This is a genomic window from Lactiplantibacillus sp. DA1, assembly GCF_032681335.1.
Taxonomy (GTDB): domain Bacteria; phylum Bacillota; class Bacilli; order Lactobacillales; family Lactobacillaceae; genus Lactiplantibacillus.
In genome coordinates this window covers 1-230,686 of the sequence record NZ_JAWHTQ010000002.1, presented here as the reverse complement: position 1 = coordinate 230,686, position 230,686 = coordinate 1, and the positions used below count along the sequence as shown (strand labels likewise).

Annotated in this window: 215 protein-coding genes, 1 tRNA gene, 1 other RNA gene, 3 pseudogenes and 3 riboswitches (1 of these 223 cut by a window edge); of the genes and pseudogenes, 104 read left to right on the top strand and 116 right to left on the bottom strand. The window is 44.4% G+C overall.

Features of this window, described 5'->3' with window-relative positions; genetic code table 11:
- Both RXV91_RS03675 and RXV91_RS03670 read left to right on the top strand, forming a co-directional pair.
- On the top strand, positions 1 to 1,133 hold the 3' portion of the coding sequence (locus tag RXV91_RS03675; protein ID WP_316438710.1) for an HAD-IC family P-type ATPase. 1,141 nt of this gene lie to the left of the window's left edge; the window shows 1,133 of its 2,274 coding nt (coding positions 1,142-2,274); the start codon falls outside the window, past its left edge; its stop codon occupies positions 1,131 to 1,133.
- Between the two features lie 114 nt (positions 1,134 to 1,247).
- Positions 1,248 to 2,210 carry a zinc-binding alcohol dehydrogenase family protein gene (locus RXV91_RS03670; RefSeq protein ID WP_316438709.1) on the top strand — a complete coding sequence of 321 codons (963 nt, stop codon included), beginning with the start codon at positions 1,248 to 1,250 and terminating at the stop codon, positions 2,208 to 2,210.
- Between the two features lie 118 nt (positions 2,211 to 2,328).
- Here RXV91_RS03670 and RXV91_RS03665 read toward each other — a convergent pair.
- The 4 genes and pseudogenes from RXV91_RS03665 to RXV91_RS03650 form a co-directional block, all read right to left on the bottom strand.
- A pseudogene (locus RXV91_RS03665) lies at positions 2,329 to 3,275 on the bottom strand (alpha/beta hydrolase).
- Positions 3,276 to 3,348: 73 nt separating this feature from the next.
- Complete coding sequence (locus RXV91_RS03660) at positions 3,349 to 4,809, bottom strand: catalase (RefSeq protein WP_316438957.1); 1,461 nt, start codon at positions 4,807 to 4,809, stop codon at positions 3,349 to 3,351.
- Positions 4,810 to 5,219: 410 nt separating this feature from the next.
- A complete protein-coding gene (locus RXV91_RS03655; RefSeq protein WP_316438708.1) occupies positions 5,220 to 5,603 on the bottom strand; it encodes a carboxymuconolactone decarboxylase family protein in 384 nt (127 codons plus the stop codon).
- A gap of 304 nt (positions 5,604 to 5,907) precedes the next feature.
- Complete coding sequence (locus RXV91_RS03650) at positions 5,908 to 7,050, bottom strand: hypothetical protein (protein WP_316438707.1); 1,143 nt, start codon at positions 7,048 to 7,050, stop codon at positions 5,908 to 5,910.
- 521 nt (positions 7,051 to 7,571) lie between these two features.
- Between RXV91_RS03650 and ppsA the strand changes: the two genes are divergently transcribed.
- Positions 7,572 to 9,968, top strand: a complete 2,397-nt coding sequence (gene ppsA, locus RXV91_RS03645; protein ID WP_316438706.1) for a phosphoenolpyruvate synthase — start codon at positions 7,572 to 7,574, stop codon at positions 9,966 to 9,968.
- Positions 9,969 to 10,122: 154 nt separating this feature from the next.
- On the opposite strand, the gene RXV91_RS03640 is transcribed toward ppsA, so the two are convergent.
- The gene (locus tag RXV91_RS03640) at positions 10,123 to 10,629 is read right to left on the bottom strand and encodes a MarR family winged helix-turn-helix transcriptional regulator (protein ID WP_316438705.1); all 507 of its coding nucleotides are present in this window, start codon (positions 10,627 to 10,629) and stop codon (positions 10,123 to 10,125) included.
- A gap of 176 nt (positions 10,630 to 10,805) precedes the next feature.
- Here RXV91_RS03640 and RXV91_RS03635 point away from each other — a divergent pair, with 176 nt between their 5' ends.
- Together RXV91_RS03635 and RXV91_RS03630 are read left to right on the top strand one after the other, a co-directional pair.
- A complete protein-coding gene (locus RXV91_RS03635; RefSeq protein ID WP_316438704.1) occupies positions 10,806 to 11,747 on the top strand; it encodes an ATP-binding cassette domain-containing protein in 942 nt (313 codons plus the stop codon).
- A gap of 14 nt (positions 11,748 to 11,761) precedes the next feature.
- Positions 11,762 to 12,532: an ABC transporter permease gene (locus RXV91_RS03630; protein ID WP_316438703.1), complete on the top strand. Its 771-nt coding sequence runs from the start codon at positions 11,762 to 11,764 to the stop codon at positions 12,530 to 12,532.
- A 105-nt stretch (positions 12,533 to 12,637) separates the two neighbouring features.
- Here the strand turns inward: RXV91_RS03630 and RXV91_RS03625 are convergent, their stop codons facing one another.
- Entirely contained in the window at positions 12,638 to 13,843 is a 1,206-nt protein-coding gene (locus RXV91_RS03625) for an O-antigen ligase family protein (RefSeq protein WP_316438702.1), read from the bottom strand.
- Between the two features lie 364 nt (positions 13,844 to 14,207).
- Here RXV91_RS03625 and RXV91_RS03620 point away from each other — a divergent pair, with 364 nt between their 5' ends.
- The 4 genes from RXV91_RS03620 (at position 14,208) to clpB (ending at position 19,922) form a co-directional block, all read left to right on the top strand.
- Positions 14,208 to 14,915: a tRNA (adenine(22)-N(1))-methyltransferase TrmK gene (locus RXV91_RS03620; protein WP_316438701.1), complete on the top strand. Its 708-nt coding sequence runs from the start codon at positions 14,208 to 14,210 to the stop codon at positions 14,913 to 14,915.
- Entirely contained in the window at positions 14,902 to 15,924 is a 1,023-nt protein-coding gene (locus RXV91_RS03615; protein ID WP_316438700.1) for a Nif3-like dinuclear metal center hexameric protein, read from the top strand. The genes RXV91_RS03620 and RXV91_RS03615 overlap by 14 nt, the downstream gene beginning before the upstream one ends.
- A gap of 39 nt (positions 15,925 to 15,963) precedes the next feature.
- On the top strand, positions 15,964 to 17,202 hold the full coding sequence (gene pepT / locus RXV91_RS03610) for a peptidase T (RefSeq protein WP_316438699.1): 1,239 nt from the start codon (positions 15,964 to 15,966) through the stop codon (positions 17,200 to 17,202).
- A gap of 116 nt (positions 17,203 to 17,318) precedes the next feature.
- Positions 17,319 to 19,922: an ATP-dependent chaperone ClpB gene (gene clpB / locus RXV91_RS03605; RefSeq protein ID WP_316438698.1), complete on the top strand. Its 2,604-nt coding sequence runs from the start codon at positions 17,319 to 17,321 to the stop codon at positions 19,920 to 19,922.
- Positions 19,923 to 20,306: 384 nt separating this feature from the next.
- Here the strand turns inward: clpB and RXV91_RS03600 are convergent, their stop codons facing one another.
- Positions 20,307 to 20,507, bottom strand: a complete 201-nt coding sequence (locus RXV91_RS03600) for a YjzD family protein (protein ID WP_021731614.1) — start codon at positions 20,505 to 20,507, stop codon at positions 20,307 to 20,309.
- Between the two features lie 406 nt (positions 20,508 to 20,913).
- On the opposite strand from RXV91_RS03600, the gene dnaE reads away from it, so the two are divergent.
- The 35 genes from dnaE (at position 20,914) to RXV91_RS03425 (ending at position 59,129) form a co-directional block, all read left to right on the top strand.
- On the top strand, positions 20,914 to 24,264 hold the full coding sequence (gene dnaE, locus RXV91_RS03595) for a DNA polymerase III subunit alpha (protein WP_316438697.1): 3,351 nt from the start codon (positions 20,914 to 20,916) through the stop codon (positions 24,262 to 24,264).
- A gap of 113 nt (positions 24,265 to 24,377) precedes the next feature.
- Positions 24,378 to 25,340, top strand: a complete 963-nt coding sequence (pfkA, locus tag RXV91_RS03590) for a 6-phosphofructokinase (protein ID WP_003640604.1) — start codon at positions 24,378 to 24,380, stop codon at positions 25,338 to 25,340.
- 85 nt (positions 25,341 to 25,425) lie between these two features.
- Positions 25,426 to 27,186 (top strand): pyruvate kinase, encoded by a 1,761-nt coding sequence (pyk, locus tag RXV91_RS03585; protein WP_316438696.1) that lies wholly within the window; start codon positions 25,426 to 25,428, stop codon positions 27,184 to 27,186.
- A gap of 1,100 nt (positions 27,187 to 28,286) precedes the next feature.
- Positions 28,287 to 28,745, top strand: a complete 459-nt coding sequence (locus RXV91_RS03580) for a DUF441 domain-containing protein (RefSeq protein WP_003640601.1) — start codon at positions 28,287 to 28,289, stop codon at positions 28,743 to 28,745.
- 51 nt (positions 28,746 to 28,796) lie between these two features.
- Complete coding sequence (locus RXV91_RS03575; RefSeq protein ID WP_316438695.1) at positions 28,797 to 29,684, top strand: S1-like domain-containing RNA-binding protein; 888 nt, start codon at positions 28,797 to 28,799, stop codon at positions 29,682 to 29,684.
- Between the two features lie 7 nt (positions 29,685 to 29,691).
- Positions 29,692 to 30,582, top strand: coding sequence for a site-specific tyrosine recombinase XerD (gene xerD, locus RXV91_RS03570; RefSeq protein ID WP_033609468.1), 891 nt, complete (start codon positions 29,692 to 29,694; stop codon positions 30,580 to 30,582).
- 36 nt (positions 30,583 to 30,618) lie between these two features.
- Entirely contained in the window at positions 30,619 to 30,978 is a 360-nt protein-coding gene (locus tag RXV91_RS03565; protein WP_316438694.1) for an N-acetyltransferase, read from the top strand.
- Positions 30,965 to 31,732, top strand: coding sequence for a segregation/condensation protein A (locus tag RXV91_RS03560; protein ID WP_316438956.1), 768 nt, complete (start codon positions 30,965 to 30,967; stop codon positions 31,730 to 31,732). Before RXV91_RS03565 ends, RXV91_RS03560 begins: the two co-directional genes overlap by 14 nt.
- A complete protein-coding gene (scpB, locus tag RXV91_RS03555; protein ID WP_316438693.1) occupies positions 31,719 to 32,318 on the top strand; it encodes an SMC-Scp complex subunit ScpB in 600 nt (199 codons plus the stop codon). The genes RXV91_RS03560 and scpB overlap by 14 nt, the downstream gene beginning before the upstream one ends.
- The gene (locus RXV91_RS03550) at positions 32,318 to 33,034 is read left to right on the top strand and encodes a pseudouridine synthase (protein WP_021731604.1); all 717 of its coding nucleotides are present in this window, start codon (positions 32,318 to 32,320) and stop codon (positions 33,032 to 33,034) included. The genes scpB and RXV91_RS03550 overlap by 1 nt, the downstream gene beginning before the upstream one ends.
- Positions 33,035 to 33,088: 54 nt before the next feature.
- A riboswitch (FMN riboswitch) is annotated at positions 33,089 to 33,210 on the top strand.
- Positions 33,211 to 33,331: 121 nt separating this feature from the next.
- Complete coding sequence (locus RXV91_RS03545) at positions 33,332 to 33,916, top strand: Gx transporter family protein (RefSeq protein WP_021731602.1); 585 nt, start codon at positions 33,332 to 33,334, stop codon at positions 33,914 to 33,916.
- Between the two features lie 343 nt (positions 33,917 to 34,259).
- Positions 34,260 to 35,306, top strand: a complete 1,047-nt coding sequence (locus RXV91_RS03540) for a helix-turn-helix domain-containing protein (RefSeq protein ID WP_316438692.1) — start codon at positions 34,260 to 34,262, stop codon at positions 35,304 to 35,306.
- Entirely contained in the window at positions 35,293 to 36,732 is a 1,440-nt protein-coding gene (locus tag RXV91_RS03535) for an ATP-dependent DNA helicase RecQ (protein ID WP_316438691.1), read from the top strand. The genes RXV91_RS03540 and RXV91_RS03535 overlap by 14 nt, the downstream gene beginning before the upstream one ends.
- Positions 36,733 to 36,793: 61 nt before the next feature.
- Entirely contained in the window at positions 36,794 to 37,426 is a 633-nt protein-coding gene (locus tag RXV91_RS03530) for a LysM domain-containing protein (protein ID WP_021731599.1), read from the top strand.
- A gap of 34 nt (positions 37,427 to 37,460) precedes the next feature.
- Positions 37,461 to 38,147: a (d)CMP kinase gene (gene cmk, locus RXV91_RS03525; protein WP_316438690.1), complete on the top strand. Its 687-nt coding sequence runs from the start codon at positions 37,461 to 37,463 to the stop codon at positions 38,145 to 38,147.
- Between the two features lie 89 nt (positions 38,148 to 38,236).
- On the top strand, positions 38,237 to 39,526 hold the full coding sequence (gene rpsA / locus RXV91_RS03520; RefSeq protein ID WP_021731597.1) for a 30S ribosomal protein S1: 1,290 nt from the start codon (positions 38,237 to 38,239) through the stop codon (positions 39,524 to 39,526).
- Between the two features lie 138 nt (positions 39,527 to 39,664).
- Entirely contained in the window at positions 39,665 to 40,975 is a 1,311-nt protein-coding gene (gene der / locus RXV91_RS03515) for a ribosome biogenesis GTPase Der (RefSeq protein WP_021731596.1), read from the top strand.
- A gap of 250 nt (positions 40,976 to 41,225) precedes the next feature.
- Positions 41,226 to 41,501 carry an HU family DNA-binding protein gene (locus RXV91_RS03510; protein ID WP_003640587.1) on the top strand — a complete coding sequence of 92 codons (276 nt, stop codon included), beginning with the start codon at positions 41,226 to 41,228 and terminating at the stop codon, positions 41,499 to 41,501.
- Between the two features lie 214 nt (positions 41,502 to 41,715).
- Entirely contained in the window at positions 41,716 to 42,984 is a 1,269-nt protein-coding gene (locus RXV91_RS03505; protein WP_316438689.1) for a tetratricopeptide repeat protein, read from the top strand.
- 64 nt (positions 42,985 to 43,048) lie between these two features.
- Positions 43,049 to 43,846 (top strand): Cof-type HAD-IIB family hydrolase, encoded by a 798-nt coding sequence (locus RXV91_RS03500; protein ID WP_316438688.1) that lies wholly within the window; start codon positions 43,049 to 43,051, stop codon positions 43,844 to 43,846.
- Between the two features lie 308 nt (positions 43,847 to 44,154).
- A complete protein-coding gene (gene dapB, locus RXV91_RS03495; RefSeq protein ID WP_021731592.1) occupies positions 44,155 to 44,940 on the top strand; it encodes a 4-hydroxy-tetrahydrodipicolinate reductase in 786 nt (261 codons plus the stop codon).
- Complete coding sequence (locus RXV91_RS03490; RefSeq protein WP_316438687.1) at positions 44,937 to 46,160, top strand: CCA tRNA nucleotidyltransferase; 1,224 nt, start codon at positions 44,937 to 44,939, stop codon at positions 46,158 to 46,160. Before dapB ends, RXV91_RS03490 begins: the two co-directional genes overlap by 4 nt.
- A 56-nt stretch (positions 46,161 to 46,216) precedes the next feature.
- Positions 46,217 to 46,672 (top strand): hypothetical protein, encoded by a 456-nt coding sequence (locus RXV91_RS03485; protein WP_021731590.1) that lies wholly within the window; start codon positions 46,217 to 46,219, stop codon positions 46,670 to 46,672.
- A gap of 180 nt (positions 46,673 to 46,852) precedes the next feature.
- Positions 46,853 to 48,760 (top strand): ABC-F family ATP-binding cassette domain-containing protein, encoded by a 1,908-nt coding sequence (locus tag RXV91_RS03480; protein ID WP_316438686.1) that lies wholly within the window; start codon positions 46,853 to 46,855, stop codon positions 48,758 to 48,760.
- Between the two features lie 12 nt (positions 48,761 to 48,772).
- Positions 48,773 to 49,723, top strand: coding sequence for a thymidylate synthase (locus tag RXV91_RS03475; protein ID WP_316438685.1), 951 nt, complete (start codon positions 48,773 to 48,775; stop codon positions 49,721 to 49,723).
- 10 nt (positions 49,724 to 49,733) lie between these two features.
- The gene (locus RXV91_RS03470; RefSeq protein ID WP_316438684.1) at positions 49,734 to 50,225 is read left to right on the top strand and encodes a dihydrofolate reductase; all 492 of its coding nucleotides are present in this window, start codon (positions 49,734 to 49,736) and stop codon (positions 50,223 to 50,225) included.
- 105 nt (positions 50,226 to 50,330) lie between these two features.
- Positions 50,331 to 51,182 (top strand): DegV family protein, encoded by an 852-nt coding sequence (locus RXV91_RS03465; protein ID WP_021731586.1) that lies wholly within the window; start codon positions 50,331 to 50,333, stop codon positions 51,180 to 51,182.
- A 150-nt stretch (positions 51,183 to 51,332) separates the two neighbouring features.
- Entirely contained in the window at positions 51,333 to 52,277 is a 945-nt protein-coding gene (locus RXV91_RS03460; RefSeq protein WP_316438683.1) for an SGNH/GDSL hydrolase family protein, read from the top strand.
- Positions 52,278 to 52,289: 12 nt separating this feature from the next.
- Entirely contained in the window at positions 52,290 to 52,934 is a 645-nt protein-coding gene (locus RXV91_RS03455) for a YpmS family protein (RefSeq protein ID WP_316438682.1), read from the top strand.
- A gap of 12 nt (positions 52,935 to 52,946) precedes the next feature.
- Positions 52,947 to 53,168 carry a YozE family protein gene (locus RXV91_RS03450; protein WP_021731583.1) on the top strand — a complete coding sequence of 74 codons (222 nt, stop codon included), beginning with the start codon at positions 52,947 to 52,949 and terminating at the stop codon, positions 53,166 to 53,168.
- Between the two features lie 29 nt (positions 53,169 to 53,197).
- Positions 53,198 to 54,676 carry a S41 family peptidase gene (locus tag RXV91_RS03445; protein ID WP_316438681.1) on the top strand — a complete coding sequence of 493 codons (1,479 nt, stop codon included), beginning with the start codon at positions 53,198 to 53,200 and terminating at the stop codon, positions 54,674 to 54,676.
- 366 nt (positions 54,677 to 55,042) lie between these two features.
- Complete coding sequence (locus RXV91_RS03440) at positions 55,043 to 56,518, top strand: MFS transporter (RefSeq protein WP_316438680.1); 1,476 nt, start codon at positions 55,043 to 55,045, stop codon at positions 56,516 to 56,518.
- A 225-nt stretch (positions 56,519 to 56,743) separates the two neighbouring features.
- Complete coding sequence (locus RXV91_RS03435) at positions 56,744 to 57,238, top strand: GNAT family N-acetyltransferase (RefSeq protein WP_316438679.1); 495 nt, start codon at positions 56,744 to 56,746, stop codon at positions 57,236 to 57,238.
- Between the two features lie 137 nt (positions 57,239 to 57,375).
- On the top strand, positions 57,376 to 58,434 hold the full coding sequence (locus RXV91_RS03430) for an LLM class flavin-dependent oxidoreductase (protein ID WP_316438678.1): 1,059 nt from the start codon (positions 57,376 to 57,378) through the stop codon (positions 58,432 to 58,434).
- Complete coding sequence (locus RXV91_RS03425; RefSeq protein WP_316438677.1) at positions 58,431 to 59,129, top strand: NAD(P)-binding domain-containing protein; 699 nt, start codon at positions 58,431 to 58,433, stop codon at positions 59,127 to 59,129. Before RXV91_RS03430 ends, RXV91_RS03425 begins: the two co-directional genes overlap by 4 nt.
- A gap of 104 nt (positions 59,130 to 59,233) precedes the next feature.
- Here RXV91_RS03425 and RXV91_RS03420 read toward each other — a convergent pair whose 3' ends face one another.
- Positions 59,234 to 60,163, bottom strand: a complete 930-nt coding sequence (locus RXV91_RS03420) for a LysR family transcriptional regulator (protein ID WP_057717166.1) — start codon at positions 60,161 to 60,163, stop codon at positions 59,234 to 59,236.
- Between the two features lie 189 nt (positions 60,164 to 60,352).
- On the opposite strand from RXV91_RS03420, the gene RXV91_RS03415 reads away from it, so the two are divergent.
- The 10 genes from RXV91_RS03415 to RXV91_RS03370 all read left to right on the top strand — a co-directional run bounded on the left by RXV91_RS03415 (position 60,353) and on the right by RXV91_RS03370 (position 72,347).
- Complete coding sequence (locus RXV91_RS03415; RefSeq protein WP_316438676.1) at positions 60,353 to 61,501, top strand: cobalamin-independent methionine synthase II family protein; 1,149 nt, start codon at positions 60,353 to 60,355, stop codon at positions 61,499 to 61,501.
- 564 nt (positions 61,502 to 62,065) lie between these two features.
- On the top strand, positions 62,066 to 62,920 hold the full coding sequence (gene ylqF / locus RXV91_RS03410) for a ribosome biogenesis GTPase YlqF (RefSeq protein WP_316438675.1): 855 nt from the start codon (positions 62,066 to 62,068) through the stop codon (positions 62,918 to 62,920).
- Positions 62,913 to 63,680 (top strand): ribonuclease HII, encoded by a 768-nt coding sequence (locus RXV91_RS03405; protein ID WP_316438674.1) that lies wholly within the window; start codon positions 62,913 to 62,915, stop codon positions 63,678 to 63,680. The genes ylqF and RXV91_RS03405 overlap by 8 nt, the downstream gene beginning before the upstream one ends.
- Before the next feature lie 56 nt (positions 63,681 to 63,736).
- Positions 63,737 to 64,627, top strand: a complete 891-nt coding sequence (gene dprA, locus RXV91_RS03400; protein WP_396426718.1) for a DNA-processing protein DprA — start codon at positions 63,737 to 63,739, stop codon at positions 64,625 to 64,627.
- Positions 64,628 to 64,715: 88 nt separating this feature from the next.
- A complete protein-coding gene (gene topA, locus RXV91_RS03395) occupies positions 64,716 to 66,863 on the top strand; it encodes a type I DNA topoisomerase (RefSeq protein ID WP_056988289.1) in 2,148 nt (715 codons plus the stop codon).
- A 278-nt stretch (positions 66,864 to 67,141) separates the two neighbouring features.
- On the top strand, positions 67,142 to 68,467 hold the full coding sequence (trmFO, locus tag RXV91_RS03390; RefSeq protein WP_316438954.1) for an FADH(2)-oxidizing methylenetetrahydrofolate--tRNA-(uracil(54)-C(5))-methyltransferase TrmFO: 1,326 nt from the start codon (positions 67,142 to 67,144) through the stop codon (positions 68,465 to 68,467).
- Positions 68,468 to 68,544: 77 nt separating this feature from the next.
- The gene (gene xerC, locus RXV91_RS03385; RefSeq protein ID WP_316438673.1) at positions 68,545 to 69,489 is read left to right on the top strand and encodes a tyrosine recombinase XerC; all 945 of its coding nucleotides are present in this window, start codon (positions 68,545 to 68,547) and stop codon (positions 69,487 to 69,489) included.
- Positions 69,473 to 70,015 carry an HslVU peptidase proteolytic subunit gene (gene hslV / locus RXV91_RS03380; protein ID WP_021731559.1) on the top strand — a complete coding sequence of 181 codons (543 nt, stop codon included), beginning with the start codon at positions 69,473 to 69,475 and terminating at the stop codon, positions 70,013 to 70,015. The genes xerC and hslV overlap by 17 nt, the downstream gene beginning before the upstream one ends.
- 17 nt (positions 70,016 to 70,032) lie before the next feature.
- Positions 70,033 to 71,451, top strand: a complete 1,419-nt coding sequence (hslU, locus tag RXV91_RS03375; RefSeq protein WP_316438672.1) for an ATP-dependent protease ATPase subunit HslU — start codon at positions 70,033 to 70,035, stop codon at positions 71,449 to 71,451.
- Between the two features lie 17 nt (positions 71,452 to 71,468).
- Complete coding sequence (locus tag RXV91_RS03370) at positions 71,469 to 72,347, top strand: aldose 1-epimerase family protein (protein WP_316438671.1); 879 nt, start codon at positions 71,469 to 71,471, stop codon at positions 72,345 to 72,347.
- A gap of 190 nt (positions 72,348 to 72,537) precedes the next feature.
- On the opposite strand, the gene plsY is transcribed toward RXV91_RS03370, so the two are convergent.
- On the bottom strand, positions 72,538 to 73,164 hold the full coding sequence (plsY, locus tag RXV91_RS03365; RefSeq protein WP_316438670.1) for a glycerol-3-phosphate 1-O-acyltransferase PlsY: 627 nt from the start codon (positions 73,162 to 73,164) through the stop codon (positions 72,538 to 72,540).
- Between the two features lie 484 nt (positions 73,165 to 73,648).
- On the opposite strand from plsY, the gene parE reads away from it, so the two are divergent.
- The 6 genes from parE to msrA all read left to right on the top strand — a co-directional run bounded on the left by parE (position 73,649) and on the right by msrA (position 81,320).
- On the top strand, positions 73,649 to 75,655 hold the full coding sequence (gene parE / locus RXV91_RS03360; RefSeq protein WP_316438669.1) for a DNA topoisomerase IV subunit B: 2,007 nt from the start codon (positions 73,649 to 73,651) through the stop codon (positions 75,653 to 75,655).
- A 13-nt stretch (positions 75,656 to 75,668) separates the two neighbouring features.
- Positions 75,669 to 78,119, top strand: a complete 2,451-nt coding sequence (gene parC, locus RXV91_RS03355; protein WP_316438668.1) for a DNA topoisomerase IV subunit A — start codon at positions 75,669 to 75,671, stop codon at positions 78,117 to 78,119.
- Between the two features lie 183 nt (positions 78,120 to 78,302).
- Positions 78,303 to 79,262: a LysR family transcriptional regulator gene (locus RXV91_RS03350; protein ID WP_316438667.1), complete on the top strand. Its 960-nt coding sequence runs from the start codon at positions 78,303 to 78,305 to the stop codon at positions 79,260 to 79,262.
- Positions 79,263 to 79,284: 22 nt separating this feature from the next.
- On the top strand, positions 79,285 to 80,214 hold the full coding sequence (locus RXV91_RS03345) for a manganese-dependent inorganic pyrophosphatase (protein ID WP_316438666.1): 930 nt from the start codon (positions 79,285 to 79,287) through the stop codon (positions 80,212 to 80,214).
- 128 nt (positions 80,215 to 80,342) lie between these two features.
- The gene (msrB, locus tag RXV91_RS03340; RefSeq protein ID WP_316438665.1) at positions 80,343 to 80,777 is read left to right on the top strand and encodes a peptide-methionine (R)-S-oxide reductase MsrB; all 435 of its coding nucleotides are present in this window, start codon (positions 80,343 to 80,345) and stop codon (positions 80,775 to 80,777) included.
- A 27-nt stretch (positions 80,778 to 80,804) separates the two neighbouring features.
- Positions 80,805 to 81,320: a peptide-methionine (S)-S-oxide reductase MsrA gene (gene msrA, locus RXV91_RS03335; protein ID WP_316438664.1), complete on the top strand. Its 516-nt coding sequence runs from the start codon at positions 80,805 to 80,807 to the stop codon at positions 81,318 to 81,320.
- Positions 81,321 to 81,478: 158 nt separating this feature from the next.
- Here msrA and RXV91_RS03330 read toward each other — a convergent pair whose 3' ends face one another.
- From RXV91_RS03330 to RXV91_RS03315, 4 genes are all read right to left on the bottom strand, one after another.
- Positions 81,479 to 81,679, bottom strand: a complete 201-nt coding sequence (locus tag RXV91_RS03330; RefSeq protein ID WP_003640551.1) for a sterile alpha motif-like domain-containing protein — start codon at positions 81,677 to 81,679, stop codon at positions 81,479 to 81,481.
- A 213-nt stretch (positions 81,680 to 81,892) separates the two neighbouring features.
- A complete protein-coding gene (locus tag RXV91_RS03325) occupies positions 81,893 to 82,747 on the bottom strand; it encodes a phage integrase N-terminal SAM-like domain-containing protein (protein WP_033610381.1) in 855 nt (284 codons plus the stop codon).
- 1,763 nt (positions 82,748 to 84,510) lie between these two features.
- The gene (locus tag RXV91_RS03320; protein WP_396426734.1) at positions 84,511 to 86,043 is read right to left on the bottom strand and encodes a hypothetical protein; all 1,533 of its coding nucleotides are present in this window, start codon (positions 86,041 to 86,043) and stop codon (positions 84,511 to 84,513) included.
- A gap of 11 nt (positions 86,044 to 86,054) precedes the next feature.
- Positions 86,055 to 87,362, bottom strand: coding sequence for a glycosyltransferase family 2 protein (locus RXV91_RS03315; protein WP_316438662.1), 1,308 nt, complete (start codon positions 87,360 to 87,362; stop codon positions 86,055 to 86,057).
- Between the two features lie 202 nt (positions 87,363 to 87,564).
- Here RXV91_RS03315 and RXV91_RS03310 point away from each other — a divergent pair, with 202 nt between their 5' ends.
- Complete coding sequence (locus tag RXV91_RS03310; RefSeq protein ID WP_316438661.1) at positions 87,565 to 87,972, top strand: hypothetical protein; 408 nt, start codon at positions 87,565 to 87,567, stop codon at positions 87,970 to 87,972.
- A gap of 122 nt (positions 87,973 to 88,094) precedes the next feature.
- On the opposite strand, the gene RXV91_RS03305 is transcribed toward RXV91_RS03310, so the two are convergent.
- The 5 genes from RXV91_RS03305 to RXV91_RS03285 form a co-directional block, all read right to left on the bottom strand.
- A complete protein-coding gene (locus tag RXV91_RS03305) occupies positions 88,095 to 88,622 on the bottom strand; it encodes a GNAT family N-acetyltransferase (protein ID WP_316438660.1) in 528 nt (175 codons plus the stop codon).
- Between the two features lie 95 nt (positions 88,623 to 88,717).
- Positions 88,718 to 90,604 (bottom strand): CDP-glycerol glycerophosphotransferase family protein, encoded by a 1,887-nt coding sequence (locus RXV91_RS03300; protein WP_316438659.1) that lies wholly within the window; start codon positions 90,602 to 90,604, stop codon positions 88,718 to 88,720.
- A gap of 3 nt (positions 90,605 to 90,607) precedes the next feature.
- Positions 90,608 to 91,720, bottom strand: a complete 1,113-nt coding sequence (locus RXV91_RS03295) for a CDP-glycerol glycerophosphotransferase family protein (RefSeq protein ID WP_316438658.1) — start codon at positions 91,718 to 91,720, stop codon at positions 90,608 to 90,610.
- Positions 91,708 to 92,733: a ribitol-5-phosphate dehydrogenase gene (locus RXV91_RS03290; protein ID WP_316438657.1), complete on the bottom strand. Its 1,026-nt coding sequence runs from the start codon at positions 92,731 to 92,733 to the stop codon at positions 91,708 to 91,710. The genes RXV91_RS03295 and RXV91_RS03290 overlap by 13 nt, the downstream gene beginning before the upstream one ends.
- A 1-nt stretch (position 92,734) precedes the next feature.
- Positions 92,735 to 93,436: a 2-C-methyl-D-erythritol 4-phosphate cytidylyltransferase gene (locus RXV91_RS03285; protein WP_316438656.1), complete on the bottom strand. Its 702-nt coding sequence runs from the start codon at positions 93,434 to 93,436 to the stop codon at positions 92,735 to 92,737.
- Positions 93,437 to 93,716: 280 nt separating this feature from the next.
- Here RXV91_RS03285 and RXV91_RS03280 point away from each other — a divergent pair, with 280 nt between their 5' ends.
- From RXV91_RS03280 to RXV91_RS03270, 3 genes are all read left to right on the top strand, one after another.
- Complete coding sequence (locus tag RXV91_RS03280; RefSeq protein ID WP_316438655.1) at positions 93,717 to 95,066, top strand: hypothetical protein; 1,350 nt, start codon at positions 93,717 to 93,719, stop codon at positions 95,064 to 95,066.
- A 27-nt stretch (positions 95,067 to 95,093) separates the two neighbouring features.
- On the top strand, positions 95,094 to 96,686 hold the full coding sequence (locus tag RXV91_RS03275) for an L-lactate permease (RefSeq protein WP_316438654.1): 1,593 nt from the start codon (positions 95,094 to 95,096) through the stop codon (positions 96,684 to 96,686).
- A gap of 120 nt (positions 96,687 to 96,806) precedes the next feature.
- Positions 96,807 to 97,151 carry a hypothetical protein gene (locus RXV91_RS03270; RefSeq protein WP_316438953.1) on the top strand — a complete coding sequence of 115 codons (345 nt, stop codon included), beginning with the start codon at positions 96,807 to 96,809 and terminating at the stop codon, positions 97,149 to 97,151.
- A gap of 191 nt (positions 97,152 to 97,342) precedes the next feature.
- On the opposite strand, the gene RXV91_RS03265 is transcribed toward RXV91_RS03270, so the two are convergent.
- Positions 97,343 to 98,236 carry a hypothetical protein gene (locus tag RXV91_RS03265; RefSeq protein ID WP_316438653.1) on the bottom strand — a complete coding sequence of 298 codons (894 nt, stop codon included), beginning with the start codon at positions 98,234 to 98,236 and terminating at the stop codon, positions 97,343 to 97,345.
- Between the two features lie 178 nt (positions 98,237 to 98,414).
- Positions 98,415 to 99,755 carry an amino acid permease gene (locus RXV91_RS03260; RefSeq protein ID WP_316438652.1) on the bottom strand — a complete coding sequence of 447 codons (1,341 nt, stop codon included), beginning with the start codon at positions 99,753 to 99,755 and terminating at the stop codon, positions 98,415 to 98,417.
- A 223-nt stretch (positions 99,756 to 99,978) separates the two neighbouring features.
- Between RXV91_RS03260 and RXV91_RS03255 the strand changes: the two genes are divergently transcribed.
- Positions 99,979 to 100,836 carry a DUF368 domain-containing protein gene (locus RXV91_RS03255; RefSeq protein ID WP_316438651.1) on the top strand — a complete coding sequence of 286 codons (858 nt, stop codon included), beginning with the start codon at positions 99,979 to 99,981 and terminating at the stop codon, positions 100,834 to 100,836.
- A gap of 104 nt (positions 100,837 to 100,940) precedes the next feature.
- On the opposite strand, the gene RXV91_RS03250 is transcribed toward RXV91_RS03255, so the two are convergent.
- The 3 genes from RXV91_RS03250 to RXV91_RS03240 all read right to left on the bottom strand — a co-directional run bounded on the left by RXV91_RS03250 (position 100,941) and on the right by RXV91_RS03240 (position 102,565).
- Positions 100,941 to 101,678, bottom strand: coding sequence for a DUF1003 domain-containing protein (locus RXV91_RS03250; RefSeq protein ID WP_021731533.1), 738 nt, complete (start codon positions 101,676 to 101,678; stop codon positions 100,941 to 100,943).
- 218 nt (positions 101,679 to 101,896) lie between these two features.
- Positions 101,897 to 102,205 (bottom strand): DUF960 domain-containing protein, encoded by a 309-nt coding sequence (locus RXV91_RS03245; RefSeq protein WP_316438650.1) that lies wholly within the window; start codon positions 102,203 to 102,205, stop codon positions 101,897 to 101,899.
- A 27-nt stretch (positions 102,206 to 102,232) separates the two neighbouring features.
- On the bottom strand, positions 102,233 to 102,565 hold the full coding sequence (locus tag RXV91_RS03240) for a hypothetical protein (protein ID WP_316438649.1): 333 nt from the start codon (positions 102,563 to 102,565) through the stop codon (positions 102,233 to 102,235).
- A 341-nt stretch (positions 102,566 to 102,906) separates the two neighbouring features.
- Between RXV91_RS03240 and RXV91_RS03235 the strand changes: the two genes are divergently transcribed.
- Positions 102,907 to 103,818 (top strand): MFS transporter, encoded by a 912-nt coding sequence (locus RXV91_RS03235; RefSeq protein ID WP_316438648.1) that lies wholly within the window; start codon positions 102,907 to 102,909, stop codon positions 103,816 to 103,818.
- Between the two features lie 227 nt (positions 103,819 to 104,045).
- Here RXV91_RS03235 and RXV91_RS03230 read toward each other — a convergent pair whose 3' ends face one another.
- From RXV91_RS03230 to RXV91_RS03200, 7 genes are all read right to left on the bottom strand, one after another.
- On the bottom strand, positions 104,046 to 104,822 hold the full coding sequence (locus RXV91_RS03230) for a DUF4931 domain-containing protein (protein WP_316438647.1): 777 nt from the start codon (positions 104,820 to 104,822) through the stop codon (positions 104,046 to 104,048).
- A 71-nt stretch (positions 104,823 to 104,893) separates the two neighbouring features.
- Positions 104,894 to 105,181: an RNA-binding protein gene (locus tag RXV91_RS03225; RefSeq protein WP_316438952.1), complete on the bottom strand. Its 288-nt coding sequence runs from the start codon at positions 105,179 to 105,181 to the stop codon at positions 104,894 to 104,896.
- 91 nt (positions 105,182 to 105,272) lie between these two features.
- Positions 105,273 to 106,004 carry a hypothetical protein gene (locus tag RXV91_RS03220; protein ID WP_316438646.1) on the bottom strand — a complete coding sequence of 244 codons (732 nt, stop codon included), beginning with the start codon at positions 106,002 to 106,004 and terminating at the stop codon, positions 105,273 to 105,275.
- Between the two features lie 184 nt (positions 106,005 to 106,188).
- Positions 106,189 to 106,926 carry a DUF975 family protein gene (locus RXV91_RS03215; RefSeq protein WP_316438645.1) on the bottom strand — a complete coding sequence of 246 codons (738 nt, stop codon included), beginning with the start codon at positions 106,924 to 106,926 and terminating at the stop codon, positions 106,189 to 106,191.
- A 117-nt stretch (positions 106,927 to 107,043) separates the two neighbouring features.
- Positions 107,044 to 107,475, bottom strand: coding sequence for a GNAT family N-acetyltransferase (locus RXV91_RS03210; RefSeq protein WP_316438951.1), 432 nt, complete (start codon positions 107,473 to 107,475; stop codon positions 107,044 to 107,046).
- A 3-nt stretch (positions 107,476 to 107,478) separates the two neighbouring features.
- The gene (locus RXV91_RS03205) at positions 107,479 to 108,348 is read right to left on the bottom strand and encodes a DegV family protein (protein ID WP_316438644.1); all 870 of its coding nucleotides are present in this window, start codon (positions 108,346 to 108,348) and stop codon (positions 107,479 to 107,481) included.
- 85 nt (positions 108,349 to 108,433) lie between these two features.
- Complete coding sequence (locus RXV91_RS03200) at positions 108,434 to 108,856, bottom strand: MarR family transcriptional regulator (protein ID WP_316438643.1); 423 nt, start codon at positions 108,854 to 108,856, stop codon at positions 108,434 to 108,436.
- 292 nt (positions 108,857 to 109,148) lie between these two features.
- On the opposite strand from RXV91_RS03200, the gene RXV91_RS03195 reads away from it, so the two are divergent.
- The gene (locus RXV91_RS03195; protein ID WP_316438642.1) at positions 109,149 to 110,855 is read left to right on the top strand and encodes an NFACT RNA binding domain-containing protein; all 1,707 of its coding nucleotides are present in this window, start codon (positions 109,149 to 109,151) and stop codon (positions 110,853 to 110,855) included.
- A 411-nt stretch (positions 110,856 to 111,266) separates the two neighbouring features.
- Here RXV91_RS03195 and RXV91_RS03190 read toward each other — a convergent pair whose 3' ends face one another.
- Positions 111,267 to 111,761 (bottom strand): NUDIX hydrolase, encoded by a 495-nt coding sequence (locus RXV91_RS03190; protein WP_316438641.1) that lies wholly within the window; start codon positions 111,759 to 111,761, stop codon positions 111,267 to 111,269.
- Positions 111,762 to 111,965: 204 nt separating this feature from the next.
- Between RXV91_RS03190 and RXV91_RS03185 the strand changes: the two genes are divergently transcribed.
- From RXV91_RS03185 to RXV91_RS03170, 4 genes are all read left to right on the top strand, one after another.
- Complete coding sequence (locus RXV91_RS03185) at positions 111,966 to 112,691, top strand: DUF2087 domain-containing protein (protein ID WP_316438640.1); 726 nt, start codon at positions 111,966 to 111,968, stop codon at positions 112,689 to 112,691.
- A 4-nt stretch (positions 112,692 to 112,695) separates the two neighbouring features.
- Entirely contained in the window at positions 112,696 to 113,067 is a 372-nt protein-coding gene (locus tag RXV91_RS03180; protein ID WP_316438639.1) for a GIY-YIG nuclease family protein, read from the top strand.
- 1 nt (position 113,068) lies between these two features.
- Positions 113,069 to 113,737 (top strand): chloramphenicol acetyltransferase, encoded by a 669-nt coding sequence (locus tag RXV91_RS03175; RefSeq protein WP_316438638.1) that lies wholly within the window; start codon positions 113,069 to 113,071, stop codon positions 113,735 to 113,737.
- Between the two features lie 552 nt (positions 113,738 to 114,289).
- Positions 114,290 to 114,685, top strand: a complete 396-nt coding sequence (locus RXV91_RS03170) for a DUF1801 domain-containing protein (protein ID WP_316438637.1) — start codon at positions 114,290 to 114,292, stop codon at positions 114,683 to 114,685.
- A gap of 347 nt (positions 114,686 to 115,032) precedes the next feature.
- Here RXV91_RS03170 and RXV91_RS03165 read toward each other — a convergent pair whose 3' ends face one another.
- The 8 genes from RXV91_RS03165 to RXV91_RS03130 form a co-directional block, all read right to left on the bottom strand.
- Entirely contained in the window at positions 115,033 to 115,626 is a 594-nt protein-coding gene (locus RXV91_RS03165; protein ID WP_316438636.1) for a histidine phosphatase family protein, read from the bottom strand.
- Between the two features lie 202 nt (positions 115,627 to 115,828).
- Positions 115,829 to 118,390 (bottom strand): carbamoyl-phosphate-synthetase, encoded by a 2,562-nt coding sequence (locus RXV91_RS03160; protein WP_316438635.1) that lies wholly within the window; start codon positions 118,388 to 118,390, stop codon positions 115,829 to 115,831.
- Positions 118,387 to 119,469, bottom strand: a complete 1,083-nt coding sequence (locus RXV91_RS03155) for a carbamoyl phosphate synthase small subunit (protein WP_021731511.1) — start codon at positions 119,467 to 119,469, stop codon at positions 118,387 to 118,389. Before RXV91_RS03155 ends, RXV91_RS03160 begins: the two co-directional genes overlap by 4 nt.
- 34 nt (positions 119,470 to 119,503) lie before the next feature.
- Complete coding sequence (gene pyrR / locus RXV91_RS03150; protein ID WP_316438634.1) at positions 119,504 to 120,028, bottom strand: bifunctional pyr operon transcriptional regulator/uracil phosphoribosyltransferase PyrR; 525 nt, start codon at positions 120,026 to 120,028, stop codon at positions 119,504 to 119,506.
- 159 nt (positions 120,029 to 120,187) lie between these two features.
- A complete protein-coding gene (locus tag RXV91_RS03145) occupies positions 120,188 to 121,111 on the bottom strand; it encodes an RluA family pseudouridine synthase (protein ID WP_316438633.1) in 924 nt (307 codons plus the stop codon).
- Positions 121,112 to 121,130: 19 nt separating this feature from the next.
- Positions 121,131 to 121,580, bottom strand: a complete 450-nt coding sequence (lspA, locus tag RXV91_RS03140; RefSeq protein ID WP_316438632.1) for a signal peptidase II — start codon at positions 121,578 to 121,580, stop codon at positions 121,131 to 121,133.
- Between the two features lie 317 nt (positions 121,581 to 121,897).
- The gene (locus RXV91_RS03135; RefSeq protein WP_316438631.1) at positions 121,898 to 123,553 is read right to left on the bottom strand and encodes a formate--tetrahydrofolate ligase; all 1,656 of its coding nucleotides are present in this window, start codon (positions 123,551 to 123,553) and stop codon (positions 121,898 to 121,900) included.
- Between the two features lie 98 nt (positions 123,554 to 123,651).
- Complete coding sequence (locus RXV91_RS03130; protein ID WP_316438630.1) at positions 123,652 to 124,038, bottom strand: EbsA family protein; 387 nt, start codon at positions 124,036 to 124,038, stop codon at positions 123,652 to 123,654.
- A gap of 34 nt (positions 124,039 to 124,072) precedes the next feature.
- On the opposite strand from RXV91_RS03130, the gene RXV91_RS03125 reads away from it, so the two are divergent.
- Complete coding sequence (locus RXV91_RS03125) at positions 124,073 to 124,459, top strand: ribonuclease HI family protein (protein WP_316438629.1); 387 nt, start codon at positions 124,073 to 124,075, stop codon at positions 124,457 to 124,459.
- Here the strand turns inward: RXV91_RS03125 and RXV91_RS03120 are convergent.
- Entirely contained in the window at positions 124,456 to 125,562 is a 1,107-nt protein-coding gene (locus RXV91_RS03120; protein WP_316438628.1) for an FAD-dependent oxidoreductase, read from the bottom strand. The genes RXV91_RS03125 and RXV91_RS03120 overlap by 4 nt on opposite strands.
- 412 nt (positions 125,563 to 125,974) lie before the next feature.
- Positions 125,975 to 126,511 carry an alpha/beta hydrolase gene (locus RXV91_RS03115; protein WP_316438627.1) on the bottom strand — a complete coding sequence of 179 codons (537 nt, stop codon included), beginning with the start codon at positions 126,509 to 126,511 and terminating at the stop codon, positions 125,975 to 125,977.
- 255 nt (positions 126,512 to 126,766) lie between these two features.
- Here RXV91_RS03115 and RXV91_RS03110 point away from each other — a divergent pair, with 255 nt between their 5' ends.
- Complete coding sequence (locus RXV91_RS03110) at positions 126,767 to 127,846, top strand: hypothetical protein (RefSeq protein WP_316438626.1); 1,080 nt, start codon at positions 126,767 to 126,769, stop codon at positions 127,844 to 127,846.
- 156 nt (positions 127,847 to 128,002) lie between these two features.
- On the opposite strand, the gene RXV91_RS03105 is transcribed toward RXV91_RS03110, so the two are convergent.
- The 9 genes from RXV91_RS03105 to RXV91_RS03065 all read right to left on the bottom strand — a co-directional run bounded on the left by RXV91_RS03105 (position 128,003) and on the right by RXV91_RS03065 (position 135,753).
- Entirely contained in the window at positions 128,003 to 128,680 is a 678-nt protein-coding gene (locus RXV91_RS03105) for an ATP-binding cassette domain-containing protein (RefSeq protein WP_316438625.1), read from the bottom strand.
- Positions 128,680 to 129,438: a hypothetical protein gene (locus RXV91_RS03100; RefSeq protein ID WP_316438624.1), complete on the bottom strand. Its 759-nt coding sequence runs from the start codon at positions 129,436 to 129,438 to the stop codon at positions 128,680 to 128,682. The genes RXV91_RS03105 and RXV91_RS03100 overlap by 1 nt, the downstream gene beginning before the upstream one ends.
- Before the next feature lie 141 nt (positions 129,439 to 129,579).
- Positions 129,580 to 130,638 carry an LD-carboxypeptidase gene (locus tag RXV91_RS03095; protein ID WP_316438623.1) on the bottom strand — a complete coding sequence of 353 codons (1,059 nt, stop codon included), beginning with the start codon at positions 130,636 to 130,638 and terminating at the stop codon, positions 129,580 to 129,582.
- A gap of 81 nt (positions 130,639 to 130,719) precedes the next feature.
- Positions 130,720 to 132,063, bottom strand: a complete 1,344-nt coding sequence (locus RXV91_RS03090; RefSeq protein ID WP_316438622.1) for a GH25 family lysozyme — start codon at positions 132,061 to 132,063, stop codon at positions 130,720 to 130,722.
- Between the two features lie 147 nt (positions 132,064 to 132,210).
- The gene (locus RXV91_RS03085; protein ID WP_316438621.1) at positions 132,211 to 132,699 is read right to left on the bottom strand and encodes a GNAT family N-acetyltransferase; all 489 of its coding nucleotides are present in this window, start codon (positions 132,697 to 132,699) and stop codon (positions 132,211 to 132,213) included.
- Positions 132,700 to 132,753: 54 nt separating this feature from the next.
- Positions 132,754 to 133,833, bottom strand: a complete 1,080-nt coding sequence (locus RXV91_RS03080) for an LD-carboxypeptidase (RefSeq protein WP_316438620.1) — start codon at positions 133,831 to 133,833, stop codon at positions 132,754 to 132,756.
- A 155-nt stretch (positions 133,834 to 133,988) separates the two neighbouring features.
- A complete protein-coding gene (locus RXV91_RS03075) occupies positions 133,989 to 134,804 on the bottom strand; it encodes a glycosyl transferase (RefSeq protein ID WP_316438619.1) in 816 nt (271 codons plus the stop codon).
- On the bottom strand, positions 134,755 to 135,285 hold the full coding sequence (locus RXV91_RS03070; RefSeq protein ID WP_316438618.1) for a glycosyltransferase: 531 nt from the start codon (positions 135,283 to 135,285) through the stop codon (positions 134,755 to 134,757). The genes RXV91_RS03075 and RXV91_RS03070 overlap by 50 nt, the downstream gene beginning before the upstream one ends.
- Before the next feature lie 60 nt (positions 135,286 to 135,345).
- On the bottom strand, positions 135,346 to 135,753 hold the full coding sequence (locus tag RXV91_RS03065; RefSeq protein WP_316438617.1) for a nuclear transport factor 2 family protein: 408 nt from the start codon (positions 135,751 to 135,753) through the stop codon (positions 135,346 to 135,348).
- 194 nt (positions 135,754 to 135,947) lie between these two features.
- Between RXV91_RS03065 and RXV91_RS03060 the strand changes: the two genes are divergently transcribed.
- Positions 135,948 to 136,700 carry an alpha/beta fold hydrolase gene (locus tag RXV91_RS03060; protein WP_316438616.1) on the top strand — a complete coding sequence of 251 codons (753 nt, stop codon included), beginning with the start codon at positions 135,948 to 135,950 and terminating at the stop codon, positions 136,698 to 136,700.
- A gap of 198 nt (positions 136,701 to 136,898) precedes the next feature.
- Here RXV91_RS03060 and RXV91_RS03055 read toward each other — a convergent pair whose 3' ends face one another.
- From RXV91_RS03055 to RXV91_RS03040, 4 genes are all read right to left on the bottom strand, one after another.
- Positions 136,899 to 138,044: a class I SAM-dependent RNA methyltransferase gene (locus tag RXV91_RS03055; RefSeq protein WP_316438615.1), complete on the bottom strand. Its 1,146-nt coding sequence runs from the start codon at positions 138,042 to 138,044 to the stop codon at positions 136,899 to 136,901.
- A gap of 171 nt (positions 138,045 to 138,215) precedes the next feature.
- Positions 138,216 to 138,590, bottom strand: an RNA gene (gene rnpB, locus RXV91_RS03050) — RNase P RNA component class B.
- Between the two features lie 15 nt (positions 138,591 to 138,605).
- A complete protein-coding gene (gene gpsB, locus RXV91_RS03045) occupies positions 138,606 to 138,947 on the bottom strand; it encodes a cell division regulator GpsB (RefSeq protein ID WP_003638751.1) in 342 nt (113 codons plus the stop codon).
- A gap of 74 nt (positions 138,948 to 139,021) precedes the next feature.
- Positions 139,022 to 139,591, bottom strand: coding sequence for a DUF1273 domain-containing protein (locus tag RXV91_RS03040; RefSeq protein WP_316438614.1), 570 nt, complete (start codon positions 139,589 to 139,591; stop codon positions 139,022 to 139,024).
- Positions 139,592 to 139,705: 114 nt separating this feature from the next.
- On the opposite strand from RXV91_RS03040, the gene recU reads away from it, so the two are divergent.
- The 3 genes from recU (at position 139,706) to RXV91_RS03020 (ending at position 143,573) form a co-directional block, all read left to right on the top strand.
- Positions 139,706 to 140,329 carry a Holliday junction resolvase RecU gene (gene recU, locus RXV91_RS03035; protein WP_316438613.1) on the top strand — a complete coding sequence of 208 codons (624 nt, stop codon included), beginning with the start codon at positions 139,706 to 139,708 and terminating at the stop codon, positions 140,327 to 140,329.
- Between the two features lie 11 nt (positions 140,330 to 140,340).
- Complete coding sequence (locus tag RXV91_RS03030; RefSeq protein WP_316438612.1) at positions 140,341 to 142,647, top strand: transglycosylase domain-containing protein; 2,307 nt, start codon at positions 140,341 to 140,343, stop codon at positions 142,645 to 142,647.
- Positions 142,648 to 143,339: 692 nt separating this feature from the next.
- A complete protein-coding gene (locus RXV91_RS03020; protein WP_316438610.1) occupies positions 143,340 to 143,573 on the top strand; it encodes a hypothetical protein in 234 nt (77 codons plus the stop codon).
- A 14-nt stretch (positions 143,574 to 143,587) separates the two neighbouring features.
- On the opposite strand, the gene RXV91_RS03015 is transcribed toward RXV91_RS03020, so the two are convergent.
- The 9 genes from RXV91_RS03015 to RXV91_RS02975 form a co-directional block, all read right to left on the bottom strand.
- Positions 143,588 to 144,088, bottom strand: a complete 501-nt coding sequence (locus tag RXV91_RS03015) for a universal stress protein (RefSeq protein WP_003645081.1) — start codon at positions 144,086 to 144,088, stop codon at positions 143,588 to 143,590.
- A 90-nt stretch (positions 144,089 to 144,178) separates the two neighbouring features.
- Positions 144,179 to 145,036, bottom strand: coding sequence for a MetQ/NlpA family ABC transporter substrate-binding protein (locus RXV91_RS03010; protein WP_316438609.1), 858 nt, complete (start codon positions 145,034 to 145,036; stop codon positions 144,179 to 144,181).
- 19 nt (positions 145,037 to 145,055) lie between these two features.
- Positions 145,056 to 145,727 carry a methionine ABC transporter permease gene (locus RXV91_RS03005; RefSeq protein ID WP_316438608.1) on the bottom strand — a complete coding sequence of 224 codons (672 nt, stop codon included), beginning with the start codon at positions 145,725 to 145,727 and terminating at the stop codon, positions 145,056 to 145,058.
- Complete coding sequence (locus RXV91_RS03000) at positions 145,727 to 146,794, bottom strand: ATP-binding cassette domain-containing protein (protein WP_316438607.1); 1,068 nt, start codon at positions 146,792 to 146,794, stop codon at positions 145,727 to 145,729. Before RXV91_RS03000 ends, RXV91_RS03005 begins: the two co-directional genes overlap by 1 nt.
- Positions 146,795 to 147,430: 636 nt before the next feature.
- Positions 147,431 to 148,156 carry a DnaD domain-containing protein gene (locus tag RXV91_RS02995; protein ID WP_063852810.1) on the bottom strand — a complete coding sequence of 242 codons (726 nt, stop codon included), beginning with the start codon at positions 148,154 to 148,156 and terminating at the stop codon, positions 147,431 to 147,433.
- A 77-nt stretch (positions 148,157 to 148,233) separates the two neighbouring features.
- Positions 148,234 to 149,529: an asparagine--tRNA ligase gene (gene asnS, locus RXV91_RS02990; RefSeq protein ID WP_316438950.1), complete on the bottom strand. Its 1,296-nt coding sequence runs from the start codon at positions 149,527 to 149,529 to the stop codon at positions 148,234 to 148,236.
- A gap of 20 nt (positions 149,530 to 149,549) precedes the next feature.
- Positions 149,550 to 150,749 (bottom strand): pyridoxal phosphate-dependent aminotransferase, encoded by a 1,200-nt coding sequence (locus RXV91_RS02985; RefSeq protein WP_316438606.1) that lies wholly within the window; start codon positions 150,747 to 150,749, stop codon positions 149,550 to 149,552.
- Between the two features lie 22 nt (positions 150,750 to 150,771).
- On the bottom strand, positions 150,772 to 151,272 hold the full coding sequence (locus tag RXV91_RS02980) for a DUF5590 domain-containing protein (RefSeq protein WP_316438605.1): 501 nt from the start codon (positions 151,270 to 151,272) through the stop codon (positions 150,772 to 150,774).
- A 65-nt stretch (positions 151,273 to 151,337) separates the two neighbouring features.
- On the bottom strand, positions 151,338 to 154,142 hold the full coding sequence (locus RXV91_RS02975) for a helicase C-terminal domain-containing protein (protein ID WP_316438604.1): 2,805 nt from the start codon (positions 154,140 to 154,142) through the stop codon (positions 151,338 to 151,340).
- Positions 154,143 to 155,021: 879 nt separating this feature from the next.
- Here RXV91_RS02975 and mvk point away from each other — a divergent pair.
- The 4 genes from mvk to fni all read left to right on the top strand — a co-directional run bounded on the left by mvk (position 155,022) and on the right by fni (position 159,222).
- Positions 155,022 to 155,960 carry a mevalonate kinase gene (gene mvk, locus RXV91_RS02970; protein WP_316438603.1) on the top strand — a complete coding sequence of 313 codons (939 nt, stop codon included), beginning with the start codon at positions 155,022 to 155,024 and terminating at the stop codon, positions 155,958 to 155,960.
- Between the two features lie 22 nt (positions 155,961 to 155,982).
- A complete protein-coding gene (gene mvaD / locus RXV91_RS02965) occupies positions 155,983 to 156,963 on the top strand; it encodes a diphosphomevalonate decarboxylase (protein WP_316438602.1) in 981 nt (326 codons plus the stop codon).
- A gap of 50 nt (positions 156,964 to 157,013) precedes the next feature.
- Positions 157,014 to 158,105, top strand: coding sequence for a phosphomevalonate kinase (locus RXV91_RS02960; RefSeq protein WP_316438949.1), 1,092 nt, complete (start codon positions 157,014 to 157,016; stop codon positions 158,103 to 158,105).
- A gap of 70 nt (positions 158,106 to 158,175) precedes the next feature.
- Positions 158,176 to 159,222, top strand: a complete 1,047-nt coding sequence (fni, locus tag RXV91_RS02955) for a type 2 isopentenyl-diphosphate Delta-isomerase (protein ID WP_316438601.1) — start codon at positions 158,176 to 158,178, stop codon at positions 159,220 to 159,222.
- A gap of 155 nt (positions 159,223 to 159,377) precedes the next feature.
- On the opposite strand, the pseudogene RXV91_RS02950 reads toward fni, so the two are convergent.
- The 5 genes and pseudogenes from RXV91_RS02950 to RXV91_RS02930 form a co-directional block, all read right to left on the bottom strand.
- Positions 159,378 to 160,368 (bottom strand): annotated as a pseudogene (locus RXV91_RS02950) (aldose epimerase family protein).
- 24 nt (positions 160,369 to 160,392) lie between these two features.
- Positions 160,393 to 162,639 carry a glycoside hydrolase family 65 protein gene (locus RXV91_RS02945; RefSeq protein WP_316438600.1) on the bottom strand — a complete coding sequence of 749 codons (2,247 nt, stop codon included), beginning with the start codon at positions 162,637 to 162,639 and terminating at the stop codon, positions 160,393 to 160,395.
- Between the two features lie 13 nt (positions 162,640 to 162,652).
- The gene (locus RXV91_RS02940) at positions 162,653 to 163,999 is read right to left on the bottom strand and encodes an SLC45 family MFS transporter (protein WP_316438599.1); all 1,347 of its coding nucleotides are present in this window, start codon (positions 163,997 to 163,999) and stop codon (positions 162,653 to 162,655) included.
- A 494-nt stretch (positions 164,000 to 164,493) separates the two neighbouring features.
- Positions 164,494 to 165,354: a DUF4767 domain-containing protein gene (locus RXV91_RS02935; RefSeq protein WP_316438598.1), complete on the bottom strand. Its 861-nt coding sequence runs from the start codon at positions 165,352 to 165,354 to the stop codon at positions 164,494 to 164,496.
- A gap of 168 nt (positions 165,355 to 165,522) precedes the next feature.
- Positions 165,523 to 166,890, bottom strand: a complete 1,368-nt coding sequence (locus RXV91_RS02930) for an RsmF rRNA methyltransferase first C-terminal domain-containing protein (RefSeq protein WP_316438597.1) — start codon at positions 166,888 to 166,890, stop codon at positions 165,523 to 165,525.
- Between the two features lie 147 nt (positions 166,891 to 167,037).
- On the opposite strand from RXV91_RS02930, the gene RXV91_RS02925 reads away from it, so the two are divergent.
- Positions 167,038 to 167,847, top strand: coding sequence for a Cof-type HAD-IIB family hydrolase (locus tag RXV91_RS02925; RefSeq protein WP_316438596.1), 810 nt, complete (start codon positions 167,038 to 167,040; stop codon positions 167,845 to 167,847).
- Positions 167,848 to 168,096: 249 nt separating this feature from the next.
- On the opposite strand, the gene RXV91_RS02920 is transcribed toward RXV91_RS02925, so the two are convergent.
- Both RXV91_RS02920 and RXV91_RS02915 read right to left on the bottom strand, forming a co-directional pair.
- Positions 168,097 to 169,596 carry an amino acid permease gene (locus RXV91_RS02920; protein WP_316438595.1) on the bottom strand — a complete coding sequence of 500 codons (1,500 nt, stop codon included), beginning with the start codon at positions 169,594 to 169,596 and terminating at the stop codon, positions 168,097 to 168,099.
- A 16-nt stretch (positions 169,597 to 169,612) separates the two neighbouring features.
- Positions 169,613 to 170,962 (bottom strand): aspartate aminotransferase family protein, encoded by a 1,350-nt coding sequence (locus RXV91_RS02915; protein WP_316438594.1) that lies wholly within the window; start codon positions 170,960 to 170,962, stop codon positions 169,613 to 169,615.
- A 446-nt stretch (positions 170,963 to 171,408) separates the two neighbouring features.
- On the opposite strand from RXV91_RS02915, the gene RXV91_RS02910 reads away from it, so the two are divergent.
- Positions 171,409 to 171,537 carry a hypothetical protein gene (locus RXV91_RS02910; RefSeq protein ID WP_316438593.1) on the top strand — a complete coding sequence of 43 codons (129 nt, stop codon included), beginning with the start codon at positions 171,409 to 171,411 and terminating at the stop codon, positions 171,535 to 171,537.
- A 264-nt stretch (positions 171,538 to 171,801) separates the two neighbouring features.
- On the opposite strand, the gene RXV91_RS02905 is transcribed toward RXV91_RS02910, so the two are convergent.
- The 6 genes from RXV91_RS02905 to RXV91_RS02880 form a co-directional block, all read right to left on the bottom strand.
- Positions 171,802 to 172,074, bottom strand: coding sequence for a hypothetical protein (locus RXV91_RS02905; RefSeq protein WP_316438592.1), 273 nt, complete (start codon positions 172,072 to 172,074; stop codon positions 171,802 to 171,804).
- Positions 172,075 to 172,180: 106 nt separating this feature from the next.
- Positions 172,181 to 172,480 (bottom strand): hypothetical protein, encoded by a 300-nt coding sequence (locus RXV91_RS02900; RefSeq protein ID WP_316438591.1) that lies wholly within the window; start codon positions 172,478 to 172,480, stop codon positions 172,181 to 172,183.
- Between the two features lie 96 nt (positions 172,481 to 172,576).
- Complete coding sequence (locus RXV91_RS02895) at positions 172,577 to 173,353, bottom strand: ion channel (RefSeq protein ID WP_316438590.1); 777 nt, start codon at positions 173,351 to 173,353, stop codon at positions 172,577 to 172,579.
- A gap of 98 nt (positions 173,354 to 173,451) precedes the next feature.
- Complete coding sequence (locus tag RXV91_RS02890) at positions 173,452 to 174,369, bottom strand: prenyltransferase (RefSeq protein WP_316438589.1); 918 nt, start codon at positions 174,367 to 174,369, stop codon at positions 173,452 to 173,454.
- Between the two features lie 480 nt (positions 174,370 to 174,849).
- On the bottom strand, positions 174,850 to 176,175 hold the full coding sequence (lysA, locus tag RXV91_RS02885; protein WP_316438588.1) for a diaminopimelate decarboxylase: 1,326 nt from the start codon (positions 176,173 to 176,175) through the stop codon (positions 174,850 to 174,852).
- A gap of 73 nt (positions 176,176 to 176,248) precedes the next feature.
- The gene (locus tag RXV91_RS02880) at positions 176,249 to 176,443 is read right to left on the bottom strand and encodes a 2-hydroxymuconate tautomerase (RefSeq protein ID WP_021731455.1); all 195 of its coding nucleotides are present in this window, start codon (positions 176,441 to 176,443) and stop codon (positions 176,249 to 176,251) included.
- Positions 176,444 to 176,714: 271 nt separating this feature from the next.
- Between RXV91_RS02880 and RXV91_RS02875 the strand changes: the two genes are divergently transcribed.
- The 3 genes from RXV91_RS02875 (at position 176,715) to RXV91_RS02865 (ending at position 178,992) form a co-directional block, all read left to right on the top strand.
- Entirely contained in the window at positions 176,715 to 178,154 is a 1,440-nt protein-coding gene (locus RXV91_RS02875; protein WP_316438587.1) for a C69 family dipeptidase, read from the top strand.
- Between the two features lie 272 nt (positions 178,155 to 178,426).
- Positions 178,427 to 178,693 carry a hypothetical protein gene (locus RXV91_RS02870; RefSeq protein WP_316438586.1) on the top strand — a complete coding sequence of 89 codons (267 nt, stop codon included), beginning with the start codon at positions 178,427 to 178,429 and terminating at the stop codon, positions 178,691 to 178,693.
- 77 nt (positions 178,694 to 178,770) lie between these two features.
- Positions 178,771 to 178,992 (top strand): CsbD family protein, encoded by a 222-nt coding sequence (locus tag RXV91_RS02865; protein ID WP_021731451.1) that lies wholly within the window; start codon positions 178,771 to 178,773, stop codon positions 178,990 to 178,992.
- A gap of 161 nt (positions 178,993 to 179,153) precedes the next feature.
- Here RXV91_RS02865 and RXV91_RS02860 read toward each other — a convergent pair whose 3' ends face one another.
- Together RXV91_RS02860 and RXV91_RS02855 are read right to left on the bottom strand one after the other, a co-directional pair.
- The gene (locus tag RXV91_RS02860; RefSeq protein ID WP_316438585.1) at positions 179,154 to 179,405 is read right to left on the bottom strand and encodes a GlsB/YeaQ/YmgE family stress response membrane protein; all 252 of its coding nucleotides are present in this window, start codon (positions 179,403 to 179,405) and stop codon (positions 179,154 to 179,156) included.
- Between the two features lie 173 nt (positions 179,406 to 179,578).
- The gene (locus RXV91_RS02855) at positions 179,579 to 179,827 is read right to left on the bottom strand and encodes a hypothetical protein (protein ID WP_316438584.1); all 249 of its coding nucleotides are present in this window, start codon (positions 179,825 to 179,827) and stop codon (positions 179,579 to 179,581) included.
- Between the two features lie 214 nt (positions 179,828 to 180,041).
- On the opposite strand from RXV91_RS02855, the gene RXV91_RS02850 reads away from it, so the two are divergent.
- The 4 genes from RXV91_RS02850 (at position 180,042) to RXV91_RS02835 (ending at position 182,564) form a co-directional block, all read left to right on the top strand.
- A complete protein-coding gene (locus RXV91_RS02850) occupies positions 180,042 to 180,935 on the top strand; it encodes a diacylglycerol kinase family protein (RefSeq protein WP_316438583.1) in 894 nt (297 codons plus the stop codon).
- A 145-nt stretch (positions 180,936 to 181,080) separates the two neighbouring features.
- Positions 181,081 to 181,446, top strand: a complete 366-nt coding sequence (locus tag RXV91_RS02845; protein ID WP_316438582.1) for a DUF805 domain-containing protein — start codon at positions 181,081 to 181,083, stop codon at positions 181,444 to 181,446.
- A gap of 147 nt (positions 181,447 to 181,593) precedes the next feature.
- Complete coding sequence (locus RXV91_RS02840) at positions 181,594 to 182,052, top strand: universal stress protein (protein WP_021731444.1); 459 nt, start codon at positions 181,594 to 181,596, stop codon at positions 182,050 to 182,052.
- A 26-nt stretch (positions 182,053 to 182,078) separates the two neighbouring features.
- The gene (locus tag RXV91_RS02835) at positions 182,079 to 182,564 is read left to right on the top strand and encodes a TspO/MBR family protein (RefSeq protein ID WP_316438581.1); all 486 of its coding nucleotides are present in this window, start codon (positions 182,079 to 182,081) and stop codon (positions 182,562 to 182,564) included.
- Between the two features lie 153 nt (positions 182,565 to 182,717).
- Here the strand turns inward: RXV91_RS02835 and RXV91_RS02830 are convergent, their stop codons facing one another.
- The gene (locus RXV91_RS02830) at positions 182,718 to 182,966 is read right to left on the bottom strand and encodes a hypothetical protein (protein ID WP_316438580.1); all 249 of its coding nucleotides are present in this window, start codon (positions 182,964 to 182,966) and stop codon (positions 182,718 to 182,720) included.
- Positions 182,967 to 183,333: 367 nt separating this feature from the next.
- On the opposite strand from RXV91_RS02830, the gene RXV91_RS02825 reads away from it, so the two are divergent.
- Positions 183,334 to 183,404 (top strand) — tRNA-Gly (locus RXV91_RS02825).
- A gap of 304 nt (positions 183,405 to 183,708) precedes the next feature.
- On the opposite strand, the gene RXV91_RS02820 is transcribed toward RXV91_RS02825, so the two are convergent.
- Complete coding sequence (locus tag RXV91_RS02820) at positions 183,709 to 183,870, bottom strand: lytic polysaccharide monooxygenase (RefSeq protein WP_316438948.1); 162 nt, start codon at positions 183,868 to 183,870, stop codon at positions 183,709 to 183,711.
- A 10-nt stretch (positions 183,871 to 183,880) separates the two neighbouring features.
- A complete protein-coding gene (locus RXV91_RS15300; RefSeq protein ID WP_396426714.1) occupies positions 183,881 to 183,979 on the bottom strand; it encodes a hypothetical protein in 99 nt (32 codons plus the stop codon).
- A 470-nt stretch (positions 183,980 to 184,449) separates the two neighbouring features.
- Here RXV91_RS15300 and RXV91_RS02815 point away from each other — a divergent pair, with 470 nt between their 5' ends.
- Positions 184,450 to 184,650, top strand: a complete 201-nt coding sequence (locus tag RXV91_RS02815; protein ID WP_316438579.1) for a hypothetical protein — start codon at positions 184,450 to 184,452, stop codon at positions 184,648 to 184,650.
- Between the two features lie 489 nt (positions 184,651 to 185,139).
- Entirely contained in the window at positions 185,140 to 185,478 is a 339-nt protein-coding gene (locus RXV91_RS02810; RefSeq protein WP_396426733.1) for a hypothetical protein, read from the top strand.
- A gap of 681 nt (positions 185,479 to 186,159) precedes the next feature.
- Here the strand turns inward: RXV91_RS02810 and RXV91_RS02805 are convergent.
- Positions 186,160 to 186,765: a lytic polysaccharide monooxygenase gene (locus RXV91_RS02805; protein WP_316438577.1), complete on the bottom strand. Its 606-nt coding sequence runs from the start codon at positions 186,763 to 186,765 to the stop codon at positions 186,160 to 186,162.
- A gap of 562 nt (positions 186,766 to 187,327) precedes the next feature.
- Here RXV91_RS02805 and RXV91_RS02800 point away from each other — a divergent pair.
- The gene (locus RXV91_RS02800; RefSeq protein WP_316438576.1) at positions 187,328 to 187,507 is read left to right on the top strand and encodes a hypothetical protein; all 180 of its coding nucleotides are present in this window, start codon (positions 187,328 to 187,330) and stop codon (positions 187,505 to 187,507) included.
- 322 nt (positions 187,508 to 187,829) lie between these two features.
- Positions 187,830 to 188,330 (top strand): N-acetyltransferase, encoded by a 501-nt coding sequence (locus tag RXV91_RS02795; RefSeq protein ID WP_316438575.1) that lies wholly within the window; start codon positions 187,830 to 187,832, stop codon positions 188,328 to 188,330.
- 594 nt (positions 188,331 to 188,924) lie between these two features.
- On the opposite strand, the gene RXV91_RS02790 is transcribed toward RXV91_RS02795, so the two are convergent.
- Together RXV91_RS02790 and RXV91_RS02785 are read right to left on the bottom strand one after the other, a co-directional pair.
- Entirely contained in the window at positions 188,925 to 189,791 is an 867-nt protein-coding gene (locus tag RXV91_RS02790; RefSeq protein ID WP_316438574.1) for an SPFH domain-containing protein, read from the bottom strand.
- Between the two features lie 161 nt (positions 189,792 to 189,952).
- The gene (locus tag RXV91_RS02785; protein ID WP_316438947.1) at positions 189,953 to 191,656 is read right to left on the bottom strand and encodes an MFS transporter; all 1,704 of its coding nucleotides are present in this window, start codon (positions 191,654 to 191,656) and stop codon (positions 189,953 to 189,955) included.
- An 89-nt stretch (positions 191,657 to 191,745) separates the two neighbouring features.
- On the opposite strand from RXV91_RS02785, the gene RXV91_RS02780 reads away from it, so the two are divergent.
- Positions 191,746 to 192,297, top strand: a complete 552-nt coding sequence (locus RXV91_RS02780; protein WP_131509901.1) for a TetR/AcrR family transcriptional regulator — start codon at positions 191,746 to 191,748, stop codon at positions 192,295 to 192,297.
- 185 nt (positions 192,298 to 192,482) lie between these two features.
- Here the strand turns inward: RXV91_RS02780 and rsgA are convergent, their stop codons facing one another.
- From rsgA to RXV91_RS02680, 20 genes are all read right to left on the bottom strand, one after another.
- Positions 192,483 to 193,541: a ribosome small subunit-dependent GTPase A gene (gene rsgA, locus RXV91_RS02775; protein ID WP_316438573.1), complete on the bottom strand. Its 1,059-nt coding sequence runs from the start codon at positions 193,539 to 193,541 to the stop codon at positions 192,483 to 192,485.
- 262 nt (positions 193,542 to 193,803) lie between these two features.
- A complete protein-coding gene (locus RXV91_RS02770) occupies positions 193,804 to 194,304 on the bottom strand; it encodes an acyl-CoA thioesterase (RefSeq protein WP_316438572.1) in 501 nt (166 codons plus the stop codon).
- Between the two features lie 489 nt (positions 194,305 to 194,793).
- A complete protein-coding gene (locus RXV91_RS02765) occupies positions 194,794 to 195,258 on the bottom strand; it encodes a GNAT family N-acetyltransferase (RefSeq protein WP_316438571.1) in 465 nt (154 codons plus the stop codon).
- Positions 195,259 to 195,433: 175 nt separating this feature from the next.
- Positions 195,434 to 195,976 (bottom strand): 4'-phosphopantetheinyl transferase superfamily protein, encoded by a 543-nt coding sequence (locus RXV91_RS02760; RefSeq protein WP_316438570.1) that lies wholly within the window; start codon positions 195,974 to 195,976, stop codon positions 195,434 to 195,436.
- Positions 195,976 to 196,734, bottom strand: a complete 759-nt coding sequence (fabI, locus tag RXV91_RS02755; RefSeq protein ID WP_316438569.1) for an enoyl-ACP reductase FabI — start codon at positions 196,732 to 196,734, stop codon at positions 195,976 to 195,978. Before fabI ends, RXV91_RS02760 begins: the two co-directional genes overlap by 1 nt.
- Positions 196,735 to 196,754: 20 nt before the next feature.
- Positions 196,755 to 197,525: a carboxyltransferase subunit alpha gene (gene accA, locus RXV91_RS02750; protein WP_316438568.1), complete on the bottom strand. Its 771-nt coding sequence runs from the start codon at positions 197,523 to 197,525 to the stop codon at positions 196,755 to 196,757.
- The gene (locus RXV91_RS02745) at positions 197,518 to 198,360 is read right to left on the bottom strand and encodes an acetyl-CoA carboxylase carboxyltransferase subunit beta (RefSeq protein ID WP_316438567.1); all 843 of its coding nucleotides are present in this window, start codon (positions 198,358 to 198,360) and stop codon (positions 197,518 to 197,520) included. Before RXV91_RS02745 ends, accA begins: the two co-directional genes overlap by 8 nt.
- A complete protein-coding gene (locus RXV91_RS02740) occupies positions 198,329 to 199,717 on the bottom strand; it encodes an acetyl-CoA carboxylase biotin carboxylase subunit (protein ID WP_316438566.1) in 1,389 nt (462 codons plus the stop codon). Before RXV91_RS02740 ends, RXV91_RS02745 begins: the two co-directional genes overlap by 32 nt.
- A 14-nt stretch (positions 199,718 to 199,731) precedes the next feature.
- Positions 199,732 to 200,145: a 3-hydroxyacyl-ACP dehydratase FabZ family protein gene (locus RXV91_RS02735; protein WP_316438565.1), complete on the bottom strand. Its 414-nt coding sequence runs from the start codon at positions 200,143 to 200,145 to the stop codon at positions 199,732 to 199,734.
- Positions 200,145 to 200,606, bottom strand: coding sequence for an acetyl-CoA carboxylase biotin carboxyl carrier protein subunit (locus tag RXV91_RS02730; RefSeq protein WP_316438564.1), 462 nt, complete (start codon positions 200,604 to 200,606; stop codon positions 200,145 to 200,147). The genes RXV91_RS02735 and RXV91_RS02730 overlap by 1 nt, the downstream gene beginning before the upstream one ends.
- Entirely contained in the window at positions 200,603 to 201,835 is a 1,233-nt protein-coding gene (gene fabF / locus RXV91_RS02725; protein ID WP_316438563.1) for a beta-ketoacyl-ACP synthase II, read from the bottom strand. Before fabF ends, RXV91_RS02730 begins: the two co-directional genes overlap by 4 nt.
- A gap of 18 nt (positions 201,836 to 201,853) precedes the next feature.
- Positions 201,854 to 202,582, bottom strand: coding sequence for a 3-oxoacyl-ACP reductase FabG (fabG, locus tag RXV91_RS02720; RefSeq protein WP_003644334.1), 729 nt, complete (start codon positions 202,580 to 202,582; stop codon positions 201,854 to 201,856).
- Positions 202,569 to 203,501, bottom strand: a complete 933-nt coding sequence (locus tag RXV91_RS02715; protein ID WP_316438562.1) for an ACP S-malonyltransferase — start codon at positions 203,499 to 203,501, stop codon at positions 202,569 to 202,571. Before RXV91_RS02715 ends, fabG begins: the two co-directional genes overlap by 14 nt.
- A gap of 3 nt (positions 203,502 to 203,504) precedes the next feature.
- Positions 203,505 to 203,753, bottom strand: coding sequence for an acyl carrier protein (gene acpP / locus RXV91_RS02710; protein ID WP_011101500.1), 249 nt, complete (start codon positions 203,751 to 203,753; stop codon positions 203,505 to 203,507).
- A gap of 56 nt (positions 203,754 to 203,809) precedes the next feature.
- On the bottom strand, positions 203,810 to 204,796 hold the full coding sequence (locus RXV91_RS02705; RefSeq protein WP_316438561.1) for a beta-ketoacyl-ACP synthase III: 987 nt from the start codon (positions 204,794 to 204,796) through the stop codon (positions 203,810 to 203,812).
- Between the two features lie 72 nt (positions 204,797 to 204,868).
- A complete protein-coding gene (fabZ, locus tag RXV91_RS02700; RefSeq protein ID WP_003640408.1) occupies positions 204,869 to 205,312 on the bottom strand; it encodes a 3-hydroxyacyl-ACP dehydratase FabZ in 444 nt (147 codons plus the stop codon).
- 464 nt (positions 205,313 to 205,776) lie between these two features.
- Positions 205,777 to 206,754 carry an AraC family transcriptional regulator gene (locus RXV91_RS02695; RefSeq protein ID WP_316438946.1) on the bottom strand — a complete coding sequence of 326 codons (978 nt, stop codon included), beginning with the start codon at positions 206,752 to 206,754 and terminating at the stop codon, positions 205,777 to 205,779.
- 23 nt (positions 206,755 to 206,777) lie between these two features.
- Entirely contained in the window at positions 206,778 to 207,590 is an 813-nt protein-coding gene (locus RXV91_RS02690) for an oxidoreductase (RefSeq protein ID WP_316438560.1), read from the bottom strand.
- 290 nt (positions 207,591 to 207,880) lie between these two features.
- Positions 207,881 to 208,237, bottom strand: coding sequence for a DUF1648 domain-containing protein (locus tag RXV91_RS02685; protein WP_316438559.1), 357 nt, complete (start codon positions 208,235 to 208,237; stop codon positions 207,881 to 207,883).
- A 309-nt stretch (positions 208,238 to 208,546) separates the two neighbouring features.
- Positions 208,547 to 209,590 (bottom strand): zinc-binding dehydrogenase, encoded by a 1,044-nt coding sequence (locus RXV91_RS02680; protein WP_131509813.1) that lies wholly within the window; start codon positions 209,588 to 209,590, stop codon positions 208,547 to 208,549.
- 235 nt (positions 209,591 to 209,825) lie between these two features.
- Here RXV91_RS02680 and RXV91_RS02675 point away from each other — a divergent pair, with 235 nt between their 5' ends.
- Positions 209,826 to 210,296, top strand: a complete 471-nt coding sequence (locus RXV91_RS02675; RefSeq protein WP_316438558.1) for a MerR family transcriptional regulator — start codon at positions 209,826 to 209,828, stop codon at positions 210,294 to 210,296.
- Positions 210,297 to 210,509: 213 nt separating this feature from the next.
- Here the strand turns inward: RXV91_RS02675 and RXV91_RS02670 are convergent, their stop codons facing one another.
- The 10 genes from RXV91_RS02670 to RXV91_RS02625 form a co-directional block, all read right to left on the bottom strand.
- Positions 210,510 to 211,010 carry a cysteine hydrolase family protein gene (locus RXV91_RS02670; RefSeq protein WP_316438557.1) on the bottom strand — a complete coding sequence of 167 codons (501 nt, stop codon included), beginning with the start codon at positions 211,008 to 211,010 and terminating at the stop codon, positions 210,510 to 210,512.
- A 163-nt stretch (positions 211,011 to 211,173) separates the two neighbouring features.
- Positions 211,174 to 211,968, bottom strand: a complete 795-nt coding sequence (trpA, locus tag RXV91_RS02665; protein WP_316438556.1) for a tryptophan synthase subunit alpha — start codon at positions 211,966 to 211,968, stop codon at positions 211,174 to 211,176.
- Positions 211,961 to 213,160 (bottom strand): tryptophan synthase subunit beta, encoded by a 1,200-nt coding sequence (gene trpB, locus RXV91_RS02660; protein ID WP_316438555.1) that lies wholly within the window; start codon positions 213,158 to 213,160, stop codon positions 211,961 to 211,963. The genes trpA and trpB overlap by 8 nt, the downstream gene beginning before the upstream one ends.
- The gene (locus RXV91_RS02655) at positions 213,157 to 213,789 is read right to left on the bottom strand and encodes a phosphoribosylanthranilate isomerase (protein WP_316438554.1); all 633 of its coding nucleotides are present in this window, start codon (positions 213,787 to 213,789) and stop codon (positions 213,157 to 213,159) included. The genes trpB and RXV91_RS02655 overlap by 4 nt, the downstream gene beginning before the upstream one ends.
- The gene (gene trpC / locus RXV91_RS02650) at positions 213,786 to 214,568 is read right to left on the bottom strand and encodes an indole-3-glycerol phosphate synthase TrpC (RefSeq protein WP_316438553.1); all 783 of its coding nucleotides are present in this window, start codon (positions 214,566 to 214,568) and stop codon (positions 213,786 to 213,788) included. Before trpC ends, RXV91_RS02655 begins: the two co-directional genes overlap by 4 nt.
- A complete protein-coding gene (gene trpD, locus RXV91_RS02645; protein ID WP_316438552.1) occupies positions 214,565 to 215,584 on the bottom strand; it encodes an anthranilate phosphoribosyltransferase in 1,020 nt (339 codons plus the stop codon). The genes trpC and trpD overlap by 4 nt, the downstream gene beginning before the upstream one ends.
- Positions 215,585 to 215,608: 24 nt before the next feature.
- The gene (locus tag RXV91_RS02640) at positions 215,609 to 216,184 is read right to left on the bottom strand and encodes an aminodeoxychorismate/anthranilate synthase component II (RefSeq protein ID WP_316438945.1); all 576 of its coding nucleotides are present in this window, start codon (positions 216,182 to 216,184) and stop codon (positions 215,609 to 215,611) included.
- Positions 216,168 to 217,604 carry an anthranilate synthase component I family protein gene (locus tag RXV91_RS02635; RefSeq protein WP_316438551.1) on the bottom strand — a complete coding sequence of 479 codons (1,437 nt, stop codon included), beginning with the start codon at positions 217,602 to 217,604 and terminating at the stop codon, positions 216,168 to 216,170. Before RXV91_RS02635 ends, RXV91_RS02640 begins: the two co-directional genes overlap by 17 nt.
- 471 nt (positions 217,605 to 218,075) lie before the next feature.
- Complete coding sequence (locus RXV91_RS02630; RefSeq protein WP_316438550.1) at positions 218,076 to 219,671, bottom strand: ABC transporter permease; 1,596 nt, start codon at positions 219,669 to 219,671, stop codon at positions 218,076 to 218,078.
- Positions 219,664 to 220,428 carry an ABC transporter ATP-binding protein gene (locus RXV91_RS02625; RefSeq protein ID WP_316438549.1) on the bottom strand — a complete coding sequence of 255 codons (765 nt, stop codon included), beginning with the start codon at positions 220,426 to 220,428 and terminating at the stop codon, positions 219,664 to 219,666. Before RXV91_RS02625 ends, RXV91_RS02630 begins: the two co-directional genes overlap by 8 nt.
- 515 nt (positions 220,429 to 220,943) lie before the next feature.
- Positions 220,944 to 221,033, top strand: a riboswitch (TPP riboswitch).
- Between the two features lie 75 nt (positions 221,034 to 221,108).
- Here RXV91_RS02625 and thiE point away from each other — a divergent pair.
- From thiE to tenA, 7 genes are all read left to right on the top strand, one after another.
- On the top strand, positions 221,109 to 221,732 hold the full coding sequence (thiE, locus tag RXV91_RS02620; protein WP_316438548.1) for a thiamine phosphate synthase: 624 nt from the start codon (positions 221,109 to 221,111) through the stop codon (positions 221,730 to 221,732).
- Between the two features lie 14 nt (positions 221,733 to 221,746).
- Positions 221,747 to 221,838: riboswitch (TPP riboswitch) on the top strand.
- A 43-nt stretch (positions 221,839 to 221,881) separates the two neighbouring features.
- Positions 221,882 to 222,094 carry a sulfur carrier protein ThiS gene (thiS, locus tag RXV91_RS02615; protein WP_316438547.1) on the top strand — a complete coding sequence of 71 codons (213 nt, stop codon included), beginning with the start codon at positions 221,882 to 221,884 and terminating at the stop codon, positions 222,092 to 222,094.
- Positions 222,095 to 222,112: 18 nt separating this feature from the next.
- On the top strand, positions 222,113 to 222,751 hold the full coding sequence (gene thiF, locus RXV91_RS02610) for a sulfur carrier protein ThiS adenylyltransferase ThiF (RefSeq protein ID WP_316438546.1): 639 nt from the start codon (positions 222,113 to 222,115) through the stop codon (positions 222,749 to 222,751).
- Between the two features lie 30 nt (positions 222,752 to 222,781).
- Entirely contained in the window at positions 222,782 to 223,558 is a 777-nt protein-coding gene (locus tag RXV91_RS02605) for a thiazole synthase (protein WP_316438545.1), read from the top strand.
- A gap of 2 nt (positions 223,559 to 223,560) precedes the next feature.
- Positions 223,561 to 224,757, top strand: coding sequence for a Zn-dependent hydrolase (locus tag RXV91_RS02600; protein ID WP_316438544.1), 1,197 nt, complete (start codon positions 223,561 to 223,563; stop codon positions 224,755 to 224,757).
- A gap of 10 nt (positions 224,758 to 224,767) precedes the next feature.
- Positions 224,768 to 225,994 (top strand): dicarboxylate/amino acid:cation symporter, encoded by a 1,227-nt coding sequence (locus RXV91_RS02595; RefSeq protein WP_316438543.1) that lies wholly within the window; start codon positions 224,768 to 224,770, stop codon positions 225,992 to 225,994.
- A gap of 13 nt (positions 225,995 to 226,007) precedes the next feature.
- Entirely contained in the window at positions 226,008 to 226,700 is a 693-nt protein-coding gene (tenA, locus tag RXV91_RS02590) for a thiaminase II (RefSeq protein ID WP_316438542.1), read from the top strand.
- Between the two features lie 321 nt (positions 226,701 to 227,021).
- Here tenA and RXV91_RS02585 read toward each other — a convergent pair whose 3' ends face one another.
- Together RXV91_RS02585 and RXV91_RS02580 are read right to left on the bottom strand one after the other, a co-directional pair.
- The gene (locus RXV91_RS02585; protein WP_316438541.1) at positions 227,022 to 227,495 is read right to left on the bottom strand and encodes an alcohol dehydrogenase; all 474 of its coding nucleotides are present in this window, start codon (positions 227,493 to 227,495) and stop codon (positions 227,022 to 227,024) included.
- Positions 227,496 to 227,515: 20 nt separating this feature from the next.
- Positions 227,516 to 230,686: pseudogene (locus RXV91_RS02580) on the bottom strand (mucus-binding protein); the annotation flags it as partial.

Here is a 230,686-nt window from a genome sequence, read left to right as displayed (position 1 = left end):
GTGCGCTTAATCGTCTATGTGAGTTAACGAAGCAACAACCATCTTTGACAATCGATCAGCTGGATTTGGCTCAGGGACGCTCAGTGGCAGTGATGATTGATAATGTCTTACAAGCTGTATTGATTTTGCAAGATCAGCCGCGCCCAGATAGTGCGGCGGTTTTGAAAAGTATTCAACAACGTGGTGTTAAAACGGTTATGCTGACTGGCGATAATTTAAAAACAGCGCAGGCTGTGGCTGATGCGGTCGGATTAAAAGGTCAAGTGGTTTCCTACCAGACATTTAAAACGCACATGCGACCGTTAGCACAAGTTGCCGGGATTGCCGAAGTTGTTCCAGAGAATAAATTGGCGATTGTCAAAGCTATGCAGCACGCGGGTTACGTGGTGGGGATGACAGGCGACGGTGTTAATGATGCTCCCGCATTAAAGCAGTCGGAGGTTGGGATTGCCGTTGACAATGCCACCGATTTAGCCAAACGAAGTGCTAAGTTCGTCTTATTGACGGGCGGCTTAGCGAATATTCTGACGATTTTAGATAGCGGTCATCGCGTTTATCAGCGGATGTTAACCTGGACCATAACCAAACTTGCTCGAACGGTTGAATTGACGGTGCTCTTAACGATAGGATATTTATGGTTAGGGCGCGTCCCACTGTCGTTGAATGCGATGGTGTTAGTGGCTATTCTTAATGATTTAGTGACGTTGGTACTTGGCACTGATCGAACAACCATTCGTTATCGTCCTGAACAATGGGATATGCCTCGCTTAAGCAAAATTGCGGGGGTATTAGCAGCTGGGTGGACAACTGTAGGTGTTGGCTTGATGGCCTGGTTAAGTGGTCAAGGATTGGCTGCTGGCCAGTTGAGTACTAGTCTTTATGTCTACCTTATTTTTAGTGCCATGCTAACAATCTTGATGACTCGTACTAGCCGACCTTTTTGGTGGGGACGGCCCAGTCACGCAGTTGTGGTAACAATTGGTTTGAACTGCTTGTTGACTGTCGGATTAGCTAACCTTGGTTGGGGTGTGCTGGCCATTAATGGTTGGTTGACCTTGATAGTTATCATATTAGTTTTAATGACTGGTATTAGTTTGACGGCAGTCCAAAGACTTCTGGCAACTATCGATTAAATACTTGTCATGCTTATAACAACGGTGGTATTCAGTAGGAGATCAATTAATTGCGAAAATAGTGGGTCACGGTTATTGTTAAATTGGTATTGAAAAATGAATGGAGGTACCGATTTGCAAGCATATGTCGTGAACCAACCAGGTGGACCAGAAGTGTTACAATTAACGACACTTCCTAAACCAAGCGTCAAACCGGGGTGGACCCGGGTAAAAGTTTTAGGTTTTGGTATCAATCACTCAGAAATCTTTACACGGGAAGGCAAGTCACCGAGCGTGCAATTCCCACGAGTACTCGGAATCGAAGTAGTTGGTGTGGTCGATGCGACCAGTGCGCCAGCAACGTTCATGTCTGGGCAACGCGTGGTTTCAATTATGGGCGAGATGGGTCGAGCGTATGATGGTAGCTATGCCGAATACGTATTATTACCGAATGAGCAGGTTTATCCGATCAAAACGGATCTGCCGATCGCCTCATTGGTGGCAACGCCTGAGACCTATTACACGGCTTATGGCATTTTTAAGTCGTTACAGCTTAAAGCGACGGACCGGGTGTTGATTCGAGCGGCTACTAGTGGGGTTGGAATTGCCGATTTGAATCTGATCAAGGCCTATAATCCTAAAATCTATGTGGCGGGGACCACTCGGCGGGTAGCTAAACGGCAACAATTAATTGATACTGGTTTTGATGAGGTCATCGTCGCCCCGGATAGTGCCCATTTACCAACTGCGACGGCTCATTTTGATAAAATTATCGACTTGATTGGTCCGCTCAGTGTCAAAGATTCGTTGTCGCATCTCAACGAAGGCGGCATTGTAAATATGACGGGCGAATTAGGTGGACTGTGGACTGTTCCTGATTTTGACCCGATTAGTGATATTCCAAATGGGTGTTATTTAACAGGTTTTTCTTCTGGTGATGTCTCTCAGACGTTGTTGCAAGATTTATTTGATTTCATCACAACACATCACGTGTCGGTCGCACCGGCTCGGATTTTTAAGTTCGATCAGGTATCAGCTGCCCATGCTTATTTGCAAGCGGCGGACAGTTTTGGGAAGGCTATTGTGTTGATGGATTAAAATGGCAGTATTCAAAATAAAAATAGCGTTGAGTCCGCCAACATTAGTTGGTCGACTCAACGCTATTTTTGTTGGTAGTTGTCAATTAGATTCAATTGGTTTGCGCGCGGTACAGTTGCTAGTTATGACGTCGATTGATCCAAGTCGTTGATAAATCCATCGCAGCCTTAGTTGCGTTTGTCTGATCAAGTGAATTGAGCATTACAAAGTCGCGAACCATGTCTTGGAATCGAGTTTGCGTGACTGGTACGCCGGCAGCTCGCAATTTTGTTGTGTAGGCTTCGCCTTCATCACGCAGAAAATCAGCTTGGTCGGTCAGAATCATTGCAGCGAGCAAGTCGGTGAGTAGTTTTTGTGAAGCTTGGAGTGGCGTAGCTGTGATTTCTTTGCGAGCGTGGTAATTTAGTAAATATTGATTCAAAAGCCATTTCATACTAGTCTGAGTTAAATAGTAATGATCTGCAAATTCTTGATATGAAAGAGTATCAAAGTTAGCGTCTGTGACTGGATAATAGAGTAATTGTTGTTTGATGGGGATGACTAGATGCTGCTTAGTCATAATGGTCATAACTGTTGCCATGTTACCCCCAACGGAGTCACCAGCAACGCATAACCGGGTGACATCGAATTGTTTACTAATTGCAAGCGTTGGAAGCTGTTGTAAGATTGCGTAGTTCTGTTCAATAGCGAGCCTCTGGTGAACGTGTATATTCTGGGAAGATGACCAATGAGTTAGTCCGGACAGCTAATTCACGAATCAGTTTGTCATGAGTATGGGCATCTCCCAAAATCCGGCCGGCACCATGAATATAGAAAATAACTGGCAGTTGGATATAGTTACCGGCAGGACGCATGAAGTGCACGTTGATGGTGCCCCGCTGACCAGTATCCATTAGCTGATCGTCAATATCAACGCTGGCCTTTCGAAAGGAACTATCTTGGGTTGGTCGAGAATCGAACGGCCCTCGATGGTGACAGTTCATAGAGACGTGGGTGAGGATCAGTTGCCGTGGTTAGGCTGGTAGCAACAGGTTCTAGAGTAACACGCTCTAATTGGGACGACATCGTGCATTCCTCTTCGTGGTTGTATCGACGGTATCGTGATAGCTATGCTGGATGCTAAATCAGGATAGACGACTTATTCGCGATAGCCCAAAATAGTTGTGATATCTAAATTCAGTGCTTTAGCAACGCGGGTGCCGTAAGACTTATCGGCCGCGTAAAATTGTTGAATCTCAAGTTCTTTAACGCCGGGGAGGGTCACTTGTCCAAGCGTATTTTTGATGGTTTCAATCAGGCGGGCTTGCTCTGATGCACTCATTAGACGATATAGGTTACCAGCTTGAGTCGTATTATCAATATGATGGGTGTACGGTTGAGCTTGTGCATCGCCCGTAATCGGAGCTGCTTGTATGGCTGCGTCAGCGACTTCTTGGGGGCCATTCAGTGAATTTGGCTCATAATTGACGGCTGCCCCTTGATTATCAGCTTTCATGTAGCCATCGCGTTCGTAATTATGCACAGGAACGATGGGCTTGTTAACTGGTAAATCTTCAAAGTTAACGCCCAAACGGTAGCGTTGAGTATCTTTATAGGAAAATAGGCGGCCCTGTAACAATTTGTCTGGTGAAGGTTCTACGCCAGGAACAAAGTTAGCGGGCGACATAGCGGCCTCTTCGATATCCGTAAAATTATTAATTGGATTTTCGTTCAACGTAATGCGACCGACTTTGATGAGTGGGTAATCTTTATGGGACACAACTTTAGTTACATCGAAAATATCCCACTGGTAGTCTAAACCTGCTTGATATGGTATAAGTTGTACATAGAGTGTCCAAGACGGATAATTACCAGTTTCGATGGCGTCGTATAGGTCGTCTTGAAGATGGTCAAGATTTTTGAGTGTCATTTGGTCAGCCGCCGCTGCTGTCATATTCTTAACGCCTTGATCAGCAATAAAGTGATATTTGATCCAGAATGAGTTGCCCTGTTGACTGACCCACTTAAATGTGTGCGAGCCATAGCCATTCATTGTTCGGAATGAAGCGGGCAGCCCACGATCACCCATTAAATAGGTGACTTGATGCAGTGATTCCGGTGAGTGTGACCAGAAGTCCCATTGCATATTTTGTGTACGCCGGTTGGTTTTTGGATCACGCTTTTGCGAGTGAATAAAATCCGGAAATTTTAGAGGATCGTTGACGAAGAAAATTGGCGTGTTGTTACCGACGATGTCATAATTACCTTCTTGGGTGTAGAACTTCATCGAGAAGCCGCGAACATCGCGGACGGTGTCAGGGTACCCTTTTTCACCAGCGACCTGTGAGAACCGCATGATTAGGGGCGTTTTTTTACCAACACCGTTGAAGAGATCGGCTTTAGTATAAGCACTCATATCATTGAGAAGTTCAAAGTAACCCTTAGCACCGGCCCCCTTAGCATGAACAACTCGTTCGGGAATCCGTTCACGGTCAAAATGGGCTAACTTTTCTAATAAATCGTAGTCTTGCATCAGCACTGGTCCACGGGTCCCCGCTGTTTGTGAATGCTCGTTATTGGCCCATGGTTGACCTGCTTCAGTCGTCAATTTGTCTGCCATCATTCATCTTCCTTTCTGTAAGAACCGACAATAAAAATAATTAAATTTTGTACAATTAAAATGCTAACATGCAATCTTACTTTGACGCCAGTCGTTGATAATCTGATAACTAAGATTTTGCGAATTAAGTCAATTGGTTTGTTAGTTCGCTGTGTAAATCAATAATGACATTTGCAATCAACGTTGTTATACCAATGTTTGCCGTTGGTTGTGACAATGGTCAGTGACCTTTATTGACAGATTTTAAGGATGGTGGTCGTGCGTTAATATCGATAGACGGTCCGATCGTAAAGTGTCAATTAGCCTTAAAAATGCGGCCCGTGTGGGATCATAATTAAAGCGCCGGCATCCAGATCTTATTTAGATCTGAACACCGGCGCTGTTGAGTTGGCTTGTGAGAGGGCAAACGACTATTTGGCGCTAGAATGTGCAAAGACGTCGGTCGCGATTTGGACGGCCGTCAGTACACGTGGAAAACCAGCGTAGGGAAGGCATTGAACAAAAGTAGCCATGATCTCAGCTTTGGTAATGCCGATATTTAAGGCATTCTGAAGGTGAACGCGTAGCTGATAATTCGTATCACCGAGTGTCAATAGGACGGTCAGAGTGATGATTTCTTTTTGTTTTAGACTCATCCCAGGTTGACCAAAAATATCATTGAAGACGAATTCTGAAATATATTGGCTGAGTACTGGCGCAGTATTGGCTAAGGAGGCTTTCAATTGCGCTGCTGCTTCCGGGTTTAACGTTTTAAAGATTTTGTCACCGTTGCTAGCCCGTTTTGATTCTGTCATGAACAATCACTACTTTCTTAAATAGAATGACGCCCAGTGTACCCGAGGTCGATTAATTTTGACAATCAAAGCTGTATGTAAGGCTGATGACTTTACTAAATATTTGATGTGCTGGCGATAGTGGTTATAGTGCTTAGCTGATTTGACACTTGGGTTGCTATGGTTTTTTACTAAATAAATAAACGTCCTGCAATGAACACACTGGTTCATTACAGGACGCATGTCTTTAACCATAACGACTGTAAGCCATGAGATCAAAACAACGTTGCTGACCTTCTCTTTTAATAACGAGGGGATAACCAGCTTAGTTAACGGTCACCTCTTTAGTGATTTGCCCAGCATCTGGATCGGTCAGATAATTCAGGCTACTGGTGAGTGCCACTCGGGCTGGCCCAGCTTTGACCGTAATGGTCGCGGCCGATTCGCCAGGATGTTGTTGATCCATTTGGTTAAAAATATCGATGTCTGTTTGCGGCAAAGCGCTAGCTGCAACGATGGTACTGGTTTTGTTATATGTCGTGACAAGTTGCTGATTGATGCGAATGATTTTGTTGGCGTTAATAACGATGTACAACATACCAGTGCTGTCGCCACTAGCAACAGTATTATGCGCCAACTGGTAACCGGCGTGAGCGGCATCAGTTTTGAAGGCAGCGTAGGTTACATTTTGGTTTAATGAGCCTAATGAATAACGACTGAGGTCTTGGATCGCGGAGCGTTCATAACTATCATACCGATGCTGATACAGGTAACCATTTTTAATCATTAGCTTGCCGGTGTCGCTAGCACTTGTTGTTGTTTCGGCAGCAATCCAAGTGCCATTGAGTTGATTAACGCTAATGTGCCTAGGGGTCACTTTAGTACTCGTGTCGGTAAAAGAGCGACCGCGGTCAATGGTTGTAGGCTGATCAGTATCTGAGTATTGCATATTAATGGCGTAGAGATGATGGCCTTTAGCAACGAAGGCCGTGGCCACTGGTAAAGGGTCGGTGCTGCTACCAGTTTCTAAGTAGATCAAGTCGGTCAACTTACTGATTTTAATCGGTGCGCCAAGTTTTTTTAGAACCGCGTTGACTTGGCTGACTGACATGTAATGAAGTCGATGACGGTAACTTTTCATAATATGCCGTTGTTGAGCGCGCTGCCATTTAGAGAACGAGACTTGACGGTGTTTGATGCCTACTGATAAAAACTGGCCTTGGCTAGTTGTCCAACTTGATTGGGTGGTTGTCTTGTCGACAACTGAGGCTTCTAATTTGCTGGCAACACCGTGCTTCGTCTGTTTAGAACTAACCGCTTGATCAAAAGTCCACGTTTTGGTCTTTGCTTGGAGTACTTTTTGGGTCGTCGCTTTGACGGGGTGGTGATGGGCTGGGGCGAATGTTTGGGTTGTACAACCAGCGAGTGTGATGCCGATTGTAATAAGCAAAATAGCCAATTTGTGCATTTGGGGATTCCTCCGAATCAATGAAAAATATGTATAATAACCATCAGTATAGCATATGTGATTGTGCCGAGTGTCAATTGGATTGAACAGGTTAAGACGTCCTGCAGCGGTTTGTTATTGAGCTTACAATTCTTTGTTGGCGCTGTTTTAGAGATGATAACAATGTTAAGCATTAATGATGACGAAAAAACGTGTCCGGTGAAGTGACGATACGACACTCAACTAATAACATTGTGAAAAGTATTCGTTAATTAATTGGCCTTACCTGCCAATGATGAGCTACGAACCGTTTTGAGAATGAAGATCAATAGAATGCCAGCTATTTAAGGATAACGATGAACTTTCGTGGACGTGATTGATCAATACTAATAACCATATTCTATCGAAAAAATAATGAGAACAGGTTTTACTTTGTGTAAAAATGAACTACAATATAAATGGTTAATGTAAACGATTGCATGAATTTACTTTCAGTTTGATAATTGTGATAGTCAAGTTAAGAAATACAGGGAGGTAATCTTATGAGTAGTCGTGATACGGCAAACGTTTTATGGTTTGATGAATTACACCGTGAAGATGTGAACCTAGTGGGTGGTAAATCGTCTTCACTAGGTGAAATGACGTCATCGATGGATGTTCCAGTCCCGTATGGTTTTGCGACCACTGCCCGGGCGTATCAGTACTTCATGACCCAGACGGGATTGAATGATAAGGTCAATGATTTGTTAGCCAGCATTCAGGATTATGAAAATTCTGATGAATTGCATGCTGCGTGCGAACAAATTCGTAACTTGATCGTGAACGCGACAATGCCCGCAGATCTGGCGGCTGATATTGAACAAGCCTATGCGGATCTCGCTAAGAAAATGGGGCAAACTGATCCGTTCGTGGCGATTCGCTCTTCAGCGACTGCGGAAGACTTGCCAAACGCTTCATTTGCCGGCCAACAAGAATCTTACTTAAATATTAAGGGTGCTGCCGATGTCGTTAACCGGGTTCAACAATGTTACTCGTCACTGTTCACGGATCGCGCGACATATTATCGGCACAAACAGCATTTTCCACACGAAAAAGTGGCCCTCTCAGCGGCGATTCAAATGATGGTCTTTTCTAAGGCTTCTGGGATCATGTTCTCCGTCAATGTAGCGGATGGGGATGCTTCCAAAATCGTGATCGATGCCATTTATGGTTTGGGTGAATATATTGTCTTGGGCAAAGTTACCCCGGATCACTTTGTTATCGATAAACAATCAATGAAAATTGTTGAAAAGAATATTATCAAACAACCTGTCCAATTAATGCGGTTACCGGGTGGCGGAACCAAGGAAGAGTCCGTCCCCGATGAATTACAGGGTCAGCCAGTATTAACAGATGCGCAAGTCATTGAATTGGCGGGCTACGCTAAAGAAATCGAACGGCATTACGGTTGCTATATGGATATGGAATACGCCCTGGACACGAATACCAACCGGCTATGGATCGTTCAAGCGCGGCCAGAAACGGTTTGGTCACAGCGTAATAAGCACAGAGATGCAGCTGACGATGAAGACGTTGTGGATGAGGCGGATGCTAAAGTTGTCGTCCGGGGACTACCAGCTAGTCCTGGCTTAGCCAGTGGGGTCGTGCATGTCATTGATAATCCGAAAGACATTGATCAGTTCAAGCAAGGCGAAGTGTTAGTGACGTTAATGACATCACCAGATTGGGTACCGGCAATGAAGAAAGCCGCAGCTATCGTGACTAATAACGGCGGCATGACTTGTCACGCTGCGATCGTTTCTCGTGAGATGCAGATTCCATGTATTGTCGGCACTAAAAGTAAGGAAGTCGCGGCAACAGACGTCTTGAAGACCGGCGATGTCGTAACCGTCGATGCTAAGAACGGGGTTGTTTATCAAGGTAAAGTCGCCAGCATGTTGAAGCCTAAGAACGGTGCAACAGCAGCCATTGGTCAAGTGGTCGCCGCTGAGAATTTTGCCCCAACTGCAACGGGCGTCATGATGAACTTGGGTGATCCTGATCTGGCTGACAAATACTCAAGTTTACCAGCTGATGGCATCGGCCTAATGCGTGAAGAGTTCCTATGGACAACCTTTATTCATGAACATCCACTATACTTGATCGAGCAGGGTCACCCTGAAAAGGTGGTTAATATGTTGGCGGATGGGATTGCGAAGGTTGTTCGGGCAATGGCACCACGGCCAGTCGTCCTACGCTTCTCAGACTTTAAGTCGAGTGAGTATCGCAATCTAAAGGGCGGCGATAAGTACGAACCACATGAACCAGCTGACTTGCTTGGTTGGCGGGGCGCATCTCGGTATTACGATCCGAAATATATCGAGGCCTTCAAGTTGGAACTGGCTGCGGTCAAAAAGGTTCGCAATGAATTTGGTTTGAAGAACTTGAATGTCATGATTCCATTCGTACGAACCGTCGACGAAGCACAAAAAGTAACGACCATTATGCGCGATGAAGGCCTAGCTCGGAGTGCTGACTTCAAAGTCTATATGATGGCTGAAATCCCAACCAATATTATTTTGGCCGACCAATTCAACCAATTCGTTGATGGTTATTCAATCGGTTCGAATGACCTTGCAATGCTGATTCTAGGTTGTGACCGTAATAATGATACGGTGGCCCACCTCTTTGATGAGCGGAACTTGGCTGTTAAACGGGCGATTCGGCACCTGATTAAGACGGCTCATAAAGATGGCAAGACGGTTTCGATTTGTGGTCAAGCACCATCAGAGTACCCAGAGTTTACTAACTTCCTGATTCAAAGCGGCATCGACTATGTTTCAGTCAATCCGGATATGGTCAAGGAGACTAAACGAAACGTGGCGCACTTTGAACAACGCATTATGTTGGACAAAGCGACTGGCCGGGGCTTACAGGACCCAATTGATTATAAATGGTAAACTATGATTCCTGTTAAAAGTTAAATAATCACTAAAGGCGGACCAATTCGTAACTGAATTGGTCCGCCTTTAAATTTGTTTAGAGCAAAATACTGACTCATGGTTAATTCGGAGCAAGTGGTCATCTGAAAATGACGGTCAGGTGGTATATGACTTACTTTTTAAACTGCTTCAAGTACCGACTAGCAAATAATTTGTGAAACCTAACGCCCAAAGTTGGATTGGCAGCGTCAATATCCGCATACATTGCGGTGGTAATTTTGGTTAACAAGGGCGCCAGTTGATCGAGCTCGTCGTCAGAAAGCGTGTTGACAAATGGAGGGACCTCCTGGGCTGCGGATGCAATCTCTTTGCGACCAGCAGCCGTTAAGTTCACAAGGTTGACGCGGCGATCTTTGGTGGACTTGGATAAAGTGACCAACTGACGATTGACAAGTTTATAGACGAACTCGCTCGTTGATTGCGGCGACATACCAAGACGACTTGCTAACTGTTTTTGTGAGAGGTGGTCCTCATCGGCTAGTGCTAGTAGAATCTTGCCCTGACCTTCAACGGTTATTCTTGGACGGGCCTGCTTGACAATGTCATCATAGATTTTGCTTAGTTGTTCGTACTCGGCCAATTTTCCGGCGACTAGTTCTGCCTTAATATTCGTTGTCACGATTGATCATTCCATTCGTTCTTTTCTTAAGTATACAACATTCTCTGGTATGCGGTACGTTAAGGTTAGTTGATTTTTAGATTGATGGTCAATAATTAGTCGTTGACAATTTAGTCAGGGGACCTTAATATATATATTTCGTCAGGGGACCCGATTAATTTGTGGGAGGTTTTAACTTGGATGAAGAAATGATGATTCAAATGACCCATGTTCAGAAGCGATTTGGAACGAAAGTCGCCGTTCAAGACTTGTCACTGCAAGTCCAACGGGGTGAAATTTTTGGCTTGTTGGGTCCCAATGGTGCGGGTAAAACGACGGCCATCAGGATGATGACGACCCTATTACGACAAGATGCTGGGAAAATCTTAGTCAATGGGTTTGATTCGTTGTCACAAGCCCGACGTGTTCGCCAGCAGTTTGGTCTAACGGGGCAGACAGCCAGTATCGACCAGGACTTGAGTGCGCGGGAAAACTTGCAGATTTTTGGGCGCTTGAATGGTTTAAGTCGTGCGGCGGCGAAGCATCGAGCGATGGAATTACTGACGGATTTTGATTTGAAGCAGTCTGCGGATCACGTTTTGGCCACATTTTCTGGCGGGATACGGCGACGATTAGATTTGGCGGTTAGCTTGATTGGTAAACCGGCCATTCTTTTTCTCGATGAACCGACCACGGGCTTGGATCCGCGGACAAGAACGCAGATGTGGCAGGCAATTCGTCAACTAGTGGCCGATGGTTCGACTGTGGTGCTAACGACTCAGTACTTAGAAGAAGCCGACCAGTTAGCCGACCACATTGCGCTCATAGATCATGGCCAGTTAGTCGCCAGTGAGACGCCCACCGCTTTGAAACAAACAGTAGGGGGTCAAGAGCTTGAATTGGAAGTCAGTGCGACGACGGCCGTCACAACGGCTAAGGATATCTTACAAGCCATGCTCGGTCAAGATGTCCGTGTTGCGGAACGGACCCTAACAGTGCCGTTGGATACCGCTAGCTTGACGCCGGTCACTGAAATTCTGATGCAGTTACAAGCTGCTCAAATCACGGTCAGTAACTTTGCGATGCACGCGCCATCGCTCGATGATGTGTTTTTTAAACTGACCGTGGGCACAAATTAGAGGAGGTCAAAGAGATGGAAATCAAACAACCAGCAGAGTTAAGTCATGTTTTGACAATGACGCATCGGAACTTATTAAAAATGTGGCATAATCCAGATAATGTTAGTGACGTGGTGATACAACCAATTATTTTTACCCTATTATTCGGTTACTTGTTTGGTGGGGCGATTGCGGGCAGTGTCCAGGCCTATTTACCAATGCTAGTTACCGGTATTTTGATTCAAAGTATTTTGAATGCAGCATCGGGATCCGGCCAGCAATTACGTGAAGACATTAACGCGGGGGTGTTTGACCGCTTCAAGACGCTACCGATTTCACCGATCGTACCGTTAGCCGGTCAGTTAGTGGGAGATGTTTTCCGATTGCTTATTTCTGGCTTGATGGCACTGGTGACAGCTTTTATGATGGGCTGGCGACCCGTTGTTAGTCCGTTAGTATTGATCGGCGTTTTACTGCTGGCAGTATTTGTTGGATGGTCGCTTTCATGGGTCTTTGCTTTAGTTGGTTTAATGGTCAAAAATGCGGCCCTGATTGGCAGCCTGTCAATGATCATTATTTTAGTGCTGACTTTTTTATCTAACGCCTTTATTCCGACTAAGACGTTACCACATTTGTTGCAAACAATTGTCCGATTGAATTCGGTCAGTCTAACAATTACCGTGATGCGCACAATTTTGCGGACTGGCCATTGGGGGCCCGATGCATTTGGTGTACTGTTAAGTGGTTTCCTTATTATTGTGATTTTTATGCCGTTAACTGTTTTGGCATATCGCCGATTTAGTTAACGGCACGCTAAAAATAGTGTGTGTTGCGGCTTGATGACCGGCAGCGCACACTATTTTTGAAATGGGGCATTACTGCCCGTTCGAAATTGATGATGATGAAAAGTGTCAGATAAGTGGAGACTGATACTTGCGAGGGCCAATGGTTGGCCGCAATTGTTGTTCGTGGTGCCAACAAGCGATAATGAGCAAAATAATAATCAATACTTGCATAGAAGATAAAACGAAGTCCGTCAATCCATAGGCTAGAATGATGGGCAAAGTCATCATAAAGTAACGCAAATTTGGCGTACGATACTGGTGCCAATATTTGGTTAAGTGCCAGCCACTGCTGAGGACTAAGTAAATAAAGCCGGCACCGCCTAGGATACCAAAAGAAGCTAGTAGCATGAGCAAAATATCGTGGGCGTGTGGGACGTAGGTTCCCGTCAATTGCAAATAGTGCCGGGCAAAGCCAAAATACGTCACGCCGAGGTACGGGGCCTGTTTGAAAACGGTGAAGCTGTTGTGCCAAATCGTCAAGCGACTTTGAAGCGCGGTGATGGTCGAAGCACTTCTGGGGAAAACGTGCCAGACAATTAAACTGCCAGCAATCAAGATTGTTGTAACCAAAATGCGATGGTGACGGCAAAGCTGGTAAGTCGTCATGATCAGAATGGCTATCATGATCATGAGCCCTGTGCGCGATTTGGTTTGATAAATACCTACACACAGTAGGCCAACGAAGCACCAGTTCGCTAGTGGCCAGCGGGTGAAGGGGTGAACGCTTTCATGACTTAATTGCGTCAATAGTAAACCGAGGGCAATCAATAATAGACAGCAGGCATCGTTTGGATTGTAGGCGGAACCGAATAAACGATTTTGATTAGCGGCATAGCCCCACAATAAATCGCCCAACAGGAATTTTAACCAAGTCGGTAGTGTCAATACTTGGTTGAGCCAATGAAACGCAAAGCCGCTGATTGTAATATACAAGCCGAATTGGATGACGAATTTACGCAGTTCGTGCCACGCAATTGATTGGGTTGATTCACGGCATAGTAGCCATAAATTGCCCAATACAAAAAGCATTAAAACGGACAGTGCAACGCTGCGATAATCACGGTGATTGAGATTGAGCGTTGTGACACCCATTAGCAGGACAATAAATCCTAACAATGGGTCATGACGGCCGAATTGTCGCGGGTGTTTGAGTAGCGCCAGCCATTGCCAGCGGCTTAAATAAATGAGCCAACCGATTCCCACCGGTGGCAGAATGGCTAATAATTTTAGGCCAGTCAAAAATGGCGACGTCGTTACAAGACGTTTTCGCATGATTAATCAAACTTTCTCTCGTTAGAAGATAAAATACATGTCGCTTGTCAGTCGACATTACTATTATGGCACGCAAGCTTGCTAGCTGAACTTAGGTTTATGGAATTTTAGTTAGTTTGAACAAAGCTTAGGAATTTTCAGAAAAAATTAACCAGCTGAATGCGTATTCATGGTGAAGCATGGTAAAATATGATTAGTGGCGGATGGTACTAGTCAAGTTAATATAACGCGTACCATGCGTAGTTAGTTAAACGGTATAATTAAAACAATTAGACTGGGAAGACTTGCCAATAATTGCTGAAAGTCGTGTTGTTGATACTTTATTAGCGTGGGTAAGTCTGACCGAATTAAAGGGGAACTGTATGTGGATGCAAAACAATTATCACAACGATTAGCAACGGTTGGCGCTTTCGTCCAGCCGGGCGCTCGCGTGGCCGATATTGGGTCAGATCACGCTTATTTGCCAGCTAATCTCGCATTAAATCACCAAATTAGTTATGGTATCGCCGGTGAGGTCGTTCAAGGTCCCTTTGAGAACGCGCGCCATGAGATTCAAAAGCTAGGCTTAACTGATGTCTTGGTGGCCCGGTTGGCTGACGGATTGGCTGCGATTGAGCCGACTGATCGTATTGATACGGTGACGATTGCCGGAATGGGCGGTCCTTTGATTCGTCATATTCTCGAGCAAGGTGCGCCAAAACTTGTAGGTGTTCAACGGCTCATATTGGAGCCTAACGTTGGTGAAGCAACGGTACGTGAATGGCTAGCTGCTAATCAGTTTCAGATTGTGGCTGAGCGAATTCTGGCAGAAGATGGTCATACTTATGAGATTCTTTGTGCGGACCGCGTTGATCATGCAGTCACATATACAGCCGCTGAGCAGTTGTTTGGTCCGTTCCTGTTAACTGAGCAGTCGCCGGTATTTATTGCCAAGTGGCAGCGCGAACTACAGCGAGTGAACGCTGCGGTTGCGCAAATGCAGCGGGCTAAAGTGATTCCAGCGGAGCACTTGGCGCGCGCTAATGCCAAAATTAAATTGATTGAAGGAGTCTTGACGGATGCAAGCAAGTGAATTAATCGCGCGCTTTGAAAAATTTGCGCCACTCAAGTTGAAGTGGGAGCATGATCCCACCGGATTACAAATCGGCGATCCTCATCAGGACATCCACAAGGTGTTAGTTACCCTGGATGTGCGGCCGGAAGTTGTCCAAGAAGCCATCACGATCGGTGCTGACATGATTTTTGCTCATCATCCCGTCATGTTTCGACCGGCCAACAATCTTGATTATCAGGATCCTCAAAAAGCAATGTATGCAGAACTTGCAGCCCACCACATCTTGGTGTACGCGGCCCATACGAATCTGGACTGTGCTGAGGGCGGGATGAACGATTGGCTTGCGGCGGCCCTAGACTTGCAAAACGTCCAGGGGTTGGTTCCTGGGTACCATGCACAGGCTGTTAAGCTGACCCTAACGGTACCGACCGATCAAGTTGAAACGGTACAGGAATACTTAACGAATACCGTGGGTGCCACGCTAGATCGTTACGCTGTCAACTCGGGTGAACAGTTCAGCGTCGACTTACTAGCCGATCAGATTCCAACTGCGGTAGCGGGCATTAATGACTTAGCCGCTGACACGTGGGATTACCAGGTTGTGCCACTGTTGTCTGGCGGTCATCAGTATTATATGGGCCGAGTCGGTGATTTGCCGACACCGTTACCAGCGCAGGCATTTGCCGAACAGTGTAAGCAAGCATTTGGTGTCAGTGGGCTGCGACTAGTCAGCGCTGATTCTCAACAACGGATCAGCCGTGTCGCTGTCCTCGGCGGCGATGGTGGTAAGTTCTATCCCCAAGCGTTGCGAGCAGGTGCACAAGCTTACGTGACCGGGGATGTCTATTATCACACCGGTCACGATATGCTGGCAGCCGGGTTGACGGTCATTGATCCAGGCCACCATATCGAGAGTATTTGTAAGTCACAGCTCACTAAGCTGTTTGATCAATGGCGTGTACAAGCTGGCTGGCCAATCGAGATTGTGGCGTCTCAGCTGAATACTGATCCGTTTACCTTCATCTAAGTTAATCATGAACTTTAATAAGGAAAGGAAGTTATCATATTGTCAAAATATCCAAACTTAATTTCAGATTTTTTAACCTTTGTCAAAATTAATAGTCGTTCAGATGAGGAATCAACGACAATTCCTTCGTCACCACGTGAAACGGCCTTTTTAAAGCAATTAATGAGTAAGCTCACTGATTTAGGCTTGAGCGATGTTGAACAGGATGCGCAAAGTGCGTACGTTTTTGCGACGATTCCTGCGAATAGTGACAAAGCTGTTAAAACCCTTGGCTTCATTTCACATATTGATACGGCTGACTTTAACGCGGAAAATGTCAATCCACAAATTGTTGACAATTATGACGGTGAATCAGTTATTAAGCTCGGCAACGGGGACTATGTGTTGGATCCGGCGGTCTTCCCAAACTTAAAGAACTATGCTGGTCACACGCTGATCACAACTGATGGAACCACGCTGCTTGGAGCTGATGATAAGTCTGGTGTTGCTGAAATCATTAGTGCTGCGGAATATTTGTTGGCCCATCCTGAGATCAAACATGGCAAGATTCGCTTAGCTTTTGGTCCCGATGAAGAAATTGGGACTGGGGCTGATCACTTTAATGTGCCTGCCTTTGGCGCCGATTATGCCTACACCGTCGATGGTGGTCCGCTTGGTGAACTGGAGTATGAAACGTTCAACGCGGCCCAAGCGACGGTGACGATTACAGGCGTCAACGTTCATCCAGGGGAAGCTAAGGATAAGATGGTCAACGCCTTGCAGTTAGCCGTTGATTTTCAATCGGCGTTACCCGCACATGATGTCCCGGAACACACGGAAGACCGTGAAGGGTTCTTCTTCTTGCTTAGTTTAGACGGGACCGTTGACAGCGCTAAGATGACTTACATTATTCGTGATCATGACCGCGATAAGTTCGAAGCACGTAAACGGTTATTTATGGCGGTTGCGGATCGGCTGAATTTGGCTGACGGTGTGGCCCGGATCAAGGTCGACATGAAGGACCAGTATTACAATATGCGCGAAATCATTGAAAAAGATATGCGGGTCGTTGAATTGGCCAAACAAGCCATGCTCAAGCTCGGTATCACGCCAGCCATTTATCCAGTTCGTGGTGGGACGGATGGCTCCAAGATCTCATTTATGGGCTTGCCGACACCAAACTTGTTTGCTGGTGGTGAGAACATGCACGGTCGGTTTGAATACGTTTCAGAACAAGTGATGGCTCAAGCCGTGGACGTTGTCTTACAAATCGTTCAGGATAATTATGACCAAGACTAAATTCTTGACCTTGTTTGACCTTACGGGTTATACTCTAATAGTCAATAAAGGTCAAACGAAAATTGGCAGCTATGACGGCTGCCTTTTTGCTACCGTTTTTGAGGAGGTACGTAAATATGAATCCAGAACAATTTACAGAAAGTTTACAACAAGCCTTACAACAGGCACAACAAATCGCACAAACACGGCGCCATCAAGAAATTGGGGTGCCCCATCTATTTAAATTTTTAACGCAGCCGGGGGAACTGGTTCGGCAGATCTTTAGTGAGGCCGGCGCTGATTTAGACCAATTACAAACAGAACTCGACCGTGAGCTGGATGACATTGCCGTTGTTAGCGGTGGTAACGTTCAGTATGGTGGCAGTATGAGCAGTAGTCTAGCTACGCTGATGCAGGCTGCCGATGCTAAGCGTAAATCGTTAGGTGACGAGTATCTCGCAACGGATACCTTAGCCCTAGCGTTGATGGACCAGACCGGGGATCAGTTGACCAAATACTTGCAGCAGCAAGGGATTACAGCTGGACAAGTTAAGAATGCCGTTGATCGTATTCGGGGTGGTCAACGGGTAACCTCTCGCAACCAAGAAGATCAATATCAGGCCTTAGAAAAATACGGGGTCGATTTAGTTAAGCAGGCACGGCAAGGTAATCAGGACCCGGTCATTGGTCGGGATGAAGAAATTTTGGACGTGATTCGAATTTTGTCACGGAAAACCAAGAATAACCCTGTTCTAATTGGGGAACCGGGTGTTGGTAAGACGGCGATTGTTGAAGGCTTGGCCCAACGGATCGTTCGTGGCGATGTGCCGGAGAACTTGAAGGATAAGACGTTATTTTCGCTAGATATGGGATCCTTAATTGCCGGAGCAAAATATCGTGGTGAATTTGAAGAACGACTCAAAGCGGTATTGAAGGAAATCAAGAAGAGTGATGGGCAAATCATCATGTTCATTGATGAAATTCATAATATCGTTGGTGCCGGTAAGACGGAAGGTAGTATGGACGCCGGTAATTTATTAAAGCCAATGTTGGCACGTGGTGAACTTCATTTGATTGGGGCTACGACATTGGACGAATATCGCCAGTACATGGAAAAAGATAAGGCGTTAGAACGGCGTTTCCAAAAAGTGTTAGTTGCTGAACCCAGTGTTGAAGATACAATTAGTATTTTACGGGGCTTAAAAGAACGCTTTGAAATTCATCATGGCGTTCGGATTCACGACAATGCCTTAGTAGCCGCCGCGAAGTTGTCTGATCGTTACATTACGGATCGGTATTTACCTGATAAGGCGTTGGACTTAGTCGATGAAGCGTCTGCAGAAATCCGGGTCGAAATGAATTCTAATCCGACCGAACTAGATCAAGTTAATCGGCAATTAATGCGCTTAGAAGTCGAAGAAGCGGCACTCAAGAAAGAAACCGATGATGCTTCCGTTAAACGTTTGGCTGATGTGCAAAAAGAATTGGCCAGTGCGAAGGAAAAACAGCGGGCATTGGCCGAACGTTGGGATAGTGAAAAGAAGAGTCTGCAAGCATTGAGTGATAAAAAGTCTGCGTTAGATAAAGCTAAACATGACTTGGAAAATGCTGAAAATAATTATGATCTGGAACAAGCGGCTAAGTTGCAACACGGGACGATTCCTAAGTTGGAACAAGAACTAACCGCCATGGAAGCTAATGATCATCATGAAGACTGGCTCGTTGAAGAGTCGGTTACGCCAGATCAGATTGCCAATGTGGTTTCCCGGATGACGGGTATTCCAGTAGCCAAGCTGGTTGCCGGTGAACGAGAGAAATTATTACACTTGGCAGACCATTTACATGAACGGGTCGTTGGTCAGGACGCAGCGGTCAATGCGGTTTCAGATGCCGTATTACGTTCGCGGGCCGGCCTGCAAGATCCTAACCGTCCCTTAGGTTCCTTTATGTTTTTAGGGCCAACTGGGGTGGGCAAGACTGAGTTAGCGAAAGCACTAGCTGAAAATTTATTTGACGCCGATGATCACATGGTTCGTATCGACATGAGTGAGTACATGGAAAAGGAATCCGTCTCACGGCTAGTCGGGGCAGCACCTGGCTACGTTGGCTACGAAGAAGGCGGTCAGTTGACTGAAGCTGTTCGTCGTAATCCGTATTCAATCGTTTTATTTGATGAAATCGAAAAGGCCCATCCAGATGTCTTTAACATTTTGTTACAAGTGTTAGACGATGGGCGTTTAACGGATGGTCAGGGACGGACAGTTGACTTTAAGAATACTATCCTGATCATGACGTCGAATTTGGGCTCAGAGCTATTGCTGGCTGGTGTTGATGATCAGGGGCATTTGTCCGATGAGACGCATCAACAAGTCATGCAGCTGGTTCAAAGCCGGTTTAAACCAGAATTCTTAAACCGGATTGACGACATCATTATGTTTACGCCATTACAATTAGGTGCGATTGAAGCAATCGTGGTGAAATTGATTGCTCGGTTATCGGCACGGCTACAAGACCGTGAAATCACACTGAAAATTTCAGATGAAGCTAAGAAGTGGATTGCTAAGCAGGGGTATGAACCGGCGTATGGGGCGCGGCCACTGCGACGCTTTATTACTAATCATGTTGAAACGCCTCTCGCTAAAGAGATTATTGCGGGCCGCGTAGCTCCTAAATCGACGGTTGCTATTAACTTGATGGACGATCACTTAGTATTTGAAAATCAAACGACTCAACCCGCATAAGTGTTATTAATTGGATTAACAACTGATGATTACGAGTGCTGGTAATAAAAGTCGTATCAGCAAAAAACCTGGACTGTGAGCATCTTTAAATACTCACAGTCCAGGTTTTTGATTATGTGTAGATTGGAACCATATTGGTGATGGTCTAAGATATTATAAGAGAAAAGATGCAAATCGTTACCAAACGCTCAAGAAAGTGCTGACTAACTGTGGATGATTGAACGATTTATCAATTAATTGATTTGCACACATTTTGAGCGGCTGTGGATACCACGTGCCTCGGTCAAAGGGTTCAGCAAAAAGGACGAACAACCCGCATTCGGTTGCTCGTCCTTCTTGTTTGTGTAGCGGCTTAGCTGTGGCATAGCCCCTTCTCATTTTAAATTACTTATTATCTGAACCTTTAGCGGGTTGGGAATGATTAGTAATATAAGTGATGCTGTTGACAACGACTAGCGCAAAGACTGCGGCCACGATGCCAATTTCACCGAAATTATAGTCCAGTTGTTCGAGGGCGCCACCAATGTAGCCGATGACTTCACCGAAGAGGACACTCCAAAAAATAATCGTAAGTTGTCTCATCATTTTCCGACACCTCCCAATGAAAATTATTTTAACACACCGGTGGGAAAAAGCAATTGGATAATAACGGGATATTAAGGCTTTAATTAGAAAAATTAGTCCTAGTAGGTGGTCACCAGGTTGATCTTTGATACCGTAGTCGAGTTGAAGACCATCTTGTTAGTGAACATGGTGACTTATGACTGCCGCTTAGAACAACTGTTTGGTATAATGAATAGTAACTACTACGCGTCATTGGTCAATTGTTCATGAGGTATGCTTGAATGTTTCTCAAGTTGCTGATTGGGTTTGTTAGTAATGGCCTGGTTGACAGCTGATTTCTGCTAGCGGATCACTTCATTGACATCATTTTTCGGTTTGAAGCATAACCGATACATCGCATTTTAATTAATGAAAGGGGGCGGCGATATTGTCGCAGTATGTCCCATTACAGGTATTGAGTACGTTCAGTCTGTTACAAAGTACTAGCACCGTCAATGAGCTAGTCCAGACTGCTAAGCAACATGGTTATTCAGCACTGGCCTTAACGGACGTCGATGTCATGTACGGTATTGTTGATTTTTACAATGCTTGTTGCCAGGCAGAAATTACCCCGGTCTTAGGCATTACATTGAATTTGTTAGGGCGTGACTTAACGGATCAAACGTTCGGTTTAGTGGTCCTTGCTAAAGATCGAACGGGTTATCAAAATTTGATGCGGTTGTCGACGATGAAGCAAACGGCTGCGGCTGAGGGATTGCCGTTAACAGCGGTCTTACCCTATTTGGACCACTTGATGGTATTAACGCCAGCTAAAGACAGTGAATTGACCGCCTTACTGTTACAAGATGGCGCTGACCGGGCTGCTAATTGGGTCGCCACACTCGTACAAGCCGTCGATCCTGATAGCCTTTACTTGGGCGTTTCTTTGGACCAAGCACCCGCACTGCGAACGACGATGACTGACTTTGCCCACCAACAGCAATTGTCGGTAATTGCGTTAGATCCAGTCGACTATGTTCAAGCAAAGGATTATTTTGCCGTCTCAGTTTTACGGGCGATCGATCGGGGACAGCAGATCGAACAGCCTGAGACGTTACAAGGTATAGAAGGGAGTCATTACTTACGGCCGGCTAGTATGGTGGCCGCCGATTACGATCAACTCGGATTGAAAGGTGCGCTTGATGCTACGACCGAAGTTGCGGCGCAGTGTCGAGTGGAATTACAATTTCAGCCGCCGCAGTTACCGCAATTTCCAACGCCTGATGAACAGCCGGCCAATGTCTATTTACGGCAGTTATGTGCGGCTGGCTTAAAGCAGCGCTTAGCCGCCATGACGGGGCCCGTTGATCAACAGAGCTATCAAGATCGCTTGAATCGTGAACTAACCGTGATTGATCAGATGGGCTTTGATGATTACTTTCTGATTGTGTGGGATGTGATGAATTTTGCCCACGAGGCTAATATCACGACGGGCCCTGGACGGGGGTCGGCAGCAGGGTCATTAGTCGCTTATGTGCTTAATATTACGGATGTCGATCCGTTACAATATAACTTGTTATTTGAACGTTTTTTGAATGCTAAACGGGCTAATATGCCGGACATTGACTTAGACATTCCTGATAACCGTCGTGAGCAAGTCCTCAATTATGTTCATGATAAGTATGGCCATGACCGCGTCGCTCAAATCATCACGTTTGGGACTTTGGCCGCCAAGCAGGCTTTACGCGATGTTGGTCGGGTCTTTGGGTTATCAACTTATGAGATGAGTGATTGGAGTGCGGCGATTCCCAACCAGTTACACATCACGTTACAGCAGGCTTATCAAGGTTCACAACGTTTGCAAAATCTAGTTGCTGATTCGACTAAAAATAAATTGCTATTTGAAACCGCACAACGCCTGGAGGGCTTGCCGCGACATTACTCGACACATGCGGCGGGGGTCGTGTTAAGTCAAAAGCCGTTGATTCAAATTGTTCCATTACAAGCGGGTAGTGAAACCATGATGATGACCCAGTATACTAAGGACACCGTCGAAGCAGTTGGTTTATTAAAGATGGATTTCTTAGGATTACGGAATCTATCTTTAATGGCCAGTGCGCTACATTACGTTCAGCGCCAAACTGGCAAGCCCTTGGCCATTACTAAGATCAATTTGAATGACCCAGCGACCTTAAAATTATTTCAGGCCGGTGATACAACGGGGGTCTTCCAATTTGAATCGGCTGGTATTCGCAATGTTCTCCGACGACTACATCCGGATAATTTTGAGTTGGTCGCAGCGGTCAATGCACTATACCGGCCAGGACCAATGGAAAATATTGATCATTTTATTGCCCGGAAACAGGGCCAAGAACCCGTCAGCTATCCAGCGGAACAACTCGCGCCAATTTTAGGACCAACGTACGGTATTTTGGTCTATCAAGAACAAGTCATGCAAGTTGCGGCGGTCATGGGTGGTTTTACACTGGGTGAGGCCGACTTATTGCGGCGTGCTATGAGTAAAAAGAAGCATGCGGTGATTGATAAAATGCGGCAGCAATTTATCGCCGGTGCACAACAAAATGGTTATTCTGAAACTGTTGCGACCCAGGTCTATCAATATATTGAGCAATTTGCTAATTATGGTTTCAACCGTTCCCACGCGATTGCTTATAGTAAGATGGCCTTTGAATTGGCCTACTTGAAGGTCCATTATTCGGGAGCGTTCTTTACTTCGTTGATGAACTCGGTATTAGGCAACGGAACTAAGTTAAAGCAATATTTAGCGGAAGCTCGCCAGCATCAGGTAGCCATCATCCCACCAGATATTAATCGTAGTGGGCAATATTTTGATTGGAATGGTCAAGCCATCGTGTTCGGGTTAAGTTCAATCAAAGGCTTGCGACGTGATTTTATTGCTAGTGTGCTCGATGAACGCCAGGCCAACGGTTCGTTTAAAAATCTTCAGCAGTTTATGCAACGCATCGATGCCAAGTGGCTCAAAGTCGATTTAATGAACGCGCTGATTTATGCCGGCGCGTTCGATCACTTTGGCCTGAACCGCGCGGAGTTACTGACTAGCGTGCCAGAGCTGATGTCCAGTGCGGAGTTAGCCGGGGACAGTATGACGTTGTTCGAATCACTGGCACCTAAAATCAAAAAGCAACCTGAACTCCCGTTAAGTGAGCGATTAGCTAAAGAAGCGGAATATCTTGGTGTGTATGTCTCGGGGCACCCAGTAGAGGCGTATGATTGGCTGGCTCAACAACGACATACGCAATTAGTCAGCACGCTCACGAGTGAACAACCGGCCCAAATATTGGTCTATATTACAAAAGTCCGAACGATTCGGACTAAGCGTGGTCAACCGATGGCGTTTGCAACTGGAAGTGATTTGTCTGGTGAAATCGACTTAACGATTTTTCCCAACACTTACCAACGGATTCGGGCGGAATTGAAACCGGAAGCGATTGTGTTGATTAGTGGTAAGGTCGAGCAACAGCGGGATCTGCAAGTGATCGTAAACACTTGGCAGTTGGCAGAACAATTACCTAAACCAACCGGCCAACTCTTTTTGCGGTTGCAACCTGAGCAAGCAACGGCGACTGTGCAAAAGAAAATTTTAAAGATTTTAAGTCAATATCGGGGCCCTAATCCAGTTCTAATCTACTCGGCCGCGGCGCATCGAACAGTTGAACTAAATTCACAGTATTGGGTCGTAGAAAATCCTGATTTGGTTGGAGCGCTTACAACCTTATTAGGTCGCGATAATGTCGTGATGAAGAACGCTATCCCTTGATACGACGGCGTTTTTTACCGCATTTAATTTTAGAAAATAACAGACAATCTACGGGAAAAGTGTTAGAATCACTTATGGAGTTACGAACTCAATTTATTGCCTGAGGTGAAAAAATGAAACGCATTGGTATTTTAACCAGTGGCGGCGACGCTCCTGGTATGAATGCGGCCGTTCGTGCAGTTGCTGGTAAAGCAATGGCTGAAGGGTTGGAAGCATACGGCATCAATTACGGCTTTGCTGGATTAGTTGCCGGTGACATTCACAAAATAGAAGCAGCCGACTTAGATGGTGTGATTCAGCGTGGTGGAACTTTATTGTACTCCGCACGTTACCCAGAATTCGCGCATGAAGAAGGTCAATTAAAAGGGATCGAACAATTAAAGCGGTTCGGCATCGATGCTTTGGTTGTTATCGGTGGCGATGGTTCTTACCATGGCGCATTGCGCTTAACGGAACACGGCTACAACACGATTGGTCTTCCAGGAACGATCGATAATGATATTCCTTACACGGACTTCACAATTGGTTTTGACACTGCTGTCAACACCAACGTGCAAGCCCTTGACCGGATTTATGATACGGCTCATAGTCATGACCGGACTTTCGTTGTGGAAGTTATGGGTCGTGGCGCTGGTGACGTAGCCTTATGGTCCGGTGTTTCAATCGGCGCGACTGCTATCGTGGTCCCCGAAGTTGATTGGGACATGGAAGAAATCGCCAACAAGATTAAGCATAACCGGGCCAATGGTCATCGGAGCAACTTGATTGTGTTAGCCGAAGGTGTCATGGGTGCCCAGGAGTTTGTTGAGAAGTTATCCGAATATGGTGACTTTGATGCTCGTGGGAATACCATTGCTCATATGCAACGTGGTGGGAATCCAACTGCTAAAGACCGTGTCATGGCCAGCAAGATGGGTGCCTACGCTGTGGAACTCTTGCTTGCCGGCAAGGGTGGCTTAGCGGTTGGGATTCAAAACAACCAATTAGTCAACCACAACATCTTAGATTTATTTGAATCTAAGCATGACGTTGAAGTGTCATTAGATAAGTTGAATGAAGAAATTTCATTCAAGTAATCATGGCATGTTTGTTCTTATTTTAATCTGATAAAAATGACGTTAATGTCTTTTTATAAAAACTTTCAAGGGAGAGATTTTTCTTATGAAGAAAACCAAGATTGTTTCAACACTTGGTCCTGCCAGCACCGATACTGACACTATTGTTAAATTAATCGAAGCCGGCGCAAATATTTTCCGCTTTAACTTTTCACATGGTGATCATGAAGAACATTTAGATCGCTTAAACAAAGTTCATGAAGCAGAAAAGATTACGGGTAAGACCGTTGGTATCATGCTTGATACTAAGGGTGCTGAAATTCGGACGACCGTTCAAGCTAACGGGAAATCTGAATACAAGATCGGTGACAAGGTTCGTATTACCATGGACGAATCATTAGATACGACCCATGATAAGATTGCCGTTACTTACAAGAATCTCTTTGATGACGTTCATGTAGGTGGCCATGTCCTCTTTGATGATGGTTTATTAGACATGAAGATCGACGAAAAAGACGAAGCTAACCGCGAATTGGTTACGACTGTTCAAAACGCCGGTGTTTTAGGCTCACGTAAGGGTGTTAACGCTCCTGGCGTTTCAATCAACTTACCTGGGATCACTGAAAAAGACTCAAGCGATATTCGCTTTGGTTTGGATCATGAAATCAACTACATCGCTGCTTCATTCGTTCGTAAGCCACAAGATGTCTTAGACATCCGTGAATTACTTGAAGAAAAGCACATGGAACACGTTCAAATCTTCCCTAAAATCGAATCACAAGAAGGTATCGACAACGCCGATGAAATTCTTAAGGTTTGTGACGGGTTGATGGTTGCTCGTGGTGACATGGGTGTTGAAATTCCTGCTGAAAATGTGCCATTGGTACAAAAGAGTTTAATCAAGAAGTGTAATGCTTTAGGCATGCCTGTTATCACGGCTACCCAAATGTTAGACTCAATGCAAGAAAACCCACGTCCTACTCGTGCCGAAGCTTCTGACGTTGCCAACGCCGTCTTTGATGGTACTGATGCAACGATGCTTTCTGGTGAAAGTGCTAATGGTCTTTACCCTGTTGAATCAGTTGCCATGATGGCTAAGATCGACGAAAAGGCTGAAAACACTTTGGCTGAAAACGGAACGTTACAATTAAACCGTTTTGACAAGACAAGTGTTACTGAAACAATCGGGATTGCGATTGCTCGGGCTGCTAAGAACTTGAACATTAAGACGATCGTTGCTGCGACTGAATCTGGCTACACGGCTAAGATGATTTCGAAGTACCGTCCAAATGCTGATATCTTAGCAATCACTTTTGACGAACGGACTCAACGTGGCTTAATGGTTAACTGGGGTGTTCAACCAATCGTGGCTGAAAAACCAGAAACCACTGATGACATGTTTGATTTAGCTGCTTCTAAGGCGGTTGAACTTGGCTTTGCCAAGGAAGGCGACTTAATCTTGATCACTGCCGGTGTGCCAGTTGGTGAACGCGGTACGACTAACATCATGAAGATCCAATTAATTGGTTCTAAGTTAGCTGATGGTCAAGGTGTCGGTGATGAAACGGTTATCGGTAAAGCCGTAATCGCAACGTCTGCTCAAGAAGCTATCGACAAGGCCGTTGAAGGTGGCGTCTTAGTTACTAAGACGACTGACAAAGACTACTTACCAGCAATCGAAAAGTCAAGTGCTTTAGTTGTTGAAAACGGTGGTTTAACTTCACACGCTGCTGTTGTTGGTATCTCAATGGGAATTCCTGTTATCGTTGGTGTTAAGGATGCAACTAGTGTTATTGCTGATGGTCAATTGATCACAGTTGATTCACGTCGTGGCCTTGTATACCGCGGTGCTTCAAACGCCCTTTAAGATCAAATCTAATTTGATGTTAAAAAGTCGCCGCTTTGCGGCGGCTTTTTATATTACATAAATTGCCTTACTCCAGCTAAATTAGCATGAAACATGCTTGAAAAGTGCCAAATCGTCAACGGCAAATGTTGCCAGCTTAAGCCCGCTGGAACTAGGGACAAACTAGTGTAAATTTGCTTAAAAAGTACGTCCTACACTGACCTACAGGCATTTCTGACAATTGCCGGAACGTGGTGGGCACAGATTTGAGCCGGAAAACCGCGTCTCAAATACTGGCCTTTCACTAACCAAGCCCAAAACGCTTGCCAAGTGAAATTTCCCACTGGGCATTGTCAGAACCGCCTTCCGGTCAAGACGGTGTTCAAATGGCAGATATAGACGTACTCAACTTTTGATTGACTGATCATTGTTTGACCATATATAGTGATTTCGGCAGTCAACTATCGGATAAATTATAGCATTGGGATAACGCACTATTTTTAAATTTCGATATTGGTGAAGTAGTCTAAAGCGAGGCGCATTGGCAATTTAATCTTTTATATTTAAAGGTCTGGGACCAAAAATATGCGTGACCGATGGCAACAAGCTAAGTAGCCGTCCATCAGGCGTTCGAGCGGCTTACCGAAACGTGTTCAGGGCCGCTGAAGCCTGTGCTTGCTACGCCACCGAATCAATGTCCAGACCGCATTCATTCGGTGGCTAGGCAATGCTCGACTTCAACCCGCGGCCTTTCACACTCTTGAGACTGGAGGGGCTGGATGCCAATGCTCAGTAGCCAAATTATTCTTAGGCGGAAGTGCGTTGCTTCCGGCTTAGAATAAGACTCGTATTTGAGATGACGCGGGTTGGGCGTTAGCTCAAATCGACGTCGGCTGCGTTCCAGCAATTGGCACCCAGCCTCGGAAGGCGGATTAGGACGTCCTTCGCTGACGAACAGGCATTCAAACGATTTGGCACTTTTCAAGCATGGTTCCTTCCAAGATTAAAGAACAGGAATCGGTGATTAGTCAGGGGGGATTGTGAAATTGATGAGTAACGGGCTAACACCCCTCGTAATTCGGACCGTTTTCAGTTACAATTGATAACACGTGAGGTGTCGTATGGAAAGTTGGTTATTTTTATTAGCAATTTTAGTGGTGGCATGGTTGGGGAAAAATCAGTCCTTGCAAATTGCGACCGTTGTCGTGCTACTCATTAAGTTGATTCCTAATACAAGTAAATTATTGACGACGATTGGTCAAAAGGGAATTAATTGGGGTGTAACGGTAATCACCGTGGCGATTTTGATTCCGATTGCCACTGGTCAAATTGGGTTTCGCGACCTGTGGCATGCATTTAAATCGCCAGTTGGTTGGATTGCGGTCGCATGTGGAGTCCTTGTCTCAGTGCTCTCTTTTCATGGTGTCGGACTGTTGTCAGCGACACCGGAAATTACCGTAGCATTAGTATTTGGCACTATCATGGGTGTTGTTTTGCTCAAAGGGATTGCTGCGGGACCGATTATTGCGGCTGGTATCACTTATTGCATTATTCAAGTCTTACATTTAAGTTTACAGTAATTAAGAACACGTGCGTTGATTTTTTCGATGGACATTCAGAGGAGTTATCATATGGATAGTATTATTGGAACGGTGGTTACAGCGAAGGTAACCGACGAAAATGATGAAGCATACTTCGTACAAGTAAATGGTCAAACGTTATGGGTCGATAAAACGGAACCGGAGCAGCCATTACATATTGGTGGGCTATATGAAGGCTTTGTCTACGAGAATGAAGATCACCATTTACAAATGACACGCTTGGTGCCAGAAATTTCGTTCGATCACTTTGTGTGGGGCACAGTTGTCCGGACGCGTCATGATCTGGGTGTCTTTGTCGATGTTGGCTTGCCGAACAAGGACTTAGTTGTGTCATTAGACGAATTACCAACTATCAGCCGGTTATGGCCTAAAAAGGATGATCGCTTATACGTTAAGTTAGCCCGCGATAATAAGCAACGGTTATGGGCAACCTTAGCGGAATTGACAGATTTTGAGGCGATTGCCAAACCGTATGATCGGGAACAGGTCAAAAATACGGATACGATGGCGACTGTTTTTCGTTTGAAGATGGCGGGTACGTCGGTAATTACCGATGATAATCATTTGGGCTTCGTTCACCCGTCAGAACGTGAACAGGAACCACGCATGGGGCAACATGTCAAAGCGCGGGTGATTGGTCATTTGCGGGATGGCGAACTGAATTTATCGTTGAAACCGCGGGGCTATGAAGAAATTGGTGACGATGCGCAGATGTTGCTAGCGGCCTTGCAACACCAAGCCAACCACGCATTGCCATTCTGGGACAAGAGTGATCCTGATGATATTCGCAATTATTTCGGCATCAGCAAGTCACAATTCAAGCGTGCCGTGGGTAATTTATTGAAGCAACGCTTGATTAGCCAACAACCAGGTGAAATCAAGCTAGTCAAGATTGCCGATGAGCAAGCCGACGATTGATCAAAAAATGCAGGACCAGCTTGCTGATTACCTGCATTTTTTGCGTGTTGAACGGGGACTGGTCGAGAATACGATCAAGAGTTACGCTCAGGATCTCACCACGTTCAGCGAGTACTTAATGAGCCAGCAGATCACGGACTATCGTGTGGTTGATCGATACGTCCTCTTGAATTATTTGCAGTATTTAGATGAAGCGGGCAAGTCGCGCAACACGATTATTCACAGCGTTTCAAGCCTGCGCAAATTTTTTCAATATTTAGCACAGATGCACGCCATCGATACGGATCCAATGTTAAAAATCGATACGCCTAAGCGAGCCCAACATTTGCCGCAAGTACTATCACCACGGGAAGTCGAACGGTTACTGGCTGTTCCTAAACTAAATACACCATTGGGATTGCGTGACCGGACCTTACTGGAAGTCATGTATGCGACGGGGCTACGGGTCAGTGAAACAATCAATCTAACTATGGATGACCTGCACTTGGACTTGGGATTGATTCAAACGATTGGAAAGGGCGATAAGGAACGGATTATTCCCATTGGGGATGTGGCGATTGATTTTATTACCCGGTATTTGAAGACGGCGCGACCTAAGCTTGTGTCGGCTAAACGTCGCAATACGTACTTATTCATTAATAACCATGGTGGTAAGCTGAGTCGGCAGGGCGTGTGGAAAAATCTGAAGGCGGAAGTTAAAGCGGCCGGAATTGAAAAAAATGTTACGCCGCATACGTTACGACATTCATTTGCCACGCATATTTTGGAAAATGGTGCGGATTTGCGAGTTGTCCAAGAACTATTGGGACACGCTGATATTTCAACGACCCAAATTTATACGCATATTTCAAAAAAACGCTTAGCTGAGGTTTATAATAAGTACCATCCACGGGCCTAGTGACGTGTAAAACCAAGCAGGCAAGGAGGCGATACTGTGCTCGTTAAATATCGTAAGGATTATGAGAAGGTGGCGATGGGGCTACTATCATTTATCACTGATTTTAAAGATTTAGCGCATTTACAAACTGAGATGAAGTGGTACCAGTCAACTGATGACCATCAGTTATTGTTATGGCGTCAAGGTGACGGTGACTTTTGCGGTATTATTGGTATTGAAGTTGGCAGCGACTTTATCTTGCTACATCATGACTCATTATCACCTGAGGAACGAACGGCGGCCAATCAATATCAAATGTTAGATGAGCTCGCTGCGTTGTATCCGAACCAACGGGTCATGGGAACTTTAGAAATGGCGCCAATCATTGGTGCGTGGGAGCGTAATCGTGACAAATAATCAACAACCAATCACCATTAAAATTTCAGAGTTTGAGGGACCTTTGGATTTGTTACTACACCTTATTCGACAAAATAAGATGGATATTTATGATATTCCAATCGCGGCGATTACCCAACAGTATTTGGACTACTTGCATTCCATGCGAGCGTTGAAATTGGACATTGCTGGTGACTATTTGGTCATGGCGGCGACTTTGATGACGATCAAAAGTCGTTTCTTGCTACCACAGCCTGAGCTAGATGATGTTGATGACGGTAATGATGAAGAGGATCCTCGTGATTCACTAGTTGCTGAATTATTGGCCTATAAGGTTTATCAAGAAGCTGCTGGCGAATTACGGACTAAGGAACGGGCCCGGCACCAACATTTTACGCGCGAAGCGATGCTCGTGCCGTCCGATTTAAGTGCGCCCAAGCTGACCGCGGGAATCACGTTGGATGACTTGCAAGCGGCATTTCGACAACTGGTGGCTAAACGGCGGCGGGTACGGCCATTAACGAAAACGGTCGTAGCGGAAACGATTAATATTGATGAACGAATGATGCAAATTACCACACAGCTGCAGCAGCAACCACAGGGCTTAGACTTTGCTGAGCTGTTTACGGTCAGTGCTAGCGATGAAATGTTAGTGACAACCTTTATGGCTGTGTTAGAATTAACCAAGCAGGATCAGTTGGCCTTGCAACAAGCTGCGCCGCTGAGTCCGATTCATTTATATTTACGACAGGATGAACAGCATGACGAACATTGAACAAATTGAAGGATTATTATTTGTGGCGGGTGATGAAGGCATCACGGTTGCTGAGATTGAGCACGCCACAGGATTTGCCAAGCCGGCGATTACAACGATGTTGACACAATTAGCTATGAAGTATCAGCAAGACTCAGACAGTGCGTTAATGATCTTATCGACGGCGAATACTTACCGATTAGCGACCAAGGCTGAGGTAGCGTCAATATTAAAGCGTTACTTTGAGGCCCCATTGACGACTAGTCTGTCACAAGCTTCATTGGAAGTGTTAGCCATTATTGCGTATCGGCAACCATTAACACGAATTGAGATTGATGAGATTCGCGGTGTGCACAGCGGCTCGACGATTCAAAAACTTGTTTTGCGGCAGTTGGTGACCGAGACTGGGCGCTTGAATGAACCGGGACGACCAATCCTATATGGCACCACGGAGCTATTTTTGGATTACTTTGGTCTAAAATCTTTGGATGATTTACCAACGATTGATTTGGCTGCGTTAAGTGACGCTGAACATCCGGCGCCGGAGACGGACCTGTTTTTAAATGCATTTCAAGATAAACTACAAGCAGAACGTGAGGATAAATAATGGCAGAACGATTACAAAAAGTGATGGCGGAAGCAGGAATTGCTTCGCGGCGTAAGTCAGAAGTGTTGATTACGTCTGGCCATGTTAAGGTCAATGGGACGACGGTCACCACGCTTGGTGTCAAAGTTGAACCTAGTGACCGTGTCGAAGTAGATGGCGTGCCGTTGAATGCGGAAAAACTCGTGTATTATTTATTTTATAAGCCACGGGGGGTCGTAACGACGGTTCATGATGAAAAAGGCCGTAAGACGGTGCTGGACTTTTTTGAAGATGTTTCTGAACGAATTTACCCAGTGGGGCGGTTGGACTATGATACATCGGGGCTATTGATTATGACTAATGACGGCGCCTTAGCAAATCGGTTAACTCATCCAAAGTACGAAGTCAAGAAGACTTATTTGGCTAAAGTCGAAGGGGTGCCAACGAATGCCGATCTCAAGCAATTACGCTTAGGGGTTGAAATCGATGGCCGTAAAACGGCTCCCGCTAAGTCGAATCTGTTAGATAGTGATCACAAGAAGAATAATGCGCTAGTCCAATTAACGATTCACGAAGGCCATAACCACCAAGTTAAGAAAATGTTAGCAGCAGTTGGTCATCCAGTGACTAAGTTAAAGCGTGAACGCTATGGAGTTCTTGACTTGCAGAGCTTACAACCCGGGGAGTACCGGAAATTAAAGCCAATTGAAATTAGCAAGTTAAAAGGTGAACGATAGCGCTTGCATTTTTGGACGAAAGCCGTTAAAATGAATTTGTAAAAATAAATATTGGTTCATCTTCAGGGCAGGGTGTAATTCCCGACCGGCGGTAATAACCCGCGACCTATGCGTCTGCATAGTGATTTGGTGTAATTCCAAAGTCGACAGTAAAGTCTGGTATAAAGAAGATCGAGCTTATTTGCCAAGCGTTGCAAGTAAGTCCGCCCGGATGACAGTTAGTGTGATCGGGTGGACTTTTTTATTTGGACAACTGGTAATGCGGTTCATTGAAGATGACCCATAGGAGGGTGCGTTATGCAACATACAACGTTACACCGACTAGTGGGCATAGCCTTACTCGGTGCCATTGCGTATATTTTAATGTTAGTGGAGTTTCCGATTTTACCGATTGCGCCATGGATGAAGATTGATTTTTCGGATATTCCGATTCTAATTGGTCTATTTCTTTTTGGCGTGGGAGGGGCGTTCGTCATTACCATCATCAAATTGCTCCTTCATTCAGCGATGATGGGTTTTGCCATCTACGATTTAATCGGTTCCCTAGCTAGTTTTCTGGGAACGGCAGTGCTGATCTTAGCCTTTGCGCTAGTGCTGCGTTATTATCGTGGTAATCCTAAGTGGCGAATGCCCGTGGCCATTGCGGTGGCGACAATTGGTCTAGTGGTCATTGAATCGTTAGCCAACTTGACGTTCGTCTTGCCATTCTACTTGCAGGTGATGGGGATGAAGCTCAGCATGTCGTTGAATACGGTTGTGCTAGTGGCTGTGATTCCGTTCAATCTAATCAAGGGACTGTTAGTCGGCAACGTCTTCTGGCTGGTCTATCAACGGCTAGCTAAATGGTTAGGCAACCATAATCAGCTTATGAGCCGGATTTAATCTAAATAATTTGGGTGGTCACCAATTGCGTAACTGCAAGGTGACTGCCTTTTTTATTAGTCGTCATCGTGATATTCTTAAATACGCGTAGTGTTGATCAATTATGGTTTAAGTCTTTACCGCGACTAGCTTTCGAATCGTCAGAGGATGTGTATTTGGCAGTGGCTGAAATAAGGTGGCGTTGAAGTGCTTTACGACTAACTAGAAAGGTTCGGAAGTAGGGGCTGATATGGTGATTTATCCTTTGCTAGTGCTCTTAGCTGGTCATCTGTGAGTTTAAAAAGTGGCCGGTAATCGATTAAATAAAAGTAGCAACAAAAAACATTCGGAGGGAGGCCTTACCGTGTTTACAGACTACGTTCTATTGTTATTCGGCCCGACGCCGCGACGGGCAAAGGGCTTGTTCAATGTGTTGCGCGGTCGCCGCACGGTCTCAACACTTTTTGCCGGATTAACAGCGGGGTGTTTAGAACTGCTCGACAGCTGGCACGGTGTCCCCTTAGAAGACTTCATGGCAGCAACTGCTGTCCTAGAAGAAAACGGGCAATTAGTCAGTACGGCAACGGGATGTTGGCAATTAACGCCAGCTGGTGAACGGCGCCAAGCAGAATTGCGGCAAACATTATACTTACCTCAAGCTTTCCAGGCGTTTCAAACGACAGATGTTCGTCGTTTTATAATTGTTAGTCAGCTAGCGCTACAAGTGGTTTCTGAATTAGTTCATCACGATCGTCATTACTATCCGGTGACGACTGATCCGGGAATCCAAGCACAGGTCAAACACTGGTTACGACAGCAACCGAAGGCGGAACTTGGTAGCCGAGTTCATGCGGCATTGATAGCTTTCTTAACGAGCCTGTCGGTACCAGAGTTGCCGACAGTGTTTGTCCAAGGTTTGACGGGTTATCGGGAACCTGGACTTACTAATGAACAATTGGCTGAACAATTAGGTCGTCAGCCGCTCGAAACCGGCTTGATGCGAATGGATGTTTTTTGTCAATGGATCAATTGGCTGCAACACCATCAAACAACCGATCCATTGTGGAACCTATTAGCACCCTTAAAGCAATCTAGTGTGATCAGTAAAAGCGCCTGGCAGACGTATCAAACTTTTGTCAAGACCAATCAACTGGCGATGATTGCGCAGACGAGGCGTTTAAAATTAAGCACGGTTCGGGAGCACTTGTTAGAAGTCGCGATTTGGTTACCCCAGTTTCCGTTTGAGTCGGTGCTAAGTAGCACTTTGATGCAGCAGTTGACCACTATTTTTGTCAATCGCCCCGATATTGCGAACTGGTCGTTTCAAGATGCACAAGCTGCAGTGCCTACCTTAGATTTTTTTGAGTTCCGGCTATTTCAAATTATGAGGTGTCATCATGTCAGAGGATGAGTTATATCAGTTATTAAAAACAAAATATGGCTTTGACGAATTCCGGCCTGGTCAATTAACGGTTATCCAGAAATTATTAGCGGGCCAAGATGTTTTGGCGGTGTTACCAACGGGGACTGGCAAATCGCTGATTTATCAGCTAGTCGGTGCTGCGTTGCCGGGACTGGTTGTGGTGGTGTCACCGCTCATCTCGTTGATGCAAGATCAGGTGGCCCGTTTGAATTATCAGGGCGAAAAGCAAGTGGCGGCCCTAACATCACAGTTAGACTATGGTGCTCGTCAGCGGTTACTGAATCATTTGGCACAAATAAAATTTTTGTTTGTTTCACCGGAAATGTTGAGTCAAGATGTGATTCAAGCAGCGCTGATGCAAGTGCCGTTAGCGCTGCTGGTCATTGATGAGGCGCACTGTATTTCAACTTGGGGCCCCGATTTTCGCCCGGATTATCGACGCCTCGGCCACATTCACCAGCAATTAGGCTCACCGCGAACACTAATGTTAACAGCAACGGCAACACGGCAAGTCCGGCAAGATATTGTGACACAACTAGCTGTTCCTAGCGCGCAGCAAGTCTTATATTCGGTTAACCGTCCTAATATTTATTTGGCGGTTGAACAAGTTAACGATGAAGCTAGCAAACGGGCTACCTTACAACATTTAGTGACGAGCACTCGCGGGCCAGCAATCGTCTATTTTACCTCCAAACGGCAAACTGACTTAATTGCTGAATGGTTGCGGACAACGACAACATTACGAGTGGCTGCTTATCATGCGGGCTTAGCGGCTGATGACCGCTTTAAAATCCAACAGCAATTCATGGCGGGGCAATTGGATGTTATCTGTGCAACGTCGGCGTTTGGGATGGGAATTAATAAAGCGGATATTCGCTTAGTGATTCACTATCATTTGCCAACGACTTTAGCTGATTATGTCCAGGAGATTGGTCGCGCGGGCCGGGATGGTCACCAGGCGATGGCCATCATGCTCTATGCACCAGGGGATGAGAATCTTGTGCGTAATCTGAACGAATTGACGGCTGCCACGCCTAACGAGATCCAGCAAGATTATGCACGTTATCAAGCGAAACAACCCCCGGTCGATGACCGTAGCGTGGTCTTGCAATCGTACTGGCAGCAGGGAGCGACGCCAACGATGGTTGCAACGATTTTTGCTGATCGGCAAGTGGCGAAGGAACGTGAACTGCGGGCTTTGATGGTCTATGTGCAAACAACAACTTGTCATCGAGCTGTGATGTTAGCTTATTTTGATGAGTCCGCAGTCCCGCATACGGCACAATGTTGTCAACTTGCTGGTGAACCACTGCCACTGATCGCATTAGGGTTGACGGCGGTCAGAGCAGTTACGACGACACCAACAATATCGTGGGAGCAACGCTTAGCTCAATTGTTTTTACTAAATTCTTAAAGAAATCAATTCAGGGTTATGTTACAATATTGGTTGAAAGTTTTTTGAGGAGGAACACCCTATGAGTCAAAAAAATGAGAATGACAAATCCCAAGCGGATAAGCCGTGGGACAAAACTTTTGAAGACGATCGGGATGACTCGGGCAACTTATCGCGAACTCAAAAACGAAAACAAGACAGTAGCAACTCAACATTAACGACCGTTTTAGTGGTCTTGATTTTGTTGCTTGCTTTGGCGCCAATTGGATATTTTTTGGTGAAAAAGAATTCGCTTAATAATCCGCAACAGACCGAACAAGTTGCTAGTTCGAGCTCGAAAAAGTCATCGGCCAGTGTTGCTGACAGCAAGTCTTCGGTTGCTGCTAGCAAGAAAAAAGCGGCCGCATCGTCGAAAAAAGCTGCTGCCAAGAGCAGTAGCTTGGCATTGGCTAGCTCTAAAGCAGCCAGTTCCAAAGCGGCTAGTTCAGCCGCTGCTAGTTCAAAAGCAAGTGCGAGTACTGAAGACAGTAGCAGTACTAGCAGCAGTAGCTCCTCAGAATCATCTTCAAGTGCCAAGTACGTTACGGTAGAAGCCGGTCAAGGGGTCTATCGAGTCGCTACGAATGCTGGAATTTCAGTGGATAAATTGTTAGAGTTAAATGGTTTATCATCTGGAGCAACGATTTCAGCTGGTCAACGGTTACGTGTCCGTTAATACACGATTTTTGCAGATTGTGAGGGGTTAGTTAATGGCTAAGCAAGCACTACAGGTGGCCATCGATGGTCCGGCTTCAGCTGGCAAGAGTACCGTAGCCAAACTAGTTGCAAAACGGTTTGGCTATATTTATGTTGATACGGGTGCGATGTACCGAGCAGTTACGTATTGGGCGATGCAACAACACGTTGATCTGGCGGATGAAGCAGCCGTCGTTACAGCGATGCAAACGCTCAAGATTAGTTTCAAGCCTGGAGAACCAGATCAACTCGTTTTTGCTAACCAGGAAGACATCACGGCGGCGATTCGCCAACCAGACGTTACGAATAACGTCTCAACGATTGCAGCATTACCGCAAGTACGCACGATTTTAACGGATCAACAGCGTGAAATGGCAACTGCCGGTGGGATTGTGATGGACGGTCGTGATATTGGTACCACGGTGCTACCCAAGGCCGAAGTTAAGATCTTTTTAGTGGCTTCAGCGGCGGAACGTGCTAAGCGCCGGTACGCCGAAAATATCAAGAAGGGCATCGACACTCCCTTAGCTCAGTTACAAGCTGAGATTGAATTACGGGATCATAAAGATTCAACGCGTAAAGTGTCACCATTAACACAGGCAACAGACGCCACGCTTGTTGATACGACGCCAATGTCAATCGATGAAGTTGTGGCCGCCATTGCGGAAATTATTATAAAAAAACAAAGTTCAACAATCTAATTGTATTAACTTAATGCTTTTAGCTAGCTTTTCATTGCGTTTTCAGCTATGATATAGGTTAGAGTTATTGTTGACAGGAGGAAATTTGCATGAGTGAAAACGAAAACAGCCAAGAGAAGAATGAACTTTTAGACGCTTTAAACAGCGTTGAAGAAGTAAACGTCGGTGACGTTGTTAAGGGTGAAGTCTTAGCAATCGACGATGACAAACAAGTAATTGTTGGTATCCAAGGTACCGGTGTTGAAGGGGTCGTTCCTTTGAAGGAACTCTCAACACAACGGGTTGACGATGTCAACGAAGCCGCAAAAGTCGGTGATGTGTTAGACTTGGTTGTCATTTCTCGAATTGGCAGCGACAAGGAAAACGGCAGTTATTTACTGTCACATCGTCGGTTAGAAGCTCGCAAAGTTTGGGACGATGTTGAAAAAGAATACGAAGCAGGTCATACGATTAAAGCTCCGGTAACGCAAGTTGTTAAGGGCGGGTTAGTCGTTGACGCTGGTGTTCGTGGCTTCATCCCTGCCTCAATGATTGATGATCATTATGTTGAAGATTTAAATGCCTATAAAGGCCAAGAACTTGAACTTAAGATTATTGAAATTGAACCTAGCGAAAATCGCTTGATCTTATCACACCGTGCCGTTGTTGAAAAGCAACGCGAAGCACAACGTGAAGAAGCTTTGAAGACCTTACAAGCTGGTGATGTCGTTGAAGGTAAAGTTGCTCGTTTGACGAACTTCGGTGCCTTTGTTGACCTTGGTGGCATCGATGGTTTGGTTCACGTTTCGGAAATTTCATACGATCGGGTTGAAAAGCCTGCTGATGTATTGAAGGTCGGTCAAGAAGTTACGGTGAAGATTTTATCCGTTGATGCTGACCGCGAACGTGTTTCATTATCAATCAAAGCTACTTTACCAGAACCTTGGGATGGTATTGAAGAAAAAGCCCCACAAGGTGCCGTACTTGATGGTAAAGTTAAGCGTTTGACGAGCTTTGGTGCCTTTGTGGAAGTCTTCCCTGGTGTTGAAGGGTTAGTTCATATTTCACAAATCTCACACCAACACATTGCAACACCAAACGATGTCTTAAAAGTTGGTCAAGAAATCAAAGTCAAGGTTTTGGATGTTCGTCCAGACGAAAAACGGTTAGCTTTATCAATTAAAGCTTTGGAAGAAAAGCCACAAACTGCTGACGATGATAACGAAAGTCAACCAGAACGTCGGAGCAATAACAACCGTCGTCGTAACAACAACCGGGACAACCGGACTGCTAGCGAACGTTCAACGGCTAATGCTCCTGAAGAATCAACTGGTTTCACTTTAGGTGATTTGATCGGTGACGAATTGAAGAATGCTGAAAGCAACAATGATGAAAACTAATCATTGATTGATTAAAAATACCCTTCAAGCTTGCCTTGAAGGATATTTTTTTAGGAATAGATTAGTTGGTGTTACCAACTAATCTAAGACTCATAGCAGTCGCTTTAGACGTTATGAGGGCAAAGGAGGAATTAAAACATGGCAAAACCAGTTGTCGCCATTGTTGGGCGACCAAACGTTGGTAAATCTACAATTTTTAATCGAATCGCCGGAGATCGAATCTCGATCGTTGAAGATACACCGGGGGTGACACGTGACCGGATTTATGCCAATAGCGAGTGGTTAGGTCAGGAATTTAGTTTAATTGATACCGGGGGGATTGATATTGAAGACGCCCCGTTTATTAAGCAAATTACACAGCAAGCCGAAGTCGCTATTGATGAAGCCGACGTCATTATCTATTTAGTTAGTATTAAGGAAGGCGTTACTGACGCTGACGAACACGTTGCGCAAATCTTGTACCGGTCGAATAAGCCGGTCGTGTTAGCGGTCAATAAAGTTGATAATCCTGAATTACGCAGTGAGGTCTATGACTTTTACTCACTCGGCTTTGGCGATCCATATCCGCTTTCAGGGGCCCATGGACTGGGGCTCGGGGATTTGTTGGATGCGGTCATCAAAAACTTCCCTGAAAAAAGTGGTGACGAGGAACCTGGAACGATCCGCTTTAGTTTGATTGGCCGCCCGAACGTTGGTAAATCATCAATTGTGAATGCCTTACTAGGTGAAGACCGAGTGATCGTTTCTGACGTGGCTGGGACGACACGGGATGCGATTGACACCAAGTTTACGGATCAAGACGGTGATCGCTTTGTGATGGTCGATACGGCCGGAATTCGTAAAAAGGGAAAAGTCTACGAAAATACTGAACGTTATAGTGTGATGCGGGCCCTTAAAGCGATCGATAATAGTGACGTGGCGCTCTTTGTCATCAACGGTGAAGAAGGCATCCGCGAGCAGGACAAGCGGGTAGCTGGTTATGCTCACGAAGCCGGTAAGGGCATTATCATCGTGGTCAATAAGTGGGATCTTGTTAAGAAAGATAATCATACTATGCAAGAGTTCGAAGCTTATATTCGCGATCAGTTTGTTTACTTGAGTTATGCACCCATTATCTTTGTTTCAGCCAAAACGAACCAGCGATTGGAACAACTACCGGCGCTGATCAAGAAGGTCAATACGAACCATATGCGGCGCATCCAATCCTCAGTCTTGAATGATGTGATCATGGATGCCATCGCCATGAATCCAACACCTAGTGATAATGGTAAGCGGCTACGGGTCTATTATGCGACCCAAGTGGCCATTCAGCCGCCAACCTTCGTGGTCTTCGTTAATGATCCTGATATGATGCACTTTTCATACGAACGGTTCTTAGAGAACCAGATTCGGAACGCGTTTGATTTTACCGGAACGCCGATCCATATGATCGAACGCCGACGTAAGTAAGCAAAAGCGCGTAAAATCGGCATTTTAGCACAATTCCAGATTGATGTAAACGATTATCATCTTTTTGCGCATTTTTCGTCAAAAAGGCTAAAAAAGCTTGCTATTACGGCATTCCTATGCTATCTTTGATGAAGAAATGATGCTTGTTATCGTTTCTCTCATTTTTGGACCACTCAAAAATGATCATCTGGATCAACGATGTTAAAAAGCACGGCGATCCTTCACTCTGTAACGGGGAGGTGAATCAAACATGGCAAACAAAGCTGAATTAGTTAACAACGTTGCTGCGGCAACTAACTTAACGAAGAAAGACGCAACTGCTGCAGTTGACGCAGTCTTTGCATCAATCCAAGACACTCTTGCAAAGGGTGAAAAAGTTCAACTGATCGGATTTGGTAACTTTGAAGTACGTGAACGTGCTGCTCGTAAGGGCCGTAACCCACAAACTGGTGACGAAATCCAAATTCCTGCAAGCAAAGTACCTGCATTTAAGCCAGGGAAAGCTTTAAAGGACGCAGTTAAATAATGCATATCAGTTAATGAAATGCAAACATGAAAGTCAGTATAGCGACCGTTATACTGGCTTTTTTGCTGTCGTCTGCGGTATGATAGACTGTCAGGTCAAGACGGGACAGCCGATGCCGTGATTCGTAAAGAAAGCGGTAAGCGGTCCGTTAAATAAATAATGTAACCGCAAAGTCTGAATGAAGTGGTACTTGGTGGTTTAAAGGATGGGTGTAATGAGTTATTCAGAAAAAATGCTCGCGGCACTATCAAACGGGCAAATTGATACGGCCAAAAAACACTTTGCGTGGGCTTTACGTAAAGATGATGATGAGACACTGTATAGTTTGGCTGAGGAGTTATACGGCCTCGGTTTTTTGAAGCAGGCGGAGCGGGTCTATAAGAAGTTATTGGCAAAGTATCCGGATGAAGATGACTTGCGAACAAGCCTCGCGGATATTGCGATTGATGAAGATGATACGGATTTGGCGCTAGACTACTTACAACAAGTCCAGCCAGATTCACCGGCCTATATCCAGGCGTTACTTGTTGAAGCAGATTTATATCAGACCCAGGAGTTATTTGAAGTTAGTGAACAAAAACTGAAAGAAGCCTATCAATTGGCACCAGATGAACCCATTGTCGAGTTTGCGCTGGCTGAGTTTTATTTCCTGATTCGCAACTATGGTCAAGCGACGCGCTTTTACTTGGATTTGATCAAGCAAGGGCAAGTAGAGTTCTCTAAAGTTAATTTAGTTGAACGACTAGGTGTTGCTTATGCGGAGTCAGGTCGTTTCGAACAAGCAGTCGGTTATTTAGAACAAATCAAGCCAGCTAAATTAACGCCGGATAGTCAGTTTGAATTAGGGTTCACCTATTTGCAATTAAAGGAACCACAAAAAGCGGTGGATATTTTTAATAAGTTGCGGGAGCAAGATGACCAGTATGCTTCCTTGTATCCATACTTGGCTCAGGCACAAGAGCAATTGCACCAGCTAGATCAGGCGTTATTGACGCTTCAAGAAGGGTTAGCCGTTGATCAGTACAATGAACAATTGTACTTGCAAACGGCGCGCTTGGCCTTGAAATTAGACGATCAGGAGTTAGCTGAAAAATATTTGCGTGAAGGATTGAGTATCGATCCTGATAATCTAACCACTGTGCTGGAGCTTTCCAATTTATTAGTACAGCGGGAACGTTATCAAGATAATATTGAATTATTGGATCAATACCTACAGAGCGATGAGTTTGACCCGCAGTTTTATTGGAACTTAGCCATCTCTAACGATCGATTGGATCACTTCCAGGCCGCAAAAGATAATTATGAGGCGGCGTACCCGTTCTTTGAGCATAATAAGGATTTCCTTAAACCGGCGATTTACTTCTTCCGGGAAGCGGGTTTGACTGATGATACAGTTGCTGCGCTGCGCAATTACCTGATGATTGAACCCGATGATGGTGAGATGGTGGCAATGCTAGAAGATTACGAAGATCAGGGTTACTAGTTGAAAACACTTTCATCTCTGGTAGAATAAACTTAGCATCAATCTAAGTAAGGAGCCTATCATTGTGAAAGTAGCGATTATTGCCACCGATTTAGATGGCACTTTTTTAAGAGATGATCATCAGTTTGATCATGGCCGATTTCAGGTACAGTTAGACCAGATGAATGCACAAGGCCAGCACTTTGTTGTGGCTAGCGGCAATCAGTTACAACACTGTATTGACGTTTTTGAGGGCATCAGGGGCGAACTGACGTATGTCGCCGAGAATGGCGGTCTCGTCATTGATAATCATGGTAATGTCTTGGCTGAAAGCCTGATTGAACCGACGTTGTATCAGGAATTATTAACCTATGTGGCAAATGAACCCGCGTTAGCTGGTGCGGAAATCTCCATTTCAGGAAAACAGGCTGCTTACATTCGGCCACAGGATGATAGTCCGATTATGCGCTATTATTTGAGCCGGTTGCAGGTGGTCTCGTCATTGTCAACGATTGATGACCATATCTATAAGGCCACTTTTAGTTGGCAGGATACGGATGCCAATGCGCATGCGGATCTGATCAACCAGCAATTTGCCGGCCGCTTGCGAGCGACGGTCAGCGGGGGGAATGGTTTAGATGTCATTCCACCACACGTCAATAAGGCTTCTGGACTGGCTTACTTGCAGTCGCATTGGCAAGTGACCGCTAGCCAAACAGCGGCTTTTGGTGATAATGGCAACGATCTGGAAATGTTGCGTGAAGCTGATTATAGTTATGCGATGCAGAATGCGATTATGCCAGTCAAGCGGATGGCAACGTACCTCACACCTTATGATAATAATCATGATGGCGTGTTGGCTGCAATTGAAACGTTGATCTGATAGTGATAGCGGTCTGAGGCCTGCTTGATTGCCGGTTGCATCTTATTTAGAAAGTGTTGGACTTAGCGTTATTATCGCTTTGAGTCCAACACTTTTTGGCAATTTAACGACTAGTAATCACGGCTGTGGCGGTAGCATCGGTATTAGCCGCGACGCTTTTTAAGCGGATTGTGACCGAACTTATGACCGGAAGTCGAAGCTTGTCTGAAATCAGTGAGGATTCTCCTGCCTAATTTGGCAATTGTCTGCTAAAATGTAAGGTAACACGCATTGTGCTAATTAGCTTAAATCTTGAGGAGGAATTTATTGTGGTAAAAGTAATTGTTGCCGGCTACAAAGGTCGGATGGGCAGCACGGCTGCTCAAATGGTTATTGATAATCCTGATTTTGAATTGGTGGGGGTCTACGATGCTCGCAGTAGTGAACAGAATTTGAACGAGGATGATCGGTTCAAGGATCAAGACGTTCCAGCCTTTCATGATTTAGACCAAATTAAGACGGATGCTACGGTATGGATCGACTTTACCATTCCAACGGCTGTTTATGAAAATGCTAAGTTTGCACTTAACCATGGCATCTCACCCGTCATTGGGACAACCGGGATGACCGATGAACAAGTTGCTGATTTGCAAGCATTAGCTAAGGACAAGCAAGTTGGTGGGTTAATTGCGCCTAATTTCGGTATCAGTGCTGTGTTGCTCATGCAATTTGCGCAACAAGCAGCTAAGTACTTCCCTGACGTTGAAATTATCGAAATGCATCATGACGATAAAATCGATTCGCCAAGTGGGACCGCTATTAGTACGGCTAAGAAGATTGCTGAAGTGCGGCAGCCTAAACAACAAGGCAATCCTGACGCAACTGAAACCTTACCAGGGGCACGTGGTGCTGAATATGAAGGCATGCGGATTCACGCTGTGCGGTTACCTGGGTTAGTGGCGCACGAAGAAGTCATGTTTGGTGGCCCTGGTGAAGGCCTAACGATTCGCCAAGACTCATTTGACCGGATCTCATTTATGACTGGGGTAAAAGTGGCGGTTGAAAAAGTAAACCAGTATCATGAACTCTTCGTTGGTTTGGAGCATTTACTATGATCTTGACGCAGTTACCAGCTGAGTTTCAAGCAGCCAAGCCGATTCTTGAGACGATTGAGGCGGCGGGCTATGAAGCGTACTTTGTTGGTGGGTGTGTTCGCGATACAATCTTGGGTAAACCATTGCACGATGTGGATATTGCCACCAGTGCGTTTCCAGCTGAAGTCAAACAATTATTCAAACGAACGGTTGATACAGGTATCGAGCACGGTACGGTGATGATCTTAGACCACGGTAATGGCTATGAAACGACGACGTTTCGAACTGAGTCTGGCTACCAAGATTTTCGGCGGCCTGATCAGGTCACCTTCGTGCGGTCATTACAAGACGATCTTAAGCGTCGTGATTTTACGATCAACGCCTTAGCGATGACGGCTAATGGTGAAGTAATCGATCTATTCGATGGCTTAGCAGATCTAGAGCAAGGGGTCTTGCGTGCCGTCGGGATAGCCGAGGCGCGTTTCCATGAAGATGCGTTGCGAATGATGCGGGCGGTTCGGTTTGCGAGCCAGTTAGGCTTTACTATTGAACCACAGACTGAACAAGCGATTGCCGATAATGCGACTTTACTGACGAAGATTGCCGTAGAACGGACGCGAGTCGAGTGGGAAAAATTATTGATGGGACAACACCCAATCGCTGGCTTGACGGGCCTGTTGACCACTGGGTTATATCGCTATATGCCAGCAATGGCTGATCAAGAAGGACTGTTACGTCAATTAGTGGCCTTACCGACTTGGCATTTGACGAGTATTGAGAGTACTTGGACCTTACTTAGTTGGACGATGGAATTGACGGACGAAGCTGCAGTGCGGCAATTGTTAAAGATGTGGAAGACCAGTAATGAGTTGATTAGTCACGTTACGACAGCTGTTAAGGCCGTAGCCGCGTTAAAACGTGCTGGCCGGCTAACTGCTCAAGAGAACTTTTACACGGGCTTAGATGCGCTGACAACGGCTAATCAGGTGGCAACCATCTTGGGCTTTGGTCAGAATCAGACGGAATTGGCACAGGCTTACGCTGATTTGCCAATTCACGATAAACATGAATTGGCAATCAATGGCGGCGATCTAGTGAAGGCGAAGTTAGTGACGCCTGGTCCGATGATGGGACAAATCTTAACCGCTTGCCTGCGGGCGGTGATTACTAAAAAAGTTGCCAATCAACAAGACGATTTACTTGATTTTGCGGCGATGGTAGCGGATTCAAAAAATCATTGATATTTTCTATTAATCTGTTACGATTAAAGTGAAACTAATTCAATGAGGTGATTTAAATGGAACGAGCATTAGAAGCATTGAAATTTCATTTTCGGAATGGTGACACTTGGACAGTTCATCACCAAGATATCTCGGACCTATGGATTGGCCGGGTAACGACTAGTTATGGCCGGATTAAGGGTGGCCATATGACCATCATTCACCCTTGCAAGTCATTTAAAGCTGAATTTACACCAGATGCAGATGCTATTGATCCCGAAACGACACAGCTATCATCCGTAACCAGTGGGATGTTCGAACGGGTCACCCATTACCAAGATATTGAAAAAATTGATATTTTGTTTGGCGATGAGCGGGGCAGCGAGCAAATTTATTTGCCATTTAAGCCACGAGATGCTGATGGTATCGACAATATTTATCAGACTAGCTCATTAACCGCTGAAGGTAAGTTGCACTTAGTGGTTGATGACGAACGAACTGTTTTTGACGTTTATGGTGATCATAAAAATTAGTTCGTGACAAAACTCTTGGAGCCCAAATGGGTTGCAGGAGTTTTTTTATGAACGTACTTGGAAAGTAGACTGTGATCATTAAGAAATATTAACTTTGATTTGCGCGTTTGTCAGTTGTGTTTTAGGTCGATTCTAGCTAAGATAGAACTTAACGATGTAAAAAAAGGGTGGATCGCAAGAATGCAAACTTTAAGAGCAGAAAATCTGACCCGAACTTATGGTGAGAAGACGTTATTTCATGATATTTCGTTTATCGTGAATGAACATGACCGGATTGGTGTCATTGGCGTTAATGGGTCCGGAAAAACGAATTTATTAGACGTATTAGCTGGGATTACGGCACCTGAAGCCGGACAACTGGTGATGCCGAAAAACTATACGATTGGTTATTTAAAGCAAAAACCAGAACTTGATCAGAATCTGACGGTCATTGATGCCGTTCTAGCTGGTAGTCAGCAAGTCTTTCGGACAATTCGCCACTATGAGCAGACACTCGCAGCGTATGCTGATCGGCCAGAAGATCCGGTCACCCAAAAGGCTTACGTAGCAGCTGAAGACCAGATGAACCAGGAAGATGCGTGGACGGCGGAAAGTGACGTTAAAACAATTTTGACGCAACTACACATTACGGATCTGACACAAACGGTCAAGCAGATGTCCGGGGGTCAGCAAAAGCGGGTTGGTCTAGCTCAAGTTCTGATTCAGTCACCGGACTTATTATTATTAGATGAACCAACCAACCACCTTGATTTTGATTCGATTGAATGGTTGGAAAGCTATTTGGCCAGTTACAAAGGTGCGTTAATTGTGGTTACTCATGATCGGTACTTCTTAGACCAAGTCGCTAATCAGATGTTTGAATTGTCGTTTGGTGAGCTGCATAAGTATACTGGCAATTACCAAGACTTTGTTCAGGCTAAGGCAGAACGGGTCGCACGTGACGTTTTGGCTGAACATAAGCAACAGCAGCTGTATAAAAAGGAGCTGGCCTGGATGCGGGCGGGCGCGCCTGCGCGTAGTACGAAACAGCAGGGCCGGATTAATCGATTCAACGATTTAAAGGATAATTTAAATACGCTTCAAGTTGACGGTGACGTTGATATTTCGCTAGGACAACAACGCTTGGGCAAGAAGGTCATTGAGCTGAAGGACGCCAGCTTGCAGTTTGAACAGCAAACGATCCTCGATCATTTTTCAATGCTGATTCAGGCCAATGATCGTATTGGGATTACGGGAATTAATGGTGCCGGTAAATCTAGTTTATTAAACGTGATTGCGGGCCGGCTACCACTCGATAGCGGGACGGTAACGATTGGTGAAACCGTCAAGATGGCCTATTATACACAACAGACCGAGCCGATTCCGGGTGATAAGCGGATTATCAATTACTTACAAGAGGTTGGTGAAACGGTTCTCAACAAACAAGGTGAGCATGTTTCAGTGACTGAATTACTAGAAGAGTTTTTATTTCCGCGTTCGATGCATGGAACCTTGATTCGTAAGCTATCAGGAGGCGAGCAACGCCGCTTGTATTTATTGAAATTGTTAATGCAACAACCCAATGTACTATTGTTGGATGAACCAACCAATGATTTAGATATCGGAACGCTGACGGTGTTGGAAAATTATCTCGATAACTTTGTGGGGACCGTCATCACCGTTTCCCATGACCGCTATTTCTTGGACAAAGTGGGGACGAAACTCTTGATCTTTGATGGTCAGGGGCAGATCGAACGTTATTCTGGTCGCTTCTCCAGTTATTTAAAGGATCAAAAGGACGTCAATAAACCGATCAGTAAGTCTGCGACCAAGACTGTTGATCAATCGTCAGCAGATGAGGCCCCGACCCCAACAACTAAAAAAGTAAAGGTTAAGCTAACCTACGCAGAGCAACTGGAATATGACAAGATTGAAGGGATCATTGAGCAACTTGATACTCATAAAGGTGAAATTGAAGCTGCAATGGCTGAAAATGCTAGTGATTACGGCAAATTAGCTGATTTGCAAAAAGAATTGACTAAGACTGAGCAAGCAATTGATGAGAAGATGGATCGCTGGGATTACCTCAGCCAGTATGCAGAAGCCTGAAAGGATGATCGCATGTTAGAAGATAGTTATTTACAACTTGCCCGCACCATTTTGGAACACGGCACGTATAAGGATGACCGTACCGGCACGGGGACTTATAGTGTATTTGGTTATCAGATGCGCTTTGATCTCAGTCAGGGGTTCCCATTGCTGACTACTAAAAAAGTACCATTTGGCTTGATTAAGAGCGAATTACTGTGGTTTTTACACGGTGATACGAATATTCAGTATTTACTTCAACATCACAATCATATTTGGGATGAATGGGCGTTTAAAAACTGGGTAACGAGTCCCGATTATCAAGGTCCCGATATGACGAACTTTGAACATCGGCGGTTAGATGATCCAGATTTCGCACCAATTTATCAAGCTCAGCTGCAAGCTTTTGATGAGCAAATATTAGAAGACGACGCTTTTGCGGCCAAGTATGGTAATTTGGGCGATGTCTACGGTGCGCAGTGGCGACACTGGCAAACACGCCAAGGTGAGACGATCGATCAAATTGCCAATGTTATTGAGATGATCAAGACACATCCGGATTCTCGTCGCTTGATCGTTTCTGCTTGGAATCCGGAAGACGTGCCGAACATGGCGTTGCCGCCGTGTCACACCTTGTTTCAATTTTATGTGGCGAATGGTAAGCTGTCTTGCCAGCTCTATCAACGTTCGGGGGACGTCTTCTTAGGTGTGCCATTCAATATTGCGAGTTATGCGTTACTAACACATCTGATTGCTAAGGAAACCGGTTTAGAAGTCGGCGAATTCGTGCATACGCTGGGTGATGCGCATATTTATACGAACCATGTGGAACAGATCAAGACCCAGTTGGCACGTCAGCCGCGGCCGGCACCACAACTGACATTAAGTGGTGCGCATACGAGTATCTTTGATTATCAAATGAGTGACATTAAGCTCACAGGCTACGATCCCGCACCGGCAATCAAGGCGCCGGTTGCGATTTAGGAGGGCTGTGATGATAGCTTTGATATGGGCGGAAGATCAGAATGGCTTGATTGGCAAACAGGGACAGCTACCTTGGCACTTGCCAGCCGATATGCAGCGGTTTAAGACGTTAACGACTGGTCATCATGTCGTGATGGGCCGTAAGACTTTTATGGGTTTTAAGCGGCCGCTCCCACGGCGAACGAACTGGGTGCTTTCGCAGCAGTCGGACTTAGTGTTACCGTCAGATGTGTACCAGTTAAGCAATGTTGCTGAGATTCAAACACTAGCCGCAGCACATCCGAATGAACCAATTTTTGTCATTGGTGGGGCCGTGGTCTTTGAGGCTGTCTTACCGGTGGCCGATTATTTATATCGGACTCGCATCAACGCAAGCTTTGAAGGGGATACCTGGATGCCGGCCGTGGATTACACGCAGTGGCAACTCGTGCACCAACAAATCGGAACGGTTGATGAGAAAAATCAGTATCCGTACGAATTTGATGATTTCCGTCGCCGTTAATTCAGTGGCAACCGTGAAACTTAGGCAGATTTCTGCTATACTGAAAGCATTAATTTATTGTAACGATTGTTTAAACGTTACAAGCATAAGAAAGCGTGGCAAAGTATGACGAAAATCAAGATTGTGACCGATTCTTCGGCAAATTTGACGGATGCCGAGGTAAAAAAATACGATATTACCGTGATTCCGTTGACTGTCATGATCGATGGCACCATTTACGTGGAAGATGAGACGATTACGCGTGAAGAGTTTATTGACAAGATGGCAACGGCTAAATCTTTACCAAAGACGAGCCAACCAGCGCTAGGGACGTTCATTGAGACGTTTGATAAGTTAGGTGCGGATGGCGCGAGTGTGATTTGTATCAACATGCTCGAAGCGATTTCTGGGACGGTGCATACGGCGGAACAAGCGGCTTCGATTACGAAGACCGATGTTACCGTTATTGATGCGCGGACAACCGACCGGGCGATGGCTTTTCAGGTCTTGAACGCTGCTAAATTAGCCCAAAGTGGCGCTGATAAGCAAACTGTAATTGATCAGATCCATGCGACTCAGGCCCATACGAAGTTATTCATGGGCGTCATGACCTTGAATAACCTCGTTGCTGGTGGTCGTGTTAGTCGGTTAACCGGGGCTATCAGTACGTTATTAAACGTTAAGATTGCCTTGGAAGTTGACGATGGCGCTTTAGATGTGAAGATGAAGGGCCGTGGTGTTAAAGCCATCAATAAGTTCTTCGATAAGGTTCTTGAAGATATTATTGCCACGCCAAACGTGGCGGAAGTTGCAATCTCACACGTTGGTGCCACGGAGCGCGTGGAAGAATATCGGGCGCGTCTACAAGCGGCACTCCCAAGTTTGAAAGTTAGCGTTCAACCAACGGTGCCAATTATTGCAACGCATGGTGGCCCTGGGGCGTTTGCCGTGGAATACCATACGCAGGCGCTAGCGTAAAGTGAACGAAGGGCCCACAGACAACTTGTCTACGAGCACTAACGGCGAATGGTGATCGTCCCGGTTGGGGATGGTGACCATTTTATTGTTCAGCGACGAGTTGTTAGTGGTCGGGAATGGCAACTAAAGGGCTAGAAAGGTTGGAGGCCAATGTCCAAAGTTAAAGAAACAATCAAGGTCATTTTAGTGGTTGCGGTATTAGCGGCTGCGGTGTTTTTCGGGGTCAACTACTTGCTACATCCGCAAAATGAGTCGGCAACGACTAAACCAACCACGACTAAAAAGGCAAGTTCTAGCAAGACACAGCATAAAGCTAAAATTAATTTAGTAGCTGTGGGTGACTCCTTAACGGAAGGAGTCGGCGATGAGGCCGAGGGCGGCTATGTCGGTCAAATCAAAAAGACGTTGTCAACTAAGCAAAAGCTCAAGGTAACGACCACGAATGCCGGTAAGTCCGGTGATCGGAGTGACCAGATTTTAGCACGTATTAATAAGTCGACAGCGTTACAACAAAAAATTGCCAAGGCGGATGTGATTACCGTGACGGTGGGTGGTAATGATCTTCTACAAACGCTGGAAGGGTCACTAACTTCTAACAATACGGCGAAAAACAACGCCACGGTCGCCAAAGCACAGACGTTATATGCCAATAAATTGACTAAATTATTTAATAAATTACAAAGTTTGAACAGTTCCGCGTCAGTGTTTGTCTTTAGTATCTATAATCCAATTTATGTGAACTTTCCAAATGTGACGTCGATCACGCATTACATTAGCCAGTGGAATGATCAGACGCAGACGACGGTTAGTCAATATAAGCACACGTACTTTATGGATATCAATTGGACCATGTCACACGGCCAGTACCAGACGGCGGCGCAGATTCGCAAGTTGAAGCAAGCGGCTAGTGCAACGACTTTAACGAGTCTAACAAGTTCTAAGGCAATCACGGGGGCTTTGAAAACTGAAAATAAGACGAATGATTTAATCTCGACGGCCGATAATTTCCATCCCAATAAACGGGGTTACCGTGTGTTTACGACCAAGTTGTATCAGGGCATGATGGCTCATGATGCTTGGTTGATTAAGAAGTAAGGAGGAAATGAGATGCGGGAAGCACAACGAACTAAGCAAGCACCAACACCTAAACAGCCGAAGACGGGCGGACCAGTCAATATTTGGAAATGGGTCGCCGTGGCTTTAATTGCGTTGATCGTGGGAACGGGTGCCTATATGGGGACGCAGGTCTTACGCTCGCCAAGTGAAAGTACGAGTCTAACGGCTGCCAGTAATACGGATGCCGCTAGTGTTCCAATTACAATGAATCGGCAACAACTGAACGCGCTCGCTAGTTATTATTTGAATGACTTGCAAAAGGGTCAGGATATGAAGTACCGGTTCGTAGTGCGTTCGACTGGAGCCTATTTACTAGGAACGACGAAGGTGCTTGGTCAGGATGTGTCCTTTGTGATCACAATGCAGCCAAGTGTCATCGATAATGGTAATATTTCGCTCAAGGCGACTAATTTATCAGTGGGGACGATGTCCTTACCAATCAGTTTTGTAATTAATTATATTAATAATAATTATAAGACACCTAAGTGGGTCAAGCTAAACGCTAAGAAGAAGACAATCGACTTGTACTTGAATAAACTGGTCGGTAAACACGACGTTCGCTATAGTGTTGACAAGCTTGATTTGAAAAATGATCAATTTAAGTTTGAAATGCACATTCCAAAGACGAGTGAATAAAGGGGTGAATTCATGCACAAAACATTTTACACATTTTTGATGACGCAGCGGAATCCAGACAGTACCGATGCCATCGCCGAATTTGCGAATAACGCGTTTTTGGATCAATCATTTCCAAAACAAAGTAAGGATTTTCATGAGCTTTCACAATATTTAGAGCTGAATGCTAGCTATCTTCCAACGATGACGGTTTTTGATGACGCATGGCAGGCCTATTTGGCGAGTGAAGCTTAAATTAATTTGTAGGAAAGAGGACGTTCGGTATGTCAGAGGAACCCAAACAAACCAATTCACACTTGAAAAAGGAACAGCGGCCCAAGCGCCGGATTGGATTATGGACGTATATTATTTCAATCGTGGTGGCACTAGGCATTGGGGTTGGTGGGACGTACTGGCTGATTGGCCGGCAAGTGAACGCCCAACTCAGCAGTATGCAACAGACTAGTAAAGCGATGAAAAAGATCGAATCAGTTTATGAAACGATCAATGAGAATTACTACAAACCGGTCAATGCGAATAAGTTGGCCAACGGTGCCATTAACGGCATGGTCAACTCGTTAGGTGATAAGTTCTCCGAGTATATGGATAAGAGTGAGACGGAAAGTCTTAACGACACCATCGACAGCTCGTTTTCCGGGATTGGTGCCCAGGTTCAAAAGTCAGGCAACTATGTTCAAATTATTTCGCCAATCGCCGGGACACCGGCTAAGAAGGCTGGCTTGAAGCCGAAGGACATCATTAAGGCGGTCAATGGCAAGTCAGTGGCCGGTAAGACCTTGACACAGGCGGTTAACATGATGCGTGGTAAGGTCGGTACGACGGTCAAATTGACGATCGAACGCAGTGGTCAAACCTTTAGCGTTAGTTTGAAGCGCGCGAAGATTCCAGTGACGACCGTTGATTATAAATTGGTCGGTGGCGATAAGAAGATTGGTTACATTACGGTATCGACTTTTTCAACGAATACCGCTAAGGAATTTAAGACGGCGTTGAAGGCACTCGATAAGAAGGGCGCCAAGAAGTTAGTCATCGATATGCGTGGCAACCCTGGTGGCCTGATGACAGCTGCTTTAAAGATGGCCTCGATCTTCTTGAAGAACGGTAAAACGATCATGCAGGTCCAAGCACGCGATGGTTCGACCGAAAAATACACCGCATCCAAGAAGTATGATGGTGGCTTTAAAGAAACGAAGCCAACGACCGTCTTAATTGATGGTGGGAGTGCTTCGGCGGCTGAAATCTTCTCCGCTGCCTTGCATCAATCAGCAGGTGTTAAACTGGTCGGGTCACAGTCATATGGTAAAGGAACCGTTCAAACGGTGACGACTTTTAATGATAAGACTGAAATGAAGATTACGGTCGCGAAGTGGCTGACACCAAATGGTACTTGGATCAATAAGCAGGGCTTAACACCTGATGTTAAAGCTGATGAACCGAGTTATGCAAGCTTGACGGTTATTAGCAAGGTCAGTGACTTGCAAGCTGACAAGGTCAATCCCAATGTCAAGACGTTCCAGAAGTACTTGCAAGCCTTAGGTTACTTTAAAGGAACCGTTAATGGCTACTTTGGTGATTCAACCACCAGTGCGGTCAAGCAGTATCAAAAGCATGCCAAGTTAACGGTCAATGGCAAGGTCGATAAACAGACACTGACTAAGATCGAGACTGAATTAGCTAATAAGATCAGTGATAATGATCGGGCTTACGATGCGGCAATGAAATTGATTGAAAAGACGAATTAGTTCAAAGCTGATTCGTATATTTTAAAAGGCGTGACCGAAATCTGCATGGCTTTCGGTTACGCCTTTTTAGTTGCGGAATTTTAATGCAGCACCGTCAACGAAGCTTTGACAAGATGGAGGTGGATCTACGAATTAGACTCAAAAATGACTTGTCACGGGTGGTTCATGAATCGGCAGTGGAAAGTCTTGTTCATGATGAATTTAAATCAAGATTTAGACTTGCCTTGCGATGGGGGTAAAGCGGTATACTAGAAATTGTGCGTTAATTGATCAGTATGAAATAGTGAATTTCAACGGGTTGGATTGAGGTAACTTTTAGCTGAACGACTGACGAGATGTTTAGCAATTATAGAAAGAAGTTTTGTTGTGAATCGACGGGCCATTTATTTTGTTCAGGGCGCCCTGTTACTATCGAACGTTATGGCTGGTATCGATAGTACGAATGTGAATACGGCGCTACCAGCAATTATTGCGGATTTACACGGTCTACGGTTAATGGCGTGGATCGTCGCTGTTTTCTTACTAGGAACGGCAGTTTCGACCTTGATCTGGTCAAAAATGGGTGAGCGCTTTGGTAATAAGCGAGCTTATCAAATGACGACGGCACTCTTTATTGTCGGCTCCTTACTACAAGGATTAGCACCCAACATCTGGTTTTTGATTATTGCTCGGGGGATTGCGGGTCTCGGCAACGGGGGGATGATTTCCTTACCTTACATCATGTATGCGGATATTTTTAAGAATCCGCGTGATCGAATGCGGGCACTGGGACTAGTCTCGGCTTGCTTTAGTATGGCAACGATTATTGGCCCCATGGTCGGTGGTGTGATTGTCGATGTGTGGTCTTGGCACTGGATCTTTTACTTGAACGTGCCGATTGGAATTTTATCGGCCGTGTTGCTACAGATCTTTTATCAGGAACCGAAGCGGCCACATAATCTAAAACCAATGGACCGTGCCGGAGCAGCCTTGATGGCGATCGGCATCATCAGCTTACTTGGCGGGATCGAATTGATTGGCATGGTGTCGCTGTGGATCGTTGCGATTGTGATTATCGTCGCCTTGATCATGCTAGGAAGCTTGACCGTGGTTGAACGGCAGGCGGTGGACCCAGTTATTCCTGGCCGGTTGTTTAAGAATCCAGCGTTAGTTATTGATTTTGGACTATTCGTGCTCATTTGGGGCGCTTTTGTGGCCTTCTTGACTTATAGTCCAATGTGGGCGCAAGGCTTATTAGGGACGTCGGCACTAATTGGTGGTGCCACGCAGATTCCGAGTGCGTTCGCTAACTTTGGTGGTAGTGAATCAGTTCCTTGGTTACGTCGGCACTTAACACCGCACCGGGTCTTGACACTCAATATCATCATTTTGACCTTGACCTTTGTGCCATTAATGATTGGTGGCGTCAAACTCCCATACTGGGTCTTATTACTCGCAGGTTTCTTTGAGGGCTGGGGTAACGGGGCTTGTTTTAATGAATTACAAGTTAAAGTGCAAGTGGACGCTGATCAACGTGATATCCCGGTCGCAACCTCGTTTAGTTATTTGATTCGGATGCTCAGCCAGACGTTTACCACGGCTATCTTTGGGCTAATCATGAACCAAGCTTTGACTAGTGGGGTGGCACAATCGAATGGTAAAATCACCATGGCGATGATGAATCAGTTAAGTGATGCTAGTCGGGCGGGTCGGCTACCAGCGCACCTAGTGCCGATGATGCGTGGCATCTTACACACCGGACTACAAAATATCATGATTGTTGCGTTCGGATTAATGATTGTCGCTTTAGTGATTAACTTATGGGCGCAAAGTCATGAGACGCAACGGCAGGCCCAGAGCTAATATAAATTTGTTTCAAATTAAAACAGGATAAAACTTCGAAAGACATTCTAATTTGGAATGTCTTTTTTTGATGCCAATTTTGATAATGAATGCGGTTACTTTCGTTGATCGTTATTGGTATCTATAATAAGAATTGAGTCGTACCGGTAATAAGGATCCGACTTGGTTGTTAGTACGTTCTTTGTACAGTTTAAGTTGACATAATCATTGGAAGGAAGTTGACTCATGACGTTACCAATTAAATTACAGTTAGCAGACTTATCAGCAGAATCACAGTTACTAAGTATGATCCATGTAAGTTTTAAGCCTTTATATGACCGGTATCATGATGATGCGACTAGCCCGTATTTGGAAACGATTACCAGTTGGCGAACAAAGATGCGACGCCCTGGGAGCGCAACTTATTTTGTTAATCAGAACGCAGCAAATGTGGGGATGATTCGTATTATCACTAATTCCCGTGACCAAACTGCTCGAATTTCACCGTTATTGATCTTACCAGCATATCAGCGGCATGGTCTTGCTTTGGCAACACTAGTGCAACTACCCAAAATATTTCCTAACATTCAAGAGTGGTGTCTTGAAACAATTGAATCCGAAAGTGGATTAATTTCACTGTATCAGCGTGCTGGTTTCGAGCGAATTGCTGGTAAATGGATGATTATACAACCAGGTATGCGCTTGGTTTATTTGCATAAATATTCGGTATGCAAATTGTAATTGATGTTCAACAAATATTAAGATCATGACAGTAAGTCGCGTATGTGTCTATCAGTTGCATTTAAAGAGATAATACGATATATTAACATCAATCACTTACTAAAAGTAAGCAAAATAAAAGCAATGGGGGCATTAAGATGATTGATGTTAATCAACTAGAATTTGGGTTAGAAACTTTTGGGGATATTGTGGCGAACGCGGATGGTAGTTTACAGTCGGCGGGAGAGTCATTGCGCCAAATCGTGCGCGAAGGTCAGTTAGCGGATCAGTATGGGCTGGATGTTTTTGGCATTGGTGAACATCACCGACCAGACTACAGTGTCTCAAGTCCGGAAACGGTGTTAGCAGCCACCGCTGCCGTGACCCAGCACATCAAATTAGCGTCAGCAGTAACGGTGCTGAGTTCCGATGACCCGGTTCGGGTTTATGAACGGTTTGCAACGTTAGATGGTCTGTCTAATGGGCGCGCCCAAGTGATGTTAGGACGGGGGTCGTTTACCGAATCGTTCCCGTTATTTGGCTATGATCTGACGGATTATGATGACCTATTTAACGAAAAACTCGCACTATATGACCAACTGCGAACGGAAAAGCCAGTGACTTGGTCGGGTAAGTTTCGGGCCCCGTTAACGAATCAAGACGTGTATCCAAAGACGGCTACTGGTGAACTTGAGACTTACATTGGGATTGGTGGTTCACCAGAATCAATTATTCGCGCGGCTAAGATTGGCTATAAAGTCATCATTGCAATTATCGGTGGTCGGGCGGACCGATTTAAACCGTATATCAAGCTGTATCATGAAGCCGCTAAAAAGTTCAATCAGCCAGCTTATCCGATTGCGGTGCATTCACATGGATTCATTGCGGATGATCAGGATGAGGCCTTGACGGTGGCTTATCAAAATATCAAAGCTAATTTTGATCGCATTGGATTGACCCGGGGATGGGCGCCAATGAGTCACGAACAATTTGACCGTGAAACAAAGTACGGGTCGTTTTATGTTGGGACGCCGAGCGTGGTTGCCCAGCGGATCGCGACGACGATTGAAACACTGGGGCTGGGGCGCTTTGACTTGGTATACGGCGCCGGTAATCAAACGGCGGCTCAACGTGAACGAATGATTGAGTTGTATGCGACACAGGTGATTCCACAAGTTAAAACTATTTTACAAGCGAAGCAGGTGACGACTAAATGACAGTCAAAAACGTTGGCATCCTCGGCGCCGGTAAAGTTGGCATCGTCTTAGCAGAACTGGCATTGGCGGCCGGTTATAACGTTCGCATTTCAGGCTCTGGCAAAGTAAGCAAAATTGAACTGACGATTCAAACACTAGTTCCGGGTGCAATTGCGTCGGAAAATCAGGATGTCATCGCCAACAGTGAGTTAATTATTTTAGCATTACCGCTGAGTCGTTACCGGCAAATCCCGGCTACGGCGCTTGATGGTAAACTTGTAATTGACGCTATGAATTATTGGTGGGAAACGGATGGGGTACGGGAAGAAGTTCTGGATCCCCAGACGTCCTCCAGCGAACAAGTCCAGCAATACTTCAAAGGGAGCCATCTGGTTAAAACATTGAATCATATGGGTTATCACAATCTGCAAGAAGACGCCAGACCTAATGGTGATCCGGCGCGGAAGGCCCTATTGGTAGCTGGTGATGAGCCCCAAGCCGTAACAACTGTAGCTCACTTTGTGGAGACACTTGGGTTTGATCCCATTAGCTATCCCCGACTGGCGGATGGTATTATGACTGAGCCCGGTAGTCCGTTATTTGGGGCTAGTTTAAGTGCGACCGCGCTTCAGCAAATCATTGATCATTTTGATGAAACTGATTTTGGCCGTGCGCTTGCGGGTAAACATGCATTGGATGTTGAAACAAACGAGTAGCTAAACCAAACTAAAATGCGGCATTCAACCTGAATGTCGTATTTTTTCGTCTGTATGCTGTTGTTGACAAGAAAATGAATTCAGTCACGTCATGTGTCAAGCAGTCAATTATCATTAAAAACGTCAAAGCCATATCCTTGAATGTGCTGTTTCAACAGTGTCAAATAGCGCTGGGCCGTCGCGCTCAATTCGATTTTCTTATGGCGCAGGTACCCAAGGGTCATTGCATCGTCCACTTTTAATGGAATTGCCACAATTTTTTCGTCATTGAGTTCACTGCTGATGATGCCTGAACTGATCGTATAACCGTTTAAACCCACCATCAAGTTGAAGATCGTGGCCCGATCACTGATGCGAATATGCTTTTTATGAGGCAGCGTACTGAGGATTTCTTCTGCAAAATAAAAGGAACTCGTATCGCCCTGCTCATAAGAAAGGTAGGGATAGTCTCGTAGGTCATCCAAAGTCAGTTCTTGCTTGTGCGTTAATGGGTTATCACGACCGACGAAAACGTGCGGGCGAGCCTCGAATAGCGGTACGAAGCTTAAGTCTTTGTCAGCAATCAAACGGCTAAGCACGGTCTGATTGAACTTATTAAGATAAATGACGCCGAGCTCGCTTTTCAAAGTCTGAACGTCATTGAGCACGTTGGCCGTTTCAGTCTCGCGTAATGTGAACTGATAGGTATCGCCACCAATTTCCTTGACTAATTCGACAAAGGCGTTCACGACAAACGCATAGTGTTGCGCAGAGACACTAAAGATACGCTTGCGAACGGTTCCCTGACCAAAATGTTCGTTGAGTAAATTAACTTGGTCGAGGACACTGCGAGAATAGTTAATGAATTCACGGCCCGCATCTGTCAAAGTGATCCCCGTTTTATGACGATAAAACAGTTGTACTTGATATTCCTTTTCGAGTTCTTTCATTGCTTGGGATAGTGAGGGTTGGCTGATAAATAACTGTTTGGCTGCCTCGTTGATCGAGCCAGTCGTGGCAATTTTTTCTAAGTAGCGCAATTGTTGAATACGCATTAAGTGCACCTCCTGAGAAATGTCTGGTTTCAGTATCTAATTAACGCATGATTGTAGCTGGCGTGATTGAATAAATTATTTAGGTTATAGGTATTGCCTATTATATCATCAATGCAATCAGTCTTATCTATTTTCTAATCAGATTGTTATAATAAACTCATTAAGACAGACACGGAGGATGATTACATTATGACAAAAACACATTTCCAATTGGTCGGCTCACTTTTACGCCCGGCTAGTTTACTCACTTATAAGAATCAAATCGAACATCGTGACGATATTCAATATCCATTCTATGAGGCTTTGCCGGGTTACCAGGCTGCCGAAACAGCGGCAGTGAAGACGGTGATTGCCACCGAAAAGGCGCATGGGATTGATGTGCTAACGGATGGCGAATATACGAAATCAATGTGGCATTTGGATTTTATTTGGGGTTTTAGTGGTGTTCGGCGGTTTATTGCGGATGAAGGTTATAATTTTCGCGATCATGACGGCAGTGATTTTGAAACACGTAAAGATATTGGCATTGAAATCACGGCGCCACTTTCGGGTAAGCATCATCATTTTATTGATATTTATCAGCAACTTAAGGCACAAGCCGATGGTAATGACGTAAAACTAACGATCTGGAGCCCAGCGCACGCCTTTGTTGAGTTTGGATACATCGATAAGTTATATGGCCCGGACCAGGTTTACAAGACTGTTGATGACTTGCATACAGGCTTACTCGGGGCGTATAAAGAATTCTTAACGGATTATCAGGCTGCGGGTGGCAAAATCATTCAATTTGATGACTGCTTGTGGGAAGTGTTTGCCAGTGATAATCAGCAAAATCCCTTTGGTGCTGGAAATGGTAGTCTCCAAGAATTAGCTGATGTGGCCGTTAACACCAATAATGAGTTAGTTGATTTTGGCCATCAATTAGGGTTGAAAGTTTGGACGCATAATTGTCGTGGTAACTATGAAAGTCGGCACTTTGCAGAAGGCAGTTACAATACGATTGCTAAGAAATTCCTGCATGATCAACACTACGACCGTTTTTTCCTTGAATGGGACGATGACCGTGCCGGTGATCTTTCAGCGCTCAAGGTACTTGAGGACCGGCCGAATGTGGAAGTCGTCTTGGGCCTGTTATCCAGTAAGACCAATACCTTAGATGATGAAGATCGCGCGCTACGGTTACTGACGCAAGCTAGTCAAATCTTGAATAAGGACCAGTTATATTTGTCCCATCAATGCGGCTTCGCTTCGTGTGACTCAGGCAACGAGTTAACGGAGGCTCAGCAGTGGGCAAAGATTGATCAGGGACAAAAGATTGCAGCTAAATTCTGGGATTAAGTCACGTCAGTTAGCTGACGGCTATCAAACGACAATCAAACAAGCGCGATGTTGCGGCCATCTTGATGATGAAGGCTGTGGCGTCGCGCTTATTTGTATTTATAGTAGGTGAACTGTGTGTATGATCGTATCGGCGGACATTATTAATGAAATGTTAAGGGTGATATGCGATGTGCTTTGACTAACGAGCTAATTGACAGCTACCGCAAGCTTGCAGCCAATAAAATGGCGTCGATGTTCCGGTTACCTAAATTAACGTGAGGATGTATTTGGCAGCAGATCAATAGGCGGTTTCAAAGCATGGTCGGTGTAAACATGGTAAAATATAGATTGCTGCATCATGCCAGCGCCGGACTAGCAAAGTGTCCGGTGCTTTAGTTCATGGGAGGCATAGCGACTAACGATTTCGTTGAACGAGTGCATTAGTGGCGGTTGGTGCAAAGCATTTAAGCGCGTCTCCACTGGAGCTAGCAGCAGCGGCTTGACAGCCAGTGCCGTTAAAGAATTTTAACAATGATCAAAGTTTGAAGGCATTCACGCCACGAGAAAAAGGAGCACAACGTAATGGCAAATATTCAATGGTACCCAGGTCACATGGCCAAGGCGATTCATCAAATTCAGGACAATTTACATTTAGTTGATATTGTTTTTGAATTGGTCGACGCCCGGATCCCAGTGGCTTCCCGGAATCCAGAAATTGAAAAAACGGTTCAACAAAAACCACACCTCTTAATTATGACCAAGAAGGACTTGGCAGATCCCCAAGCGACAGCTGACTGGGTCAAGTATTACGAAGACCAGGGTCAAGTTGCGATCGCGGTCGATTCACGTAGCCGTACGATTGGTAAGCAAATGACGCAAGCGGCTAGTGACATGTTAGCTGACAAGTTAGCAAAAATTGCGGCCCGTGGCATTACTAATCGGCCAATCCGCGCAGTTTGTGTCGGGATCCCCAACGTTGGTAAATCGACCTTATTAAACCATATTGTCAATAAAAAAATTGCCAAAGTCGGTGATCGTCCGGGCGTTACCAAGGGCCAACAGTGGCTCAAAGCGTCCAATAAATTGGAATTACTCGACACCCCAGGGATTTTATGGCCGAAGTTTGAAGACCAAGTCGTTGGGACTAAGTTGGCCGTCACGGGTGCGATTAAGGAAAATATCTATCCTAACGATGACGTTGCTTTGTTTGCCTTGGACTTCTTCAAGCAGCACTACGCGGCACGCTTAGTCGATCGTTATCATTTGACGGCTGAGCAGTTGGCCTTACCAAATCCGGAATTACTGATTGCGATGACGAAAAATGCGGGGATGCGCGATGACTGGGAACGTTTCTGCGTGGCCTTCCTCTTAGATATTCGCAAGGGCCGGCTCGGTCGTTTTACGCTCGACTTAACGGGGGATCAATCCGATGCCTGAACGAACGATTGCGGATTTTAAACGGCTACTGGCTGACCAACCAACGGCAGCGCTTCTAGCCGCGGCTCAATCCGATCCTCGCAAGGGCGTGCAAAAGGCTTATCAACACTATTTGCGACAAGCTGAAAAACAGGCGGCGTTAGTGACACGTTTTAATCAACATATGCGTTTAGAACGGGATTTTTGGGCCCACGGCGGACAATACGTCGCTGGGATCGATGAAGTTGGTCGCGGCCCGTTAGCTGGGCCAGTCGTAACTGCCGCTGTAGTCTTGGACGATCATTTTGATTTGCTAGAAGTCAATGATTCAAAGCAATTAACCGCTAAGAAACGGGCGGCCCTGATGCCACGGATCCTAGAAGAAGCGGTCGCCGTGGGAATCGGCGTTGCGGATGCCCAACAAATTGATCAATTAAACATTTACGAGGCGACCCGAGTCGCAATGGCCCAAGCCGTTCATAACTTGCCGGTTCAACCAACGCGCCTACTAGTTGACGCGATGCAGGTGCCGGTGCCGATTGAACAGACCCGTCTAATCAAGGGCGATGCGAAGAGCGCGAGCATCTCGGCGGCTAGCATTGTCGCGAAAGTCGTCCGGGATCACTTGATGACAATGTACGATCAAGTATACCCCGGGTATGACTTTGCTGATAATATGGGCTACGGGACTGCTAAACATTTGGCCGGGTTGGCCAGTCTCGGTGCCACCCCGATTCATCGTCAATCTTTTTCACCGGTTCGAAACGCTAAGCGCGCGTAAATTCGTAACTACTTCTTAAAGCGAGTGCCTGTTCAACATCTTGATGGACAGGCCGGATGCGTAAAGAAAGTGGTGGGCACGTGCAATTACGAAGTTTATTAGTTCGGTTACAAGTCGTCCAGGGGATTGGTTATGCAGGGATGGTGCGAGTATTACAATATTGTCGCGCGTCACGCCGCGTCATCACTGAGCCTTCTAAGATTAGTCGGGTTGCTAAGCTAACACCAAGCCAAGTGGCACGCTTTACAGCTGATTGGCGGAGTTCGGCGTTTCAACGGCGTTTACAACGACACGCCCAAGTTGATATTTTGACGATTCTGGACGCTGATTATCCATTAGCGTTGCTAGAAGGCTATCAGCCACCGCTTGTCTTATTTTTGCGTGGACAACGGGAATTGTTAGCGACACGCCAATTTGCTGTCGTTGGTGCCCGGCAGGCAACGCCGTATGCAGAGCGGGCGGTAGCTCAGTTATTAGCACCGTTAGCAGCGGAAAAGGTAACGATTGTTAGTGGATTAGCGAAGGGCGCCGATGGTTTTGCCCACCGTGCTGCCCTTCGTTTTGGCTTGCCCACAATTGCAGTCATTGGAACTGGCCTAGATATTAGTTATCCCCGTCAACATCGCGAATTACAGCAGCAGATTAGTCAGGTCGGCTTATTAATTAGTGAGTATCCACTAGGTGTCGGTCCTGAACCATACCATTTTGTGGCTCGCAACCGGATTATTGCCGGACTATGCCAAACGGTCATGGTGGTTGAGGCACAGGCCCATTCGGGGAGTCTGATCACTGCTAATTTGGCCTTACAGAACAACCGCAATGTTCTAGCAGTGCCTGGACCAATCGATGCCCCATTCTCGGCTGGCTGCAATCAATTGATCGTGGCCGGAGCCAAACCAGTCCTAAATTCACGACATATAATAGAAGAGTTTTTACCAAAAATTTGACAACACGAAATTTTTGAAATATGATTACAGGGATTTCTTAAACTGATATTTATAATAATGATAATGAAACCTGTAAGGAGCTGATTGCGTGGCTGCAAGTACAACTAAAGCCAAACCAGCGGCAAAGCGGAAGACCGCAACTAAAACCGCGACTAAGCGGAAAAGTAAAGCACCCGCTAAAAAATTGGTGATTGTAGAATCACCATCTAAAGCAAAAACGATTGAAAAATATTTAGGTCGTTCTTATAAAGTCGTTGCTAGTCTGGGCCATATTCGGGATCTACCGAAGAGCAAGATGGGTGTCGATGTGGATAACGACTATCAACCGCACTATATCTCGATTCGTGGTAAGGGTGATGTGATCAAGGGATTGCGGAAAGAGGCTAAAAAGGCCAAAGCCGTGTACCTCGCATCTGACCCGGACCGTGAAGGGGAAGCCATTGCTTGGCACTTATCCTATTTATTAGGATTAGACCCTAAGGATAAAAACCGGGTCGTCTTCAATGAAATCACCAAGGATACGGTCAAAAACGCCTTTAAGGAACCACGTTCAATTGATATGGACCTAGTGGATGCCCAACAGGCCCGGCGAATTTTGGACCGATTAGTGGGTTATTCGATTAGTCCATTATTGTGGAAAAAGGTCAAAAAGGGATTATCGGCCGGTCGGGTGCAATCGATCGCGCTAGATTTGATTATTCAACGTGAAAATGAAATTAAAGCGTTCAAACCCCAAGAGTATTGGACGATCGATAGTGAATTTCAAAAGGGCCGTTCCAAATTCATGGCGAGTTTTTATGGCACCCATGGTAAGAAGCAACCTTTGGATGACAACGATGCGGTCCAAAAAATCTTGGGCCAATTAGATCGCAATGGCGATTTTAATGTCGTCAAAGTCGTCAAAAAGGAACGTAAACGGTTCCCGGCACCGCCATTTACGACTTCCACCATGCAACAGGATGCCAACCGGAAGTTGAATTTCCGGACGCGTAAGACGATGATGGCGGCACAACAATTGTATGAAGGTATCAACGTTGGTGGTAAGGAAGGTAGCGTCGGTTTAATCACTTATATGCGGACTGACTCGACTCGGATCTCGTCGATTGCCAAGCACGAAGCGTCACAATTCTTGCATAAAGAATATGGCGCAGAATATGCGGCCACCAAACCTGTCAAGGGCAAGTTACCAGAAGGCGCTCAGGATGCCCATGAAGCAATTCGGCCCTCATCCGTCTTCCGGACACCAGCTAGCATCAAAGACTACTTGACGAAGGATCAATTCCGATTATACCAGCTGATCTGGTCACGGTTTGTGGCTAGTCAGATGACGCCTGAAGTCCTCGATACGATGGCGGTCACGATTGACCAAAATGATGTCCAATTCCGGGCGAACGGGTCGAAGACGAAGTTTGCTGGTTTTACGAAGATCTACGATAAGACGGAAAAAAATAACGTCTTACCAGATTTGAGTGAGGGCGACGTGGTCAAGTTATCGAAGACTGATCCACAACAACACTTTACACAGCCACCCGCACGTTACTCTGAAGCCAACCTCATCAAAGCATTGGAAGAAAATGGTGTTGGGCGGCCGTCAACGTACGCACCAACCTTGGATACGATTCAGCGGCGCTACTACGTCAAATTAGAAGCGCGCCGGTTTGTGCCAACTGAACTCGGTGAGATCGTTAACGATATTATTCAGGAATACTTCCCGGATGTCGTTAATGTCGGTTTTACTGCCAGTTTAGAAGAACAGTTGGATGCGACTGAAGAAGGTAAGGAAAACTGGGTCGAAGTCGTCGATAGTTTCTACAAGCCGTTTTCTAAAGAAGTCGCAACGGCCGAGGAAAGTATGGAGAAAATCCAAATCAAAGACGAATTGGCGGGTTTCAATTGTGATATTTGTGGCGCCCCAATGGTTGTGAAGATGGGCCGTTACGGCAAATTCTTTGCCTGCTCCCGTTTCCCGGATTGCCGTAATACGAAGCCAATCGTTAAAGAAATTGGTGTCGTTTGTCCGCAATGCAAGCAGGGCCAGGTCATTGAACGGAAATCGAAGAAAAACCGGATCTTCTATGGTTGTTCCCGTTTCCCAGATTGTGACTTTGTCTCTTGGGATAAACCGGTTGGTCGTGATTGCCCAAAGGACGGCCATTACTTGGTCGAAAAGAAGGTCAAAGGCGGTAAACAAGTGCTTTGTCCGAATGGCGATTATACTGAAAATGTGCAAAAATAAACCAAAAAATGGTCATCTACGGATGATCTTTTTTTGTGCATTGTAAAATAATACGTACAATTCCCGAGAAACCATTGATAAAATTCGCCATCACGGCTGATTGGCAAGTGTTTTCTCGGAAAAATAAGCGCCCGTTTAAATTAATGTTCGCTTTAAACTTGACGATGGACATGTCACTGCAGGATTTGCTGATGCCATTAGTTGTCTTCTGCTAGTTTCTCAGGTATGATGACAACAATACTATCAATGGTATGACAACAAGAAAAGAGGAATTCTGGATGGCATCAATACCAACAGTAAACGTCATTGGCGCTGGCTTAGCCGGCTCGGAAGCAGCATGGCATATTGCCAACATGGGCGTCAATGTCCGCTTGTACGAAATGCGACCAAGTAAAATGACTCCCGCCCATCACACGGCGCAATTTGCAGAACTAGTGTGCACAAACTCACTGCGGGCGAACCAATTAGCCAACGCGGCGGGCCTACTAAAGGCCGAAATGCGGCAGATGGATTCGATCGTGATGCAAGCAGCTGAACACCACGCTGTCCCAGCTGGCGGTGCACTAGCCGTTGATCGCGACACTTTTTCTGCCGAAATTACGGCGGCCATCACTGATTTACCAAACGTGGAAGTCATTAACGAAGAAATCACGAGTCTTCCAGATGGCATTACAGTCGTGGCGACCGGCCCATTAACCGCGGCGTCCTTAGCAAAATCGATTCAAGCGTTCAACGATGAAGATGACTTACACTTTTTCGATGCGGCGGCACCGATTTTAACGAAGGATTCGATCGATATGGATAAGGTTTACCTCAAGTCACGTTATGACCGGGGGGAAGCGGCCTATCTCAATTGTCCGATGACGGAAGCGGAATTCGACGTTTTCTACGACGCGTTGATCCATGCCGAAATGGCCGAAGCCCATGATTTCGAAAATTCGGATGTCTTTGAAGGCTGTATGCCGATTGAAGTGATGGCCCAACGTGGGCGCCAAACGATGCTATTTGGCCCACTTAAACCAGTGGGCCTTGAAGATCCGAAGACGGGCAAGCAACCCTTTGCAGTCGTTCAGTTACGTCAAGATGATGCGGCCGGCGATCTATATAATATTGTGGGCTTCCAGACCCATCTTAAGTGGGGCGAACAGAAACGGGTCTTTTCACTGATTCCTGGCTTAGAGAACGTTGAATTTGTCCGTTATGGTGTCATGCATCGTAATACCTTTATGAAATCACCAAAAATATTAACGCCAACTTATCAGACGCAGCAACGGCCTGACCTATTTTTTGCGGGCCAAATGACGGGCGTCGAAGGCTATATCGAAAGTGCGGCGAGTGGGATCGTTGCGGGGACGAATGCGGCCCGGTTAGCGCTTGGTCTAGATCCGGTAATATTCCCAACGGACACGATGATGGGGGCAATGGCCCACTATATCACACACACGAGTGCTAGCAATTTCCAGCCAATGAATGCGAACTTCGGGATCATGCCGAAGCTGAAGCAACGCATTCGCGATAAGCGCGAACGGAATACGGCGATTTCTGAACGGGCCTTGGCCGACCTAGCAACCTTTAAAGATGAAACGTTGACTGTTAACAACTAAAATATCGCCTATAACAGGGTGCATAATTGTGTTTTCCTCCATACTTTGCTAAAGTAGCAACGTATGGAGGTTTTTGCATGGAAACGGATTATTTAACCCTCTTTTTAAAGTATATTCGGGTGGAACGTCAGTATTCGGAAGAGACGGCCGCGGCTTACCGTGAAGATATTCAGGCTTTTAATGATTTCTTAACGGCAAATGGCGGTGCGAAAGCGTATACTAAAGTTGACCGGTTAGATGTTAACGTCTATTTGAGTCATTTATATGACCGGCACTTGACTCGCAATTCAATTGCTCGGAAAGTTTCAAGCTTGCGGTCGTTCTATAACTTTTTAGTTAAGAATGATTTAGCAAAATTGAATCCGTTTGTGTACGTCCAACTCAAAAAACACGCGGCCCGCTTGCCCCGCTTTTTCTATCAAAAGGAGCTGGACGTATTATTTCAAACCGTCTATGCGGATGATAGTGTGATGGGGGCCCGAAACGCGGCGTTGTTAGAAGTTTTGTACGGCACTGGGATTCGGTTGAGTGAATGTGTCGATTTACAATTAGCCGACGTTGATTTCGATCTTAAGATGATGTTGATTCGTGGGAAGGGCGATAAGGAACGCTACGTGCCGTTTGGTCGGTACGCGGCCGCTGCCCTTCAACATTACGAAACCGTCTGCCGACAACCAGTGATGGCCAAATATGAGCAGACGCACCAAACCGTGTTTATTAACCGTCATGGCGGGCCGATTACTGGTGGCGGGATCGAATATGTCTTGAATCAAATCGTTAAAAAAAGTAGCTTGACGGCGGATATTCATCCCCATATGCTCCGGCACACGTTTGCGACGCAGATGCTGAATAATGGTGCTGACTTGCGGACCGTGCAGGAGCTGTTAGGTCATACGAGCTTGTCCACGACGCAGATCTATGCGCACGTGACCAAGGAACATTTACAACAAGATTATCGTCAATTTTTCCCACGGGCAACGCGGGAATCGACAAAGGAGACTGAACATGACAGTGAAATTTGAAGCAACTACTATTTGTGCCGTTCGTCAAAATGGTCATAACGCCATGGCTGGTGATGGCCAAGTCACGATGGGTGAAAAAGTCGTAATGAAGGGCACGGCCCATAAAGTTCGGCGCATTTATAATGATCAAGTCGTCGTGGGGTTTGCCGGGAGTGTCGCGGATGCGTTCAACCTTGAGGATCGTTTTGAAAAGAAACTCAACGAATTTTCTGGCAACTTACAGCGGGCGGCCGTTGAATTAGCCCAAGAATGGCGCAGTGACCAAGCGTTACAAAAACTAGAAGCATTGTTGATCGTGATGAACAAAGATGAGATGTTACTTGTTTCTGGGAGTGGTGAAGTAATTACCCCAGATAACGACGTCTTAGCTATTGGTTCTGGGGGTAACTTTGCTTTGGCTGCGGCGCGCGCAATGCAGTTACACGCTAAGGACATGAGTGCTAAGGAAGTCGCTGAAGCGGCCATTAATATCGCTGGCGACATTGATATTTTTACTAATCATAACGTCATTTCAGAAACTTTGTAATGTAGGAGGAAACTCGCATGGAAGAAATCAATAAGACACCGAAACAAATCGTGGCCGCACTTGATAATTATGTCATTGGCCAAAACCAGGCCAAAAAAGCGGTGGCCATCGCGCTACGGAATCGTTATCGACGGATGGAACTGTCTGCTGAAATGCAGGAAGAGATTACCCCGAAGAACATGCTGATGATTGGACCAACCGGGGTCGGGAAGACGGAAATTGCGCGGCGGTTAGCCAAGATCGTGCACGCCCCATTTGTGAAGGTTGAAGCTACTAAGTTTACGGAAGTTGGTTATGTTGGTCGTGACGTTGAATCAATGGTGCGGGACTTGGTGGACGTGGCCATCGAAATGGAAAAACAGCAGGCTTATTCCGGTGTGCGGGCTAAAGCGGTCCAAGCTGCTGACAAACGGTTGGTCAAGTTATTAGTGCCGGCCCAAAAGAAGCAAGCTAAAAGCAATGGCAATGAATTCCAAAATATGATGAACATGTTTAGCCAGATGCAAAATGGCCAGACTCCCAACGTTGACGATGCGAACAATGAAGAAGTGACTGATGAAGTCCGCAATCAACGGTTATCGGTTGCAGATCAGTTGAAAACCGGCCGCTTAGAAAATTCAGAGGTCACGATTGAAATGGATGATCCACAACAGGCAGCTGCGGGTAATAATAACATGCTCGGCCAAATGGGGATTGATCTTGGTGATAGCTTAGGGGCCTTAATGCCGAAGAAGCGGATCCAACGGACGATGCCAGTTGCGGAAGCACGGGAAATCTTAGTTCGCGAAGAATCCGAAAAATTAGTTAACAATGCTGATATTTATCACGATGCAATCGTACGTGCTGAAAATACTGGGATCATTTTTATTGATGAAATCGATAAGATTACTAAGGGTGGCCAACAAGGTTCGGGTGAAGTTTCACGTGAAGGGGTTCAACGTGATATTCTACCAATTGTTGAAGGATCGCAAATTTCAACAAAATACGGGCCCATCAATACGGATCATATTCTGTTTATTGCTTCAGGCGCCTTTGCAGAAAGCAAACCAAGTGATTTGATTGCTGAATTACAAGGCCGCTTCCCAATTCGCGTTGAATTAGATGATCTAAGTCAAGACGACTTTGTTAAAATTTTAACGGAACCAAAAAACGCCTTGATCAAGCAATACATTGCTTTGATTGGGACTGACAATATTAAAGTGACGTTTACGATCGAAGCCATCGAAGCGATTGCGACGATTGCTTATAAAGTTAACCATGAGACTCAAAATATTGGTGCGCGCCGGTTGCACACTATTTTGGAAAAGCTCCTAGAAGAATTGCTGTATGAAGGACCAGACATGGAAATGGGTGAAGTCACGATTACAGAAAGCTATGTTAATGACCGCATCGGAAACATCGCGCAGGATAAGGATCTTAGTCGCTATATTTTATAAGGGGGACGTTTACGCGGATGACAGTAGAATTAAAGAATGAGTACCTGACCGTTTTAATTAACGAGGCCGGGGCTGAGCTAAGTAGTGTCAAATCTAATGATGGTATCGAGTACATGTGGCAGGCCGACAAAACTTTTTGGGGTCGGCACGCACCCGTGTTATTTCCAATCGTTGGTCGATTGAAGAATGATCAATATACCGTTGCTGGTCAGGCTTATCATATGGGACAGCACGGTTTTGCCCGTGATAACGATTTTACGGTCGTGAAGCAAACGGCAACGCAAGCAACGCTTGAACTGACTGATAGTAGTGCAACGCGGGACATGTATCCGTATGCGTTTCGCTTACGCTTGATTTATACGTTGACGGATCATGAATTAACCGTTAACTACAATGTGCATAATCCAGCTAATCAAGAATTACTGTTTGCGGTTGGGGGGCACCCGGCCTTTAACGTGCCACTTGCTGATTCAACCGCAACTTTAGCTGATTATAAAATTACGGTGGCGCCACGGAAGGTTTATTCACATATTCCGTTACAAGCACCGTTAAATGATGCGGCTAATGCGGATGATTTTGACTTAACGAAACCGTTGGCGCTCAGTCGAGACTTGTTTAAAGATGATGCCTTGATTTTAGCGCTGGATCATCATGAAACGACATTGATGTTGGATACTGATCGGGATGATCATGGGGTGGTCATGACGATCGAAGACGCACCATATGTCGGCATGTGGTCTCCATACCCCGCAGAAGCGCCATTCGTGTGCTTAGAGCCATGGTGGGGCATTGCGGATAACGTTGATAGTGATGGCCAATTAAGTCATAAGATGGGCATTAATCGGCTTGCAGCGAACCAGACGTTTGATGCCAAATATGCGATTAGCTTTTTCTAACTAAAATTACGATGATTTAGCAAAACCGGTCGACAGGCTTGACCGGTTTTTTGGTGTGATCAGAAAGTTAAGCATAAGCATTTTGTATCATGTTACTTTAACTAAAACAACAACAAAGCCCAGCAACTAAGCTTACCGATTTCTAAATAAAAGACCACTCAATAATGAAGTGGTCTTGAAAGTCACGCGATTATTTGCGGTTGGCACGTTGCTGACGCCGCCAACCGAGTCCGAAGTGCACTAATGATTCGGTTCCGTTTTTGATACGTGCAATGTTACTGCGGTGCCGATAGAAGATGAAGAGGGTCAATACAAAGGCCACGAGTGATAGCAGCCAATCTTGATAGTAAAAAATCGCAATCAACGTGACGATTGGAAAGGCCGTCATACTAGCAACACTAACCATACTGGTCGTATAAACCAACAGTAGCATGATGGCACTAGCAATCAAGAAAAATTCCCAATTATAAGCCAGTAAAATTCCGGCACTGGTGGCAACGGCCTTGCCACCTTTAAAGCCGATGTAAATTGAGAAAGTATGTCCTAAAATAGCTGCTAGTCCAATCAATAAGGTATACCGGTTATTCATATGAAACAGCAAGGTCGGTTGCAGTGCTGCAATGGTGCCCTTTAGAATATCCATCACCATGACAATTGTTCCAGCGGTCGGACCCAGAACCCGATATGTGTTGGTGGTTCCGATGTTACCACTGCCTGCTTGACGAATATCAGTGTGAAAGAAAAACTTGCCAATAATGACACCCGAAGGAATCGCGCCAATTAAATAGGCGATGATCAGCATAATTATTATTTTCAAAGTTGGTTCCTCCTGCAATAGAATCAATCAATATTTTAGCATTCTTTTTAAGATTGTGGGAATTAATTGGTTTAAAAAATGATGTTTGCGTGTCAAATTATGAAATTAAAATGATTTTTTGATAATTTTTATATGGCTAAAAGCTGACGGTAAAGGCCTTTAAAGCGCTAACTAGCAAATTAACCACGCGTTTTAAGAACTAATCGCGACCACTAATAAGTTTATTCATTGAACTGGCGCTTAGAATCAACATGAGGTAAGCTAGTAGGTGGCTTTAATTTTTTAGTTGTATCGTTTATCACGAACGTATGTTTGCTTTTTGGATCAGTAACGTGTATGCTAACAGATAATGAGCATATGTGATAATGAAATTTTCAATACGATTACGTCTTGACAGGTCGAGGCTTTTAGGACTATTTTATTACGGTTACCTTAAAGTATTACTTGATGAGGCAGATTTATAAATATCAAAGGAGTTGTGAGAATGGCCAAGAAAAGCCCAAAATATGATGATTCTTCAATCCAAGTACTTGAAGGATTAGAAGCCGTTCGGAAACGTCCCGGAATGTATATCGGTTCTACGGACGGCCGCGGACTCCATCACTTAGTTTATGAAATTGTTGATAATGCGGTTGATGAAGCCTTAGCTGGCTATGGTAAAGAAATTAACGTGATTATTCACGCTGATAACAGTATCACCGTTGTCGATCATGGTCGTGGAATGCCGGTTGGAATGCATGCATCTGGCATTCCAACACCTGAAGTTATTCTAACAGTCTTACATGCTGGTGGTAAGTTCGGCCAGGGTGGTTATAAGACCTCTGGTGGGTTGCATGGGGTCGGGGCAAGCGTCGTTAATGCGTTGTCGTCCGAATTGACGGTAACGATCATCCGTGATGGTTACCGCTATGTTGAGCACTTCAAAGATGGCGGGCATCCCGTTGGTACCCTCGAGAAGAAGGGGAAGACTAATAAGCCAACTGGAACGACGATGACCTTTAAGCCGGACGCCAGTATTTTTACAACGACGGTTTATAATTTTCAAACGTTGGCTGAACGGTTGCGTGAATCCGCATTCTTACTTAAAGGTGTCAAAATTACGCTGACTGATGAACGGGAAAATCAGCAACAGGAATTAGTCTTCCATTACGAAGATGGTATCAAGGCGTTTGTCAGTTACCTCAATGAAGATAAGGACACCCTCGGGGATATCATGTTCTTTGATGGCACTAAGGAAGGCGTCGAAGTTGAAGTAGCTGCGCAGTACAACGATGGCTATTCGGAAAATTTGTTGTCATTCGTCAATAACGTGCGGACGCCCGATGGTGGGACACACGAGGTCGGGTTCCGCAGTGCCTGGACGAAGGCGTTCAATGAATATGCCCGCAAAGTCGGCCTATTGAAGGACAAGGATAAAAATTTGGAAGGCTCTGATGTTCGTGAAGGGCTATCCGCTGTTATTTCATTACGGGTACCGGAAAATCTCTTACAATTTGAAGGTCAAACTAAGGAAAAGCTTGGGACACCCGAAGCCCGGACGATTGTTGATAATATCGTGAGTGAACAACTCCAATTCTTCTTGATGGAAAATGGCGAATTTGCGCAAATGTTGATTCGCAAATCAACGAAAGCTCGTCAGGCCCGTGAAGCTGCTCGCAAAGCCCGTGATGAAAGTCGAAACGGTAAGCGGCGGCACAAGCAAGAACGGTTACTTTCTGGGAAATTAACGCCAGCGCAGTCTAAAAACGCTAAGAAGAATGAATTGTTCTTAGTCGAAGGGGATTCGGCCGGTGGTTCAGCTAAACAGGGGCGTGATCGAAAATTCCAAGCTATCTTGCCATTACGTGGTAAGGTATTGAATACTGAGAAAGCCAAATTAGCTGATATTGTCAAAAATGAAGAGATCAACACCATGATTTACACAATTGGTGCCGGCGTTGGCCCCGAATTTGACCTTAAAGCAAGTAATTACGATAAAGTCATTATTATGACCGATGCCGATACCGATGGTGCCCATATTCAGATTCTGTTACTCACGTTCTTCTACAAATATATGCGCCCAATGATTGATGCTGGCAAAATTTACATCGCTCTGCCACCGTTATATCGGTTGCAAAAGAAGCAGAACAAGCAGTTGCGGACGGAATATGCTTGGACCGATGAGGAATTAACGCTTAAGACGAAGTCATTTGGTAAAGGCTACGCATTGCAACGCTATAAAGGACTTGGCGAAATGAACGCTGAGCAATTATGGGAAACAACCATGGATCCTGAACAGCGGACACTAGTTCGAGTTCGCATCGATGACGCGGCGTTAGCGGAAAAACGAGTCACGACTTTAATGGGTGATAAGGTGGAACCTCGTCGGAAATGGATCGAAAGTAACGTTCACTTTAACTTAGACGAAGACGGATCATTACTAGATAACGAGGCCGTCTCATCCGCACATGAACAAGCCGACGAAGAATTGGCACAACAGCTAAAACAATAGAGGGGGTCGTAAAATGGCAACTGAACAACCAAAGATTCAAGAACTAACCCTTGAAGACGTCATGGGCGACCGCTTCGGCCGTTATTCTAAATATATTATTCAAGAACGGGCCTTGCCAGACATTCGTGATGGCTTGAAGCCAGTACAACGACGAATCCTATACGCGATGAATCAGGACGGGAATACCTTTGACAAGGCCTTTCGTAAGTCCGCTAAGTCAGTCGGAAACGTCATGGGTAATTTTCATCCCCATGGTGACTCTTCGATTTATGAAGCAATGGTGCGGCTTAGTCAGGACTGGAAGCTGCGAGAACCGTTAATTGAAATGCACGGGAACAATGGTTCCATGGATGGTGATCCGGCTGCCGCCATGCGGTATACCGAGGCGCGTTTGAGTAAAATCGCTGGTGAAATGCTTCAAGACATTGATAAAAAGACTGTTGATATGGTCCTAAATTTTGATGACACGGAGTATGAACCCACTGTTTTACCGGCCCGCTTCCCTAACTTATTAGTTAACGGGGCAACGGGGATTTCGGCCGGTTACGCAACGGAAATTCCGCCGCATAACTTGAGTGAAGTTATCAACGCGATTTTATTCCTGATGAATCATCCTAAGGCAACACTTGAAGACTTGATGGACTTTGTCAAGGGACCTGATTTCCCAACTGGGGGGATTATTCAAGGATTGGCAGGCATCAAGCAAGCCTATGAGACTGGTCGTGGGCGTATCGTGGTACGGTCACGAACCAAGATCGTGCCGCTTAAGGGGAATAAATCACAGATTGAAGTTTCAGAGATCCCTTATGAAGTTAACAAGGCGCAATTGGTGAAAAAGATTGATGAAATTCGCATTCTGAAGAAGATCGAAGGAATTGCCGAAGTTCGTGATGAAAGTGATCGCCAAGGATTATCGGTGGTGATTGAATTGAAGCGTGACGTCAATGCAGAAGGTATTCTGACATACTTACTCAAAAATACCGATCTACAGATCACTTATAACTTCAACATGGTCGCTATTTATCATCAGCGACCTGAACATGTTGGCCTCAAAACAATTCTAACGGCCTACTTGGAGCATCAACGGGACGTTGTAACCCGTCGAACTCAATTTAACTTACAAAAGGCTGCTGATCGCCAGCACATCGTTCAAGGCTTAATCAAGGCGATGTCTATCCTCGACCAAGTGATCAAGACGATCCGTGGTAGCAAGGATAAGAAAGATGCCAAGCAGAATTTAGTTAGTCAATTTGATTTTACTGAAATTCAAGCAGAAGCCATCGTGACAATGCAACTATACCGGTTGACGAACACCGATGTGACTCAGTTAGAGAAAGAAGCTGCTGAATTAGCTAAGGCCATTAAAGCCTATCAACTGATCTTGGCAGAACCTAAAGAACTCGATAAGGTCTTACGGCGGGAGTTGAAGGCTGTTCAAAAAGCCTATCCAACTAGTCGGTTGACTGAAATTCAAAATGAGATTCAAGAGTTGAAGATTAAGACAGAAGTTGTGATTCCACAAGAGGACGTGGTTGTCATGATTAGCCACGATGGTTATATCAAGCGGACTAGTTTGCGGTCGTATTCGGCCTCTGAGCCTGATGATAATGGACTTAAAGATGAAGATTATCCAATCTACTTAGCTAAGAATAGTACCTTGGATCATTTGATGATGTTCACCAACATGGGCCATCTGATTTACCGACCGGTTTATGAAATAACCGACGCCAAGTGGAAAGACACTGGTGAACACATTTCTCAGACGATTGGACTGGCCGACAATGAGCGCATCACGTGGGTCTATTCTTTTGAAAATCTTAAAGCTACTGGGAAATTCTTAGTGGCAACTAGTGACGGTTATATCAAACAAACCGCTTTTGCTGATTACACGCCGGGCCGAACTTATAAGACCCGGGCTAGCCAGTTTATAAAAATGAAGTCAGATGATGCAACCGTTGTGACGGTCAAATACTTACCAGCTGCGCCAACGGGAACTCTGATTCTGATTACGCAACATGGCTATGGCCTGCGCTATGATTTGAGCGAAGTCCCAACAATTGGTGCGAAGGCGGTCGGCGTCAAGTCCATGGATCTGCGCGATGATGCGATTGTGCGGGCTGCCATTGCGGCTGATGATGATGTGATTGCCATGATTACGCAGCGTGGTTCGTTTAAAAAAATGAAAGTGGCCGATCTCCCAGTGACGAGTCGGGCCCGTCGTGGGGTACAAGTTTTACGAGAACTGAAGAATAATCCACACCGGGTTGCTGACTACGTCTTAGTGGCTAATAATGCTAATGGGGTAGCACTTGATATTTTGACTGATCGTGGCAAGCACCATTCAATTTTAAATGACGATCACCCAGTCAGTGCGCGTTATTCTAATGGTTCCTTTGTGGTTGATACTGACACGGAAGGTAAACCTGTTGCCATGCAGATTCATCCCATTCCACTAACTGTATAGTTTTTAATGCGAATGCTTGCACGTTAACGGGCATTCGATTAAGATAATATTATGGCAGGGTAAAAGATTATGAATTAGTTAAGCTTTATTTACCGATAACAACCGCTTGCTTTCATCTTGAATCTTGTATAAAATTATAGATATTATAAGATGGCGATAAGAAGAAAGGATCAGGTAAAATTCATGAAAACAACTCAAGAAAGTATTTTCTCATCGAAAACGTTAACGTATTTCTTGCAACTAGCTGAAACGATGAATTACACGCAAGCAGCTCAAATTTTAGGAATTACGCAACCAGCATTGACTCAACAGATCAAGAAACTAGAACGTACGGTTGGTGCTCCTTTGTTCTATTCTGTTGGAAAAAAGTTACGTCTCTCCGATGCAGGTTACACAATGCTCAATGCGACACACAGCATTTATAACGTTCTCAACAAGGCGACTGATGAAATTCAACAAACCACGAGTGCAACTCAAGGGACGATTAATATTGGGGTTTTAGCCTCAATTGAGGATCACGTCTTTGAAGATTTTGCTATCAAGTATTATGAGGCCAATCCGAATGTGATTATTTCATTACACATGTTGACGCGTAAAGAGATCTGGGAACGGTTAGAAAATAACCGGATTGATTTGGCTGTCATGTACTTGCCTGATGAAAGTATTAAAAACTGGAAGCCATATCAATCCAAGAAGATTATTCAGGATGAATTACTATTTATTTCGGGTGATGAAAAGTTGGCTAAGAAGAAGCGGATTAAGTTTAAGGATACAACACTTAATCCATGGGTCACTTACCCTGAAAACTATTACTTGGATCAAGTGGTCAAAGAATCTTATAAGAACCAATTGGCGGATTTACCAACGGCCGTCGCTCGTTTTACGACCCCGCAACAAATTTATCGCTTCGTGGCAGCCACTGACACTAATACAGCTTTACCAAATTCATTTATGGTAGCTAATCCAGCAACTGATAAGCTGCATACATTATCATTTGAACCAGCCATCAAGTTCGATTTAAATTTTGTCTTCCGTAAAGATAAGGACCAAATTCCACGAATCAAGAATTTCCTTGATGAATTTGATACTTACCTACGTGCTGAAGATTATATTTCACGGCTACAAAAGATTAATCAAAAATAAGTTTTAAGGGAGTTTTGTGCTAATGAGTAAGGAATTAGTTTTTGGACATCAAAATCCTGATACCGACGCAATCGTGGCGGCCAAGGCGTTCTCATACTTTGAAAATAAAGTGGGGGCGAATACTGAAGCTGTTGCATTAGGCGAACCAAACGAAGAAACCCAATTTGTTTTGGATTACTTTGATGAACCAGCACTACGGGTGATTACTAAGGCCAGTGATGAAGTTGATAGTGTCATGCTTGTCGACCATAACGAACCACAACAAAGTGTCAGTGACATTGCTGACGTTACGGTTAGCCATGTAGTTGATCATCATCGGATTTCTGGTTTTGACACGGCACAACCATTATTTTACCGGGCCGAACCACTTGGTTGCTGCAGTACGGTCATTTACAAGTTATTCCAAGAAAATGACATTGAAATTCCTGCCAAGTTAGCTGGATTGATGTTATCTGCAATCATTTCAGATACGTTACTCTTAAAGTCACCAACTACAACGGAAACCGACGTTGCAGTTGTTAAAGACTTAGCTAAAATTGCTGATATTGATTATGAAACATATGGTTTAGCCATGCTTAAAGCGGGTACTAACCTTGACAGCAAGACTGAAAAGGAATTAATCGATGCCGATGCTAAATCATTTGAAATGGCTGGTAAAACAGTCCGGGTTGCGCAAATCAACACAGTTGACTTAGATGACGTTTTCAAGCGTCAAGCTGCGTTAGAAACAGCCGCTAAAGATGAAAACACTAGTGAAGGTTATGATTTGTTTTTAATCTTAGCTACGAACATCTTAGATAGCAATTCTGAGCTGTTAGTTGTTGGTAACCCGACGGAACCCGTTGAGAAGGCCTTTGGTAAGACGATTGCAAATAATCGGTTAAGCTTACCAGGCGTTGTTTCACGGAAAAAACAAGTGGTTCCTCAATTAACGGACGCCTTCAATGCTTAAGTTGCCAAATTAATTTAAAAGAAGCTGCCAATTATGGAAGCTTCTTTTTTGCATTTTAGAAAGATTGGGGTATGATAAACACTGTAATTAGATTGTGTACAACTTAATTACGGGAAGGACTGATAGTAATGGATAAACAACAAGATGAATTACGCCAGCGTCTGACACCTGAACAGTATGCCGTCACTCAAGAGGCCGCAACTGAACGACCATTTAGTGGTGAGTATGATAATTTTTATCAGGAAGGCATTTACGTGGATGTTGTTAGCGGGCAAGTGCTTTTTAGTTCACGTGATAAATATGATGCCGGCTGTGGTTGGCCATCTTTCACGAAACCAATCGATCAGACCAACCTCAATGAACATCGCGATGAATCGTTTGGTATGCACCGAACCGAAGTAACTAGTACACAAGCAAATTCACATTTAGGTCATGTTTTTCCAGATGGTCCGGCTGATCGAGGCGGGCTTCGATACTGCATTAATTCGGCAGCACTGAAGTTCATTCCAGTTGCCGACCTTGAAAAGGCTGGTTATGGCCAGTATCAGAGTTTATTTAAATAATTGAGTTAATAAATGGGAGGGATTTAGATGACAGAGACTGCAATATTTGCTGGCGGCTGTTTCTGGTGCATGGTCAAACCGTTTGACCAGCAGCCAGGGATTAAGTCCGTTATTTCGGGTTATACCGGTGGGACGATTGCTAATCCCACGTATGAACAAGTTGCTAGTCACACGACTGGGCACACTGAAGCGGTTGAAATCACTTTTGATCCAGAAGTAATCAGTTATGCCGACTTGGTTGAAATTTATTGGCGCCAGACCGATCCAACCGATGCTTCTGGTCAATTTCAGGATCGCGGCGACAGCTATCGACCAGTAATTTTTGTTAACAGTGAGGCGCAGCGTCGAGTGGCAACGGCTTCACGAGATGCCCTTGCTGTTAGTGGCAAGTTTGCTGAGCCGATTGTGACAACCATTGAAGATGCGAAGCCATTTTATCCCGCAGAAGCCGAGCACCAGGACTTTTATCGACGTAACCCATTCCGTTATCAGATTGAAGAGATGGGCGGACGTGAAGCCTTTATTAAACAGCATTGGCAGTAACCAGATGGTGTTTAAACGTTGAGAATAGGTAGATTTGAGACTTTCATAGCCGTTTGAACATCGTCTCGATAAATACTAGGAATACGAATAAACCAACCTGCAACCGCAGCAATCGTCGCTGGGGCTAGTAGGTTGGTTTTTAAGTTTAATTATGATTGTTAACTTGCTTGATATGCGTCTAATGCCGAATAAAACGATTTTTTGACCGAATCACGAATATTTAAATAAGTAATATAGTCAGACAATTCATGAACATTACTAGTCAAAGGAAAATCGAAATCTGAGTGCGCATAACATGCGGCTGGTGCAAACGGTCCGTTCTGTTCAATAAACGGTTCCAACCAACGATAGAATGTCATCAAATCATCCTTTCAATACTTTAGTTAAATCAATAAAACTAGTTTAACTGCAAAAAGGGCGCGTTGTATAGGCGTTTTAAGGCTTCTTAATTAACTAGCAAATTCCACGTAATGCTTGTGACGCGTTTGTAAAGTTATGTAAAGTAAACGCAATAACGTAAAGTTACTTTAACTAAAAAAGCTAGCTGTATTCAGTTAGCTCATCATGTTGCCTTAGTCTACTTTGGTAGCTTTTAAAATACGTAAATCACGTTGTCGTAGCAAGTTTTGGTAATATTCAAGGCTAGTTTCATCTAACCGTAGTTGTTGTATGATCTCAGTCGGTTCAGTCGTCCGATGCTGATTGAGAAACCAAAGTATGAAGTCCTGACGCAGTGCAACTGGCTTTAATGGCACGCCTAAACGTTGACTATCACCCGCTAAGTATTTGTGTAATGCTGCCAGGGTGATATGTGGATCGGTTCCACGTTGACGTTGCTTTAAAAAGAGATCCGAACTGCCACTTTGAGTCTGTAATGGCTGCAAATAGGCACGTAGTTTAACCAAAAAAGTCTGTTCTGCAGCAGTAAAGGTAATTGTGTTCAATTGCTGATAAAACCCCGGTGTTAGCATCTCTGTGGCGGTATAACCCTTGGTCGTTAGTAACAAGAATAAGCGGGTATATGGATGAAGATCATCAATTGTCAGCCAAGCAGCTAGTTGCTCTGGCCAAGACGTTGTTTGTTGCGTATTAGTCAGTGGCTGGCCCTTAATTGTAAAGGTCGGTAAAGTTGTAATGATTCGATGCGAAAATAGATAGCTAAAATAGCCATTTAAATTCGACAAACATTTGTTCAACGTCGATATTTTGAATTGGCGTTGTTCACGGAGCATATCTAAATAAGCTTGAATATCATTTTCAGTTAAATCTGCCAATAATTGATCCTTAGCAAAAGTCTCATTGAAATGTTGCTCATAGTTGAAAAAGTCAGCCAAGGTTAATTCGTACTGCTCAATAGTACTAGCTTGCTTGCCAGCAGTTTCTAATGATGCGAGGAAGCTTTTGGCATACGGGAATTTTGCGGCCATTGGTAGTCGGACATCCTTTCTGGGTTTGAATTCTTACTTTAACTAAAACATAAAATTGAAACAAAAACAAGCGATCTGACCGCTATTGAGAGGCGCATTCTAAGCACGTGTTCGTTTGTTAGTTGAACTAGTGGTCATCAAAAGAACCGTAGAATCGACATGGATATCAGCAAATTATGAAAACAGATGCAAATCTGTAATAACTAGATTTAGTAGTTTGAAAGCATTTGAACTTTTAGTGATTTGGATAAGCTAATTCAAATTGGTTAAAAAACTTTGTTGAAATTCAATCGATTAATTTCAGTGTTGATGTTTTAGTGAATCATAAAAAAACAATTTAAGTGAAGCGTGCACCTTGAAAATATGAACAGCAAAAATGTTCACGACGAAATAATGATTCACAAAAATATCGCAAAAAGTTGGCGTACAATAAAAAGACGCCACAGGGGACCAAATTAGGTCGTGGGGGAGCGATTTTTGTTTTGATTCTACTTCGTATAATATATATTATGTAAACTAGAAAAAGCAAAAAAAGCCCCCCTTGCCAAATATGCCAACTTTACTTCGAGTAATCCTAGTATTTAGGCATTGATGGTATTTAAGAACCATGTTTTGCCGTTTGGATTTATAATCAGCCAAGAGTAACTCAAATAATAGTTGCTGAACTTGTGATGACTAATTAATAATAACTTTTCAAGGACTTGATGTTGAGAAGTTGTTTAATTACTGAAATGCTATGATAACAGCTCGATAAACCAACCACACGATGCGTAATTTGATACTTTATTTCATCATTTTATTAATCCTGAAAGTCATCAAGTTGTGTCATCAAGATCAGATTGTGATAATAACTTATCGGCATAAATTGCAGTTTTTTGACTCCGCTGAGCCAGATAATTCCACTAAGCAATTCACCCGTACTTTATGAATAAGCCTGCTAAGTAATAATCGAGTATTGCGTTTAGCGTTTGCGCCGACCAGTCTTAATCACAATAGTTATTAGTCTGATGACATTAGCAAAAAAATGTGAGCAATCATGGTCATGTATAAACGAGATCTTAATCATTCATGCTACATAAATAATCATAATCAAATAATATGAGTATCGATCACATGGCTCGCTGGAGTGATTTTGCAACTGTTTTAATTGGTAAGCAGTTGTTGCAATCTATGCTACCAGAATTCGTTTTGCTACTCAGAGAGTAATTTTTTTCGTTAGCATCTATGATTAAATTGTTTTTCAAAATTTATTTTCTCATTATTAACATTGCCAAACTTGACCGTTACACTCACAATTAATTAATGTTTTAATACCCGCCGCGTTTAGCATAATCACACACTTCATTGAACAACATTTTTTAGATCAAAGCACTTGCTTGATGAAGAATTTTTCAAGAAGAATACCCCTTTTTTAATAAAATATTGCAATCGAATCACAAATTATAACGAACGCAATATTACGTCAAAATTGGTCGTTAGTAGTTTGTTGCAGCCCCTACCCTGTTAATAGTGCTAATGGGCTGGATCCTTTGATGGTTTTTCTTCTTAAGAATCTATTTGCTTTGACATACATGACTAACTATCAGTATCTGTGAACACAATTTTACTAGTCATATGTTGCCCTGCCACCTAGCATAATTAATAGACACACCCTATTTGGTTTCATAGTCTTGACCGGTCAAATCAATCTGCGAAATTTGCTACTTTGTGATGTGTGATCATCAACTGTACTAGAAATCCCCAATTATGAGCAATCCATTGAATCAGTTATGATTAATTTGATAGTTATGCCACCATAGTTTCACAGCGGCAATCCCACAAGTCATTAGCATGAGGACTGGTAAGTACAAAATAATATGATAGCGGCCCTGTACTTCTAATGGTAAGGCGCTTAAGGTAAAGCCGTCTAACAAAAGTGCGCCCATTAGTAAATAGCGATTGAGATAATGTTGGCGCCATTGAAGCCCTAATCCGATTAAGACGCTTAGCAATGCAATAATAAGCATAATCTGCCAATAAACTGTCGCACTGCTAATCAGTATTGGCGCCAAATGGAACCAATTATGGTTGAGTAGACCGGAATGATTACTTAAATTATACAAACTCCAGTCGTAACCATAATCTTCACGAATAAAGCCCTGCATTTTTTGATTGGCAAAGTTGCCCATTTGTGATTGGACTTGTTTGAGATTGGTTTGCAAGGCCGTTGTCATCGTTCGTGTGATACGCGGATAAGCTTGTGTTAACGTTGGTGCCGCCCGTAACTCATGGCTAACAGTTGTTTGTAAGGTTGGACTATAAGTTCCCCGGCTTTTTACATCAGTGCCAGTAGCCAAACTATAGAGCGTTTCAACCCGGCTTGGCGCTACTTTAAAGCCGTATAGCCAACTGTCAATATTCGTAGCCGTGAACAGTAATCCTAACACCACGCCGCCATAGATCATTAGCTGACGATATTGATAACGGTAGCGATGGCCCACTGCAAATAATAGAATAATTGCCATTAAACTGAGCGCGATCAACCAGACTGCCATGATTGGCCTTAACATGTTAGCTAAAATGGTTGCCACAATAGCTAACGCTAGGTACAGATGCCGGTCTGTAAGTGTGGTTGTTGGTAATGGGACTAATGCGCGTGTCAATGCATACATCATGAGTAGGACACTTGTTAGAAAGAACGGTTCACCACCATTTAGTAAAGTGCCATACAACCAATAAGCTGGGATCCAATAAAAAATAAGTGCCGTCATAATCCCCAGTTGGCGCGAAAGCCATCGGGCGACCAGCCAGTAGATTAGGACCATATCTACTAAGGTACACCCAATGTTGATCAATTGACTGATGAAAAAATTAGAACCGCCAAATGCTGCTGCCAAACTGTACCCATTCGCAATGTTTAGGGCGTGTGGGAAGACGACATAGTTGCCAATGATGCCCCGGTGTAAAAGCTGCGTCCAAGTGAGCCCCTGGGCGCTAAAGACAGCTAACGTGTGGTAATTCCAAAAGTCTGAGATGGGATTGATTTTTAACCCAATAACTAGTGGGAATTTTAGGAGTGTTAGTCCAAACAGTGTTGCGACTAGCCAACTTGTTTGGTGACGGCTTAACCACCAACTACCGAAACCAATCGTGATCCCGATGAACAATACGAATAGCATGGCACCCATCCAGGCATTGATTGAGAGATGAAGTTGTAAACTGATTTGCCAATTGGCCATAACCATCCACCCAAGTAGCCCCGCCGCAACCGTTAGAATAATGGTCTGAAATATCTTATAGTACCACTTCATAGGAATTCACCCTTATCTTAATATGAGCGTTTTAAATCAGAATCAGTGTATTGCGTTGCCCGGGTAGTACCATGACGGGTTTTAGCCCACGTTGTGTGTCCACGCAATTGTCGATAAATGGCAACGTATGGTGTCAAACTAATAATCAATAAAAATGCTTGAAAACTCAGACTTTGCTTGATAGCAGTCATGAATCGAACGGGTTGTTTAACAGTAGTACAGTTCCGTTGATATAGTGCCGCCAAAACAAGGCAAGCAATCAAAGCAATCGCTAACAGCGTCCCAATGACGAGATGATGCCACCCTGATTGCCAATGTTGCACGCTACGGCTTACAAGAACAATTAAGGTGGTGAGACTGGTGAGTGGGACAACACAGCCACTGATGGGCATCAGAATCCAAAAAGTCGTATCTAACTTTTGAAAGTGGTTTAATCGTCCTGAATGCCATAGTGCTGGTAAATAACGCATACACTGAACTGCCCCTTGACACCAGCGCACTCGCTGGCGAAAAAATGGTCGTAGTTGTTCGATAGCTTCTTGTTGTACAACTAATGTATGATCAAAGGTGGTTCGTGTCCCACCAAGCAACCAGGTGCGCAGGGTAAACTCAAGATCCTCTAGTAAGCTATTCCCCCATGGATTTTTCAAAGCTAAATCTAAGCGAACAAACTGACCATTTCCCGACGCGATCCCTTGACCGAGCCGATTACGCAGTTGCTGAGTAGCGTTATTAACCCCCATAAACTCAAAGTTTTGCATTTTAGTGAGCCAATTGGATTGATTATAAATACTGACACTAGTCTGAAGCATTGCTAACTGCGGTTCTTGTTCAAATCGTGCAAGTACGCGTGTCAAATCAGTGGCGGTCATAAAAGCATCTGCGTCCAGGACGCCAATGACTGCTTGATGCGTGTCAGTGGTTGTCGTCAGTGTCCTATGAATATACTGGACAGCAGTGTTTAAAACGGCCCCCTTACCGACGCGTTGATTACCAGCGCGATGTAGGATTTGTAAGTATGGTGAGGATGACTGGGTCAGCATTAACAGGCTATGGTCCGTGGAATCATCATCGACAGCAATGATTTGCGCTCGGATTGTCGATGGCAATTGTGCAAGAGATTTTGAAAGCCGTGCAATGGTTCTAGTAATCACTTGTTCTTCATTGAGAACTGGAACGACCAGAAATAATTCGTATGGTGGTGTTGGCCCCTTCTCGTACGTTTGAGTGGGTTCTCGGTAGTGATTAATTAACAATAGATTAATAATAAAATATACGTAAAAAACGACTGAAATCATAATTGAAACTCTAATTATTATCATCATAACTCCCCCAAATAAACTTATTAAGTGGTTATTATACGCATACTGTTTTAAAATGCCCATTACTTATATTTTGAAAGCATAGTGAACAAATCATGGCTTGCATTTACCCTTTCTTTATCAGAAGTTTACAATTATTCGATAGTTAGCATGCGATGTAGATTGTTAAAATAACATTATTCAATAATAAGGATGGCGTACATTCATGAAAAAATCGACCTGGGGATTATTGGGATTATTAATTGGTCAACCAGTGCTGGTCTACCTCGGGCAATCAGCGTTATTGCCGGTTATTCCAAGTCACTATGGCTGGTTGGGCGCCGTCGCCTATACTAGTGACCCCCACCATTACTTTGCTATGCTGGAGAGCGCGTTTATTCCGGCAGTATTGCTGGCAATCATGCCGCTAAATAAGCGTTTACCGCCGTTGTTATGGCTGACCATTTTCAGGACTAATTTTAGCTGGTGGCTATTCGGAATGAATTGGTTCATTCTGATTAATTTGTTTGTTCAGACTACTTGGTTAAGCTGGGGAATCATAATCTGGATATTCGTTGGCTTGATGGTATTCCTGTTCAAGTTATTAGGCCTGATTGCTGCGAATTATCGTTGAGTTCATTTTGATACCATACAAAAAGTACTGACAGGTAGTGGCCCTGTCAGTACTTTTTGTGTACAAACCATATTGATAATTTTATCTAACAATTACAACAACCACTGTCCTGAGTGGCGAACCTAGGAATTGGTTAACGATTTAATCATTAATAAATCGGTTTGCCGATCGTCTCCCATTACAAAATCATGAGCTCCAAATTGTTCAAAGCCCCATTTCGCATAAAAGGTCTTTGCCGGTTCATTATGTTCCCAAACGCCGAGCCAAATTTTTTGTTTATGGGCAGTTTGCGCAAGTTGAATCGCCCGTGCCATCAATCGGTTGCCGAGCCCTTGATGTTGAAAGGCTTGTCGGATATAAATACGTTCAACTTCTAAGGCATCTGGTCCCATTGCTTCTGATTGGGCTTGCCCAGTGTTTAATTTTAAGTATCCTAGTAACTCCCCTGCACGTTCAACAAAATAAAATTGGGATTCGGATTCCGCTAACTCTGCTGCTAATTTGGGTACGTTATAAGCGTCCTGTAAGTATGCCGCCATATTTTCGGCCGTGTTTTGCGCCCCAAATGTGTCCTTGAATGTTTCAATGCTAATCTGTTGTAATTGAGTGACGTCAGCAGTCGTTAACCGTCGAGTCATAATTTGTGCCATGATTAATTCCTCCTATCAGTAATCAAAAACAGCCAATCACATTATCAGCATCTTCAAAGCGCTGATAGTGCCACTGACTGTTCTAGTCTAGCATATTATTTAGCCTTTTTACCCCAGTCAGGAATAATCTTGCCATCTTCACTAATGGCTAAACCATCAGTATTTTCTAATTCAGCTGCATCTGGATCTACAAAATCATTTTCAAGCGCATCTACAAAACGAGCCGTAGACTTGCCATCTAAATCGTCAAAGAAGAAGTTTACGAAACCGTCTAATTTAGCTTGGTCGACCTGCGGATGCTGTAGCTGATCGATTAACTCACCCGTATTTTCAGCCAAACTACCTGGAATAAAATCAAAGTAGTTAAAGTAGAAGCTCCGGGATTGCATGTAATCAGCCAAATCAGGCGCAAAGAAAATCATTGGCCGATTCAGTAATGCATATTCGAAACATACTGACGAATAATCGGTAATTAATTGATCGGCAACGAGTAATAAATCGTTGATTTCCCGATAATCAGAAACATCGTAATAGAAGTTTGAATATTCATACGGCAAGGTCGGTTTATTCTGCACAAACGGATGAATCTTCAATAAAAAGACGTAATCTTCATGTAGCGCTTCGTAGATTTCCTTGAAATTTAACATTTCAAATGGGTAGTACGCCGACTGTTGTCCATTACCACGGAAGGTTGGTGCAAAGAGAATAACTTTTTTATTTTTAATAAACGGTAAATCATTCTCTAGTCGTTCCCGAATCGCCTGTTTTTTAGGTTCATCAAAGAAGATATCTGTCCGCGGGATCCCCAGCGGTTGAATTTTATCTGGAGCAATTCCAAATCCTTCTGCGTATTTATCTGCAATGTTGTGAGAGGAAACTAAGGCTTTGGTGTAGTTGCGATGGTTTAAAGATTGGATCTTGGGACCACCGGGCATCCCTAAGCGACTGTAGCCAAACGTTTTAAAGGCTCCCACAGCGTGCCATACTTGAATCAAGTCTGCATTTTCGCGAATATGCAATGGATAGACTAACGGATAAAAGTCATCTAGAATCACATAACGACTAGTTGCCAAAGCTTTGGCTAACGTTCGGACCTCTTTCCAAGACTTTTTAGTTTTAATACTTGGTTTCAAATAGAAGGAAATTTTAAAATCAGTGTTGCGGCGTTTAAGTTCCTGATAAATAAACTCGAAATTACCAGAAATAGTGACCCGGCTATCAGAAACAAATGAAATCTGTTTCTTATGAATCGGTTGAAGACAATACCACCGATACCACACTTTTAAGGCGCGGCGTTTAATAGCTCGCATGGTTGCACTGTCTAAACCAACATCTTCGGTGAATTCATTTTCGAGAGGGTTAACGTCGCTCAGCTTGTATGAGGTCACTTTTAATGCTTGAGCAGCCAAATTGTAGCGGAAAATTAAGCTGTATGATTTGTTACTCTTAGCTGAATAACTGGCCATTTTGGTTGTATAATTTAAATCCTGCTGAGTATCAATGACTTGACCGATGGTTGTCCGGCGAATTAGCCAACCGTTACCTAGATATTGTTTTAACTGTAGCTTGATCTCATAAGTGCCAGGTATTAGTGGTTTCCCATTGCTAAGTGTCGAGAAGTTAACATCACCATGATATCCTGCGTAAGGAAAATCTGTATTTTCACTGCGAGTATTAATTAACGGAATTTCAAGTTCTTCGTCCATCTTATTAGTTAATACAAGGCTTTTAATAATTCGCTCAGTATCTTGTTCTGGATAGTTTTCAAACCAAGCAGTTCCCTCAATGACTAAATAAGACCTATTGAATGCTAATTTAGTGACTTGGCGCTTGATTAATGATTCAGCGTCCTTTTCAATTCGTAATGTATTCAAGTTTTCGTTGGTAGTGAGTGTGCCTGATATAGTTTCGGTATCAGTGTATTGAGGTTGTTTGTGTCCATATACGATTCGGCGCGCAATTCGTTTTAAATGTTGTATCATTTATCATTCTCCCCTTGTTAATTTTTTAACAAATTGAACAACCCGTTCGGTGTTACGGCCATCTTGATGTGGAAATGTCTTTTGTTTTAAATTATGTACATAGGACAAATCCATGTAATCCAATTTATTATTAATATAATTTACAACCTGAGTAGCTTGACTAAAATAAGGCGCCTTTAAATATTGATAGTAATCGACGTAAAAACCAGAAGTTTGCATGTAAGTATCATAATCGGGCGTATACAGTAAAATAGGCCGTTCAAAGTAACTGAACGTCAACGATAATGATGAATAATCAGTGATAAATAAGTCAACAGTTGGCATTATTGTCTTAACTTTCTCCGCATCTTGAAAAATATGAACATTTTGTGGTAAGGCCATGGACGTAAGTTTTAGATATGGGTGTAGTGAAATATAAATCTCCCATTGGCCAGTTAACTGCTGACAAGCATCAATCATCTTCCTAATATAATTCATGACTTGTTTACCTTGGGTACCAGGCCGATAAGTCGGTGAATATAAAATACGGCGAACAACAGAATGGCACTGTGGCCGATGATTGAGCAAATCATCGACCATTGGGGAACCGATTGCCAAGACATGGGCTTCATCAATGGCCATGGCGTCCAAATATGCCCGCTGATCCGTTTTAGCATTAATCAAGACCCAATCATAGTTCGTGTGTGGCCGCATGACGCTTTGATCAGCATCCGGTAAACTTAATCCGAATTTTTTTAAAGAACCAATTGCATGCCATAATTGTACCACTTGATTGTCCTCGTGCTTGTGAATTGCATATAGTGGAAAAAAGTAATCGTCAATGACAAACACATCAGATCTCGCAATTAGGTACAGTGCTTTAATTGAGGCGAGTAAGAATCCTAATTTTCCGGAAAACGTACGATCATAGTGATAGCAAAATATCTTAATCTGTTTAATATCAGTCAGCAATAACCCCTGATGGAGTGCTTTTAAATTATCATTTAATTGGTCACTGCGCATTGTTGCTAACGTAATGCGCCCTTTTTTAGGCCCAAATATTTTATAAAAAAACTGATAGAGAAAATTAAAACTCGTGTGTAGTAACACGAGTTTTAAAGTCTTTAAACGTCCCATTCCATCACCTCCTTGCCCCAATAGTTAGTTACGGCGCCGTCAAAAAAGTTGGTGATATCTTGAATAGTGCTGACCTTTTTGACAACACCAACTAGATTCTGTAAGCGTTCACGAGTGACTGAACTAGAAGATAGAATCTCAATGGCTCGCTTGAAATCTTCTCGGCTACTACGACTAACCCCCCGCAATGTCAGCCCTTCTGCAAGAACTGAACGAGTATCAATACCAACAGGATTCTCGGAGACTCCCATAAGAATAACAGTTCCCATTGGCTGGATATGTTGGATAATTTGCTGAATGGCAGTTTCACTGCCTTGTCCGCCTGTGCATTCCAATGCCTGACTAACTTTGATATCGGGAGAAATATCATCAACCATATAAGTTTTATCAGCAAACGAAAAATAATCTAATTTAGCCTGATGCCGACCGAACACTAACAATTGACTGTTAGGAAAAATTTGTTTGACAAGTGTGGCTGTGATATAGCTAAGATTTCCGTCTCCCCAGATACCGATAATTCGTTTATCATCATCCATAGTGTTTTCCAGCTTTGTTAGTGCCTGAACGCCAACGGAAATCATTTCAATAAAGGCGGCCATATGCTGATCAAAATCGGTTGGAACAACTACTGCTCGATCCCGCCGTAGACAGACGTATTCTTGCATAAATCCGTCATAGCCACTTGAACGAAACTTGGATGAAGGTAGATAATTTTCTTGAATAATCGAATCTTTTGTAACTGGAGTGTTTGGTACCATTGCAACCAATGTTCCTGCTTTAAATACATTTTTTGGATCAAACACGACTTCGCCGGTAGCTTCATGGATCAGCGCCATTGGAAGTTTGGTACGTAATGCAGCTTGTGAACGTTGGCCAAAAAAGTAACGAGTATCAGCATGACAGATTGATAAGAATTTAGGACGCACAATAATGTCGTCAGCACCGATTTTTTCTGCAACTGTCTCAACTTCAAATTGGCGTGGCCGGATTAGGCGATAGACTTGATTTAACATCTTATGACCTCTTTTCTAATAAAGCTGATGCAACGCGTAAATCAAACGGTGTTGTAATCTTAAAATTGTAATTTTCACCAAGTACTAAACCAACTGATTGCCCAGCTAATGAGCAGATTTTGCAAGAGTCGGACAACGTTTCTTTTTGTATGGCACTAAGTGCTTGGTATGAATCAATTAATGTCTGAATATGGAAGCTTTGTGGTGTTTGGCCTTGATACATTTCTGAGCGCACGGGAATATCAATAACTTGCTTGTCAGCACCCCGGACAATTGTATCGATTGCCGGCACTACAGTGTCCACTGCTTTATGTGTTAAGACAGCTTCAATATTGTCATTGATTATCCTTTGTGTTATAAATGGCCGAACTGCATCATGTGTTACAACGACATCATCATCATGAATCCCGTATTGCTTCTGAATATATTCGACCCCACGCATCAAGGTCTCGTTTCGGTCGGATCCACCAGTAACAACCCGTACCCGGTCATCGGTAATGTACTTTTTGATTAAGTCTTCAGTATGACTAATCCAGTCAGCTGGACAGACAACTAAAATAGCATCGAAACGACTTTCTAGTGTAAACTTTTCAATGGTATGAATCAGTATTGGCTTATCTGCTAATAATAGGAATTGCTTAGGCATTGGGACATTCCCCATTCGGGTGCCCTTACCACCAGCTAAAATTTGAGCATAAATCATATTTGTATAACTCCATTCATTATTTAAATTATGAGGATAATGATAAATAAGAATTTTATGTTTTTTGTGAATAAATATGACAAAATTGTGATGATGTTGGTAAGAATTTTGTTTTTATTGTTTAAGTTAAAGTAACTAAATACCATTATTTTAATGAGCATACTTTATCATGTTTATAAATCCTCCCAGTTGATGTGATTAAACATACTTTTCCCCACCATTTGTATCCATTAATTGCTATACTAATCCTAGAAAACTAACGAAATGGTTGTGATTATTTTTGACTCGTTTACGGCACTCCGGATTAGACTTCTCCGTAGCTACGCTTAATTTTTTAGCTAACGTTGGAATCGTCTTGCCCTATGTTTTGATTCTCTTCAAATATCAACAGACACATAATATCAACTACTTAGCTGCAATTGTTGTCTTTTACGTTGCGCGTGCTGCTAGTGTCTTCGGCACCAAACACTTAAATCTCAAAGCTAGTAGCTACTTATTGATTTGCCTCTGGTTGGGTGTGATTGGTAGTTTACTGTTTAGTCTGACCACCAATCTAGTAGTTGTACTAATGGGTGCTTTATGTTTAGGCTACACATCCGCCAACATTTGGCCCTACTACCTTACCATCAAATTGCATTTATCAGCACAGACCGATTTCAAGTTAAAGAAGTTCTATTGGTTGATCTTTTTAGCACTTGGCATTTTGTTTGGCTTGGATTTTGTTTTAAATTGGGGTTATCGACTTGCCTTCGTTATATTGGCACTATTATTCGTTATTGCACTACCTGCTGGTCACTTGCTTAGACAATTCTCACTGGCATTTTATACTGACCACAACATCGCTCAAGTACGGCCAATCAAACCATGGCGTGTCATAGTATTCATTGTGTTTTTTGCAGCAATCGGCTTACTGACCCTCTTACGAAAGGCCACGTTGCAAATTGCATTACCAGCAGTACTGGGCATTATTGTTGTTGCCATTGTCTTACTGAACCTCGAGTTAGCCGCAGATTGGCAAGCAATGCCGGCTAATAAGTTACGCATCGTCAATCGCGGGTTTTTACTCAGTTTTGTTTTACTTTTTAATAGCTTCTTCGGCGTCTTTATCTTTGGTAAAATGGGCATGTACCTTGTCTTCGCCATTTACCTACTCGGTTTTGAAGCAGGCCGCCCGTTATATCAATTGCTAGGACAGCATGATTCACAGCGAGCAACAATTATGGCACGCGGCGGTTTGATCTTAGGACACCTCCTAGTCGTAACCGCTCAGCCAAGTCTTTACGTTATTGGTTTACTATTGATCTCGCTATACGTCGGCTTTGAAAATCCAGCCATCAATACTAGTGTCTATGCGACTGAAGTTGACGATCCGGATCTGGCTATCATCCATAAATACCGATTTTCAACGTATGGCGGCCTGCTTTGTCAGCTATGCTTCTTCGGGTTACTAGTTATCATTAGTCGCTTTAAACAACTAGCTTTATTGAACTTTTTTGCCCCGACTTCGGCCGCTTTGAAAACGACCTACCTAATGGGTATGGTATGGCCATTAACAGCCATTTCACTCATTATTTCATTAATCACACTCTACGGGCAGCGCTATTTTACTAAGGCGCATCCGCAATCTTGATCATCGCCAAAGGAGGCTTTCACGACCATGATATTTATTGCTAGCGCCGCTATCATCCTGCCCTTAATTCTATTGGGAGGACTGAATCTGTCAGCAACCCGCGGCATGGGTCTTAGTGCCCTTGTCGTTATCGTAACCGGTTATTTTTTCTGGCACCTCAGTCCATCCGTACTGACTGCTTCGATTCTACAAGCGCTTCACAAAGCGCTGCCAATTTTATGGATCTTATTTGGAGCACTCCTTATGTTGAACTGCTTACGAGCAACGGGAGCCATTGATCGTATCAATCAAGGCTTTCAAAGCTTATCTGCTGACATGCGATTGCAAACAGTTCTGGTAGCGTTCTTGTTCGGTGGCCTAATTGAAGGTGTTTCCGGCTTTGGCACCCCCGCCATGGTTACCGCACCGTTGTTAATCGCACTAGGCTTTTCGCCAATGGCTGCTGTTATCTTGGCCCTTGTAGCGGACTCAACCCCCGCCGCGTTTGGTGCGGTCGGCACACCGCTAACTGTCGGATTAAGCAACGTTACTGAAAAAACACATGTTTTGAACTTGATTGGCTTACGAATCACCCAACTCGATCTCTTTGTGGGGGCGTTAATGCCCGCTGTCCTGATTTTAATTCTCATTATGTGGTTTGGTCCTAAAAATAATCGACTAAAAAGTTGGCTAGCCCTTTTGCCATGGGCCTTACTGATAGGTTTTGTCTACAGCGGACTCGCATTATTAAGTGCGTTGCTCATTGGCTATGAATTTGTTTCAATCATTGCCCCGCTGGGCACGCTAATTGTTGCCATCATTACGATTCGCCTGCATTGGTTATTACCAAATCAGCTTAAAACCCACCCTTGGCGAACAACCGCTGTGGCGGCAAAGACACCAGCGCCCAGTCAGATGAGCTTAATCGCCGCTTGGTTTCCTTACTTACTAGTCGTCATCTTATTACTTGCTAGCCGGGTTGTTGCACCGTTGAAGCAATTATTGATCCACTATGCGAATCTATCTTGGACGAATATCTTGGGCTATAGTCAGATTAACTCCGACTGGGAGCTACTCTACTCGCCAGGGACGATTCTAGCAGTTGCGGCTATTATTGGTCTACTGGTCCAGGCTCGTTCATTAAAGCCTTTGCTCCCCACCGCAGGTTCAGTCATCCGTTCGATGGGAAACACTGCTATCGCACTGGGCGTAACCTTAATCATGGTTCAAGTCTTCACCAACTCTGGCTTGAACCAAGCTGAGCTACCAAGTATGCCGATGTACATCGCCAAGTTTATCGCTAAGTATCTGGCTGCTGTCTGGGTAATCATGGCACCGTTTCTTGGGCAATTAGGCGCCTTTGTAACTGGTAGTACGACGGTCTCGACCCTGACCTTTGCCCAGATTCAGGCTGACATTGCAGCCAATGCTAGTCTCAGCACAACGGTGATTCTTGCTGCTCAACTCGTTGGCGCTGCGGCTGGTAACATGGTATGTGTGCACAACATTGTTGCTGTCAGCTCGGTAGTTGGCCTGAGCGGACAAGAAGGTGCCATCTTGCGAAAAACCTTGTTACCTGGACTTGGCTATGCCTTGCTAATCGGATTTGCTGGCTGGGTGCTCCTTCACCTGCTCGCCTAAATCATCACGACCAAGGGACCAATCACCTAAACTTCAGTTGATTAGTCCCTTTATTTCGTCAAGTGATTAAGCTAAAATGAGATTATGATTTTCACCGCAAAGGAGGCGCTGACTTTGCAAGTGCGCTTAGTACCAAACTTACAACTCGGGAATCGGATTATTGGACCGACTCGGGACCCCAAGGCTAATTGGGCGCTTTATCAGCGTTACGCCAAACGACTACAAGCCCGACTAGGTATTGGCTTTCAAGTCTATTTAGACACAAGTGATGGCTATGACTTACTCCACGCCCACGATTACGATACTAATACCTGTTGGGTCGTTGCCGCCGAAGTTTATCAAGCGTTAACAGATTCAGCGGTACTTACTCACCATCGTATCATGCCATTAAGTAATCAAGCACTCATCTTAAAAGCGACCCAGTCAATTGAACAGCAATTACGGCAACCCCCGCTGACCCATTAATTGATGCCGGCTATTATTTATTTGATTGCGTACCGTCTTTCATCTCTCAAACCGCTATTGATAAAAAATTAAACAGCAGTGTAATTGCCCTTAGCGGCTAACTACACTGCTGTTTAATTTTTTGACACTTACCTTTTTTATTTCACTAAATCAACCTGATTAGGCCCAGAACTATTTTGACCTCGAGATAGCTATTGCTGCATACTTGCTGCCATCTTGATGGCCGTTGTCGTATCACGAGCACTGACTTTATAAACGACCTTGCCACTTTGCCACTGAATAAGCTGATCCAGGCCACCTGACGAAACAGCTTCAAAAGCAATGGCACCGACTGACTGTGGGGCCGGCAAGTAAACAGTCTCAAAAGTGGTAACGGCCTGCTTGGCTAACGCGATACCGGCGTCATTGTGCATCATATTCGTGTGCACGGTTAACGACCAGCGCCCCTCGTTCCAAATAATATATCGCTGACCAGCACCCGAATCAATGTGTGCCGTAATCTGGTGGCCTAAAGCCACGGTTGGCAGGCCCGCTACTGACTTGTTATCACGGTAGCCAACCTGTTTGGCCGCGGTGTTTGCTGATGAATAGGTCGTTTTAGTGACGGTTGCGTAAGCCGTTTCATCCGCCACTGCCGTATCATTAAATGGCTTGGTTTGTTGACCAACACTATATTTAACCGTGTAGTTCTGGCTATCACCTTGATAACGCATGTTTAACTTGGCACTCCCGCTGGCTAAGCCATCCTTTTGGGGAACTAATATCTGAGATCCCAATGCTTTGATTAATTGCTGATTAAGCGTCGTTAACCGCGAGACAGCGGTCGAATTTGATGCTGAGGTGCTACTACTAGAAGTACCGGCCGCCTTCGACTGTCCTGCTGTTGTCGAACGACTAGACTGGGCCTTAGTACTACTATCAGACTGATTAGCAGTCTTAGATTTTGACTGTTTCGAATTGTTGTCACTAGCCTTACTAGTAATCGTCGTACTCTGACTAGCAGCTGACTGACGATCTTGTGTTTGTGACGTGCAGCCAACTAATAATAACGCCAGTGGTAGCACGATTAATTTTCGATAATTCATACTGACTCCCTCCCCATTAGTTACGAACAGCTACCATCAGATTAACGATGGCAAGCTTTATTTAATTATAGAATAGAAATCATTATCACGGGTGATTATTGCATTTCACAAGAAAACCACCTATTAATTGGCAAACTTGGTTTACCAATTAATAGGTGGCGATAATAATTAAAGATTGCTACCTCGCACGATGCATGCCTCGCTCAATCACTAATAACATCACGAACCATACGACTGAACCAATAACGGCCCAGCGATTAACCTGGTCAAAACATAAGACGACCGTAACTGCGATAAAAAACACTAATGTCATAATATTAGAAATTGGAAATAATGGTAATTTAAATGGATTCTGCGTACTAGCTGCCGTCCGCTTATAGACGTAATGACAGACTAGTAATGCACACCAGACAATAATAAAATTAGTCGTGGCAACATTTGAAATCAGCGTAAAGACCGTGCTAGGAATGACATAATTTAATGCCACGATTACTAATAAAATTAATGACGAAAATAACAGTGACCGTGCCGGGACGTTATATCGATTAACTTTTCCCATCCATTTAGGGGCATTGTCGCCGTGTGCTAACGTAAATAATGTCCGACTCGTACTGAAGATCGCACTATTGCAAGCCGACAATGCCGCCGTCAGGACTACAAAGTTAATAATACTAGCAGCTGCCTTGATTCCAACATCGCTGAAAACTTGTACAAAGGGTGACTGACTCGTCGTAATCTGATTCCAAGGATAAATAGCCATAATCACAAATAGGGCCCCAACGTAGAAGAACGAAATTCGAATGGGCAAGCTGTTGATGGCTCGTGGTAATTCCGTCTCCGGGTTTTCGGCTTCACCAGCCGTGATACCGACCATTTCAATGCCCGTAAACGCAAAAATAACTAATGAAAACGACATCAGAAACCCATGGACACCTTTAGGGAAAAAGCCACCATGACTGACTAAATTAGTCACCGAAACGGTTTGACCCCCAACGTGTGCCGATGAGCCAATTAAAATCGCACCAGTCACAATCAGTGCGATAATCGCGACGACTTTGATCATTGAAAACCAGTATTCTAGCTCGCCAAACGCACTGACAGACAACATATTGAATATTAATAAAACCAAAATAATGATCAACGGTGTCACCCATTGTGGAATCCATGGGAACCAGTAACGAATATAAATCCCGCTCGCGGTCAAATCAGCCATCGCAAGACTGATCCAGCAGAGCCAATAAGTCCATCCAATGGCAAACTCAAAGCGTTTGCCCAGATAACGATTAATAAACTCCAAAAATGAGTGCAAGCGTGTATCTGATAACAATAGTTCACCAAGTGCCCGCATCATCAAGTAACAGAAGAAGCCACCAATGGCATAGGCTAACAAGATCGACGGTCCAGCCTGCTTAATAGCCGACCCTGAACCTAAAAACAGTCCCGTCCCAATGGCACCACCGAGCGCAATCATTTGGACGTGACGCCGTTTTAATTTGCGGGCAAGTTGTTGATTTTCCATACGACCTCAACTTTCCTTTAATCCAATTTAATAATAATTTTCATAAAATTACAGATTTTTCACGTTCATTCATTTTATGATAAAATAATCTACTTAGCAACTCTTGCTCCTAACAAGTACCACGTCAAACGGATTTTAATTGCCTTTCATAATAATATCTGGTATCTTTAATTACTTTGATTATTACTGGAATACCAGTCATTAGAGCTAAAGGAGTTTACTTATGCCAACTAAAACAACTGATACTTTCTGGAAACGATTCTTTAAAGGCGTCGTCATTGCCCTCGGTTTCATTTTGCCGGGCGTCTCTGGTGGGGTCCTGGCCGCTATTCTTGGAATTTACGAACGCTTACTGGGCTTCATGGCCCACTTCCGCCGTAACTTCAAGCGCGACTTCTGGTACTTTGTTCCGGTCGGATTAGGGGGAATCGTCGGAATTGCCCTCTTATCCGCCCCACTGGAATACTTATTGGCCCATGCTCAGGTTATTGTGCTCTGGGGATTTGCTGGCGCAATTATCGGGACCTTACCAGCACTGATGAAAACTGCCGCCAGCCAAACACCCCGTGACTGGCTCGATGGGGTCTGGTTCTTCGGAACTTTCATCATCAGTGCCGGGTTGCTCTATTTCATGAGTGAGCTATTTGGGACCTTGCCGGCCAACTTTGGTGGCTTCATCGTTGCCGGCGCCTTGATTGCTTTGGGCGTCCTAGTCCCCGGGCTAAGCCCTTCTAACTTACTGCTCATTCTGGGACTTTTTACACCTATGTTAACCGGTTTTAAAAAATTAGACATCATGGGCGTCTACTTACCGATTGCCATTGGTGGCGTCCTTGCAATGGCCTTATTCTCTAAATTAATGGACTACCTATTAGTGAAATTCCATTCACGGGTCTACCACTTCATCCTTGGCATCGTCCTTGCTAGCACCATGCTGATCCTGATTCCGAATCCGTATGCTGCTGAAAGCATCTCATATGCCAACGCCACACTCAGTACTTATCTACTAAGCGCACTGGCACTGGCAGTTGGGATTGCGCTTGGTTACTGGATGAGTGCCTTAGAAACTAAATATAAATAAACCGGCTGTCAACCGTTGCACCTTATCTGGTAGCCAATCAAAAAACTGAGTTTGAGAATAATAAAATTCTCAAACTCAGTTTTTTGTTACGAACAAGTTACTGTCTAAATCTGATTACGCCGGCGTTTAGGCTGTAACCGGCGCAGTTCATTGACCTGTGCCTGAATTTCACCTAGCATTTGTGTCTGCATCTTTTGAATTTCAAGCATATTAGGTTCATCTTGTTGAATCAAATGGTCGACCTTCGAATGCAGAACCCGAATTTCCTCCTCAGACATTGAGTTTACTTTGAAATCATTAGCCGCTTGTAACCGGTCGTATTCTGCTGCCCGGTTCTGACTCATCATGATCAATGGTGCTTGAATGGCCGCGACCATACTCAAAAATAAGTTTAATAGGATGAAAGGGTAAGGATCAAAATGGTGACTAAAAATTGGTAGCACGTTCAGCAACATCCATACTAGCATCACAACGACAAACGAGATGATAAACGCCCAACTCCCACCAAAACGTGCCACACCATCCGCAACCCGTTGACCAAACGTCAGTGAACTTTCCAGTTCATTATTGACATCAACGACCTGATAAGTATTATTGGCTAAAATCTTAGACAATTGTGCATTGACCTTATCATTTTGATGATAATCGTTTTCAATCATCGCATCCATTTTTGCTAAGCGATAATGGACAAGATGCTCACTACAAATGAAACTGCTATTATGAGCCTGCGGAAAGTCTTTCATAATCATTTGCCGCAAACTGGTTTCCAATTCTTCTAATCGCATGCCATCAACAACCTGGTAGCGTTGTTGATCGACAATGCACACTGCTGTTTTTGCCATCAAACATACACCTTTCTACACAAATAACGACGTGAGATATCGTTTACGCGATGCTACCGAGTACTTCGCAATAAATGACATCTATAATGTACCTAACGCCTGCTCTCTAATCAGACAAATTTGATTAAGCTTAGACTAGCCTTAATCAAAAAACGATTATCTAAATAAGCTGGATTCACGAGCACACTCGGATTTAGCTCTAGATAATCGCAACATTATTAAACGGATAACTCATCCAGCAACATCATTGTCTGATACTGACCATCATCTAGAACTGCCACTGTCTCTGGAAATTCTCGCTGATAACTGACTGGCAAATCAAATTCCATAATCGCGCCATGCTGAGCATCAAAAGCAACCGTAACTTGGTCATTACGGGCAATGAGCGCAAATTGAAGCACTCGTGGTAATCGGACGACCCCTTTTAAATTCTGATCAATAATCTCCCAAATACCATCAATAACCGCGCTTGGTAGTTTGGAAGCTAAGCCTAACGTTGCAAACCGTTCTTCATCTTGATCAAACATGTCCATCACCTCATTAATTAATTCAGCCTAATTATCACGTACAATCACTGCGACCTCTTTTTCAATACGAATAAATAAGCCTTGTGAATCCTGTCGAAAATCATTTTCCAACCGATCAGATAGTGGCTTGATCCGGCCGACAACCGTCCCCGTCGTTCCATAGAGCTCAATAGTTTGGCCATCAGTAGCCCACTTAACGGTCCAATAACTACCTTCTAAGGCTTCATCAACAAAATACTGGGTACCCGCTAAAATGGCCTCATTAATCACACTACTTTCATCCGCAGTCATTCCCGCATCTAATTCCCACTTAAGTTTTTGATTAACTTCCAACATATCTCCTGGAATTAAATTTTGCATGATTATTCCTCCATCTTGTTCATTTAACTAATATCATACCACACTCAGAATAAATATCAGTCAACCAAACTTGTCCCATTAAGTTGTCAGTTACGCCCCGCTTGTGTTAATATTCTAATAGATAAGTGAGAAAATTAGAAAGTGGTGAAAAACATGTTGGCTAAAAATTTGGCTTGGATCAACCTTAAACGCACGATTTTTGCAATTACGGTGCTACTAAGGGGGGCAGTCTACCCTTTTTTTCAAGTTAAATGTATCTCATTAGCCATCGCGATGTCACGAGTTCTGACGACGATGCGTCGTCTTTTTTTGTCCCCTCGTGGCCGCCAAAGGAGTTTAATATGTTATCACCAATTACCCGTCGTAACTTATGCCTCAGTTATGGTTACGCCGCCTGCGCCTTTTTTGGTATCACCACCCTATGGGTCATTTTTTTACAACAGCAAGGCTTATCACTAGTTGAGATTGGCCTATGTGAAAGCGTCTTTCATCTTACTAGTTTTCTCTCAGAAGTCCCATCTGGCATCCTAGCCGACCGTTTTGGCTATCGCAGCGTCCTCATTGGTAGCCGCTTAATGGCCATTGGTCACGCGATTATCATGTTAACAGCTCATAGTCTGACGTGGTTCATTGTAGCCTTTATTTTACAGGCCTGGGCGTATAATCTTCAATCTGGCACCATTGCCGCTGCCCAATATGACAGTTTAGTAACCGATCAGACAACTCAACATTATCCCCGAGTAACGACGACTCTGAACACTACGATCGAACTCGCTGATACGATTGGGGTCGTCCTAGCCGGTTGGTTCCTACCGAATCACTTGATCACGACATACTGGTTGTACTTAATCGTTGCCGTCATTGCCGTCGTCACAGCGAGTTGGTTACAGCGTCATCAAACCCAACGACAGTTATTAATAAAACTGTGTTTAGGACTGGTCATTGCGCTTCTCAGTACTTTTGGTCACGCGATTGGTTTGCTGGTCATCATTTATTTAATCATCAATAGTTTGATGGCAATGCTCGAACCGTTATTTTCTAATTACTATAATCAACTGATTCCCAACGGTCAGCGCGCAACCTTGTTGAGTGTCGCAAGTATGGCATTTAGTTTGGCCATGGTCGGCAGTTTCCCGCTTATCGGTTGGCTGATTCAAATCTTGGGCTTTACCGTTACTTTTGGCAGCTGCGGACTACTGACACTGATTGCACTACTGGGGATCTGCCGATATGAATTTCATACCGTAAATTAGGAATCACTTCTGTAAACTTTCAAACACGACCCCGATGACTGACACTTGGCATTCAGACAACGCTATTGGTTCCCCGACGACTAATTATCTAAGAACCCTCTTTTAGCGATAATTAGGTTCTAACCAGGCTAAGGCGTTCTACCCCACCACAAATACACCTCACGACAGCCATTTAGGCGCTCGTGGGGTGTATTTGTGCAACTTTTTTTCAGCACCGACTATACCGCCTAATCTCTGGTCGCTAAGAATTGTTGCCGAATTTCGCCCGCAATCGTCCGCATCCGTTCAGGGGTGTCAACTTGCGACAGACGATAACCGATATAATATGGTGAAACGTTAAACAGTGGAACCACCTTAGCAACGATTTGTGAACCCTGCGGATAGAAGAACAAGTTATAACTGTCACACCAACCATGAAAGTAAGTGTTCAATGTATATTGAACAACTTGTTGAACAGCATTGGCCAGCTGTGACACTGCCGTTAACGGTGCCGTCACGTTGATCTCAACAAATCCCATGATAGGCTGATCAGAAACGGTGATTTGAATCTGCCCATCTGTTATCACGGGATACCCAGTTAAGTTAGCAGGGCGTACGTTAATATAACCATCGATATCAGTTAAGCCAACAATCTGCATATGGGGATGGCGCAAACTACCACCTGAATGGGGACCAAAGTTTTTGTATAGCAACACGGATTTAAACCGGTCACTAGCCATCGTTGCTTGCCAATGCTTCAGCGCAAATTCAAAAATAGCCTGGTTTTGCGCAGGTGAATAAAGCGAAATATCGCCATCATGTGTAGCTGATTCAATAATGATCGTTTGCCACGTCGCCTGTAAGGTCGGAAACTTATTCATTAGCCAGATACGATCTGCATCTTGAACTAAAATGTCAGTCAATTGTTGTGGCTCACAAAACGGGCAGGCATTATGTGGGTGCCGAATATTTTCCGGTTTATCCTTAGCAATTGCCGTGTCAAAAATTAACGGGTGTGCTTGCATTGACCATCAACTTCTTTCATGCGATACGAAAAAGGGACCCCCTTGTGTTGGTCCCGTTCTCGTCGTTATAGTTAATTCATTGGTTCCGGCGTATCGGCGTTTGGTCCAAATTGAACGTCCGCCATCGTAATCCAAACAACAAACTCCGTTGACGCTAACCGCCAATATTGCGGATTCGATGCCGCCGGTAGTGATTGTTCAAAAAGCGCAATTGCCAACGCGTTAGCCGCATTGTCCGCAGCAACTTGGACACTCGCCCCAAAGGTTTGGGCAGCAGGAACGTCTGGAAACCGTACATCCCAATACGTGCCTTCATCACGAAAAATGGCTGGATATTTAACTTCCACATTGCGATTCAATTTCATCACTCAATTCTTACAATCAGTTTAAGGCTATTATACCGAAAACGGTCGCAAAAGCCTAGTTCAAACATCATGATTGCCATCAAAATTAATCAGCTTTTGAAACATGGTACGAGCCAGCACTATCCGTCGTAACCTTGTAGTTACCATTAATCGAATTTTCACCATGATCAGTAGCATCTTTTAGGTTACTGAAAGTCGTTCCTGAATTAGTTGAACTACTCTTTTCCGAACTACTTGACTGCGTGTCACTCTTGGATCCACTACTGCTAGATGTCGTCGTGCTACTCGACTTAGTAGTGCTACTAGTCGCCGCTTGGTGACTGGTCGTTGTACTATGCGAACTAGCTGTTGGATTGCCAGCCGTCGTATTAGTTGCGGTTGAACTACTATAATTATCTGTAGGTGTCGTACTACTGGTATCCGCATCCGTACTTTCAGCCGTCGTCTCACCAGTACTTTCACTACTTGAGCTTGAATGTTTCTTCTTTTTCTTCGAAGTGCTGGACGCCTTCTTCGAAGAAGATTTTTTCCGCGCTTTGCTGCTACTTGAAGAACTGGTTGTTTCAACTAAGTCTTGACTGCTGGCTGCTTTGACAAAGTACACGACCGTCCCACCGAGCGCAATCACGATTAAAGCCAATAGCCATAACGAAACGTGATGTTTTTTTTGCGGTGACTTAGGTGCTTGTGGTTTCTTAGGATCGTTCGGTTGTTTTGGTGCATGTGATCCTTGTGAACTCGCCTTACGTCCCCGTTTGCTCCCCGTAGCCTCGCGCGCTTTTAAGCGTGACATGCGCGTCTGTTTTTGTTCAGGCATTAACTATCGCACTTCCTTTCTTGCTTCCGCCAGTTTACCATATTTTGACGGACTTGTCTTAATGCTTTAATAAAAGAAATAATATTACTTAGGTTACCCATTATGCTAGTTGATCTGTCAAGAATCATGCTAAATAACAGCTAGCACAACGGGGCCCTTAAGACTGATTTCAGTAGCGCCATCATTAATTAATGGCTTGTAAATTATCATAATAATTAGCAAAGACACCGTAAGTGTATGGTGTTAGCCACAATTGACCAATTCCGGCCGTCAAAACACTGAGTAACGCCCAACCAAGAAAGCTTAATTGTAATACGAACAATTGCCACTTATGCCCCTTCATCAACTGACGACTTCGTGTAACGGCATCGCGATAACGTGGCCGTGGCCGACCTGCCGAGGTAGTCGCTAACATATCCTTATACACATAAAATGTCTGTGTGTAAGCATAGGCTTTAATAATGCCAGGAACAATCAATAATAGACTCCACAAGAACACTAGCATTGCTTTATAAATAATCAAACCAACTAGTGCCCAGCCATAGCGTTTCGTGAAGCCAATCGTCGAGTCACTGACCGGATGTATTTCCCGTTCAGGCTGCCGGACCCAATCCAACATGGCATAACTCGTTCCAATCCGAAAAAGCTGAATAACCAGCGCAACAACTAATTGCACGAAAAGAAATCCCACCACAACTGCTAAAATTAATGACAGATCCGAACCAGTAAGTGTACCAAGCTGCTTGACCGTTTCACCATTGCTCGACGTGTCTCCTGATCGCATGCGGCTAGAGTAGTCGGACATCACGCCAAAAATCGTTAGTAAACTAATGATAATGCACAACAGAATAGCATCTTTCCAACGTCCCTTGAATAGCTGCTTGACCTCAGTTTTTAGCTCTGCTCTTGTTTTTTGAATCATTGCTCCACCCTTCCACTGCTTTGAATAATCAAGTCTATTTTCCGTGATTTTATCGCGTTAGTCAACGGCTAGCTACTAAAAAAGTGCCGACAAATCGCCGACACTACTATTAAAATACTATAATTGCTTGTGCATCACGACAACCGGCGCACCATCTTCATAATATGGTCCATCCGTAACATGGTAACCACAACGCTCATAAAATGTCTGCGCCGTCAACTCACCATGAATTTCACCCTGAGTAAAGCCATGCTGAGCAGCCCAAATCTCTGCTGCTGTTAATAATTGCTGCCCCCATCCCTGACCACGATAGGCTTGCCGAGTACAGACCCGACCAAAACGCATGACGCCCGCTACTTGCGGTTCCAGACGCAATGTGGCTACCGGTAAGTCCGGCTGCAAGTATAGGACAGCATAGTCCCGTTGATCCGTATCCTTGCTGTCAAATTCAACGTCAGCAGCGATGCCTCGTTCCTCAACAAAAACGGCTTGGCGTAACGCGTATGCAGCTGCACGGTTGGCTGGTGTTGCTGAAAAGTTAATCTTCATCATTTAGTATGCCTTGTCAATATCTTTCAACCAGGCTAAGGCTAGCGATTTATCGCCCAAATGGGCCCCAATCACCGGACCAAAATAAGTGATGTCAATTGGCATTTCTGGATAAACTTGTTGCAGTTTCTCCTTCCAATCCTCGGCAGCTGCTAAGTTATTCCCCTGAACGATAATCGCTCGTAGTGGATAGTCGACTTTGGCTTGCGCTTGGGCAAATAATTGCTCAACTCGTGCTAAGGCCTTTTTGGTCGAGCGAACCTTTTCAAACGCAACAATTTCGTGACTCTGATCATCAAAGGTCAGCAAGGGCTTGATGCGTAAGACACTCCCAATGAACGCGGAAGCATTTGATAACCGGCCGCCACGAACGAGGTTTTGTAAATCATCCACAATAAAATATTCGCCCATTGACGCCCGTAAATCATCAAGGCGTGCGAGGATCTCTTCAACACTATGACCTGCTTTAGCCATCCGCGATGCTTCTATTGCTAAATAACCCATCAGCCGAACCGTAATCTGAGAGTCATACGGGTAGAGCTTAATATTGTCGACCATTGCCCGCATATTCATCAAACTGTTATAGAAACCAGAAATCGTGCTGGCAAGGTGAATACTAATAACCGCATCATAGCCTTGATCACCCAAACGATTATAAAACGACACCATTTCCCCCACGGGTGGTTGGGACGTACTTGGAAACGACTTAAATGATTTCATATTTGCATAGAAGTCGGCCGTCTTAATGTCGACACCTTCTTGATATACTTTCCCATCTATAATAACCGGAATCGGCACGACATGAATATCATTGTCTGCGACCTCTTGCGGTGTCAAATAGCTCGTGCTGTCAGTAACAACAGCAATCTTCATGACTTACACCTACTTCTCATTTAAAATAATAACAAACATCATAGCATAAAATCGAACCATACTCTACCTTCGACCGTTTGGAAAATTATGATTCAGAAATTCGACTAACTGACTTATTTAGCCGATTTAACAAAATCCGTAACAGGTTTTGTTCATCTTGTGGCCATTTATCAAAGACCTCAGCTTCAAATTGTTGGTAATTAGTGTTAATCGTCGTCAATGTGTCTGTCCCTGCAGGGGTGATCGTGTAAACCAGTTGTCGTCGGTCACGGCCAATGGCTTCCTTACTCAATCGTTCTTTCTTAACCAAACTGGCAAGCTGACGACTTAGCGTTGATGTATCTAATTGCATCGCCGCTGCTAATTTTTCTTGAGTGTTAGCACCCGCCTGCAACTGAATCAGTAATTGCCATTCTGCAACGGTGATTCCCTGAGTTTTGGTAATTTGTTTCAAAATGGCCGTTTGTAATTTTGCCGTTTCCGCAAGTGCCGTTAAACTTGATTTCATGATTGTTCATTCCTCTCAACAATAATTCACATTTGTATTATACAATATTGGCCGTTCAATTGCGACTACTTTTTGCTTAGAATACCGTCAAAATAGTCTTTGCATATAACATCATTATAAACATAACGATTATTGACCAGCTTGTATACCAACATCGGTTAGCAATTCGCCAGCTTTATCTACAAAACCGGGGTGTTAACTTGTGTTTACCAACTTAAAGACGGTATACTAGTACCCGGTTAACTTGTGTTTTCACAAGTGATAACGAATATCTTAGAAAGCGAGTGATCACATGTCCTTTGATGGTCTATTTACTCATGCCATGGTCACCGAATTACGCCAAGCCCTTGTTGGCGGTCGTATTTCCAAAATTAATCAACCATACCAAAACGAATTGATTCTGACTGTCCGGGCCAACCGGAAGAATCAACCCGTTCTGTTATCTGCTGACCCAACGTATCCACGTATTCAAACGACTCAGATTCCAACGATTAACCCGGCCGTGCCGACGAACTTTGCGATGATGATGCGTAAATACTTACAAGGTGCCATTGTTACTGATGTGACCCAAATGGCTAACGATCGGGTCGTTCACCTCACCGTGACGACTCGTAACGAACTCGGTGATGCCGAAACACTCACCCTGATTATTGAAATTATGGCGCGTCACAGTAATGTGATTTTAGTTGACAATCAAACTAGCAAAATCATTGACGCTATCAAACATGTTGGGGCTGATCAAAATCGTTATCGACTCCTGCTACCGGGTGCGACCTATATCGAGCCCCCCAAGCAAGACAAACAAGATCCATTTACACCGAACACTGATTATCAGACATTAGTTCAAGACTACCCAAATGAAGACGTCTTAGCAAAACAGCTACAACAACATTATCAAGGCCTAGGCCGTGATAGTGCCCAACAATTAGCTGCTGATTTGCATCAACCTGGCGATCTCAATCAACATTACCAAGACTTTTTAGTTCAGTTCGACCAGCCACAAGCGACGTTAATTACGTTACCGAATCATAAGACGATGTTTGCTGCTGGTCCGTTTAGCCATTTCGGTAAGCCAACGCGCCAATTTGAGTCGCTGAGCGAGTTACTCGATTTTTATTATGCCGATGCTGCACAACGTGAACGAGTGCAACAACAAGCTGGCAATCTGATTCGAGTTGTTAAAAATAACTTGAAGAAAAATCGTAACAAGCTAAAAAAGTTGGAACAAACCTTGGCTAACACTAAACAGGCTGATGAACTTCGATTAAAGGGTGAAATCTTAACGACCTATCTACATGCAGTCAAACGCGGAATGACTGAAATCACCTTACCGGACTACTATCACGATAATACACCGTTAAAAATCCAGCTCTCTAATCAACTCTCGCCTTCTCGAAACGCGCAGAAATACTTTTCACGTTACCAAAAACAAAAAAATGCGGTCGGTTTCGTTGGTGAACAAATCAAACTGACACAAGCTGAAATTGATTACCTGGACAATATCCAGACACAAATCGAACTGGCTAGTCCCGCCGACATCGCTGAAATTCGCGAAGAATTGACGCAACAAGGCTATTTGAAACAACACCGAACTAAGAAAAAACAGCGGAGCTCTCGGAAACCTAGTCAACCACAGGAATTCATCGCTAGTGATGGCACCACCATTTCGGTTGGGAAAAACAACCGGCAAAATGATCAGTTAACCCTGAAAACAGCTCGCAAAAGTGATTACTGGCTACACACGCAAAAGATTCCTGGATCACACGTGATTGTCCATTCTGATAATCCTAGCGAGCAGACGCTTACAGAAGCAGCTAATCTGGCTGCTTATTTCTCCAAAGCACGCGCTTCAGCAACCGTTCCGGTCGACTACGTTCAGGTTCGACGCATTCGGAAGCCCAATGGTGCCAAACCCGGCTTTGTAATCTACGAGGGTCAAAAAACGCTATACGTTTCACCGAATGCTGACCTTGTTGAACGACTAACGCCACACGCGTAATGTCATTAAACAAATCTAAACCGTTAAAGAGCGCGTGCTCAGAATCTTTCTGGGCACGCGCTCTTTAGTTTCGACCTACCTATCCCTATTCAAATAATAACAGCCTGAACCTCCCGCCGCTGGAAGAATCTAGTCCCACTACGTAAGAATAAAATAATGTGGCCAAATATCCCCTCAAGATAACTAAACATTGAACCACTTAGTTACTTTGCTAATCGTTGGCAAACCTAATTGTGTCTCACAATTAGCACTAAACAACGCCTTAGCTGGAAAAATAATGACTTTGACCCGCACTAAACTAGCAAAAGTCAGCGCTGTTCCAATTAAGATTAGTCCACACCATAAAGCTGGCTTTTATCCCACTTACGCCTAACCCCAGTGGTTCACTTCACTAATCGCTATCAGCGTTAATTAATAAACGGCCCGGTCTAAAACGGTCCAGTCATTATAAATCTGATCGGTCGGATCAAACTGTCCAGACAACAACACCGATTTAGCTTTCAATACTAGTGGTGACGCATTAGTTAACGTTAACTCACTCAAAGGTACTCGCAACGCACCGTGGGAGTCTTGCCCCTCAAAGTTGGCAACTTGTTTCGCCAGTTGTCCTTTCGTCTGCGTGATCCGGTAGAAGACGGCGATATGTTGATTCATGCGCCATTGCTCGAATTGCCAAGGATACCGGAAACTCGTGATCCCCAATTGTGTCAGCTCAGTTGGGACTAACCCAGTTTCTTCCTGAATTTCCCGGCGGATCGCATCAATTAACGCCTCACCATCTTCTAAGCTCCCCCCCGGCAAATCATAGCGATTGGTATAAGGGCCACCAAATTTTTTAGTAACCACAAGGGCATGTTGATCGCCAATAATACCATAAACTCCAAATGCCCGATGATAACTGGCCAATTGTCCCACATCCTTTCATATTTAAATACTCGTAGTTATTGTAAGCGTCATCAGCGCGAGCATCAAGAATATTTGTATCATGTTTATTGAAACAATAAACAACAAAATTGATTTTAAGTTTATCAATATAATAAACTTAATGTTGATAAAACTGTTTACATATTCAGTAAACAGTTTTATAATCAGTCATATTGGAGGTGGCCCATGGACCTAACTAACTTAACTGTCAGTGATTTAATGCGTGGTTGGCATCAAACCACAACAACTTTGAACTGCAATTATTGTGATGCTAACTGGGCAACAACTACGCCAATCACAACAATTGAGCAACACTTGACGATTGCTCACGACGGCAATCGCTCTCAACTCATTCATTTAGACAGTCGTTACAATACGCTCACGACTAAGCAGCAAGATTTACTGACAGCCTTTGCGACCGGGATCAAGGACGCCGACCTGGCCAAAGAATTTCAATTAGCTGCCGCAACGATTCGACATCAAAAATTCACGTTTCGTGAGAAAGCTAAACAGGCTAAACTCTATCTCGCGATTTATCAATTGGTCTTTGAAACTGGTCAGACAGCCGATGATCTGATTGCATTACCTGAACAGCCTGGAATTGTCGATGATCGGTTTGCAATTACTGAAGATGAAGTCACCCAAACACTTAAGCAGTATTTCGACTTCACTCATGAGCCACTACAATTGAAACGATGGCCTAAAAAGCAAAAAACGATTGTCACGATCTTAACACGCATTATTGACGAAATTCCGGCCGACCAGCCATTCAATGAAACTGAACTTAACAATTATTTACGACCAATTTATTTTGATTACACCACACTTCGCCGCTATCTGATCGACTATGGCTTTTTAAAGCGAACGGTCGATGGTCGGCAATACTGGCGAACAGCTACTAGAGAGGACTAACGATATGCAACCAACCGAAAAACGCGCCCTACAACAAGCGTATAAACTCGCCCCAACTTATTATGGCGTCATCCAGATTACCAACGAACGTAATCACAAGATCTGGATTGACACGGTACCTAACTTGCACAACCGCTGGGCTTTTTACCAACTAAATCTCAACAAAAACTTCTATCGTGCGAATCAATTGCAGACCGACTGGAACCAACAAGTGCCAACTGATTTTTCTTACCAGGTCCTTTGGAAAAAAGAAACGACTGATGTGACCAATATGCGAGCAACACTTAAGACACTCAAAACTAAATGGCTGCAAGATTTACAACCGTTTGACGAACGCGGTTATAATCAACGGCCTAAAGATTGGCAGGATGACTAATATGACAACTGAAAAACCGAACATGCATGCTATCCCCATTGATCAAACAACTTGGCCGCGACAAACTTACTTTTACTATTTCACAAAAATGGCGCCAAGTGGGTTTAGTCTCACCGTCAATATGGACATCACCGCAACGCTAGCTTGGACTAAAGCCCACCACGTTAAGTTTAACGCGGCTTATCTGTACTTAGTCAGTCGTTTGTTGACCACCCATCCAGAGATGCGCATTGGTTATTTGAATGACCAATTGGTGACCTTCGATGTCCTACATCCGTCCTACACGATTCTACATGCTGATCACACCATGGCCAATCTGTGGACCGCTTATGACGCTGACTTCCAAATCTTTTATCACCACTATTTAGCTGACCAGACTGAATTTGGCACTATCTCGGGACCAATGCCCAAAGCACCCCAGTCCCCTAATTTAGTCAACATCGGCAGTCTTCCCGGAATCCATTTTAGTAGTTATACACCACTGCCTTTTAAACCACTCGATAGTTTTTTTCCGATTTATCAAGCTGGTCAATTCCAAACAAGCGATGATAAAACGTTGATGCCACTGAGTATTACTGTCAACCATGCGACGATTGACGGTGACCACCTCAGTAACTTTTTCAATGAACTCCAAGCATATTGGAATCAACCCACACAATATTTAGCTTGAATAGGACCACTCGCTATTTAATTTTATTTGGCAACGGCATAGCGGCACTAGAAGCACCTGAAGATAATGGTATTAATATTGCTAGTCTAACGACATTACAATGATTTGTTACTGTCGTCTTAGTACTATGGCGACGGCCTAATTTCAGTAACGCTAACACCTTTCTAAGAAATTCTTATGCGTGCCTTATCAAAACTCAGTAGTTAATCCTCCCTTAAATGTCTAAACTAAAGGTATTCAATTAAGGAAGGAACTGATTGCTATGCGTCATCCACAACTCTTAACGATTACGAACCGTCAATTCCGGCCACGGAGCGCCGATCCAACTGTAATCTACATTGCTAACTACCAGCCATACTGGCACTGGAATCTCACCAATTAATGACAACCACCAACTGCGTTATGAATCGTAGTGGGCTCAATAACGCAACTAAAAAATAACCCCGTTTAATCAGCCGTGTGGGCACCTGATTGAACGGGATTATTTTTAGTTGCAGTGGCTCAGTGTATCCAGTACACTGAAGTCAAAAGATTGAATGGAGGCAAACTTTCATGGCCAACCAACTTGATGCTGATTTGACCGTTTTTGAACCGTATCTCGAAAAGATGAGCCCAACACCTCACCAAGTACAGCTGGTGACGCTTCTTAACTGGGTCCACACGACCTTCCCACAACTACAGCCGCGCTTAGCCTGGAATCAACCCATGTTTACCGATCACGGAACCTTCATCGTTGGCTTTAGTACCGCTAAAAATCATCTGAATATCGCCCTCGAAGCAGCAACATTGAACACATTTCGAGAAGCGATTAACGCGGCAGGCGACACGACCACCAAAATGTTGTGGCAGGTCCGTTTCGATACTCCGTTTAACAACCAGCTCCTCGCCGACGCAATTCAGTACAATATTGATACAAAACAGGCTACAACGACGTTTTGGCGATCTTAATGGAAACCCAACTCCCCTCATGATACCCAGCTTAGTTCAACCATGATGAGGGGGCATGGTTTTAATAGGCCATAAAACCGGTCATTATTTTGTATTGTATTAAGTAGTGGTTTAGCCACCGTTCAAGCGTCTTTTCGAAGCATAACTGGTCGGTTCAAAAATAAAAGCCTACTTGTTCAACTTATTTTTTGAGCTGAAAATCAGCCATTGTAAATTGCTCAGTGGCGCTAATCACTATTCGCTTTATTCTAACAATTGATGAACAGCCCTAAACCCATGCTTAGAACACAAGCTGGCAGATAAAGTCTATCTAGTTTACATAACTTTATTTTTTAATAGTTGTCATCTTAGTTGGCACTGCTCAAATTAATAATTTTCTCAAATTTGAACGCGCCGTTATCATACTGATACTTGAGAACCGCACAGTTACTCAACACAATTCCGCGACGCTCAATTTCGTCCATTGACAACCACCGGCGCAAAAACATAAAACTAGCCCCACCGTGACTAACGGCCAATACTTGGTGATGATCAGGCCGCGCCATCACCGCACTTAATGTCTTAACCACGCGCGCTTGTACTTGCATATCGCTCTCACCACCGTATTGACAGAAAAAATCGCCGTGGCTACGACGAATTGGATCGGGTCGCGGATTCAAAACTTCACTTTCACCCTCAAAAACTCCAAAACCCCATTCCTTAATACCTTTTAAGCGCTCATAGGGTTGTTTAGTGACTAATTCCAAGGTATCACTTGCGCGTTCCTGAGTTGAACTATACGCATGATCAAACGTAATCGCATGGTCCTGAAAATACGTGCTAACGCGTTGAGCATCCGCAATTCCCTTGGCCGTCAATGGTGAATCACACGAACCTTGAATTTTTTTGAGCCGGTTAAATAGGGTTTCACCGTGCCGCATCATATACAATGTCTTTGTCAATTTGCATAACCTACCTTAATTAGTCTTTAGATAAGCATATCACAAATGAAAGCGTTTTTAATCCTTTTATAATTAGATTCCCCACCTAAATGACTGAGACTATAATTATCAAACTGATATACCAAAAAAGAGCATCCGGACTAAGCATCCATCTGCTCTTCAAAATTATATGATCAGTTAGCGGTTATTAGTAACGACATCTCTAAAAGTCCGTATCCTCATTTCCCTGATTCAACGCTATCAGCGCATCTTTCAATGTATCGCCATGTGCAATCACCGTCCCGGTCGCGTGCCCCGGTTCGCCAGTCGCTTCGACATCATCATAAATTTGTAAATGATTATATGGGAACGTATTCGCCTGAACATAAACTGGCTTCAACTTGTTAACATCTGGATAATCATACATGACCTTAGCCAGCGCCTCACCCAACTTAACGTGAAGTAATAGTCGTGTCACGCTTGAACCACTAGCTTTACTGATCAGTGCCATTGTCGCAATGCTCATCGGCTCAATCGTAGCCAGTTGCAATTTCGTATCGGCAATTGCTAGCCGAACCGTATAAAGTCCGGGCGCGCCCATCGCTAGGACCCGTTGTTTGATCTCAGCATGTAGGGCGTTAATCGCTTGATTTTCCGCCTTATCACGAATCGGGAAGACTTCAACCGCCCCGCGCACATTGCCTCGCAAGTTATTCCCGGCAATGATTTCACTCACACCGAAAATCGTCACATCGGTGCCATCTGTAATAACTTCGACGGCTGGCGAATCATTCGTTTTGATTTGCTCACGCGGCAAACTATTGTTGATTTGAATTACTTGATAGCCGTCTTGAACTAGTTTTTGGCCCAACCGATAATCATGGTAAGTGGTGAACACAATTAACGGTTTCTCAATGGCCAACACATTCAAAATATCTGAGTACTGTTTAGGTTCAACATAGCGCTTCTTCGCCAAACGAGGTGTCATCGCCACACTGTTCGGGTTCGCATTAATCAACACAGGTTCATAATCTGCCTTCTTCAGATAAAACAAGAGCTGTGAGACTAAGTAATCATTCCCATGATTGGTTCCGATCCGGTTGGCACCTGTCCCAATGACAACCACCCGACGACCAGTTGACGGCTGACTTTCATTATCAAATTCATAGGTGGAATAGTAAGTACTCGTCTGTTCAGTAAACTCACCCGCAGTTGGTTCAATTTCTTTAAAGGTCGGTTGAATTTCATTTTCAAGCGCAAACTGCCGAACCTTTGTTACATCGGTATGCCAAGCCGCGGCAGCATCTTCATCGGTAAAGCCAAAGTATTTGGCACGCCCAAGTGCATGCACATCAAACGGGCGTTCACGTAATGCCCGTTCAATTTCCAAAATATGACTTAACTTATAAAAATAAAAAGCGTCAATCTTAGTTAATTCCGCTAACTCATCGATTTGATAGCCACGATTCAACGCTTCCAGTAAAATCAACATCCGGCCGGCTTGTGGATGAATCAAGCGTTGGATCAATTCACCTTCTGAATAGTTCTGTGGCCGGTTGGCAATCACGTGGTAGCGCGATTCATCTGTGGATCGCAATCCCTTCAGCAGGGCTTCTTCCGTTGAACGGCCAACGCCAATCACTGACCCAGTCGACTCAGTGACCGTATCTAATTGGTGGCTGACCTTCTTCAACACGTTAAACGGCCAGACCGGAATCCGACAAACAATGTGATCTAAGACCGGTTCAATCAGTGCCGTTTGCTTACGATAGGTTCCTGGTAATTTGACTTCTGCCAAACTCATCCCAACCATTAAATTACCCACGACTTGAGCTAACGGATACTCCGTTGCACGGGCTGCCAAGGCCATCGTACGATCAAAGTACGGTGTCACCTTAATGACATAATAGCTTTGAGTTGTCGGGTCAAGTGCAAATTGAACATGACACGAACCACTCAAATGTAATTTCCGCATAATTTTTAAGGTCGCCGAACGAAACTGTTGGTACTCTTGATCCGTAGTCGTTTGGGTGGGCGCAAAGACAATTGAATCTGCGGAATGAATCCCCACTGGATCAAAATTTTCCATACCACTAACTAGTAACGCCGTGTCCTTTTGATCACGGACGGCGACGAACTCAAGTTCCTTATAGCCAACGATACTTTGTTCAACAATGCATTGTTTAGTTCCTGAGACTTTGAAGCCCATTGCTAGCGCCCGCTGTAGTTCAGCTTCATCTTCACACAATTGACGACTTGCTTCAATCCGCGGTGCGACTGATTTAACGATTACTGGAAAACCAACGTGACGTACAACCGCCATTGCTTCGGTCGTGCTAGCTACAACTTGTGACGCAATGACCGGTTCTCCCATATCCTTTAACCGGTTGCTCATTAGCGCCGGATTGACAATCAAATCGACAACATCTTGATTCCATTGTAATAATTTAACATGATTGTTTTTAAGCACGTTATTGCGAATCAACCCTTGAATTAACGTCACAGTTTGTATCCCACCAAGTGATGGGATTAGGCCATCGGGTTGCTCAGTCTCAATAATTTTCGACAGTGCAGCCACGGTCAGTGGTTCTAAATAGACCTTATCAGCAAACCGATTTTCAGCTGCTACTGAGTAGGAATTGTTATCGACTAGAACGACGGCAATCCCAAGACGCCGAATAGCCGCCCCAATTTGGGTCACTGCCGCATCATGTTGTCCTTCGCGTCCAATATCATTGTGACCAGCGCCAATAATCAGCACTTTTTGTAAGGTTTGATTATTCACCAGATTGGCCCCCTTGCTTGCTGCATTGATTCAACAAATTCATCGAAAATATCGCGTGTTTCAGTGGGACCTGGCGCACCATCGGGAAAAAATTGCACCGAAAATGCTGGAAAATCTCGAAGGCGCAGTCCCTGAATCGTCCCATCAATCAAATCAACAAACGTTGTTATCAACTTGTTCCGGTCAACGGTATCCGCATCCACTGCGAAGCCTTGCCCTTGAGAAGCATAAATAATTTGATTCGTAATCACTTCCCGAATTGGATGATTAGCTCCATGGTGTTCCGGCGATAATTTCATAATTTGGGCCCCATTAGCCATCGCAAACAATTCGTGTCCAAGCCCAATCGCAAACAAGGGTACTCGGTTTTGAATGTTCTTAATCATCTCAGTCACACTGGCTGGTAAATCCTGAGGTTTACCAGGTCCAGTTGATAAAACCACGCCATCCGGATCCAAATTCAAGATTTCTTCCGTTGTTGCCGTGTAGGGTAAGACCGTCACGTTGCAAGCTCGTTTGCTGAGTTCTCGTAAAATACCGTGTTTGAGTCCAAAATCGATCACCACGACATTTAAGCCGGTTCCAGGATTAGGAAATGGTTTAGGCGTCGCTACTGCAGCTACTTGCTGATTAGTGAGTACCGTAGCCCCTAATTGGTCAAACGCATGGGCGTCAGCCACGTCAACGATACTGGCTTTCATCGGTCCACTCGCCCGCAATTGTTTAGCTAAGTGGCGCGTATCGATGTGGCTAATTCCCGGAATATTTTGTTGCTTTAAGTATTGATCAAGTGACCAGCGTCGTTGCCGATTAGTTGAAATACTAGCGACATCCCGAACAACCACCCCTTTGACGGTCGGCAAAATCGATTCGTAGCTATCATGGTTAATCCCATAGCTACCAATGGTCGGCTGCGTAAAAGCAACAATTTGGTTATGATAAATTTGATTAGTAATAATTTCTTGATAGCCCGTCATACTCGTGTTGACGACGATTTCTCCGGTTGAAACCGCTGGCGAGCCAAAGCCTTCACCTAAATAGGCGCTGCCATCTTCAAGAATCAAATAGCGGTCTGCCATTGCGATCCCTTCTCATCTGTTTGACTTAGTCTGATTAATTAATAATTTCAATGCCATCATGGCCGTCGATTTCACTGACTGCCACTCGAATTCGTTCCTGACGAGCAGTAGGAATATTGCGGCCAATAAAATCAGCTCGAATTGGCAATTCACGATGACCGCGATCGACGAGTACCGCTAGTGCAATACTTTGTGGTCGTCCGCCTCCCATTAACGCGTCTAAGGCCGCTCGGATAGTCCGACCAGTGAAGAGAACATCATCCACTAAAATCACTCGTTTATCTGCCACCGAAAATGCGAGCTGATAGCCAGTTGACACCCGTGGTCGATCAAGTGGCTGATCATCACGAAAAGCTGTAATATCCAATTCACCTACCGGAATTGCCGTTTCTTCTAGCTGTTGCAATTGGGCCGCAATCCGTTGTGCAATATAGACGCCACGGGTCTTGATACCCACTAACACGATATTTTTAATCCCCTTATTTTGTTCGATAATTTCGTACGTGATTCGGGTCAGTGCCCGTTTCATCGCCATTGAATCAACAACTTCTTTTTGCATAATTGCCTCCCAATTTGTGATTATCGCTATTTTGAACCACCCATGTGACAAAGAAAGACGGCCGGACAAAAGGTCACGGCCGTCGACGAAACGCTATTGTTAACAGTTTTGCCTTTCAGTCTCGCAGGGCCGGATTAAAGGACGTTCATTACTGTTAGACTAATGATTCCCATCGGTTTTGTCAAGCTTCGCCAAGGTTGCCGTAAAAATTGGTGGTAACGGGGCTTCAAAAGTCAATAATTCACCCGTCACCGGATGCTTGAACCCTAGTAACTTGGCGTGTAAGAATTGGCCATGACCTTTGAGCGTCTTTTTAGGACCATATAGTGGGTCACCAACCAGTGGATGGCCAATTGATTGCAAATGAACCCGGATTTGATGCGTCCGTCCCGTCTCAAGCCGACAGCTAATCAGCGTATAATACTGATAACGTTTCAATACCTTGAAATGAGTCACTGCTGGTCGCCCAGTCTTAACAATGGCCTGTTTTTTACGATCTTTGGGGGACCGGCCTAGTGGTGCATTGATGGTCCCCGTTTCTTCTTTGATGACCCCGTGTACAAGCGCAACGTATTCACGAAGGTTAGTCTTAGCCTTGAGTTGCGCTGCTAACGATTGGTGGGCCCGGTCGTTTTTGGCAACCATCAACAAACCGGACGTATCTTTATCGATCCGATGGACAATTCCTGGTCGAAACTCACCATTAATCGTTGACAGTGGACTATGATACAGTAACGCATTCACTAGTGTATGATCCGGATGTCCGGGAGCTGGATGGACGACCATGCCCTGGGGTTTATTAACCACGAGGACATCATCATCTTCATAAACAATGTCCAACGGGATGTTTTCCGGTTCGATTGTTGTTTGTTGGACCGTCTGGGCAGCCACAATAATTTCGTCGCCAACCTTAACGTGGTACTTACTAGCTTGAACCTGACCATTCACCGTCACTTGGTTCGTCTTAATCAATTTATCGACCTGTGACCTTGTCCAAACTGATTGTAAAGTGGCTAACACCTTATCTAATCGGCCGGTCTGATCTGCAATCGTAAAATGTTGTTCCGTGGTCGCTCCTGCCACGTTATCAGCTCCCTATTACTTATTTTTCAAAACTATCATCCCGTAGTACGCCAATTAAAATAAATATGACGCCAATAGTCAGACATGAATCGGCAAAGTTAAAAATTGGAAAATTAATAAAATCGAGTTGGAACATGTCAACAACGTACCCAATACGTACCCGATCAATAAAATTGCCCAACGTCCCAGCAATCATCAGTGAGATGCCGATTTCATATAACCATTTACCTCGTAACCGCCAAAGCAAATAGCCCATTACGATTAAAGCCACAACTGAGATCAAGTAAAAGAACCACATTTTACCTTCTAGAATACTCCAAGCAGCCCCGTTGTTATGTAAGTTCGTAAGTGATAATAACCCGGTAACGACACTAGTACTGGCCCCCAACGCAATATGACTAACAATCGCCGCCTTAATAACTTGATCAATTGCTACTAAAGCTATCATTAAAATTAAATAGATCCACATATTCTGCCCTCACATTTCGCTAAGCTGTGTTTAATTATACCAAAAGACGTCCCACTTGTACGAAACTCCGGCAGGAAATACCCGGTTTTTATTACCGACTTAATAACTAAGTCACTATTGGTGCTGCTTAAAAATAACATTCCCAGCTACATATGATTCTGCCAAATCTGATGACTAGTGACCAGCTTCTTGGTCTTTGAAGCATCATGGTCACTAACAAGCTTTTTGCCCTTGACAATTGTTGACTGCCATCAAGCACACACGAGGTTGAAAACAAACAAAAAGTCGACCCTACCTGGCATCGACTGATAGATTAATTAAAATAACCCTGAAATTTTACCGTCATCACTAATATCCATATCTAATGCGGCTGGATATTTTGGCAATCCTGGCATGGTGAGCACATTTCCAGTCAAGGCCACAATGAAGCCGGCACCTAACTTAGGAACAAACTCACGAACGTTGATCGTGAAATCAGTTGGCGCTCCCAATTTTTTCGGATCGTCACTCAATGAATACTGTGTCTTAGCCATGCAGACTGGTAAGTGGTCCCAACCCTGCTTAGCAAAGGTTCTTAGTTGGCGTTGGGCTTTCGCCGAGTACTCAACGGCCGCACCACCATAAGTCTTAGTAACAATGTCGCTGATTTTCGTCTTTAAATCAGCATCCGCCGGTGACAACGGTTGAAACTGACTTGGTTGATCACATAAATCAACTACTGCAGCTGCTAAGTCAGTCGCACCATCACCACCGCGACCCCAGACATCGGCTAAGACTGCGTCGACACCAAGATCCGCACAATAAGCTTTGACCGATTGAATTTCAGCATCGGTATCGGCCGTAAACTCATTGATGGCCACCACGACTGGCACTCCATAACGTTGCATCGCATGGATATGGTGTCCTAAATTAGCCGCACCGGCTTTCAAGGCCGCCACATTCTCGGTTGCCAAATCTTTCAACGCCACGCCACCATGTAACTTTAAAGCTCGGATCGTCGCTACAATTACTACGGCATTCGGAGCTTGGCCAACGGCTGGTACGTTGATGTCCATGAATTTCTGACCACCCAAATCAGCACCGAAGCCCGCTTCCGTAACCGTGTAATCGGCGAGATTCAGCCCAGCTTGCGTTGCTAGCACACTATTACAGCCATGTGCAATGTTGGCGAATGGACCACCGTGGACGAGCGCAGGAGTATGAGCCAGCGTTTGAACCAAGTTCGGTCGTAACGCGTCCTTCAAGAGTAGCGTAATCGCGCCACCGACTTTTAGGTCAGCGACTGTCACCGGCTGGCGATCATGAGTGTAGCCAATCACGATTCGATTGACGCGCTGCTTCAAGTCAGCAATATTCTCAGAAAGACAAAGAATAGCCATCAATTCACTTGCTACGGTGATGTCAAAGCCATCTTCACGGGGCACACCCGATGTCGCTCCGCCGAGGCCGATCACCGTATGCCGTAAAGCCCGGTCGTTAATATCCAACGCCCGTTTCCATTGAATCCGACGCTGGTCAATGCCCAACTGATTACCTTGTTGAATATGATTATCAATTAAGGCAGCTAAGGTGTTATTAGCAGCTGTCAACGCGTGCATATCGCCGGTAAAGTGTAAGTTGATATCTTCCATTGGAATGACTTGTGAGTAACCACCGCCAGTGGCTCCCCCTTTCATGCCCATAACCGGTCCTAATGAGGGCTCCCGTAAAGCAATCATCGTCGACTTGCCAATCTTAGTTAATGCGTCGCCCAACCCAATGGTCACAGTCGATTTACCTTCACCAGCAGGCGTTGGGTTAATCGACGTGACTAAAATGAGCTTGCGTTTCGTTTTCTTGACCGGTAGTGGCAACTTGAGCTTAGCCTTGGTACTACCATATTGGTCAATCTGATCAACTGACAAACCAGCCTTAGCCGCAATTGTGGTAATTGGTTCTGGTGTCACTTGTTGTGCAATTTCAATATCTTTCATCAATTCTCCGCCCCTCTGTTCTTTTTGCTTACACTCATTATAACAAGTTATTCAAAAATATGAACTTTATTTATACGTTTTAAATATTTTGTTCGTATTTATCGGCTGGTTGCGAGTTCAATCAGCTGATTACGCGCTTTTTTCAGCATTAAAAACCGATACTGGTTGCCATCGATTTGGACCTTCAGCCCACCTCGCGTTGGCGTTATTAGTTCGAGCTGATCACGCGGAATGACGAGCCAAGAATGGTTCAAGACCGTACTAAAAATGATCAGGTTGTGATTAATCGTGACCCGCCGCAGACTGATCTGAACCGCGACTAAAGCCACAAAGAGGGCTACAATGACGAACAACCACCATTTAAACTTCAAGATTTCTAACCACAAAATAATCCCCGCCATCAATACTAGCACCGTCCACGACCAGACAATCACACTTGACGCTAGCGTTGGTTGGTATTTAAAGGTATGCTTATCGTTATTCACAGTACAAAATTCCTTTCACATTGGAGTGAGCTTAATGCAATTATATACAGATGCCGCGACCACACCCGATAATCAGCGTAGTGCCGCGGGAATCTTAATTATTGATCAGGGTCAACAACACCAATTCAAACAGGTCTTGCCAGACAGTGATAATCATACTGCAGAATTTCTGGCCGCGATTGCTGGTTTTAAAACTTTATTAGATTCTTATGGTCCACAAGTCAGCGTCTTTTTCTATACGGATAGTCAAATCGTCGCCGAAAGCGTCGCCAAGGGTTATAGCAAAACTTTCAGTGTCGAGCTGGCAACTTTGCTGCACTTGCAAGACCAGTGTCAATTAGTGGTCACTCAGTGGATTGCTGAAAGCGATAATCATGGCGCTCATCAGTTGGCACAACAAGGGTTGCATCTTAGCAATTAATCAGCCAGGTCTAAATAAGTCTCAATTGGTCGCTGATACTGGTCCCAATCATGGGCACCAGTTTGAACATAATCGGCTAACAACTTACCAATCATGGGTCCTGTTGTTAAACCAGATGACCCTAACCCGCTAGCCACCAAAATATGTGGGTTATCCGGAATTGGACCGAAGAACGGCGCAAAGTCACGCGTGTAGGCACGCGTACCCACTTTTACCTGCGTAATTTGATCCTTAGTTAGGTTGGCATCAAGTTTGAGCCCGCTAGCGAAGAGATCATCTTCAACCAGACTTGAAACCTGCAAATCGTAGCCCTGATCATTTTCGTGCGTCGCCCCAACGACCAATTTGCTGCGCGTGAAGGGAATAAAGTCTCGCTCGCCTTCAGGCATGAGCACTGGAACATCGTCAGCCCAAGTCTCAGGTAGCTGCATTTCAATTAATTGTCCTTTTTGTGGCCGGACATCAGCAACAATCTTCATTGGCAACAATAACGGCTTTAGCCACGCCCCGACTGCTAAAATCAACGTGTCATAGCTTTGCTGACCATTAACCGTCAATAGTTGGCCCTGGTCACCTAAACGAACCTTACCTTTATGACGGACCAGGTTCCGCTTTTCAGCGTATTTCAGTAAATTATGGGCAAACTTATCGCCATCGACCCGCGCACCACCGCTCACAAACACACCGGGTTGGGGCGCCGTTAGCAGTGGAATCCGTTCTTGGACTTCTTCAGCAGTTAATTTCTCAATCGTTCCCATCTGGGGTGCCGCTTGCCGGCGCTTTAGAGCTAAATCGTATAGCGCCTGCAGATCATCCGGGTCGGCACGAGTCACAATCGTTCCTGCTTGTTGATAAACAGAATAGCCCATTTGCGTGTCCGCAACAATTTCCGGATACAAAGCAGCCCCGGCCTTAGCGAGTCGGTACCAACGCTGATTACGCCGTTTGGATAACCAGGGTGAAATAATCCCTGCTGAATTCTTAGTCGCTTGACCAATACCTTCATCATAAATCGTGACGTTCAGGTCAGGGTTCTGGCTTAAATAGTACGCCGTGACCGCCCCAACAATGCCACTACCAATAATCGTTACTTGTTTTTGCATTTTCCAACGCCTCCACAACCAATCTGCTTTCATTTTAGCATACTCGAATTTGTTGCGGGTGGCTGATTCAGTTGGATTAGAGTCAGACCATTGGTAGATGTTGCTAATACTAGCTTTGCAGCAATTAATTTAATACCGTGGCTGGCTCTTTGCCCTTATGACTGGGACAGGGCAATCAATAGTTGTTGCCGGACAAAATTTTCGTTCGTCCAGTGTAAATAATGCTGACCTGGTGCATGAACCAGGTGACCAAGCTGGCACCACGGTGATTGTTAATACGCCGTCAAGCGTTGATCAGTGACTAAAACTTGGATTGGCAGCGTCAGCACCCGCTTTTCAGCGGTTCGAAGCGTCGTTACTAATTGCGGTAAGCATTGCGCTTCAGTCAGAATACTCGGGTTCGCGTAAGCTGCTAAATCAATACGTCATTGGCGATACGTTCTACCAGTGGGTTTAAAGGATTAACTTCTGCTAGGAGTTGCTGAAGTGTCAAAGTTTGTCGCTGTTGTACTAGTTTCGGATAGTTTTCAATAAAAGTTTGGACGTTTGTAAGAAGTTGCGGTGCCATCGCGGCATAGGGTGGTTCAAGCAAAACTAAGCCACAAACATTATCTAAGTGCTGCTGGGCATATAAGAATGCGTAACTAGCGCCTAAACTGTGGCCCACCAATAATAAGTTGCTCACGTGTTCATGGTGAACCATATCCTCAAGATTGGCTAAAATATGCGGGACAGTGCGCACCATTTGACTATGAATGCTACGGCCCACGCCAATCGTGTCGATGGCAAGTAATCCCACTTGACTTGGCAATCGTGCCATTAAATGCTTAAAATTATAATCAGTGGCGTCCCAGCCAAACGCCGGTAAGCACATCAACGTCGGCTGTTGTGGTCCCGCCGGTCGGTACTGATAGTACACTTGTCCCAATTCCGTCATTAATTGATTCATGATTACTTTCCTCCCACAATGACAGACATCGTAAGTAATTCCAAATGCTTTTTATTACAGATAAAACAAAGCTTTACAATCAGTCATGCATAGTCTAGTCCACAACTGATTCGTAGAAAATGGTTTTTAACCGCTTCGTTAAATCAACTGACCATTAAAAAAATTACAAGATTTAAATAATCGTCACATTTTGACCATATTTTCGTTTTACACTTATTAATACGCACGACTATATTGTTTTAAAGGACTTTTGCCATGTTAGTTATTGTTTGGATTCTTTTAGTTTTATTGTTAGGACTCATGGGTTGGTTGGAATACCACAATCTTCAGCATCCGGTCATCCAGCCAGCTAAAGCCCTGGCGCCGCGCGCACAGCTCCAATTGCAACATCAAGTGCGGCAACACGTGACTGATCAAGCCCCACGATTGAAATGGTTATATTATGGAATGGCAGCTTGCTGGTGGCTCGGTGTTATCAGTTTACTAGTCAGTTGCTACTTGGTCAGCGCAAAATTAACCCTGTTGATTTTTCCGATTCGGAGTGTTGTCACAAGCATCGCCTTAATGATCGCTGGCATCATCTTGCTAATGATTCCTGCCTTAGTGTGGCCGACGCAAAGTTATGATTACTTGATTGGTCACTCAACTCAAGACCATCATTGGCAGCTAGCCGATACCGCCACGTTCGAACACTATCGTCGCTTTCAGATTTGGTTGGTTTTGGCATTAGACGTCTTCATCCTGATCGGTTGGATTAGTTGGGCCTACCGGGTCAGCACCGTTCCCATGATCACCATTGAGTACCTACTAATGGTGGTGGCAATCGCCGTACCAGTTGTGGCATTGATCACGCTGTTAGCACAACTGCCATACTTACATCAAAACCGATACTTGATTCCGGTCAGCGGGCGCTTTGGCACCCAGCATTATCATGCGAATCGGGCACTCATGCAACAACAACCGGACTTAAAGTCACGGCTAATTATCGTTAATGTTGTTCGAATTATTGGTTACGCGTTGGGGTTGTATGCTTTATGGTTGTTATATGCCAACATTCTTGCACCGGCCTTTACGGTCGATACCAGTATCGTTTACCCCGCAGCGGCGTTTGCCGTCATCGGATTGTTAATCGTGTTAACAGCGGGCGGTCTGTGGCTTCCCCGTTTCTATGATTACTTGCAATTATTAGATAATAAGACCTTGACGTTCAAATTGGCCGGTAGCGACCGCTTCCGTCGTTTTCGTTTTCATTTGTATTACTTCAAGTTAGCATTCAGTATTTTATGGATCGTTATCTGGGCATTGATCATCGGTTATATTTATTACTTTGGCTAGGTACGCTCACCAATAATACGCAAAACGGTACTCAAACTAATCTGAGTACCGTTTTTTTAGTGTCATTTTATGAAACTTGCCAGCGGGGCCAACTTCGAGCGCCAAGGGACTCAAAATAAGTGTCGCCATTGCGGCGCAAGAGCCATTATTGTTATATTACTGCGTTTTGAAGAGCGCAACAAAGTCAGCTTGCGCGCTCGCAGTTTCAAACGCTCGCTTGGACAGTGTCGTCACCTGCCGATTATTGAGCCATAACACTTGGTAATCTGTAAAAGCATGCAGGTCGCGAACGTCATGTGTAATCATCAAGTAGGTTCGCTCAGGATGGGCTTGCATGACCTGAAACAACAACTGCACGTTTTCCCGATCGACCGCTGCTGTTGGTTCATCCAAAACAATCAATTCGCGATCAACTTGTAAGAACAGCAATAACTGAACTAATTTGCGTTGGCCCCCAGAAAGCTGACCATAATGCTGATCCCACAACGAGGCCAAGAATTGATAAGCTTGAGTATCAATAAGTTGTTGGAGCTGTTCAGTTGTCAACTGTAGTCGTCCGTGCTCGATGCCCAAAACCAGTTGAGCAACGTCCCGCACACGAATTGAGGACAGTAACGGGAGTTGTTGGTTCAAATAAATGGCTGCTTTAGGTAGGTCTAATTCACCTTGTGCCGGCCGCAAACCAGTGATGATATCAGCCAGTGTCGTTTTTCCGGCCCCGTTTTGACCAATCAAAAAATTGACACCGGGACTTTTTAATTGAAAACTCACGTCCTTGAAGAACGGTTGCCCATTTTTTGAAAATTGATATGCTAAGTGCTCAACATGCATCATTATAAGCCCTCCGTTGGCAGAATCTTAATGTGCCGATAGCTAAGTCCGCCGATAACCAATAATACGATCAGACTCAGAAGATAAGTCGTGATAAAGTGGCTGACGGGGCCCACGCTGATCATCGCAAAAACATTGGTAACTAAGTAAATGGGACTAACCAGGTTGAGTAATGGGTTACTGGCAGACACTGCTAGCATGTTACTCAACATAAAGGTACCCACGACGACGATCATTGCCAGTGCATTTACAATCGTATCGACAGTTTTACGTCGGAGTGCCAAGGCAATCAAGGGTAAACCAAAACAAGTGACTGGTAGATACGCAAGCAACACGGTCAACCATAAGCGGCCTAGCAACGGTAAAAAGGCCAACTTGAAAGTAATCGTGCTCAACAGGGCCACCAAAAATAAAGTTATCAAAATTATGCCCAAGTTGACCAGCGCCTGACTGACAATAAAAACCGCGGGGCTAACCACCAAGGTTCGATACTGTTTGAGATAACCTTGCTCGCGAAGAATGGCGACACTACTGGCAGTCGTTAGACAATTGGAAAAAATCATCCAACCAATGTAGGGCATGACCTGAGCCGTATAAGTTGTCAGCGATAAAGGTTTAAAGAAAGCGCTACTGACATTAATGATTAAAAAGACAAGTGGCAAACAGATCGTGTAAATTAACACCCCGGGAGTATCCCGAATGACCTTAAAAAAATACTGCGTGTAGACCCCCACTTGAACGCTATATTTGTGCATCAACATCACACTCCTTTCGCTAATCTAATTGTTTTATTATATGTTTATCATTTATTAAAAAGCAAGTATCCTTATATCAGGCATGTAAGTATGGCCGGTTTACAAAGTTTTTGAGATTACTAACCGTCTTTAATTGCAAAAGGTAGTCTAAAAATGACTAAACGTCACCGTTCGATCCTGCGCATCAATCCGGACATCCGCCCCCAATGGCGTACTGAGCATGGGGACTGTATGGCAGCTATCGTAGTCGTAAATAATTGGTAATTGGCGATCCCCCAGCACCTCCTGTAAGATATCGATCGGCAACCGCCCGCTGCCTTGATCATCGTACAACGCGTGTTTTCCCAAAATAATGCCAGAGATTTGATCAAAAACACCGGCCAACGCTAACATTACGAAATTTTTTTCCAGCGTTGCTGCAGTTTTCTCGGCATCTTCAATAAATAAAAGCTCGTTACCAGTTAATTTTGGAAAATAAGGTGAGTTAAAGAACCCGTACATGGTGTTCAAGTTCCCACCGATCAAACGGCCAGCCAAAACGGGGGTCGCCGTATAATGCCAAGTATTTGCGTGCATGTGTTTCGGATGTTCAAAGGTCTCCCAATTGACCGCTTCATCCGTCCACTGTGCCGGTGCCTGTTCGGTTACGGCCTGCCCCGGTGCTGCGCGGTAGACTGTCAGAAAATTTTGCCAAGTGGTTGTCACGATCTCTGACTCTAAGGCGCCAAGTGAGGCTACTAAGGCCGGTCCGTAAATCACACGACAGTTAGGCGCGTGCGTTTGCACCGCCAATAACACGGCCGTCGCATCGGAGTAACCAACAATTGTTTTGGGATGCTGATTGAGATACTCGTAATCGAGCATTGCTAGCACCGAATTTGCGTTCGTCCCACCAATCGTTGCCATCAAGATGTCCAGCGAATCATCATGAATTAACACGTTGATTTCGGCCGCCCGTTCTTTGATGGAACCAGCACGGTAACTATCCCGTCGTCCCGTCAAATTACCGGCAACTAAGGTCACTCTTTGGGTTGCCAAGAACCGTCGTGCGCGAGCATAACGGTTTGGCGATAATGCCGTAATCGGCGTTGATGCAGAAAATGTCCCAATTTTCATTGTATTCCCACCCCACAAGATTAAAATATAATTAAAATAAGTGTAGCACTTTTTAATCTTAACGTACTTCCAATCGACGTATTTCCTCAAAAAAACGACTTTCAGCTAATAACTTGCTGAAAGTCGTTTAGTAATCAACTGGCTATGCTCGTTTTGAGCGACTTAGTTGACTTATTGTGTGACCACGTTTGAGCGGTTGGCTGAAACGTAATTCCCTTTATTCGTTAAATAATAGCGTGAGCCACCCGACCGTGAGTAAAGCTTCGTTACTTTAATTCGATCGCCGGCAGCGTGGTACGCATGTCGATTAGACTTAACAAAGTTTGAAGATTTATAGGTGTAGAGTCCCACTTTAGCCTTGATCCAGCCACTAGAAGGTACTGATTCATAGTACCAATGATCAGATTTGGAGACCTTCGCCGTGATATAACCACCACTCACCTTAATTCGATAGAAATTCCCACTTTTAACCAATTTACCACTGTAGATGCCACCCTTTTTCAAGGTTTTACCCGTTGAGGTTGTCAAATTAACATCTTTGAACAAGGTGCTCTTTTCACGAAGTTGATATAATCCGTGTTGGCCGACCCAATAGCCGGTGACGTCCTGTGATAAGACCCATTTATTTAGTCCACTTAAGTAAACCAGCTGTTTGGAACGACTCTTAGTGACTGACTTGATTGCTGTAACCTTGTAGTATTTTTTCTTAGCGCTACTGGGCACTTTTGTGCCGTCATAATAGCTCGATGCCCCATTATTGAGGTACACATGCTGCCCTTTCGTATAACTACTGTAGGCATACGTCGTGCTAGTTGAACTGGTCGATGATGATGCCGAAGTCCCGGAAATCCACCAGCTCAACGGATGATACGTGGTTACAGAAGCGCTGTCATACAAACTGTTATCGACATATTGTCCTAGCGAGGATAAATAATAGCTGCTCGAATATTGCCATAGTGAAAACGATACCGTTGGTTTAGACGAGTAATTTGCAATCCACTGGGCATCAAAACTTTGCCGGGCCGTGTTGGCGTATGTGGTTGCAAATGACTGGTACGAATAAAAAATCAACTTCTTGCTCGTTAACGACCGCATCTCAGTATACCAGGCCTTGACAGCCGCGTTGGCCGCCGTGCTACTCATGGAAGTCGTTTCAAAATCCAAGACGTAGAACTTCGTGTTCTTATTTGCGCGTTGATAGAACTTATCTGCCTCGGCTTTAGCAGTCGCGGTACTCGTAAAAGTCGCATAGTCATAGGACCCGAACGGAACACCATATTTCACATAGAGACTCTCATTAGAGGTGTGGTAGAGATCCTCATAACTGCTCCCATATTGCACCCGGTTGATGACAAAATCAGCCTGACTCTTCAAACTTTGAACCTCGGTACTCGTTAACTGACCTTGCCACTCTGAGATATCCGGCACCGCCGCGTGTGCCTGAACGACTCCGATACCACCTAAAAAACAACCCACGAGCAGCAGTACCAACCGCCACTTTTTCTGCATGACCAAATTACTCGCCTTCCCATCATTAGTTTGATATGTACGTTTACTGCACACTTTATCCTACCGATAAAATGTGCAGATAAGTTCTCAAACTGATTGCAGTCGCTTTACAATTTGTTTACATTGTAAACTAACACTGGAAAGCGCGATTTACTAGTCTAACGATTCATGTGGAAACTTTTCTAATCGATAAAGTCCTTCACCATCTGGATACGTTTCTCCAGGCTTAAGCTGATACCCAAAATGCTGATAAAATTTACGGGCAGTCACTGATGCTGGAATTTCAACACGACGTGCTCGCCTGAAATAAGGATCCTGTTCAAGCGTTTGGATAATCTGCCGACCGCCGCCCATTCCCTGAATTCCCGGATCAACAAAAATCGTAAATAGACTGTATTCACCGGGACGTCCCCAATATGAACCAATGGCCCCCGTTGCGACTAACTGGTGTTGAAAGTAGCCGACATAAAAATGGGTCGCAGCAGCTTTTTGACATAACCAAGTTGGTGTCATCTGAGCAATGAGCCGATCCAAGTACGGTTTAGTATAGTCGCCCTGATTACTCGTCAGTAATGTGTGAGCAATCATCGCCGCAGCTGCCGGTGCATCCGCAGTTTTAAAACGTCGAATTTTTAATTGCATATCACAACTCCTCTCGAATTCCGCTACCCGTTAATCATTGTAATGATCAACGAATTAATCTTCCACGAACCAAGGTTCTAAAATCTTTAACGAGGCTTGATCAAAATCGACACACGCTTGTGCCCCATACGGGAGTACCGTCCGAGGAAAAGCGTGACCAAAATTAACATTGTACAGAATTGGTAATTTCAAATCGACCGTCTCATCGATCAAAATTTTGCGATAGTCCTGATAGTACTGTTCATTCTGCGGTTTGCCCACCATCACAGCAGCGACGTTTGTCAAAATCTCAGCTTGTCGCAGTCGTTGAAGCATTCGCCTGAACAGATCTGGTTGCGGCCGCTCGTCACTCGTTTCGATAAACAGGATTTTTCCTCGCCATTCGGCTGCACATGGAATCAGTCTGAACTGTTCCGCAACTTGCCGTTCGTCTGGATAACGGGTCGTGGTCAATAAATCATAAAAGCTGTCCAGGCAACCGCCAAGTAGCGTCCCGCTGATTGTCCCGTGACCACGTAACACTTCGTAATGATGCATTTCGGTGTGGGCCATGCGCAATGTGCCCTGCGCCGATTCACTGAAATTTGTTCGTTCGTCATACAACACCGGACTGCTAATAATGCTTGTCTGCTGAGGATTTTCAAAGTAACGCTGCCAAGTCTTCGTGGTATACGGCAACATCGTCGGCCCTAATTCGGCCAAGTCGCTTAAAAAATTGGGGCCATAAAAAGTTTGCAGTCCAAGCTGATAAAACATCAAATGATTGATCGTCGTATCTGAAAAGCCTGTAAACAGTTTAGGCGACCGCCGAACCGCCGTCTTAAACTGCTCATCAGCCATCAAAAATGGCACGGTTCGATACGTATCATCACCGCCAATTGCCGCCACAACTCCACGGATACTTGGGTTTAAAAAAGCCGTCTTCAAATCGGCGGCTCTTAATTCAGGGTGTTGCTGTAAAATCAGTCGCCCTTTCAAAGCATTCGGCATCATGACTGGGACGAGCCCTAGTTGGCGCATCCGTTTTAGCCCCCGATTCAATTGATGTTGCTGCGTGGGTTCTCCGAGCGTACCACTCGAAAGACTGACGACGGCCACATGATCACCAACATGCAATGGTGCTGGTTTTAACATATCCTCACCCTTTCCAAATCTAATTTAAAACTAATTTTATCATCATTATTTAACTTTTTGAATGGCTATTTAGTTTTTTTGTTCAGCTTCAACGTAACCAACGACTAAATGGGCCACTCAACCAGCATTTCTGCCCGACCTAATGACCCGTTATCTTATTGTAGCCAGTCTTTGATGTTAACCAATCGAACCTTATTCGTGCCCGATGACCACTGTTCTGGTTGTGCCCTAACCATTGTCAATAACTCCGCTAATGACTCGGAACCAACAATTAAACGTTGACGCAGTTCAGAAATTAGTGGGGAACGTGGTTGCGCACCAACTAATAAACAATGTTCACCTTTAAAGGCTAACACGTCACCTCCCGCCCGTAAACGACCAAACGGGCGGTACAACTTGACGGCACCCAAAATCAGCAAGCCCCCCCGTTCAAATAACGCTTGTAATAACCAATAATCAAGTTTAAATCGGTTAGTCCGTTGTACTAAACCAGCCGGCCGTGTTTTAACGACCGGTATAATCGTTTTGAAATCCCGACTATACTGATACCACGGTTGAACCCAGTCCTCACGCTCACAAATAAATCGCCGGGGTAATGTCAATTGACTTGCATAATCACAAATTTTTTCAATATCTGGATCGTTCATTATTGACGGACTGGCTTCAAATGCAGAACGCAATTGCCGTATCAGTTCAATGAACTCAGCCCGATAATCGGCAAAGCCTGGCGTTGCTAAATTAATCAAAATACGCTTAGCGACGCAATAAGTCACCGCATCCTGATATTTGACCGCGGCGTGATCAATAGCATCTTGATAAGCCGTCATAATATCGAACAGTCGTGGATTGGTGTAATCTAGCGTTGTCGAACCAGCATGTTTATAATAATTATAAAATGGTTGGTGCGCATAAGCGACTCGCTCACAATGACTCAACATGTCCAGCAAAATATCTAAATCTTCGTAGACCATCCGCTGGTAACGATATTCTTGCCAACATGAACGTAAGATAAGTGGCAATTGCTACGTGGTCAGTTGCATCTGGCAAACTCAGCAAACTAGTTGTACGGTGAGTTGCTGCATAGATTTTACGAACATCACAAACAACTATTTGAGCATGACTACGTTCAGCCGTTGCTACTAAGGTCGCATACATCGTCGGCTCGACCCAATCATCAGCATCGACAAAACCTAAATAACGACCATGAGCAGCAGCAATCCCCGCATTACGCGCAGGTCCTTGTCCTTGATTACGTTGATGGATGACCCGGAATAGGTGCGGCCACCGCTCACAATATTGGTCACAGATTGCCGCCGTGCCGTCCGTACTACCATCATCAACAATGATGATTTCTAAGGCCGCTAATGTCTGTTTTTTTAATGAGGTCAAACAACGCCTTAACCAGTGCTCCTCATTATACGCAGCCACAATAACCGAAACTTGAACCTCCATACTGATTCCCCCAACGCTCAAAATAATTCCGCTTACATTATGACACACATGCTTCGCATATCACAGCACGGATCCATGATAAGGATAATCATGCGCAGTCGTAGTCTGATACTCTCGTAAATCGTCAATAAGTCCTGCTAAGTTAAAATGAACTGCCGAAAGCCCATCAAACTGAGTCATCCGGTCGGTAACAGCGGTGAAGGACCACTGGGCAAAGATCATGTTGTCAGTTGCTGACCACAACCGCTGAATCGACCAAGCCGTTACCCGTTGAACTCTTAATTGATGTTCAATCCAAGTTTGAATCTCTGACAATGATAGATAGGCTGGTCCATAGCATTCTTGATAATAACAATCAGCCGCAAATATTTTTGGTAACGCTTCAAAATCACGGGTGACCCACATCGCAAAATATTGCTGAATTTTTAATTCTCGATCCCGCGTTGGAGCCAATTGAATTTCAGCCATTTAACACACCTCACATTTTAATAATTCTTTTGGCCACCTGAAACCTAATTAATAAACTCACTGATACCATTATTTTACCTCACTAACAATCAAGGCGACTTAATATTGACCAAATAAGTCTAACAGTTGTATTCTAATGTTATTTCTGGCACAGTTAATTTAATCATAATAATTAATAAAGTGAGCCGATAACTATGATCAAAGTTACTAACCGATACTTTCAAGACGTGCCCGCGCTGGAAGTTGTTGTCACAACCCATTTAGATCAACCACTGCCACTAGTGATTTTTTACCACGGTTGGCAATCCAATAAGGAACTCGTCTTGACCCAAGCACGCAAGCTAGCCCGTCAGAATTTACGAGTTGTCTTACCTGATGCCATGAATCACGGTGTACGGCACCAAACTGTCAGCCAGATTCCCTCATTTACTTTTTGGCATAGTATCCAAGGCAATCTTGCTGAATTCGACTTGATTGTGAATTACTACCGGCAGCGCAACCTTATTTTGAACCAACAAATTGGCGTCGGTGGCTACTCAATGGGCGGCATGACGACCGGAGCTTTATTGACCCATCATCCTGAAATTAAAGCAGCCACAATCATTATGGGGACCCCTAACCTGAACGCGTATGCCCAACTAGTTCGCCAACACGCGCAGACCCATGCCTATTACATCCCTAGCGATTTAGCACTACTAACCAGTTGGCTAGACCACTATGATCTCAACCTGCAACCAGAAACCATCAATCATCGGCCACTATTATTTTGGCATGGTACTGAGGATGAACGGATTCCCTATGCGCAGTCCCGTAACTTCTTTGACCGTGTGCATACCGCCCCGTACGCTGAACAGGTGGCGTTTATCACAGGTTATCAGGCCAAACATCTGGTTAAGGTACCCTTGATGAACAAAGTTGCTAATTTCTTCGCTTATTACTTAAATTAATCACGCCAATTGACTGTTACCCATAGCAATCAAAATCTTAACCACAATTAGTCTTAAAAGGGCGTGCTTAATCGGGGGGACCGACTAAGCACGCCCTTTTAAGACTGCTCGAACTTTATATTAAACGTTGTAATTAACGTTACTACCAACCACAATTGATACTACGCAATCTTTGAGTCCCTTTAACAATAGGGTTGCTTATTTCGTCTGCGCTGGTCGGATACGTTTGCCCCAATATTGGAAATAATCCGTTCGTAACGCGCCATTATATAATTTACGGCGCTTCGTGGCTTTTTGCCCGTAAAAGTCTTCAAACTCTAAATCGCTCGTTAGGATATACTTACTCCAACTTGGCAACTTACTATAGACTTGACCCATCTGCCGGTAGAGGATCCGGACACTATCCCGGTCACTTAACCGTTCCCCATATGGTGGGTTAGCGACTAGCACCCCATTAATCTTGTCAGTTGTAAAGTCCTTAACGGCTAATTGCTTAAAGTTGATATCGTGGAGCAGACCGGCTTCCCGCGCATTCAGCTTGGCAATATCGATCATCTTGCCGTCAATATCATACCCACTGATATCTAGTTCAGTATCGTAATCGGCTAAACTATCCGCTTCATCCCGAAGTTGCTGACTGAGTCCGGCAGGTACCCAGTCCCATTTTTCACACGCAAATGCGCGGTTGAAACCGGGAGCAATGTTACGTGCCAATAATGCCGCTTCGATTGGAATGGTCCCTGAACCACACACGGGATCAACAAATGGGTTATCTGGATACCACTTAGCTAGCATGACTAAGGCTGCGGCCATATTCTCTTTTAACGGTGCGCCTCCTTTTTCGACCCGATAACCTCGCTTGAACAAGCTTGAGCCAGTCGTGTCTAACGTTAACAAGACGTGATCCTTGTTGATTGCCACTTCTAACGGGAATAGCGCACCCGTCTCTGGCAAATGCCCGTTACGATGGTAAGTATCTGCTAACTGGTTCACAATCGCCTTTTTTACGATTGATTGAACGTCTGGGACACTGTGTAACTTAGAATTGCGTGACTTACCTTCCACTGGAAATTCGGCATCCATTGGCAATAACTGGTCCCATGGTAAAGCCAAAGTCTTTTCAAACAGTTCGTCGAATGTATAGGCGTTAAATTCACCGACAATGATCTTGATGCGGTCAGCTGTCCGTAACCATAAGTTTGTTCGTAAAACGTCTTTGATCGTTCCGTTGAAACGCACTCGACCATTTTCGGTTTGGACTTGGTAGCCCAAATCTCGTAGCTCACGGCCCACTAATGCTTCAATCCCACTAGCGGCAGTGGCAATTAATCTAAATTCTTGCATATTTTCCTCCTGCGACGTCTGTTATCCAGACGTCTCTTGTTGATTAAGTTATTTCCCACTAAAATGGCTTCCTCACCTAGTTTAGCATAAGTTGCTAGTTTGCTAACTGATCGAATAAAAAAACTGGGACAAAAGCGAACTTTTGTCCCAGTCTCCTGTCTAAATGTAAATTCCTGTAGGCCATGTTTTGTACCTAGTTAAAGTACAGGATCTGTTAACTAGGCGGTAATCATCTATCTCGAGATTACTAATCTCCCCCCACATTTAGTTCAATTCCTTATGTGAAGCGCCCCTACCGTAGTTTGGGTTGCCCGCTCGTGGGGTTTACCGCGTTCCAACTCAACCGTTTCCAGTTGAGTATCGTCACTGTGGCACTTTTCAGGGATACTCGGGCATAGCCGAAACCTTAGCCGTTTTTCCCGCCGTTACCGATAAATCGGTACCCCGGCTTATTTTTTCACCGAGCACGAACACTACAAGCATCGCAGCTTGTGCGAGCATGGACCTTCCTCAGCCGACATTAGCCGACCGCGATTACCCAGAATTTACATCGAATCACAATTATAGACGGTGTGATTCATTTTGATTATTATCTAATTGGGCACCAAAAACATGGCGTTCCAAGTTAGACAAACGTTTCAGAATATCCATATTCGTCACCGTACTAGTCGGTTGTGAAGATGGACTGGTGGCGCCGACAGCGACTTGCTTAGTAAGCTCGTCAACCTTGGCCCGCAACCGTTCGTTTTCATCTGAAAGTTGTTGGTTATCTTTAGTAAATGACTCATAGTCCTTAATGACATTATCTAAAAAGCCATCCACGTCGGCAGGATCATAACCCCGCATCTTTGGCTTAAACTCTTTTTGAAGGATGTCTTTGGGAGTAAAATTACGTTTAGCCATATTTAAAAACACCTCATTGTTATTCGCGCGATACCCATTCGGCATCCGCATTACTTAAAACATTGTAGCAGACTTTATTCAAAATTAAAACCATTATTCTGTTTTTCTGCATATTCATTAGCACTTTCCTGTAACCAATCGAAGTCGATCAAGGTTAACGGGTACGGATGGGTGTCGCTAAAACTCTTGATCAAATCGTAGTCATATGTTGGTTTTCCAGGGTTATCTGGATCATACACTAAGGTCGCCGCATCCGTATGCGTTACCATGAATTCTTGATAATTTTTTAATTGTTGCGGATTTTCATACGGTTGCTTGCTAACGGGGGCGTGGAAGTCGACCTGGGCTAATAAGGTCTGTAACTTAGCTTGATTATTTTCATTCCAACGCCCACCAAATTCACCATATGGTAGCATGATTGCCACCTTCAATTCAGGATACGTTTTTTTAAGGACCAACCCCACCTCAGCGGCCCATTGTTCAATTCCTAGCTGACCACCCGTGATGAGCCAGTCCATGCCATCTTCAATCTGGGTCGTCAAGTAATTAGTTAACGCAAATTTAATAACTTTTAGTTTATCATCTTGATCACCAAAGACGTTCAATTCATAACTCCGGTAACCACTAAGCCACAACCGACTCATAAAAAAGTCTCCTTTCTATCACTAAATCGGTCTAAAACAGTTAAAAACTCACAGATATTTCACATTCCCCATTAGTTAATGGTAAAATGTAACATTATTAGGAGGTTGATTAATGTGACGATTCGCTATCCAAACGGTCAAGTTTATCGCCAGCCCGGCCCAACTAAATCGAAATCTTCCAAATTTGCCAATGTCAATTTTGGCGATCGTGGCATGAGCTTGGAACAAGAAATCAATGATAGTAACGCCTATTATCTTGAAAATAATATCGCAGTTATTCATAAAAAGCCAACGCCCATTCAGATCGTTAAAGTCGATTATCCCAAACGAAGCGCTGCTGTGATTCGTGAAGCTTATTTTAAACAAGCTTCCACTACTGATTATAATGGCGTCTATCGGGGAAAGTATTTAGATTTTGAGGCCAAAGAAACCAAGAATAAAACTGCCTTTCCGCTAAAAAACTTTCATGAGCATCAAATTAAGCACATGCGCCAGTGCCTAACTCAAAGTGGAATTTGTTTTGTCATTATTCGGTTTGCGAGTTTGGGGCGCCTATTTATGTTAACAGCTAGCGACTTATTTACTTATTGGGACCATCAAGGAGACGGTGGTCGCAAGTCAATTCCACTGACGGATATTGAACATTTGGCCGCAGAGCTACATTATCAAATCAATCCACGCATTCCCTATTTAGATGCGATTGATCATATTATTGATGAGATCTCATCAATTCATTAAAGGAGAACATCATGGCAGGTAACAATGAACAAAACTCACGGGTTGCTCGTAAAAAAAGTCAACCTAAACCACCAAAGAAACACTGGTTTCGCCGAATTATTTTATCCTTAGCTGCGCTGTTTGTCATCGGGGTACTCGCCGGTTTGGGGCTTTTCTTCTACTATGCACAAACGGCACCGACGGTTAAACAAAGTAACCTTGTTGATACTAGTGCAGTTAAGATTTACGATAAGAATGACGATTATGTGACCACTTTAGGAACTAATAACCGGCAATACGTTAAATCTAGCAATATTCCGACCGCCCTTAAGAATGCCGTCGTTTCAATTGAAGATCGCCGTTTCTACAAACATAAGGGAGTCGATTATTACCGGATTCTAGGCGCCGCAGTTGGTAACTTAAAAGGTAGTTCACTCGGGATGCAAGGTGGGAGTACCTTGACAATGCAGCTCGTTAAACTAGCTGTCTTCTCAACTAGCACTTCGGATCGAAACTTAAAAGTCAAAGCACAGGAAGCCTGGTTAGCGCTTAATCTTGAAAAGCACTACAGCAAATCCCAGATTCTGGAATTTTACATCAATAAGGTCTATATGGGTAACGGAATTTATGGGATGGGTACCGCCGCTAAGTATTACTACGGTAAGTCATTGAAAGATCTGAGTCTTAGTCAGCTCGCATTGCTTGCAGGAATGCCGCAATCGCCAACCTACTACGACCCAACGACTTACCCTGCATACGCTACCAGCCGTCGCAATCTGGTATTGGAAGCAATGTACGATAACAAGGTCATCACGAAGAGTCAAGAAACTGCCGCTGAAAAAGTCAACATCAAGACTGGTTTAACCAGTTCGGGACGTGCAAGTCTCACGAAACATGAAAAAACTAATAAAATCCTTGATGCCTACTTAAACCAGGTCCGGCAAGATCTTGTTAAAAAGGGTTATCAATTGAACGATGGTGAAAAGGTTTATACCAACCTTGATATGGACGCACAAAAACGGCTTTACGATATTGCAAATACATCGCAGTACGTTAGCTATCCAAATAATGGTAAGCAGACTTTCCAATTAGGCGTGTCCGTTGTTGATTCGTACACTGGTAAGATATCAGCCATGCTTGGTGGCCGTAATATCGGCAATGTTACTTACGGGACTAACCGTGCCGTTCAGACTGATCGTTCCAACGCCTCAACGATGAAACCAATTTTAGATTATGGGCCAGCGATTGAATATCTGAACTGGCCGACTTATAAGACCCTTGCAGATACAAAGTACAAATATCCTGGGACAAACATTACGGTCCATGATTTCGACAATAATACACTTGGTAATATGACAATGCGTGAAGCACTAGTACAATCACGGAACATCCCAGCAATCCGGACTTTACAAGCCGTTGGCTTAAGCCGAGCTAAAACATTCGCCAACGGCTTAGGGATGAATCTCAAAACTGTCGAATATGCTAACGGTATTGGTGCCGGCGTCTCAACCTTGCAAGTGGCCGGTGCCTATGCAGCTTTTGCCAATGGCGGCGTTTATCACAAACCGTACTATATTCGCAAAGTTACTAACGCTGAAGGTGTCACGACTTCATATACCAGTACAGGTAAACGAGCAATGAAAAAATCTACTGCTTATATGATTACTGATATGCTGAAAGGTGTTATTAATAGCGCCACAGGTACTGGTACAACGGCCAAAATAAGCGGGGTTTATCAAGCTGGTAAGACTGGTACGGATGATTATGACTCTAAATACAAAAACTTGGTCCCTTCAAATGCTGTCGTAGATTCATGGATGGCCGGATACACTAAGAATTACTCAGTGGCCGTTTGGACCGGTTATGATAAATCAATTGAGGCTGGTGGTTACCTCGACCCTTCTAACGAGAAGATTTCACAACAAGTTTACCGTGCGATGATGAATTACCTGCAACAATATTCACCAAACTCCGATTGGACCAAACCAAGTTCAGTGGGTACGACTAAAAAGAATGGTATCGAAGAACTTTACGTCGTCGGTCACCTCTTCTCTAGTAGCGAGGCCTCATCAGGAACATCGAGCTCAGCAAGTTCAAGTTCAACCACCATCCGTAATTCTAGTACTAGCACTGAAGCAAGTAGTAGCAGTAGTTCGGAAAGTAGCCGCAGTAGTTCGGAAGCCGCCTCTTCCTCAAGTAGCGAAGAAAGTTCATCCTCTGAATCTAGTACCGAAAGTAGTAGCAGTTCCGAGGCAAGCTCAAGTTCTGAGACGAGTTCCGCAGCCAGTTCATCGGAAACACCGGCAGCTGATACAAACAATAATGGTGTGAATCAATAGTTAAAAAAAGAAACCATTGAATTATTTTCAGTGGTTTCTTTTTTTTGTGCCCTGATTTACTGAAATAACATGAAAAATATATATAAACTAAAATCAAAATCAACGTTACTAAACCGAATTATCATTACAATACAAAATAACTTAATAAACTGAATTAGTTATTGAAGACAAAGGAGCTACTTACTGTGGTTACCATTAAGTTGCATGAACTATCAAAAAGTTATCAGCAGCTGGTGAGCAAACCAACTCACTCTGCCGATACTCGACCAGCAAATCATGGCCTTGCTTTGTCCGTCTGAATCCAAAAAATCAGCAGTGACCATTCTGGCCCCCAACATCGGGGTTTAGTCTAGACTTCATCAATGCCTATCAAATGAAGTCTGGAACTAAGGTCCTCAAAGAAGACCAGAAGATTGACTTCGTCTAGCCGAAAAGTGGCACATTGATCAATCCACAACCAGCAATGATTTTAAAAACTAGTCGCCACCAAGCCACTACCAAACAATTTATAGACTACCTCCTATCGGCTAAGGTTCAACAACCGACTCAAAAAGCAATTTAATTCCAGGAACAGCTGTCAAAGTGGCCGATCCACGCAATGGTCAGCCAATCAAAACCTACACTGTAAACTGGAATTGCGCCAACACTGTTCTAACTAAAAACGACGTCGCTTTCAATCAGGTCTTTAACTGATGAGTAACCGTCAAGTACGCTTGTATATCTATCAATCGTTCGAACCGGGAAAAGCGACTGTCGGTATGGCCCTGACAGTAGTGATGGTCGCACTTACTTTCATTGGGTTGATTGGAGCTAATCGCCTGCAATCAGCTGACAAAAGAGAAGAACAACGCTGTCGTCACCACCGGCCACAAACCCAAAAGCCGGTCGCACGAGCGTCAATGTTGACGTCGTGTGACCAGCTTTAATCATCACTGACAAGTTATTTAGAATCATCGGCCGAAACATCACCGGTTTGTTCAACCTCTTCAGCTTCGTCATTTGGCATATTAACCACGGTGACATTCGCCTCCGTATTACGAACGACATACGCAGTCGTTGAACCTAAGAACAGGCGGGAAATCGCATTAGTCCCCGAGCGACCAATCACAATTAAATCAATATTTTGGGCCTTGGGAACATCGACCGCAATTGTCACTTTGGGCACCCCAGTTTGCCGAATCGTTTCGGCGTGCAACTGGTGGGCTGCAACTTGATCCTGGGCCCGCTCCAACAATTTCTTACTCTGGGCTTGATCAAAACTCATCATATCTGGCGCCGCACTCGTAAAAACATCTGGACTGTAGACGCCAAATCGATTAACATCGATGACATTCAATAAAAATAACTGGGAGTCAAAAACCTTCGCTAAGGCAATCGCGTGTTCAAGTGCATAATAAGCATTATCGGAACCATCTAATGGGACTAGGATTCGTTTATACATGGTTGAGACCTCCTGATAAGTTTAATGAGTTACAATATTTATTATCATAATCATAACTTATCTATAATCATTCAGCACCCAATATGCTTATTAATTGTCAAAATAAGATAGCGGTTTATTAACGTTAATCTTAGTACCGTAATATTTTTGTTTGATATACTTTTGAATATCAGCCCGATGGTAAAGTTTAACTAATTTAAGATAGCTAGCACGATGCTCGTTCTTAGCAGCCGTCGCTAAGATATTGACATTATCCTTGGTACTCTTATTCAGACGCTCGTGAAAAATTGAATCCCGTAAAACGTGTAAATGTCCTTCCAAAGCAACCGTATTCGAGATCAAAACCGCATCGACACTTTTAATGATCCGGGGACCAGTAGTATCATCGATCTGTTTGAATTTCAGATGACGGGGATTGCTTGTAATATCCTTCACTGAACCTAAGACACCAAAATTAGCCGCCAGTTTGATTAAGCCCGCTTTTTGAAGCAGTAACAAGCCTCGCGAAGCTTGGGAGGGATTGTCAGCAATTGCAATCGTAGCACCATCCGGAATTTCATCAATGCTTTGATATTTTTTGGAGTAGATTCCCATTGGTTCCAAATAAGTCGTGCCTAACGCCGCCAACTTGGCTTTGGGATTCTGCTGATTATACGTTTGGTAATATGACCAGGACTGAAAGGCATTCACATCAATGTTACCGTCCGCCGTGGCCTTGTTCAGCTGAACACCATCCGTGATTTGTTTAACCTTAATCGTTAAGCCCATCTTTTTGGCATCTTGGCTTTTAGCAATGTGCTGCCAGACTTCATAGTCCGACCCCATTGATCCGACCGTAATCGTGGCACTCTGTTGTGCACGGGCCGAATAGCTCGTTATTTCATGCAGTCCCACACAAATACCAACAATTGCAGCAATACCAATCAACCACCATGCTAATCGTTTCATCGGCTTATTCCTCCCTTTTTTAATGGTGCGAGACACGCTTGACGAGCCAGTCACCAAATAGCTGAACAGCGAATACCAAGACTAAAATAATGATCATAGCAACGAACGTTACGTCATTTTCAAAGCGGGCGTAACCAATACTAATTGCAATATCGCCTAGGCCGCCCGCACCAATCGCCCCGGCCATCGTCGTCAATCCAATTAGGCTAATAACTGTCACAATCGAAACCCGTATCAAATCAGGCAAACCTTCTTTCAAATAAACCCGAAAAATAATTGCAATGGGACTAGATCCCATGGACTGAGCAGCCTCAACGATTCCTTGGTCAACATCGAGTAACGCATTTTGAACTTGCCGGGCATAAAAAGGAAAAATACCAAAAACTAGTGGGACTAACGATGCCGTGGTCCCCACCGTTGTTCCGATTAAATAGCTGGTCAACGGCGAAATTACGGCCAACAGAATAATAAATGGCACCGAACGGAGTAAGTTGGTTAGCTTATCCAACACTTGATACGAGGGGCCATCAGCTAAAATACCATGGGGCTGTGTCACGACTAACAGTACCCCCAAACCCAACCCCAGTATTCCTGCAACCAGCGCGGAAACTGCGGTCATATAGAGGGTCTCTAACGTTGCTTGAATAAATTCAGCTTTCATTTGTAAGACATTCGGAATTAATGCTGTCATTAGTCCACCATTCCCTTCACAACTTCTTCATTGATAATGCGAGTGTGGACACCTTGAGCGGACATGTTAGTGACCGCCGCATTGAAGGCCGTCAAATCACCCGTAATAACCGCAATCATGTCACCAACGTTTTGACCATCGATCTGGTCGATATTGGCAAACAAAATGTTAACATCGACCCCCAGCGTCTGCGATAACTGTGAGACAATTCCCTGCTTCGTCGATTGACCAACGAACTTGAACGCAATCAGCTCTTGGTCCGCTGCCAATTCATTCAATTTAATCGTTTTAGTGATTCGCTGAATGGCGGCCCGAACATTGGTAGACGTTTCCACAAAATCAACGGTCAGAGGTGCTTTTGGGGCCGTAAAGACGGCTGCAACGGGGCCCCGCTCAATAATCCGCCCATCGGCCATAACAGCGACATGGTGACAAATACTCTTGATGACTTGCATTTCATGCGTAATGAGGACAATGGTAATCCCTAGCTCGCGATTAACCCGTTGTAACAACTCAAGAATCGCCGCCGTAGTCTTTGGATCAAGGGCACTAGTTGCTTCATCAGAAATCAAGATTTGCGGGTCAGTGACCAGTGCCCGTGCGATTGCCACCCGTTGTTTCTGCCCACCGGATAATTTATCTGGATAGGTCTGCGCATAGTCCGTTAACCCAACGAGCTTCAGTAGCCGTAATGCTTTGGCGCGTCGGTCCTGTTTACTAATTTTTTGACCCAATAATGGGTAAATAACGTTGCCCAGCACGGTCCGTGATTGCATCAAGTTGAAGTGTTGAAAAATCATCCCAACGTGTTTCCGGGCTTGACGTAATGCAGCTGGCGATAGCGTTTGTAAGGCCTGGCCATTGACGACTACCTGGCCCGTTGTCGGTGACTGCAATAAATTGATCACCCGTACCAAGGTACTTTTGCCAGCGCCGGAATATCCAATAATGCCATAAATATCACCCGTCTGGATCTGTAGATTGACATCTTGAACCGCGTGAACGACTTGGTGCCCGTCGTCAAACGTCACCGCGATGTCTTTTAAATCAATGATTGCCTCTGTCATAGTCTGCTTCCTCCCATTAAAAAACGCCCATCGTCTCTAATCTGATTATCAGATTAAGGACGAATGGACGTTTTCCGTGTTACCACCTTACTTCGAATGACCTTCACAGGCCACCGCACTTCAAGTACCGCCTTGAATTTCTTGGCGAGACTCTAACCGCATAACGGGCGTAACCGTCAACACTTAACCCCATCAGCTCAGTGTTGAAACTTGCATTATAAGACCATCTTCAACGTTGCGCAATGGCTACCTCGCACCAACCGGCAGTTCTCTAAGGCATTCCAACAACGGCTACTCATCTTAGACGTATTTATTAATATATTTACTTGGTTGTTTACAGTATTGCGCTATTTTAATGAGAAGTCAACATTTAATTATAACCATTTTCTAATTTATGACGGTACCCACTGATTTTGGTCTGATGATGTGCATCCCACCGGCTTACCAGGACAGGCAAATCCTGGTGGTCCTGTTTTAACCTCAGCACGCTGCGCCAATGACGTGAGCAAACGCCATTGATATGAAACAACGACTAACCACCTATCCCAAAAAAAAGTGGTAGCGACGCCTCGCACAGGCAATCGCCACCACTTTATTTAAGATCAGTTTTCCCCGATAAGCTTTTCAGCACAGTGTTTAAGACTGGTCTTCACCTAATTTGAATAACGGAATCTTCGGACCAGCATTTGCGCCCGTCTGGCGTTGTGGTTGTGGAGCGGAATTCAAGCGTTGCTCAATACTGCGTTGGCGCTCTGCTTCCACCTGGGCAGCCGTTTTTAAGTTACGCTTCTGCCAGTTCAACAGAATTCGGTCCATATACGTCAAGTTATAGACTTGGCGCAGAACTGCTTCCCGCAATGCCAATTCGATAACTTCCGGTTCATAATGGTCTTCGTCGAACCACTTACTAATACTTTCCATTTCGATCGGTGATAAGTCACGGCCAAATTCCGTCTGAATTGCCCGAAAAACCTTTTGCCGACTGTTTTCACTCGTGGCTTGTTCCGAAGCTTGAGTGCTAGCTGGCTGCTTTTTGAGTGCAACTGCTAACTTATCATACAGGCCGTCAAAATTATAACGGTCATGAATTTTTTGATCATCAGCCGTGATCGATTCAATCGTCAGCAATTTTTTGGCTAACATTTCATGTAACCGCTGAAAAACGGCATTTGTCGATTCACCTAAACTCTTGGCAATTACCGCAGCATCTGGAAATTGATTACCCTGATCAATTAACCGTTTGAACTGCAAGTAAACCAATAATTCATCGTTTGTGACCCCAATTTCACGATAGTGGGCCAATAATGCGTTCGCAATGGTCGTTTGACCATCATTCACTAACGCGGCAGCTAAGGACTCCATCTCGTTATCATCCTTTCACTATTAAGAGCGTGAGACTAGGTCCCACGCTCTTAATAAAACTAACCTTCAATTAAAGTTTACGGGTAAATCCGGTTCAACAACCGTGGGAACGGAATTGTCTCCCGCACGTGATCTTCGGCCGTAATCCAAGTCAAAAATCGCTCGAGTCCCAGACCAAAACCAGCATGGGGAACACTACCATACTTACGTAAATCTAAGTACCAAGCATAGTCGTCTGGATTTAAGCCGGCTTGTTTGATCTGGTCAAGTAAGTAATTGTAATCAGTTGCTCGTTCTGACCCGCCAATAATCTCACCATAGCCTTCTGGGGCTAATAAGTCCGCACAAATCACCACGTCGTCCCGGGTTGGATGCGGCTTCATATAAAATGGTTTGATGGCTTTCGGGTAATTCAAAACGAAGACGGGTTGATCGAAGTGATCAGCCAAGAAGGTTTCTTCTGGTGAACCAAAATCAACACCCCAATCCACGTCAAAGTCATTTTCTTTCAACAATTCAATGGCTTCATCGTAACTGATCCGGGGGTAAGGTAACTTGGTGTACTTCTTCAACGTTTCAACATCACGACCTAAAATGTCGAGTGCGTATTGACAATGATCAATCACACCTTGGACAAGAAAGGCAATATAACGTTCTTGAACTTCCAAACTTTGTTCTTGATGCATGAAGGCCATTTCTGGTTCAATCATCCAGAATTCAATTAAATGCCGCCGAGTCTTGGACTTTTCAGCCCGGAACGTTGGGCCAAAGGTAAAGACCTTTCCGTATGCCAAAGCTCCGGCTTCAGCGTATAGCTGACCACTCTGTGATAAGTAAGCGTCCCGATCAAAGTACTCAGTATGGAATAATTCAGTCGTACCTTCAGGTGCACTCCCCGTTAGAATTGGGGAATCCATCTTAATAAACCCTTCTTGGTTGAAGAATTCATACGTCGCGCGAATGACTTCGTTGCGAATGTTCATGATTGCCCATGGCCGCTTAGAACGTAACCATAGGTGCCGGTGATCTAGTAAGAAGTCCACCCCATGTTCCTTAGGCGTAATTGGGTATTCTTCACTTTCACCAACGACTACAATGTCTTCAACTTCGATTTCATAACCGAACTTTGAACGACTGTCTTCATGAATCACACCCGTAATCCACATGCTGGCTTCTTGTTTAACTTCCTTAGCGAGTTCAAAAACTTCTTCGCTAACTTGGCTCTTAACGACCACCCCTTGGAAAAAGGCGGAGCCATCACGTAATTGTAGGAAGGCAATCTTACCACTTGAACGTTTATTAGTGAGCCAAGCCCCAATCTTTACTTTTTCGTCGACATGGTCCTTAGCATCGATAATGTTGATCTGTTGCACCATTTACTTACATCCTCCAATTACTTTGCTTGTTCAGCAATTTTTTCTGTCATAAATTTTTGTAACCGTCGATGGGCCTCTCGCAAGTAATCGATATCAGTGGCGTAGCTTAACCGTACGCACCCTGGCAAACCAAATGCTTCACCAGGCACTAAGCCAACGTGTGCTTCTAATAACACCGCCGTCACAAAGGCCGGCGCATCAGCATATCCCGTTAATCGCAGTGCTTCCGTAATATCTGGGAACAGGTAAAAAGCCCCCGCGGGTTTGCCGGCCGGCATCTTAAAACCAGGCAAACGTTCAATTAATGGATACAGTTCATTTAACCGCGCTTCAAAGCCCTGGCGCATCTTTTCTACCGATGATTGGTCGCCACTAAAGGCTTCGATTGCTGCGTACTGTGATACCGCGGCTGGATTACTTGCAGCATGACCTAACACGACCCCCATCTTAGCCATAATCACTTGTGGCCCGGCAGCATATCCGATACGCCAACCAGTCATGGAATAGGCTTTTGAAACCCCATTGATCAAAACCACGTGATCCATATTAGCATCATCTAATTCTAACACGGATGTAAATTGATTGCCGTTATATAATAATTTTTCATAAATCTCATCCGCAACCACTAAAATATCGTGTTCAACGGCCCAGTTAACAATCGCTGTTAACTCAGCCCGACTGAACACAAGGCCGGAGGGATTTTGTGGTGAGTTTAAGACTAAGGCTTTAGTCTTAGTCGTCCGACTAGCTTCCAAATCAGCAGTAGTAAACCGCAACTGTTCGTCAGTGCCCACTTCAACTGGCGTACCACCAGCTAATTTAACTTGCTCCGAATAGCTGACCCAGTATGGGACTGGTAATAACACTTCATCGTCGGGATTCAGAATAACTTGGAATAACGTAAACAACGCCATTTTTGCGCCATCCGTTACGACGATCTGATTAGGATCAAAATGGTAGTGATGGTCAGCTTCAATTCGCTGACTGATGGCTTGTTTTAAAGCTGGTAATCCAGTTGCCGGTGTGTAGAAACTCGCTTGACCATTTTGAATACTATCAATGGCTGCTTGCTTAATGTTATCCGGGGTCTGAAAATCCGGTTCACCGATTCCTAAATTGATAACGTCAACGCCGTCCGCCATCATTTGCTTGGCAGTCGCACTGATCTTCAATGTCGCTGACGGTTGAACCTGCATTACTTTACGCGATAATTCCATGTACATCCGCACTCCTTTAACCTTAAATGTTAATAATTGATTTCAGCTGGTTTCCATTAGAATACTGCAAAATTTCATAACATAAATTCTTTTTCTGGTTCAAGTACGTAATTTCCCACACGACCGTCCCATCATACTTTCCAAGCGTCGCTTTGATAACCTTACTAGGATTGCGTTTGGACCAGACCTTTTTCAAGGATTTTGTACGTGAAATCCCAGCGGACTGTTTGATAACGGTCGTTTGATGATGTTTATTCGCGTTAATTAACGCGTATACCGGAACATTTTTACTCGATGTTCCCGTGACAACGTAATAACTACTAGTACCATTGTACTGTGAAAATGCCGTCGTGGTCTTTAGCTTACCCTTACTGACTGCTAGACTATACGCCGTTTTCTGGGCTTGGTGCATTGGCCGTTGTGCGGCCCATAACGTGCCATAAACCGCCACAATAATTGCTAAGATGACAATTAGAACAATCATAATGAGTCGCTCAGGGCGCCTTCTACGTTGAACTCGCATATGCTCTTCCTTTCAAAAACAGATAAATTAATTATAGCAAATTTAACTGATTGCGGAATGGTTTCTTACTTAGTTTTGAAAAAACTTTGAAGTTCCTGCGTAATCATCGTTAATGATCCCGTCGTGGGTGGCAAAGTTTTCGGTAATGCCTTCATAATCGTTTGTCCATATCGTTTCGTGATCAAGCGATCATCAAGGATTACTGCTGCCCCCCGGTCTTCATCAGTTCGAATCAAACGACCGATTCCTTGGCGTAACTTCAATGCCGCTTTGGGCAATGCTTCATTGTAAAACGGATTTAATTGTGCTTGCCGTAATTGCTGATAACGTGCCTTGGTTGTCGTTTGATCAGGTGATTCAAACGGTAGTTGCGTGACAATTAACAATTCCAATTGTTCTTGTGGCAAGTCAATACCTTCCCAGAAACTACCAGCTCCTAGCAAGATCGCATTGTCACCTTGCATGAACCGTCGTAATAGCTTTTCACGACTACCATTAACCCCTTGGGCCAGAATTTCACGGTCACTGGGCAGATTCGTTTGATGCAAACTGTAAAAAACCGCTTCAATCATGTTCAGTGAATTGAACAGCACCAGCGTCTGCTTGGGGGCCGCCATCACAACATCGTGAATGGCCCGCGTCAAATAAGCGACGCGTTGTTTACCACTGGGCTGTTCCGTAGCAGTAGCATCCGTTGCGATAAATAGCCGTGCCTGATGTTCTAAATCAAACGGCGTTGATAATCGATGATGCTTGGCCGTTTCCTGATCAATATCCAGCTGAGAATAAACGTATTGTGATTTACCGGTGGCGAACAACGTGGCTCCAGTTAATAACGGTGCAGTAAAGTAAGGATATAGTTGCGTCTTGAAGTAGCCCTGCGTGTCGATCAAACTACCAGCTAACGTCAGGCTACCACGATCATGCCACTGATTAAGGCTCACCCAAAAAACACGTTGTTCCCGTGAAGCCGGTACTAACCATGTCTGCAACAACTCATACCCTTGACGTAAATGCTGAAGACGATTATCAAAATCATCTAAAACATGCTGCTCACTTGGCAAGACTTGCGACTGATCGTGCTGATATTGTTCATTCAACTGTTGAAATTGTAAGAAACAGTTCTCAATCGCCGTTTGTAATTGCTTGATCAACGGATTATGGGCTGCAAAGAAGTCCGTGAGCTGATCGGTTGTGATTCCCAGTTCAGCCGGCTGATTAGCGCCCTTTTGTGCTGGGACAAATGTCCGTGCTAATGCTGCCTGCAATTGTTGCAGATGTAAATCAGTATCATTAAGTGAATTATCTAGTAATTTAAGCCGATAATCGGCCTGGGGCTGTTCCGCAAACAATGCCCGTAAATTCAAACTATGTTCCGTGTCAATGCGACTGATCAAGCTGTGGCAGGTCGCCATGTAGCCATTAAAATCAAACGTCTGCCGTGAATCACGAACGACACCATCCGCCAGGTGTTGGGCCTCATCAAGCACCAGCAATGGCCGCTCTTGGCGGCTACCCAGTTGGGCCACATGGCGCATCAAGTAGGCATGGTTGGTAATGATAAAAGTCGCTTGCGCGGTCAATTGATCCCGAAAGCGTAAGAAATCTTCCTTAAAAAACGGATCATCAGCTTTCAACGAGGCCACCCCGTGATGCGCAATTTCGCTAAAGTACGGGGCTTGATACGTACTCAAGTGCAATTCGTCCAAATCACCAGTCGTCGTCATCGTCAGCCAGACCAACACCCGCAATTTTAATACTTGCGTCTGTTTAGAATGTTCGTGTAAAGCTAAGCCACGTGCAAACCGATTTAAATCAACGTAATGCTGATTACCCTTGATAACCACTGCCGTGACTGGATTAGGCAATAACTGATTCAGTAACGCCACGCCCTGATCACGTAACTGCGCTTGTAAGACCGTTGTCGCCGTGCTGATGACCACTTGCTGACTACCCTGTGCCAAGTAAGCAAGTGGGAGCAAATACCCGAGCGTCTTGCCTGTTCCGGTCGGTGCTTCGATCAACAACGGCACTTGTTCAGCAGACTGTTTTGAGTAGTGCCGATAAATTTGGTTCATCATCCGAGCCTGTTGCGGTCGATAAGTCAAGTGATCACCAAAGATATGCTGCTTTTGTGCTTTCGTCAACGGATAGCGCGCCGCTTTACGACCCGCAGCTTGCTGTGGCAATCGCTGTTTACGCAAAGCGAGCCCATCTTTGATTACTAAGTCAGCCGGCAACTGCTGTGGATGTTGTTTGCCCTGTTGAAAGGCGTATGCAAATAAGTCGGCCGTTTCACGTGGTAACTCCGGTGCTAATTGCACCATTTGTTGTAACGTGATCAATGGTAAGTGTGCGAGGCGCTGTTGTAACGTGATAAATAGATGGGCCGTCGCAATTGCATCACTATCAGCAGAGTGCGGATGATGATGATCAATTGCGAGCAACTGACTCAAGTCACGTAAGCGAAAGCTCGGCGCCGTTGGTAATAGGATCTGGCTTAACGACACCGTATCAACAGCTTGAATCGGCAATTCTGGATAGCCGACCCGTTGCAATTCTGAATTGATGAATGGTAAATCAAAATTCACATTGTGCGCCACAAATACCGTTCCCTGTAACAAACTGTAGACCGTTCCCGCTAGATCATCGAACGGTGGTGCTTTGCGTACCCGGGCGTTACTGATACCCGTTAAATTCTCAATAACAGTTGGTACCGTCGTTAACGGATTAACGTCCGTCGCAAAAGTATTAATGATTTTATTGTTCTTGACAAACGCACAACCGATTTGAATAATTCGGTCGCCGTCTTTCACACTGGTTCCGGTCGTCTCAATATCAACTACCGCGTAGGTTGTGTTTGGTTTCATGGTCATTTCCCCAAAATTATGGATTGTAAAGATGTTCATTAAGCTGGCTAATTAGTAATGTCATTATGCATGTAGCCAGCTCAACCAATCAATCTTTATGGCATACGACGTGATGTGTATCGCTAAGTGGTGCTAAATTATTGTTGAACTAGCCGGGCTAAATGGCCAGTTTGCAAATTCTTAACGGTCATGAACTGTCCCGACCATTAATTGGCACCAACTCACATTGACACCACCATGTGCGAGTCACTTTTGACCGTCACATTTAGCAACTTAGCCTCGTTCAACTATTTTTCTCACTAATTGTCACTTGCACGTCACATTGATCATTATAAATTATAGCATATTCGGCCAATCGAGCTCAGCTCGACCAACTCACAAGCTAGATCTGTCAGGCCGATTTCAGTTGACGGATAATGTTCAAGTTGGTCAAGCTCAGTATCTAACGGGCACCGATAAAATTCACAAAAAATTTTGGGAAACACTTGACGTAACGTGGCCAATCTTACATGGACCCGTGAAGAATCAGTGCTGACATAAACGACAAACAATGCCAATCTTCGTTAGTAACTGCATCTGGTACCACGTAGCGGGTCATAATTATGTCAATTTCTTCTTTTTCCATTATTGAACGCCTCGCTTTTAATTCTTTTCTAATTTTATCACGTTGAATTTAAGACATCACCCACTCATTGCCATTATGCCAGCACTGTTATCACGCCAATCGGCTCAATCTAATCAAATTGTTACTTTCCAAACTAGTTTAACTTATGTTTCTGCTAAATTCGAATGCTTTAGCAGGGTTAGCGTAGCAAAAAAAATGCTAATAAGGTATTATGAAGCTATTATTAATCTACTTACAGAAAGGCAGCGACACGATTGAAAGATCTAGCTACCGGTACTAGTCATGCCAAAATTATTTTAATTGGCGAACATGGTGTCGTCTACGGACAACCTGCCATTGCACTGCCAATTTCGACCATTCAAATGCAAGCCATCATTCACCGCCGTGATGTGACCCAAACCGTTAAGAGTCGCTACTTCAATGGTGATTTTAAAATGATGTCTGCTAATTTAGGGGGCATCCAGACCCTCATCAAAACGCTATTAGCGCGCTTTAATGCGCCAGAACAAGGATTTGATATTCATATCACAAGTGACATTCCTTCCGAACGAGGGATGGGCTCTTCGGCGGCGGCGGCCGTTGCCGTGACGCGCGCCTTTTATGATTTCTTTGAGCACCCACTCTCACATCAGGAATTATTAGCCACAGCTAATGTTGCCGAAAGTTACACCCATGGTCAGCCTAGTGGCTTAGATGTTGCCACCGCCAGTGCCAAAAGCCCAGTGTGGTTTGTTAAAGGACGCGAAAACTTTCCGATTCCTGTCAAACTACCTGGTTATTTAGTGATTGCGGATACCGGTATTAAAAGTCAAACCAAAATTGCTGTCGCCACCGTTCGCAACTTGCTGATGGTTGAAGGAGCTACGATTCAAGCTCGGATCGATGACTTGGGCCGCTTGACCCATCAGACCCGTGTGGCCCTTGAAGATGGTAATATGGGGGCCTTAGCAACGGCCCTGAATGGTGCTCAAGACGATCTGCGCTCCATGGGGGTCAGCCACCCAGCTCTTGAACAATTACTAGCAGTAGCGCGCCAAAACGGTGCTCTGGCAGCCAAATTGACCGGTAGCGGTCAGGGTGGTTGTCTGATTGCACTTGCCCCAGAAGCAAGCATCGCTAACCAGTTATCACAAAAGTTAGCCGCGGCTGGTGCAACTGCAACTTGGGTCGAACCACTATTAAATGATGATTAATTTTAACTTTGGAGGAAAAGACATGGCGAAAACCGTTACGGCAAAGGCACACACTAACATCGCGTTAGTTAAATACTGGGGTAAAAAGGATGCGGCTTTGATGCTACCGCAAAACGGCAGCATCTCACTGACACTTGATCACTTTTACACCCAAACTAGTGTGACCTTCGATGGCCATCTCAGCGCTGATCGAGTTTACTTTAACCATCAATTATTACCAGCAGCCAAGGCGACACGCATTAGCCAATTTCTCGACCTTGTTCGTCAACGCAGTGGTCAAACCGCCTTTGCTACTATCCAAACTGAAAATCACGTGCCCACTTCGGCCGGTTTAGCGTCTTCGGCCTCCGGATTTGCTGCTTTGGCAGGAGCTGCTAGCCGCGCTGCTGGCTTACGCTTAGATGCAGCTGATTTGTCACGCCTAGCGCGCCGTGGGTCCGGTTCAGCAACCCGCTCGATTTTTGGTGGCTTTGTCGAATGGCATGCTGGTCACGATGACCAGAGTTCGTATGCCGAAGTCTTACAGGACCCCGTAAATTGGGATATTCAAATGATTGCGGTTGTCTTAAAGGCCACGCGAAAACCTATCAGTTCAACCGATGGCATGGCACGAGTCGTCGCTACGTCGCCTTACTACCCAGCCTGGGTCACAACTGCTGAAACCGACTTGAAGCGGATGCGTCAGGCAATTGCTGCTCGCGATCTCACCACCGTTGGCCAGATTGCCGAAACAAATGCCATGCGGATGCACGCACTTAATTTAAGCGCTGACCCCGCCTTTAATTATTTCACCGCGGAGACACTAACCGCCATTCAAGCAGTTAACGACTTGCGTTCACACGGGATAAACTGTTATTATACTTTGGACGCTGGCCCGAACGTTAAAATCATTTGTGCGGGTCAGGATACTGACGTGATTATGACCAGGTTGCAACAGTGTTTTGACGTTGATCAATTAATGGTTGCGAAACCAGGGCCGGGCATCACGATGACAGAAAAATAATTCAGTTTAATTTATAATGATCAGTAATGGTCATGAAAGGACATGATGGCATGATAACGGTGAAAGCCCCTGGAAAACTCTACATTGCCGGTGAATACGCCGTAGTGGAAAGTGGTTATCCAGCAATTATCGTTGCACTTGATCAATTTGTGACAGCAACGATTTCACCTAGCGAAACGATTGGGAGTATCGTTTCTGAGCAATATCAAGAAAACTCAATCGTCTGGCGGCGTCAAGGAGACACAATGGTCTTCGACAATCGTGACAACCCGTTCCATTATATTTTAGCGGCTATTAGCCTCACGGAAAGTTATGCGCACGAGTTAGGTCGCGAACTAGGTGTTTATCATCTAGGTATTAATAGTGAACTCGATAGTGCAGACGGCAAGAAATATGGCCTGGGCTCCTCAGCAGCTGTAACTGTGGCGACCGTTAAAGCATTATGTCAGTTTTATCACTTACCTATGGACAAGAATAAACTCTTCAAGTTAGCAGCTATCGCACACCTATCTGTTCAAGGTAATGGCTCACTTGGCGATATTGCAGCTAGCGTGTATGGTGGTTGGATCGCTTACCATTCATTCGATCGTCAGTGGCTTCATCAACAACAGACCCAATCAACTCTAACTGAATTATTGACCATGCCTTGGCCTGATTTAAAAATCGAGTTATTGACTCCACCCGCAGCACTCCGCTTAATGATCGGTTGGACTGGATCGCCAGCTTCCACGTCGCATTTAGTTGATAAAGTCGCCTTGTTCAAGGCCAAGCAACGGGATGAATACCAGACCTTTCTACAGGCTAGTAAGGCTTGTCTCAAACGTATGATTGTGGGTTTTCATCGCGGTGATTTAGGCATCATTCAAACTGAATTGCGAACTAATCGCCAACTACTTCAAAATTTAGGCAGCTTTAGTCACGTTACGATTGAAACCCCCTTATTACAGAAAATGATTCAACTCGCTGAAACTGCTGGGGCGGCCGCGAAGACTTCGGGCGCTGGCGGTGGTGACTGTGGGATTGTTTTGATTGATCAAACCATCGACCCACGGCCATTATTAGCTGCATGGGCTCATGACGGTATCGAACAACTTAACTTGAATGTGCATACGGTTCAGGATACTGTTTTACCAAATTCTTAAGCAGTTTATTGACGAGCCTGGCACCCTGCCGGACTCGTTTTCAAATTCTAAATTAATTGGAGGTGGCACCGTGCCACAAAGTCAACAATCTCATCGGAAAGATGAACATGTTTCGTTAGCTGAAAAGTATTTTCATGGCGAACAAGCCAATGCCTTTGACCAGGTCCGGATTCGCCACGACGCGTTGCCGGAAACTGCCGTGGCCGACGTCGATTTAGCCACCACCGTTGGCCAGTGGCATTGGGACAGCCCCCTCTACATTGAAGCGATGACTGGGGGCTCACAGCGAACGGGCGAAATCAACGCTCGTTTAGGCCGCATCGCTGCAGCTTGTGGCTTACCGATTGCGACCGGCTCTCAAAGTGTCGCCATCAAAGATCCCCAAGTAGCCCCTACTTTTGCCACGATGCGTGACCACAATCCGAACGGGCTGATCTTTGGCAATCTTGGTGCCGGCCACCCGTTATCTGCGGCCCAAACAGCGATTGCAATGCTCCATGCTGATGCGCTCGAGCTCCATCTCAATGTCGTTCAAGAAATCGTCATGCCAGAAGGCGACCGTGACTTTCATTGGCTAACTAACATTTCAGACTTAGTCCAAGCCTTAACGGTACCAGTGATCGTCAAAGAAGTGGGCTTTGGTATTTCCCGCCCCACGATGCAACAGCTCTACGCTGCCGGCGTGCGTTACTTAGATTTAGGCGGTCACGGTGGGACTAACTTTGTCGACATTGAGAATCGCCGACGTGCTAACCGCGATATGGCCTACCTACACGACTTTGGACTTACCACGGTTGAATCTTTGTTAAGCGTTCAGAACCGACCGGATGATCTCACGGTCTTAGCTGCTGGTGGCGTTCGACAGCCACTCGACATCTTAAAAGCGTTGATGTTAGGCGCTGACGCGGTCGGCATGGCCGGCACTGTGTTGCACGCCTTACTCCATCATACGGACGACGAAGTCATTGCGATGCTGACGGATTGGCAGTCGCAATTAAAACGCCTATTTGCACTCGTCGGCGTAACGCGTGTTGATCAATTCAAAAGCAACCATATTCAGGACAAAATCCTGTTATCACCTGAACTTGTTAACTACAAACAATCGATTAAAGATTAAAATAAAACGCGTCATCACAAGTTATGGAATGTCATTCTATACTTGTGATGACGCGTTCTTGTTATAATCAAGTAAACTGAAAAAGCAGTGTGCCCTATGGCAAGCACTGCTTTTGGATAGTGATAAAGAAAATAATTTTAACCATCAATTGATTGCTATTTTGACACGTATCGGTAGCGGTTCATATACGTCCGTGGCTGACCAGCCCGTAGAACCGTATCACCAAAGCCATGATGATTAATAGCATCCGGCAAGGTTTGCAATTCCACGGCCAGCGCATGGTAGTCACCTAAGCGATCCGACTGTGTCCGGTCAGGATTAGCCGTAAAAATAACCAAGCCATTACGATCTGTATTAATGAGCAACTGGCCGTGATCCATGGCCAACACACCGGCGGGTTCATCATGGTGGTCAAGCACATAACAATCATCGTACTCTGTCTTGCCAGTTTCTTGGATCAACCGATCGAGCTGCGATTGAATCGTTGGCTGCTCGCGAAAGTCATACGCCGGTCGGGACCTTCTCGTGATCCGTATGAACTAGCTTGGTCGAGTTGAGGCGTAATTGCTGGGGATTGATCAGTGCGGCCTGACCATCAAGATTAAAGTAAACGTGACAGGTCGGATTGAATAACGTATCAGCAGTGGTCACCCCGTGATAGCTGATTTGAACCTCATCATCGGCCGTTAACGTATAGCTTACAGTTACCGTCAAGTCGCCCGGAAACTCATCGTCAGCGCTCACTAGCGTTGTCGTCAATGTGACAGTGTCGTCATCAGGATCAAAACGGGCTCGAAAATTATGCATTTGTAAGCCATGATCGCCACCGTGTAGCAAATGCCGGCCGTTATTTGGCGGTAAGTGGTACGTCTGCCCATTCAAGGAAAACGTCGCGTTAACGATTCGGCCAGCAACTCGACCCACTGTTTTGCCGACTTGATAAGGCATCTCGATATAATCCGCCAAGTTATCAAAGTGAAGCACAAATGATTGTGGCTGGCGGTCGACCTGCACTTCGAAGTCATAGCACGTTGCCGCATAACTCAACACTTTTAGTTTGCTATGATGGATATTTTCAATCGTGTATAAATAGACTGACTCACCTTGATATACACCAAATGGTACTGCAGAAATCGTACGCCTCATTCCCTTCGATCAGTGCGGATTGAACTAGTTCTGTGTCAATGTCTGCGTGGTACCATCCACTTGAACATCAATCGGTTCCCCGGTAATCAACTTCAAAGTCGTCCCATTGTGATCAACCGTGACTTCAATAATCCGATCACGGAAGACTTGACGGAAAGAATACTTCGTCCATTGTTTTGGTAAGAACGGCCGGTAACTCAGTTGTCCATCATGAACACGCATGCCAGCAAATCCTTGGACCATCGCAATCCAACCACCAGTCATTGAGGTGATGTGAAGACCATCGACCGTATCATTATTGTAATTGTCAAGATCAAGCCGTGCCGTCCGGTTATAGAAAGCCACGGCCTTGTCTTCATAGTGTAAGTCAGCAGCTAACACGGCATGGATGGCTGGTGACAAGCTTGATTCGTGAACCGTCATCGGTTCGTAGAAATCAAAATTGTGTTTCAATTGTGTCTTTGAGAAATCATCAATAAAGTCATACATCACTTGTAACACATCACCTTGCTTGATATAAGGTGACCGTAAGATGTGGTCCCATGACCAATGCTGATTAATTGGTAATTGGTCAGCTGAAATTGCGGAAACGGGCGCTAAGTCCTTATCCAGATAACCATCATGTTGAACAAAGATATCCAGATCCTTGTCATATGGTAAATACATCCGATCAACGATATCTTGCCAGTGGGCACGTTCTTCAGCAGTCACGTTTAAGTTGGCAGCTTGTTCATCACTGACTTGGTCCAAAATTTCAAGCGTATACTTCAGTGTCCACTGCGCCAAATAATTGGTATTAAAGTTATTATCAACGTTGTTTTCATATTCATCTGGACCAGTGACCCCATGAATCATGTACTGCTGATTACGTTTGCTGAAGTGCACCCGGTCTGCCCAGAAACGAGCAATCTCCGTCAACACTTTACTGCCTTCATGTAAGACGTATGATGTATCACCGGTATAACGCGTGTAGTTATAAATAGCAAAGGCAATGTCGCCGTTACGATGGATTTCCTCGAAAGTGATTTCCCACTCGTTGTGGCATTCAATCCCATTGAAGGTCACCATTGGGAACAATGCCCCATCAAGCCCTTGTTGACGAGCATTATGATAGGCACCATCCAACTGCTTATAACGATACATCAGTAAGTTGCGAGTAACTTCTGGTTTGGTAATCCCCAGGTAAACTGGAACGGCAAATGCTTCCGTATCCCAATAAGTCGCACCACCATACTTTTCACCAGTAAATCCCTTTGGTCCAATATTCAACCGCGGATCATCGCCGTAGTAAGTGCTAAAGAGTTCAAATAAATTGAAACGCATGCCTTGTTGGGCCGCAGTATCACCTTCAATTTGAATATCTGATTGTTGCCAACGATCCGCCCAGCCCGCTACATGGGCCGCCAATAAATCGTCGAAGGATTGGGCGCTGACCGTATCTGTCAAGCGTTGGAGCGCAGTCATAATGGCATCATCAGTCGGATAATCCCGTGACGTAACCACGACGACCCGCTTTTCAAAACTAATGCTGGCCCCAGCCTCTAACGTGCCGAAGTAGCGATCAACCGTGGCTGTATCAGTCACTTCGGCCGCTTTATGGGTTAAATTCGTCACATAACTCACTTGCATCCCAGAGGTAAACTGTGGGGTTCCAAAATCATTTGGTACCGTCTGAGCAATTAACCGATCATCGGTGACTTCGTGAACGTTCCAGAAATGTTCATCGTAATTAGCATCTTCATTTTTAACGTCGGCATCTAGCGCCGAAGCGACTTTCAAATCAACTGTCTGGTCGTTTAAGTTTTCGAACGTCACCTTCTGAACTGAAAGTTCCTTTTGCGCGACACTCAAGAAACGCTCAAAGGTCACTCGAACCCGTTGACCATCTTGATCAACCACAAATGATCGCGTCAAAGTCCCGTGTTGCATATCCAAATCAAGTTTAAAATCGCTGAAGTCAGCAGTCGCCAAGTCAATCTTAGTGCCATTGAGCTTGAAATTGATCTTGATGAAGTTGACAGCATTGATGACCTTACCAAAATATTCTGGATAGCCATTCTTCCACCAACCGACCCGGGTCTTATCTGGATACCAGACCCCGCCAAGATAAATCCCAGGAAGCGTATCGCCAGCATAATCTTCTTCAAAGAAGCCACGCATGCCCATGTAACCATTCCCCAGACTAGTCATGGACTCTTGCAACCGTTTGTTTTCTGGTTTGAAATCAGTGGTCAAAACATGCCATGGATTAACATCAAAAATTCGTTTCATAAGTTAATTCCTCCTAGTTTTTGTATGTTTCTTTGATCAAGCCAACTGTGCCCGCACCAATCGCAAGGACGATTCCGGCAAAGATAAACATGTTAGCTTGTGAATTGCCTAATAGTGGATATAATGCAAAACTTAGTAGTGAAGCAACAATCTGTGGTAAGCAAATCGATCCGTTAAAGAGCCCTAAGTAGGTTCCCATATGTTCACCAGATAAAGCGTTAGTCACCATCGTTAATGGATACGTATTCATCGCGGCCCAAGCCATCCCAACGAGAATGAATGAAACGACCAATGCTAATTGACTGTGAATAAAGAAAATCGAGAAGAAGCCAACCGCACCAAGTAATAAACTCAAAGCGTAACCGAGTTTATGACGATTATTAGGAACCTTGGCCAAAACGTATGACCAGATAACTGCGGCGACCGACTGAATAGCAGACAAGATCCCGTACCAGTTACCAGCAGCTTGGTAGCCGGCGGAACTGGCGTTTGTGGTGTGCCAAACGTTAGCGGCCATCGCACCGGTTGAATATGTCCATAAATATTGGAATGCTATCCAGCAGAAGAATTGAACCAAGGCTACTAACCAGAAGACCTTTGGAGCCTTCTTCAAGAGTGCTAACCAATTACCGCCAGATTTATTAGCGCTTTCATTAATGCCGTGATACTTTGCGTAAGTCACCGGATCATATTCCCGTACCCGGGCGATGGTAATAATCGTTGAAACCACTAAGATTGCTGCCCCGATATAAAATGACCAAATCACTGAGTTAGGAATGACCCCTTTACTAGCCGTATTGGCGACCCCGAATAAGGTCAATAAGAATGGGAAAATCGCCGCAATGACGGCACCAGTATTCAACAAGAAACTTTGAATCCCATAGGCGTAACTTTTTTGATCATCGTTGACCATATCCCCGACCATCATCTTGAATGGTTGCATTGCCACGTTAGACGATAAATCGAGAAACGCCACCGTAATCGCGCCAAAAACTAAAGCTGCCATGGAAGCGTAACCAAATCCAAACGAGCCAGAGTTAGGTAATAATAACATCACGATGGCCGCAACGACCGTTCCCAGAATCAAGTAAGGCAACCGTCGCCCACCTAAGCGTGGGGCCCATGTCCGGTCGGATAAACTCCCAATGATGGGTTGCACGATCAAACCAGCAAGTGGTGGCAAGATGAAGAACCAGCCAAGGTTATTCGGATCTGCACCTAAGGTTTGAAAGATCCGGCTCATCTGTGAGCTTTGGAGTGTAAATGCCATTTGAACGCCGAGGAAACCTAGACTCATCATCCAAATCTTATTGGATGACAGTTTTGGTAACCCGGCCGTTGTTTTAGATGTTTCTTCCACAATAAAGCCTCCCAAAAATAATATCAATCGCTTGAGTACAAGTTAGATTATAAAACCGCTTTCAAAATTATGCAAGCGTTTGCGTTAAATTGCATTAGGACGCTTTGCTTATTAACATCCGGGCCTATTTGGCGTTAAACCGGCTAATATCACGGGCTCAAATAGTATCAGTTGATACATTGATTCATACAAAGTTCACATATAATTCATAAAAAAGTCGTTATATTGCATGCTGTTGCATGAGCAAATAGATGCAGTCGCTGAAACGTTGCATGCCGTTGCACTAATAAACCCACTCTAGCCGACGGATATCATTTTGTACGTAGCTAATAATTTTCAATAATCGATTGCAAATCAGCATCGCTTTCTATTACCCGACATTAATTATTCAGTTTCAAAGCGCCAATACGCTATTTTCTGGTCAAATATCGCGCAAAAAAATCGTGTGTTCATGCCGACTTAACATAAACACACGATTCCGAATAATTCAGTTATTAATCCGCATTGGCAATCTTTGCAAAGCCATCTTGTAAATCCGTATTTTGTGAACTAGTGAAGTTAAACGTTGTGGCAGTGGCACTGTCTTGCGAGACCAGGACGTCTGGCGAACCATTATGGAAAACATACAGATACGTAATCACGCCACTAGACGCGTTCGAATCAGTGGCCGCGGCAACGACCTGGTACTTCGCATCGGTATCAGCAGCCGTCGTCCACTTGAGCTTGACTGTGTCACCATTGACCGTAATCTTATCTTGGTACTGATTGTTTTTGATGTCTGAAGGTAAATTCAACTCACCAATAGTTACCGACTGACCATCATAAGTCCCCTCGTACGATTGGTTCATGGTATCTTGCCATGACGACATAAACGAGGCTAACTCGCTCGACTTGGTTGTCGACCACAATGCCGTCTGAGTTGCCGTACTAGCAGCTGCCTTGGACGATGATGACGACTCGGCTTTTTCCGATGTAGCAGTGCGCGACGAAGACTTGGCCGTTGTTGTTGCCGTCGAATTACTCTGACGCCGGTGTCCCAGCCAGTAATAGCCACCACCGAGTGCCACGGCTAATACCACGATCAAAATAACCCAAGACAGTTTTGACGTTGAACGTGGTTGCGCATGTTGCGCTGAACGGGTGCTAAGTTCAGGTGCAGTCGGTGCAGCCGAAATCGATGTACTGGCGCTCGGTGCTTCTGAAGCAGCCGTTGACGACGTGGATTGAGCAGCAGAACTTACAGCTGACGCCGGTATTGGTTGCGCTGAACTGGCTGGGATAATCAGCCGCGCACCACAATTTTCACAAAATAACGCGTCAATATCATTCTTTTTCCCACAATTTGGGCAATACATAAATTCTTCCTCCAATATCACGATTGATTGGGTCCATTTGACCAGCAACTTGAGTAGATCGTTCCCCCGATTTTACCACGGATCGAATGATTCATGACGGCCGCTGCTCATCCCCTGTTCAGCATCAATCGCACGCGGACGTTATGACTTAGTCAATATCATATCAGGTTAGAGCGTCGCGTTTTCAGAGGTCGCCAAAAACCGTAAGCCCTTAGGAAAGAAATTTTTAACCGTCTTGGCGACGACCTTTCCAAACCCAACTGGCAACCCATCACAAGTTAAGACTCGAAAACCAGCTACAGGCGCACTTGTCAATTCAAATGTCTCACCATGGACATACAATGCCCACTGTTCACGCGTTATTTCAGTTTTGGGTAAGGACAAATCATCACTCGCTAAGGCTAACGCGTAACTTGGTTCAAACCGTTTCTTCTTAAACGTTCCCAATAAAATCCCGGGGCGAAAGACCTTGAGCTTTCGCGTAACGGGCATCATCGCTGGCACGCCGTATAACTGATCACCATGTGCCTGTAACACGAGCTGTGGTAAACCGGCCATTGCTTGTTTTTTTAAAAAGTCCGTCCATAACTGCCGTTGCGTGGCGTTTAACTGTTCGCGAACCACTTTTTTGTCCTTGCCCACCGTCGTGCCATGATAGACCAATTTGGCAATAAAGTGACCCTCACCGCGCATCAAGTGCGGAAATAACCGGGCCGCTTTAGCCAGCTCAGGATTGCCATCCGCCCATTCCGGCTTTGCATCGACCATCCCAGCCGTCTTGATCAGTGGCTCCAGCTCAAACTCAGGATAAGTTTTTAACAGCCAGGCCATCATCTGTTCGTCCTCTTCCGGTGCAAAGGTACAGGTCGAATAAATCAAATGTCCACCCGGACGCAACATCTTGGCCGCTTCCGTCAAAATCTCCCGTTGGCGTTCAGCACACGCCGCTGGATAGTCGGGCGTCCAATACTGAACTGCATCATGATCCTTACGAAACATCCCTTCACCCGAACACGGTGCATCCACCAAGATTCGGTCAAAAAAGCCTGGTAATTCCTTGGCAAGAGCGGCGGGTGTATCGTTGGTAATCACGGCATTGCGGGCGCCGTAACGCTCAACATTATCCCCTAGAGCAGTCACCCGTTGTCGATTGATTTCATTGGTCACGAGTAGGCCGGTCTGATGCAAATAGCTTAACAGATGCGTCGTTTTACCACCCGGTGCCGCACATAAGTCTAACACTCGTTCACCAGGTTCTGGTTTTGCAAACTCGCCAACGGTCATGGCACTTGGTTCTTGACTGTAGACGGCACCAGCCAAGTGTTCAAGCGCATTGCCGTTCACCTTGCCATAATACCCCATTGGGCTGTACGGAACGGGGGCTGCCATCTTGGCGCGCATCGTGGCTGTCACAGTCTTGTTCGGATTAACCCGAAACCCTTTTTCAACAGGGCCATCGAAAGCTGCCAAAAAAGCGGGCGCTTGATCGCCTAGTAGTCGTTGATATTTTTGAATAAATTCTGCTGGTAATTGCACCCAAATTTCCTCCTCAATTAAAAAGCATCCTCAATTAGATTACCACATTTTGCCCCGACTGTAAGGTAGCAAAGATTCGCAATTAGGTGGGATTTATGCTAAATTTAACTGATTAACTGCCAGATATATGGGAGATGTTTGTTGAATATGGAAAGAAAACTAATTGCGTTAGACTTAGATGGCACCACTTTGAATGCTGAATCCCAACTCAATTCAGCAACGATCCAAACGATGCAACGATTACAAGCAGCGGGTCACATTGTAAGCATTATTACTGGTCGCTCATATCAAGGCTCGCAGGCGATTTACGATCAGCTGCATCTCAAGAGCCCGATGATCAACTTTAATGGTTCATTAGGACACCTGCCACACCAAACGTGGTCATCCGAATATCAATTCACCATTAACAAGGCAATCGTCTTAGCACTCGTTAAACATCGTGAACAGTTGGGCATCAACGAGATCATTGCCGAAAATAAAACAAGCACTATGACGGCCGGTCAAGACTTAATTGCGGGTAAGTTTTTTCCAGAAATTGCCGACAGTCCCCGCTTGACGCCGAACACGTTGACCCGTAATCCGAATTCATTAGTCCTGTTGGTGCAACTCGATCGGCGAGCAGCCATCATTGACTGGATCACTGAACGCTTCGGTGACCAAGTCGACGTTGGTGTTTGGGGCGGACCGAATGCGATTTTAGAAATCACCTCCAAGGGCGTTCACAAAGCTAAGGGCGTTGCCTACTTAGCAAATCATTTTCAAATTCCGCGCCGTAATGTGATTGCCTTTGGTGATGAACACAACGACCTCGAAATGTTAACATACGCGGGACTAGGCGTAGCGATGGCTAATGGTACTGATAAAATCAAAGCCACAGCCGATGATGTGACTGCTTACGATAACGATCAAAATGGGGTGGCCCGGTACTTAAACAATTATTTTAGCATTGCAGAATAAAGATAATTATAACCAGCAAACACCTGAGACACGTTAATTTGGCCATTGATTCACTAGACAGCAAGTACTGCTATGGTACCATTTAGTGCTAACCCGCGCACTTTTGATCAGTGGCTAACAATATTGATTAACAATAAAAACCGGCACCTCCAGAACGAGTTGATATCTGGAGTGCCGGTTTTTAGGCTTGACCATATTGTATTAGGTCGCCTACCTTACCTTGATTATTGTATTGTATCCCAGCAATAATTAGTCACGTTCTTCGGTGGCCGAATTAACCGTCTTAGACGATGATTTTAAGTTAGTAGCCGTATCTGATTGTCGTTTTTCAGCTAAATACGAATGGCGCATGCCATAACTAAAGTAGATGACTAAACCAACTAGGAACCACACCCCCGCATATAATTTGGCTTGAATATCCAATCCCATGAAAACGAACAAAGCACCGAGAAAAGCAATAGCTGGCAAAACTGGGTAAAATGGCATTTTAAAAGCTGGTACTGCGATGTCCACACCTTCACGACGTCGCAAAGCATAAATGCCCAGCGAGACAAACATGAAAGCGATCAATGTTCCGGCTGAAATCAGTTGTGCTAAGAAGGCAAACGGGCAGAAAGCACCAATGATAATCGCGACGATCGTCAATACGAGTAAGGCGTTATTCGGTTGATTGTGATGCAGCTTACCGAGCCATTTCGGTAGCATCCCATCACGTCCAAAGGAGTAAATTAACCGTGAACCCGCTAACGTCATACCAATCAAGGCAGTGAACATTCCCAGTACAGCAATCGCTTGAATGACACTGGCAACAATCGGATGTCCCGCTTGTCGTAAGGCCCAGCCGACTGGTTCGGCATTATTCGCATATGCCGAATATTTAAACATCCCAACTAAGACGAGAGCGACAGCCACAAATAGAATCACTGCAATGACTAGTGAGCCCAAAATTCCTCGCGGCATCGTTTTACCAGGATTTTTAGCTTCTGCGGAGTTCGCGGCAATCGAATCAAAGCCAATATAGGCTAAGAAAATCATTGACACTCCGGCATAAATTCCTTGCCACCCCCCAAAAGCACTCCCGTCTGCATTCAGGTGATATTTTGGAATAAACGGGACGTAATTTTGTAAGTGAATGGCCGTGGCACCAACTACGATAAATGTCAGTACCGCTAACACTTTAAGTACGACCAAAATATTTTCAACCCGTGAAGCCTTGCTAATCCCCCGTGAAAGAAGCAGTGAGACTAGAGCAATCACGAGTACGGCAATTAAGTCGACTACCCCACCATTGGTCCCAAACGTATTTGATAGCGCCTTAGGAAGCGTCAGTCCCAATGGTGATAGCAGTCCACGTAAATTAGCAGATAGTCCTGAACCGACGAACGCTAGCGCAATGAAATACTCTGCAAGTAGTGCCCACCCAGCAATCCAACCAAAAAACTCACCAAACATGACATTGATCCATGAATAAGCTGAGCCAGCAAACGGCATCGCAGCTGCCATTTCAGCGTACGCAAACGCGACTAATCCGGCAACGATTGCCGCCACGATGAATGAAAAGACCACCGCAGGACCAGCATGGTTCGCTGCTACCACTCCCGGCAATGTAAAAATTGACGTTGAAACAATCGTTCCCACACCCAAGGCTAAAAAGTCTTTGACCGTTAATACCCGGGCTAAATGTGAATCCTTATCTTCATAAATACTCGGATCTTCTTTTAAAGTTAATCGTTTTAATAACCGTTGCATCAAAACCCTCCTCGTTTTACCAACCAATCTTGCCTTGCGGCCGTTTAACTAGCCCCTGTTCTGCGGCAGTTAGTGCCTCATCTAACACCGTTAATGCAGTATCTAATTGCGTTTTCGTAATCACTAATGGTGGTTGAAACCGTAAAACATTTCCTTTAAGCGTTATCATCACGACACCGCGCTCAAAAGCCGCGTAGATGACATCACTTGCAAACTCAGGGTCTGGTTGTTTCGTCTGCGGATCCGTCACTAATTCAATTCCACCGTTTAGTCCGTACATCCGCACCTGACCGATTTTAGGATGGTGATGTTGAAGTTGTAAAAACCGCTCCCGAGCATAACGCCCATAATTGGCCGAACGTGTGACTAACCGCTCATCGGCTAAGACATCTAGCGTCGCTAAAGCTGCCGCACAGCAGATTGGATTGGCGGCCGTAGTGAAAGTATGTGCCGGTGCTCCTAAACTTTCCATCACGTCACGGCGACCAATCACCGCACTAAGCGGTAGTCCAGAAGCAAGCGACTTGCCGACTGACATCAAATCTGGTCGAATACCCGCAAAATTTTGAATACTCCACAATTTTCCGGTCCGGCCCATGCCTTGATTGACTTCATCGACCGCAAATAAAATACCATGTTGTTGACAAAAATCGTAGACTAGTTGGACATATTCAGCCGGGGCCTTACGAATTCCACCATCACCTTGAATCGGTTCAATAATGACACATGCCGTTTCTTCAGCCGGTAAGTAGGACTCAAATGGTGCCTTGAACGCTGCAAAATAACGTTGTGCTAATTGATGTTCTGTCTCATGAGGTAATGTCCGATAACAATCCGGATATGGCACGTGTACCACGCCAGGTAGTAACGGTCCCATCTTGCGTACCATGTTTAAGCTCACACCTGATAACGACATTGAACCATACGTTGAACCATGATAAGCATCCGTGTAGGCCACTATGTATTGGCGATTGGTATAGGCCCGTGCAAATTTGATAATCGCGTCATTGGCATCCGAACCGGAATTACCAAAAATCACTTCGTTATCTGTGCCGGGCGCTGATTTTGCCAACCGTTCGGCTAACTGTTGCTCTGGTTGATGATGAAAGTAAGCCGGCGTATAATGAATCAATTTAGCAGCCTGATCTTGAATCGCACGAACAACCCGTGGATGGGTATGCCCCACATTAATGGCTGAAGCGCTAGCTAACAAATCAATATACTGGTTACCATCAACATCGGTGAGCAGTGCTCCGTGGGCGTGGTCGATGACTAAGTCATAGTAGTTAATCCGCGCGGCAGTCGCTAAATAATGATTTTCACGTTCAATGAGTTGTTGATCTAAACGATGGTTGTAACTAATCATTCACAGGCCTCCATTAATTTAATAAGACTAATTTTAATCATATTTTAATTTATATGCAAGCCTATTTTTTTGATCAGAAAGTTAATAATACCCATTTTATACTGCTAATCCGCGTTTTTTACGCCAATTATATTTTTAATTAATAAGAAAAAATAGTGAATCGCACACCTATCGATCGACAATCAGTCTACAAAAAACTATCTGAGGGCGCCGCTTCGCTCTACCCTCGTAATCATGATATGAAACAGCCGGCTTCTCAGTTATAACAATTGCGAAGGCGGCTTCGTGTTCATCGTGTGTTTGTTGGTGCTCGTTGTTGCCCGTATAAAAAACTGATGGCCTCCCAGTTCATGCGATTAATCAATCGTCGTTTCGTACACATAAATAAAGTTTCAACTCTCGATGACTGAAGGTACTGCTTTCAAGATTATTAGGAGGTGAGTTTTATGGAAATCGTCGCTGAAAGTGTTGCTGGCATTGATGTCCGCCAAAAGCAAATCACGGTTCCAGTTCTAGTGGGTTTAGCTAACACCAAACCCAAGAAAATCTCTAAACCATTACCTGTCACATGTTGACTTAAAGATTGTGGTGAATGGCTTAAAGAGCGCCATGTTGAACAAGTTCTATATGTCATGATTGACGAAGGAACAGCTTATATAGATTATAAAAAGGACCAACGCAAGACTATTACGTTGATCCCACAATCTTAAATACTAGCTTTTTTCAACACTTTCGAGTGCTTTAGATTAGTGCGCTCAAAAATTAATTTATTTCAAATAAAGCGACTGCCCTCATTCCAACTCAGGAATCAGTTGACAATCGTTATAATTTAATCCAATTCAGGCCCGCGGCTTCAAATATCGCGCTAGTCCCCAACAAATTATTCCAGTAATGGTTGTCGCCAGCAACAATTGAACACTTGCTTGGTTGAGTTCACGTTCTGACCAGCCATGATGGTCGCGCATCGTAGTGGTGAGTGCCGCAGCAAATGCTAGTTTCCGGCCAGCTAACCATCCCGTCAAACCAGTGATGACCATCATCAAAAGATGCCAACCTACTTTTCCAAATCCACCATAGCCACTGAACAATAATTGGTACCGTGTTTTCATCACGTCGTCACCTCCCACTCAATTAAGTTAATCACAACGTTCTGATTAACTTTAATATAGTGAGTTTACCTCGCCGGGCCAAGCCTAAGGGTTCATTCACAAAGTTCCTTTACCGAGTAAAAGAAATCATCGTTGTTCGCGTCATTATTGGCCGTTCAGGTGCTGGTAATACGCCAACTTGTCCATTACCAATTGCTTGGGCCGCTAAGTCAATAAAAGCCGCATGCTGATCTGATGGTATCGGCATTGCGCACACCCGTCCTGGTCGCGACTGATCAAACCGATACCACTGAGCTGCTTGCAACGGTACTGGGTGAAGTTGCAAATTTCCGGCATGAATTTTGAATGTTGCTTGACGAGTCACAACCGGTGCCGGTAACCATACCCACCGGGTTACTGCATGTCCCATCTCAACCACCGCCGTTTCAAATTTATTAACGCTATTATAGCATAGCAAAATGGGCCACTGCGTTACCCACAACTGGCAACGTAATGACCCAAATTTTCAATGTTTTTTTCGATGGTCAGCCTTTTCTAACCGTTTAACCTGATTTTGCAGATGCTCAACCTTGGTCGTCAAAGTATCCATTTTGACTAATAATTGGCGTAACTCGTCTTGGTCGTGAGCTTCGTCAACTGGCATATTGGAACTGGCCTGATTAGTGAAGAAGTCGGTGATCGTACTAGTTAATAACCCAATAAAACCAATCCCACCAAACATCAGTCCCACGGCAATCACTTTTCCAACCGCCGTATGTGGAGTATCATCGCCATACCCAACGGTTGTCGCCGTTGTAATCGCCCACCACAAAGAATCTGATAAACTCTGATGCTCAAAAACAGAAAAGAGTAAGGCACTTAAAACAATAATCGCAATACTGATTGAGAACAGGTAAATAAAGCCCGTACTATAAATAAAGCGGTGAAAATCATGAGACCACTTACCATCTAACCCCAATTTCCAAAATAAATGATGGTACTGCACCATTCGCGCTAGCCGGCCCAGTCGGAACAGCGCAAATACTGGGTGCATGGGAATAATACCCATTAAGTCAAACGCCGAATGAATTAAAAAAGTCTTGCGATCACGTGAACGACCTAATCGTACAAAATAGTCAACGGCAAATACCACCAATAAACCGTTACTAATATGCGTCTCAACGTGCCAATCGCCAATATGAAATGATAATAAGACCACGTTGACTGCCGACCAGAGCGTCAGTAACGTGATAATCAAGTGATAAAACGCGATGCGCCGCTGTTGTCGCTGTTCTACTTCCATCCTGCTTACCCCTATTTTATAAACTGGTAATAATATAATCCACTTTCATAAAAATAACCATGATAAGTGTCAAAAAATTAGTAAGCTTTACCAATTTGTTACAACCACGTTCCTAAAACGAATAGAACTGGATATAAAATAAAAAATAGTGAGGCACTCTTAACCGTCGTAATAAACGTTTTTTGTTTATCTTGAACAGCAAAAAATGGTCGCATACCTTGCCACATAATTGGAAGCACTAAGACGACCCAAATCGTCACTACCGGTGCTAATCCAAGTAAGACATTCACTAGTGGCCAAATACCACCAATAACCAAAAAGGTTTGAATTAACCGCACCGAACCACGTTTACCAAGGTAATAAGCTAAGGTGTAACGATGATTTAAAATATCCTCATCACGGTCGGCCGTATTATTAGCCAACTGCAAGCAAAAAAAGATCAATGTCAGTGGTAGGCACAGTAAGAACGTTGTCCCGACTATCGACCAGGTCAACGGCTGTTGACCATACATTGATACAACCACACAGGTTAGTTCAATTAGAAAAGCAATGGCCAACGCAACGACCGTCTCACATAGTGGTGTCGCGTTGATTGGATGAGGCCCCGCAGTGTAAAAAACACCGATCGTATAGCCAACCAGTCCCAGCACCAACACTAACCACCCAGTTCGCAGCACCAACCAAATTCCAGGGATCAATGAAATTAAATACAAACTTAACGCTAACCACCCGACACCCGCAACGGGCAACTTTAACCGCCCAATTGGATTAGTCTTTTGCGCATAACCTTCACGATCACGCGCATGCCGATAATCATAATAATTATCTGAAACGTTCACGGCCAAGTCAAAAATAAACACACTAACTAGACAAAGAGCGACATTGAGCCAGTTAACCATTCCTAAGTGATACTGCGCAATCGCACTTCCTAGAACAAACCACATAATGTTGAGTGGCGCCGTATAAATTTCTGTCAGTTCATAAAACACTGGCCAAGTTAGCCATTTTTTGGACATTTTAACAACTCCCCCACCGGTTATTTAAAGCATTAACTTGCTACTGGCACCTTTTTGACCATCGTCACCGTCGAACACTTTAACTATCAAATTTTAACAAACTTTATGTTTAACGCAAGTAAAGCAGCCAGATTTAACTAAAAATTAGGTCCCGGTTTAAAACATTTATGCTGACACTGAGTTCAACATTTACCTACAATCATTGTTAAACACACAATAAGCCCAATTAACTATTAGCAACGATGTGACACGCGATATTACAAACGGCTGACTAAGATTAAGTAAGCTCATTTGATGACAATACCGCCATTGGCAGCATTCCCCGGCTCATAACCTCCGCATGACTCATTTTAACATGGCGCATTTTCCATAGTTGCCTAGCTCGAATAGGTTACAGCGCCATAAAAAGAGCACGTTATTCTATTGAGATACAAAACGGCATTTCAAGAATATCAATTCTGAAATGCCATCTCATCAATCTTATTTGGTTTCTTCTGGTACTGATAGTGGTAAATCTAGCCGTGTTAAATCAGCATAGCTTTCACGTTGTACAACAAGCTGGCTATGACCTTGTTCGCAAAAGACGACGGCCGGTCTGGGATTACGATTATAATTACTAGCCATTGCGTACCCATATGCACCAGTGTCAAGAACGGCCAACACATCACCGGATTTTGTTGCCGGCAACTGTTGGTTCCAAATCAACATATCACCTGATTCGCAGTACTTACCAGCAATGGATACCACCTGTTCAACTGGTAATGTTGGATCTTTAGCTAGAACTGCTTCATACTTGGCCTGGTATAATGCCGGTCGGATATTATCACCCATACCACCATCGACTGCTAAATACTTCCGAATACCAGGAATCTCCTTAGCATCACCAATCGTATACAGTGTCAGCCCAGCCGCTGCGACCAGCGACCGCCCCGGTTCAATCCAGATTTCCAGCATCGGCACGTGATACGCCTTAGTCTGAGCCATCGTCTCCTTGACAATGGCATCCACAAAATCCGTTGGCTGCAACGGATGATCCTCTGCGGTATACTTCACCCCAAACCCACCACCAACATTCATGATTTGCGGATAAAAATCAAGTTCTTGTTGCCAGCGTGCAAACACCCCGACGAGTTTATCGACAATCATCTCAAAACCGTTCAATTCAAAAATTTGTGACCCAATATGACAATGGATCCCAACTAAGTTCAAAAACGGCGCGGCTTGCGCTTGTTTAACGGCCGTATCTGCCTGACCACTATTCAAATCAAAGCCAAACTTAGAATCTTCTTGACCCGTTGAGATGTAGTCGTGTGTATGCGCCGAAATGCCTGGTGCAATCCGCAACATAATGGTCGTTAGTTGCTGACGCTGGTTAGTTAGCGCAATTAATTGTTGTAACTCATCGAAATTATCAACAACTATGTTACCAACACCAGCATCTAATGCCATTGTCAATTCTGCCAGTGATTTATTATTACCATGGAACGAAATGTCAGCCATCGGAAACTTGGCTTGTTGAGCCGTATATAATTCACCACCGGAAACCACATCACAATGAATGTGCTCTTGGGCAATCAGCTGATACATAGCTACAGTTGCAAACGCCTTGCTAGCATAACTAATTTGATAGTCCACGTGGTTCGTTTCAAACACTTGCTTGAACGCCGCAATTTCAGCACGAATCGCGCCAGTATCATAAACATATAACGGCGTCTGATAAGCCTCTGCAAGTGCTATTGTATCAACGCCACCCACCATTAAATGGTGTGCTGCATTTAGAGCATCCGTCTTAATTTGTTCGTTCACAATTTAACCTACCTTCTACCCAGACTTTAAAAAAAACCGGCCGCGTCATTTGACCGGTCCGGCAATGAAAAACTTATTCTGCTTCCTCGTCGCTCTTTAAAACACCACCAACACTATAACGATTTTTTTGCATCTCACTTAAAATCACATGAATGTGTTCGGCTGGTGCACCGGTATTCTTGCTAACTGCAGCGGTCACGTCCTTAACTAAATTTTTAAGTTGTTCTTGTGAACGACCAGCAATTAGATCAATGTGTACGATTGGCATGGGGCCACGCTCCTATCTTGAGACTCTATTTTCGAATGTTTTAATCTTACTTTAATCTTTCGCGTTTTGCAAGCCATGATGTCGCCAAGTTAATCATTGATAACGATCGCCAATAACTGCGCCTGACTTAAACACTTTCATTAAAACCAATCCGGCTCAAAGAACTTAAAAGTCCCATTTATTAACAAACATGCTAAAATTAATTTAATAAAAATGCTTATGCTACTTTGTTGCGATTAACTTCCAGTGAAGTGGGGAAAGAAGGTTCCATATGTTGTCCCATCAATTTAACCCTTATTCCGCTTGTACTAGTATCTTAGTGGGTAAAAATGCTAGTGCGGATGGTTCGACCATGATTGGTCGTAATGAAGATTCACGCGCCGCTTGGGCGAAAAAAATGGTGATTCACGCGCATCACGAATTTGAGGAACCACAAACATTCAAATCTCAAGATCAGGACCATCCCTTTACAATGACGTTACCGAAAATCCGAGCTAAATACACGGCCACCCCTGAATGGACAGATCAGTACGGCCTATTTGAGGAGGATGGAATCAACGAATACGGTGTTGCGATGAGTGCAACTGAAAGTGCTTATTGTAACACGCGAGTATTAGCTGCCGATCCCTATGTCAGCACCGGGATTGGTGAAGAAGCCATGGTGACGGTCACCTTACCATATATTCAGTCCGCCCGTGAAGGCGTTGAACGTCTCGGCCACATTATTGAAGAATACGGCACGTACGAAACGAACGGTATTCTCTTTAGCGACGTTAATGAAGTCTGGTACATGGAGACTGGCGCCGGCCATTATTGGGTTGCACAACGAATTCCAGATGACGCCTATGCAGTTGTCGCCAACCAACTTGCCATTCAAGAAATTGATTTTAGTGATCACGATAATTATCTCTACGCACAAAATATTCGGAACTTTGTTTTGGACAATCAGCTTGCCTCCATGGATAACGGATTAAATTTTCGTGAAGTGTTCGGAACGGCCGACCTTGCTGATCGTTATTACAACACACCTCGTGTTTGGTATGGTCAAAGACACTTCACACCAAGTGTGCCGCAAACACCCGAGTCGTTTAATTTACCGTTCATTCAACGCGCCGATGGCCTGATCCATATTGATCAAGTTCAAAGCTATTTGGCTTCTCATTATCAGGGGACCCCGTTTGATCCTGTAGGTCAGGGATCCGTTGCTGAAAAGCACCAGTACCGCCCTATTAGTCTTGCTAAGACGCAAGAATCACACGTCTTACAATTGCGACCTGAAGTACCAGTCACCCTTAGCGGTATCCACTGGTTAGCGATGGGTGTCACTGCTGAAAGTGTTTATGTCCCGTTCTATGCAGGTGCGACGACCACTCCCGCAGCGTATCAGATTGCAACTGAAAAATATGCTGCAACCTCGGCATACTGGGTTTTCAAGCACGTTGGTATCTTGGTAGATGCCCACTATCACGAACTACATGGTGATCTGCAAACAGTGCAAAAAGAACTGGCAATTCAACTGGGTCACCATATCATGACCACTGATCGGCAAGTTGTCCAATTGCGCGGTAACGAATTAGCGGCGGCCTTAACGACTGCTAATCAGGAAGCCGCTGAGCAAGCATTAGCTGCAATGCAAGCCTTGGCAGCTGATCTGATTACTAAAAGTACTGATATGTCACCTTTAAACTATGATACTGATTTGAATCTTTAATTTTTGAACCAGCGACCGCTTTGTTGAATTTCCGCACTAACTCACTCAATGTAGATGGATTAGTGTTAACATTAATAACTGATTTTTAAAGCCCATCAACTTCGATTTGGCATCGAAATTGATGGGCTTTTGTACCGCACTACCGACAACAATAATCACGGACATTAGTTTTGTTACTGTCCGAATAAAACTTGCGCTATGTTTTTTACTGTCCTCTGCTGTATTTTTCTTACTAACAATGATTACCATTGTTAGTAAGGAGGCTCGCCACGATGTTCGTGCTAAAAAGCTTACGCAATAGTATCTTAATTGGTTGCTTCTTTAATTTAATTCTGGCCTTAACTCATTGGGCTGGTATTGTTAACAGCCATATGCTAATCAATACCAACGATATACTTAGCTCATTGATTATTCTACTAGTACTCATTAATGCGATTACTTTAACTCATCACCCTGAGATCAACTTGTCACAACGTCAACAAGTCTGGCTACTTAACTTTGCGGCTCTGCTGATTGCGTTTTTGACGGAATGGCTGTGAAACTTATGCATATTGATTGCGTTTTAACATCACTTATAGCAAACTAAGGGTAATTCTTATATTAGGAGGCGCTTTTTATGAGTGATGTTAACAAGAAATTCGATAGCAAAAAAGATCAATTGAGCGGTAAGGCCAAAGAAGTTGAAGGCAAAGTTACCGGGGATCGTGCACGTGAAGCAGAAGGCAAGACCCAATCCTTAATGGGTAAAGCTAAGGACAAATTAGCTGACGCTGAAGAAACCGTTAAGGGCGTCGTTGATGAAGCTAAGGATAAATTGAAGAAGCAATCAGACGATTAAAACTTGTCGTGGGCACGGCGAAAACGGGTGATAGTTTTAAACTATCATCCGTTTTTTTTGTGACGAATGAACTAATCGTAATTGCAGACTAAAAAACGGCTCCGATATTACTCACATCTCGAAGCCATCTATAGATCCTAATGATTCTCTAAGGTAAGTAGTTATCTGACCCGTGACCACTGGATCAACAGCATCATGATTAAGGTGACAGCAATGGCCCCAATTGCGGCTGGCATTACGGTCATCCCTGCCAATTCGGGGCCAATTGGTCCAATCAGCACTTCACCAAGCAGAGCCCCAATCACCCCAGCAATAATATGCCCAAGCCATCCACGTGATTGACCAGAGCTCATAATCGCACCCGCAAACGCACCAACTGCGGAGCCTACAATTATTACCCATAACCAATGCATGTCATCATCCCCTTTATCCTAACGGTGTTCTTTGAACTGGCGAACTTCACGATAAATAGTCAAGCCTAATTGTCCAATCGCAATCAATAATGATAATTTACCCCAAAAACCAGGGGTCTGTCGTTTAATTTTAGCCATTTTGGGCACCTCCCTATTTTCATAAACAATCACAATTACTGTGGTTGAAGTGTTTGAACGATAAGCATACCAATCACAATCAAAACAATCGCCCCACTAACTACTGGCAATAGCGTCATCCCAGCAATTGCTGGTCCAACAGAACCAAATCCTAGCTGACCACCAAGCGCACCCAATGGGCCCATGATTAAATTGATTATTGTTTGCCGTTGCCCATGTGATCCCACTGCATTTGCAGCGATCCCCACGGTTAATCCAAGTATAATAGCGCCGATCCATCCCATTGTGACCACTCCCGATTGCCAGCATTATTGTAATTAAAATTATCATAACTATAATTTTTATGCTGGGCAATCAAAACGCTCATTACACCTGACAGTACACTGAAGGATGCATATCGTTTCCGGGTAACCCAACGTTCACGCTATACTTTAACTATTAAAGACTTAATCAACAAATTATAAATGAACTTAATTTTATATTTCAGAGGTGATTATCATGACAACAACTTACGGTATTTTTTATAATGGTCAAGCTGGCAGTGGCCAAGCAGCGACCGTCGCTCATCAAACCGCACAAGCGTTACTGAAACACGGCATTCAAACACAATTACTCACAACGCCAGGTATTCCGCGAGCAATTGCCTTAATTAAACAAACCCTGCCTCAACTAGCGGCACTAATTATTATTGGCGGGGATGGTACACTTAATGTTGCCATGACTGCCTTGATTCAGGCTGAGGCACACATTCGCATCGGGATTATTCCTATGGGGACAGTGAACAATTTTGCCACCCGTTACCAGTTACCAACTGACCCAGAAGCAGCAATTGAGCTAATTTGTACCCAGCCTGCAACTCAGTCGGTGGGAATGCTCGTTTGTAATCAACGGCGCGCAGTCGTCAGTTCACTGACATTCGGCAATTTGGCTGATATTTCTAATGAAGTTCGCCAATCAGAGAAGCAACGATTTGGAAAGCTAAGCTACGTTTACCGAGCTATTCGTCATATCGGTCACAATAAGTCACTTCCGATCCGCTATCAATTCAAACATGAACCAAGCCACACGCTAAAAACATGGTTCTGCTTAATTACGACAACTAAATCAGTCGGTGGGTACGTCTATAGCGCATCTGCTCCCGGCAAAATGCACATCAGCCTACTGAATAACATTGGATGGCGACAAGTTATTCCTTATATTTGGTTCGCACTAACGGGAAACTTGCAGCACTCTAAAGCTATTACTCAATTAACAGCAACTAGTGCCCAGATTACTAGCGCGACCAGTCAGTCCGTTACGACTCGGATTGACGGTGATCCAGCAGTTAAGCTTCCAATCGAACTAAGCTATCTAGCCGACCGTTTTGAATTGATCGTACCAGCAACATCATGATCGTTAATTATTTTGATCACAAAAAATCAGTAATTTAATTGCACAAAATTAATTTTATAGTTATAGTTAGATGTGGTTATTTATTGACACCATTAGCTCATAGTTAATAATAACTCACATATCACATTTCATTGGGGGGATTACGATGGCAAACGCCTATCGCAAATTTTGGGACAATCTATTAAACTTTTCTGGCACGGCAACACGCTCCGAATACTGGTGGCCTGTTATCATCAACTATATCCTTGGTGGGTTGATCATTGCCATTATTCAGATGATTATGGGACACCCCATTGAAGATATCTATAATTGGAGTGACCTGAGCGTTAACACGATGAGTAAACTGATTGCGTTAATTGTTTGGTTAGGAACACTCTCACTGAAATTCCGCCGATTACATGACAGTGATCACACTGCATGGTGGATTCTGATTGACTTAGTTCCACTCATTGGGACGATCTGGTTCTTTATTTTGATGGTATTACCATCACGACCAAATCGTTGGCAGTAATTTAATTAGACGCAACATTCATCGACTATCTCGGACAATGAATGTTGCGTCTTTTATAACAAGATAATTAATCATATTAATAGACGTTAAAATTAATCAAATGTTATCATTACCATAATAATTAATTTCAACTAGGAGGTCCTGATGATGTATCAAAATATTTTAGTTCCACTTGATGGTTCTGACAATTCCTACATGGCCCTAAAGCACGCAGTCAAATTGGCGCAGACGTTCAAATCAAAATTGTTTCTGGTCAATGTCATTGATATCACGCGTTTAAATGCGTATAGTCCAGCAGCTTATGGAGGCACATTATATACCAATCTATTAAAGGTCGCGAAAGATAATAGTCAGGATATTTTAGATCGTGGTCAACAATTAGCCACCGATGCGCAAGTAGAAGCTCTCCCAATCCAAGTTAATAGTTCACCCAAAGCAAGTATTGCCACAGATCTCCCCAAAAAATATGCTATTGATTTAATTGTCATGGGTAAATCTGGTACTAATGCGGTTTCTCGAATTTTGCTTGGCTCAACCACTGCGTACGTGGTGCAAAAAGCAGAAGTCAACGTGGCGGTAATTAATACACCAGACGATACTGATTAGCGAATCATTAGACTGGAGGGAAACAGATGATCAAAGAACATCCTAAATTCAACTGGCTTCATCTGCTCATTTTTATTGTCGTGGTTGAAGCCATCGGCAGTTTATCAGCCTGGTTAGCCGGTGATATTAAAGCAATTTATAATGGGCTTAACCTACCAGTGCTTTCGCCACCAGACGGCCTATTTGGCATCGTTTGGCCCATCTTATATGCTCTCATCGCAATTGCCGGCTACTTAGTTTACCAACAGACAATCAACCGACGTGACCGTATTATGAATACCGCGTTGTTTGGGATTCAATTGTTGTTAAACTTTATCTGGAGTATCATCTTTTTCAGCCAGTCTGCATATTGGTGGGGGCTAGTCATTATCATTATTCTGGATTTAGTCGTCCTACTTTGTATCTTGCAGTTTTATCGTAATAGCCGACTAGCTGCAATTTTGATGGTCCCCTACATGGTCTGGATTTGCTTTGCGACTTACTTGACATTAGGCGTCGCACTATTGAATTAGGCTCAAACAATATCAAATAACGGCCCCCACAGTCATGACTGCGGGGGCCGTTATTTGATATTGTTGAAAGTTTAATACGGTTTGACCGTATTCTTTACAGGACAACACTTGTATTGCACCAACTATACTTAAAATATGGTGGCCCAACAAAAGCTACAACGTTCTACGTTGCCGTTTTCTTGACCGATAAGGCACAGCGTAGTCCTGCGGTGCATCTTCTGGATTGGCACTCGTCCAGTGACCACTACCCTTTTTAGCCGGGCGGGCATCATCTTTGAGACAAGTAAACCGTGACCCATATTTATCTTGAATAATAAAGATTCGACTAAAATCATTGATCGTATCCACCACGGTACAATCCGTATGCTTGATGTTGAACACATCCGTATAAACTTTACTCATTATTGTCCACCCCCAAGAATTAGTAATTAACATGGTTAATATACCGCGTCTTGTATGACAAATCCATAAATATACATATCAATGATGACAATTAATTTTATTTAATAGTCATCACAACTGCTCACGATGCCAATATGTCGATAACTATTCTTCTGATTAACAAACATAGACTAAATATTTTACGGTGAATAATTAATTGAAGCCTATTGAATAATTCATACTGCTTTTTATTTTACGATCGTCAACTGCTTACGATATAATTAAAATATAATCATTTAGCTAATAAGAGAGTTCTAATAACGTGCGGTGCTACTGCTGTCATATCAGTTCAAAGACGCAGCGCATACAAGCTGAGTGCTCAATTCATGCGAGTGTAGTTTAGTGGTAAAACGACAGCCTTCCAAGCTGTAGTCGCGGGTTCGATTCCCGTCACTCGCTTAGTTATTGACTGAAATCATGCTAATAATCAGGCTGATATTCAATATTATTGTCATTCTATCGGCCTATATTATCGAGCAGTTGTAACTTCATTAACAATCCGAACTACTTAACAGTTGCTACCGCAGATGTCGCTTTCATTGATTGCCAATGTTGCTGACTTATTAAAGTCTTCTTAACTTAAATTGATAACAAAGTCTTACTAGCCAACTAAAACCAGTAAGACTTTTTCATTATAACTTCAAACATAATTTTTATTGTCCCAACGCATATTAAAGATAAATTAAGCCTGACTGACTAAATATTATTGGCTATTAAAATCCGAGACTTGGTAAAAGGCAGTACCAGTATCCACTATGTTCCAAACACTTAATAGTACTCGATTCCCCTTTTCATTCGATGAAATATTGACTTGATTTGTCACGAATTCACTAGGTGTTGCACTGTTATCATTGTAGCTAGCAATTTTCTCGAAATTACCACTCTTGAGGGGGTGCGTTCGAATTCAAACCAGGCTTTCTTAGATAATAATCCCACATACTGGTTTTATGGCGAACTGTCCATCGCCAAGTCACCCTAAAATTGCCTGCCTTTACTGGTGTTTTATACCAACAATTTGCATTTTACTAATAACACATGATTTTTCCTAAATAACGTTTGGCAAATTTCTTGGTCTCATATTAATGAGTATTCCATACACAAAGCATTATGTGTCCAGCCCTGATTATTTAAAGCATTAATTATCTTTATTATTTTGAAGTACTATCAGCCATCCCCACTCAAGTCGATGTGTTTATTTCTCATCACTTAAAATTATTATTTAACACAAATTCGTACTGACGTCATAAAATGTACATTGCATCTATATTGACAACATTTGTTATCTTAATATATTGTATACATTTAGAATCATCCATTTATTTTTATTCAAATTACTACTTCTGAATATATTCTAATAAACCGTCGCCATCCTAACTCAATCCACCCAGGCCATTGACCGTTAACAGATTTGAGTTAACTGACTTAATTAAACGGAGGTACACAGATGGATCTTATGATAGTAATTGGCAGCATTATCACTGGTATCGGTATCATCATCAATGTTGCTAATACACGAGTCAAATATGGCTGGTTTACTCATTATCAAAGTAAAAGTCGGCCACTCAATTATGTTAGTTTATTATTAATCGTAATCGGGTTAGTCATTATTATTGGCAAATCATATCTAAACGGGCAATTAAATTAACCATTCAGCAACAATGCGATTTGCTTTATACAATAATCTAAACTTACAATTGAAAAGGGTATATAGGAATTCTCATTAACAGACTAAGGGAAAAAACATGCTTAATAATAATTTGTTCGACTACTTCCGGAGTTTATCCGCAATTGATTGGACTATTGACATAGTTGTCGTGGCTATTATTGCCATCATCACTTCTTATCTATTATATAAAAAATTACATCACTAAGGACTGACTGCGATTATTATTTTTAAGGGAACATAATGTCTTTTAATACCATTTTATTTTGAAACCATTATGGCCTCTTTATCATCTTTCCACAAAAAGCTTTTATACAGCCATCACAACAAATGAAAACTGTTCTTGATTACGACGTTGTCACTGAACTGTAAAAATAAATTAGTTCTTTGCTGCTATTAACCATAAGTCAGGATGAAAATCTTAGATTATTGTGATAGAATAAGAAAAAACTTTTTTATAGTGGAGATTGAATTATGAAACAGCAAAAAAAATTAGCTCGTTTAACTATTGTTAATCAGCTTTTGGAACAACTAAATGCATCAGTTCCAGTTGAAAGAGTCGACATAAGAAAACTAATCAGTAAAGCCTATGCGACCATCAACCAACCAGATTCAACTACTAAGCGTTATCAACAAGTACCTGATGCAATTAATGAATTGAATAGTCAATTTCAAGCAATTGCGGTTGCTAAGAAATACCATTTTTCTTCTGAACAAGACAAATTAATTTCAGAATTAACAACCTTCACCAACAAAATGTTTACACGCGGTTGGTATGGCTTAATCTACATGAGTGGCATTGGCAACTAGATTTATTTAATCCACTAGTTGACTATTAAAAGAGCATGAAGTGGACACCTCCTTTAAGAGATGCGATGTCCAAATTTCAATTAAGGCTACTGATTGTTTGCACTTCACGACACAATAATCATGATTATAGATTTTCGTTACTTTATGGCCTTTATCACAAGTTCTAAACAGGCTTTTTAACCACTTTTGTTGTTTGTTCAGTTTGTATTCGCTACGGATTTTACTGAGTGGTCTCACAATAAAACATTTTCTCCAGCTATTTAAAAAATATAAATGGCACCTGAATCAATTCTCACAACTGTCTAGCGTGGTTCGCTTGGCATTCCTCGTTTTAAAATGTACTACTAAATAAGGAAGTGTGAGCTTACACATAGAAAAAATCCCGCACTACCATGTTGAGACAGTGCGGAATTTTTTCTACCTAATCATTAGCTTATTTCCAAAATAAATTGTTACACTGATGGATCTACCGCTTTGAGAAGCCAACGTGGACGTACTCAGGTCGTTTTGCTACACCCTAAATCGTCACACTTGCCCATGCAGCAGGCATAAGAAACATCACTTTCAACAGTGAAATCAAAAACCTTACCGCTCTAGAACTATGATCAGTAAGGTTTTCAGATATTGTGTAACTAACAATTTTATTACTAAAAAGTCACATTGAAGTTATCGGGCAGCGGTTTATTGAACATTGATATCTGAAACTTGATAAAAGGCATTACCAGTATCTGCTATATTCCAAACACTTAATAATACTTGATAGCCTTTTTCCTCTGATGGAATATTGACTTGATGCGTCACAAATTCATTGGGCATTGCACCTTTATCATTGTAGCTAGCAATTTTCTTGAAATCACTAAACTTAAGTGGCGCGTTCGGATTCCAACCCGGCTTTGTAATATAATAATCCCAAGTACTCGTTTTATGACGAGCAGTCAACTGCCAAGTAACATCAAGGTTTCCAGCTTTAACCGGTGTTTTATACCATCTATTAGCAGTTTGTTCATCTAATTGTGAAAAATTAGGAATACCGGCACTTGCAATTTTACCATCTATAAATGTATTTTTAGGTGCTTCAATGCTTTGTGGTTCGTACATAACTGACCCGATATTTGTATTTAATGGACCACCTGGATACCAGGTACTTCCCAAATAAGCTCGGCCACCCGGATTAGTCACAAATCCATGGGCCGACACTTGAACTGCCCCAAATCCTAAAAACGCAACCATCATCCCAATTATAACTAATAAGTAACGGAAGACATTATTTTTTTTCGTCTTTACCATAAGATCCCCTCCTTACTTTTCAATATAACGCGACCTCGTGACGATTTCCACAAAGATGCACAGCGACTAAAAGTCCCATCATTTAGCTGTTTTACCCACGTTTAAAATTATTATTGATACTTGCTGAACAACTTTTTGAGATTTAAGTATATTTATAGAATTCTTGTCTGATTATAGTTATACGAGGTGAAAACATGACAAAATTAACTGAATCTCAACAAAAAACTTTTGAAAATTGAGACGATGCTAATTAATAGTGCAACGAATGCATTAACAATCGATCCAGCGCGCACAATTTTATTAAGCATTGGGCTACTAGAGACGATTCAGATGGCCTTTCAGTTTAATATAAATTTTCACAAAGTAATAACTCTTCGCAAAAGCATCTGAACAATAAAGATAGCTTATAAACCCCTTTCTGTTTTATAAGCATACGTCTTAAACAATTGTAGTGAGGTAACTATTATATATATGTTGAGCATCTCACTTGCGTTTTTATCAAAATATGATACATTCTAATTATTCGCTACCTTACATTCGGAACTAGAATGTGGAGGATATCATGATGAAATATCGTATTCAACTTAATACAGAAACTCAAATGTTTTTAGTTATTGACCGTAACAACCAGCATCATAGTGGTCAAGGATTGACAATTGAAGATGCAATGACTGATTTTTACAGTGATGATGACGGTCATATAATCAGCCCACCATTGAAAATAATTTCAATGGTGGGCTGATTATTTTATATTTACTGAACTAAACAACACTTAAATTGCAAATAGCATTTATGCAAAAATTACATTAGCCGATGTCAGTATGGGTTTTAACAGTCATTTGATTAAATCGCTTATTTTCCGTTTTGAACGGCTCAGATATATATGCTCAACTGTTATGTTGAGCAATCGTCCACCATATAGAATAGCTTTATTACTTTACAATTAGGCAATTACCGGGATATATTATAAAATAAATGAATTTACTATATCTGAGTAGCTAACATACAGATGCTTAAGCTACTTCACGGGGAAATCCCCCATCAATTAGAGGAGATTATTATTTATGAGAACCGAAATATTTAAAACCGAAATGACTAATTCTGTTGACAGCTTAATTCGCAATGCTTTCAAGAAATCTGAACATGGTTATAACGGTGAGGCAGAGTTAACCTTAACATTAAGAAATAGCAGTACTAAAACCTTTGAAAGTGTTGTAATCACCGATAATAAAGTTGTTGGCCATGCTTTACTAAGTGAAGCAAAAATCAATCAAATCAAAGGATTAGTTTTAGCCCCTATTAGTGTCCTACCCGAATACCAAGGCAAAGGGATTGGCTCACAATTGATGATGAAAATCGACAGCATTGCCCAAAATAATAATTATAAGTTCATTAGCATTCTCGGTGATCCTCATTACTATAGTCGCTTTGGCTACAAGCCAGCCAGCACATACGGAATAATAGCGCCAATGGAAGTACCTGAGGATGTATTTATGGTAAAGATATTTCAACAAAATGATGACTACGCTGGACTATTACAATATGCGCCTGCATTCGGACTTTAATAGCTAACAAAAAATCCCGCACTGATTACTCAGGTCTAATTCAGGATTTTCTTATTTCATCTAAACTGATAACCCATGTAGCCAAAAATCAATTTTCGCTGTGCTACTTGCTTATTAATATCAGACAGCTTTACATTTCTTAACGCTGTTTGTAAACTCAGTAAATCGATCTTTGATCTGGATAAATTGTTGAATAGATACACTTACCGTTTTATGCTGCTAAAGTAGTTATGCTAAGACCATTCCGTGAAGCAATGACAGCGGATACTTAGAATGGTCACCGTTTCAACTAACGACACACGAAATAATTGCTTTGGAGCAACCGATTTATTGCGCAATACCTTGGTAAGACTGGTATAAGGTTAGCCCAACCAGTAAGCCTTCACGGTCATTTGCTGCGCTTCAACTGTAAATCTGGGAAGCAGACGTAGCAAAAAAAATGAAGGCTTTTTCAGATTAAATTTACTGAAATTTGTCATTTTGGAAAAAAATGACAAAACGTTACGGTACTCCTTACGGCAAAAAAGGCGAACCTTGTTTTTAAAGGTGCGCCTTGACTGTTATTAGCTTATAATTGTTGTTATATCAACGTTCCTACTTAACCTCCGAAGTATTCACAATTGGCTGAGTCCCCCGCTCCGAAATAATGGTGACCATCATATTATTGATCAATTGCAGCTTCTTATCATCCGACAACTGCATCCCTGTATCCTTTTCCAAACGAGCAATCGTATCTTCGGTAATTGAAACGGCACCTTCCACGATGACTTTGCGGGCGGATAATATTGCTGAAGATTGTTGCCGTTGTAACATCGCACTGGCAATTTCAGTCGCATAAGCAAGGTGCGTTAAGCGCGTTTCCACAATTTCAACCCCCGCGACATCTAGCCGTTCCTGAAGCTCTTCCGTTAATCGGTCAGAAACTTCAGTTGGATTGCTCCGCAGCGTAATCTTTTTATCATCATCAAACGTGTCATAGGGATACTCCGATGCGACATGCCGTAACGCTGATTCACTTTGAATCTCAACAAATTGTTCATAATCATCTACCGCAAAGAGCGCCATACTGGTATCAACAACTTTGAACACGATAACGGCCGCAATTTCCACTGGATTTCCTCGGAGATCATTAACTTTTAAGATGGCACTGTTAAAGTTACGAACCCGCAATGAAATTGAAAACTTACTGGTCAACGGAACGGTCATAAACAGCCCCGAATCCCGAATTGTCCCGATATACTTACCAAAAAATGTCAGCACCCGGGCTTCATTAGGCCCAACGATTGTTAAAGAACTAGCACCAAACGCCGCAATAATAATTAACAACGCCCCTAAAAAAATACTAGCAAAATGGTTGCCAGTCGCACCGGCCCAAACCAGCCAACCGCCAACTAACACAAATGCAATCGCTAACACTAGACCAATATAGCCATTGATATGAAACACTTGTTTTTCTTTCATCAAGACTACCCCCTTTTGCCCTTATTATAGCATAAGCGCCTCACATGCTCGCAAAGCTAAGTTCGATGGCAAGTTCCAAAGTCAGCGGCGGCAATCACCTTCGCGGGCCCTCCCAGCTCAGCTATTCAAACGTGCCTGAAGCCCACCTCAATCAACGTGACTTAACCCGGCTTGCCACTTTTCCGCTCCCGTCCCGCAAAACACCAGGTCGTCATCACTAGCAATAGCGTGAATGGCCAAGCGACTTGGTAGGGGCGCATAAACGCAGCAGTTAACTCAATTTTGGTTTTGGCCTTAATCACTGATGCAGCGGTCCTTATTCGCTGGTTAGTGTGTTTAACTTGACTGTGAACCTTTTGGGCTACCTGCTGATGAACTTGAGCCTTAATACGAACTGGGGCAGCTTGCAGTGACCGTGCTTTTAACACCTGAACATATTGATCTGCAACCAATCGACGGGTCTTTGTCGCTGTGATTGGATCATGTACCACTTGGGCCGTTTGCTCGGCCGCCAATTGGTGATCAACTACTTGCAGCGTATCGCGTTTGGCCTGGTCAGAAATCGATAACTGAGCAACAGACACCGCCGCATACGACTTGACTCGTGACTTAGCAGTTGTCAAATTCACCGCCAATGCTGACACGAAGATGGCGACGGCTAACGATGTCCCAATTTGGCGGAAAACACCAATCACACTTTGTGACGCTGTCAGTAACTCACCGGTAAAATCACCGGCCGCTAATACCGTAATTGGCCCAATGATCGTGCCGTAACCCGCACCAATCAGTAGCGCCGCCAATGCAAACTGCCAGTACTGACTAGGATTCATTAGGCTAAGTACCCCATAACCCGTAGCCATCGCGAGACTGCCACTAAAGATCACGCGCCGCGCACCAAGCTTTGCTAACAAGAACCCACTGATTGGTGAAAAGACAAAAATCATCATTGATGCTGGCGTAATCATAATCGCAGCCATCAGTTCCGTCTTACCTTGAACTTTCGTGAAGAAGCTCGGCATTAAGACTAACAATGCCACCATAAAGACCCCTGATAACACGGTCGCTAACGCTGCACCGTTAAACTGCCGGTCTTTAAATAGCGCTAATGGAACCATGGGCGCTGCCACGTGGGCTTCCGTCCAGATAAACGCAAACAGTGCCAGCACACTAGTGACACCCAGGCCAATAATTAGTCGACTCGTCCACCCCCAATCGTTTCCCTTAACTAGTACCAAGGTCAATGCTAATAAGGTCGTCATGATTAAGGCACTCCCACCAAGATCTAGTTTCGCTTGGCCATGACTGGGATGACACCACGATAACCATGCCAAGCAGCCACTAAACGCAATCACAACTAATGGCACGTTGATCAGAAAAATGCCCCGCCACCCCCAAAACTGAGTGACTGCACCACCAATGGTTGGTCCTAACGCTGCCGCTAATCCCTGCATCACGCCCAGCCCTGCAATCACACTAGTCCGCTTGTTAAGTGTGACACTCTGAATGCCAATCGTCATACTAGCCGGGAAGACGATGGCTGCACCAATACTTTGAATGGCCCGTCCAACAATCAGTAACACCACACTGAGACTCAATCCAGAGGTTAGTGACCCAATACCGAATAACCCTAATCCAATTAAGTACATTCGCCCACGGCCCCAGACATCTGCCAAACGACCTAGTGGAATCGCCAAACTAGCAAACAGAACAGTATAAATATTTAATGCCCACGACAGGTGCGCCAAATCAGTGTTCAACCCCGTTTGAATTGCTGGCAATGCAATATTCATGACCGTCGTATCAAGCATACACAGAAAAATCCCAATCATCATCATCGCAATTACTTTCATCGATTTTTTCAAAATAACCGCCTCCCGTTAAGTTAATGGCAGTATATCTGGTAAAATGGAAATTAATAAATACTTACGTTACAAAAATGGAGATGTTGTTACCGATGAACCCGCAAATACGAAAACGCCAGAACTTAGCTGCAGTCTATGAGGCCTTACTACAGCTCATGTCACAAAAACCGTTAAGTCGCATTTCAATTACGGAACTCTGTCAGCATGCGCAAGTTTCTCGTACTTATTTTTATCGCAATTTTACGAGCTTTGATCAAATTATTTTAGCGTACCAAAAGCAAGCCATCCTCCAATATTTGCGCCAATTACCACGACAATCGAAGGTTAAACTGCAGGTATTGATGACCCAATATTTCACCCTCATGCAGCAAATGGCAGCGACTAATCAATTATTGATCAAAAACGGAAAAATTCAGATTTTCATTCAAAGCTTTGAAGCCGTCTTCGCGTTGCTCATCAAGCAGGATCGCATTATCGGTTCGAGCAATGCCGCGCTCCGCCAACCGTACTACACTGCCTATTTTTCGGGCGCCGTCGTCAACATACTCGTCCATTGGCAGCAAAATGGCATGGTCGAAACGCCCGCTTATCTCGCTCAACAGGTCACCAAGTTCACATTACGCCACAATGAAAGTACAACCTGAGTAGAGATTGGGGACAAAACTAAAAGTGTTCAGTCGCTTGAGAAAAGACTTTTTCTCAAGAAACCGAACACAATTTTTCTGTCAATATTGTCGAAGCGTGCGCCAAAAGGTTGCTTGCAGACCACCTTTTGGCGCACGCTCCTATCATTCAATTCACACTATTTTATATTTACCTATTAGTCAGGTTAGTCGCGGTGATAGCGCTGCTTGATACGTTTCATTGCCTGTTTGCCGCCAAACATCCGCTGAATTTTCGCCTGTTCTAACTGGCGTGAATTAAGCCCCTGATAACTCATCTCGCGTTGTAATTTTTGATAACTCTGTAACCGTTCTACCGTCACCGTGCCAGCTTCAACGGCTGCTCGTACGGCACACCCAGGTTCACTGGTATGGGTACAATCATTAAACTTACACTGCGCTGATAACGTTGCAATTTCCGCAAAAGTTTGATCTAAATCGCCCACAAAGATTTGCAGTTCACGCATTCCCGGCGTATCAATCACACAGGCGCCTGTAGGTAGAGGTATCAATTGCCGACTCGTCGTTGTGTGCCGTCCTTTATCATCATCTTCACGAATCGTTTTCGTCGTCAAGACATCTTGTCCGAGTAACCGATTAATTAAAGTCGACTTACCAACCCCCGAAGATCCTACAAAGGCCACCGTTTGACCAGTCGTTAGGTATGGTTGCAAGTCATCCAATCCTTGGCCCGTCTCGGCTGAACACGTTATCGTTGACACGCCAACACTCACGTCCGCCACGGCCCGTAACTTAGCCGCTAAATCCGTACAGACATCTGCCTTTGTTAAGATGATCACCGGTAACGCACCACTATCCCACGCAATCGTCAGATAACGCTCCACGCGTCGCACATTAAAGTCCGCATTCAGTGACATACAAATAAAAATCGTGTTGATATTAGTGGCGATGATTTGCCCGTCATGCTGATTCACTGCTCCGCGTGCCAAGACACTTTGACGTGGTCGGATAGCTTCAATCTGAGCCTGATCATCAGCAGTTGGACACACCTGAACCCAATCACCAACAGCCGGAAACGCCGTTGGACTTGTTGCGGCATGGGCTAGTTTTCCGGTAACCCGAGCTTGCCATTCGCCAGTGGCCGTGATGACTTGGTATAAATCACGGTGTTGGCTAATAACGCGACCGAGCATTTGTCCGTCTTCTTTAAGACTCGTTGTTTCAACTGCAGTCGTCAATCCATATTTAGTTAAATTAATTGTCAATTTTATAATCCTTTCGCAAAGTGACTCACCCTGATGCTCTGCGAATAAAAAATGCGCCCAGTTTATCCCACTGTGCGCAAAAACCGTGCGGCGTGTTCATATGCCGTGGTCATTCGTCACATTAGGGTACACGAAACCAAGCGGGTCTGACCCACTTTTTTCGTCCAACAACGCCCTAACGAATGACCGACATAAAACACCCCTCCTATATTTGATAGTTATAACTTAACAAGGCTTACCAATATTGTCAACCCAAATCCTTTTACCAAGGCAAATCAACGCTAATGTGCGCATTGAAATCTTGTTGGCGTTTTAACTTAGTCAACCGAGTCACCTGGCGTTCCTGATAACCATGTGCAACAAATGCATATTCTGGCTTATCGGCCACTAGCGCTGGTAATCCAATATTACGATCCGTTACCACGAACGTTGAAAAACAAGTTAAGCCCAAAAAACGTTCCCCCGTCTTCAAATGTTCGCCAATAATTTTAGTAAACACCTCGATTGACCGATGACCGACACCCGAAACGTAAGATTCCGCGCACATTGAGTCCTGTAACCGGAATGGCAACAAAAAATTGACTTGATCAACTGATACGGTCACCGTCTCAATCCGTGCCACTCGCGATGCCGCAATCGATGAATTATCATCAATGGTCGCCAAGATTTTGCCGCCGAAAACTGTATCATGCTCATTCAGATCCGCGGAAAACACACGGTGATTGCTAATTGATAAAGTCTGTGAAATTTGAATGGGTTCCATGGGTACACCTCATCATCCTTATTATTTTTAGACTGGTTTTGTATTATGCATATGTTTATTTACATGAATTTGATTAATACGCACTAATTAGATGAATCCTGTTCGTCGGCAATATTGTACACTTAGTCCGATTCCCAAAACTAGCTGAGTTATCGCAATTATAATCAGTCTGACAGTTAATTTGAAAAACTGCTGTTCATGAGAAACGGTACCTAGTCCACTAATAGTTGCGTACATCCATGTCTGCCATACGAAGACTATCCGACTGGAAGGCCAGCATTCGAGATATGGACGACGGCTCAAATCTGTGCTGCCACGTTCCGGCAATCGGATTACTTAAAGCCGGTCAGATCAAATGACCGTGCGTGACGGCTGAGACATCATCGTCTTGATTCAACATTGCTAAAATTCAATCATTATTAGCAGATCTGATTTGACTGACACAGATCAGCTAATAATGTCTACAGCTTGGTTACACCTTCTTGTTGGCTACTCACAACTAGTTTTGATCATGAAAAAGTTAGTTAATACTTGGTCGGCACGGACAACTTCTTGCCGACGAATGACATGATACCCTTGAGCAACAAAAAATGGTACGGCCGTAATTGAAGCCGCAACCGTATATTGGGTAACTGATACTGATGCTTCTAATGTCGTCACCAACCACTTAGCCAGACCTTGACGCTGATATTCCGTATGGACATAAAGACAATCTAAATATCCCGTAGCTAGGATATTGCCAAAAGCAATTAACTTCTGTCCATCCAATATAACCATCGTCGTTGTTGTTAATAATCGTTGTTGCCAATGCTGATGAATAGTAACGGAATCAGTGCCCAGCCAAGCCTTAATCTGCGTCGTCGAATAGTCTCGGATATTTACCTGTCTAACAGTTTGTTGAAACAAGGCAAGAACCTCGTTTAAATCATGCGCCTGATAACGGCGAATTTGCATGTTAAGCTACCTTCAATCAAGTAAATTTCATGATAGTCAAGATGTAATTGCTTCACCAATTATATTTGACTATCATGCAACATTATTTCAATAATATATTACCAAGTTTAACCAAACATCACAATAATAGGCCTAGTCAAGGATATCGATACTTGCTATCCTTGACTAGGCCTATTTAAGCATGTTGTGCCAAAAAGCCCACGTATGTCGCAGACAATGCCAAGGGCGTCAACTGATATGACTGGGATTGATAGCGCACGCGCCCATACTTTAAATCGAGTACTTCAACTTGACGTGGTGCCTGGGTCAAACCACAGCCCACTAGCTTTAACACAGCTTCTTTAGCCGTCCAAAGTTGCCACCCCAGCCGCTGTCGTTCTTGCGCCGATAAGGTTTGTAAAAGATGCCATTCTGCAGGCGTAAAGGCCCGTCGAATGGCATCTAAATCATGTGGACGGACCTGTTCAACATCAATTCCCAGTGGTCCCGGACCGACCGCTACCATCACTAACTGGTGCGTGTGACTAACACTAACACCTAATTGAGGATGACTTGGAAAATACGGCTGGCCCAATCGATGATAAGCTAATGGTACCGATAACACTTGCTGAATTAATTGGCGACTCACAGTTCGCTGAGTGACCCGCCGCATTTTTTTAGAAACATCGACCGGCATCTGAAGCCACTGCCGTTTAAAGACAACTTGAGTGATTGGCATTAACTTAAGTGAACCCCTTTATCCACATATACCACGTCCCCGGTCATCCCAGTCGACAAATCACTTAATAAAAAGGCGGCCACGTTGCCAATTTCACGCGTTTTTACCGGTTCACCATCAACCGTCATACTGCGAGATAATTTTAATAATTGCTGATGCTCATGAATACCCGTTACCGCCAACGTTTTGACTGCTCCGGCTGAAATTGCATTCACGCGGACTTGTTGTGGTCCAAGGTCACGTGCCAAGTAACGCACATTTGCTTCCAACGCGGCCTTAGCAACCCCCATCATATTGTAATTTGGTACGGCCCGCTCTGATCCAAAATACGTCAACGTTACGAGACTGGCTCCTTGTTTCAGCATTGGCCGAGCTGCTCGGGCAACTGCAATCAGCGAATACGCACTAATATTTTGTGCCAAATCATATCCAGCTTTCGTGGTATTCACAAAATCACCTTCTAACGTTGCTTTATCCGCATAAGCAATCGCATGGATAATTCCATCGATGGCACCATACTGTTGTTTAATGCTTGCAAATGCCCGATCAACATTGTTATCATCAGCAACATCACAGGCAATTAACGGCACATCTGGCGCCACAAATCGTTGCAAACTTTGTTTCAAACGGTCATTTTGGTAAGTCAAGATGACTTGGGCCCCTTGTGCCATTAGTGCCTCGGTACACCCCCACGCAATACTCCGTTGATTGGCAACTCCCATAACAACAATGGTCTTACCTGCTAAAATTCCGTCCATACTTATCATTCCTCACTTGTTTAAAATTGTCGATAACGGGCTTGGCGTTGCGCCACTAGTTCCGTCACCGGCTTGGCTGTTAAAGCCGTTAAAGCTTCGTCAATGGCCGTTTTCAGCGGTTGACAATCTGCTGCGGTTGCTACTTCAGGAATAATCCGATCAATAATCCCGTCTGCCAATAATTCTGTCGGCGTCAAGCGCATTTTTTCCGCAGCTTCAGCGGCACGTTGCGATTCTTTCCATAAAATAGTGGCATAGCCTTCAGGCGACAGCACTGAATAAGTGCTATTTGCTAGCATCCAAACCTGATCGCCACATGCTAGGGCCAGCGCACCACCACTACCACCTTCGCCAACAATCAAACTCAAAAATGGTACTTTTAACTGCAATCCCGCTAATAAGCAGTCAGCAATCGCTCGACCTTGACCTTGATATTCCGCATCAACCCCCGGATAGGCACCCGGCGTGTTGATTAAGGTCACGACCGGCTGCCGTAATTGTTCTGCTTGCCGCATCAATCGTAGTGCTTTCCGATAACCGCTAGGCGTCGCACAGCCAAAGTGCCGGGCTTGATTTTCAGCTAAAGTTTGCCCCTTCTGAATGCCAATAATGGTGACGGGTCGGTCGGCAATCGTTGCTAAACCCGCGATCACAGCTGGATCATCAGCCCGTTGACGGTCACCGTGGCAGTCAAAGAAGTCTTCCGTCAAGCCATCAATCAATGTTTGAATGCTAATCTTACTAGCATCACGGGCTGCTTGAACTTGTTCATAGGCCGTTGTTTTAGGCATTGTGCTGACCTCCCTGGGTGATTGTTAATAATCGTTGTAGCGTTTTTCGCAAGGCTGGCCGAGGCACAATTTGATCCAACCACCCATTGGCCAATAAGGTTTCCGCCCGTTGAAAATCCGCAGGTGGTGTCTGTTGAATGGTTTGTTCAATGACCCGCCGACCCGCGAATCCAATGAGCGCTCGTGGCTCGCTCAACATAATGTCACCTTGCATCGCAAAACTAGCCGTGACACCACCAGTGGTTGGATCAGTTAAAATTGTAATATACAACAGTCCAGCTTTTCGGTGATTTGCAACCGCCGTGGACACTTTAGCCATCTGCATCAATGCACGAGCGCCTTCTTGCATACGCGCCCCGCCAGAAGCAGTAACCATCACAACGGGAAGTTTTTGGGTCGTACAAGTTTCAAATAATCGCGTAATTTTCTCACCGGTTGCCGCCCCCAAACTCCCCATCATAAATTTAGTTTCCATGACACCTAACCCAAATTGATAAGTCGCTAATGTCCCAATACCAGTCAATACGCTCTCATTCAAGTGTGAGGCTGCTTTGGCACGCTGCAACTTTTCTAAATATGCAGGGTCATCAAAACTGACGGGCGCACTCAGGTCCGCATCCCGCTCTTCAAAACTCGCCGTCAATTGTTGAACACGTTGCCAAGCAGGCAAGCGAAACCCATAATCACAATGGGGACATACCTTGAATTCACCGAGATCTTGAGTATAACAATCTTCATGACAAACTGGACAGCGCGTCAATAACGCGTCTGGGATATTATCCCGGCGAACAGCTAACTGCCGTTCAGTGGGTGCTTGAAACTTGCGCTTGGGCATCACTTAACCATCCTTTCAAAAAGTCTTGTTCGATATAAGCTGTGGTATAGGTACCACGGCCAACAGTCGAATCTGCAACTAATCCTGCTAAGAAGGTCCGGTTCGTTTGAACCCCATCGATGGTCAATTCCAACAAACAACGATGCATCTTGCGACTGACCATCTTCCGATTAATACCGTGAACAATGATTTTGGCAATCATCGAGTCGTAAAACGGTGCAATCATGCTACCAGTCACCACACCAGCATCAATCCGGACTCCCAGTGTCCCCATTGGGTAGATCAACCGGGTGATTTTTCCAGGTTGCGGTCGAAAATCGTGGTACGGATCCTCCGCATTCAAGCGACACTCCATGGCAACACCATGAATTTTGACATCCGCTTGTTTGATTTTTAATGGCATACCAGCTGCAATTTGTACTTGCGCTTTAATCAATTCAATACCCGTTACCATTTCAGTAACCGTATGTTCAACTTGCAACCGCGTATTCATTTCCAAAAAATAAAAATGATGCTGCTGATCCATCAAAAACTCATAGGTACCCGTATTTGTATAACCCAACTTTTTGGTTGCGTTAGCCACTAATTGTCCCAATTTGGTCCGTTCAGCAGTCGTGATGACCGCACATGGACTTTCCTCTAGCACTTTTTGATGATTCCGTTGTAGCGAACAATCGCGCTCTGGTAAATAAATAACATGGCCCTGTTGATCGGCTAAGACCTGCACTTCGATATGCTTCGCCGGGGCAATGATTTTTTCTAAGTACAACCGATGATCATCGTATGAAGCTTGAGCTTCCTGCTGAGCTGTTCGAAAGGCCTTCGCTAAATCTTGATCATTGTTAACAGCGCGAATCCCCTTACCGCCACCCCCAGCAGCGGCTTTGATCATAACTGGGTAACCTAAGGTATCAGCAGCTTGCAAGGCCGCCTCAACATCTTTAAGCACCGATGGACTCCCGGGAATCACGGGTACGCCTAATCGTTGCATGGTCTGCCGGGCATTTTCCTTGTCGCCCATCTGGTCAATCACCTCAGGACGCGGCCCAATAAACGTTAACTGACAATCCGCACACATTTGGGCGAATTCGGCATTTTCAGATAAAAAGCCGTAGCCCGGATGAATGGCCTGACATCCGGTCAAGTTAGCAGCGCTAATAATTGCTTGCATATTCAAATATGACTGATTGACGGGACTCGCCCCAATACAGACCGCCTCATCAGCCAGATGTACAAATAAGCTCTCTTGATCGGCCACTGAATAAACAGCGACCGCTTTAATCCCCATCTCATGAAGCGCGCGAATAACTTGGACCGCAATTTCACCACGGTTCGCGACTAAGACTTTTTTAAACAATCGCCATACCTCCTTCAGGCTTGTATTACAAAGGTTAAATCAGCACTAACGATTTCATGACCCGCACAGGTAATTACGCCATGACCTGTTCCAATTTGACGGCGCAACTTAGTTAATGTCACCGTTGCTTCTAACCGGTCACCAGGGCGCACATCCGTCTGAAAAACAGCCTGCCGAATTCCGCCAAAAAAGACGTTATTACCATGATGTTCCGGCATCGATAATAAAGCCACAACTCCCGTCTGAGCCAAAATCTCTAATAATACTGGTCGAATCATCGTCCGGCCGGTCAGTGTCTGACTCTGAAAAAACCATTCATTAATCGTAACTAATTTTTCCGCTGTCGCGCTAACACCTGGTTGGACCGTTATGATACGGTCCAATAATTGCAACGGAAAACGTTGAGGAATTAAATCAGTAACTTCCATTAAACGGTCGTCTCCTCAATGGCAAACAATGGTTCATCAAATTCAACCATAGTTGCATTCTTAATTAGTACTTCCTTAACCGTCCCACTAACTGGACTGGGAACCTCGTTGATCATTTTCATTGCTTCAATCACGCACAAGGTTTCCCCAGCCTTGACATGATCACCGACTTGAACGAATGGTGCCTGTTTCGGATCAGCTGCCAAGTAAGCCACCCCGACTAAGGGCGCTGTAACCGTTGTCCCTTCCGATTGGGCCGGCGTTTCACTCGTTGGTGTGGGCAATGATGCCGAGGTATCGACCACTGCTTGGTGCGGCTGCGTTGCCGTCATTTGGGCAGTTTCAGCTTGTTTATTCAAATGCAGTTCAAAGGTTGTCGTCTTGACGTCCATGACTTGAGCGCTGGATTGATTAAACTGATCGATCAGGGCGGTCATCGCTTCCGTATCCGTCATACTCATACATTCACCCACTTCTTAAAGGCAACCACGGCATTATGGCCCCCAAAACCAAATGAATTACTCAAAGCATAGGTTGCGGCTTGATGTTGAGTTGCTGGCGTTACTAAATTGACTGGACACTCAGGATCTTGGTCCGTACAACCAATATTCGCAGGTAATTGACCCGCTTGCAGCGCACCAATTGTTGCAACGGCTTCAATCGCACCCGCAGCGCCTAATAAGTGCCCCGTCATTCCTTTAGTACTGCTGACTGCGACATTTTGACCAAATAACGCTTCAATCGCTTGGGCTTCAGCACTATCATTCGCATGGGTAGCCGTTCCGTGAGCATTGATGTAATCGACATCTCCTGGTTGGATACCCGCTTCCGCGACTGCTTGTTGCATGGCACGTTTGGCACCAGCACCATCCGGTCGGGGGGCTGTCATATGATAAGCATCGCTAGTCGTTCCGTAACCCACAACTTCACCAAGAATCTGGGCGCCTCGGGCTTGGGCATGGGCCAACGTTTCTAAGACTAACGTTGCGCCCCCTTCACCCATCACAAACCCATTGCGTTGGCGATCGAAAGGTAACGATGCCAACGCTGGATCGGTTGCTTTGGACAACGCCGTCAGGGATGCAAACCCTGCAATACCAATTTCGTTGACCGAAGCTTCCGAGCCACCCGTAATCACGACATCCGCTTTCCCCTGACGCAAATATTCGAACGCATCACCGATGGCATTCGTTGCTGACGCACACGCAGTCACAATCGCTTGGCTGGTATTTTGCGCGTTAAACTGCATCGCAATATTGCCAACGACCATATTAATAATTGAATTGGGCACGAACAACGGTGAAACCCGTTTGGGGCTCTTGTCGTGCATCTTGATCACTTGGGCTTCAATTGTTGTTAACCCGCCGATACCCGAGCCATAAATAACGCCTAGCCGTTCGGGGTCAACATTTGCTTCATTCAGTCCGGCTTGCGCCATGGCTTCACTCGCACTGTATAGGCCGTAAACAGAAAATAAATCTAAACGTTTCGCTAATTTCTTTTCAATTCGTTCTTCTGGCCGAAAGTCCTTAACCTCACCGGCAACTGTAATCCCAGTGGGCGTCGCGTCAAACTTCGTAATGGGTTTAATCCCAACTTGACCCGCGAATAACCCGGTTAAAAATTCATCAACACTATTACCGAGGGGCGTCACCGCACCCATTCCAGTCACAACTACTCGTTCTGTCATTGGATAACCTCCCATATCTTATATCGTCATGCCACCGTCAACTGTTAGTACTTGTCCCGTTAAGTACGGCTGGTGCAACAAGAAATCAATTGCTTGGGCAATTTCGTCGGGCGTCCCAAAGCGTTTGAGTGGAATATCACTTAAGGCAGCCGCCGTGACACGGTCATTCAATTGTGCCGTCATGGCCGTCGTAATCATTCCTGGGGCCACCGCATTACAACGCACTTGACGCCGAGCCGCTTCCTTTGCCGTCGTTTTAGTTAAACCAATAATTCCAGCCTTACTAGCCGCATAGTTCGCCTGGCCGATATTGCCATGTAACCCGACCACACTAGCAACATTAACGATGGCGCCTTGTCGCTGTCGCTGCATGACTTTTAAAGCGTATTTGGTCATATTAAATGTGCCCAATAAATTTGTTTGAATCACACTCATGAAATCTTCCGCGTGTAGCCGCGTTAATAACTGATCATGGGTCACACCAGCGTTATTCACGAGTCCATCTAAGCGACCAAAATTTGTCATCACGGTCTCAATTAAATCAGCCGCCGTTTGATCATCACTCACATCACCAACTAATTGCGTCAACCGTGGATATTCAGCCGTTAATGCTTGCCAATCGGCCGCTTCAATTTCATGATGAACGTTTAAAATAACGCTGGCCCCCTGAGCTGCCAGCCGTTTGACTGTTGCCAAACCAATACCCTTAGCAGCTCCAGTGACTAAAATCACTTCATCCACGCTCACGTACCTCCTCAGTATCCTGACAATAATTCTGCCAATCTGTCACATCTTCAATTGACCAAACCCTTACCCCCGGCAATGTTTGTTTGGCAAAAGTTGCTAAACTATGCCCCGGTCCAACTTGAATAATCTCATCGACCTCATATGTCGCAATTCGTTGTAAGCAGGCCGCAAAGTGCGTTGGCGATACTAACTGTTTTACCAACGTTTCCTTGACAGTTGCCTGGCTAAAGGGCGTCACGGTCGTATTACTGATGACCGGAATTTGGGGTGCTGCGACGTTGATAAAGCGTAAACGCTGAGCTAGCGCTTCGCTGGCCGCCGACATCAATGGCGTGTGTGAAGCCACCGCCACATCTAACGGCACGACACGTTTGACGCCCTGTGTTTTTAAATAGGCCGTCGCCGCTTGAATACCAGCTGCATCCCCGCCAATGACAATCTGATCAGTCAAATTGTAATTAGCTGGATACGCAACCCCCACTGCTTGGGCACTTTGACAAGCAGCTGCAACCAGTGCCGGCGTTACTTTGAGTGCCGCGACCATCTCCCCAGGGCGCTGTAACCCTGCTCGTTGCATATACCGCGCCCGATCAGCCACTAGCTTCAAGCCATCCGTGAATGGTAGAACACCAGCCGCCATTAGTGCCGCATACTCCCCAAGGCTTAAACCGGCTAAAACAGTCGGACAATTATCAGTTAGTGCTGTTAATGCATGATACAGTCCCATATTCATCGCTGTAATGGCAACTGGCATCCGTTCGGCATCATCAATCCAATCGGCCGTTACCCGCAGATCCCAGTCCAACACTTGATTAGCTTCGTCGATCGTGGCTTGATATGCTGGTAATGTTTGATAAAGATCGGCCCCCATATCGGCAAACTGTTGTCCCTGACCACTGAATAAGATTGCCGTTTTCATGACTTAATCCTCGCTAGTTTCCTGATGAGTCGCCACATAATCAACTAAATCACCAACCGTTGCTAACGCGTCATCCGTTTCGATTTCGATATCATATTCGTCTTCAATCTTATCAATCACTTCAAAAACGTCTAGACTATCAAGCGCTAAGTCTTCGGTAAAATTCGTTGTCATCGTAATCTTGTCAGCGTCCACGTCTAATTGTTCCACGATCATCTTTTTAATTTGGTCAAAAATTTCAGTTTTAGTCATTGTTGATTCCTCCAGAATTTTTAAATTAATTTTAAATGCTTGTTTTCAGTTATCAATTAATACTCAATTACGGCACTACCGACGGATAAGCCGCCGCCAAAACCGGTAAACACCAGCTTGTCACCACGTTGAACTTGCTTTTGGGCGACCATTTCGGCAAATAGGATCGGCTCACTGGCCGCTGCGGTATTACCGTACTGGGCAATGTTCAGGGGCAATTGTGCTGAGGTCAAATTTAATTTTTGACCGACGCTAGCAACAATCCGCGCATTGGCCTGATGAAGCACAAATGCCTTAATATCACTCGATTTGAGATCCGCTTGAATTAACGCCTGCTCAATCGAACGTGGGACTTGCTTGGTGGCAAAATCGTAAACCCGCCGACCGTTCATTTGAAAGGCCCAACGGTTGACATCCGCGTCATCAGTAGCTATTGACCATGGATTCACCCGGGGTTGCTGCCCCGCTGTTAAGTAGTGTCCATCCGCACCAAACGTTGCATAATGACTTCCAAGCCAGCGCCCAGTCATCAGGGATGGGTTAGCACTGATCAACATGCCACCCGCGCCATCCCCAAATAGAACGGCGGTACTGCGGTCATGCCAATCCACCAACCGACTTAACGTCTCACTACCGATTAACAGAGCAGTCTGACCTGGTTGTAAGTATTGTTGAACCAACTGCATCCCATACACAAAGCCCGCGCAGGCGACATTGATATCAAAGGCAATCGCCTTTTCGGCCCCAATCGCAGCTTGTACCTGAGGGGCCGTCGCCGGTGTCAAATAATCCGGTGACATGGTCGCTACAATGATCAAATCAATCGCCGTGGCCGCCAACTGACTTTGCTGTAACAACTGCTGGGCTACCGAAACGGCCAAACTAGTAGTGGTTTCAGTAGTCGCGATGCGTCGAGAACGAATTCCCGTTCGCTGTTTGATCCAATCATCAGAAGTCGCCATCAATTGCGTAAGCTCTTGATTCATCACTTGGGTAGTGGGAAGTGCTTTGGCACTCGCTAAAATCGAAAAATTAGTTGTCATGGTTAGTTACAATCGGCAATACTTTCAAAAGCTTTCCCAAACGACAATTGCCGAATTGCCATTACCACCTTTCTATTTTGAATCCGTTGCACCAACGATAAAAGTTAAATCAGTTGTGCAGGCGGCCTTGTCACCGACCATCGCTTGACAACTGACCGTTCCCATGTTGGACCGTTGCTTGACCATTTGGACATGCAACTTCAAGACATCACCGGGACGGACAATTTTACGGAACTTGGCATCCTTAATGGCGCCAAGATAAGCCGTCTTACCAGCAAACTTTTCAGATTTCAAAATCAGAATCGACGCGGCTTGCGCCAAAGCTTCAATAATCAACACGCCCGGCATGACCGGGTTACCGGGAAAGTGCCCTTGGAAAAATGACTCATTGATGGTGACATTTTTCGTCACCACGATTGACTCACCCGGATTTAGTTCGTCCACCCGGTCCATGAATAAGATTGGGTACCGGTTGGGAATTAATTGCATAATTTCACTTGCTTCTAACACGCTCATAATTAGTCGCTCCTTTCACGGCGTTTGGGAATGGCATTAAGTTAATCGTCTGGCCAATTCTTGTCAATTGATTTCAGTAGATTAATTCATAGTATGTTGCTTTTGCAACCTCTTAAATCCCGATAAAATAAGCCTTATCCCACCTTTATTTTTTTGCGAATAATTTCTTGTTGGTCATTTTTGGGAGCCGTAATCCGCTGACGAATCCGCGCAGGTTAGCGATTTGACTATAAAGTTTATAATCAAGTTTTTACCTATTTCTGATTTCAGTTGGCAATGATAAATACATTAATTCCCGATTGGCACAAACTTGAAGTATGCCAAAAAACAATTGCGCCTAAGAACATGCATTCTTAAACACAATTGTTTTTTACCGATTGATTTTCAAGTCGTTTCTCAGCCTAAGTTCATCGCGTGTATCTGCTTTGATCCCCGTTAATTTTTAATCTAGGTGGCACCACCAGTTAGTTTTTGAGCCTTCCCGACAATTGTTGCCGATAAATAGATGGACTTTGCTGGAACCATTTTTTGAAAGCCCGTGAGAATGATTCTGGATCTGCATACCCTAATAAATAACTGATTTCAATCAGACTAAGCGCTTGATCTTTCATCAATGGCACCACCAAAGTCTGGCGAGCAATTTGGACCTCGTCATTAAAGGTTGTTCCTAAAGCCCCAAGATTTCGTTGTAGCGTTCGTTTACTGAGATTCAAACTTGCTGCCACCTCATCAATTGAAAAGGAGCCACTAGGGATTTTCTTCAACAGTAGCGCTTGGACAGTTCCAAGCAATGATTGGTCGCGTTCAATGACCAGCTTCTGTTGATCTAGCCCCGGTTGTAAAAATGTCCACATTGAATTATTAGCCGAGATAAACGCCCGCTGTAAATCCGCGACTTGAAACTGAACACAATTATCGGTCAGTCGTTGGGACCGAGTGCCAATCACGTCATCAATCTGAGCGCCGTATTGATACTTGCTACCAATCGCAGTCGGTTTAATTGGTTTTCCCGTGCCCACCCGTAATAAACTGATTAACAACAATTGTTCCGTCATAACCGTGAAGCGCGGCAATTCGATGCCAAGACTATTTCCCACAATATGGATACTAACAACATCTGACTTAGTGACTATTTTCAAATGAACCGGACCTATCAATGATTTATAGGTCGCCATGCGTTCAATCGCTTGTTCACCATTCTTAGCAGCTAATGCCGCGAAAAAGGACGGCATAAACGTATTAATATTAGTAATATTGCCTAGGCCAAGAATCATTTCATCCGTTAGTTGATTATCAAACTCATTCATTAATTGCCAATACTCGACATCAGAAAGTGTCAATTGTTCTTGCCAAACGACCTTATTAACGCCGGCCGCTTCAAGCAGGCTATTTAAATCAACGTCAAGACTTTTCATAAAACGTTGAAACTGTTCAGAAACCATAATTTTCACACTAATCACTCCCACTAACTGGCATGCATCATGATAAAATCAAAAACGCGTGTCGGTAAAATCGTCTTGGCAAGTACCAACGGTTTAGCACCAAATCCGATTAAATAACGTACCCGTGGCCGCCGCTGATTGACCGCCTTAGAAATTGCTTTAGAGATAATTTTGGGATCAGACAACATTCGCGACGAATATTGGCGTCGCATACCCGCAGCAGCCTTAGTCGCTTGTGTCTGGTACGCACTGTGCTGTGCTGACGCTTCTAAATGATCCGCAGCAATAAATCCCCAGTTCGTTTTAATCCCACCAGGTTCAATGATTGAAACTTTAATACCAAAGCCCTTAGTCTCCATTCGTAACGCATCACTAAACGCTTCGACCGCATACTTAGTGGCATGATACCACGCGCCCATATAACTCACCAACCGGCCACCCATCGAAGACGTATTGATAATGCGGCCCTGATGTTGCGCACGCATAGACGGTAAAACTAATTGTGTCAGCCGCGCCATCCCAAATAAATTAACCTCAAATTGTTGCTTGGCTTCATCAATGGAAACATCCTCCACGGCGCCGTATGAACCATAACCCGCATTGTTGATCAAAATATCAATGCGACCTTCATTGGCAATTAAGGTTGCTACGGCCTGACTAATTGAATCTTCACTGGTAATATCTAGTAACAATGGTTTGACGCCATATGGTACTAACGCTTCAAGTTTATCTAGTCGGCGTGCAGCACCATAAACAATATGATCTTGTTGAGCCAAGTCCTTCGCCGTCTGAAACCCAATCCCGCTGCTTGCACCCGTAATTAAAATAACTGCCATCTCAATGACCTCCTATGTTTTATCAATACCAGTAGTTTACATAGAAAGTCGCAATAGCTTAATGATTTATCACGTCATCATCATAACATTACGTGCCATATTTTATGATGATTGACAACTAGCGATCAATTGTAAAATCAGTTCAGGTAGCTAATGATACGGCCGCCAACAGCCTACAAACACGTCATGGGGCAAGTATTGAAAAAATAGCAGTCAAAAAAATTCGCTTGAAATTAACTTCAAGCGAATTCGTATACTATAGTAATGACAATTTATCACTCTAATAACCATCAGCCAACCATCCCACTAACTAAACGACCTTGGACTTCTGACTGCATTAATAACCACAATAGGACGCTAAAACTCACCATGACACCTAAACATTGACCTTCAAAAACCGTCAGTGTTGGTAGTTGCAAAAGTCCTAATTTGCGCCGTTTTTGCCGTGCTAGTTTAATAATGACTTCACCCATGACCACAACTAATAATGGTAACATCACTAACCACCAGCCACTGCCAAACGAATCAGCCAAGCCCGCATGATTAAAATGTGTCACGACCGTTTGGGGCGCCAAGCCAATCATAATGGCACACATCAAAACGGCAGCACCTGCAATTGCTCGCACGATCCAAGTAAAGACGCGCATTGCACTCACCTCATTTTTGATTCAGTATAGCAAGTTGATTGCGTGACAGATAGCAAAGTGCGTTTTTTTGAACGGTTACCTATCAAAGCGATCACCCCCAAATACGAATTAAATATCTTAAAGTTTCAGAGCTAAAATCTATTCATTGCGCTGATCTGCCTAATACAAACATGTCGGTTAACCTAACACGGCAATCCAATACTAGGTGCTACAAACTAAAAAAGTCGCTTTAGCACAAATTAATTTGCGCTGAGGCGACTCTTTGACTTATACGTATTTTAATCTTTGATTAACTACTGACACCAGCAGTTAGTCAATCACAACCATCGCTTTGATGGTCTTGCGATTTTGCATATCCTGATAAGCTTGATTAATGTCGGCTAATGGGTAGGTTTGCGTAAATACCCGGCCCGGATTAATATTACCATCTAAGACGGCTTTGAGTAAGAATTGTTTGTCATAAGTCGTGACGGAAGCCGAACCACCTGCAACCGCAATATTTTGGGCAAAGGTTGATCCAAGCGGCCGGTTGTTATAATGCGGTACCCCAACGTAGCCGACACGGCCACCATTGTGCAAAACACCTAAGGCTTGGTCAATGGCTGCTTCGGTCCCAACACATTCTAACGCCGCGTCAGCACCACCACCGAGAATTTCACGTACTTTAGCGATGCCTTCTTCACCACGTTCAGCAACGACCGCGGTCGCGCCAGATTCAAGTGCCATTTGTTGCCGATCTTCGTGACGGCTCATCAAAACGATTTGGGAGGCCCCGCGCAACTTAGCCGCAATCACGGCACATTGACCAACTGCGCCATCCCCGATAACGACCACTTTGTCACCCTTTTGGACATTCGCACACCGCGCCGCGTGATAACCCGTTGGCATCACGTCGGCCAACGTCAGCAGTGACTTGAGCATGCCTTCCGTATAATCACCAGGTTGGCCGGGAATCTTCACTAACGCCCAGTTACCATAGGTGAAGCGAATATATTCTGCTTGGAAACCATTAGACCAATTTGTATGGCCTGGGTGCCGATCACAAGTGCCATCAAAGCCAGCTAAACAGGCCGCACATTCACCACAACCGTGCGTAAATGGTGTGATGACAAAATCGCCCGGTTTGACCGTCGTAATTTCGGAACCAATTGCTTCAACGATCCCGATGGCTTCGTGACCATCATTGGTCGAGTGCGCATCTTTATTATCGCCATGTGCGTAGGCCCACAAGTCAGAACCGCAGACACAGGTCCGGACAATCCGCACAATGACATCGTCATCAGCTTGCAACGTTGGTTTGGCAACTTCCTGAACAGAGACGCGCCCAGCTTCTTCAAAAATTGTTGATTTCATATTAATCACCTTTGGCCGCTAAAATGACGAATTCGTCAGCGGTCGTTCCCTTCATCATTAAAATAATATTGAAAGTCAATAACACACCTTAATTATACCAAGGCTATGCGCACTACGACTAGTAATTGCACCAGCCAAGCCGGTCATTGACAAATAATATGATCACTCATATATTTAATTCTAGACTTGATAGTTAACTATCAGTCAAGAATTTTCTAGAAAAAGGAGCTTACCGATGTATTTAACCATTCACGATGTCGCCAAACGAACCGGCCTCACCACGTACACATTGCGCTATTACGCCAAGGAGGGGCTCTTTGATTTTGTCACGCGCAGTTCCAATAAGGTCGGTACAAGACTATTTAAGGAATCTGATTTAGAATTTATCTATCTCATTAAATGTTTAAAAAATGCGGGCCTAACCATCAAAGAAATTAAAACGTTTGTTGACTGGACTATGGCCGGTGACGCCACCATCTCAAAACGGCGGGCGATGTTTCAAGAACGACGCACCGCGTTACAAAAACAATTGGCAGAATTGCAAGCGACACTAGACGTCGTTGATTATAAATGTTGGTACTACCAAGTTGCTGAAGATGCAGGAACTTGTGCTGTGCATGATACGTTGGCCGATGATGAGTTGCCTGAGAAAATGCGGCGCGTTAAGCATCAGTTGGCAGCCCAACATAATTTTACGGCGGATTAGTTGCAGATTAATCATTGAATCGAAATCGCATTCATTAGTATAAAATCATGTTGAATTTCAACTTATGATTAAAAATGATTTAAATCATTTTAAATACTCAATACACCTCTTTGTACTCAAAAAAGCAGTAGGTCGTTAAGCCTGCTGCTTTTTGATGCTTAGATTAAAAAATTACTTCATACCCTATCCATCTCGCAAATTACCAATCGACCTTTACGCCGTCACCAAGGTCAAAAAACGGTGGTTCCAAATCCGGTCCTGATAAAAATCAATGGTTTGTTGGGCACTCATCATCGGATTAGCCGTCGTCGTAGTCAGTCCCCGCACCATTTCAAGTTGGTAGCCCAAACCGTGTGCCATCTTGATCGTCGTATCAACGCAAAATTCGACTTGAGCACCACAGATTTCAAGCGATTGGCACCCAAGCATCGTTAATTGGGCTTGTAAATCCGTCTGATAAAAAGCATTAGCGTGCGTTTTGTGGACTACTATGTCAGTGGCCTCAATTGGCAACGCTGGCATAATCTGCCAATCGGTCGAACCGGCAACCAAATCCGCATCGTGATGTTGAACAAACACAATCGGCTTATTTTGTGACCGATACTTTGCAATGCGCTGTTGGATTCCCGCCATTACAGTCGTCAGATTGGCAACAGGTTGCGGGCCGCGACAGACGCCAATTTGCATATCAATAATAATCAATACATCAGCCATGTGGAGGTCTCCTTAAATTAACTGGTTTAGTTAGCGTCAACCGTTATCATCAACGTCCTCAAAATTCAGTAAACTGTTTTCAGCCTAGCACATTATCCTAACGTTTCCCAGCGTTTAATTGAAGTCACCGGCAAAAATCACAACAACATCATAGCACTCAAGATCAATCAACCGTATCGGCGGTATGACCATCCAATGCGCGGCGCATCCGTCGCGTATAATCAGTTAGCACTGCCGTCGCTGGTTGATGCGTTGCAATCAAGTGTACGATCGCACTACCAACGATGACCCCATCAGCAACTTGTGACATGGCTTGGGCTTGCGCTGGCTCATGGATACCAAAACCAATCGCGACAGGTAACGTGGTCGCATAACGAATCTTCGCCACCAACGTCGCTAAATCAGTCGTAATGTGCTGACGGGTTCCAGTTACACCTAACGATGACACGACGTAGATAAAGCCTCGTGCCTGGTGGGCAATCGCGGCGATACGTGCGTCATCACTCGTCGGCGCAATCAATGGGATCAAAGCGATACCATACTGGTCTAAAGTTGGCCGGAGCTCACCAGACTCCTCTAATGGCAAATCGGGAATAATCAAGCCAGCAACATTTAACTTTTGGCACTGTTGCGCAAAGTTGGCATAGCCGAATTGATAAACAATATTCGCATAAGTTAAAAACACGAGTGGAACGGCCGTCTTTTCTCGAATTGCCGCGACCAATTCAAAAACCCGTTGGGGGGTGATGTGTTGGTCAAAGGCGCGTAAGTCAGCAGCTTGAATTTCGGGCCCATCAGCCACGGGGTCCGAGAACGGAATGCCAATCTCAACGAGGTCACAGCCCGCTTCTGCTAAAGCAACGACTTGGTCAACTGTCGCTGTAAAACTTGGATCACCGGCCACCACAAAAGCAATAAATGCCTTATGATCTTGAAAAATGGTTGTTAAATCAGTCATCAATCGTCACCCCTCGATACTTTGCAATTGCCGCCACATCTTTGTCTCCACGACCGGACAACGTACAAACAATGGTCTGATCACGCCGCATGGTTGGCGCTAATTGTTGCACGTAGGCGACCGCGTGGGCACTCTCAATCGCACAGATCACCCCTTCAACTTTGGCAATCAGCTCAAATGCCTGCACTGCTTGATCATCGGTGATCCCCACATATTGGGCCCGACCACTTGCAGCTAGATAGGCGTGTTCCGGCCCAACGCCAGGATAATCAAGCCCAGCCGAGATTGAGTAGACCGGGGCAATTTGTCCGGCCGCATCTTGTAAAAAGAGTGATTTCATCCCATGGAAGATGCCAGTCCGACCGCGTTCAATCGTTGCAGCCGTCAACGGCGTTTGAACGCCCTTGCCAGCTGCCTCGCAACCAATCAACTGAACGGATGAGTCATCAAGAAACGCTGCAAAACTGCCAATGGCGTTGCTACCACCACCAACACAAGCCACGACTGCATCCGGCAAATGGCCCGTTTGGTCAAGAATCTGCTGCCGCGCCTCAACACTGATAACACTCTGGAACTCATGCACCATCATTGGAAATGGGTGTGGCCCCGTCGCCGACCCCATAATATAAGCCGTATCATCACAACGTCGCGTCCATTCTTGCAAGGCCGCGTTAATCGCGTCTTTCAGTACCATCGATCCGGTCGTGACGGGATGGACCTTGGCCCCTAATAGTTGCATCCGATAAACATTCAGGGCTTGGCGATCCGTATCTTCCTTACCCATGAAGACCTCACATTCCATCCCGAACAACGCCGCGATGGTCGCAGTTGCCACCCCATGCTGACCGGCCCCAGTTTCAGCAATCAGCCGCTTCTTGCCCATCTTTTTTGCCAGTAGTGCCTGTCCCAAGACATTATTAATCTTGTGGGCGCCCGTATGGTTCAAGTCCTCACGTTTAAAATAAATCTGGGCACCACCTAATTGATCTGATAACCGTTGTGCATGGTACAACAACGATGGTCGGTTCGCATAGTTATTCAATAAGTCAGTCAACTCTGCTTGAAACTGCGCATCCTGCCGGTAATGTTGAAAGGCACGATCCAGACGCTGTAGTTCGGTCATTAATGTTTCTGGAACGTACTGACCCCCAAAGTCGCCGTAACGACCTGCTTGTGATTGATTTTTAATCATGCTAATTCCTCCATATTTCTCGTTAGTAATGGTGCTGATACGCCCGTTTGGTGCGCCCGTTGGACCATCAGATCGATTTTTTCACGGTCCTTATTGCCCGCCGTCTCGACACCACTAGCCACATCGACCATTGCCGGGTGTAACTTGTTGATTGCCGTTACGACATTCGTCGGTGTTAAACCACCAGCCAAGATAAACGGCCGGACGGGACGCTGTGATTGTAATCGATTCCAATCCAACACCTGTCCACTACCTGGACGGGCATTATCCAATAATAAGTAATCCGCTTGACATTGCGTAGCATTCGCTGGTGGTATCGCTTGAATCACCGGCACATGGGCGGCCATCAAGGACGCAATCCGGGGATCATCGACGGCAGCGTGTAGCTGGACCACCTGAATAATGCGCTGTTGCACGAGAGCTAGAATTTCCGATAATTGATTAGTTGTAAACACGCCGACTCGCCGAATACGCGAATCTAACTGCTGGGCTAGTTGGCGCGCAGTCGCCACTGTGATTTGACGTCGCCGGCCAGGGGCAAACACCATCCCAATCGCATCCGGTTGTGCCTGATTGACCATCACGACATCCGCTGATCGCATTAAGCCACAAATTTTGATTTGGGTCATTCGCGCGCCCCCGTTCGTAGTTGCATGACAGCTTGCCCCTTATCTGGTGCACGCATCAACGTTTCGCCAACTAGCATGGCGTCAAAGCCAGCAGCGACCAACTGTTGAACTTGCGTGGCCGTTTGAATACCCGACTCGGCGACCACATAACATTCAGCTGGAACTGCTTGTCGCAATTGGCAACTTGTTGCAAAATCGACACTGAAATCTTTCAAATTACGATTGTTAATGCCAATAATCTGGGCCCCCGCTGCCACCGCTTGTCGAATCTCAGCCGTTGTATGGACTTCTACTAACGCACACAGATTCAGCTTATGGGCCAATGTAATGAAAGCCTGCAGTTGAACCGGTGTTAAAATGGCAACGATTAGTAAAACCGCACTAGCACCAGCAACGCGGGCGGCCGCAATCTGGCTTGCATCCACAATAAAATCTTTACGCAATGTAGGGACTGTTACGGTTTGCGCAATAGTTTGCAAATAAGTCAATCGTCCTTGAAAGTATCGGGGTTCGGTCAATACCGAGATTGCATCAATCCCAGCAGCAACATAGGCTTGCGCAATCTGTAAGTAATCAAATTCAGCCGCAATCAGCCCCTTAGAAGGTGACGCCCGCTTAACTTCACCAATGATCTGCAATCCTGGCTGAGCAAGCATGGTTTCAAATGATGGGACCGGCGTGGTCATTTTCCGAGCTTGTCGGATGAGCTTCTCACGGTCGACAACTGGCACGGCCTGAACCCTTTGTTGGCTTGCTTGAACAAGTTGGTCTAGTATCATGAAGCCATCACCGCCTGACTTTCCTGAATTAAACGGTCTAGCTCGGCTGCAGCAGCCCCATGATCGATCGTTTGACGGGCCAGTTCAAAAGCAGCCGCCAGGTCCAACTGCGGCTTGGCAATGTGTAACGCCGCCGCGGCATTCATCAAGACCACATCACGTGGTGCGCCTGGTTCCCCAGCGAGTACTGACCGGGTGATGGCGGCGTTGACTTGAGCACTACCACCAATCAAGTCAGCATGATCACAGCGCGACAACCCGAACTGTTCAGGCGTCAAGGTCAGCATTGCTTGCCGCCCATGATTGATCACTATCGCATCAGTAGGAGCCGCTGCAGAAATTTCATCCAAACCATCCTGGCTGTGCACGACCATCGCATGTTTAACACCTAAACGCATCAAAACTTCGGCTAATGGGGCCATCAAGGATTGCCGATACACTCCTAATAGTTGCATCTCTGCGTGGGCCGGATTAGCTAACGGGCCTAACACATTAAAAATAGTTGGAATCTTGATTTGTTGTCGGGCTGGGGCAACAAACCGCATCGCCTGATGATATTCACGCGCATACATAAAGGCAAAATTCGTCCGTTCTAGCAGTACTGAACTCTGGTCCGGTGTCAAATCAATTTTGACACCGAGCGCCTCCAAAACATCTGCCGCACCACTCTTGGACGACGCCGCCCGGTTACCATGCTTGGTTACTGGCACCCCTGCCGCCGCAACAACTAAAGCGGTGGTCGTTGAAATATTAAACGAATTCGACCGATCCCCACCCGTCCCAACAATCTCCAGCGTGGGCTGATTCACTTCGAAGGGTAACGCTTGGGCCCGCATTGCCGTGGCCGCGCCCGCAATTTCATCGATGGTGGCCTTTTTAATGGCTAAAGCAGTCAAAAAACTGCCAATCTGTGCGTCGGTGGCTTGACCTTTCATAATTTCTGTAATGACTTGTTGACTCATCGTAAAATCCATATTTTTTTGGTTGGTGAGTTGTGCAATCGCTGTTTCAATCATAAGTCTTCCTCCACTCTCGTCTGTTTAGTGTTTAAGTGCTAAAAAATTACGAATCAATTGTTCACCAATGGCTGTAGGTGTCATGATCGATTCGGGATGAAATTGAACCCCATACAGTTGACGGCCTACATCTTCCACCGCCATAATTTCCTGATCATCACTCGTTCCAATGACGCGAAAATTCATGGGTAAGCGGTCGGAATCGGCTACTAATGAGTGATAGCGTGCCGCCACGAACTGCATCGGACAATCTTTGAATAGTGCCGATGGCTGGACATGCATTAATGTGGCCTGCCCATGAACTAAATGCTGGGCGGCTCGCAACGACCCACCAAAGGCCGTGACCATGACTTCTAAGCCCATACAAACCCCTAGTATTGGCACCTGACCAGCTAATTGTTGCACCACTTGTGGACTAACCCCTGTATGCGCTGGCGTTCCCGGTCCTGGTGACAAAATAATATGAGCAGGTTGTAACGCTTGGATTGCCGTGACCGTTAAGTCATCATTTTTAATCACCCGAACATCGGGCGTCAACCGGCCAATTAGTTGATACAAGTTATAAGTAAAACTGTCATAGTTATCAATTAATAGTTCCATCATTAGCCCACCTTTCTGCGTCTTGTACTGCATTGACAACCACCCGTTGTTTGTTCTGGCACTCCTTAAATTCCTGTGTGCCGATACTGTCAGCGACAATCCCCGCACCCGCTGGAATGACCAACCGTTCATTCATTCGGTAGGCCAGCCGGATTCCAATTGCCATGTCCAAATTACCGTTACAATCTAAATAGCCAAAGCAACCACCATAAACGCCACGCGGGGCCTGCTCGTAATGATTAATCAGAGTCATTGCTTCAATCTTAGGCGCTCCTGCTAACGTCCCGGCTGGGAAAGTAGCGGCAAGTACTTGGAGGGCCGTAGTGGTGGGCGCCACTTCTGCGGCCACGCGGGACCCTAGATGCATGACTTTTGAATAACGAATTAATCGTCGCAAATTAGTCACCCGGACACTTTTAAACTTCGCAACTTGCCCTAAGTCGTTACGTCCCAGGTCAACTAACATATTATGCTCGGCAACTTCTTTAGGACTGGTTTGTAATTCATGGGCCAACTGCTGATCTTCGGCAGGTGTTCGACCACGACGTCTTGTCCCAGCCAACGGATACGTTGCGACTTGTTCACCATCCTTCGTGACTAACGTTTCTGGTGACGCTGCCGTCATTTCAAAATCAGCTTGTTTAAAATAACAGTTATACGGTGCCACCGTTTTTTGAAGTTGCTGATAAACTGCCAGCAATGACCCGCTCATGGTCCCCAAACATGGATTAGCATATATCATTTGAAAAATATCGCCCGCATAAATGTGGTGTCGAATTCGATCAACACGCTTCGCATAAGTAGCCTGATCCGCTTGCATCTGTAACGGCTGCTGTAAGTGGAATGGCGGCAAAGCTAACGGTTGTTGTAATTGTTGCATGATGGCGGACAATCTTTGCGTTAATTTAGCTTGCGTTGTCGCATAAGTGGCCGTTAGATGATCTGTTGGAATCAGTTGTGTCAGTCCCAGTTCGTGGTGCCGATGGTCATATACGAGTACACTTGTAACTAAGAATAAGCCCAGATCATCGAGGCCAGTTGTCGCCGCTGATTTTAAATGCAATTTGGGCACAAATTGTTGCACGTATTCGTAACCGAAATATCCCATCAGACCACCGGTAAATGGTGGTAACCCTTGAATTCGTGGCGTTCGATATTGGTTTAGAATGGCTTGTAGCGTCTCATTAGCTGGCCGACCATCCTTGACAAGTCCTTGTCCCGTGAGACTTTGATGCGGTTCAAAACTGAAATAACTATATCGTTGGTGTCGGTCAATCGTTAGTGCAAAACCGTTCCCCATTTGATGAACAATTTTAGCTACCGCGAGTGGATCAAAAGCGGCGAGTGGCCGTTTGACCATTACTGGCACGTAGGGGTAATGATCTTGATAAGCGATTAAGGTTGGTAATGTTGGATTCATGTTGAACCACTCCTCATTAATAAGATATTTTTACTTGAGTTGTGGTTAGTTGCCATCGTTGCTGCATTGAACTGCCTCCCATCAAAAAAATCCGTCCATGACTAATGACAGTCAAGGACGGATTTTTCCGCGGTACCACCTTGGTTGGACACCAAATTCCCCCATTCAGGTTAGACTCGGGTCCCAGCTTAGCGAAATGCAAACACATTCCCGGGAATTGACGGCTCCCTATCGTCGCGAGGTACTAGAACAAAGTTGTTCGTTAATCGCGCCCTCAGTGGTCCATTTAATAATTTGCGTTCGATCGCACTCTCAGCAACGGCGACTCTCTTTACGGGCATCATTATCTTGATCTCCACTTCATCGGTTTCATGGACGAATATTAAGTTGTTATTAACATTAAAACTTGATGAGCGATTTGTCAACACTTTTATTCTAATTTAATATTATTAACTTTTAAATTAGCTCGTATTAGCAAAGGTGCTGCCAAAAAGTCTTGCGGTAATGCCAGACAAAACTACCAGAAGCAAGTCCGATACCCACTAAAACAATAATATTAATCAGCATAGCTACCGCCGCAAACAGATTAATCAACAAACTATAGATCACAATTATCAATACGCCAACTATACTGCAAACTAATAAGTTAAGCATTAGACCAAGATTACCGCCACCACGATTAAACAGTTGCGTCACATTGGTCCAATTCGTCATCCGCAATTGATAATCACGCTTAAAATAATATTGGGCAGCTAGGTACGTGCCCCAAGCAACTCCTAGTATTAAGGCCAAATCTAGGGCTAGTGATGCTCGTCCAGCAATGCCCACCACTAACGCCATCACCATATTAATTATGACTTGAAACCAATAACCCAAGTAAAACTTCTGCCGTAAATAATGGGACATTGGGATAGGCAATGCGCTCACAAAGTCAAAGTTCATTTTATCAAGTGATATAAGGTTACCGACTAAGGAAGTTTGATTAACATTGACAATGGCGGCGGCCATGCCACTGACAAACCAGACACCAATCCAGTTCAGCGATAGTTGGCTAAAATTAGGTGCCGTCCCTGAAAAGAGAATGGTTCCTACTAGAATCAATGGCAACAGGATCGAATTCGTAAATAATTGTAAAACCAAACTGGGTTCTTTCAGTAGCTGGAACTGGTAGGTGCGCAAAAGCTTGTTGAGGTTATGTTGCCGCGAATGCCAACGCTGCGGGGTCGCCGTCAGCACCGTGTTGACTTGGGTTAGTTGGTCAATCAGGTGAGTCAAAACGAACCGACTGGTTAACACTAACAAAATTAGTAAAGCGACGACCAAGCTACCCCAAGTCAGTAGACTCGCCATTGTTAACGGCGTCGTAAAAACTTTAAAAATCGGTACCAACAGGGGTATCACTGTGCGGTCAACCTGCGTGCCGGCGTCAGATGATGATCCGCGATTCATAAAGTAGAGTCCGACTAGCACTAAGACAGCGTTAAGACCTAACATGATATTCATGACCATTTTTTGATGGGCACGAAACACCTTTAGTTTCGTCAAACCAAAGACAATTAAGGCACACAGACATAGCAGTAGGCTCAGTATTAGACCATACATCAAGATTGCCATTACTAATCCTAAAAGCACAAAGATTCCTGCCCGAGTCGCGGTCATGACAAAAATTAAAAATAACGGAATGGTAAAGGGTACCGTGTTAAAGATAACGACTAAAATTTTGCTTACAAAGATCTCTTGATTACGGAACGGTAACGGTAAATATTCAGCTAGGTCATTACCGGCAAAAAAGACGTTATAAATACCTGAAATATTCTGAGAAATTCCTAACAAGATAAATAACGCCACATAAAATGTAAACATGCCCGGTAGCTTGCTAAAATCAAAAGCAAGCATCGTCAAGCCATAGATACCAAGAAACATCAAGGCGTTCAAGTAAAACTGCCGCATTAGCTTCCTACTTAGAGCCGGCCCCGAGGCCCCTTTTTTACGTAACCGATCCGTTAGTTGCGGATTTAACAACCTGAGATTAACGGCTAACAAAACACGTAGCTGGCTTTTATTCATCACGCTCACCCTCAATCGCATCGACTAAGTGATTATCTGTTAGATGCCCAGCCATTTGTAAATAAATTTCCTCAAGCGATTGTTGCGGATATCGAGTTAGTAATTGCGCAACCGAACCGGTATAGATCAATTGTCCCTGCTTCAAAATCGCTAAACGGTCGCATAACTGTTGAGCCGTATCCAGATTATGGGTTGAAAAGATGACTGTCTTGCCTTTAGCCGCATGGGCCTTCATCAAATTTTTTAAATCAAAAGCGGCTTGTGGATCTAGTCCTTGCATCGGTTCATCCAAAATCCAAATGTCAGGATCAGGGAGTAGTGCCCCAATCAAAATGGCTTTTTGGCGCATCCCATGTGAATAGCTAGCCATCGGTTCCTCAGCGTGGTCGGTCATATCGAACAGTGCCACCAACTGTTGCCGCCGCTGTTCAAGCGCAGTCTCTGATTGTTGGTAGGCCGCAGCAATCATATCCCAATATTCCATCGCTGAAAGTTGGAGAAAAATATCGGGTGTGTCTGGCACGTACGAGATCCTTTCCTTAACAGCTTGTCGCTGCTGTTCAAGGTCTAAGCCATCAACCGTGATTGTGCCACTTGTTGGTTTAATAATACTGACTAAACTTTTGATGGTCGTTGACTTACCAGCACCGTTGTGGCCTAAGAAGCCGAAAATCTGGCCGGGTGCAATAGTTAAAGTGAGCTGATCTAATGCCGTCTTCTCCCCATAACGCTTTGTCAATTCGTGAATTTCAATCATATGATTATCCCCCTAGTCATCAGTTATGCTTTATTATACCGGAAGAATCTTAAAACTCGAAAACGGATTGAGTCGGTTGCCAGTAGTGCACTCATCTTTTGCCGCTTACTAATTCTGTCAAAAAACTAACGATTCAGCCATCCATGACTAAATTAAATCAACACATGTAACTTATTAAGACGTCAAAAGCGGCATAAGGAACAAATTGATTGACCAAGCTCACAGCTCACTTTTTATGATCATCGCAGTATAAACTGCGATGATCACGATTAAAACTAGCAAACTTACAATCACATATACCCCACAACTCCATTGGGTTACTTTCAAATCATTTAACGCCATTTTCTGTGCCACTTCCCAAAAATCCATATATTTGTTAACTACTATTAGCTTAGACAATCTCTCAGTTTATGAACCACCTCACACCTATCTTAATTACACGATCAAATTAAACAATTCATCAATCTGATTGCATCAATGTCATTAATATGCTATCTTGGCTTTAAATTAAATAATTATTGTGTCTGGGGTGCCGTTTGGCTGAGACTATACCCATTGAACCTGATCTGGTTAATACCTGCGCAGGAAGACGCACTAGGAATATGCTGACATATTTTTGGAGCAGTCTCTTTTTACGCACGTAGTAATAGAGACTGCTTTTTTGAAATGGAGGCAAATAAATGAACTACCAACTATACTTGGTCACTAATCGATATCACTTTTCAGATGACCAATTTCTTAATAAGATCGATCAAGCTTGCGCAGCCGGCGTTACCTTAGTTCAATTGCGAGAAAAAGAAGTAACTACGCGTCGTTATTACGAACTAGCACGAAAAGTCAAAATCATTACTGACTATTACCATTTGCCATTAATCATTGACGATCGAATTGACATTTGTCAGGCCATAGATGCTGCTGGCGTCCATATTGGTGATGCTGAGTTGCCCGTTACTATTGCCCGTAGAATTTTAGGCACCCACAAAATTTTAGGAGTCTCTGCCAAAACACCAGCTGCAGCTCAGGCCGCCATGCGAGCCGGTGCAGATTATTTAGGTGTTGGTGCAATTTATCCAACCACTACCAAGGTTATCACTCAACTAACTTCGATCGACACACTCATCGCCATCACCAACACGGTTACAATTCCAGTAGTGGCTATTGGTGGTATTACCGATCAACGTTTAGTTGATTTGAATGGCATTAAATTAGCCGGTGTGGCTATGATTAGTGAAATTATGCAAGCAGAAAATATAACCGCTAAAGTCAAAACCTTAAAACGGCACTTAAAGGAGGTGGGTCACTAACTTCAAATTGAACTATATATCGTCTGGGGTGCCAACATGGCTGAGATTATACCCACTGAACCTGATGTAGCTAGTACTACCGAAGGAAGAACGACGCCAATCCAAATGAGCATGGTTTTATTTGGATTGTACATTTTCTCCTTTCTTCGGTGAAAGGAGTTTTTTTGATTATTTTAAACGGCACTAAAATCACCTACATTGCTGGTCAAACACTTGCCCAGCTCATATTGAAGCAAAATATAACCACACAAAATATTGTCGCAGAAATAAATGGCGTCATTATTCATCATAACCAATTTACAAGTACGTTACTACATGCTAACGATCGTATCGAACTCATCACTTTTGTTGGTGGTGGTTAAAACGAAAGGACCAAATCAATGACCATTAATTTTGAAGGAAGCCCTATAAAAACATTCTATTTGGGCATGAAAGAACGCAATGTCGCTAATTCGACTGTTCCCCTACAGGAAGCTCATATTACAATCGCTGGTGCAGGTGGATTAGGTTCTAATGTCGCCATTGCGTTAGCGCGTAGTGGCATCGGTCACTTAACACTCATTGACTTTGACAACGTCGAACCAAGTAATCTCAATCGTCAACAATTCAAAATTAGTCAGATTGGGATGCCCAAAGTGCTAGCACTACAACAAAATTTATTGGAATTTAATCCATTCATCGCGGTCACGACTCTCAATGTTAAAGTCACTCCAGCTAATATTGCGGTGTGCTTTGCTGATTGTGATATCGTCTGTGAAGCCTTCGATGATCCGGCCGCTAAAGCGATGCTATTGGACGGTATCACCCAACACTTTCCAAATAAGCCCTTGGTGATGGGCAACGGGTTGGCTGGCATTCATTCTGCTAATACCATTAAGACGACCCATCCGCTCCCCAATGTCTACATTTGTGGCGACGGTATGACTGCAGGCAACGAAGGGTTAATGGCCCCACGAGTAATGACATGTGCTGGGCACGAAGCAAATGTGATTCTACGCTTACTTATGCACCGATCATAATTGATTCATAAATGAAAGGAACTGATTAATATGCACGCATTAAATGACGACTTAGTTCTTGGTAATAAACACTTCACATCCCGCTTTATTCTCGGCTCAGGCAAGTATTCATATCAACTCATCGATGCTGCTGTTAAACAAGCCGGTGCACAAATCATTACCATGGCATTGCGACGAACTAATCAAGATGAAACAAATATTCTCAATTATATTCCAGATGGGATCACCATTCTTCCAAACACTTCTGGTTGCACGACCGTTGATGAAGCAGTTCGAATGGCGCACCTAGCTCGTGAGCTGAGTGGTAGTCATTTTATTAAATTAGAGGTTATCCCTGATAAAAAATACCTGCTACCGGACAACGCGGCGACAGTCAAAGCCACTGCTATTCTTGCCAATGAAGGCTATACAGTGCTTCCTTATATGTTGCCTGACTTGAACATTGCCCAACAGCTCATGACAGCAGGCGCAGCAGCCATTATGCCATTAGGAGCACCAATTGGAACAAATCAAGGTTTAACTACCCGTGAGTTAATTAAAATACTGATCAATGAAATTGATTTACCAATTATTGTTGATGCCGGCATTGGCCGCCCAAGTCATGCCGCCGAAGCTATGGAGATCGGGGCAGCAGCTGTAATGGCCAATACGGCAATGGCAACAGCTGGCAATATCCCCCTCATGGCGGCGGCATTTAAAAATGCTGTTCAAGCTGGCCGGCAAGGCTTCCTCGCTCAGCCCGGTCGTGTTTTAACAACTCAAGCAGTGGCCTCTTCCCCACTCACTGGGATTAGTTCTTCCAAATGACTATGACACTCACCAATACTATTACCGAGTTGTTGGCACAGTTTACTCACAACAATCCGCATGGTCAAAACCGACTCGTATATAATCAGGCCTGGTTGCGTAATCAACAACGGCTACTAGACCTGGGCCACCAGTTGGGGGCCCAGACTACTGTTGATGCAGTGGGTAACATTTACCTCGATTTTTTAGGCCGTGATCAGACACGAACGATTGCAACCGGGTCCCATATGGATACAGTCGTTAATGGCGGTAAATATGACGGCCTATATGGTATTTTGGGCGGTCTGTGTGCGATTCGTCGGCTGATTACACTTAAGGGGCCACCACCGGTCACACTTAGATTAATCGCTTTTAGTGAAGAAGAAGGGAGTCGGTTTAACGCAGCCTTTACCGGGTCGACTTATTTAATGACACATCAACTGCCTGATTACTTAATCGATGCTACTGGCACATCATTTGCGTCGGCTCGAAAAATCGCCATAGCGCAACTCGGTCATCACGCTGACCAACAAGTCGCTTATTGCACCCGACCCACGACTTTTACAGAATTGCATATTGAACAGGGACCACGCTTAAAAACGGCCGGCAAAAAAATTGGCCTGGTTCAAGGTATTGTAGCCCAACAACGATTGTTAATCACGGCTCACGGTGTGACCAATCATGCAGGAACAACGCCCATGAACCAACGCCAAGATGCAGTTAAACTAGGAAGTCACTTAATCACGAGTCTATATCAATTAGCTGCTCATCATAATGACTTAATACTTACAGTCGGTAAAATAAAAGTAGTTCCTAATGTGACTAACGCGATTGCCGGTACCATGCAATTTTCTGTAGACTTTCGTACTCCTAGCAATGCCACAATGACCGTATTCAACCGGCAATTAACTGCACTGCTTAATAAATTAACCGACGTCACAATTGAATCCACCCTCAAAGTACCAAGTACATGCTTATCTAAACCAATGTTGACAGCTAATATTGATTTAGCACAACGATTATCATTACCTTACCTACAACTTTTTTCAGGCGCCGGCCACGACAGCCAGATTATTAGTTCATCAATCCCGACTGCCATGATTTTTGTTCCAAGTAATCATGGTTATAGTCATTGTCCACAAGAATACACTGCACCTGAAGATTTAGTAACGGGTATAAAAGTATTAATTGCTAGTTTGCACCAGCAAGCCTATTTATGAATGGAAGTTAATGATGTTAACAAAAATAACCTTAACCACTCAAATATTAATTGCCATGATGATTGGTAGTCTACTTGGCATTATTGGTGGACAACACATCGTTGGGATTAAACTCATTGGTGAGGTGTTTTTACGGCTCATTCAAATGGCCGTCACCCCATTGATTTTGTTTTCTGTCATCGAAGCTATTGGAAATTTACCAGGCCATGAATTAGGACGCCTGGGTATTAAAACAGCAGGATGGTTTGCCGTAACAACCCTAGTTGCAGCCTTGATTGGACTAGTCGTTGGCTGGTGGTTCAAACCTGGTCATGATCTCCACTTGCCGTTATCGCAGGCCACTCAGTACCATTTACTTAATCATCATCCTTCGATTAATCAAACAATCTTAGCTTTTTTTCCAACAAATATTTTTGATGCCTTGCAAACAGGCAACACCATTCAAATCATTATTTTCGCCAGCCTGCTTGGAATTGTACTTAGTCAAGAAAATCGCCATCATCAGTATGACAGTTTTTTGGTTATGATTCATCGGCTCAATCATTTGTTTATCCGACTTATCACCCTAATTATGCACTTGGCACCATTTGGAATTGGCGCTTTGATGGCTTGGGTCACTGCAACTAACGGTGTCACCATCATATTACCACTAGCTAAGTTTTTGATCTTACTCGCTGGTAGTAGTTTTATTTTCTTAACCGGCTTATTTGCGTTAGTCATGTGTAATGCCCACTTGCCGCTCCGTGGTCTTCTGCATGGATTCACTAGAATTGTAATGGTTGCTATGACCACAACTTCTTCAGCCGCAACACTTCCCATTGAAATGACTGATGCCGAGGAACGGCTTGGAATCCAAGAATCAATTAGTCAATTAGTATTACCATTAGGCATGGCCCTAAATAGTAACGGCCTAGCAATGTATCTTTCCTTAGCATGTGTCACTTTGAGTCAATTCTATGGACTTAATCTGCCGATTATCACGATGCTCAGAATCGTGACCCTATCGATTGTTGCCTGCTTAGGAACTGTAGTCGTCCCCGGTGGTGGACTTGTTGCCTTAACTATCATCGTTCCCACGCTTGGATTACCACTTGAAACTATTGGTCTATTGGCTGGAATTGACTGGATTGCCGGTATCTTTAGAACTTTATTGAACGTCGTTGGTGACACCACCACGGCTATTCTTATTGCTGCAAACGAACATCAACTCAACCGTGATGTTTATCAATCTAAATAAAGGAGTCTCACCAATGCTATTTTCGACACAATTAAAAACAAATGCTCAGCCAATTCTCAACGCAATTAGCCAGCATCCATTTGTCACTGGCATTGCTGCTGGCCAGTTACCGGCAGCCGCACTTACTTTTTATGTTGAACAAGATTTTAATTATCTTAACGCTTTTATTAAAGTCTATGCAGGTGCCATTCAAAAAAGTACAGATCGTGCAACCATGGCCCTGTTTGCCAACCAAATTGATTTTATTTTAAATAGCGAAATTCATCCCCACCATAACTTTTGCAACGTTGCTGGCGTGGAGTATGAACACCTTCAGCATGCCGAACAAGCCCCAATGACCTATCTTTATAATGAACATATGTATAACGCCATGCGCACAGGTGATTTAATTGACATCGTTGCGGCCATGCTCCCATGTCCATGGACTTATCATGTAATTGGGCAACAACTTGTTGCCGCTGGCTGTAACCGTCCTGATAACCCTTTCACACCCTGGATAAATTTCTACGCGAACTTATCAACGACAGAACAATCCAGTACGAATTTAGATGACCACTTATTTGCTTTGATTGATGAGCAAGCTGAATTATATCAAAACAATCGTCTTAATATTGTTGAACAGCGCTTTTTACGCAGTTGTGAGCTCGAATGGCAATTCTGGGAACAAGCTTATCGACAGAGTAATTGGCGATTCAACAGTCATTAAGAGTAACACACCAGTGAGTGATGATAAAACTCTAGATATAGCTGAATAATTAGTTATTATTAACACTGATTATTTCAATCAAATCAACCGAAAACTAAAAATAAGCGATGCTGCACAAGCTTTTATTTAAAACCTAAGTGACGAAATTTGATAATCTGTATCACCTAGCTTTTTGATTTAATCGTTAACTATGGGTCTAAAATATCTGTTGCTAGTAATTGAATAAAAACTTGATTGATAGCAACAGACACTTCAAGCCAAAAAAGTTCTTCTTTGACAAGGGATAACCCTAATCAAAGGAGAACTTTAATTTAACACCAATTAGTTAACTTCTTTATTTAAATAACGTCTTTCCATCGTCTGGCGTGCAATAACGGCGTCTTCAAAATGAAGAAATGGCTTGTGTAATAGGTAGGTGCCTTTGTAGAAAAATGTCGCCACCCATCTTTGGGCATTAGTGTCCCAACTAACGCCGATAACACCGCTTTTATTGCGCTTAGACATGATTTTCGATGGTAAATCGGTGTGATGATCACGAATCTTTAGATTGCTCAATCGCCCCATACTTGCAACCGCTTTTGGATTACGCCGAATTAAACGTGCGCGTTCTTCCCGTGTTAAACAGCCGCAACTTTTCGCGCGACCATGCCTTAATGCGTATGAATCTACCCTTGTCGTATTGCCACAACTACATCGACACAACCAGAGTGCATTACCATTTGCAGCGGTCCCACTACGCTTAATGACCGTCAGGCGACCAAATTTCTGGCCTCGGATATCAATTAAAGCCGTCATATTAACGCCTCCAGTAAAAACTAATCACGACGTTTCTTTAGAAGCGCCCCCAGCCCCACCAACAAGGTTGCAGTAATCAATCCAAGTATCTCGGCCACAACGCTAGCTTGACGGTCATCATTAGTTTGCGGCAACGTCGCTTGCTTATGCGTTGCTGTTGACTTACGATTTGACATCGCTTTTGCCGGCTTCACAGTCTTAGTCTTGGCTAATTTAACTGCCGTTGCGTCAGCTGTCGCGGCTCGAACGGGCCGATCAATATTGCCTGGTTGCTTTGTCTGAGCAACCTGCTTGGTATTTTGGGATTGTGTTGGCTTAACCGTCTTAACTTCATCCGGTGTTTTAACCGTTATCGTCTTCACAGGTGTTTTTGGTGTCTCACCCGTTGTCGTTGTATCAGCCACATAACGAATCGTTTGGACATCATCGACACTACCTGGTGTAACCGTTACTACTTGAGTGCCAGTTATCGTCGGTTGATATCCAGGGATGGTCATCGCAGTAACAGTCTCAAACCGGTTACCAGCTTGATTAGTTGACCAATTACCGTACGTAACTTCACCAGTTACATTATCAACTGATTTAGCGCGAATAAAGGTAATGGTCCTAACCGTATCCGCATGCAATTGCGTGCCAGCCATATTCTGATAATGCACAGTTTGCGTAATTGTCTTGGTCGCTGTCGTTGAATCAATTGCATGTGCTAAGCGGACGAAATAATTATGAACGACACCATCAGCATTGAAAGTGACACCTGAAGTTGGATATTCATCCCGCACTAAGATATAACCATTCTTAACATACTTGGCAATCACGTCAGCCGTCCGATAAGCTGACTGGGACGCAAAATTGCCAGTTAGCGTGACGACATCAAGCATTTGACCAGTCGTTGTATCAATATACGTTACCGTGGTGGTTTCCAAATTAGCAAGATACGTCACAATCTCGGTCTTATCTTGAACCGTATTGACCACCGCATTGTTACCAGCAATACTCGTTTTATCGGCCGTATACCCTGTAATCACCGGCGAATCAACAGTTACATACTGACCAGTTTTAGAATTGCCAGCCAGCCAAGCCGTATAAACTAGCGTGCCATCGACTTCATCAATCGTTGCGTTACGATTGAAAGTAATTGTTTGGACATTGCTGGCACCAGCGGCAGTACCATTTTGATACTGGTACTTGATTGTTTGACTAACTTGCTTCGTTAAAGCTTGGGCGGTTGTTCCGGCTGGGTACTTTGGTCCGTCTGGGTTGGCGGGATCAATTGGTTGACCTGGTGTTCCCGGATCAGCTGGTGTGACCGTGACCAACTTATGTTTCAACGTTACGGTATATGCTTTAACAGCCCCATCTTCATCAAAGATAACACCCGTTGCCGGATAATCACTAGCTACTAAGGCATAACCAACTTTAATATAATTGGTGATTGTATCAGTTGTCCGGTAATCTGATGAAGTATTGAAGTCGCCAGTTAAAATTTTGAAATCCAGTGTTTGACCAGTCGTTGCATCAATATATGTCACCGTGGCAGTTTCCGGATTAGCTGCATACATCACAACAATCATCGTATCTTGAGCCGTACTTGTCACAGCATCGTTGCCAGCAACACTCGTCTTATCAGTTGTATAGCCAATAATCACCGGCGAATCAACAGTTGCATACTGGCCTGTGGTGGTAGATCCAGTTAGCCAATCAGTGTAAACTAGCGTATTATCGACTTCATCAATCGTTACGTTCCGATTGAAGGTAACTGTTTGGACATTGCTGGCGCCAGCAACAGTACCATTTTGATACTGGTACTTGATTGTTTGACTAACTTGCTTCGTTAAAGCTTGGGCCGTTGTTCCGGCTGGGTACTTTGGTCCGTCTGGGTTGGCAGGATCAATTGGTTGGCCCGGTGTTCCCGGATCAGCCGGTGTGACCGTGACTAACTTATGTTTCAACGTTACCGTATAAGACTTGATTGTACCATCCTCATCAAACATGACACCGTTCGTCGGATAATTATCGCCTACTAACTCATAACCTGCTTTGACATACTTAGCAATCGTTTCAGCCGTCCGATAAGTGGACTGGGTATTATAATCGCCCTTTACATCTGCTATATAAAGCGTTTGACCGGTCGTTGTATCAACATATGCGACCGTGGCTTTTTCAGTGTTGACCTTGTAAGTAACTATTACAACTGTATCCAAATCAGTTCCTGTCACTGGATCAGTACTAGTAACATTTGTCTTGTCGGCTGTATAGCCAGTAATTACTGGCGACGCAACGGCCGGATAGTAAGCAGTCGTAGAATCCCCATTCAACCAATTCGTATAGACCAACGTACCATCGACTTCATCGATCGTTGCATGACGATCAAAAGTCATCGTCTGGACATTGTCTGTTTCAGCAGAGTCGCCATTCTGATATTGATACTTAATGGTCTGTTTAACTTGGTTAGTTAAATCCGCCGTCGTTGTTCCGGCTGGATATTTCGGTCCATCTGGGTTGGCGGGATCAATTGGTTGTCCGGGCGTTCCGGGCTTATCCGGTGTGACCGTCACGAACTTATGCTTCAGCGTGACCGTGTAAGTCTTAACAGTCCCATCTTTATCGTAGACCACCCCAGCCGTTGGAAATGTCGAGCTCACTAATTCATAACCAGCATTCTCGTAAGCTGCGATTTTGTCGGCCGTTGTGTAAACATCAGTTGTTCCGTAGTCCCCCTGTAATGGAACCGTCTTAATCGTTTGTCCCGTCGTTTGGTCTACATACACTACCATGGCGGTTTCCGACTTAACGTGATACGTAACGATGATTGTCTTACTTGAATCTATTTTTGCCACAGCATCGTTACCAGCAACACTTGTCTTGTCGGCCGTATAGCCAGTAATTACTGGTGACACAACAGTCTCATAGCGACCAGTAGCCGCGTCACCAGTTACCCAATCCGTATAGACCAGCGTGTTATCGACTTCATCAATCGTTGCGTTACGATTGAAAGTAACTATTTGTACATTGGCTGCACTAGCAACATCACCATTTTGATATTGGTACTTGATCGTTTGGCTGACTGAAGTAGTCAAATCTGCCGTTGTTGTTCCGGCTGGATACTTTGGTCCATCTGGGTTGGCGGGATCAATTACTTGCCCGGGCGTCCCGGGATTATCGGGTGTGACCGTCACAAACTTATGCTTCAA

What these genes read in the sequence shown, in the direction of transcription:
- RXV91_RS03010 (WP_316438609.1), bottom strand. Translation starts at nt 145,036, where the DNA reads ATGAAACGATTAGCATGGTGGTTGATTGGTATTGCTGCAATTGTTGGT.
- trmFO (WP_316438954.1), top strand. Translation starts at nt 67,142, where the DNA reads ATGGCATCAATACCAACAGTAAACGTCATTGGCGCTGGCTTAGCCGGC.
- RXV91_RS02815 (WP_316438579.1), top strand. Translation starts at nt 184,450, where the DNA reads ATGGATCTTATGATAGTAATTGGCAGCATTATCACTGGTATCGGTATC.
- RXV91_RS03295 (WP_316438658.1), bottom strand. Translation starts at nt 91,720, where the DNA reads ATGGGACGTTTAAAGACTTTAAAACTCGTGTTACTACACACGAGTTTT.
- RXV91_RS02585 (WP_316438541.1), bottom strand. Translation starts at nt 227,495, where the DNA reads ATGACGGCTTTAATTGATATCCGAGGCCAGAAATTTGGTCGCCTGACG.
- RXV91_RS02695 (WP_316438946.1), bottom strand. Translation starts at nt 206,754, where the DNA reads ATGGTTTCTGAACAGTTTCAACGTTTTATGAAAAGTCTTGACGTTGAT.
- RXV91_RS02595 (WP_316438543.1), top strand. Translation starts at nt 224,768, where the DNA reads ATGATGTTAACAAAAATAACCTTAACCACTCAAATATTAATTGCCATG.
- RXV91_RS03250 (WP_021731533.1), bottom strand. Translation starts at nt 101,678, where the DNA reads ATGGCAAAAACAGCAGTGTGCATTGTCGATCAACAACGCTACCAGGTT.
- RXV91_RS03030 (WP_316438612.1), top strand. Translation starts at nt 140,341, where the DNA reads ATGGCAGGTAACAATGAACAAAACTCACGGGTTGCTCGTAAAAAAAGT.
- ppsA (WP_316438706.1), top strand. Translation starts at nt 7,572, where the DNA reads ATGAGTAGTCGTGATACGGCAAACGTTTTATGGTTTGATGAATTACAC.
- RXV91_RS03065 (WP_316438617.1), bottom strand. Translation starts at nt 135,753, where the DNA reads ATGGCTGAAATTCAATTGGCTCCAACGCGGGATCGAGAATTAAAAATT.
- parE (WP_316438669.1), top strand. Translation starts at nt 73,649, where the DNA reads ATGGCCAAGAAAAGCCCAAAATATGATGATTCTTCAATCCAAGTACTT.
- RXV91_RS03020 (WP_316438610.1), top strand. Translation starts at nt 143,340, where the DNA reads ATGAGTAACCGTCAAGTACGCTTGTATATCTATCAATCGTTCGAACCG.
- RXV91_RS03210 (WP_316438951.1), bottom strand. Translation starts at nt 107,475, where the DNA reads ATGAAGATTAACTTTTCAGCAACACCAGCCAACCGTGCAGCTGCATAC.
- msrA (WP_316438664.1), top strand. Translation starts at nt 80,805, where the DNA reads ATGACAGAGACTGCAATATTTGCTGGCGGCTGTTTCTGGTGCATGGTC.
- RXV91_RS03255 (WP_316438651.1), top strand. Translation starts at nt 99,979, where the DNA reads ATGCCAACTAAAACAACTGATACTTTCTGGAAACGATTCTTTAAAGGC.
- RXV91_RS02935 (WP_316438598.1), bottom strand. Translation starts at nt 165,354, where the DNA reads ATGTATTGCCCAAATTGTGGGAAAAAGAATGATATTGACGCGTTATTT.
- RXV91_RS03425 (WP_316438677.1), top strand. Translation starts at nt 58,431, where the DNA reads ATGACAGTCAAAAACGTTGGCATCCTCGGCGCCGGTAAAGTTGGCATC.
- pyrR (WP_316438634.1), bottom strand. Translation starts at nt 120,028, where the DNA reads ATGCAAAAAGAAGTTGTTGATTCAATGGCGATGAAACGGGCACTGACC.
- xerC (WP_316438673.1), top strand. Translation starts at nt 68,545, where the DNA reads ATGGAAACGGATTATTTAACCCTCTTTTTAAAGTATATTCGGGTGGAA.
- RXV91_RS03125 (WP_316438629.1), top strand. Translation starts at nt 124,073, where the DNA reads ATGCAATTATATACAGATGCCGCGACCACACCCGATAATCAGCGTAGT.
- RXV91_RS03485 (WP_021731590.1), top strand. Translation starts at nt 46,217, where the DNA reads ATGGAACGAGCATTAGAAGCATTGAAATTTCATTTTCGGAATGGTGAC.
- fabZ (WP_003640408.1), bottom strand. Translation starts at nt 205,312, where the DNA reads ATGAGCGTGTTAGAAGCAAGTGAAATTATGCAATTAATTCCCAACCGG.
- dprA (WP_396426718.1), top strand. Translation starts at nt 63,737, where the DNA reads ATGCGTAAAGAAAGTGGTGGGCACGTGCAATTACGAAGTTTATTAGTT.
- RXV91_RS03195 (WP_316438642.1), top strand. Translation starts at nt 109,149, where the DNA reads ATGTCCTTTGATGGTCTATTTACTCATGCCATGGTCACCGAATTACGC.
- RXV91_RS03470 (WP_316438684.1), top strand. Translation starts at nt 49,734, where the DNA reads ATGATAGCTTTGATATGGGCGGAAGATCAGAATGGCTTGATTGGCAAA.
- RXV91_RS03505 (WP_316438689.1), top strand. Translation starts at nt 41,716, where the DNA reads ATGAGTTATTCAGAAAAAATGCTCGCGGCACTATCAAACGGGCAAATT.
- RXV91_RS03315 (WP_316438662.1), bottom strand. Translation starts at nt 87,362, where the DNA reads ATGATGATAATAATTAGAGTTTCAATTATGATTTCAGTCGTTTTTTAC.
- msrB (WP_316438665.1), top strand. Translation starts at nt 80,343, where the DNA reads ATGGATAAACAACAAGATGAATTACGCCAGCGTCTGACACCTGAACAG.
- RXV91_RS02715 (WP_316438562.1), bottom strand. Translation starts at nt 203,501, where the DNA reads ATGAAAACGGCAATCTTATTCAGTGGTCAGGGACAACAGTTTGCCGAT.
- RXV91_RS03345 (WP_316438666.1), top strand. Translation starts at nt 79,285, where the DNA reads ATGAGTAAGGAATTAGTTTTTGGACATCAAAATCCTGATACCGACGCA.
- RXV91_RS03290 (WP_316438657.1), bottom strand. Translation starts at nt 92,733, where the DNA reads ATGTTAAATCAAGTCTATCGCCTAATCCGGCCACGCCAATTTGAAGTT.
- RXV91_RS03405 (WP_316438674.1), top strand. Translation starts at nt 62,913, where the DNA reads ATGCCTGAACGAACGATTGCGGATTTTAAACGGCTACTGGCTGACCAA.
- RXV91_RS03275 (WP_316438654.1), top strand. Translation starts at nt 95,094, where the DNA reads ATGATATTTATTGCTAGCGCCGCTATCATCCTGCCCTTAATTCTATTG.
- trpD (WP_316438552.1), bottom strand. Translation starts at nt 215,584, where the DNA reads ATGATTGAAACAGCGATTGCACAACTCACCAACCAAAAAAATATGGAT.
- RXV91_RS03135 (WP_316438631.1), bottom strand. Translation starts at nt 123,553, where the DNA reads ATGAAAGATATTGAAATTGCACAACAAGTGACACCAGAACCAATTACC.
- RXV91_RS03330 (WP_003640551.1), bottom strand. Translation starts at nt 81,679, where the DNA reads ATGACATTCTATCGTTGGTTGGAACCGTTTATTGAACAGAACGGACCG.
- trpA (WP_316438556.1), bottom strand. Translation starts at nt 211,968, where the DNA reads ATGACTGATTTAACAACCATTTTTCAAGATCATAAGGCATTTATTGCT.
- RXV91_RS02915 (WP_316438594.1), bottom strand. Translation starts at nt 170,962, where the DNA reads ATGATTAGTTACAACCATCGTTTAGATCAACAACTCATTGAACGTGAA.
- RXV91_RS03655 (WP_316438708.1), bottom strand. Translation starts at nt 5,603, where the DNA reads ATGACAGAATCAAAACGGGCTAGCAACGGTGACAAAATCTTTAAAACG.
- RXV91_RS03530 (WP_021731599.1), top strand. Translation starts at nt 36,794, where the DNA reads ATGAGTCAAAAAAATGAGAATGACAAATCCCAAGCGGATAAGCCGTGG.
- RXV91_RS03230 (WP_316438647.1), bottom strand. Translation starts at nt 104,822, where the DNA reads ATGCAAGCACACCCGTTAATTTTTGACACGGCAATTGCTAAGGATAAA.
- RXV91_RS03455 (WP_316438682.1), top strand. Translation starts at nt 52,290, where the DNA reads ATGCGGGAAGCACAACGAACTAAGCAAGCACCAACACCTAAACAGCCG.
- fabI (WP_316438569.1), bottom strand. Translation starts at nt 196,734, where the DNA reads ATGGACGGAATTTTAGCAGGTAAGACCATTGTTGTTATGGGAGTTGCC.
- RXV91_RS03015 (WP_003645081.1), bottom strand. Translation starts at nt 144,088, where the DNA reads ATGTATAAACGAATCCTAGTCCCATTAGATGGTTCCGATAATGCTTAT.
- RXV91_RS02705 (WP_316438561.1), bottom strand. Translation starts at nt 204,796, where the DNA reads ATGACAACTAATTTTTCGATTTTAGCGAGTGCCAAAGCACTTCCCACT.
- RXV91_RS03625 (WP_316438702.1), bottom strand. Translation starts at nt 13,843, where the DNA reads ATGCGAAAACGTCTTGTAACGACGTCGCCATTTTTGACTGGCCTAAAA.
- RXV91_RS02850 (WP_316438583.1), top strand. Translation starts at nt 180,042, where the DNA reads ATGACAACAACTTACGGTATTTTTTATAATGGTCAAGCTGGCAGTGGC.
- RXV91_RS03450 (WP_021731583.1), top strand. Translation starts at nt 52,947, where the DNA reads ATGCACAAAACATTTTACACATTTTTGATGACGCAGCGGAATCCAGAC.
- RXV91_RS02795 (WP_316438575.1), top strand. Translation starts at nt 187,830, where the DNA reads ATGAGAACCGAAATATTTAAAACCGAAATGACTAATTCTGTTGACAGC.
- RXV91_RS02805 (WP_316438577.1), bottom strand. Translation starts at nt 186,765, where the DNA reads ATGGTAAAGACGAAAAAAAATAATGTCTTCCGTTACTTATTAGTTATA.
- RXV91_RS02790 (WP_316438574.1), bottom strand. Translation starts at nt 189,791, where the DNA reads ATGAAAGAAAAACAAGTGTTTCATATCAATGGCTATATTGGTCTAGTG.
- RXV91_RS02925 (WP_316438596.1), top strand. Translation starts at nt 167,038, where the DNA reads ATGGAAAGAAAACTAATTGCGTTAGACTTAGATGGCACCACTTTGAAT.
- RXV91_RS02780 (WP_131509901.1), top strand. Translation starts at nt 191,746, where the DNA reads ATGAACCCGCAAATACGAAAACGCCAGAACTTAGCTGCAGTCTATGAG.
- RXV91_RS02745 (WP_316438567.1), bottom strand. Translation starts at nt 198,360, where the DNA reads ATGCCCAAGCGCAAGTTTCAAGCACCCACTGAACGGCAGTTAGCTGTT.
- trpC (WP_316438553.1), bottom strand. Translation starts at nt 214,568, where the DNA reads ATGATACTAGACCAACTTGTTCAAGCAAGCCAACAAAGGGTTCAGGCC.
- RXV91_RS02670 (WP_316438557.1), bottom strand. Translation starts at nt 211,010, where the DNA reads ATGGCTGATGTATTGATTATTATTGATATGCAAATTGGCGTCTGTCGC.
- RXV91_RS02685 (WP_316438559.1), bottom strand. Translation starts at nt 208,237, where the DNA reads ATGCGCGTCTTTACTTGGATCGTGCGAGCAATTGCAGGTGCTGCCGTT.
- RXV91_RS03490 (WP_316438687.1), top strand. Translation starts at nt 44,937, where the DNA reads ATGATCTTGACGCAGTTACCAGCTGAGTTTCAAGCAGCCAAGCCGATT.
- RXV91_RS03550 (WP_021731604.1), top strand. Translation starts at nt 32,318, where the DNA reads ATGGCAGAACGATTACAAAAAGTGATGGCGGAAGCAGGAATTGCTTCG.
- RXV91_RS03005 (WP_316438608.1), bottom strand. Translation starts at nt 145,727, where the DNA reads ATGACAGCATTAATTCCGAATGTCTTACAAATGAAAGCTGAATTTATT.
- RXV91_RS02920 (WP_316438595.1), bottom strand. Translation starts at nt 169,596, where the DNA reads ATGCAACGGTTATTAAAACGATTAACTTTAAAAGAAGATCCGAGTATT.
- RXV91_RS02985 (WP_316438606.1), bottom strand. Translation starts at nt 150,749, where the DNA reads ATGGAATTATCGCGTAAAGTAATGCAGGTTCAACCGTCAGCGACATTG.
- RXV91_RS03535 (WP_316438691.1), top strand. Translation starts at nt 35,293, where the DNA reads ATGTCAGAGGATGAGTTATATCAGTTATTAAAAACAAAATATGGCTTT.
- trpB (WP_316438555.1), bottom strand. Translation starts at nt 213,160, where the DNA reads ATGATTAAAAATCAATCACAAGCAGGTCGTTACGGCGACTTTGGGGGT.
- clpB (WP_316438698.1), top strand. Translation starts at nt 17,319, where the DNA reads ATGAATCCAGAACAATTTACAGAAAGTTTACAACAAGCCTTACAACAG.
- RXV91_RS03435 (WP_316438679.1), top strand. Translation starts at nt 56,744, where the DNA reads ATGACGTTACCAATTAAATTACAGTTAGCAGACTTATCAGCAGAATCA.
- RXV91_RS02605 (WP_316438545.1), top strand. Translation starts at nt 222,782, where the DNA reads ATGCACGCATTAAATGACGACTTAGTTCTTGGTAATAAACACTTCACA.
- RXV91_RS03200 (WP_316438643.1), bottom strand. Translation starts at nt 108,856, where the DNA reads ATGAAATCAAGTTTAACGGCACTTGCGGAAACGGCAAAATTACAAACG.
- RXV91_RS03170 (WP_316438637.1), top strand. Translation starts at nt 114,290, where the DNA reads ATGGCCAACCAACTTGATGCTGATTTGACCGTTTTTGAACCGTATCTC.
- RXV91_RS02800 (WP_316438576.1), top strand. Translation starts at nt 187,328, where the DNA reads ATGATGAAATATCGTATTCAACTTAATACAGAAACTCAAATGTTTTTA.
- RXV91_RS03040 (WP_316438614.1), bottom strand. Translation starts at nt 139,591, where the DNA reads ATGAGTCGGTTGTGGCTTAGTGGTTACCGGAGTTATGAATTGAACGTC.
- RXV91_RS03350 (WP_316438667.1), top strand. Translation starts at nt 78,303, where the DNA reads ATGAAAACAACTCAAGAAAGTATTTTCTCATCGAAAACGTTAACGTAT.
- RXV91_RS03445 (WP_316438681.1), top strand. Translation starts at nt 53,198, where the DNA reads ATGTCAGAGGAACCCAAACAAACCAATTCACACTTGAAAAAGGAACAG.
- RXV91_RS02875 (WP_316438587.1), top strand. Translation starts at nt 176,715, where the DNA reads ATGTTGTCCCATCAATTTAACCCTTATTCCGCTTGTACTAGTATCTTA.
- RXV91_RS03085 (WP_316438621.1), bottom strand. Translation starts at nt 132,699, where the DNA reads ATGCAATTAAAAATTCGACGTTTTAAAACTGCGGATGCACCGGCAGCT.
- RXV91_RS02640 (WP_316438945.1), bottom strand. Translation starts at nt 216,184, where the DNA reads ATGGAACTATTAATTGATAACTATGACAGTTTTACTTATAACTTGTAT.
- RXV91_RS03120 (WP_316438628.1), bottom strand. Translation starts at nt 125,562, where the DNA reads ATGCAAAAACAAGTAACGATTATTGGTAGTGGCATTGTTGGGGCGGTC.
- RXV91_RS03630 (WP_316438703.1), top strand. Translation starts at nt 11,762, where the DNA reads ATGGAAATCAAACAACCAGCAGAGTTAAGTCATGTTTTGACAATGACG.
- RXV91_RS03285 (WP_316438656.1), bottom strand. Translation starts at nt 93,436, where the DNA reads ATGATTTATGCTCAAATTTTAGCTGGTGGTAAGGGCACCCGAATGGGG.
- RXV91_RS03260 (WP_316438652.1), bottom strand. Translation starts at nt 99,755, where the DNA reads ATGGAAAATCAACAACTTGCCCGCAAATTAAAACGGCGTCACGTCCAA.
- RXV91_RS02995 (WP_063852810.1), bottom strand. Translation starts at nt 148,156, where the DNA reads ATGGAGTCCTTAGCTGCCGCGTTAGTGAATGATGGTCAAACGACCATT.
- RXV91_RS02655 (WP_316438554.1), bottom strand. Translation starts at nt 213,789, where the DNA reads ATGACCCAAATCAAAATTTGTGGCTTAATGCGATCAGCGGATGTCGTG.
- RXV91_RS03060 (WP_316438616.1), top strand. Translation starts at nt 135,948, where the DNA reads ATGATCAAAGTTACTAACCGATACTTTCAAGACGTGCCCGCGCTGGAA.
- RXV91_RS02945 (WP_316438600.1), bottom strand. Translation starts at nt 162,639, where the DNA reads ATGAAACGAATTTTTGATGTTAATCCATGGCATGTTTTGACCACTGAT.
- lspA (WP_316438632.1), bottom strand. Translation starts at nt 121,580, where the DNA reads ATGTGGATCTATTTAATTTTAATGATAGCTTTAGTAGCAATTGATCAA.
- RXV91_RS02895 (WP_316438590.1), bottom strand. Translation starts at nt 173,353, where the DNA reads ATGGAAGTAGAACAGCGACAACAGCGGCGCATCGCGTTTTATCACTTG.
- RXV91_RS03220 (WP_316438646.1), bottom strand. Translation starts at nt 106,004, where the DNA reads ATGCCTGAACAAAAACAGACGCGCATGTCACGCTTAAAAGCGCGCGAG.
- RXV91_RS02840 (WP_021731444.1), top strand. Translation starts at nt 181,594, where the DNA reads ATGTATCAAAATATTTTAGTTCCACTTGATGGTTCTGACAATTCCTAC.
- RXV91_RS02890 (WP_316438589.1), bottom strand. Translation starts at nt 174,369, where the DNA reads ATGTCCAAAAAATGGCTAACTTGGCCAGTGTTTTATGAACTGACAGAA.
- RXV91_RS02830 (WP_316438580.1), bottom strand. Translation starts at nt 182,966, where the DNA reads ATGAGTAAAGTTTATACGGATGTGTTCAACATCAAGCATACGGATTGT.
- ylqF (WP_316438675.1), top strand. Translation starts at nt 62,066, where the DNA reads ATGGCAAATATTCAATGGTACCCAGGTCACATGGCCAAGGCGATTCAT.
- RXV91_RS03180 (WP_316438639.1), top strand. Translation starts at nt 112,696, where the DNA reads ATGCAACCAACCGAAAAACGCGCCCTACAACAAGCGTATAAACTCGCC.
- acpP (WP_011101500.1), bottom strand. Translation starts at nt 203,753, where the DNA reads ATGACTAAAACTGAAATTTTTGACCAAATTAAAAAGATGATCGTGGAA.
- RXV91_RS03370 (WP_316438671.1), top strand. Translation starts at nt 71,469, where the DNA reads ATGACAGTAGAATTAAAGAATGAGTACCTGACCGTTTTAATTAACGAG.
- RXV91_RS03475 (WP_316438685.1), top strand. Translation starts at nt 48,773, where the DNA reads ATGTTAGAAGATAGTTATTTACAACTTGCCCGCACCATTTTGGAACAC.
- RXV91_RS02770 (WP_316438572.1), bottom strand. Translation starts at nt 194,304, where the DNA reads ATGGAACCCATTCAAATTTCACAGACTTTATCAATTAGCAATCACCGT.
- hslU (WP_316438672.1), top strand. Translation starts at nt 70,033, where the DNA reads ATGGAAGAAATCAATAAGACACCGAAACAAATCGTGGCCGCACTTGAT.
- RXV91_RS03580 (WP_003640601.1), top strand. Translation starts at nt 28,287, where the DNA reads ATGGAAAGTTGGTTATTTTTATTAGCAATTTTAGTGGTGGCATGGTTG.
- RXV91_RS03240 (WP_316438649.1), bottom strand. Translation starts at nt 102,565, where the DNA reads ATGCAAAATTTAATTCCAGGAGATATGTTGGAAGTTAATCAAAAACTT.
- RXV91_RS03000 (WP_316438607.1), bottom strand. Translation starts at nt 146,794, where the DNA reads ATGACAGAGGCAATCATTGATTTAAAAGACATCGCGGTGACGTTTGAC.
- tenA (WP_316438542.1), top strand. Translation starts at nt 226,008, where the DNA reads ATGCTATTTTCGACACAATTAAAAACAAATGCTCAGCCAATTCTCAAC.
- RXV91_RS02625 (WP_316438549.1), bottom strand. Translation starts at nt 220,428, where the DNA reads ATGATTGAAATTCACGAATTGACAAAGCGTTATGGGGAGAAGACGGCA.
- RXV91_RS03460 (WP_316438683.1), top strand. Translation starts at nt 51,333, where the DNA reads ATGTCCAAAGTTAAAGAAACAATCAAGGTCATTTTAGTGGTTGCGGTA.
- RXV91_RS02855 (WP_316438584.1), bottom strand. Translation starts at nt 179,827, where the DNA reads ATGGGATGGATCGGCGCTATTATACTTGGATTAACCGTGGGGATCGCT.
- RXV91_RS03615 (WP_316438700.1), top strand. Translation starts at nt 14,902, where the DNA reads ATGCAAGCAAGTGAATTAATCGCGCGCTTTGAAAAATTTGCGCCACTC.
- RXV91_RS02635 (WP_316438551.1), bottom strand. Translation starts at nt 217,604, where the DNA reads ATGAATCCAACATTACCAACCTTAATCGCTTATCAAGATCATTACCCC.
- RXV91_RS03650 (WP_316438707.1), bottom strand. Translation starts at nt 7,050, where the DNA reads ATGCACAAATTGGCTATTTTGCTTATTACAATCGGCATCACACTCGCT.
- scpB (WP_316438693.1), top strand. Translation starts at nt 31,719, where the DNA reads ATGACGAACATTGAACAAATTGAAGGATTATTATTTGTGGCGGGTGAT.
- RXV91_RS02735 (WP_316438565.1), bottom strand. Translation starts at nt 200,145, where the DNA reads ATGGAAGTTACTGATTTAATTCCTCAACGTTTTCCGTTGCAATTATTG.
- RXV91_RS03465 (WP_021731586.1), top strand. Translation starts at nt 50,331, where the DNA reads ATGACGAAAATCAAGATTGTGACCGATTCTTCGGCAAATTTGACGGAT.
- RXV91_RS03235 (WP_316438648.1), top strand. Translation starts at nt 102,907, where the DNA reads ATGTTATCACCAATTACCCGTCGTAACTTATGCCTCAGTTATGGTTAC.
- RXV91_RS02960 (WP_316438949.1), top strand. Translation starts at nt 157,014, where the DNA reads ATGATAACGGTGAAAGCCCCTGGAAAACTCTACATTGCCGGTGAATAC.
- RXV91_RS03245 (WP_316438650.1), bottom strand. Translation starts at nt 102,205, where the DNA reads ATGTTTGATCAAGATGAAGAACGGTTTGCAACGTTAGGCTTAGCTTCC.
- RXV91_RS03575 (WP_316438695.1), top strand. Translation starts at nt 28,797, where the DNA reads ATGGATAGTATTATTGGAACGGTGGTTACAGCGAAGGTAACCGACGAA.
- RXV91_RS03415 (WP_316438676.1), top strand. Translation starts at nt 60,353, where the DNA reads ATGACAAAAACACATTTCCAATTGGTCGGCTCACTTTTACGCCCGGCT.
- RXV91_RS02975 (WP_316438604.1), bottom strand. Translation starts at nt 154,142, where the DNA reads ATGAAACCAAACACAACCTACGCGGTAGTTGATATTGAGACGACCGGA.
- RXV91_RS03660 (WP_316438957.1), bottom strand. Translation starts at nt 4,809, where the DNA reads ATGGCAGACAAATTGACGACTGAAGCAGGTCAACCATGGGCCAATAAC.
- pfkA (WP_003640604.1), top strand. Translation starts at nt 24,378, where the DNA reads ATGAAACGCATTGGTATTTTAACCAGTGGCGGCGACGCTCCTGGTATG.
- RXV91_RS02680 (WP_131509813.1), bottom strand. Translation starts at nt 209,590, where the DNA reads ATGAAATCAACAATTTTTGAAGAAGCTGGGCGCGTCTCTGTTCAGGAA.
- der (WP_021731596.1), top strand. Translation starts at nt 39,665, where the DNA reads ATGGCAAAACCAGTTGTCGCCATTGTTGGGCGACCAAACGTTGGTAAA.
- RXV91_RS03480 (WP_316438686.1), top strand. Translation starts at nt 46,853, where the DNA reads ATGCAAACTTTAAGAGCAGAAAATCTGACCCGAACTTATGGTGAGAAG.
- RXV91_RS02765 (WP_316438571.1), bottom strand. Translation starts at nt 195,258, where the DNA reads ATGCAAATTCGCCGTTATCAGGCGCATGATTTAAACGAGGTTCTTGCC.
- mvaD (WP_316438602.1), top strand. Translation starts at nt 155,983, where the DNA reads ATGGCGAAAACCGTTACGGCAAAGGCACACACTAACATCGCGTTAGTT.
- thiF (WP_316438546.1), top strand. Translation starts at nt 222,113, where the DNA reads ATGACCATTAATTTTGAAGGAAGCCCTATAAAAACATTCTATTTGGGC.
- RXV91_RS02870 (WP_316438586.1), top strand. Translation starts at nt 178,427, where the DNA reads ATGTTCGTGCTAAAAAGCTTACGCAATAGTATCTTAATTGGTTGCTTC.
- RXV91_RS03430 (WP_316438678.1), top strand. Translation starts at nt 57,376, where the DNA reads ATGATTGATGTTAATCAACTAGAATTTGGGTTAGAAACTTTTGGGGAT.
- RXV91_RS03300 (WP_316438659.1), bottom strand. Translation starts at nt 90,604, where the DNA reads ATGATACAACATTTAAAACGAATTGCGCGCCGAATCGTATATGGACAC.
- RXV91_RS03310 (WP_316438661.1), top strand. Translation starts at nt 87,565, where the DNA reads ATGAAAAAATCGACCTGGGGATTATTGGGATTATTAATTGGTCAACCA.
- RXV91_RS02845 (WP_316438582.1), top strand. Translation starts at nt 181,081, where the DNA reads ATGGCAAACGCCTATCGCAAATTTTGGGACAATCTATTAAACTTTTCT.
- RXV91_RS02760 (WP_316438570.1), bottom strand. Translation starts at nt 195,976, where the DNA reads ATGCCAATCACTCAAGTTGTCTTTAAACGGCAGTGGCTTCAGATGCCG.
- RXV91_RS03075 (WP_316438619.1), bottom strand. Translation starts at nt 134,804, where the DNA reads ATGGTCTACGAAGATTTAGATATTTTGCTGGACATGTTGAGTCATTGT.
- RXV91_RS02630 (WP_316438550.1), bottom strand. Translation starts at nt 219,671, where the DNA reads ATGAATAAAAGCCAGCTACGTGTTTTGTTAGCCGTTAATCTCAGGTTG.
- pyk (WP_316438696.1), top strand. Translation starts at nt 25,426, where the DNA reads ATGAAGAAAACCAAGATTGTTTCAACACTTGGTCCTGCCAGCACCGAT.
- RXV91_RS02835 (WP_316438581.1), top strand. Translation starts at nt 182,079, where the DNA reads ATGATCAAAGAACATCCTAAATTCAACTGGCTTCATCTGCTCATTTTT.
- RXV91_RS02860 (WP_316438585.1), bottom strand. Translation starts at nt 179,405, where the DNA reads ATGCATTGGTTATGGGTAATAATTGTAGGCTCCGCAGTTGGTGCGTTT.
- thiE (WP_316438548.1), top strand. Translation starts at nt 221,109, where the DNA reads ATGAACTACCAACTATACTTGGTCACTAATCGATATCACTTTTCAGAT.
- RXV91_RS03155 (WP_021731511.1), bottom strand. Translation starts at nt 119,469, where the DNA reads ATGGCAGACCGCTATTTGATTCTTGAAGATGGCAGCGCCTATTTAGGT.
- RXV91_RS02600 (WP_316438544.1), top strand. Translation starts at nt 223,561, where the DNA reads ATGACACTCACCAATACTATTACCGAGTTGTTGGCACAGTTTACTCAC.
- RXV91_RS02980 (WP_316438605.1), bottom strand. Translation starts at nt 151,272, where the DNA reads ATGCGAGTTCAACGTAGAAGGCGCCCTGAGCGACTCATTATGATTGTT.
- RXV91_RS03325 (WP_033610381.1), bottom strand. Translation starts at nt 82,747, where the DNA reads ATGGCCGCAAAATTCCCGTATGCCAAAAGCTTCCTCGCATCATTAGAA.
- RXV91_RS03055 (WP_316438615.1), bottom strand. Translation starts at nt 138,044, where the DNA reads ATGCAAGAATTTAGATTAATTGCCACTGCCGCTAGTGGGATTGAAGCA.
- xerD (WP_033609468.1), top strand. Translation starts at nt 29,692, where the DNA reads ATGCAGGACCAGCTTGCTGATTACCTGCATTTTTTGCGTGTTGAACGG.
- RXV91_RS02900 (WP_316438591.1), bottom strand. Translation starts at nt 172,480, where the DNA reads ATGGGACATGCAGTAACCCGGTGGGTATGGTTACCGGCACCGGTTGTG.
- rpsA (WP_021731597.1), top strand. Translation starts at nt 38,237, where the DNA reads ATGAGTGAAAACGAAAACAGCCAAGAGAAGAATGAACTTTTAGACGCT.
- RXV91_RS03600 (WP_021731614.1), bottom strand. Translation starts at nt 20,507, where the DNA reads ATGATGAGACAACTTACGATTATTTTTTGGAGTGTCCTCTTCGGTGAA.
- RXV91_RS03215 (WP_316438645.1), bottom strand. Translation starts at nt 106,926, where the DNA reads ATGATTCAAAAAACAAGAGCAGAGCTAAAAACTGAGGTCAAGCAGCTA.
- hslV (WP_021731559.1), top strand. Translation starts at nt 69,473, where the DNA reads ATGACAGTGAAATTTGAAGCAACTACTATTTGTGCCGTTCGTCAAAAT.
- RXV91_RS02910 (WP_316438593.1), top strand. Translation starts at nt 171,409, where the DNA reads ATGGAAATCGTCGCTGAAAGTGTTGCTGGCATTGATGTCCGCCAAAAG.
- RXV91_RS02675 (WP_316438558.1), top strand. Translation starts at nt 209,826, where the DNA reads ATGTATTTAACCATTCACGATGTCGCCAAACGAACCGGCCTCACCACG.
- RXV91_RS03080 (WP_316438620.1), bottom strand. Translation starts at nt 133,833, where the DNA reads ATGTTAAAACCAGCACCATTGCATGTTGGTGATCATGTGGCCGTCGTC.
- RXV91_RS03175 (WP_316438638.1), top strand. Translation starts at nt 113,069, where the DNA reads ATGACAACTGAAAAACCGAACATGCATGCTATCCCCATTGATCAAACA.
- accA (WP_316438568.1), bottom strand. Translation starts at nt 197,525, where the DNA reads ATGCCTAAAACAACGGCCTATGAACAAGTTCAAGCAGCCCGTGATGCT.
- RXV91_RS03110 (WP_316438626.1), top strand. Translation starts at nt 126,767, where the DNA reads ATGTTAGTTATTGTTTGGATTCTTTTAGTTTTATTGTTAGGACTCATG.
- RXV91_RS03205 (WP_316438644.1), bottom strand. Translation starts at nt 108,348, where the DNA reads ATGAAGATTGCTGTTGTTACTGACAGCACGAGCTATTTGACACCGCAA.
- RXV91_RS03510 (WP_003640587.1), top strand. Translation starts at nt 41,226, where the DNA reads ATGGCAAACAAAGCTGAATTAGTTAACAACGTTGCTGCGGCAACTAAC.
- RXV91_RS03545 (WP_021731602.1), top strand. Translation starts at nt 33,332, where the DNA reads ATGCAACATACAACGTTACACCGACTAGTGGGCATAGCCTTACTCGGT.
- RXV91_RS03185 (WP_316438640.1), top strand. Translation starts at nt 111,966, where the DNA reads ATGGACCTAACTAACTTAACTGTCAGTGATTTAATGCGTGGTTGGCAT.
- RXV91_RS03305 (WP_316438660.1), bottom strand. Translation starts at nt 88,622, where the DNA reads ATGGCACAAATTATGACTCGACGGTTAACGACTGCTGACGTCACTCAA.
- RXV91_RS02880 (WP_021731455.1), bottom strand. Translation starts at nt 176,443, where the DNA reads ATGCCAATCGTACACATTGATCTAATTGCTGGTCGTTCACAAGAACAA.
- RXV91_RS03105 (WP_316438625.1), bottom strand. Translation starts at nt 128,680, where the DNA reads ATGATGCATGTTGAGCACTTAGCATATCAATTTTCAAAAAATGGGCAA.
- RXV91_RS03265 (WP_316438653.1), bottom strand. Translation starts at nt 98,236, where the DNA reads ATGAATTATCGAAAATTAATCGTGCTACCACTGGCGTTATTATTAGTT.
- RXV91_RS02730 (WP_316438564.1), bottom strand. Translation starts at nt 200,606, where the DNA reads ATGAGTATGACGGATACGGAAGCGATGACCGCCCTGATCGATCAGTTT.
- cmk (WP_316438690.1), top strand. Translation starts at nt 37,461, where the DNA reads ATGGCTAAGCAAGCACTACAGGTGGCCATCGATGGTCCGGCTTCAGCT.
- RXV91_RS03070 (WP_316438618.1), bottom strand. Translation starts at nt 135,285, where the DNA reads ATGGAGGTTCAAGTTTCGGTTATTGTGGCTGCGTATAATGAGGAGCAC.
- gpsB (WP_003638751.1), bottom strand. Translation starts at nt 138,947, where the DNA reads ATGGCTAAACGTAATTTTACTCCCAAAGACATCCTTCAAAAAGAGTTT.
- fabF (WP_316438563.1), bottom strand. Translation starts at nt 201,835, where the DNA reads ATGACAGAACGAGTAGTTGTGACTGGAATGGGTGCGGTGACGCCCCTC.
- RXV91_RS02865 (WP_021731451.1), top strand. Translation starts at nt 178,771, where the DNA reads ATGAGTGATGTTAACAAGAAATTCGATAGCAAAAAAGATCAATTGAGC.
- RXV91_RS03100 (WP_316438624.1), bottom strand. Translation starts at nt 129,438, where the DNA reads ATGTTGATGCACAAATATAGCGTTCAAGTGGGGGTCTACACGCAGTAT.
- parC (WP_316438668.1), top strand. Translation starts at nt 75,669, where the DNA reads ATGGCAACTGAACAACCAAAGATTCAAGAACTAACCCTTGAAGACGTC.
- RXV91_RS03420 (WP_057717166.1), bottom strand. Translation starts at nt 60,163, where the DNA reads ATGCGTATTCAACAATTGCGCTACTTAGAAAAAATTGCCACGACTGGC.
- RXV91_RS03115 (WP_316438627.1), bottom strand. Translation starts at nt 126,511, where the DNA reads ATGAATCAATTAATGACGGAATTGGGACAAGTGTACTATCAGTACCGA.
- RXV91_RS02690 (WP_316438560.1), bottom strand. Translation starts at nt 207,590, where the DNA reads ATGGCAGTTATTTTAATTACGGGTGCAAGCAGCGGGATTGGGTTTCAG.